231 protein-coding genes, 9 tRNA genes, 3 rRNA genes and 2 other RNA genes (2 of these 245 only partly in view) are annotated in these 230,686 nt (G+C 51.2%); 88 read left to right on the top strand and 157 right to left on the bottom strand.

Annotation, left to right across the window (positions count from 1 at the left end):
- Positions 1 to 213, bottom strand: the 5' end (the start) of a protein-coding gene (locus tag NLML1_RS01790) for a glycosyltransferase (protein ID WP_285441845.1). It extends 1,110 nt beyond the left edge of the window; only the first 213 of its 1,323 coding nucleotides appear in the window; the start codon lies at positions 211 to 213; its stop codon lies off the left edge, out of view.
- Positions 204 to 1,244, bottom strand: coding sequence for a glycosyltransferase family 4 protein (locus NLML1_RS01785; RefSeq protein WP_285441844.1), 1,041 nt, complete (start codon positions 1,242 to 1,244; stop codon positions 204 to 206). Before NLML1_RS01785 ends, NLML1_RS01790 begins: the two co-directional genes overlap by 10 nt.
- A gap of 42 nt (positions 1,245 to 1,286) precedes the next feature.
- Between NLML1_RS01785 and NLML1_RS01780 the strand changes: the two genes are divergently transcribed.
- The 6 genes from NLML1_RS01780 (at position 1,287) to NLML1_RS01755 (ending at position 6,045) form a co-directional block, all read left to right on the top strand.
- Positions 1,287 to 2,087: an exodeoxyribonuclease III gene (locus tag NLML1_RS01780; protein ID WP_285441843.1), complete on the top strand. Its 801-nt coding sequence runs from the start codon at positions 1,287 to 1,289 to the stop codon at positions 2,085 to 2,087.
- Positions 2,084 to 2,965 (top strand): D-alanyl-D-alanine carboxypeptidase family protein, encoded by an 882-nt coding sequence (locus NLML1_RS01775; protein WP_285441842.1) that lies wholly within the window; start codon positions 2,084 to 2,086, stop codon positions 2,963 to 2,965. Before NLML1_RS01780 ends, NLML1_RS01775 begins: the two co-directional genes overlap by 4 nt.
- On the top strand, positions 2,966 to 3,784 hold the full coding sequence (locus NLML1_RS01770) for a M15 family metallopeptidase (protein WP_171271886.1): 819 nt from the start codon (positions 2,966 to 2,968) through the stop codon (positions 3,782 to 3,784).
- Between the two features lie 47 nt (positions 3,785 to 3,831).
- Positions 3,832 to 4,566: an HAD family hydrolase gene (locus NLML1_RS01765; protein ID WP_285441841.1), complete on the top strand. Its 735-nt coding sequence runs from the start codon at positions 3,832 to 3,834 to the stop codon at positions 4,564 to 4,566.
- Positions 4,532 to 5,323 carry a hypothetical protein gene (locus NLML1_RS01760; RefSeq protein ID WP_285441840.1) on the top strand — a complete coding sequence of 264 codons (792 nt, stop codon included), beginning with the start codon at positions 4,532 to 4,534 and terminating at the stop codon, positions 5,321 to 5,323. The genes NLML1_RS01765 and NLML1_RS01760 overlap by 35 nt, the downstream gene beginning before the upstream one ends.
- 314 nt (positions 5,324 to 5,637) lie before the next feature.
- On the top strand, positions 5,638 to 6,045 hold the full coding sequence (locus NLML1_RS01755; protein ID WP_285441839.1) for a hypothetical protein: 408 nt from the start codon (positions 5,638 to 5,640) through the stop codon (positions 6,043 to 6,045).
- An 83-nt stretch (positions 6,046 to 6,128) separates the two neighbouring features.
- Here the strand turns inward: NLML1_RS01755 and NLML1_RS01750 are convergent.
- Positions 6,129 to 6,215 (bottom strand) — tRNA-Leu (locus NLML1_RS01750).
- A gap of 110 nt (positions 6,216 to 6,325) precedes the next feature.
- On the opposite strand from NLML1_RS01750, the gene NLML1_RS01745 reads away from it, so the two are divergent.
- On the top strand, positions 6,326 to 7,762 hold the full coding sequence (locus tag NLML1_RS01745; protein ID WP_285441838.1) for a sortase: 1,437 nt from the start codon (positions 6,326 to 6,328) through the stop codon (positions 7,760 to 7,762).
- A gap of 25 nt (positions 7,763 to 7,787) precedes the next feature.
- On the opposite strand, the gene NLML1_RS01740 is transcribed toward NLML1_RS01745, so the two are convergent.
- Positions 7,788 to 9,275 (bottom strand): PEGA domain-containing protein, encoded by a 1,488-nt coding sequence (locus NLML1_RS01740; RefSeq protein ID WP_285441837.1) that lies wholly within the window; start codon positions 9,273 to 9,275, stop codon positions 7,788 to 7,790.
- A gap of 88 nt (positions 9,276 to 9,363) precedes the next feature.
- Between NLML1_RS01740 and NLML1_RS01735 the strand changes: the two genes are divergently transcribed.
- The 7 genes from NLML1_RS01735 to NLML1_RS01705 all read left to right on the top strand — a co-directional run bounded on the left by NLML1_RS01735 (position 9,364) and on the right by NLML1_RS01705 (position 17,087).
- Complete coding sequence (locus NLML1_RS01735) at positions 9,364 to 10,308, top strand: DUF4367 domain-containing protein (protein ID WP_285441836.1); 945 nt, start codon at positions 9,364 to 9,366, stop codon at positions 10,306 to 10,308.
- A 68-nt stretch (positions 10,309 to 10,376) separates the two neighbouring features.
- Positions 10,377 to 11,810, top strand: a complete 1,434-nt coding sequence (gene gltX / locus NLML1_RS01730; RefSeq protein ID WP_285441835.1) for a glutamate--tRNA ligase — start codon at positions 10,377 to 10,379, stop codon at positions 11,808 to 11,810.
- Between the two features lie 87 nt (positions 11,811 to 11,897).
- Positions 11,898 to 13,037 carry a DUF3048 domain-containing protein gene (locus NLML1_RS01725; RefSeq protein ID WP_285441834.1) on the top strand — a complete coding sequence of 380 codons (1,140 nt, stop codon included), beginning with the start codon at positions 11,898 to 11,900 and terminating at the stop codon, positions 13,035 to 13,037.
- Positions 12,989 to 14,545, top strand: a complete 1,557-nt coding sequence (locus tag NLML1_RS01720; protein WP_285441833.1) for a sensor histidine kinase — start codon at positions 12,989 to 12,991, stop codon at positions 14,543 to 14,545. Before NLML1_RS01725 ends, NLML1_RS01720 begins: the two co-directional genes overlap by 49 nt.
- A 12-nt stretch (positions 14,546 to 14,557) precedes the next feature.
- Positions 14,558 to 14,932, top strand: coding sequence for a response regulator transcription factor (locus NLML1_RS01715; RefSeq protein ID WP_285441832.1), 375 nt, complete (start codon positions 14,558 to 14,560; stop codon positions 14,930 to 14,932).
- 43 nt (positions 14,933 to 14,975) lie between these two features.
- Positions 14,976 to 15,050: transfer RNA gene (locus NLML1_RS01710), tRNA-Glu, on the top strand.
- A gap of 1,281 nt (positions 15,051 to 16,331) precedes the next feature.
- Entirely contained in the window at positions 16,332 to 17,087 is a 756-nt protein-coding gene (locus NLML1_RS01705) for a hypothetical protein (protein ID WP_285441831.1), read from the top strand.
- Here the strand turns inward: NLML1_RS01705 and NLML1_RS01700 are convergent.
- Positions 17,068 to 17,499 carry an NUDIX hydrolase gene (locus NLML1_RS01700; protein WP_285441830.1) on the bottom strand — a complete coding sequence of 144 codons (432 nt, stop codon included), beginning with the start codon at positions 17,497 to 17,499 and terminating at the stop codon, positions 17,068 to 17,070. The two genes, NLML1_RS01705 and NLML1_RS01700, sit on opposite strands and share 20 nt — an antisense overlap.
- A gap of 154 nt (positions 17,500 to 17,653) precedes the next feature.
- Between NLML1_RS01700 and NLML1_RS04440 the strand changes: the two genes are divergently transcribed.
- Positions 17,654 to 17,986, top strand: a complete 333-nt coding sequence (locus tag NLML1_RS04440) for a TIGR02391 family protein (RefSeq protein WP_353961981.1) — start codon at positions 17,654 to 17,656, stop codon at positions 17,984 to 17,986.
- 17 nt (positions 17,987 to 18,003) lie between these two features.
- Here the strand turns inward: NLML1_RS04440 and NLML1_RS01695 are convergent, their stop codons facing one another.
- Both NLML1_RS01695 and NLML1_RS04435 read right to left on the bottom strand, forming a co-directional pair.
- A complete protein-coding gene (locus NLML1_RS01695; protein ID WP_285441829.1) occupies positions 18,004 to 18,228 on the bottom strand; it encodes a hypothetical protein in 225 nt (74 codons plus the stop codon).
- 2 nt (positions 18,229 to 18,230) lie between these two features.
- Positions 18,231 to 18,629, bottom strand: a complete 399-nt coding sequence (locus NLML1_RS04435; RefSeq protein WP_353961980.1) for a phospholipase D-like domain-containing protein — start codon at positions 18,627 to 18,629, stop codon at positions 18,231 to 18,233.
- Positions 18,630 to 18,809: 180 nt separating this feature from the next.
- Here NLML1_RS04435 and NLML1_RS01690 point away from each other — a divergent pair, with 180 nt between their 5' ends.
- From NLML1_RS01690 to NLML1_RS01630, 13 genes are all read left to right on the top strand, one after another.
- The gene (locus NLML1_RS01690; protein ID WP_285441828.1) at positions 18,810 to 19,457 is read left to right on the top strand and encodes a hypothetical protein; all 648 of its coding nucleotides are present in this window, start codon (positions 18,810 to 18,812) and stop codon (positions 19,455 to 19,457) included.
- A gap of 97 nt (positions 19,458 to 19,554) precedes the next feature.
- Entirely contained in the window at positions 19,555 to 20,046 is a 492-nt protein-coding gene (locus tag NLML1_RS01685) for a hypothetical protein (protein ID WP_162454128.1), read from the top strand.
- Positions 20,031 to 20,480 (top strand): hypothetical protein, encoded by a 450-nt coding sequence (locus tag NLML1_RS01680; RefSeq protein WP_285441827.1) that lies wholly within the window; start codon positions 20,031 to 20,033, stop codon positions 20,478 to 20,480. The genes NLML1_RS01685 and NLML1_RS01680 overlap by 16 nt, the downstream gene beginning before the upstream one ends.
- On the top strand, positions 20,473 to 20,829 hold the full coding sequence (locus NLML1_RS01675; protein ID WP_285441826.1) for a GNAT family N-acetyltransferase: 357 nt from the start codon (positions 20,473 to 20,475) through the stop codon (positions 20,827 to 20,829). The genes NLML1_RS01680 and NLML1_RS01675 overlap by 8 nt, the downstream gene beginning before the upstream one ends.
- A 54-nt stretch (positions 20,830 to 20,883) precedes the next feature.
- On the top strand, positions 20,884 to 21,606 hold the full coding sequence (locus NLML1_RS01670; protein WP_285441825.1) for an ABC transporter ATP-binding protein: 723 nt from the start codon (positions 20,884 to 20,886) through the stop codon (positions 21,604 to 21,606).
- On the top strand, positions 21,603 to 22,862 hold the full coding sequence (locus NLML1_RS01665) for an ABC transporter permease (protein ID WP_285441824.1): 1,260 nt from the start codon (positions 21,603 to 21,605) through the stop codon (positions 22,860 to 22,862). Before NLML1_RS01670 ends, NLML1_RS01665 begins: the two co-directional genes overlap by 4 nt.
- Positions 22,863 to 22,961: 99 nt before the next feature.
- Positions 22,962 to 24,896: an ATP-binding protein gene (locus NLML1_RS01660; protein WP_285441823.1), complete on the top strand. Its 1,935-nt coding sequence runs from the start codon at positions 22,962 to 22,964 to the stop codon at positions 24,894 to 24,896.
- A 45-nt stretch (positions 24,897 to 24,941) separates the two neighbouring features.
- Entirely contained in the window at positions 24,942 to 26,372 is a 1,431-nt protein-coding gene (locus NLML1_RS01655) for a response regulator transcription factor (RefSeq protein WP_285441822.1), read from the top strand.
- Position 26,373: 1 nt separating this feature from the next.
- Positions 26,374 to 27,093 (top strand): pseudouridine synthase, encoded by a 720-nt coding sequence (locus tag NLML1_RS01650; protein WP_285441821.1) that lies wholly within the window; start codon positions 26,374 to 26,376, stop codon positions 27,091 to 27,093.
- Positions 27,094 to 27,262: 169 nt separating this feature from the next.
- Positions 27,263 to 27,553, top strand: coding sequence for a hypothetical protein (locus tag NLML1_RS01645; RefSeq protein ID WP_162420594.1), 291 nt, complete (start codon positions 27,263 to 27,265; stop codon positions 27,551 to 27,553).
- A gap of 279 nt (positions 27,554 to 27,832) precedes the next feature.
- The gene (locus NLML1_RS01640; protein WP_285441820.1) at positions 27,833 to 28,288 is read left to right on the top strand and encodes a hypothetical protein; all 456 of its coding nucleotides are present in this window, start codon (positions 27,833 to 27,835) and stop codon (positions 28,286 to 28,288) included.
- Positions 28,289 to 28,345: 57 nt separating this feature from the next.
- Entirely contained in the window at positions 28,346 to 29,779 is a 1,434-nt protein-coding gene (gene der / locus NLML1_RS01635; RefSeq protein WP_285441819.1) for a ribosome biogenesis GTPase Der, read from the top strand.
- 248 nt (positions 29,780 to 30,027) lie between these two features.
- Complete coding sequence (locus NLML1_RS01630) at positions 30,028 to 30,303, top strand: hypothetical protein (protein WP_162420568.1); 276 nt, start codon at positions 30,028 to 30,030, stop codon at positions 30,301 to 30,303.
- A 215-nt stretch (positions 30,304 to 30,518) separates the two neighbouring features.
- On the opposite strand, the gene NLML1_RS01625 is transcribed toward NLML1_RS01630, so the two are convergent.
- A complete protein-coding gene (locus NLML1_RS01625) occupies positions 30,519 to 30,977 on the bottom strand; it encodes an NUDIX hydrolase (RefSeq protein ID WP_285441818.1) in 459 nt (152 codons plus the stop codon).
- A gap of 159 nt (positions 30,978 to 31,136) precedes the next feature.
- On the opposite strand from NLML1_RS01625, the gene cysS reads away from it, so the two are divergent.
- Entirely contained in the window at positions 31,137 to 32,567 is a 1,431-nt protein-coding gene (cysS, locus tag NLML1_RS01620; RefSeq protein ID WP_285441817.1) for a cysteine--tRNA ligase, read from the top strand.
- 16 nt (positions 32,568 to 32,583) lie between these two features.
- Here the strand turns inward: cysS and NLML1_RS01615 are convergent, their stop codons facing one another.
- Genes NLML1_RS01615 through NLML1_RS01605 form a run of 3 tightly spaced genes read right to left on the bottom strand, consistent with a single transcriptional unit; the run spans position 32,584 to position 35,659 of the window.
- Positions 32,584 to 33,723 (bottom strand): AI-2E family transporter, encoded by a 1,140-nt coding sequence (locus NLML1_RS01615; RefSeq protein ID WP_285441816.1) that lies wholly within the window; start codon positions 33,721 to 33,723, stop codon positions 32,584 to 32,586.
- A 3-nt stretch (positions 33,724 to 33,726) separates the two neighbouring features.
- Positions 33,727 to 34,935 (bottom strand): ABC transporter permease, encoded by a 1,209-nt coding sequence (locus NLML1_RS01610; protein ID WP_285441815.1) that lies wholly within the window; start codon positions 34,933 to 34,935, stop codon positions 33,727 to 33,729.
- Positions 34,936 to 34,951: 16 nt separating this feature from the next.
- Positions 34,952 to 35,659, bottom strand: a complete 708-nt coding sequence (locus NLML1_RS01605; protein ID WP_404979373.1) for an ABC transporter ATP-binding protein — start codon at positions 35,657 to 35,659, stop codon at positions 34,952 to 34,954.
- A gap of 189 nt (positions 35,660 to 35,848) precedes the next feature.
- On the opposite strand from NLML1_RS01605, the gene NLML1_RS01600 reads away from it, so the two are divergent.
- From NLML1_RS01600 to NLML1_RS01560, 9 genes are all read left to right on the top strand, one after another.
- Entirely contained in the window at positions 35,849 to 36,067 is a 219-nt protein-coding gene (locus NLML1_RS01600; protein WP_285441813.1) for a hypothetical protein, read from the top strand.
- A gap of 127 nt (positions 36,068 to 36,194) precedes the next feature.
- The gene (locus NLML1_RS01595; RefSeq protein ID WP_285441812.1) at positions 36,195 to 36,869 is read left to right on the top strand and encodes a response regulator transcription factor; all 675 of its coding nucleotides are present in this window, start codon (positions 36,195 to 36,197) and stop codon (positions 36,867 to 36,869) included.
- Positions 36,866 to 37,825: a sensor histidine kinase gene (locus tag NLML1_RS01590; protein ID WP_285441811.1), complete on the top strand. Its 960-nt coding sequence runs from the start codon at positions 36,866 to 36,868 to the stop codon at positions 37,823 to 37,825. Before NLML1_RS01595 ends, NLML1_RS01590 begins: the two co-directional genes overlap by 4 nt.
- A gap of 114 nt (positions 37,826 to 37,939) precedes the next feature.
- On the top strand, positions 37,940 to 38,401 hold the full coding sequence (locus tag NLML1_RS01585) for a GreA/GreB family elongation factor (RefSeq protein WP_162454112.1): 462 nt from the start codon (positions 37,940 to 37,942) through the stop codon (positions 38,399 to 38,401).
- Between the two features lie 87 nt (positions 38,402 to 38,488).
- Entirely contained in the window at positions 38,489 to 39,142 is a 654-nt protein-coding gene (locus NLML1_RS01580) for a response regulator transcription factor (RefSeq protein WP_285441810.1), read from the top strand.
- A complete protein-coding gene (locus NLML1_RS01575; RefSeq protein ID WP_285441809.1) occupies positions 39,129 to 40,514 on the top strand; it encodes a HAMP domain-containing sensor histidine kinase in 1,386 nt (461 codons plus the stop codon). Before NLML1_RS01580 ends, NLML1_RS01575 begins: the two co-directional genes overlap by 14 nt.
- A gap of 24 nt (positions 40,515 to 40,538) precedes the next feature.
- Positions 40,539 to 41,093 (top strand): non-canonical purine NTP pyrophosphatase, encoded by a 555-nt coding sequence (locus NLML1_RS01570; protein WP_285441808.1) that lies wholly within the window; start codon positions 40,539 to 40,541, stop codon positions 41,091 to 41,093.
- A gap of 134 nt (positions 41,094 to 41,227) precedes the next feature.
- Entirely contained in the window at positions 41,228 to 41,569 is a 342-nt protein-coding gene (locus NLML1_RS01565) for a DUF5674 family protein (protein WP_285441807.1), read from the top strand.
- The gene (locus tag NLML1_RS01560; protein ID WP_162324068.1) at positions 41,562 to 41,867 is read left to right on the top strand and encodes a hypothetical protein; all 306 of its coding nucleotides are present in this window, start codon (positions 41,562 to 41,564) and stop codon (positions 41,865 to 41,867) included. Before NLML1_RS01565 ends, NLML1_RS01560 begins: the two co-directional genes overlap by 8 nt.
- 40 nt (positions 41,868 to 41,907) lie before the next feature.
- Here the strand turns inward: NLML1_RS01560 and NLML1_RS01555 are convergent, their stop codons facing one another.
- The gene (locus tag NLML1_RS01555) at positions 41,908 to 42,183 is read right to left on the bottom strand and encodes a beta/alpha barrel domain-containing protein (protein WP_285441806.1); all 276 of its coding nucleotides are present in this window, start codon (positions 42,181 to 42,183) and stop codon (positions 41,908 to 41,910) included.
- Between the two features lie 518 nt (positions 42,184 to 42,701).
- Between NLML1_RS01555 and NLML1_RS01550 the strand changes: the two genes are divergently transcribed.
- The 10 genes from NLML1_RS01550 (at position 42,702) to NLML1_RS01505 (ending at position 55,785) form a co-directional block, all read left to right on the top strand.
- Entirely contained in the window at positions 42,702 to 42,965 is a 264-nt protein-coding gene (locus tag NLML1_RS01550) for a DUF3850 domain-containing protein (RefSeq protein ID WP_285441909.1), read from the top strand.
- 37 nt (positions 42,966 to 43,002) lie between these two features.
- The gene (locus NLML1_RS01545) at positions 43,003 to 43,488 is read left to right on the top strand and encodes an NUDIX domain-containing protein (RefSeq protein WP_285441805.1); all 486 of its coding nucleotides are present in this window, start codon (positions 43,003 to 43,005) and stop codon (positions 43,486 to 43,488) included.
- Positions 43,489 to 43,541: 53 nt separating this feature from the next.
- Positions 43,542 to 44,045: a non-canonical purine NTP pyrophosphatase gene (locus NLML1_RS01540; RefSeq protein ID WP_285441804.1), complete on the top strand. Its 504-nt coding sequence runs from the start codon at positions 43,542 to 43,544 to the stop codon at positions 44,043 to 44,045.
- Between the two features lie 283 nt (positions 44,046 to 44,328).
- Positions 44,329 to 45,714: a GNAT family N-acetyltransferase gene (locus NLML1_RS01535; RefSeq protein ID WP_285441803.1), complete on the top strand. Its 1,386-nt coding sequence runs from the start codon at positions 44,329 to 44,331 to the stop codon at positions 45,712 to 45,714.
- Between the two features lie 348 nt (positions 45,715 to 46,062).
- A complete protein-coding gene (locus tag NLML1_RS01530) occupies positions 46,063 to 47,193 on the top strand; it encodes a Fic family protein (RefSeq protein WP_285441802.1) in 1,131 nt (376 codons plus the stop codon).
- Between the two features lie 72 nt (positions 47,194 to 47,265).
- Positions 47,266 to 48,648: an ABC transporter permease gene (locus tag NLML1_RS01525; protein WP_285441801.1), complete on the top strand. Its 1,383-nt coding sequence runs from the start codon at positions 47,266 to 47,268 to the stop codon at positions 48,646 to 48,648.
- A gap of 6 nt (positions 48,649 to 48,654) precedes the next feature.
- Positions 48,655 to 49,896 carry an ABC transporter permease gene (locus NLML1_RS01520; RefSeq protein WP_285441800.1) on the top strand — a complete coding sequence of 414 codons (1,242 nt, stop codon included), beginning with the start codon at positions 48,655 to 48,657 and terminating at the stop codon, positions 49,894 to 49,896.
- An 8-nt stretch (positions 49,897 to 49,904) separates the two neighbouring features.
- Positions 49,905 to 50,534 carry an ABC transporter ATP-binding protein gene (locus NLML1_RS01515; protein WP_285441799.1) on the top strand — a complete coding sequence of 210 codons (630 nt, stop codon included), beginning with the start codon at positions 49,905 to 49,907 and terminating at the stop codon, positions 50,532 to 50,534.
- 255 nt (positions 50,535 to 50,789) lie between these two features.
- A complete protein-coding gene (locus tag NLML1_RS01510; RefSeq protein WP_285441798.1) occupies positions 50,790 to 53,291 on the top strand; it encodes a cation-translocating P-type ATPase in 2,502 nt (833 codons plus the stop codon).
- 265 nt (positions 53,292 to 53,556) lie between these two features.
- Complete coding sequence (locus tag NLML1_RS01505; protein WP_285441797.1) at positions 53,557 to 55,785, top strand: KAP family P-loop NTPase fold protein; 2,229 nt, start codon at positions 53,557 to 53,559, stop codon at positions 55,783 to 55,785.
- Positions 55,786 to 55,811: 26 nt separating this feature from the next.
- Here the strand turns inward: NLML1_RS01505 and NLML1_RS01500 are convergent, their stop codons facing one another.
- Together NLML1_RS01500 and NLML1_RS01495 are read right to left on the bottom strand one after the other, a co-directional pair.
- Positions 55,812 to 57,104: a hypothetical protein gene (locus tag NLML1_RS01500; protein ID WP_285441796.1), complete on the bottom strand. Its 1,293-nt coding sequence runs from the start codon at positions 57,102 to 57,104 to the stop codon at positions 55,812 to 55,814.
- Positions 57,105 to 57,189: 85 nt separating this feature from the next.
- A tRNA-Gln gene (locus tag NLML1_RS01495) sits at positions 57,190 to 57,264 on the bottom strand.
- A 79-nt stretch (positions 57,265 to 57,343) separates the two neighbouring features.
- Here NLML1_RS01495 and NLML1_RS01490 point away from each other — a divergent pair.
- The 4 genes from NLML1_RS01490 (at position 57,344) to NLML1_RS01475 (ending at position 61,173) form a co-directional block, all read left to right on the top strand.
- A complete protein-coding gene (locus NLML1_RS01490) occupies positions 57,344 to 57,817 on the top strand; it encodes a type II secretion system protein GspG (RefSeq protein WP_162324571.1) in 474 nt (157 codons plus the stop codon).
- Between the two features lie 18 nt (positions 57,818 to 57,835).
- Entirely contained in the window at positions 57,836 to 59,377 is a 1,542-nt protein-coding gene (locus tag NLML1_RS01485) for a class I SAM-dependent RNA methyltransferase (protein ID WP_285441795.1), read from the top strand.
- Positions 59,378 to 59,490: 113 nt separating this feature from the next.
- Entirely contained in the window at positions 59,491 to 60,537 is a 1,047-nt protein-coding gene (locus tag NLML1_RS01480) for a hypothetical protein (RefSeq protein WP_285441794.1), read from the top strand.
- A gap of 348 nt (positions 60,538 to 60,885) precedes the next feature.
- Complete coding sequence (locus NLML1_RS01475; protein WP_285441793.1) at positions 60,886 to 61,173, top strand: hypothetical protein; 288 nt, start codon at positions 60,886 to 60,888, stop codon at positions 61,171 to 61,173.
- Between the two features lie 126 nt (positions 61,174 to 61,299).
- Here NLML1_RS01475 and NLML1_RS01470 read toward each other — a convergent pair whose 3' ends face one another.
- On the bottom strand, positions 61,300 to 62,268 hold the full coding sequence (locus NLML1_RS01470; RefSeq protein WP_285441792.1) for a GTP-binding protein: 969 nt from the start codon (positions 62,266 to 62,268) through the stop codon (positions 61,300 to 61,302).
- A gap of 44 nt (positions 62,269 to 62,312) precedes the next feature.
- On the opposite strand from NLML1_RS01470, the gene pth reads away from it, so the two are divergent.
- Entirely contained in the window at positions 62,313 to 62,873 is a 561-nt protein-coding gene (gene pth / locus NLML1_RS01465; RefSeq protein WP_285441791.1) for an aminoacyl-tRNA hydrolase, read from the top strand.
- A 118-nt stretch (positions 62,874 to 62,991) separates the two neighbouring features.
- Here the strand turns inward: pth and NLML1_RS01460 are convergent, their stop codons facing one another.
- Positions 62,992 to 64,113, bottom strand: a complete 1,122-nt coding sequence (locus NLML1_RS01460) for a DUF475 domain-containing protein (protein ID WP_285441790.1) — start codon at positions 64,111 to 64,113, stop codon at positions 62,992 to 62,994.
- Between the two features lie 49 nt (positions 64,114 to 64,162).
- On the opposite strand from NLML1_RS01460, the gene NLML1_RS01455 reads away from it, so the two are divergent.
- Both NLML1_RS01455 and NLML1_RS01450 read left to right on the top strand, forming a co-directional pair.
- Positions 64,163 to 65,206 carry a permease gene (locus NLML1_RS01455; RefSeq protein WP_285441789.1) on the top strand — a complete coding sequence of 348 codons (1,044 nt, stop codon included), beginning with the start codon at positions 64,163 to 64,165 and terminating at the stop codon, positions 65,204 to 65,206.
- The gene (locus NLML1_RS01450) at positions 65,196 to 65,969 is read left to right on the top strand and encodes a TIGR03943 family putative permease subunit (protein WP_285441788.1); all 774 of its coding nucleotides are present in this window, start codon (positions 65,196 to 65,198) and stop codon (positions 65,967 to 65,969) included. The genes NLML1_RS01455 and NLML1_RS01450 overlap by 11 nt, the downstream gene beginning before the upstream one ends.
- 46 nt (positions 65,970 to 66,015) lie before the next feature.
- On the opposite strand, the gene NLML1_RS01445 is transcribed toward NLML1_RS01450, so the two are convergent.
- Entirely contained in the window at positions 66,016 to 66,783 is a 768-nt protein-coding gene (locus NLML1_RS01445) for a nicotianamine synthase family protein (protein WP_285441787.1), read from the bottom strand.
- A 67-nt stretch (positions 66,784 to 66,850) separates the two neighbouring features.
- Between NLML1_RS01445 and NLML1_RS01440 the strand changes: the two genes are divergently transcribed.
- A complete protein-coding gene (locus NLML1_RS01440; protein WP_285441786.1) occupies positions 66,851 to 67,300 on the top strand; it encodes a Fur family transcriptional regulator in 450 nt (149 codons plus the stop codon).
- 65 nt (positions 67,301 to 67,365) lie between these two features.
- Here NLML1_RS01440 and NLML1_RS01435 read toward each other — a convergent pair whose 3' ends face one another.
- Positions 67,366 to 68,349, bottom strand: coding sequence for a hypothetical protein (locus tag NLML1_RS01435; protein WP_285441785.1), 984 nt, complete (start codon positions 68,347 to 68,349; stop codon positions 67,366 to 67,368).
- 518 nt (positions 68,350 to 68,867) lie between these two features.
- Here NLML1_RS01435 and dprA point away from each other — a divergent pair.
- The 6 genes from dprA to NLML1_RS01405 all read left to right on the top strand — a co-directional run bounded on the left by dprA (position 68,868) and on the right by NLML1_RS01405 (position 77,674).
- Complete coding sequence (gene dprA / locus NLML1_RS01430; protein WP_285441784.1) at positions 68,868 to 69,740, top strand: DNA-processing protein DprA; 873 nt, start codon at positions 68,868 to 68,870, stop codon at positions 69,738 to 69,740.
- A gap of 47 nt (positions 69,741 to 69,787) precedes the next feature.
- Positions 69,788 to 70,420 carry a CDP-alcohol phosphatidyltransferase family protein gene (locus NLML1_RS01425; protein ID WP_285441783.1) on the top strand — a complete coding sequence of 211 codons (633 nt, stop codon included), beginning with the start codon at positions 69,788 to 69,790 and terminating at the stop codon, positions 70,418 to 70,420.
- 123 nt (positions 70,421 to 70,543) lie between these two features.
- Positions 70,544 to 70,945, top strand: a complete 402-nt coding sequence (locus NLML1_RS01420) for a hypothetical protein (protein WP_285441782.1) — start codon at positions 70,544 to 70,546, stop codon at positions 70,943 to 70,945.
- Between the two features lie 105 nt (positions 70,946 to 71,050).
- Positions 71,051 to 73,648, top strand: a complete 2,598-nt coding sequence (locus NLML1_RS01415) for a DNA topoisomerase (protein WP_285441781.1) — start codon at positions 71,051 to 71,053, stop codon at positions 73,646 to 73,648.
- 240 nt (positions 73,649 to 73,888) lie between these two features.
- Positions 73,889 to 74,944, top strand: a complete 1,056-nt coding sequence (locus tag NLML1_RS01410) for a sigma factor-like helix-turn-helix DNA-binding protein (RefSeq protein WP_285441780.1) — start codon at positions 73,889 to 73,891, stop codon at positions 74,942 to 74,944.
- 39 nt (positions 74,945 to 74,983) lie between these two features.
- Positions 74,984 to 77,674: a type IV secretory system conjugative DNA transfer family protein gene (locus tag NLML1_RS01405; RefSeq protein WP_285441779.1), complete on the top strand. Its 2,691-nt coding sequence runs from the start codon at positions 74,984 to 74,986 to the stop codon at positions 77,672 to 77,674.
- A gap of 54 nt (positions 77,675 to 77,728) precedes the next feature.
- On the opposite strand, the gene NLML1_RS01400 is transcribed toward NLML1_RS01405, so the two are convergent.
- The 28 genes from NLML1_RS01400 to NLML1_RS01265 form a co-directional block, all read right to left on the bottom strand.
- Positions 77,729 to 78,043, bottom strand: a complete 315-nt coding sequence (locus NLML1_RS01400) for a hypothetical protein (RefSeq protein ID WP_285441778.1) — start codon at positions 78,041 to 78,043, stop codon at positions 77,729 to 77,731.
- 1,145 nt (positions 78,044 to 79,188) lie between these two features.
- On the bottom strand, positions 79,189 to 80,106 hold the full coding sequence (locus NLML1_RS01395) for a cell division protein FtsQ/DivIB (RefSeq protein ID WP_285441777.1): 918 nt from the start codon (positions 80,104 to 80,106) through the stop codon (positions 79,189 to 79,191).
- Positions 80,103 to 81,266, bottom strand: coding sequence for a UDP-N-acetylglucosamine--N-acetylmuramyl-(pentapeptide) pyrophosphoryl-undecaprenol N-acetylglucosamine transferase (locus NLML1_RS01390; protein WP_285441776.1), 1,164 nt, complete (start codon positions 81,264 to 81,266; stop codon positions 80,103 to 80,105). The genes NLML1_RS01395 and NLML1_RS01390 overlap by 4 nt, the downstream gene beginning before the upstream one ends.
- Positions 81,199 to 82,482 carry an FtsW/RodA/SpoVE family cell cycle protein gene (locus NLML1_RS01385; protein WP_285441775.1) on the bottom strand — a complete coding sequence of 428 codons (1,284 nt, stop codon included), beginning with the start codon at positions 82,480 to 82,482 and terminating at the stop codon, positions 81,199 to 81,201. Before NLML1_RS01385 ends, NLML1_RS01390 begins: the two co-directional genes overlap by 68 nt.
- On the bottom strand, positions 82,475 to 83,512 hold the full coding sequence (gene mraY, locus NLML1_RS01380; protein WP_285441774.1) for a phospho-N-acetylmuramoyl-pentapeptide-transferase: 1,038 nt from the start codon (positions 83,510 to 83,512) through the stop codon (positions 82,475 to 82,477). The genes NLML1_RS01385 and mraY overlap by 8 nt, the downstream gene beginning before the upstream one ends.
- Positions 83,513 to 83,514: 2 nt before the next feature.
- Entirely contained in the window at positions 83,515 to 85,263 is a 1,749-nt protein-coding gene (locus tag NLML1_RS01375) for a peptidoglycan D,D-transpeptidase FtsI family protein (protein ID WP_285441773.1), read from the bottom strand.
- Between the two features lie 35 nt (positions 85,264 to 85,298).
- Entirely contained in the window at positions 85,299 to 85,649 is a 351-nt protein-coding gene (locus NLML1_RS01370; RefSeq protein ID WP_162420547.1) for a hypothetical protein, read from the bottom strand.
- 252 nt (positions 85,650 to 85,901) lie between these two features.
- Positions 85,902 to 86,822: a 16S rRNA (cytosine(1402)-N(4))-methyltransferase RsmH gene (rsmH, locus tag NLML1_RS01365; RefSeq protein ID WP_285441772.1), complete on the bottom strand. Its 921-nt coding sequence runs from the start codon at positions 86,820 to 86,822 to the stop codon at positions 85,902 to 85,904.
- A 416-nt stretch (positions 86,823 to 87,238) separates the two neighbouring features.
- Entirely contained in the window at positions 87,239 to 87,607 is a 369-nt protein-coding gene (locus NLML1_RS01360; RefSeq protein WP_171271021.1) for a division/cell wall cluster transcriptional repressor MraZ, read from the bottom strand.
- A gap of 266 nt (positions 87,608 to 87,873) precedes the next feature.
- Entirely contained in the window at positions 87,874 to 89,133 is a 1,260-nt protein-coding gene (locus tag NLML1_RS01355) for a glycoside hydrolase family 1 protein (protein ID WP_285441771.1), read from the bottom strand.
- A 45-nt stretch (positions 89,134 to 89,178) separates the two neighbouring features.
- Positions 89,179 to 90,699, bottom strand: a complete 1,521-nt coding sequence (locus NLML1_RS01350; RefSeq protein WP_285441770.1) for an ATP-dependent DNA helicase — start codon at positions 90,697 to 90,699, stop codon at positions 89,179 to 89,181.
- A 2-nt stretch (positions 90,700 to 90,701) separates the two neighbouring features.
- Entirely contained in the window at positions 90,702 to 91,679 is a 978-nt protein-coding gene (locus NLML1_RS01345) for a Kiwa anti-phage protein KwaB-like domain-containing protein (protein WP_285441769.1), read from the bottom strand.
- Positions 91,680 to 91,724: 45 nt separating this feature from the next.
- A complete protein-coding gene (locus NLML1_RS01340; RefSeq protein ID WP_285441768.1) occupies positions 91,725 to 92,102 on the bottom strand; it encodes a hypothetical protein in 378 nt (125 codons plus the stop codon).
- A gap of 165 nt (positions 92,103 to 92,267) precedes the next feature.
- Entirely contained in the window at positions 92,268 to 92,687 is a 420-nt protein-coding gene (locus tag NLML1_RS01335) for a ribonuclease H family protein (RefSeq protein ID WP_285441767.1), read from the bottom strand.
- A 27-nt stretch (positions 92,688 to 92,714) separates the two neighbouring features.
- Entirely contained in the window at positions 92,715 to 94,376 is a 1,662-nt protein-coding gene (locus tag NLML1_RS01330) for a hypothetical protein (protein WP_285441766.1), read from the bottom strand.
- Positions 94,377 to 94,423: 47 nt separating this feature from the next.
- On the bottom strand, positions 94,424 to 95,581 hold the full coding sequence (locus tag NLML1_RS01325) for a type III PLP-dependent enzyme domain-containing protein (protein ID WP_285441765.1): 1,158 nt from the start codon (positions 95,579 to 95,581) through the stop codon (positions 94,424 to 94,426).
- Entirely contained in the window at positions 95,565 to 96,179 is a 615-nt protein-coding gene (locus NLML1_RS01320) for an HAD family hydrolase (protein WP_285441764.1), read from the bottom strand. Before NLML1_RS01320 ends, NLML1_RS01325 begins: the two co-directional genes overlap by 17 nt.
- Positions 96,176 to 97,189 (bottom strand): gluconeogenesis factor YvcK family protein, encoded by a 1,014-nt coding sequence (locus NLML1_RS01315; protein WP_285441763.1) that lies wholly within the window; start codon positions 97,187 to 97,189, stop codon positions 96,176 to 96,178. The genes NLML1_RS01320 and NLML1_RS01315 overlap by 4 nt, the downstream gene beginning before the upstream one ends.
- A 26-nt stretch (positions 97,190 to 97,215) precedes the next feature.
- The gene (locus tag NLML1_RS01310) at positions 97,216 to 97,881 is read right to left on the bottom strand and encodes an SDR family NAD(P)-dependent oxidoreductase (protein WP_285441762.1); all 666 of its coding nucleotides are present in this window, start codon (positions 97,879 to 97,881) and stop codon (positions 97,216 to 97,218) included.
- Positions 97,882 to 97,957: 76 nt separating this feature from the next.
- On the bottom strand, positions 97,958 to 98,269 hold the full coding sequence (locus NLML1_RS01305; RefSeq protein WP_285441908.1) for a CYTH domain-containing protein: 312 nt from the start codon (positions 98,267 to 98,269) through the stop codon (positions 97,958 to 97,960).
- Positions 98,270 to 98,278: 9 nt separating this feature from the next.
- Entirely contained in the window at positions 98,279 to 98,524 is a 246-nt protein-coding gene (locus NLML1_RS01300) for a CYTH domain-containing protein (RefSeq protein ID WP_285441761.1), read from the bottom strand.
- Between the two features lie 140 nt (positions 98,525 to 98,664).
- A complete protein-coding gene (locus tag NLML1_RS01295; protein WP_285441760.1) occupies positions 98,665 to 99,546 on the bottom strand; it encodes an SDR family oxidoreductase in 882 nt (293 codons plus the stop codon).
- 62 nt (positions 99,547 to 99,608) lie between these two features.
- A complete protein-coding gene (locus NLML1_RS01290) occupies positions 99,609 to 100,178 on the bottom strand; it encodes a histidine phosphatase family protein (RefSeq protein WP_285441759.1) in 570 nt (189 codons plus the stop codon).
- A 60-nt stretch (positions 100,179 to 100,238) separates the two neighbouring features.
- Positions 100,239 to 100,652 (bottom strand): type II toxin-antitoxin system death-on-curing family toxin, encoded by a 414-nt coding sequence (locus NLML1_RS01285; RefSeq protein ID WP_285441758.1) that lies wholly within the window; start codon positions 100,650 to 100,652, stop codon positions 100,239 to 100,241.
- Complete coding sequence (locus tag NLML1_RS01280; protein WP_171271786.1) at positions 100,649 to 100,876, bottom strand: AbrB/MazE/SpoVT family DNA-binding domain-containing protein; 228 nt, start codon at positions 100,874 to 100,876, stop codon at positions 100,649 to 100,651. The genes NLML1_RS01285 and NLML1_RS01280 overlap by 4 nt, the downstream gene beginning before the upstream one ends.
- 62 nt (positions 100,877 to 100,938) lie before the next feature.
- On the bottom strand, positions 100,939 to 101,424 hold the full coding sequence (locus NLML1_RS01275) for an NUDIX hydrolase (RefSeq protein WP_285441757.1): 486 nt from the start codon (positions 101,422 to 101,424) through the stop codon (positions 100,939 to 100,941).
- A 119-nt stretch (positions 101,425 to 101,543) separates the two neighbouring features.
- Positions 101,544 to 102,161: an SAP domain-containing protein gene (locus tag NLML1_RS01270; protein WP_285441756.1), complete on the bottom strand. Its 618-nt coding sequence runs from the start codon at positions 102,159 to 102,161 to the stop codon at positions 101,544 to 101,546.
- 44 nt (positions 102,162 to 102,205) lie between these two features.
- Entirely contained in the window at positions 102,206 to 103,549 is a 1,344-nt protein-coding gene (locus NLML1_RS01265) for a glycine--tRNA ligase (protein ID WP_285441755.1), read from the bottom strand.
- 118 nt (positions 103,550 to 103,667) lie between these two features.
- Between NLML1_RS01265 and NLML1_RS01260 the strand changes: the two genes are divergently transcribed.
- Positions 103,668 to 104,522 carry a hypothetical protein gene (locus tag NLML1_RS01260; protein WP_285441754.1) on the top strand — a complete coding sequence of 285 codons (855 nt, stop codon included), beginning with the start codon at positions 103,668 to 103,670 and terminating at the stop codon, positions 104,520 to 104,522.
- Here the strand turns inward: NLML1_RS01260 and recO are convergent.
- The 8 genes from recO to NLML1_RS01220 form a co-directional block, all read right to left on the bottom strand.
- Entirely contained in the window at positions 104,500 to 105,177 is a 678-nt protein-coding gene (recO, locus tag NLML1_RS01255) for a DNA repair protein RecO (RefSeq protein ID WP_285441753.1), read from the bottom strand. The genes NLML1_RS01260 and recO overlap by 23 nt on opposite strands.
- On the bottom strand, positions 105,174 to 105,542 hold the full coding sequence (locus NLML1_RS01250) for a response regulator (protein WP_285441752.1): 369 nt from the start codon (positions 105,540 to 105,542) through the stop codon (positions 105,174 to 105,176). Before NLML1_RS01250 ends, recO begins: the two co-directional genes overlap by 4 nt.
- A complete protein-coding gene (locus NLML1_RS01245) occupies positions 105,539 to 106,252 on the bottom strand; it encodes a sensor histidine kinase (RefSeq protein WP_285441751.1) in 714 nt (237 codons plus the stop codon). Before NLML1_RS01245 ends, NLML1_RS01250 begins: the two co-directional genes overlap by 4 nt.
- Before the next feature lie 84 nt (positions 106,253 to 106,336).
- Positions 106,337 to 107,005: a hypothetical protein gene (locus tag NLML1_RS01240; protein ID WP_285441750.1), complete on the bottom strand. Its 669-nt coding sequence runs from the start codon at positions 107,003 to 107,005 to the stop codon at positions 106,337 to 106,339.
- A 15-nt stretch (positions 107,006 to 107,020) separates the two neighbouring features.
- A complete protein-coding gene (locus tag NLML1_RS01235) occupies positions 107,021 to 107,545 on the bottom strand; it encodes a class I SAM-dependent methyltransferase (protein WP_285441749.1) in 525 nt (174 codons plus the stop codon).
- A complete protein-coding gene (locus NLML1_RS01230; protein WP_285441748.1) occupies positions 107,542 to 107,751 on the bottom strand; it encodes a hypothetical protein in 210 nt (69 codons plus the stop codon). The genes NLML1_RS01235 and NLML1_RS01230 overlap by 4 nt, the downstream gene beginning before the upstream one ends.
- Positions 107,738 to 108,847: an exodeoxyribonuclease VII large subunit gene (gene xseA, locus NLML1_RS01225; protein ID WP_285441747.1), complete on the bottom strand. Its 1,110-nt coding sequence runs from the start codon at positions 108,845 to 108,847 to the stop codon at positions 107,738 to 107,740. Before xseA ends, NLML1_RS01230 begins: the two co-directional genes overlap by 14 nt.
- Positions 108,810 to 109,898, bottom strand: a complete 1,089-nt coding sequence (locus NLML1_RS01220) for a lysylphosphatidylglycerol synthase transmembrane domain-containing protein (protein ID WP_285441746.1) — start codon at positions 109,896 to 109,898, stop codon at positions 108,810 to 108,812. Before NLML1_RS01220 ends, xseA begins: the two co-directional genes overlap by 38 nt.
- A gap of 40 nt (positions 109,899 to 109,938) precedes the next feature.
- Between NLML1_RS01220 and NLML1_RS01215 the strand changes: the two genes are divergently transcribed.
- Positions 109,939 to 111,258 carry a methyltransferase domain-containing protein gene (locus NLML1_RS01215; RefSeq protein ID WP_285441745.1) on the top strand — a complete coding sequence of 440 codons (1,320 nt, stop codon included), beginning with the start codon at positions 109,939 to 109,941 and terminating at the stop codon, positions 111,256 to 111,258.
- On the opposite strand, the gene NLML1_RS01210 is transcribed toward NLML1_RS01215, so the two are convergent.
- Entirely contained in the window at positions 111,236 to 111,919 is a 684-nt protein-coding gene (locus NLML1_RS01210; RefSeq protein ID WP_285441744.1) for a hypothetical protein, read from the bottom strand. The two genes, NLML1_RS01215 and NLML1_RS01210, sit on opposite strands and share 23 nt — an antisense overlap.
- Positions 111,920 to 112,026: 107 nt before the next feature.
- On the opposite strand from NLML1_RS01210, the gene NLML1_RS01205 reads away from it, so the two are divergent.
- Complete coding sequence (locus NLML1_RS01205; RefSeq protein ID WP_162323163.1) at positions 112,027 to 112,299, top strand: 50S ribosomal protein L27; 273 nt, start codon at positions 112,027 to 112,029, stop codon at positions 112,297 to 112,299.
- A gap of 13 nt (positions 112,300 to 112,312) precedes the next feature.
- Here NLML1_RS01205 and NLML1_RS01200 read toward each other — a convergent pair whose 3' ends face one another.
- The 7 genes from NLML1_RS01200 to prfB form a co-directional block, all read right to left on the bottom strand.
- Positions 112,313 to 113,308 carry a DUF2721 domain-containing protein gene (locus NLML1_RS01200; protein WP_285441743.1) on the bottom strand — a complete coding sequence of 332 codons (996 nt, stop codon included), beginning with the start codon at positions 113,306 to 113,308 and terminating at the stop codon, positions 112,313 to 112,315.
- 41 nt (positions 113,309 to 113,349) lie between these two features.
- Positions 113,350 to 113,745, bottom strand: coding sequence for a response regulator (locus tag NLML1_RS01195; protein ID WP_162323160.1), 396 nt, complete (start codon positions 113,743 to 113,745; stop codon positions 113,350 to 113,352).
- Between the two features lie 23 nt (positions 113,746 to 113,768).
- Entirely contained in the window at positions 113,769 to 114,947 is a 1,179-nt protein-coding gene (locus NLML1_RS01190; protein WP_285441742.1) for a S41 family peptidase, read from the bottom strand.
- Positions 114,948 to 115,006: 59 nt separating this feature from the next.
- Positions 115,007 to 116,140, bottom strand: coding sequence for a CHAP domain-containing protein (locus NLML1_RS01185; protein WP_285441741.1), 1,134 nt, complete (start codon positions 116,138 to 116,140; stop codon positions 115,007 to 115,009).
- 82 nt (positions 116,141 to 116,222) lie between these two features.
- The gene (locus NLML1_RS01180; protein ID WP_285441740.1) at positions 116,223 to 117,224 is read right to left on the bottom strand and encodes a cell division protein FtsX; all 1,002 of its coding nucleotides are present in this window, start codon (positions 117,222 to 117,224) and stop codon (positions 116,223 to 116,225) included.
- Positions 117,221 to 117,904, bottom strand: a complete 684-nt coding sequence (gene ftsE / locus NLML1_RS01175; RefSeq protein ID WP_285441739.1) for a cell division ATP-binding protein FtsE — start codon at positions 117,902 to 117,904, stop codon at positions 117,221 to 117,223. The genes NLML1_RS01180 and ftsE overlap by 4 nt, the downstream gene beginning before the upstream one ends.
- 58 nt (positions 117,905 to 117,962) lie before the next feature.
- Positions 117,963 to 119,042: a peptide chain release factor 2 gene (gene prfB, locus NLML1_RS01170; protein WP_285441738.1), complete on the bottom strand. Its 1,080-nt coding sequence runs from the start codon at positions 119,040 to 119,042 to the stop codon at positions 117,963 to 117,965.
- A gap of 68 nt (positions 119,043 to 119,110) precedes the next feature.
- Here prfB and hpt point away from each other — a divergent pair, with 68 nt between their 5' ends.
- Complete coding sequence (hpt, locus tag NLML1_RS01165) at positions 119,111 to 119,650, top strand: hypoxanthine phosphoribosyltransferase (protein WP_285441737.1); 540 nt, start codon at positions 119,111 to 119,113, stop codon at positions 119,648 to 119,650.
- On the opposite strand, the gene murD is transcribed toward hpt, so the two are convergent.
- The 16 genes from murD to NLML1_RS01085 all read right to left on the bottom strand — a co-directional run bounded on the left by murD (position 119,647) and on the right by NLML1_RS01085 (position 138,952).
- Positions 119,647 to 121,008, bottom strand: a complete 1,362-nt coding sequence (gene murD / locus NLML1_RS01160) for a UDP-N-acetylmuramoyl-L-alanine--D-glutamate ligase (protein WP_285441736.1) — start codon at positions 121,006 to 121,008, stop codon at positions 119,647 to 119,649. The genes hpt and murD overlap by 4 nt on opposite strands.
- A 25-nt stretch (positions 121,009 to 121,033) precedes the next feature.
- Positions 121,034 to 122,311, bottom strand: coding sequence for a M16 family metallopeptidase (locus NLML1_RS01155; protein WP_285441735.1), 1,278 nt, complete (start codon positions 122,309 to 122,311; stop codon positions 121,034 to 121,036).
- Positions 122,312 to 122,344: 33 nt separating this feature from the next.
- Entirely contained in the window at positions 122,345 to 124,975 is a 2,631-nt protein-coding gene (gene secA / locus NLML1_RS01150) for a preprotein translocase subunit SecA (RefSeq protein WP_285441734.1), read from the bottom strand.
- Positions 124,976 to 125,068: 93 nt separating this feature from the next.
- Positions 125,069 to 125,443 (bottom strand): ribosome hibernation-promoting factor, HPF/YfiA family, encoded by a 375-nt coding sequence (gene hpf / locus NLML1_RS01145; RefSeq protein WP_285441733.1) that lies wholly within the window; start codon positions 125,441 to 125,443, stop codon positions 125,069 to 125,071.
- A 22-nt stretch (positions 125,444 to 125,465) separates the two neighbouring features.
- Positions 125,466 to 125,708, bottom strand: a complete 243-nt coding sequence (locus NLML1_RS01140; protein WP_171271756.1) for a hypothetical protein — start codon at positions 125,706 to 125,708, stop codon at positions 125,466 to 125,468.
- A gap of 18 nt (positions 125,709 to 125,726) precedes the next feature.
- Positions 125,727 to 127,022: a serine--tRNA ligase gene (serS, locus tag NLML1_RS01135; RefSeq protein WP_285441732.1), complete on the bottom strand. Its 1,296-nt coding sequence runs from the start codon at positions 127,020 to 127,022 to the stop codon at positions 125,727 to 125,729.
- A 45-nt stretch (positions 127,023 to 127,067) separates the two neighbouring features.
- Positions 127,068 to 129,113, bottom strand: a complete 2,046-nt coding sequence (locus NLML1_RS01130) for a collagen-like domain-containing protein (protein WP_285441731.1) — start codon at positions 129,111 to 129,113, stop codon at positions 127,068 to 127,070.
- Positions 129,114 to 129,254: 141 nt separating this feature from the next.
- Complete coding sequence (locus NLML1_RS01125) at positions 129,255 to 130,613, bottom strand: ABC transporter permease (protein WP_285441730.1); 1,359 nt, start codon at positions 130,611 to 130,613, stop codon at positions 129,255 to 129,257.
- On the bottom strand, positions 130,610 to 131,455 hold the full coding sequence (locus NLML1_RS01120; RefSeq protein WP_285441729.1) for an ABC transporter ATP-binding protein: 846 nt from the start codon (positions 131,453 to 131,455) through the stop codon (positions 130,610 to 130,612). The genes NLML1_RS01125 and NLML1_RS01120 overlap by 4 nt, the downstream gene beginning before the upstream one ends.
- A gap of 198 nt (positions 131,456 to 131,653) precedes the next feature.
- Complete coding sequence (locus NLML1_RS01115; RefSeq protein WP_162323141.1) at positions 131,654 to 132,496, bottom strand: undecaprenyl-diphosphate phosphatase; 843 nt, start codon at positions 132,494 to 132,496, stop codon at positions 131,654 to 131,656.
- Between the two features lie 69 nt (positions 132,497 to 132,565).
- Complete coding sequence (locus NLML1_RS01110) at positions 132,566 to 133,849, bottom strand: PspC domain-containing protein (RefSeq protein WP_285441728.1); 1,284 nt, start codon at positions 133,847 to 133,849, stop codon at positions 132,566 to 132,568.
- Positions 133,849 to 134,193: a PadR family transcriptional regulator gene (locus NLML1_RS01105; RefSeq protein WP_285441727.1), complete on the bottom strand. Its 345-nt coding sequence runs from the start codon at positions 134,191 to 134,193 to the stop codon at positions 133,849 to 133,851. Before NLML1_RS01105 ends, NLML1_RS01110 begins: the two co-directional genes overlap by 1 nt.
- A complete protein-coding gene (locus NLML1_RS01100) occupies positions 134,183 to 134,881 on the bottom strand; it encodes an ABC transporter ATP-binding protein (protein WP_285441726.1) in 699 nt (232 codons plus the stop codon). The genes NLML1_RS01105 and NLML1_RS01100 overlap by 11 nt, the downstream gene beginning before the upstream one ends.
- Before the next feature lie 10 nt (positions 134,882 to 134,891).
- Positions 134,892 to 136,181 carry an ABC transporter permease gene (locus NLML1_RS01095; protein ID WP_285441725.1) on the bottom strand — a complete coding sequence of 430 codons (1,290 nt, stop codon included), beginning with the start codon at positions 136,179 to 136,181 and terminating at the stop codon, positions 134,892 to 134,894.
- Between the two features lie 72 nt (positions 136,182 to 136,253).
- Complete coding sequence (locus NLML1_RS01090) at positions 136,254 to 137,207, bottom strand: CNNM domain-containing protein (protein ID WP_285441724.1); 954 nt, start codon at positions 137,205 to 137,207, stop codon at positions 136,254 to 136,256.
- 5 nt (positions 137,208 to 137,212) lie between these two features.
- A complete protein-coding gene (locus NLML1_RS01085) occupies positions 137,213 to 138,952 on the bottom strand; it encodes a DUF2207 domain-containing protein (protein ID WP_285441723.1) in 1,740 nt (579 codons plus the stop codon).
- 284 nt (positions 138,953 to 139,236) lie between these two features.
- Between NLML1_RS01085 and NLML1_RS01080 the strand changes: the two genes are divergently transcribed.
- The gene (locus tag NLML1_RS01080; protein WP_285441722.1) at positions 139,237 to 139,623 is read left to right on the top strand and encodes a hypothetical protein; all 387 of its coding nucleotides are present in this window, start codon (positions 139,237 to 139,239) and stop codon (positions 139,621 to 139,623) included.
- A gap of 25 nt (positions 139,624 to 139,648) precedes the next feature.
- Here the strand turns inward: NLML1_RS01080 and greA are convergent, their stop codons facing one another.
- The 7 genes from greA to frr all read right to left on the bottom strand — a co-directional run bounded on the left by greA (position 139,649) and on the right by frr (position 145,195).
- Positions 139,649 to 140,104 carry a transcription elongation factor GreA gene (gene greA, locus NLML1_RS01075; RefSeq protein ID WP_285441721.1) on the bottom strand — a complete coding sequence of 152 codons (456 nt, stop codon included), beginning with the start codon at positions 140,102 to 140,104 and terminating at the stop codon, positions 139,649 to 139,651.
- A gap of 174 nt (positions 140,105 to 140,278) precedes the next feature.
- Positions 140,279 to 141,523, bottom strand: a complete 1,245-nt coding sequence (locus NLML1_RS01070) for an aminoacyl--tRNA ligase-related protein (RefSeq protein WP_285441720.1) — start codon at positions 141,521 to 141,523, stop codon at positions 140,279 to 140,281.
- 7 nt (positions 141,524 to 141,530) lie between these two features.
- A complete protein-coding gene (locus NLML1_RS01065) occupies positions 141,531 to 142,364 on the bottom strand; it encodes a CPBP family intramembrane glutamic endopeptidase (protein ID WP_285441719.1) in 834 nt (277 codons plus the stop codon).
- 3 nt (positions 142,365 to 142,367) lie between these two features.
- Complete coding sequence (locus NLML1_RS01060) at positions 142,368 to 143,534, bottom strand: M50 family metallopeptidase (RefSeq protein ID WP_285441718.1); 1,167 nt, start codon at positions 143,532 to 143,534, stop codon at positions 142,368 to 142,370.
- A 2-nt stretch (positions 143,535 to 143,536) separates the two neighbouring features.
- On the bottom strand, positions 143,537 to 144,232 hold the full coding sequence (gene uppS / locus NLML1_RS01055) for a polyprenyl diphosphate synthase (protein WP_285441717.1): 696 nt from the start codon (positions 144,230 to 144,232) through the stop codon (positions 143,537 to 143,539).
- Positions 144,225 to 144,641, bottom strand: a complete 417-nt coding sequence (locus NLML1_RS01050; RefSeq protein ID WP_285441716.1) for a hypothetical protein — start codon at positions 144,639 to 144,641, stop codon at positions 144,225 to 144,227. The genes uppS and NLML1_RS01050 overlap by 8 nt, the downstream gene beginning before the upstream one ends.
- Positions 144,641 to 145,195, bottom strand: coding sequence for a ribosome recycling factor (frr, locus tag NLML1_RS01045; protein ID WP_285441715.1), 555 nt, complete (start codon positions 145,193 to 145,195; stop codon positions 144,641 to 144,643). Before frr ends, NLML1_RS01050 begins: the two co-directional genes overlap by 1 nt.
- Positions 145,196 to 145,316: 121 nt before the next feature.
- Here frr and NLML1_RS01040 point away from each other — a divergent pair, with 121 nt between their 5' ends.
- On the top strand, positions 145,317 to 145,970 hold the full coding sequence (locus NLML1_RS01040; RefSeq protein WP_285441714.1) for a hypothetical protein: 654 nt from the start codon (positions 145,317 to 145,319) through the stop codon (positions 145,968 to 145,970).
- Positions 145,971 to 145,984: 14 nt separating this feature from the next.
- Positions 145,985 to 147,040 carry a DNA replication/repair protein RecF gene (gene recF, locus NLML1_RS01035; RefSeq protein ID WP_285441713.1) on the top strand — a complete coding sequence of 352 codons (1,056 nt, stop codon included), beginning with the start codon at positions 145,985 to 145,987 and terminating at the stop codon, positions 147,038 to 147,040.
- A gap of 54 nt (positions 147,041 to 147,094) precedes the next feature.
- Here the strand turns inward: recF and NLML1_RS01030 are convergent, their stop codons facing one another.
- From NLML1_RS01030 to NLML1_RS01010, 5 genes are all read right to left on the bottom strand, one after another.
- Positions 147,095 to 147,457 (bottom strand): DUF5663 domain-containing protein, encoded by a 363-nt coding sequence (locus NLML1_RS01030; protein WP_162454018.1) that lies wholly within the window; start codon positions 147,455 to 147,457, stop codon positions 147,095 to 147,097.
- An 84-nt stretch (positions 147,458 to 147,541) separates the two neighbouring features.
- Complete coding sequence (locus NLML1_RS01025) at positions 147,542 to 148,942, bottom strand: hypothetical protein (protein ID WP_285441712.1); 1,401 nt, start codon at positions 148,940 to 148,942, stop codon at positions 147,542 to 147,544.
- Between the two features lie 170 nt (positions 148,943 to 149,112).
- Entirely contained in the window at positions 149,113 to 149,709 is a 597-nt protein-coding gene (gene tsf / locus NLML1_RS01020; protein WP_285441711.1) for a translation elongation factor Ts, read from the bottom strand.
- Between the two features lies 1 nt (position 149,710).
- Positions 149,711 to 150,439, bottom strand: coding sequence for a 30S ribosomal protein S2 (gene rpsB, locus NLML1_RS01015; RefSeq protein ID WP_285441710.1), 729 nt, complete (start codon positions 150,437 to 150,439; stop codon positions 149,711 to 149,713).
- 108 nt (positions 150,440 to 150,547) lie between these two features.
- Positions 150,548 to 151,264, bottom strand: coding sequence for a hypothetical protein (locus NLML1_RS01010; protein WP_285441709.1), 717 nt, complete (start codon positions 151,262 to 151,264; stop codon positions 150,548 to 150,550).
- Positions 151,265 to 151,468: 204 nt separating this feature from the next.
- On the opposite strand from NLML1_RS01010, the gene NLML1_RS04425 reads away from it, so the two are divergent.
- Complete coding sequence (locus tag NLML1_RS04425) at positions 151,469 to 151,852, top strand: type B 50S ribosomal protein L31 (RefSeq protein WP_311135438.1); 384 nt, start codon at positions 151,469 to 151,471, stop codon at positions 151,850 to 151,852.
- An 84-nt stretch (positions 151,853 to 151,936) separates the two neighbouring features.
- On the opposite strand, the gene NLML1_RS01000 is transcribed toward NLML1_RS04425, so the two are convergent.
- A complete protein-coding gene (locus NLML1_RS01000) occupies positions 151,937 to 152,707 on the bottom strand; it encodes a hypothetical protein (RefSeq protein WP_285441708.1) in 771 nt (256 codons plus the stop codon).
- 156 nt (positions 152,708 to 152,863) lie between these two features.
- Between NLML1_RS01000 and prfA the strand changes: the two genes are divergently transcribed.
- On the top strand, positions 152,864 to 153,934 hold the full coding sequence (prfA, locus tag NLML1_RS00995) for a peptide chain release factor 1 (protein WP_285441707.1): 1,071 nt from the start codon (positions 152,864 to 152,866) through the stop codon (positions 153,932 to 153,934).
- A 19-nt stretch (positions 153,935 to 153,953) separates the two neighbouring features.
- Here prfA and NLML1_RS00990 read toward each other — a convergent pair whose 3' ends face one another.
- A complete protein-coding gene (locus NLML1_RS00990; RefSeq protein WP_285441706.1) occupies positions 153,954 to 154,514 on the bottom strand; it encodes a hypothetical protein in 561 nt (186 codons plus the stop codon).
- Between the two features lie 145 nt (positions 154,515 to 154,659).
- On the opposite strand from NLML1_RS00990, the gene prmC reads away from it, so the two are divergent.
- A complete protein-coding gene (gene prmC, locus NLML1_RS00985) occupies positions 154,660 to 155,484 on the top strand; it encodes a peptide chain release factor N(5)-glutamine methyltransferase (RefSeq protein WP_285441705.1) in 825 nt (274 codons plus the stop codon).
- Here the strand turns inward: prmC and NLML1_RS00980 are convergent.
- Genes NLML1_RS00980 through NLML1_RS00970 form a run of 3 tightly spaced genes read right to left on the bottom strand, consistent with a single transcriptional unit; the run spans position 155,458 to position 159,094 of the window.
- Positions 155,458 to 156,627, bottom strand: coding sequence for a S1C family serine protease (locus tag NLML1_RS00980; protein WP_285441704.1), 1,170 nt, complete (start codon positions 156,625 to 156,627; stop codon positions 155,458 to 155,460). The two genes, prmC and NLML1_RS00980, sit on opposite strands and share 27 nt — an antisense overlap.
- On the bottom strand, positions 156,627 to 157,400 hold the full coding sequence (locus NLML1_RS00975; RefSeq protein ID WP_285441703.1) for a hypothetical protein: 774 nt from the start codon (positions 157,398 to 157,400) through the stop codon (positions 156,627 to 156,629). The genes NLML1_RS00980 and NLML1_RS00975 overlap by 1 nt, the downstream gene beginning before the upstream one ends.
- Positions 157,401 to 157,420: 20 nt before the next feature.
- A complete protein-coding gene (locus NLML1_RS00970) occupies positions 157,421 to 159,094 on the bottom strand; it encodes an LCP family protein (RefSeq protein ID WP_285441702.1) in 1,674 nt (557 codons plus the stop codon).
- A gap of 75 nt (positions 159,095 to 159,169) precedes the next feature.
- On the opposite strand from NLML1_RS00970, the gene lepB reads away from it, so the two are divergent.
- On the top strand, positions 159,170 to 159,775 hold the full coding sequence (lepB, locus tag NLML1_RS00965) for a signal peptidase I (RefSeq protein WP_285441701.1): 606 nt from the start codon (positions 159,170 to 159,172) through the stop codon (positions 159,773 to 159,775).
- Between the two features lie 3 nt (positions 159,776 to 159,778).
- On the opposite strand, the gene NLML1_RS00960 is transcribed toward lepB, so the two are convergent.
- The 23 genes from NLML1_RS00960 to NLML1_RS00850 all read right to left on the bottom strand — a co-directional run bounded on the left by NLML1_RS00960 (position 159,779) and on the right by NLML1_RS00850 (position 180,926).
- Entirely contained in the window at positions 159,779 to 160,657 is an 879-nt protein-coding gene (locus NLML1_RS00960; protein WP_285441700.1) for a ParB/RepB/Spo0J family partition protein, read from the bottom strand.
- Positions 160,654 to 161,418 carry a ParA family protein gene (locus NLML1_RS00955; protein ID WP_162323110.1) on the bottom strand — a complete coding sequence of 255 codons (765 nt, stop codon included), beginning with the start codon at positions 161,416 to 161,418 and terminating at the stop codon, positions 160,654 to 160,656. The genes NLML1_RS00960 and NLML1_RS00955 overlap by 4 nt, the downstream gene beginning before the upstream one ends.
- A gap of 87 nt (positions 161,419 to 161,505) precedes the next feature.
- Positions 161,506 to 161,811 carry a 50S ribosomal protein L21 gene (rplU, locus tag NLML1_RS00950; protein ID WP_138076349.1) on the bottom strand — a complete coding sequence of 102 codons (306 nt, stop codon included), beginning with the start codon at positions 161,809 to 161,811 and terminating at the stop codon, positions 161,506 to 161,508.
- Positions 161,812 to 161,930: 119 nt separating this feature from the next.
- Positions 161,931 to 162,755 (bottom strand): sugar phosphate nucleotidyltransferase, encoded by an 825-nt coding sequence (locus NLML1_RS00945; RefSeq protein ID WP_285441699.1) that lies wholly within the window; start codon positions 162,753 to 162,755, stop codon positions 161,931 to 161,933.
- Positions 162,756 to 162,764: 9 nt separating this feature from the next.
- Positions 162,765 to 164,111, bottom strand: a complete 1,347-nt coding sequence (locus NLML1_RS00940) for a TIM44-like domain-containing protein (protein ID WP_285441698.1) — start codon at positions 164,109 to 164,111, stop codon at positions 162,765 to 162,767.
- A 116-nt stretch (positions 164,112 to 164,227) separates the two neighbouring features.
- Positions 164,228 to 167,905 carry a GNAT family N-acetyltransferase gene (locus NLML1_RS00935; protein ID WP_285441697.1) on the bottom strand — a complete coding sequence of 1,226 codons (3,678 nt, stop codon included), beginning with the start codon at positions 167,903 to 167,905 and terminating at the stop codon, positions 164,228 to 164,230.
- Positions 167,906 to 168,085: 180 nt separating this feature from the next.
- Complete coding sequence (locus NLML1_RS00930) at positions 168,086 to 169,027, bottom strand: YunG family protein (protein WP_285441696.1); 942 nt, start codon at positions 169,025 to 169,027, stop codon at positions 168,086 to 168,088.
- Positions 169,024 to 169,812, bottom strand: a complete 789-nt coding sequence (locus NLML1_RS00925) for an inositol monophosphatase family protein (protein WP_285441695.1) — start codon at positions 169,810 to 169,812, stop codon at positions 169,024 to 169,026. The genes NLML1_RS00930 and NLML1_RS00925 overlap by 4 nt, the downstream gene beginning before the upstream one ends.
- Entirely contained in the window at positions 169,809 to 170,333 is a 525-nt protein-coding gene (locus NLML1_RS00920; RefSeq protein ID WP_285441694.1) for a hypothetical protein, read from the bottom strand. Before NLML1_RS00920 ends, NLML1_RS00925 begins: the two co-directional genes overlap by 4 nt.
- Positions 170,330 to 170,839, bottom strand: a complete 510-nt coding sequence (locus NLML1_RS00915; RefSeq protein WP_285441693.1) for a ClbS/DfsB family four-helix bundle protein — start codon at positions 170,837 to 170,839, stop codon at positions 170,330 to 170,332. Before NLML1_RS00915 ends, NLML1_RS00920 begins: the two co-directional genes overlap by 4 nt.
- A 343-nt stretch (positions 170,840 to 171,182) precedes the next feature.
- Positions 171,183 to 171,860 (bottom strand): LiaF transmembrane domain-containing protein, encoded by a 678-nt coding sequence (locus NLML1_RS00910; protein ID WP_285441692.1) that lies wholly within the window; start codon positions 171,858 to 171,860, stop codon positions 171,183 to 171,185.
- A 51-nt stretch (positions 171,861 to 171,911) separates the two neighbouring features.
- The gene (locus tag NLML1_RS00905; protein WP_285441691.1) at positions 171,912 to 172,523 is read right to left on the bottom strand and encodes a vitamin K epoxide reductase family protein; all 612 of its coding nucleotides are present in this window, start codon (positions 172,521 to 172,523) and stop codon (positions 171,912 to 171,914) included.
- On the bottom strand, positions 172,516 to 172,773 hold the full coding sequence (locus NLML1_RS00900; protein WP_171270937.1) for a hypothetical protein: 258 nt from the start codon (positions 172,771 to 172,773) through the stop codon (positions 172,516 to 172,518). Before NLML1_RS00900 ends, NLML1_RS00905 begins: the two co-directional genes overlap by 8 nt.
- A complete protein-coding gene (nrdR, locus tag NLML1_RS00895; protein ID WP_138076318.1) occupies positions 172,773 to 173,225 on the bottom strand; it encodes a transcriptional regulator NrdR in 453 nt (150 codons plus the stop codon). The genes NLML1_RS00900 and nrdR overlap by 1 nt, the downstream gene beginning before the upstream one ends.
- Positions 173,226 to 174,416, bottom strand: a complete 1,191-nt coding sequence (gene ftsZ, locus NLML1_RS00890) for a cell division protein FtsZ (RefSeq protein ID WP_138076315.1) — start codon at positions 174,414 to 174,416, stop codon at positions 173,226 to 173,228.
- Positions 174,417 to 174,469: 53 nt separating this feature from the next.
- Positions 174,470 to 175,693, bottom strand: a complete 1,224-nt coding sequence (ftsA, locus tag NLML1_RS00885; RefSeq protein WP_285441690.1) for a cell division protein FtsA — start codon at positions 175,691 to 175,693, stop codon at positions 174,470 to 174,472.
- 21 nt (positions 175,694 to 175,714) lie between these two features.
- A complete protein-coding gene (gene map, locus NLML1_RS00880; RefSeq protein WP_285441689.1) occupies positions 175,715 to 176,482 on the bottom strand; it encodes a type I methionyl aminopeptidase in 768 nt (255 codons plus the stop codon).
- Entirely contained in the window at positions 176,470 to 177,021 is a 552-nt protein-coding gene (locus NLML1_RS00875) for an adenylate kinase family protein (RefSeq protein WP_162323097.1), read from the bottom strand. Before NLML1_RS00875 ends, map begins: the two co-directional genes overlap by 13 nt.
- A gap of 23 nt (positions 177,022 to 177,044) precedes the next feature.
- Positions 177,045 to 177,503, bottom strand: coding sequence for a GatB/YqeY domain-containing protein (locus NLML1_RS00870; RefSeq protein ID WP_285441688.1), 459 nt, complete (start codon positions 177,501 to 177,503; stop codon positions 177,045 to 177,047).
- Entirely contained in the window at positions 177,503 to 177,721 is a 219-nt protein-coding gene (locus NLML1_RS00865; RefSeq protein WP_285441687.1) for a hypothetical protein, read from the bottom strand. The genes NLML1_RS00870 and NLML1_RS00865 overlap by 1 nt, the downstream gene beginning before the upstream one ends.
- 42 nt (positions 177,722 to 177,763) lie before the next feature.
- Positions 177,764 to 178,909 carry an alpha/beta fold hydrolase gene (locus tag NLML1_RS00860; RefSeq protein ID WP_285441686.1) on the bottom strand — a complete coding sequence of 382 codons (1,146 nt, stop codon included), beginning with the start codon at positions 178,907 to 178,909 and terminating at the stop codon, positions 177,764 to 177,766.
- 104 nt (positions 178,910 to 179,013) lie between these two features.
- Positions 179,014 to 180,651 (bottom strand): single-stranded-DNA-specific exonuclease RecJ, encoded by a 1,638-nt coding sequence (gene recJ, locus NLML1_RS00855; protein WP_285441685.1) that lies wholly within the window; start codon positions 180,649 to 180,651, stop codon positions 179,014 to 179,016.
- Positions 180,651 to 180,926: a helix-turn-helix domain-containing protein gene (locus NLML1_RS00850; protein ID WP_285441684.1), complete on the bottom strand. Its 276-nt coding sequence runs from the start codon at positions 180,924 to 180,926 to the stop codon at positions 180,651 to 180,653. The genes recJ and NLML1_RS00850 overlap by 1 nt, the downstream gene beginning before the upstream one ends.
- Positions 180,927 to 181,119: 193 nt before the next feature.
- On the opposite strand from NLML1_RS00850, the gene priA reads away from it, so the two are divergent.
- Genes priA through fmt form a run of 3 tightly spaced genes read left to right on the top strand, consistent with a single transcriptional unit; the run spans position 181,120 to position 184,539 of the window.
- A complete protein-coding gene (gene priA / locus NLML1_RS00845; protein WP_285441683.1) occupies positions 181,120 to 183,063 on the top strand; it encodes a replication restart helicase PriA in 1,944 nt (647 codons plus the stop codon).
- Between the two features lie 23 nt (positions 183,064 to 183,086).
- On the top strand, positions 183,087 to 183,662 hold the full coding sequence (def, locus tag NLML1_RS00840) for a peptide deformylase (RefSeq protein WP_285441682.1): 576 nt from the start codon (positions 183,087 to 183,089) through the stop codon (positions 183,660 to 183,662).
- 1 nt (position 183,663) lies between these two features.
- Positions 183,664 to 184,539, top strand: coding sequence for a methionyl-tRNA formyltransferase (gene fmt / locus NLML1_RS00835; RefSeq protein WP_285441681.1), 876 nt, complete (start codon positions 183,664 to 183,666; stop codon positions 184,537 to 184,539).
- Between the two features lie 32 nt (positions 184,540 to 184,571).
- Here fmt and NLML1_RS00830 read toward each other — a convergent pair whose 3' ends face one another.
- From NLML1_RS00830 to NLML1_RS00805, 6 genes are all read right to left on the bottom strand, one after another.
- On the bottom strand, positions 184,572 to 185,021 hold the full coding sequence (locus NLML1_RS00830) for a DUF5663 domain-containing protein (protein WP_138076289.1): 450 nt from the start codon (positions 185,019 to 185,021) through the stop codon (positions 184,572 to 184,574).
- A gap of 94 nt (positions 185,022 to 185,115) precedes the next feature.
- On the bottom strand, positions 185,116 to 185,409 hold the full coding sequence (locus NLML1_RS00825; RefSeq protein WP_285441680.1) for a hypothetical protein: 294 nt from the start codon (positions 185,407 to 185,409) through the stop codon (positions 185,116 to 185,118).
- A gap of 27 nt (positions 185,410 to 185,436) precedes the next feature.
- On the bottom strand, positions 185,437 to 187,134 hold the full coding sequence (locus NLML1_RS00820; RefSeq protein ID WP_285441679.1) for a hypothetical protein: 1,698 nt from the start codon (positions 187,132 to 187,134) through the stop codon (positions 185,437 to 185,439).
- Positions 187,135 to 187,295: 161 nt separating this feature from the next.
- Complete coding sequence (gene infB, locus NLML1_RS00815) at positions 187,296 to 189,062, bottom strand: translation initiation factor IF-2 (protein ID WP_285441678.1); 1,767 nt, start codon at positions 189,060 to 189,062, stop codon at positions 187,296 to 187,298.
- A gap of 69 nt (positions 189,063 to 189,131) precedes the next feature.
- Positions 189,132 to 190,202: a 30S ribosomal protein S1 gene (locus NLML1_RS00810; RefSeq protein ID WP_285441677.1), complete on the bottom strand. Its 1,071-nt coding sequence runs from the start codon at positions 190,200 to 190,202 to the stop codon at positions 189,132 to 189,134.
- A gap of 122 nt (positions 190,203 to 190,324) precedes the next feature.
- A complete protein-coding gene (locus NLML1_RS00805) occupies positions 190,325 to 190,762 on the bottom strand; it encodes a hypothetical protein (protein ID WP_285441676.1) in 438 nt (145 codons plus the stop codon).
- A 76-nt stretch (positions 190,763 to 190,838) separates the two neighbouring features.
- On the opposite strand from NLML1_RS00805, the gene NLML1_RS00800 reads away from it, so the two are divergent.
- Together NLML1_RS00800 and NLML1_RS00795 are read left to right on the top strand one after the other, a co-directional pair.
- Positions 190,839 to 191,642 carry an ROK family protein gene (locus NLML1_RS00800; protein WP_162453991.1) on the top strand — a complete coding sequence of 268 codons (804 nt, stop codon included), beginning with the start codon at positions 190,839 to 190,841 and terminating at the stop codon, positions 191,640 to 191,642.
- The gene (locus NLML1_RS00795) at positions 191,608 to 192,084 is read left to right on the top strand and encodes a hypothetical protein (RefSeq protein ID WP_285441675.1); all 477 of its coding nucleotides are present in this window, start codon (positions 191,608 to 191,610) and stop codon (positions 192,082 to 192,084) included. The genes NLML1_RS00800 and NLML1_RS00795 overlap by 35 nt, the downstream gene beginning before the upstream one ends.
- A 44-nt stretch (positions 192,085 to 192,128) precedes the next feature.
- On the opposite strand, the gene NLML1_RS00790 is transcribed toward NLML1_RS00795, so the two are convergent.
- The 10 genes from NLML1_RS00790 to NLML1_RS00745 form a co-directional block, all read right to left on the bottom strand.
- Positions 192,129 to 192,404, bottom strand: a complete 276-nt coding sequence (locus NLML1_RS00790) for a con-10 family general stress protein (RefSeq protein WP_162322931.1) — start codon at positions 192,402 to 192,404, stop codon at positions 192,129 to 192,131.
- A 462-nt stretch (positions 192,405 to 192,866) separates the two neighbouring features.
- Positions 192,867 to 194,759 carry a C39 family peptidase gene (locus NLML1_RS00785; protein ID WP_285441674.1) on the bottom strand — a complete coding sequence of 631 codons (1,893 nt, stop codon included), beginning with the start codon at positions 194,757 to 194,759 and terminating at the stop codon, positions 192,867 to 192,869.
- A gap of 88 nt (positions 194,760 to 194,847) precedes the next feature.
- Positions 194,848 to 194,956, bottom strand: a 5S ribosomal RNA gene (rrf, locus tag NLML1_RS00780).
- 185 nt (positions 194,957 to 195,141) lie between these two features.
- Positions 195,142 to 198,261: ribosomal RNA gene (locus tag NLML1_RS00775) — 23S ribosomal RNA — on the bottom strand.
- Between the two features lie 268 nt (positions 198,262 to 198,529).
- Positions 198,530 to 199,669 carry a dihydroorotate dehydrogenase (quinone) gene (gene pyrD, locus NLML1_RS00770; RefSeq protein WP_285441673.1) on the bottom strand — a complete coding sequence of 380 codons (1,140 nt, stop codon included), beginning with the start codon at positions 199,667 to 199,669 and terminating at the stop codon, positions 198,530 to 198,532.
- Between the two features lie 20 nt (positions 199,670 to 199,689).
- The gene (locus NLML1_RS00765; RefSeq protein ID WP_285441672.1) at positions 199,690 to 200,268 is read right to left on the bottom strand and encodes a hypothetical protein; all 579 of its coding nucleotides are present in this window, start codon (positions 200,266 to 200,268) and stop codon (positions 199,690 to 199,692) included.
- Positions 200,269 to 200,552: 284 nt separating this feature from the next.
- On the bottom strand, positions 200,553 to 200,714 hold the full coding sequence (locus NLML1_RS00760) for a hypothetical protein (protein WP_285441671.1): 162 nt from the start codon (positions 200,712 to 200,714) through the stop codon (positions 200,553 to 200,555).
- 89 nt (positions 200,715 to 200,803) lie between these two features.
- Positions 200,804 to 200,880: transfer RNA gene (locus NLML1_RS00755), tRNA-Val, on the bottom strand.
- Between the two features lie 78 nt (positions 200,881 to 200,958).
- Positions 200,959 to 201,035: transfer RNA gene (locus NLML1_RS00750), tRNA-Ile, on the bottom strand.
- Between the two features lie 51 nt (positions 201,036 to 201,086).
- A tRNA-Ala gene (locus NLML1_RS00745) sits at positions 201,087 to 201,163 on the bottom strand.
- A gap of 64 nt (positions 201,164 to 201,227) precedes the next feature.
- Here NLML1_RS00745 and NLML1_RS00740 point away from each other — a divergent pair.
- Entirely contained in the window at positions 201,228 to 201,464 is a 237-nt protein-coding gene (locus tag NLML1_RS00740) for a hypothetical protein (RefSeq protein WP_162323079.1), read from the top strand.
- Positions 201,465 to 201,748: 284 nt separating this feature from the next.
- On the opposite strand, the gene NLML1_RS00735 is transcribed toward NLML1_RS00740, so the two are convergent.
- The 4 genes from NLML1_RS00735 to gyrB all read right to left on the bottom strand — a co-directional run bounded on the left by NLML1_RS00735 (position 201,749) and on the right by gyrB (position 208,474).
- Positions 201,749 to 203,320: ribosomal RNA gene (locus tag NLML1_RS00735) — 16S ribosomal RNA — on the bottom strand.
- 213 nt (positions 203,321 to 203,533) lie between these two features.
- Positions 203,534 to 203,965, bottom strand: coding sequence for a divergent PAP2 family protein (locus NLML1_RS00730; RefSeq protein WP_285441670.1), 432 nt, complete (start codon positions 203,963 to 203,965; stop codon positions 203,534 to 203,536).
- A 10-nt stretch (positions 203,966 to 203,975) separates the two neighbouring features.
- A complete protein-coding gene (gene gyrA, locus NLML1_RS00725) occupies positions 203,976 to 206,429 on the bottom strand; it encodes a DNA gyrase subunit A (protein WP_455423524.1) in 2,454 nt (817 codons plus the stop codon).
- Between the two features lie 68 nt (positions 206,430 to 206,497).
- Complete coding sequence (gene gyrB / locus NLML1_RS00720) at positions 206,498 to 208,474, bottom strand: DNA topoisomerase (ATP-hydrolyzing) subunit B (protein WP_285441668.1); 1,977 nt, start codon at positions 208,472 to 208,474, stop codon at positions 206,498 to 206,500.
- Between the two features lie 159 nt (positions 208,475 to 208,633).
- Here gyrB and NLML1_RS00715 point away from each other — a divergent pair, with 159 nt between their 5' ends.
- Both NLML1_RS00715 and NLML1_RS00710 read left to right on the top strand, forming a co-directional pair.
- On the top strand, positions 208,634 to 210,199 hold the full coding sequence (locus NLML1_RS00715) for a DUF7927 domain-containing protein (RefSeq protein WP_285441667.1): 1,566 nt from the start codon (positions 208,634 to 208,636) through the stop codon (positions 210,197 to 210,199).
- A gap of 17 nt (positions 210,200 to 210,216) precedes the next feature.
- Positions 210,217 to 210,780 carry a hypothetical protein gene (locus NLML1_RS00710; protein ID WP_285441666.1) on the top strand — a complete coding sequence of 188 codons (564 nt, stop codon included), beginning with the start codon at positions 210,217 to 210,219 and terminating at the stop codon, positions 210,778 to 210,780.
- A gap of 12 nt (positions 210,781 to 210,792) precedes the next feature.
- Here NLML1_RS00710 and NLML1_RS00705 read toward each other — a convergent pair whose 3' ends face one another.
- The 4 genes from NLML1_RS00705 to ssrA all read right to left on the bottom strand — a co-directional run bounded on the left by NLML1_RS00705 (position 210,793) and on the right by ssrA (position 216,245).
- Positions 210,793 to 213,852 (bottom strand): type IV secretory system conjugative DNA transfer family protein, encoded by a 3,060-nt coding sequence (locus NLML1_RS00705; RefSeq protein ID WP_285441665.1) that lies wholly within the window; start codon positions 213,850 to 213,852, stop codon positions 210,793 to 210,795.
- A gap of 4 nt (positions 213,853 to 213,856) precedes the next feature.
- Positions 213,857 to 214,267, bottom strand: a complete 411-nt coding sequence (locus tag NLML1_RS00700; RefSeq protein WP_171271690.1) for a hypothetical protein — start codon at positions 214,265 to 214,267, stop codon at positions 213,857 to 213,859.
- Between the two features lie 39 nt (positions 214,268 to 214,306).
- Positions 214,307 to 214,687: a hypothetical protein gene (locus NLML1_RS00695; RefSeq protein ID WP_285441664.1), complete on the bottom strand. Its 381-nt coding sequence runs from the start codon at positions 214,685 to 214,687 to the stop codon at positions 214,307 to 214,309.
- Between the two features lie 1,160 nt (positions 214,688 to 215,847).
- Positions 215,848 to 216,245: a transfer-messenger RNA gene (gene ssrA, locus NLML1_RS00690) on the bottom strand.
- A 67-nt stretch (positions 216,246 to 216,312) separates the two neighbouring features.
- Here ssrA and NLML1_RS00685 point away from each other — a divergent pair.
- The 4 genes from NLML1_RS00685 (at position 216,313) to rplT (ending at position 218,954) form a co-directional block, all read left to right on the top strand.
- Positions 216,313 to 217,830, top strand: a complete 1,518-nt coding sequence (locus NLML1_RS00685; RefSeq protein WP_285441663.1) for a YifB family Mg chelatase-like AAA ATPase — start codon at positions 216,313 to 216,315, stop codon at positions 217,828 to 217,830.
- A gap of 78 nt (positions 217,831 to 217,908) precedes the next feature.
- Complete coding sequence (infC, locus tag NLML1_RS00680) at positions 217,909 to 218,415, top strand: translation initiation factor IF-3 (protein WP_311135440.1); 507 nt, start codon at positions 217,909 to 217,911, stop codon at positions 218,413 to 218,415.
- Positions 218,415 to 218,609 (top strand): 50S ribosomal protein L35, encoded by a 195-nt coding sequence (gene rpmI, locus NLML1_RS00675; RefSeq protein ID WP_138076250.1) that lies wholly within the window; start codon positions 218,415 to 218,417, stop codon positions 218,607 to 218,609. The genes infC and rpmI overlap by 1 nt, the downstream gene beginning before the upstream one ends.
- 3 nt (positions 218,610 to 218,612) lie before the next feature.
- Entirely contained in the window at positions 218,613 to 218,954 is a 342-nt protein-coding gene (gene rplT / locus NLML1_RS00670) for a 50S ribosomal protein L20 (protein ID WP_285441662.1), read from the top strand.
- A gap of 49 nt (positions 218,955 to 219,003) precedes the next feature.
- Here the strand turns inward: rplT and rnpB are convergent.
- An RNA gene (gene rnpB / locus NLML1_RS00665) (RNase P RNA component class A) lies at positions 219,004 to 219,347 on the bottom strand.
- A gap of 170 nt (positions 219,348 to 219,517) precedes the next feature.
- Positions 219,518 to 220,165: a site-2 protease family protein gene (locus tag NLML1_RS00660; RefSeq protein WP_285441661.1), complete on the bottom strand. Its 648-nt coding sequence runs from the start codon at positions 220,163 to 220,165 to the stop codon at positions 219,518 to 219,520.
- Positions 220,166 to 220,250: 85 nt separating this feature from the next.
- Between NLML1_RS00660 and rpmB the strand changes: the two genes are divergently transcribed.
- Positions 220,251 to 220,466, top strand: a complete 216-nt coding sequence (rpmB, locus tag NLML1_RS04430; protein ID WP_162323068.1) for a 50S ribosomal protein L28 — start codon at positions 220,251 to 220,253, stop codon at positions 220,464 to 220,466.
- Between the two features lie 54 nt (positions 220,467 to 220,520).
- Here the strand turns inward: rpmB and NLML1_RS00655 are convergent, their stop codons facing one another.
- Genes NLML1_RS00655 through thrS form a run of 6 tightly spaced genes read right to left on the bottom strand, consistent with a single transcriptional unit; the run spans position 220,521 to position 225,382 of the window.
- A complete protein-coding gene (locus NLML1_RS00655) occupies positions 220,521 to 221,159 on the bottom strand; it encodes an MBL fold metallo-hydrolase (protein WP_162323067.1) in 639 nt (212 codons plus the stop codon).
- A 10-nt stretch (positions 221,160 to 221,169) separates the two neighbouring features.
- On the bottom strand, positions 221,170 to 221,760 hold the full coding sequence (locus NLML1_RS00650; RefSeq protein ID WP_162323066.1) for a transcriptional regulator: 591 nt from the start codon (positions 221,758 to 221,760) through the stop codon (positions 221,170 to 221,172).
- Between the two features lie 24 nt (positions 221,761 to 221,784).
- Positions 221,785 to 222,669 carry a tRNA (adenosine(37)-N6)-dimethylallyltransferase gene (locus tag NLML1_RS00645; RefSeq protein WP_285441660.1) on the bottom strand — a complete coding sequence of 295 codons (885 nt, stop codon included), beginning with the start codon at positions 222,667 to 222,669 and terminating at the stop codon, positions 221,785 to 221,787.
- On the bottom strand, positions 222,651 to 222,950 hold the full coding sequence (locus tag NLML1_RS00640; protein ID WP_353961984.1) for an MGMT family protein: 300 nt from the start codon (positions 222,948 to 222,950) through the stop codon (positions 222,651 to 222,653). Before NLML1_RS00640 ends, NLML1_RS00645 begins: the two co-directional genes overlap by 19 nt.
- 1 nt (position 222,951) lies before the next feature.
- Entirely contained in the window at positions 222,952 to 223,566 is a 615-nt protein-coding gene (locus tag NLML1_RS00635) for a 5' nucleotidase, NT5C type (protein ID WP_285441658.1), read from the bottom strand.
- A gap of 4 nt (positions 223,567 to 223,570) precedes the next feature.
- On the bottom strand, positions 223,571 to 225,382 hold the full coding sequence (gene thrS, locus NLML1_RS00630) for a threonine--tRNA ligase (protein ID WP_171271683.1): 1,812 nt from the start codon (positions 225,380 to 225,382) through the stop codon (positions 223,571 to 223,573).
- A gap of 338 nt (positions 225,383 to 225,720) precedes the next feature.
- On the opposite strand from thrS, the gene NLML1_RS00625 reads away from it, so the two are divergent.
- Positions 225,721 to 225,797 (top strand) — tRNA-Val (locus NLML1_RS00625).
- 110 nt (positions 225,798 to 225,907) lie between these two features.
- On the top strand, positions 225,908 to 226,372 hold the full coding sequence (locus NLML1_RS04460) for an NrdR family transcriptional regulator (protein WP_404979371.1): 465 nt from the start codon (positions 225,908 to 225,910) through the stop codon (positions 226,370 to 226,372).
- Here NLML1_RS04460 and NLML1_RS00620 read toward each other — a convergent pair.
- The 7 genes from NLML1_RS00620 to NLML1_RS00590 form a co-directional block, all read right to left on the bottom strand.
- Positions 226,308 to 227,990: a glycosyltransferase family protein gene (locus NLML1_RS00620; protein ID WP_171277521.1), complete on the bottom strand. Its 1,683-nt coding sequence runs from the start codon at positions 227,988 to 227,990 to the stop codon at positions 226,308 to 226,310. The genes NLML1_RS04460 and NLML1_RS00620 overlap by 65 nt on opposite strands.
- Before the next feature lie 4 nt (positions 227,991 to 227,994).
- A complete protein-coding gene (locus tag NLML1_RS00615; RefSeq protein WP_162453972.1) occupies positions 227,995 to 228,372 on the bottom strand; it encodes a hypothetical protein in 378 nt (125 codons plus the stop codon).
- A gap of 7 nt (positions 228,373 to 228,379) precedes the next feature.
- Positions 228,380 to 228,455 (bottom strand) — tRNA-Thr (locus tag NLML1_RS00610).
- A gap of 73 nt (positions 228,456 to 228,528) precedes the next feature.
- The gene (locus tag NLML1_RS00605) at positions 228,529 to 229,551 is read right to left on the bottom strand and encodes a SurA N-terminal domain-containing protein (RefSeq protein ID WP_285441657.1); all 1,023 of its coding nucleotides are present in this window, start codon (positions 229,549 to 229,551) and stop codon (positions 228,529 to 228,531) included.
- On the bottom strand, positions 229,526 to 230,059 hold the full coding sequence (locus tag NLML1_RS00600) for a PH domain-containing protein (protein ID WP_285441656.1): 534 nt from the start codon (positions 230,057 to 230,059) through the stop codon (positions 229,526 to 229,528). The genes NLML1_RS00605 and NLML1_RS00600 overlap by 26 nt, the downstream gene beginning before the upstream one ends.
- A 7-nt stretch (positions 230,060 to 230,066) precedes the next feature.
- Positions 230,067 to 230,143, bottom strand: a tRNA-Arg gene (locus NLML1_RS00595).
- 58 nt (positions 230,144 to 230,201) lie between these two features.
- Positions 230,202 to 230,686: the 3' portion of a nucleoside-diphosphate kinase gene (locus tag NLML1_RS00590; protein WP_285441655.1), read on the bottom strand. It continues 43 nt past the right edge of the window; 485 of the gene's 528 nt are visible here — the last part of the coding sequence; the start codon falls outside the window, past its right edge; its stop codon occupies positions 230,202 to 230,204.

Below are 230,686 nucleotides of genomic sequence, written 5' to 3'. Positions count from 1 at the left end.
AAACGCACCCTTGATCGATGGAAAGCGGACGATGTGCGAATCCGGGTCTTCGTTAAGTAGCTCAGCCTGCTTGGCCGGATTTATCGACTTGGCGGGGCAGAACACATAGACGTCATGACCCAGCGCCTCGAGCTCGCGCTTGAGCGATTCGACCACAAAAACGATGCCGTTAATCGACGGTCGATAGGTATCGGTGAACAAGCCTACGCGCATTCCTCATCTTCTTTTAGCAACTCTTGATACATCGCGACTAAGCGCTTGGCGCCAGCACCGCTATCAAATCGTTCAGCAATTTTTTTAGCACCATGAATTGCTGACTGGCGAAAAGACGCATCTGTTCTGAGACGGGTCACTAATTGAATAAATTGCTCATCAGTACCCGCCATAACTGCCGAGCCACGAAATGTATCGTCATACTGCGGAATATCACGCAATACTATCGGCAATCCAGCACCAGCTGCCTCCAGTACACACACAGGATGATTTTCCTGAGTAGCCGGCAATACAAACACATCAGCTGCCATATAATACTGGCGCACATCTTCGAGCGGTATAACACCGGTTACCGTAAGGTTAGGAGGAACTGAATTAATAAGTTTTTGCATTGACTCGTATTTAGCCCCAAGATGTTTAAATGGAATACCACCAATCCAATAAAACGTAACATCCGGCATTGCACGAGCGATTGATATAAAGGTATCAAGTCGTTTGCGAGGCTGCACTTGGCCATTACCGATGACGACGAAATCACGTCCTGTCAGATGTAACGCTTGACGTGCAACACGGCGATCATCAGCAGTAACCCGATATCGCGCCATGTCAACTGTATTGTATAACACCTTGACGTTAGACAATTTCATGTCATGAACCAGCTCATCATGTACCATCTTGGAACAGGCCAACACAAGGTCGGCCCGGCTGTAGAAGAACTTTAGCCACAATTTACCAACTGGCTTCCAGTATTTGGCCGCCCTCAATGATCCAATGAAGCTATCTGGTACCAAGTGTGCTGAAACAATTTTTTTACCGTTTTTGCGCAGTAACCGTCCCAATGCATACATACCCACTGTCTGGACATGAACTATATCTGCCGATCGATTAGTGTTAATGGCAATATCAATAGCAGGCTGTTTTTCCAAGGCACCAGTAATCTCCTTATAAGCTGTATGTACACCATGTCCTTGGACCGTAAACTCACTTTCCGAAATCATATTGACCACGATTCGGGATGTCTTTTTAGTCATATTTAGCAATTATACCATGATAATTCGTTGTATAATACAAGAATGCGATTATTTTCCTGGAACGTCAATGGTATCCGCGCTGTCATCAACAAGGGCGAGTTTGCCCGCTTCCTGCAAACCTATGATCCGGATATTGTATGCCTCCAAGAGACCAAGGCCGCCCGCGACCAGGTAGAAATTAATCTGCCAGAGTATCACGAACATTTCTATTCAGCCGCCAAAAAAGGTTATTCCGGCACGGCGATTTTGTCGAAAATCCGGCCGCTGCACTGGCGCGATGGGTTGCCGCCGGCTATCATCGAGCGGTTTAATTTGACCGGCGATCAATACGGCAATCCGGCAGACGAGGGGCGCATCATCACTGCCGAGTTCGACGATTTCTGGGTGGTGACGTGTTATACGCCAAATTCAAAGGGGGATTTAAGTCGGTTGAATTTACGCCATGAGCAATGGGATCCGGCAGTGCTGGCCTATCTGGAGGAATTGGAGCTAGTCAAGCCAGTACTATACTGCGGCGACATGAACGTAGCGCATAAAGAAATTGACCTGGCAAATCCAAAGCCTAATGTCGGCAAGCATGGTTTTACCGATGAGGAGCGAGAAGGCTTTCAGAACTACCTAGACGCTGGATTTGTCGATACCTTCCGGGCGGCTTTCCCTGAAAAAACCGACGCTTACACCTGGTGGACGCACTGGGCCAACGCCCGGGCGCGTAATGTCGGCTGGCGGATCGACTATTGGCTGGCATCGCGCGAAATCGCTGGGCGTGTCAAAAATCCTGAGATTCACGCCGAACAAATGGGCAGCGACCACTGCCCGGTGAGCATTGAGGTTGAGGCATGAAAATCACCAAGCGCTCAGGAAAACGTAATAATCTACTCCCTGGCCTTGGTGCTGTGCTGATCATCACCAGCAGCGCTGTAGCGACTTATTTCACCCTCCGTCATCTCAACCCGCCACACACCACCCAGCAACCCATCAGCAAAGAGCAGCCCGCGCCAACACCCAAGACAAAGACCCCCGACAGCCAGAAACCTCCAGCACCAGCCGTACCGACCATCGCTCTACCAAACGCTACGCCGATTCCCGCCCGCATTGTCAACAGCGCCGATGACGCCGACCTCTGGAGAATCGTCAATAAATCTCAGAGCTTCGCCAATCCTCGTTACCAGCCCAGCGACCTCCGCCTCGTCAGTGCGCCGACACTACCCGGCCGCGGCCAAGATGAGCGCTCGCTCCGCGCCGTGCTCATGCCTGATCTCGAGAAATTAATCGCCGCTGCTCGTAATGCCGGTGTCACCATCTACGTCGGATCAGGCTATCGCAGCTATGCTACTCAGGCTTCACTTTTTGCTAGCAACGTTCGTCAGCACGGCGAAGCTAAGGCCAACCGGTTTAGTTCACGCCCCGGTCATAGCGAACACCAATCGGGCTTGGCCGTTGACTTTGGTGGCATCGATCGAGCTTGTTGGGTGGAGGACTGTTTTGAGCAAACCACTGCCAGCAAGTGGCTCGCCGCCCACGCCCACGAATACGGTTTTATTCTGCGCTACCCGAAGGGTAAGGAAAAAATAACCGGCTATCAGTACGAGCCGTGGCATTTTCGCTACGTTGGGCGGGAACTAGCGGGCGCTCTACATCAATCGGGCTTGACGATGGAGGAGGCTTGGTCGTATATTGAAGAGGCAATGACCAAACTCAAACAGCGAGGGACACAATAAATGAAGCACGGGGTGGGGCGCGCAGTCGTGGCCATGGTTTTGGCAGCCTGGACGACACTGACACTACTGATGATCAATGGCGGCACGCAGCTCGTCAATCGAACCTCAGAGTCGGTCGCTCATTCGCCGCTGTATAATTTCCAGCCGATCACCATCCGTCTCGACCGGACCAATCGCGACTTGACCTTTCCGTCGTGGAAATATTTACAAACTGGGAAAATCTGGTCGTACGTTTCGGGCAAGCAGGGCATCGACCCAGCCTTTGAGCCGCCGCTGACTGATATTGCTGATGGTACGCCGAGCTGGATAGAGGATAAGCACGTGCAGCCGATGGTCAAAGAGCCACTCGAGCAACTGCGCCAAGCCGCGGCTGAGGCCAAGCTACCGGTCCTCGTCTCTAGCGCCTACCGCTCCGGCACCGCCCAAGCCAAAGTCCGCACTGAAACCACCGCCAAAAACGGCGCCGCCCACACCGATGAATACGTCGCCAAACCCGGCCACAGCGAACACCAGCTCGGCCTAGCGGTTGACTTGACCAGCTTTTCTGAGAAATGCAAGGCCCGCTTTAGCGACTGCGCGCTTGATCCAAAAACCGCCAGCTGGCTGGCCGCTCATGCCCACGAATACGGCTTTATTCTGCGCTATCCAAAAGGAAAAGAAAAGATCACCGGTATCGCGAGCGAAGCTTGGCACTTCCGCTACGTCGGAAAAGACCTAGCCAGCCTCATCCACGAATCGGGGCTGACCTTTGACGAAGTGTACCAAAACATGGTCAAATTACGCGATGAATTATCAATTGCTAAGTCGTCTACCTCATGATGCAGTAAGCTATTGCGAGAAAACTAAAAATACGAGATAATCAAGCGATGAAGCAGCAGAAATTCGCAGTTTTTGACATCGACGGCACGCTCATTCGCGGCGGGCTGTACCGGCAATTGATGCTCGGGCTGATTGATGCCGGTGTCATTCCCGAACTCCACGCCTCGATCATTCAGCAAAAATTACTCAGCTGGAAACGGCGCGAGTCAAAAAATGCCTATGACGAGTACGAACTGAGTTTAGTCAACGCTATTGCCAGCTCACTCGCCGACATCCCAACCGCGGTGTTTGACGAGGTCGCGAGCAGCATCGCCGAGAGGGAGCTCGACCACGTCTACACCTACACGCGACATCGTCTGCGCGAGCTAAAGCAAGCGGGCTACTTCCTGATCGCTATCTCTGGCTCGCAGCAAGAGATAGTCGAGCCATTCGCTAAAAAATACGGCTTTGATGCCTGGGCGGCCCAGGTGTATGAACGGCAGGGCGATACCTTTACCGGTACAATCATTACCAAAACGTATACCAATAAAGATAAAATCCTCCAAAGAATCATCGATAAGCACGGGCTAACGCTTGCTGGCAGTTATGCCTTTGGCGACAGCGAGGGCGACCGGCACCTCCTGGCGATGGTTGAACATCCCGTCGTCTTTAATCCTACCGAAAAGCTGCTTGAAATTGCCAAAACCAACAGCTGGCCAATTGTCCTGGAACGGAAAAGCGTGGTATTTGAACTCGAGAAAGGCGAACGTGGATACCTTTTGGCGCAAGCAGGAAAAATCTAAGCCGCTGTTTCCTGACGTCGAATGGAATCGGCCAGAGCGCCGCGACCAAGCCGGGCGGCTGGGGATTGTTGGCGGTAACAAGCTTGGGTTTGCGGCAGTGGCGACCAGCTACCAGGCAGCACGTGACGCCGGGGCAGGCGAAGTGCGAGTCTTGCTACCCGACATACTGCGTCGCACCGTGCCAACAGTGATGACCGACGTCCTATTTGCGCCCACTAATCCGTCCGGCGGCCTCAGCGGCGCGGCGGCAGGCGAATTGGCCGCACTCGGCGAGTGGGCTAACGTCATGCTACTGATCGGTGACGCCGGCAAAAATAGCGAAACGGCCGCGCTGTACGAGCAATTTGTGCGCCAGTACCACCGGCCGGTTGTACTGAGCCGCGACGCCATCGACCTGGTGCAAAACAGCTTTCCCGCCATCCTCGACAATCCCCACGTCGTCTTTGTCGCCTCGTTCGCCCAAGTACAGAAACTCTTTCGCAGCGTCTACTATCCAAAAATCCTGACATTTAGCATGCAGCTGGCGCAGTTCGTCGAGGCGCTGCATAAATTCACCATCACCTATCCGGTCACATTAGTAGTTTTTCATGCCGATCAATTAGTCATCGCACGGGGCGGAGAAGTCGTCACCCAAGCCTGGACCGAGCCGATGCAGCTTTGGCGCGGACAAACCGCCGCGCGCGCCGCCAGCTACCTCTTGTGGTCGCCGGAGGCACCGTTGGCAGCCATCAGCACCAGCATGGCCGCTAGCGTATAAACCAGGGCGGTTTCCACCAGCTCTTGACGATTTATAAACTGCGCGGTATAACAAGGATAGCTATGTCACGAAAATGCCTGATTTACCATCCTGTGGCTGAATTTCCTCTGTCAGATCCAGATTTTGCTCAAGAGATACAGGAACGATTTAGTAGACTGAGTGACAACCCCATAAAACCAACGCAGCCCGAGGAGCGTCATCTCACTATCCTAGGCGCCCGAGAATACCCAAAGGTCCTACATCCATCTAGACTGCGCGTCCACCTACCAGAACAATCACAAAAGAGACTTGAGCTCAACGTAGTTGGTGCTCGTATGTTAGGAGAGTGTGCACTCACTCTGGTATTCAACGACCTCAGCCAAACTTTACCGCGGGAAGAAAGACGACGTATCAAGCAAGCATTTATAGAAGCAGGGGCTACCACTCCTCACCATAAAAAATTCAAGCCACACGTCACCATTGCCAAGATTCCCAGGGGGATTAGTAGACGACATGTGATTCGCTGGACAGAAAATATGCTACCGACAGACCCAACCATCATCGTTGGCGGTATCACGCAGAACAACCTCTCGGGGAGAGAATTTAACGAACAGTCCCTCATCGAGTTTGATTTTAGTAATGAGGGTCATTTTCTCGATCTACAGGTTGCTGACTGTATGCTTCTGCCGCCACTAAAACAAAAGCCAGAGAAGAAAGGGTGCGGGCATCATTCTCATTCTTAACATTAGCTTCTCGTAAGGTATTGCCATCAATAAAATTCCCGCTACAAAAACGGGAATAAAATTAAACAAACTGAGGCGACCTCTGGTACCGCGGGCCGGACTTGAACCGGCACGAGCGATTGCTCACCAGATTTTGAGTCTAGCGCGTCTACCAATTCCGCCACCGCGGCACGAGAGAACGCCCCAAGTCATCTGAGGGTAATTATACCACGGCCGCTACCACATCAGCAAGAGCCCGAATACTTTATCTTTCTGGCGTTTTCCCGTATAATAAGAGGTGATGAATCCACATGACGATCAGTTTGGCAGGCGAGTGGGAGCGCCAATCTCGAGTCAACCTCGTCCACTGACGCCGCCGCCACGTGATTATTCCGGCTCGCAAGCTGCTGCCGCCAATGTTATTCGTGATCAAATCAATGCTATTTACGGCGGTCGCGGCACCGAATCAACGCCACACACCACACCGGTGGTTCAACCGCGCCCTATAGAGCAGCCACATCCAGAACCGACCGAGCGCACCACTGTCACGCCGCCACCGCGCACGCCAAGCCCGCACGCCCTGAACACCGCGCCACCGGCAGCACAACCGACCCAGCCGATTGCAGCGTTATCTCCCGCTCATCCCGCTCACATCACCGAGTCACCCCAGCCCCAACCAGCGAACAAGTCAACGGACAAGCCCACCGCCGCGCCACCAACCACACAGCCGCAACCGACCGCCCCGGCAAAAACTCCCACTCATCAGCCGCAAATCACCGCCGATCAGTGGAAGCAGTACCACAGCTCGTGGCAAAAATATTACCAGATGTACTACGAGCGCTATTATGCCTCGCACCTTGATCAAAAGCAACAGGAATTTGACCGGCTGGTCAAGTCTGCTCGCGACGCCAACACCGCCGCCGCGCCGGCCATGACCGATATGTTGTCCGCCCAAAGCCCCATCAAGCGCCTCCGTGCCCAGATCCAGCAGACCGTCCGCGACAAGGCCAAAAAAGTCACCAAATCACGCCACTTCATCCCGGCACTAGCGGGCGTACTGGTGCTGCTAGCGTTCGTCTTTTTGCAGTACAACCGCGTTCTGTTCGGTATCGCCGCTGCCTACACCACCCCGGGCAATGTTGATCCACAAAACATCATCGTCAATCCAGCCAGCAACGCCGCTGTCGGCCCCGACCCACGGCTGATCATCCCCAAGCTCAACGTTGATGTACCGGTCATTTATGGCGTTAACGCAGCCGACCATAACGCTCAAATGAAAGCAATGGAGAAGGGCGCTGCTCACTTCGCGATCGCTGGCGCTAACGCTGTGCCTGGCCAAGTTGGTAATGCCGTCTTCTCGGCGCACTCTTCTAACGATGCCTTCGCTGCCGGTGACTATAAGTTTGTCTTTGCCCAAAACGAAAAGCTCGTCAAAGACGACATCATCTACATGCACTACCAGGGCAAGCGCTACACCTACGCCGTCACCAAAAAAGAAGTCGTCCTGCCAAACGAGGTCAGCCGTATCCAAATTCAAACCGATAAGCCGATGCTCACTTTGATCAGCTGTGTACCGCTTGGCACCGCCGAAAAACGCCTGCTGGTCTTTGCCGAGCAAATCAGCCCCGACCCATCTGGTGCTACCAAATCGACCGAGCCAGTCACCACTCGATCCGCCGCTATCCCGGGTAAGCCATCGCCAACACTGCTTGAGCGATTATTCGGCGCCAAAGAATAAAGCACAATAAGATTCAAATTAGCACTTAGCGCTTGATCGTCATTCGCAGCCGCGACATCGTCACCGTGCCGTTATCGGCTCGACGGAAAGCATACAACCAGTCGCCGTCGTGCGACAGTGACGCATCAAACCCTTCGCTGGCCTCGAGCATCGTTGACTGATTAGCGCCGTCGAACTCGCGCATCACCAGCTTGCCACCCTCAACACTCCACACGTGATAATCATCCAGCCAGTCAAGCACCGTCCCCGTCGGCAGCGCCGTATCGTGCGACATCGACTGCCGTTCAATATCATAACTCATAAAACCAGCCCCCGTTCGCATCAAGACAAACCGCCCAGTGCCGCTCAGATCAAGCTCAGCTAATTGCTCGCCGACGGTAATAGACTTGACGCGGCTGAGTAGCTTTGCTGCCGACGAGCTCGACCCGTCCAGCGCCGCGCCGGTGTGCAGCGTCACTGTTGAACCAACGCCAACCACCAGCACGTCTTTATTATCATAGCGCGAGAACTTGATCATCAACGGCGTCGAGGCCTCCGCCTCAGTCTGTCGCCGCACGACCACTGGCTCAGTCCAGTCCTTGCGCCAAATGCCCGCCAGCTGCAACTTGCTCGTGCCATTCGTCCCAACGTAGGTGATATAATCCGTACCATACACCGAGAACGATTGCACATGACTGATCAGCGGCGCAGAAATCGTTGCTGCGTTCAGGTCCGCTCGCCGCAGTTCGCCGCTCGACTGTAGTATGTATAGTTCGTTGCCGCTCTCACCGAGGAAGCGCACTTCTCGTAGCTCCAGCCCAATCACTTTCGCGATATCAACGACTGTTTTATTCTCGCGGTCGACTTTCAGCCACTGGACTTTTTCGCCTTGGCCTTCGACCACATAGGTGTGTTTGAGAATGGCGTAGCGGTTGCCCGAATCCCACTCAACAATCTTGAGTGCATGCGCTGTTGACTGACCGCCGTAACCCGCCACCACCGACGTATCCAATGTCACCTCATTAAACTTTGGCTTATCCGAATCGCGCAAATCGCCCCAGACGATCTTCGGCGCATCGGTCGCTTGCATCACACCCAGCATGAACCGCCAATTTGGCGAAAATCGCACTGAGGCCAGCGACGAAAATTCCTTGACCGAACTCACCACCCGCTCACTCGGTACCAGCCGCGCATATGATAGCCAGGTCAGTGTCCCGGCCTTAACCTCGACGACCTTGCGCCACTCGTCATAGCCGTCCAGGCGCATGGAAAATTGATGCTGCCCCTCAGGAAGCATGCCTTTAATATGTGTCTTGCCAAGCTCCGTGCCATCGACAAACACCCGTGCGCCTTGCGGCCGCGAATCATACTGCACCAGCGCCCGCTGCTCAACCGTCTGCGTCTTAAGATTCAGCTGATAGCCAAGCGTATGAAAAATCAAAATGAACGCCAATATACACACCGTCAGCACCATAATGGTATAAATCAGTGTCCTCCGAGCAAGTTCTAGACCACGCTTTTGTTTTCGATACATAATGAGAGATTATACCACATTTCGCCCCTTGCAAAAAGCATGTCCTCTTTGTACAATAAAATATAAGCATTAGGAATACGAGGGGTTCATGAACAAACAAATCATCCATAAAACCGTCCACAAAACTGCCGGCCAAAAATCAACGACACTCAGTCGCCGCCATGTCGCCGCGCCGTCACATGCCAAGCGTCGCCTGGCCAGTCGCCTCGACATCACGCGCGACACCTCCGTCCCGATGAGTGTTCATGTCAATAAATTTGCGCCGAGCGTGCCGAGTGTCCAGCTGCAACCAACCAAGCGTGACCGTCCTGCCGAACCGCACCCGACCATGGTGCGCGCTCAAGCTCGCGCTGCCCAACAGCCTCATCAGACCACCCGAACTGCAACTCGCCGCAGTCCAGCCACATCACACCATCACTCGACTCGTATCGTTAAACCAAACCAAGCTCCAACCAAGCAGCATCCTGCGACCCTCGCGCCCAAGCCAGCTGCCGTTCTCAAGCATGAAGCCATCACCGAAGCCCTGCAGCGCGCTACCACCCCGCCAAAAGCACCGCGCCGCGCCAAAAAACCAAAGAGTCGCATGGGTCGCTGGTTGCAAGTCGCCTCCGTCGGCTTGGCTATCATGCTAATCGGCGGTTATTTCACGTATCTCGGTATGCCCAATATCTCCACCCGCATCGCCGCCATCCAATCTGGTATCAACGCCAAATACCCCGGCTACCGCCCAAGTGGCTATGCGCTGAGTGGCCCAATTACCTTCAAGAGCGGGGAAGTCCGCATGAAATTTGCCTACGCTGACGGCGGCCAATCCTACACCATCACCCAGCAAAAAAGCTCACTCAACTCCGCCGCCCTCAAAGAGACTCTGACCGCTGACGGCGGCGACGTCCAAACTACCACCGCCGGCGGTCTGACTATTTACAGCACCGACCGGACGGCCAGCTGGATCAATGGCGGCGTCCTCTACCAAATCACCCTCGGCGGGGCATTGTCAAGCGAGCAAGTCACCAAAATCGCCACTAGTTTATAATCAGCCCCGTAAGCACGCAGGCACCCCTCACGTTTACCAGCGCCGCGCCCGCGTGCTATAATCACCCCATGACTACACGCACTCGTTTCGCACCCTCGCCAACAGGGTTTTTGCATGTTGGCGGCATTCGCACGGCATTATTTGCTTTTCTCGTCGCCCGGCAGGCTGGCGGCCAATTTATCCTGCGCCTCGAAGACACTGACAAGGTCCGCGAAGTTGCCGGCAGCCGCGAGCATCTGATCGCCAGTCTCAAGGCACTGCACCTCGACTACGACGAAGGCCCGGACATTGGTGGGCCATACGGGCCATACATCCAAAGCCAGCGGCTCGAACATTACCGCCAGTGGGCGCAGAAACTAATCGACGCCGGCCGCGCCTACGCTGATCCCTACACACCTGAGCAAATCCAAGCATTTCGCGACGCCGCCCAGGCCGAGAAGCGCGCCTTCCGCTACCGTGACCATCGCCCTAACAATCCACCGGAGTGGGACGGCACGATGCCGCTGCGCTTCAAGGCTGAGCCCAAAAGCTATACCTACCACGACGAGGTCATGGGTGACGTCACCACCAGCCCCGAGGTAGTTGACGACTTCATCCTCATCAAGTCCGACGGCTACCCGACCTATAATTTTGCCCACATCATCGACGACGCCGAGATGAATATCACCCACGTTATTCGCGGCCAAGAGTTCATCTCGAGTATGCCAAATTATCTGGCACTCTACGAGGCATTAGGATTGCCGCGGCCTGTTTTCGCGCATCTGCCGCATATCATGAACGAGCAGGGCAACAAGAAATTAGGCAAGCGCGACGGCGCCAAAGACGTGCTAGATTATATCCGCGACGGCTATCTGCCAGAGGCGCTGGATAGTTTCATCGCCACCATGGGCTGGAACGACGGCACCGAGCAAGAGACCTTCACTATGAACGAGTTGATAACCAAATTCAGCCTCAGCCGCGTGCAGCGCTCGGGCGCTCGCTTTGACGAAAAGCGGCTACTGTGGACGAATGGGCAATTTATCCGCTCGCTCGCGCTGGATGACTTAGCTGGGCGAGTCAATGATTTTTGGCCAGACAGCGCCGCCGGGGCAGACGAAGAATATCGCCAACGCGTCTTGGCACTGGTGCAAGATCGCTTGAAAACCCTGCGTGATCTCGGCGGGTTTGGCTACTTTTTTGCAGAGCCTGAGATTAACATGGAGCTCATCGATAGCAACAAACAGCTCAAGAAATTACCCGAGCATGAGCGGCGCGAATTACTAGAGACTGCCCACCACAAACTCGCCACGCTCACCGACTGGACACCAGACGCAATTCAAACTCGGCTGAACGAACTGCTAGAAATTACCGGCCAAAAGCCCGGCATTCTCTTTAGCCTCATCCGCATCGCCATCACCTGGGCGCCGTTCAGCCCGCAGCTGAGTGACACGCTGGCGCTGCTCGGCCGCGAGCGCACGTTGGCGCGGCTTGAGCGGGGAATTGCCGCGTTCTCGGCGGCGTAATTCGGGGCAGGTTGTATATCGAAATACTTCGATCAGCGAGCGCATCGCTCCGTTTACCGGATACGCCGCTTATGCTATACTAAACCTATGTACATCAAGAATCCTCGCCCAGCCACCGCGGCCCAAAAACCGACGGTAACATCAGCTAAACTTGAGCAGGCGTCACCAAACGTCCCGGCCAAAAAACGCTCGTTTGTCCAGTGGTGCAAAAAGCACTTGTGGGTGATCGTCTTAATTACTACCTCGCTGGTCATCGCTGGTATCTTTATTTTCGCTATCAATTCCGTCCAGCACGATGGCGGCCTACCGTTCTTCACTGCCAAGAAAAAGCCAACCAAATTCTACTCACCGCTCACCGGCCTCGAAGTCGCTGATGAAGCAGCCACCAAGCAGCCCGTCACTGGCGTCATGATCGAGAACAGCCCCGACGCTCGCCCACAGTCCGGCCTATCGAGAGCTGGCATCGTCTACGAGGCTGTCGCCGAGGGCGGCATCACGCGCTTCCTCGCCGTTTATCAGGGTGCCAAGCCAGCCCTCATCGGCCCAGTTCGTAGCCTCCGCCTCTATTACCTCAGCTGGGGCGCGCAATACCAAGCCTCCATCGCCCATGTTGGCGGCAGCTCAAATGCCCTCGATACCGTCCGCAGCAGCGGCTACCGCGACATCGACCAATTCTTTAATGGCGGCAGTTATTGGCGAGCCAGCGACCGTCGCGCCCCACACAATGTCTACACATCCGGTGAGAAACTTGATGCCCTCAACGCCAGCAAGGGCTTTAAAGAATCATCATTTACCGGCTTCAAGCGTGGCGATGGCAAGCCAGTCGAGACGCCAAATGCCACCACCATCCAGCTCAACTTTAGCGGCGGCACGTACAACACCGCTTACGCCTATGACAAAGCGACCAACACCTACAAACGCTCGCTAGCTGGCGCACCGCACGCCGACCGGGAAGGCGGCCAGATCGCCCCACGCGTGGTCATCGCTCTCGAAGCACCGCTCGAGCGACGCGTCGGGCCAGATGGCTACGAGGACACCGTCACCATTGGCTCGGGCAAGGCGACCGTCTTCCAAAACGGCACCGCTACCGCCATCACCTGGAAGAAAGACAGCCTCACCGCACCGCTCAAACTGCTTGACGAAAATGGCAAAGACTTTACCCTGGGTCGCGGCCAAACATGGATCGGCGTGTTTACGCCCGGGCGGGGATCCGTCACGTGGCAGTAGCGACTGGCGGCACGTCAATCTGTAGCTTTCGACGATACCACCGGCGCATGTTGTTCGCTTGTGCACTGGCCGGGCAGATGGCGGTGGCGCTCATCAGTGGTGTCGTCCTCAATATCACTGGTCTTACCTCGTGGAATCACCCAGCGTTCTGGTTAATTACTGGTACGATTTTCATTGTCGGCAGCTTTCTTTCGACCATGTTGATCATTATTGCCGGCCGGCCGCTTGATGATATCTTGACCGCCCTGATTCATAAACGCGGCGAGCGCACCACCACGCCTCTACCAAATCCGAACGCCGAGCAACACGCCAAAACCGGCTTCAAGACCGTCCTTGAACTCATCTACGACGAGCCGGCCCAGCCCGCACCGCCGCCAAGTCCCGACGCGCTACTGACCCAAGCGCTCAATCACACCAGCTGTGGCATCGTCGTCCTCGATCCCGCCAAGCGCATCATCTCCGCCAACAAGGCCGCCCCGATCGCCACTAATGCTGATGGCCAGCCGTATCTGGCGCTGGATTTTCTCAACGAGCAGTCGCTCAAAAATTGGCTCAGCGACGCCGACGCCCGCCAACTCTCCGCCGAGCGTACCTGGCGCCGCGTTGCCACTACCAACGGTGCCTTCAAAAAAACTCGCTTCTTTGACATCATCGCCTCCTACCAAAAAGACGCACCCGGCGAGACCGTCATCGTCCTCATCGACCGCTCGGCCCAGTACCTACCCGAGGAAGAAGACCTCAATTTCATCTCCTTCGCCGCCCACGAACTCCGTGGCCCGATCACCATCATCCGCGGTTATCTCGACGTCCTCGCCGAGGAGCTGGCCGGCCGACTCAAAGGTGATGAGCCGCAGCTGCTGGCGCGGCTGACGGTCTCTGCTAATCGCTTGTCTGGTTATATCAATAACATTCTCAACGTCGCCAAGTTCGACCGCCACCATCTCAGTATCCACCTCGCCGAGGACTCGCTGTCTGACATCTACGGCTCAATCGCCGACGACATGCAGCTACGCGCATCGACGCAGCACCGCTTGCTCAACATCAGCATCCCCTCCGACCTGCCAACCATCGCTGCCGACCGCTCCAGCATCAGCGAGGTCATCTCTAACCTCATCGACAACGCCATCAAATACAGTTTTGAGGGCGGCACTGTCTCTGTCAGCGCCGAACAAAAAGGTGACTTTATCGAAGTCTCTGTCGCTGACAATGGCGTCGGTATGCCGCCGAGCGTCGTCAAAAATCTATTTCACAAATTCTACCGCTCGCACCGCAGCCGCGAAACCGTCTCTGGCACCGGCATCGGCCTCTATATCTGCAAGGCCTTTATCGAGAGCCATGGCGGTCACATCACCGCTCGCTCCAAAGAAAACGAAGGCTCGGTCTTTTCGTTTACTGTGCCGGTGTACGCCGCCGTTAAGGACAAGCTACTCGAGGACGGACAGCTCAATCGCAATCTGATCCGCCAGGGCGGTGGCTGGATAAAAAATCACGCTATGTATCGAGGATAAGAGGAGGGAAGTATGGCAATCAAAACAATCTTGTGCGTGGAGGACGACCGCTTTATCGGCGAGATGTATGTGCGCAGCCTGCAAAAAGCTGGCTATGACGTGACCTGGGTGGTCGATGGTAATGACGGGCTGGTCATGGCCCGGAGTCAGCCGTTTGACTTGATCATCCTTGACTTGATGCTGCCCGAACAGCGCGGCGACCAAATTCTAGACGCCCTGCGCTCTGATGATACCGACCTGATTCCCAACAGTAAAATCCTCATCATGACTAACTTTGAGCAAGACGACGCCACCAAATCCGCCATCATGAACCGCGTCGACGGCTACCTCATCAAGGCCGACATCACGCCCCGCAAGCTGATCGACGTCGTCAACCAAATGGGCTAGACGCCCCCAGCTAACCATGCTATAATGGCCCGGTAGCTTACGCGGCCCTATCGTCTAGCGGTTAGGACACTGGGTTCTCATCCCAGCAACCCGGGTTCGATTCCCGGTAGGGTCACCATACAGGGATTTGTATTCCGTTCGGATTTGAAATAGCTCGTTTACCTCTGGTGGTGGGCTGTTTTTGTGGGTTCCAAAGTTTATTTGTTCGTAGGTTGGAAGCTTGTTGAATATAGCACCGAAAAAAGCGGCTTTTCGCAGTGGATTACAGAGGTCAAGTAGCAGCTCTGAAAGGTGTTCCAAAATATATTTTGCATATTGCAAAACTTGGTCAAATTCAGCTTGTAAATTCGGCTGCCTAGCAATTTCTTCATCCAGCTCTGCTAATTCTTTTTCGACGCTAACAATATCCTCTTCAAGGTATTTTAGGGCTGTCTCGCTTGTGACAATACACATCCGATCAACGGTTACCTTGATTTGGCTTTGCAAGCTCTCGCGGTGCTCTAGGCGTTGCCTACTAGCATCAATCTGCTTGGCCTGACGTTCGCGCCACAATTCAGCGATGGCGGCGATAACATCGTCAACATACTCTGGCTTGATAGTAATAGCCCTCACAAAGTCTTCTATCGTCTTATCAAATTCAGGCTTCGACACACGGAAGTAATGGCCATCGCGACTGCAGTGATAAGCTGGATAGTGTTTACCGAGCTTGCCACGAGCGCTACCAGATAGTGTCTTACCGCATTTAGGACAGGCAACTACCTGCTTATATGGATAATCTGGGTTATAAACTTGTTTACTTTTCAAATGATTCGGAACAGCCTTACGTTTAATGGTGATACTATCATGGCTATCAATCTCCACGAAGACTCGGCCGCGATTAGCTTCGTTGAATAAATCCACGCTAACGAGCCCATCAAACTGCGCTTTAACTGGCTTATCATACGTCCATTTTTCCTTAATAATACCGCAATATACCAATTTACTAGTGTATTGATCAATCATTTTGGCAGTCATTTTTCGGCCACCAATCTGTCGTTTAATTTTTGTTCGGTCGTATTTGTCGCGCACAATCGTCACGCGAGAGCGAAAGCCCATGGAATTAAGCTCATCGGCAATTTGCGGGTTTGTATAAACATGCGCAGCGCGCATCTCGTCCTTGGCGCGCTCAGCCTCCAGATACTCAGATTTTTGTGTTGGATTAAACTCACTCCAGTAATATTTGAACCCGGTATGCTCAAGAGTGTTAATTTGCTGCTTACCAATAACTCCGTACATATCCTCAAGTGCAATACCAAGCTTAGTCAACTGCCGCTTGAGCGGAGAATAGTAATCACCACCACCTCGTGTAAAGCGATCAATCGATTTGATACACATTCTTCGTAGTGACGCGGACATAGATATGTCTGAGTTTTTCAGAGACCTGTCTAGCCTTGCAAACACAATGGGTATTTGGTCTCATATTAAAGCTGGAGGCACGAAAAGCTTTTATATTAATCGATTGCATATGATAGAATCGCCGCAATTTTTGAGACAATACGAGGAATTTTGTGCGGATGAGTCGCTAAAAAGCGTGAACGGCTTAATCGTCTATATACTAGACGACCTGCTTTATGCGGTAAAGAAATATGTTAAAGATATGCAAAAAAACATGAATAATACATATGTCATACCCTCTCAAGGGGATGTTCATGATATGAATATCTTTCAGAATGGCTACCTTGTTGATTTTGAGGCGGCTGGATGGAACAGGCTATCTACTGACATATCAACATTCATCCATCATATTATATGTGGAGGAAATTATTTTGGACCATCGTATGCGAAATGGGCAGAGTCTAAACCTAATCCGCTAGGCAGATCTAAAGAGATCACTCATGCTGACGGTAAAGTATGGGTAAACCTCAATACCTCACGCCAAAGAATAGTTCATGATTATATGAAGTACTATATCAAAGGTATAGACAAGAATATCCTTAGCAAAATTAATAGAGAGATATGCGTAATGATGTCTCTAAGGCTACTAACTGTCTTTAATGTTGCTGCTATGTCTCCAGATGATAGAAATATTATATTCATCCTAGCAAATTACTTTTTCTCACACCGCACCGTAGAGGAGTCTGTAGGTAGTTGTTGCTTCAATGACGGTACATTTTAATTGCCTTAGCAAGAAGTTGTCTCGTGTTTTTGTGGGTGAGGAGCTGAAAAGCTTTTGGCAAGCTGACCCATAAGGGGCGTATATCCTCTCCCGGTTGAAGCTGTTGTCGCTGCCGAGGCACTAAGCTATTAATAGACATAGCATAGTATGAAACCTTTTTCACTACGTGTCCATCACCTGTTGAGAATTCATATATTAGAGTATCAATAAACCCTAGAATCGTTGTGTAGTATCCAGTCTCCTCAAGTATTTCTCGCACTGCGGTGTCACGGTGATGTTCTCCGGGTTCTATAGAGCCTTTAGGAAAAGAATATTCCTTGATTGGTTGCAATGATTCAATTATAAGAACCCTGTTATCTTTAAGGATAACCCCTCCTGAACTATAACGGTGAATAATATTTTTTGAAGCCATGCGTGTCTAAGTATAGCACAGGGTTGTTAGTATTTTCTTAAACACAGCATAAATTTCACGAGGTACTTTAAATGACTTACGCTTAGGGCGTTTATCCGGGCAATGTTTTGACATTCAACTAAAACTCTGCTAATATTTACCTAGGGCTAAGTCAATTAGTCAAAATCCAGACAAATCTCGTACGATCAGTGAGCTAGACGAAGGCCCTTTAATGATGAAAGTGTTTAGCGAAAACCCACAAGAGGCCGTGCTACACATTGCGCAATCAGCAACCCGTTCAGACGGAACTCCCTTTGATAACAAAACCAAGAAAAGTCTCGAGGCTGCACAGAGGTACTTGTCTGCGGGAATCGTTAGCGGCTATCGAAATCCCCTATCTCACGAAACACACAATGACTTGTCTGCGACAGGTGTCATTACCGAGCAACACTGTTTGGATGCTTTAAGCGTGCTATCCTTATTGCATACAAGGTTAGATGATTGCTAGGTAGTAGCAAAAGGCTATTACTCTTTTTTGGTGCCTTTATACTTTTCCAAAAACCCCTCAAAATCAAACCCCTCACTCTTGCTGGCAACATGTGCAAATCGCTGCATGAATTTCAGAAATCCGACTGCATATTCGCGATTGGCGTTGTTCGGGTCATGAAGCTCCAGATAGTGGATCGTTTTCTGAATCGTTTCTTCGTCTTCGTACAGGTGAAGATCTTTGATTGTGTTCTCGTCGTTCATGATTACTTCACCTCCATGAATTTATTTAAGCCAATAAAATCTATCAACATTTTCGCTTCAATCACAGATACTGTCCTTCTCATTATCTCACAACTATCGTGATATGAGAGAATATTTAGGCTACCTTCGTAAATAACCTGCCTATCAATGATGGCTAATTTACGGTGATGTTTGACTGTAAAAAGAACGTCGACACCCGCAGATTGTAGTGAACTTAGAGATTTTTGGACTTGCAATTTGTATATCTCATCGTATTCTTCAAGCGGTTTGGTGTTAAGCAATATTGCCACGCCACGCTTTTTGAGCCGATGAAATATCGGGATGAATCTTTCAACTCGGGCAGTTCTGAGAAACGGGCTTTCGATAATAACGCTTTTTCGGGCTCTTCGTAAGTCGCGCATAAACTGGTCGTCAAAAGTGTTCTGGTCGTAGAGTTTTGAGCTCGATTTTCGCAAATTAAACATCGCGCTCGTCCAAATCCGGCAAATACACCTCGCCATTTTTGATAACCATACCAAGCTCCTTGAAGCGATCCCGCAGTACAAACAAATCGCGAAAAAGGAGTTCCACATTTATATTGGTTGGCTCACCAATTAGGTTTTAAATTTGGCGGAGTTTCCGTCTTCTTTGTTTATCAAGAAAAGTTTGTATGGTTTGCAGTGTATATTTATAATAAAGGTAATTGTTTTAATTTATTAAATGGAAAAATCATGAGCTTTATCGGTAGACTGATTGACAAAGATAAGGTTAAGGAATTAACTGATAAATATAACCTGATTAGGCCAGGATTTGACGACAGCCATTCCCTTGATAGCCATATGATTGCAGTGGCATACAGCAAAGAAGACGACGCAATATGCGTTTCAGTACAGTCTCAACAAGGGGTATCTCTTAACGGTCAGCTACTCGCAGGAGGAATTCCTCGAATAAATGTGCTTATATGGAAGGGGTTTAACATACGCATAGACTTGTATGAAAGTTTTATGGGTCTCAATGTGGAAGAGTTTAATAGTGGACATGGACAAATCAAGGAGTTCATACTAGTAGCAAATCGTATTATAGCTCCGACTGAACTGAAGAGTGAAAAGGAAAAAATTGCACAACTAGTTGAAGAGAGTTCTCTTGCTCTTCATCAAGCCACACTTCTGCCCAGAGACAGTCAGAAGAAGAGCGGTTTTAGAGGAGTTGACATAACTTTTATGGATAAGGATGAGATATGGAAACTGTAGAGGGAGTTGTCAGTTGGTCTATTAAGGAAAAAAGGGGGTATTAACCTAACGGTTATAGAAATATTAGCCACCAAGAAGCTTGTTTAGAAAGGATGATATGGATTTTAGAAACGAGACGCTCAGCGAGAAAAAAGTTAAAGAAATAATACAAAAGTATAAACTATCCGCACCCTGGCCTGGTCGTGACGACACCATGGAGCGTAATTTAACAATGTGCGTTCGTGATACGAAAAAGGATGCGCTTTTTGCGTCTATACAGGGTCAGTTTGGTCGGGCACATAATGGTTTTCGTGTAGACAACGCCTTTGATGGCGTTGGTGTATTAATATGGATGGACACTGCTACAAGGATTGACTACTACGAAGACATAATAGGCCAAAATAAAGAAATCGTTATAATAGCTACTAAGATTGTTGCTCCAGAAAAAATACGTCCTCATAGCGACAAGCTATTATTTATGCTTAAAGAAGCATTACTAGCTTATCGTCGTTCAAGTCTACCACCAGCAAATAAAGACTTAAAACTTTCCTTCAAAAATACTGCAATAATAAGCTTCAATAATGGAGATAAGATATGGCAACAACAGTAGATGACCTTATTAGATTTGTATCAGAATGGCGAAGTAAGAATACTTACTCTACAACAAGTGAAGGAGTTCTTACTAGAGAGAGTTTACTTAAACTACTTAGCGATATCAATACCAAGATTGGGGACATGTCTTTTGAACCTCCTAAAGGTAAAAGTCGTGCATTTTTATACAGCAATATAGTCATAGAAAGCGACGGACATACGTATGCCAGCAAAGACTATATGTCTGATATCCTTAGGGCAGACAAAAAGGCATGCAGTATATATGACATGGAAGCTAGCCGGCTATTTGGCAACAATGTGTTTAGAAAAGCTTTAGTCCATACTATAGGCGATGAATTCTTATTTGATGAAATCACCGGTGATACTATCCAGATTGACCCTGTTTCTGGAAAGCCTTTGCCACGCACGCGACTACATGCAGCGGATGATTGACGATAGCGAGGATATGGACGGCGCGATGTATGTTGCCGAGGAGAACGGCCAGGTGGTCGGCTTTATTCAAGGCGTGATTATTGATCATCAGCCTGGTCAGGACGCCGTTTTCGATGCAGTGCATGCGCCGCGAAAAGACGGCTGGATCGGATTGCTTTATGTCGAGCCAGGGCAGCGCGGCAGCGGTATCGGACGAACCTTGATGGATGAAATGAAGCACTATTTCCAGAGTAAAAATTGCGATACCTTGCGGTTAAAAGTGCTGAGCAGCAACCAGCGTGCCATAGCGTTCTATGAAAAATATGGTCTTACGGTCCGCGAAGTAGAAATGATAACAAAACTGCAGTAGGTTTTTCGGGATCTCGGCTTGAAGCGGCGCCCCACCGCGCGCTATACTGATACTATGGCCCGCGAAATTCTTACCATTGAGCATCTCAGCAAGACCTACGGTTCGGGTGATAGCGCCACGCGTGCGCTCAAGGACGTCAGTTTTTCGATTCGTCACGGCGATTTTCTGATGATCACAGGGCGCAACGGTTCGGGCAAATCAACCTTTATGCATCAGGTGGCGATGTTGGACCGCCCTGATAACGGCACAATCTGGTTTGATAGTAGGGGTGACGAAACACCAGCGATAGAGATCACTCGGCTGCCAGAAAAACAGCGAATTGAACTGCGCCTGCGCCAAGTTGGCTATATTTTTCAAGAGTATGCCCTGATTCGTGAGCTCACCGCCCTAGAAAACGTCATGTTGCCGCGACTGATGTGGTGCTCGGCGAAGATTGCTCGGCAAAAAGCTCTGCACGAACTGGATCGTGTTGGTTTGAAGGACAGAGCGCGCCACCTGCCATCGCAATTATCCGGCGGCGAACAGCAGCGCGTGGCGATTGCCCGAGCGCTGGTCAATGAGCCGCACATTATCTTTGCCGACGAGCCGACGGCTAACCTAGATACAGTTGCTTCAACAAATGTCATGGAAACATTGAAGGAAATTAATGCCAGCGGCATAACCTTGGTGATGATCTCGCATGAAGCTGATGAACTAGCTTACGCCAAGCGGCAAATCGTGTTTGAAAACGGCAAGCTAAAAGGCGAGCGTCAGCCCGCAGCCGGGAGACTACTATGAGCCAGTCCCGCAAAACGCAGGAAACGCAAACGCCGCGCCAGCCCAAGAACAATCTGTGGCGCGAGTTCTTGCTGGGCTGGCGGTTGATGCGGCAGTACATCGTGCGTGGTCGCAAGTGGACTCTGGGCCTGACGACGCTGCTGGTGGCGGTGGCATTCATTAATCTAGCCTTCATATCGTCGCTGCTAGCTGGCGTCACGTCGGCGATTGAATCGCAGATCAAGAATTTAATGGTCGGTGAGGCCTATATTGATGTCAAAAAGCCTGGCGAGTACATCACCAATGTCGATGACAAGCTGGCCGAGATCAAACGCATCGACGGTGTGACGGCGGCTGACAAAATCCTGGCTGTGCCGGCGGTATTAGGATATAACGATGACAAGCAAGTGCAGGCCCGGATCAATGTCGTTAATCCGCAAGCCTTTCGCCAAACCCTGGAGGTCGCTAATCGCGTGTCGGATGGAACGTTTTTGGCGAGCGACGACGAGATCATGCTGGGTAGCCGGCTGCTCGAGAGAGGTTCGCTTGAAGGGGTTAAAGTTGGCGATCGGGTAACGATAAATGTTAACGGTAAAAAGGTCAACGTTAAGGTCGGCGGTATTACCTCGACGAAGTTCTATAATGCAGATATTCAGGCGTACATCTCGCGCGGTTTATGGCGCAAGCTCACCAGCGGTATACCGAGCCATTTGACGGCTGGCGAGAACGATGCCAGCATGATCGTCGTGCGCACCAGCCGCGGCAAGGAAGCGTCGGTGCAACGAGCACTTACTGACCTGAACTATCCGGGCCTGCGGGTTCACGATTGGCGTGACGGAGCGACGGTTATGGATACGATTACCGGTAGCTTTCAGTCGCTCAACGCTATTATGCTGATAGTTGGCATTATCATTGCGGCGGTGACGATCTTCATCGTGATTTACGTTGACATCATCAACAAGCGGCGGCAAATCGGCATTCAGCGGGCAATTGGCGTCAAGCCGCGAGTGATCGTCTTTAGCTACGTTCTACTAGCGCTATTTTATGCGGTGTGCGGTATAGCGGTCGGCTTGGTAATTTTCCTCGGTGGACTAGTGCCATATGTAGTGGCGCATCCGTTCAGTCTGCCAATTGCTGACGTGACACTCAACATATCGTGGTGGGAATTGCTATTCCGTGCCGAGGTTGTGCTAGTAGTCGCCATTATCAGCGGTGCCATCCCCGCCATCATGGCCTCGCGAATGAAGATGCTCGAGGCGATTTTAGGGAAGGGCTGAGCGGCCCCTCAGGGCAGCCAAATGCGTACCATGCTTGACTTGCCATGACGTGGCTCAATGTGGGTATCATTTTTGCTCGTCTCGGTCTATAATACAAGCATGAAGTGGGCGGGGGATATTTCACAAGTCGGTGAATTGTCGCGATTTTGGCTGCGGCGACTGTGCGAGGCAGCCTTGTTCGTCGGGCTGGTCATCGTCCTCCTCTACTCCTGGGCGCGCTTTATCCCGACCGGTTACCGGCTACCCATCGGCGAAGCCATCACCGACCTCGCCGCCGCCATCAGCGCCCTCGTCAGCCTCACCGCCCTCATCCTCTGTCTGTGGCTACCGCGCCGAGCCATCACCGCCGCATCCATCGCTGTCTATGGCCTAATCATCCTCGCCGTCGGTTCGCTGGTTGCCACCAGCGGCTTTCTGGCCTCGCCATTCGCCGCCGCCTGGCTCAGCGCTGCGGTGTTCGCCGGCTTCTTTGGCTGGCCCGTCGTCCTCGGCACCAGCCTCCTCGTCGTCACCGCCATCACCACTGCCGCCATCACCCAGCACGCCAGCCCCATCGCCACGATTGGCGCCCTATTTTTTGGCCTGGCGCCACTAGCTCTTGGCTTTATTATCTGGCGCCATCAGCCACGCGTCAGCAAGCTCGGCGACATATCTGAACTTCGCACCAAGCTATCCACCGCCGAGGGCACCTCTGACATCGTCATTAACACCATTGATGACGGCGTGCTGGCCATCTCGCGCGAGGGCAATATCGAGCTAATCAACCCCTCAGCCCAGCGGATCATCGGCTGGAACCAAGGCGACGCCCTCGGCCTCAAATGGCAAAGCGTCATCCAATTAGTCACCGCCGATGGCAAAGACGTCACCGTCACCGAAAACCCGGTCATGCAATCACTGATCAATAATCGGCCAGCGCACTCCGACAAATTACTCCTCCGCACCGCCTCTGACAAGCAAATCCTCGTCTCCATCGTCGCCTCGCCAGTCGGTAAAGATAGCGAAGGCATTATCGTCGTCTTTCGCGACATCACCAAGGAGAAAGCCGAGGAGCGCCAGCAAGCCGAATTCATCTCTACCGCCAGCCACGAAATGCGCACGCCCGTCGCCTCCATCGAGGGCTATCTCGGCCTGGCCCTCAACCCAGCCACCGCCCACATTGACGACAAGGCGCGCGATTTCATCACCAAGGCCCACGCCTCAGCCCAGCACCTCGGTCGGTTATTCCAAGACCTGCTCGACATTAGCCGCGCCGAAGACGGCCGCCTCAAGAATGAGCCACAGATTATCAATATCACCACCTTCGTCGGCGAGATCTTTGAGGGCCTGGCGCCACGCGCCGCCGAAAAAGGCCTCGTCTGCACCTTCCGTCCGGACGCCGCCGCCACTGTCCAGCCAGCCTACTACGCCAACGTTGACGCCGATCACCTCCGTGAAGTTGTTTCTAACTTGATCGAAAACGCCATCAAGTACACGCCCGACGGGGAAGTAGTCGTAGACATCACCGGCGATGATAAAACAATCACCATCAGCGTCCAAGACAGCGGTATCGGCATCCCCGCCGAAGATGTGCCACACCTCTTTCAAAAGTTCTACCGCGTCGACAACTCCGACACTCGCGAGATCGGCGGCACCGGCCTCGGCTTGTATCTCAGCCGCCGCTTGACCGAGGCGATGTCCGGCCGCCTATTCGTCATCAGCGAATACCGCAAGGGTAGCACTTTCTTTCTCGAGATTCCTCGCACCCGAACCGACGAGGCCATGCGCCAATTACCAACCACCCCCGCGCCCGCTGCTCCACCACTAGCCACCGAACCGCCAACCGCTGTCGCCGTCCAGCCAACTGTCCCGATCAATGCCACGCAGCCGGATGCCGCCGCTACCGTCCTGACTAAGCCGGCCACACCGCCCGTGCCGCCGCCCAACTTTAGTCCGCTGCCGCTGATGCCCGCACCACCAACTGAGCCAACCGCTACACCCACGCCATCAGTACCGCTCGCCGCCCCAGAACCAGACGCTGCCCAACAAAAACCATAACCACTATAGTATTTTGGCGCAAACTTCGGTATAGTAGGGGTAGTTATGACAAAGATTTTACTAGTAGAAGACGACAAAAGCCTGCGCGAGATTTACGGCGTCAGGTTACTAGCTGAAGGCTACGACATCGTTTCGGCGGGCGACGGTGAAGAGGCCTTGGCTATGGCTATCAAAGAACGCCCGGCCTTGATCGTCAGCGACGTGATGATGCCCAAGATTTCTGGCTTTGACATGCTGGATATCTTGCGCTCGACCACCGAGACACGCGACGTCAAAGTCATCATGATGACCGCGCTGTCATCCGAAGACCAGCGGCAACGTGGCGAAGCCCTCGGCGCTGATCGCTACCTCGTTAAGTCGCAAGTTGGCATCGAAGACGTGGTGCGCACCGTCCACGAAGTACTCGGCGATGCGCCAGAACCGACTCCCGTCGCGCCCGAGCCGGCCGCAGAGCCCGTAGCAGCTGACGCGCCGTTGAAGGCACCGGCCACCCAGCAAGACGCTCCGGCAGTCACCTTACCATCACCGACAGAGATAGCAGCTGCCGACGCGCAGGCTCGACAGTTTTTAGATGAAATTTCTGCCGTCCCCGCCGAGCAGCGCACAGTCCTCGAAAGCGATAAATTCGCTGGACCAATCGCCACACAAGTTGTCACCCCAGCACCGACTGCACCGATGGCCCCGCTAACTCAGGATGGCTCAGCTACCACGCCCACTCAAGCTAATCCAGATAATTCGACCCCTCCAGCAACTGACCCAGCACCGTTCGTCCTGCCGAGCGCCCCATTGGCACCGACGGCTCCGTCCGCATCGACTGAGCAAACCGCCGAGCCGGCCACCACAGAACCAGTGACGCCAGCCGACCCAGCGCCAACTCCAGCACCCGAGGTAGAGCAACCTCCGGTCTCTGACCCAGCGCCGTCCCCTGAGCCAGCACCAACGCCACCGGCCGACGCCCTGCCAGAGCCAACAGCGCCAGTCTCATCACCATCGCCGCAGCCGACCAGCCATGGTGGTGAGCGGGTGATCCAGCCACTGAGCCAAGAGCCACAGCCAGACATGTCCAAGATGATGGAACAGGAGCTCAGCGACCAACTCGAGTCTATGCAGGCCTCATCACAGCCAGCGCCAGATTCAAACGACTTCACGCTGCCGACGCCTGATGCTATGACCGAGCCGCACGGCGACCTGACGCTTGATGCACTCGAGCCGCTGCCGACGCCAGCCGATGACCAGCCACTTGATACCGGTACCGCGATCAATGCCGAGCTCGCCAACACGGCATCATCACAACCACAAAATGATGATACGCCATTCGTCCTGCCCACCCCAGCACCGATGCCGACCGACCCAGCTCCAGCGTCCGAGCCAGAGCAGACCTCAACCCCTAAAGGTGAGCCATCGCCCACAGCACAGCCAGCGACACCCCAGCCGCCGACCAACGCCTTTCCGCCGCAGCCACCGGTAGCCTCCTAGTATGACGACACCAACGCAAACATCCGATTCTACCGATTCATCCGCCCAGCGCCTCAACAAATTCGTGGCGCTGGCGCTTGGTGTGTCGCGCCGCCAGGCTGACGAGCTGATCGAGCAGGGCAAGGTCACGGTGAATGACCAGCCCGCCAAGCTGGGTCAACGCATCACTACAACCGACATCATTCGCTACGGCAACAAACCACTCACCGCTCAAACCCACCAACTCATCCTCCTCCACAAACCCGTCGGCTACCTCTGTTCACGCGCCTCTCAGGGCGGCGTACCGACTATTTACGAATTATTACCGACCAGCCTCCATCACTTGAAACCCGTCGGTCGCCTGGACAAAGACAGTTCGGGCCTCATCCTCCTCACCAACGACGGGGATTTTGCCCATCAAATGACACATCCGTCGTTTTATAAAATAAAGCGCTATCTGGTCACGCTCGACCAACCGCTCCAGCCGCTCCACCGGCAAATGATCAATGACTTTGGCGTGCAGCTACCTGACGGACCCAGCCAATTAACGCTCGAACGCCAGCACGAGGGCGACGACCATCGCTGGATCGTCCAGATGAGCGAAGGCCGCAACCGCCAAATCCGCCGCACCTTCGCCGCCCTCGGCTACACCGTCACCAAACTCCACCGGACAGATTTTGGTAATTACAGCCTCGGCGACATCAAACGCGGGGAATTCGTTAAGCAACCGTTCACCGATTAACCCAGGCCAAAAACGCCGAAAAGGCATATTATACCACATTTTTGACAAAATCCATTGACATTTTATTCTATTAGTGATATATATATCAGCTTTCAGCTCAAAGTTTTCGATAAAGAGCGGGAAGTCGCCCTTTAGCTTTGAGCTTTTTCTTCTACCGAAAGGAAAGATTGTGAATCAGTTTGCGCCGATGATCATTATGATCGCGATCCTCCTTGTGGGGGCGACCATCGCGGCAACGGCCGCGGTCTGCACCGTCACCGACGAATTGAGATTCCGGGGAGCGGGGATCCTCTTTTGGTTCGCGGCCACACTATTCCCGCTACTCCTCGCCACCTGGGCAAGAGGATGGGGATTCATCATTGCGATGACGATCTACATCGTCATCGTGATCGCCCCTGCGGGGGTGATCACGATGCTGAGTCTCTTCGACATCAAGAGAAAGGAGGCTTCAAAGAGATAGGGCTAACGCCCACCGAAAATAGCTCACCGAACTGACCTCAAACTGGTTGAGATGCATCATTTGCATTTCCTGGGTTGAGACATATCCAGTTCTGGTTTGAGCTCATTCGGTGGGCTATTTTCATTGTCTTTCGCCAAAACCCCGTGCCCCTATTATGTATGTTTACACATTGCCCACGGCCACCAGTAAGCGCAGGGAATTCTAACGAATTAGTTTGCTATAGCCTCACACAAATTGTATAATCTATATCATAAATACAGAGCGTACAAAGGAGTAGTCGTGAGCAATACATCAGAATTTCCAAATAGTGGCAACGAATCATTATGGCAAAAAGCGGGAGCAGTACTTGGTGCTGTGGCCACCACTGCACTATTTATGTCAGGATGCTGCGCACCAAAAGAAAAGACGGAAGTAACCAGTACAGCACAAGAGCAGGGAAGCCCTGCGGCTGACACGAAGACAGATTCAAGAGGCAACCCCGATCTTGATTGGAAGATTGTTGATAAAGGCTGTGCTGGTGGCGACGACTGCGAGGAAGGGGAATTGAGTGCTTACTCACATATAGCAAAAGCCTGCAATGGACCTACGCTGTTGTATCGATATTACAACGCTAATTCAAGAACAGGCAGCATCACCGCCATCCCTAACAGCCCTGAATGCGGTTACACTTCGCCAACACCAACTAGTCCTGTACCAAGCATTGAAGCGACAACCACCCCAACAAATAGTAATTAAGCCTCATAACGCTCATCCTCGCCAAAACCCCAAGCCTCTGGTATAATAGGCGTAATTATGTCTCATAAATTACCTACCGTCGCCATCATCGGCCAAGCTAACGTTGGCAAAAGTTCATTGTTCAATCGCTTGACGCGCGCCCGCACCGCCATCGTCGCCCGCGAAGCCGGCACCACCCGCGATAACGTCGTTGGCAAAGTCTCATATAAACGCCGCGCCTCATCTCCTGATGAGGCAAGCCAAGCTGAATTCTGGCTCATCGACACCGCCGGCCTCAAACCCGCTGAAGACGAATTCGAAGCCACCATCCAAGACCAAATCGCTGACGCCTCCGCCGCGGCCGACGTCATCCTCGTTATGGTCGACTCCACCGTCTACCCATCAGATGCTGACCGCCAACTGGCCAAAAAAGCCCTCAAAAGCGGCAAACCCGTCCTCCTCATCGCCAATAAAGCCGACCTCAAAGGCTCACTCCACACCGACGAATTCAAGCGTCTCGGCATCAAAACCATCATCAAAACCTCTGCCGAGCACAACATCGGCATCTCTGAGCTACTTGACAACATTGCCGATCTCATCCCGCCAGCCACTCAAACCACGCCAGACGACATCATCCGTGTCGCCTTGATTGGCAGGCCAAATGTCGGCAAAAGCAACTTATTCAACACCCTAGCAGGCAAGCAGCAAGCCATCGTCGCCAACGTCGCCGGCACCACCCGCGACGTCAACCGCGTCCAAGTCCGCTACCACAGCCAGACCATCGAACTACTCGACACCGCCGGCATCCGCCGCCAGGGCAAACAAGAAACTGGCATCGAAAAGTTCTCCGTCCTGCGCACCATGCAGGCCATCAACGAAGCCGACATCTGCTTCCTGCTGATGGATGTCAACGAATTGAACGTCGGACTAGACCAACGCCTGGCAGGCATCATCGACGAAGCAGGCAAAGGTCTAGTCCTGGTCGTCAGCAAATGGGACTCCGTCGAAGGTAAAGACGCCTACACCCGTGACGAGCTAGCGCCGCAAATTAGCTATCATTTCAAATTCACGCCCTACGCACCGCTGATTTTCACTTCATCAGTTACCGGTCAAAACGTCGCCAAATTGTTCGACCTAGCCCTCGATATTTATAAGCGCCGCCGCCAAGAATGCAAGACCCGCGTCCTCAACGACCTCTTACAAAAAGCCGTCGCCGCTCATCCGCCAGCCGGCCTGAAGAACTCGCATCCAAAGCTCCGCTACATCGTCCAGACCGACACAGCTCCGCCATGGTTCGTCATCTACGGCAGCAACCTCAAATTCGTCCACTGGAGCTACAAACGCTACCTGGAGCGAACTTTACGCGAAGCCTTCAACTTTGCTGGCACACCAATTAAACTATCTTTCCGCGACGAAAAGCAGCTAAAAGCCAACCGCGAACGCGTCGCCCGCGGCCTGGCACCGGTCACCAAGGCCTACAAACAGGCCAAAAACGCTGAAAAAGGCATATAATACCACATTTTTGACAAAATCCATTGACATTTTATTCTATTAGTGATATATATATCAGCTTTTGTTGACGAGTTGAGTACATCCTTGTCCGAAAGTGTAGTTTGACAAGCAGAGAAAGTTTCGATTTGAGGTGGGATGTCGTGGTGTATCATAAGAAGCACCAAAACACCCCATCTCGAGTCGACCCATCCGAGTGTCGACCAGTGTTTTTCACATGAGCATCCGCTCGGGTGGGGAGGAAGAACATTATGACAGACGACTACTGTATCGTAGCAGTTGAACTCATCGTCAAATCAAGAACGCTTGTTCTTGATGCGGCATGGATGGCCATCCAGTTGGCTGAGCGGCTGGAGCGGTCCAATGGCTGGACCGCAGCAGTAAAGGAGAAGGTGCTCGTCACCTTCAAGTTCAACGGGTACACCATAAGAGTCCACCACGACTCTGACCCAGCGTGGATTGAGGAGGCATACCGTAAAGCATACGGAACAGACAGAAATATCCCAATAGGTCCATACCCTGTCTAAACCATTCGTAATCACACCAAAGGGGGGTGATTGATAAATACACACCATTTACGAACTGGCGGGCAAAGTTAACTTTCCTCCACCTTCTGCTTGTCAGTTCGCTCCATAGATGCATGTCTATGCTGATGAGTCGGAAACGACGAAAGCGAACTCGATACAGAAAATACCGTAAATCTAGGCCAGCATTGGAGGGCGTGGAGAGTAGCCGATACGCGTCACATCTCTCGATAATCCGCCTCGGTGGCAACTCGCATAATTTTTTGGACAGCCTCAACCATAGGGGCGACCGTCTCAATCTTTGGTTCAAACTGATCTAACTCACGTAGGTTTACCCACCGATACTCAGAATACTCATCATTGAGCGTAATTTCACCGCCGATAAACCGGGCATAATAATGCGGCAGCACCATGGCCTGTCCATTAGTTTTGACAAAATATTCATTAACGCTGATACTCGTTACCACCGCAATTTTAGCAGCCGAGCCAATTTCCTCATTTTTCTCCCGCCGAAGACCATTCACCAGGCCGCCATCCGTCGACTCCAACTTGCCGCCAATAAACGAGAACACGCCATCATAATCAGCCTCCCCGCGGCGCCTAGCGAGCAGCACGGCAGAGCCGTCTTGACTGAATAGCACTATTTTTTGACAGTACTGAAACAAGGTTGTATCCATATATCACCTTTCTCGCCTTACACTTCCTAGGATCATCATACCATAGGCACGGGTAGATCTTACAGCCACCCAGATAACGACTGAGATACGGGGTAACATCCAGTTGCAGCGGAGCGAGGTCGCTCGCCAATCTCTGCTTTTTCCTGTAAAATAAGAGTAATGAAGCTCCACAACACCCTCACTCGCCATAAAGACAAACTCCAGCCGCTCGACGGACGGACGGTTCGCATGTATACCTGTGGGCTGACGGTGTATTCGCAGCCGCACATCGGCAATTGGGTTGGCTATATTTATTGGGATGTGTTGGTACGGTTGCTGCGCTGGCAGGACATCTCGGTTATTCGGACGCAGAATATCACCGACGTTGGACACTTGACCAGTGATGATGATAATGGCGAGGATAAGATGGAGAAGGGGGCACGCCGCGAGGGGAAGACTGCCTGGGATATCGCCGAGCAGTACATCGCCATCGCCGAGCACGAGGCCTACGAGGTGTTGAAACTAGTACGACCCGACCATCTGGTGCGGGCAACGGACTATATCCAGCAGCAAATTGACTTTGCTCGCGGGCTAGATGAGAAGGGATTGTTATACAAAATTGATGGCGACGGCATGTATTTTGATACGTCGCGACTGCCAGATTACGGCAAATTAGCGCGACTAGACGTAGCCGGACTGGAGGCTGGCGCGCGGGTCAGCGTCGAGGGCAAGCGCAACATCACCGACTTCGCCGTCTGGAAATTTTCACCGACCAACACCAAGCGTGACATGGAGTGGGACAGCCCGTGGGGCGTCGGTTTTCCGGGTTGGCACCTAGAATGTTCGACCATTGCCCGGGAGACACTGGGCGATTCAATTGACATCCACACTGGCGGCATCGACCATATTCCAGTGCATCACACTAATGAAATTGCCCAGAGCGAGAGCTTGACCAGGCGGCAATTCTCTCAAATATGGCTACACAACAATCACATCAAGGTTGATGGCCGCAAGATGAGCAAATCCTTGGGCAACATCATCACCCTCACTGATATCACCGCCCGCGGTTTCAGCCCGATGGCTTTCAAGCTAGCGATTCTCAGCAAGCATTACCAAACCGAGGGCAATTTCACCTGGGAAATTTTGGAGGCGGCCCAGGCGCGGCTGGACCATTGGCGCGGCTATGCGGCGCTGCGGCACCAGACGCACGACACGCTAGATGATGACGATGAGAAAGATGAGCAGGAAGGCACGGTGTCGCTGCTGGCGGCGCGGCAGGCGCTGGTTGAAAAGCTGAATGATAATTTGGATACACCGGGGGCCCTGGCGCTGATCGACGAGGCATTTTCGCGGCTGGATCATGCGCCGTTAGAGAAAATTCACCGCGGCGGTTTATTGCAACTACTCGAGGTGATCGACGAGGTGCTGGGCCTAGGGCTGATGGACGGCACGCCAGATATTGATGATGAAGTCAAGCGGCTCATCCTCGAGCGTCAGCAAGCTCGCCGCGCCAAAAACTGGCAGACTGCCGACGATATTCGCGCTCAACTCGACGAAAAGGGCATCGCCCTACGCGACACCCCATCTGGTCAAGTTTGGTCGTACCGATAATCTCTCGGCCGCTTACTCAGCCGGCTTCCTTGGCGGCTTTTTTGAGCGCCTTTTTTAGCGGCGAGCGGCGAGGCGGCGCCTGCGGCTCACGATTATGCGCCAGATAATCGTCCATCAGCACCTTGAGCGATCCAGCGATCGGAATGGCCACCACACCACCGACCAAGCCGCCAACATACAGCCCGACCGTCACCGCCGCCAAGATCGCCAGCGCCGACAGCTCGACTTTCTTGCCCTGAATAACTGGCGCGATAAAATTATTCTCAATCTGCTGGTAGATCACGAAATAGATGAGATAGATGACGCCCGCCGACACACTATTGAGCATCAGCATCAGTCCCACCACCACACCGGCGATCGTCGCCCCAAACATCGGGATCAGGCTGAGTAGGAACACCAGCAGAATCGTCGGCATCGCCAAGTTGGCTGCGATCTCCGGAATGAACCAGCTCATGCCAAACACAAACGCCCCGGCACACAGCGAACCGATTCCCGACACCGTCAGCTGCCCGACGATGTAGCCAGTCACCACGTTATAAATCTTGCCAACCAGCACCTTGTGATGGTCGCGCCGCTGCTCATCCCGATACAGTCGCCACAGCCGCTCCATCCATTCCTGGCCCTCGAGCAGCATCAAGAACGTCAGCACCAGCACCAGAAAGGCCGATGCCAAAAATGATGCCAGCGAGCCAATACTACCGAGAATATTCGCACCAAAACTCGCCGCCCAACTGGATGCCTGGCCGCGGATATTATTCATCAGGGAATCAATCTGCGGCTGCAAGCCATTCTGCTCAACGAAACCCTTCAGCCCGTGCCACTGCTCGTTAACACCATTGACCAGCCCCGGCAGCGTCTCGGCAAACTTGGCCGATTGCTGCACCAATGGCGGCACCACGAACCAAATCACACTAGTCAAGATGATGATCAGCAGCATAAACGCCAACGCCGTCCCGCCCAGCCGACTCTTGCCGGGTAGCCACGATGCCAACTTACGCACCGGCGCGTTCAGTGCCAGTGCCAGAAACAACGCCGTCCCGAGCACCATCAGCGCATCCCGCGCCGAATAAATCATCAGCCCCGCCAGCCCAAATCCGATAACCACCAGCCAAAACCGCACAAATGTTTTGGTGTCTATTTCAATGCGTACTTTCATACCCTAAACTTTACCAGTTTTTCGCTTCATCCGCAACGCTGACAGAGATAACTTGCTATCATATGACATCGCGCCGTAGCGGAAAACCCGCACCGCCAGCATCATAATCAACGCCGCAGACACCACCAAGACCGCTACGCCGATCAAGGCCTCAATGAGCGACAAATTGCCAACCGTATTCCTAATCATCAGCGGAATCGGCGCCGTAAGCGGGAAGTACGACATGACCATCGAGAAGGTTGACTCTGGGTATGAGACAAATACTGACGCGGCATACAGCGGCCCAAACAGCAATATCATCACCAGACCAACCCACGAACCTGCCTCCTTGGCAGTCGGCATCATTGCCCCCATAGCCACCAACAAACCGGTCAGCATGGTAAAGCTCGCGCCGAATAACGCGACAGCAATAGCAATCCTTGTCGGATCAAATACAATTTGCGACAGGTCAAAGCTAGCCAAATGTAGCTGCGAACCAAATCCGAAGTAGGCAGCTAACACCGGCACAACGATAACCATCCCCTGAATCAGCGATAGAGCGATCAACGCCCAGATCTTACCAACGATCAGTGTCTTGGCTTGCACTGTTGTTAGCAGCATCTCGACGGTGCGGTTTTCTTTCTCCTCGACGGTACTCGTCAGCATCTGATTACCAAAGAAGGCAACAAGCATGTAAAACAGCACTAGGAAGAACCCTGGCACGATCATCTCGTTCACACCGCCGCTTTCTTTACCGTCTTTATAGGTCTTGAGTGACGAATTAATTTTCTGCTTGATCACTGCCGCTTCCGATCCGGTGACCCTACTATCAACCGACTGATTCAGTAGTGTGCGGACAACCGCCTCGTACTTATTGTTCTCAAAAACCCCCGTATCTTGGCCGTATATCCTGATCGTGTCCTTCTCAAGATTCTTCGGTATATAGAAGTAAGCATCCGTCTGACGGCGTTTGACTTTTTCGATACCTTCAGCTTCGGAGTCAACTGATTGGACTTTCATCACCGCCGCGACTTCCGGCTTGATTAGCTTTGAATGATCTGTCATAGTAATGCTAAATTTTTGTTCTTGAAGCTTATCGGCCGCCTCTTTAGTCGCCTGATTTGACCAAAGAACAATACCGAAAATCAATCCGATCATAACCGGAAAACCCAGCGCTATCAGCCAAAAGGTTGGCTTCTTCAAGGTACGCAGCACTTCAAATTTGAATACCATCCCGAAATTATGCATTTTACTCATGACGTACCTCCTGCTTTTCGCCACCGTAAACCTTCACAAAAATATCATCCATTGACGCGCCGCCGAACTGCTTTTTCACTTCTGCTAGCGTACCGTACGCCGCCGCTCGACCGTCTTTTAATAGAATCAGCCGATCACATAGCCGTTCGACCTCTTCCATCTGGTGGGTGACAAATATCACCGTTGCGCCAGCCTTGCGCCGCTCTTCAATGATGTTCATTAGCAGTCGGCGATTGACTGGGTCAAAACCCTTAGTCGGCTCGTCCAAAATAAGCAGTTCTGGGTCGCCCATGATGGTCACGCCCAGCTGAATTTTTTGCTGCTGGCCGCCTGATAATTTGTCCAGCCGAATCTTTGCCTTGTCGCTCAAACCAACTCGCTCCAAATAGTTCATGGAAAATGTACGAGCTTCTTCTTTGCTGAGTCCTTTCAATCGGCCAAAATAAATCATGGTGTCGATAACTTTTTCTTTTTTGTACAGGCCACGCTCCTCCGGAAGGTAGCCTAGCTTGACGCTATCCTCAACCGTATACGGTTTGCCATCAACCAGCAGCTCGCCACCCGCCGGTTCATATAGTCCCAGTAGTGCCCTGAGTGTCGTTGTTTTTCCCGAGCCGTTGCTGCCCAAAAACCCAAACACCTCGCCGCATCGCACCTCGAAACTGAGGTCCTGGATGACCGTTTTGTCGCCAAACGCCATCCGAAAATGACGAATCTCGACAATCGGCTGCTGCTGTTTTGCTGTATCTCGTCCCATATATCTCCCTTTCTTTCTGCCTATTATACACTATGTGGGTGGAGCAGGGGACGTAAGGTACTATGTCTTATTTCGCCCTACTCCCTCGGCGCTCTGAGCTATCGCCGCTACAACTTCACGCTCTACTCCGTAATGTATAGCTATACCAACCGCGCAGCGCATGACGTCCTGAATCTCTTTGATGAGATTATCATACTGCGGCTGGCCGTGTTTGCGGCGCTTGACGCCCATACCTTCAAGGTGGTTAACGGCGCTAGCGAGCTCGCCACTCTCCTCGCACAACCGCGATACGCGCTGGAATATGTCAGCACCATGAGGGAACTTCGCATCAAGAGCCTGACAAATGATTAGTAGATTGGTAAATGTTTTATCGTCCAGATGCATTGATTATAATTATAAGCCTATATACTGTGTTGAGTAACTCCAGGTATGAGATGCTCACTATACACACTAGCAAAATATTTTATATAATATACTTATGCGCCTCCTCATCATCGAAGACGAACCAAAGATTGCCCGGATTATCGCCGAGGCCTTGCGGCGTGAGCATCACGCCGTGGACGTGACGCATGACGGAGACGAGGGGCTGAATATGGCGATGAGTGAGCCGTACGATCTACTAGTCGTTGATCGGATGTTACCAGGACAGAGTGGCACGGATATTGTGCGGACAGTACGTGGGCAGGGCAAGGATATGCCGATTTTGCTGTTGACAGCGCTGGGGACGACTGAGGACAAGACGTCCGGCCTGGACAGCGGCGCTGATGATTATCTCGTCAAGCCCTTCGCCATCGCCGAACTCACCGCCCGCGTGCGAGCGCTCCTCAGGCGCCCACCAATTCAGCAACCGGACACGCTCCAGATCGCCGATCTCGTGATCGACCAGACAACACAATCCGTCACTCGTGCTGGCACCGCGATCGACCTGACTAGCAAGGAGTACGCGCTCCTCGAATACCTGGCGCGCCACCCCGGCCAGACACTCAGCAAAGACACATTGATCGCCCATGTGTGGGATTTTGATGCCGATATTTTACCCAACAACGTCGAGGCCTACATCAAGCAGCTGCGCAAAAAAATCGACAAGCCGTTTCGCCGGCCGCTGATTCACACCGTGCGTGGCTTTGGGTATAAATTGGAGGCTGGCGAGTGAAATTATTTTTCTCGGCAACACTCAAGCTCGCCGGCTGGTACTTGCTCATTCTGATGACCGTCAGCTTGCTATTTAGCGGCATTATCTTTCAAGTTACCAGCTCCGAGCTCGACGTCCAGCTCAGTAACTGGAGCAAGCATCACAAAACTGATAGCCACACCGAAACCACCATCATCCGCGACCATCCGTCAATCTCGACCACCAACCTACTAATCAGCCTCGGCTATCTCAACCTCATCGTACTGCTCGGCGGCGGTGTGTGTGCCTATATATTGGCCCGGCGGACGCTTGAGCCGATCGAGGCAGCACATGACGCCCAGTCGCGCTTTACCGCCAACGCCAGCCATCAGCTGCGCACACCACTGGCTGTCATCAAGGCTGAGGCCGAGCTGGCATTGTCCGACCGACGCACCAGCAAAGCATCACTCCGCCAGACGCTCCAAAGTACGCTCGAAGAGACCGACCGCCTGACGCAGCTGACCGAGACGCTGCTCAAATTGTCATCTGCCAATCGACAACTAGAAACCACAACCGAGACCTTTGACATCACTGACCTCACCAAAAAGCTGATCACTGAACGCAAGGCCGATGCGCGCACCGTACTGATCACCGACGAGGCCATCACCTTGACCAGCCACCGCCTCATCGTCCGCGAACTCATCGCCATCATCCTCGACAATGCCCTGCGCCACAGCCCGCGTAAGTCTCGCGTCCAGGTTGACATCAAGGCCACGAACCACCGCGTCACCGTCTGCTTGACGAACGATGGCCAAATCGCGGCACGTGACTTACCGCATATTTTTGAGCGATTTTTCTCTGGCGAGCAGGGCAGTGGTGGCTACGGCCTTGGCCTCAGTCTCGCCAAGCAACTGGCCGGCGCCCTCGGTGGCCAACTCACCGCCGCCAGCCGCAAGGGCACCACAACGTTCACCATTTCACTACCAAAAACTCTGTAATTCACCTCTGGTGGTATGGCTTTTCTTATGCTTTTTTGTAATTTTCAGCTAATTTTCAGAATACCATGGTGTAATAGATCGCAGGTGAGGTGAGCTTCACCGGAAAGGGTAAGAATGAATACGACAACATATCTCAGTAAAAAAGGCTTCAAAGAATTACACAAGCAGATCAACGAACTCGAAATCCGCGAAAAAGCACTCTCAGCTGAACTGCGTGACATCGGCCGCGCCAAGTCTCGCGACGACAAACTCCGCCGCAGTGACATTATTATGAATCTCGAAAACGTCCATGGCAAGCTCGCCGAGAAACGCACTGCGCTCAAGACCGCCAAGCCGCTGCCACGCAAGCGCGATCGGCTGCGCATCGCCATTGGTTCGGTGGTTGACCTCATCGATCAGCAAGGTCAGCTCTTTCGCTACACCCTCGTTGACAGCCTCGAGGCTGATCCGTCTGACGGCCGCATCTCGGTCGATAGCCCCCTCGGACAGAGCCTCCTCAACCGCCACGCCACCGAAACCATCTCTCTCGGTCTCGGTCGCACCACCCGGCGCCTGCAAGTGGTCGGCGTCCGCTAATACGACCCAAGCGTCCCAATTTGACGCTGACCACGCGCCCCCTGCCGCCCGTTTACCACGGGCGGCATTTTCCGGTATACTATACCTATGGCAACGATTCTCCTTGTCGAAGACGAACCTACTCTGCGCACTGGCACTGAGCGGTTCCTCCGCCAGCGCGGCTTTACGGTGTTGACGGCGGCTAGTGGTGAGGAGGCGCTGGAAAAATTTGCTGGGGCAGATGTGATTATCCTGGATATTATGCTGCCAGGGATGAGTGGTATCGAGACACTACGTAAGATTCGCCAGACCAGCGACGTGCCGGTACTGATGCTGACGGCGCTGCATGATGAGCCGACGCAGGTCGCTAGTTTTGACGAGCTGGCGGATGATTATATGAGTAAGCCGTTTTCGCTGGTGATTCTAGAGAAGCGAATTAAGGCGCTGCTTCGCCGCCAGCAGTCTGTCAAAAAAACCTTGTGGCAGCGCGGCCTGGCCTCGGTGGATTTTATGGCATATCAGGGATTTTATGATGACAATGACGCGCACCTCAAACCTAAGGAAGTCCAACTCCTCAAGTTGCTCGTCGATAATCCAAACATGGTCTGGAGTCGGCAGGCTATCATCGACAAGCTGTGGCGTGATGACGAGGTGCCGTTTGACCGGGTGATTGACGTCTACATCAAAAACTTACGCAAAAAATTGCACCTGGACTGCATCATCACAGTGAAGGGGGTGGGCTATCGCTATGAAGCGGCTTAAGTTATTTCCCAAGACGTTTTTGGTATCAATTGGCTTGTTCGCGGCATTGATCATCCTGGTACATGCGCTGGTTTACACCTTGATGCCGCAATTTTATCTGCAGCAAAAAGAGCGCGAGGCGGCGGACAATCTCATGGCGCTCGTGGCTGAACTACGCGGTAAATCGACTGAGGAAATGCGCCGAATCAGCCAGGAATTTGCGAGTATGAAAAACGTCAACATTACGCTGACGGTTGACGGGCGCGACCAGTACTTTCAAGGTTTTCAGTCGATCAATATTGTGACCGATAGTGGTAAATCGGTTGACACTAGCGTGGTAAAAATTGCTGATGGCCAAACGGTCGATCCGCGCTCGGTGATTTTGCGGCAGGGCAGTGTGGCGGATAACCAAGGTCAAACGATCGCCGTCAAGCTGCTGGCCGATGTGGCGCCCGTTACCCAGGCCAAGCTCGCTACCTTGCAGGTATTGCCATATACCATGATCGGCTCGCTGTTGGTGGCGCTGATATTTTCTTACATCTATAGCCGTTTTATCACGCGGCCGATTCGCCAGATGGCGGCGGTGACGACGACCATGCAGCAACTGGAAAAGGGTGCGCATTACCCAGTGAGTAGTCATGACGAGATTGGCGTGCTAGGGCGAAACATTAATGAGCTCTATCAAAATCTATGGCAAACGATTCGTTCGCTGGAACATGAGAATAAGCGGATAACCCAGCTTGAGAAAGAGAAAATCGCCTTCCTCCGTGCGGCCTCGCACGAGCTGAAAACGCCATTGGCAGCGCTACGGATCATGCTTGAGAACATGCAGTTGAATATCGGCGAATATAAAAATCGCGATCAATACCTGACGGAATCGGTGGCGCAGGTTGACCATTTGGCAGCGATGGTGAATGATGTGTTGCGCTCTGGAAGCGTGGCCGAGCAAGCTCTGCACCAGGAAAAACGGCTGAGGATTGATAAGTTAGTTGCTGAAGTGGTTGACGATTACCGCCTGCTAGCAAAAACGCGCAGCATGACTTTCACGGTTAATACAGAGCCAACAACCATTCGTGCTAACCGCGACATGATGCGCCACGTCATCTCGAACCTGGTGTCAAACGCGGTGCGCCACGGCGACGCAGGGAGCGTCATAAAAATTACTTGCAACCAGCATGAGCTGGCCATCGAAAACGCCTGCAAGCCACTCACCAAACAACAACTCCAGCACGTTTTCGACCCGTTTTATCGGAGCCTTGGTACCACGAAACAACACGCCGACAGCAGCGGCATCGGCCTCTACACCGTGAAAATGCTGCTCGACGCTAAGGGTCTGGACTATGAGTTTGTGCCGCACGGGCAGGGTATGCGGTTTGTAGTGAGGTTTGCCTAAAACAGATAGTGCTAAACTATAATTATGGACTTAATCTACGCGACGACTAATAAGCACAAACTTGCTGGAGCTAAACAGGCGCTGGCAGGAACGGACATCAACTTGATCGCACCAGACGAAACCTTGCCTGACGTGCCAGAAATCCAGTCCGACGATCAACAAGCCGTCTCTGTCGATAAAGCGATAAAATATTACGATCTACTTAAGCGTCCGCTGGTGGTGATGGATTCAGGTCTGTTCATCGATGAGCTGAACGGCTTTCCCGGCGTTTACACCAAATACGCGCTCGTCACTATCGGTATTGACAGGACAATTCAGCTGCTCGGCGGCGCCGCTCGAGCGTACACGCAGCGCACGATTACTTACTTTGATGGCAACAAACCGCAAATCTTTACCTTAAAACTGCGCGGCACGTTATTAAAAGAACCGCACGGCAACAACGGGCGCAATTACGACAAATATTTCTTGCCAGACGATAAAAACAAAACACTCGCTGAAATGACTGATGATGAAAAGGTGGAACTGACTGCGGAAGTTTGGAAAAAGTTGGCGGCGTGGCTGCAAAAAAGCAGCAAATAAGACTTATATACTTAATAAGTAGAGAAGCACCACTTACTATCAAACAAAACCCAGCCCCCGCCACCCCATACGACATATCCACCGCTAAAAGCATATCCTGCTAAAGCACCAGCCGTCTGTGCTACAATTAAATCATGAAGATTATTGATACCATAACCCTCACCGAGCTTCGCCCGATGGCCGAGAGGATGTACGGGACGATGGTCAAAGCGGATGTCGATGTTGCTAAGAAAATTGTGGCGATCGACATGGATATGCATGCTGATGGCGAGGCGTATTTGTTAGAACGCGGATCGCAGCAAGCAGATCTATGGGGGATCAACCTACATCCGGATAAGTTTGGTACCGATGAATTTATCGAGTTTGACAGTATGATAAGCATTCGTCCACGACAAAACAATCCGTCGCGCGATGTGCTCGACCCAGCGGCGCGGCAGCAAATTATCGATATCATCGCCGGAGTCGTCCGTGAGTGAACATGTCTTTGACCGGGAGAAATGGCAAAGCTTGACGATTTTCGAGCAAATGGGCAACATCGGCTCGGAGGTCGGGCGAGCCTTTGCCGCCCGGCGCCGCGGCGACACGGCTGCGATGACTGGCGCCTGGCAGCGCGGCTTGGACTTATTGGACGCCACCGCCGAGCAGCTTGCCCGCCAAAAATCGCCAAAACTCCGCGAAGTCCTGCGCGCCCGCGAACTATTCGCCGGCATGGAGGACGAATCGTTGGAGGATTACTTTATGTGGTTTGCGCTGGCCGCGCGGAGAGGGAGGTAAAGCAGTAATTAGCATTACTGGTCTATCATTCTACTGGCCCCTATAATTTAGATGAACTATGTAAATCTTCTTCTATCCTCTTGCGTAAACCATTGTAAATGGTTGGTTCTTTACCAGCTTCAAGCTCATCAATTAGATCATAAATATAATCATCTATAATAACAAAGTCCGCCCGAGGATCATAAATAGGTTTACCAATAAACTCATGGACTATGCCATAAATACTAGTCAATTGCTTAATATCTCTTTTTTCTATGGCGCTATCTATTAGGAATAATAATTCCTCGGCAACTGATATCTCAATTGGATCATTCATTTCAACCCTCTTTGAAAGTGAGCAGTTTATAGACTTGCTCGGGTCTATTGTGTCACTCCTCTCGACAACAGCAGTCAGACCGGCAGGACGGTCTGCTAACGATAACCGTGTTACGCGACGGTACCTGGTAGCGCAGGTACACATCGTACATACACCTGTACCACACCTCGCCGCCGACCACACGGTCAGGGATCAAGACGGCGTGCTCGCCGTTAGACAGTTTTCTGATGATACAGTTGTCGCCGCATTTAACATAGCCCTCAATTTTCATAACTGTAGGCCTTTCTCGAGTAGAAGGAAGCGTTAGGATTATTCCAAAACGCTGATACATATTATATCAATAATAGGACCCGAAGTCAAGCAATCGTACGAAAATCACCGTAAACCATGCTAATTTCCACTCACTCATACTAGAATAAAACTACAACCAATACCTGACCCCTAACAAATCAAGTAGTATTCGCCGCACAATTTTAGCATCGGCTTGTGAACTAAATTAAGTAGCTTTATAATGAGTCATCACCAAAAAATCTTACCCTGATTTATTCGAAAAAGTCCTAGCAGGTGAGAAGACATTTGATATGAGAGTAGCTGATTTTGACGTCCAGACCGGCGACGTCCTGGAGCAGATTGAGATAAATTATGACGGAACACCAACTGGCCGCACAGTGCGTCACATAGTCGGCGAAGTTTTACGTACGAAAGAAGTTGATTTTTGGAAACAAGAAGATATTGATCGATACGGCTATCAGGTAATGTCGCTTGCCGAGCGGGTTGATTAGTACAAATTTTAGAAAGTTACTGCGATAAGGAGCAAAGATGACCAAATCCATCATCTGTAAAGACGTCTTCGGTAATCAATACACCGTTCCCGTTGACGAACTAAATATTCGTGTCGGTGTGTACGCGGTGATTATTGAGGATAATAAGATTCTTTTGACTAGACAATGGGACGGTTACAGCTTGATTGGTGGTGGTATCGAGAAAGGCGAAACGATTGAGGAGTCAATTGTCCGCGAAGTTAAGGAAGAAACTGGACTGACCATCATGCCGGATAAAATCATTCACCAAGCGACCACCTTTTTTAAGCGCAACGCCGAGGCGCAAGCTAACCAGTCAATCCAACTGTACTTCACCCACAGCCAGCTGCATGGGCAAATCAATAACGACAACATAACCGACAGCGAAAAAACTTATACTAACGGCACGCCGGAGTGGGTTGATCTGGGTAAGATTGACGACATAAACTTCCGTCATAGCGTGAGTTTGAGGGCGATTTTAGGGGCTTATGGTGAGAGCAAATAAGTAAAGCATTAGGAGCCTGCGTAAATAGTGCCGAATGACGTATACTTAATATCATGACGAGTCAGTTCCACCCAATTTACTTCATTACCTCCAACCAGCGCAAGTTCGCCAGCCTTCAGCAACTTCTTCAACCGCTCGGTGTTGACCTACAGCAACTTGACTATGATTTTGACGAGGGGCGGGGGCTGGATATTCAAACGATTGCCAAAAGTAAACTATCTCAGGCCAAGAAAGCTTTTCCAAACAAGCGCCTGATCGTTGATGATCGCAGCTTTTTCATCCCAGCGCTGAAAGGCTTTCCGGGGCCGTTCGTTAAATTGCTGCTGGATAGTTTTAGCTATCCCGGCATCATCAAACTAATGCAAGATGAAACTGATCGTAGAGCCATCTTTTTTTCGCGGTTGGCTATTTTGACGGTAAAGAAGACCATATTTTCGCGGCCGACGAGGAGGGATTTATCATTGATGAGCCGCGCGGTGATAATCTCCATGGCTGGACGGAATTACTGTATATTTATGGACACTCGAGCTTTCCCGGGCGCAGCTTGGCAGAGCTGAATGATGAGGAGTGGAAAGAATATTTGGCGGCGATTGAGGCGGTTGATGGATTTGTAATGCTGAGAGATTATCTAGCAAAAACATAAGACACCCCAACACCAAAACAGAAGCATAAACCACCCAAAAGCAATGGGCGGCTTTTACGGCGCAAGGCGGAATGTCTCGCGCCTTAGTAGTGGTTACGGTCTGTACTTGTACCAATTTGACTAGCTATAGCCATAAATTACGCATGTATAGCGATAGATAACTTGTATTATTGTATAGGGTATAAGACAATAAACTCATGCACCGATATAAGAAATCGTCAGTCACTGTGGATATCCGTAAAGCCAAAACAGGCGATGTTGATTTCGTTTCCCACTTGATGGCAGAAACACTTGGGCCGTTTTACAATGGCGATCATCAAGCTCATGCACAGCGGATTTTTACCACGCATATCAATGGCAACGTCGATTCTGCCGGGCAGTTTTCACTTGGACAATACATGTTTATTGCAGAAGTCAATCATCATCCCGCCGGGATGATTCATCTGGTCGGCAAGAAGCAGGGAACAGTTAAAATTAGTCCGCTCATCGTTGCGCCAGAATATCGCGGCCAATTTGGCATTGGCAGTAAATTGCTTCGTCATGCTGAGGATTTTGCTCGCAAACACCACGCTCGGCAACTCTACTGTACAGTAGCTGCCCAAAACCAAGCCACGCTCAAGTTTCTATTGCGCAAAGGATTTCATCTGGTCGGCAAGGCGCAAGATCATTATAAACCCGGTATCGACGAGTGTATGCTGTACAAGCCGCTGAATCAGGGTCTAACTCCTGATTTGTCAGGCATTTCAATCGTCCCGTTTGACGAGAAAAAGCACGCTGCAGCGGCGCGCCAACTGATCCTATCGCGAGTGGGCAGTGACTTTAATGGTGTGGATGATACATGGGTGGATGCGCTATTTGCTAGCTACCAACGGCGTGAGAGCCGAGACGTCAACGCTAAGTATAAGCTCATTTTCATCGCCGAGCAGGATAGAAAGGTTATTGGCGTTGTCGTTGCAACCCCAAAGAAAGGCCAGCCGATCAAAATCATGCCGCTGGTAGCAAAATCAGAGGCTGTTTTCGAAGCACTGATAGCTAACTTGCCACAATTATTAGCCGGTTATGGTCACAAGCTGTATATCCACCTTGTTCCTGAGCCGTGGCAGATTGCCTGCCTCCAGCGCCACGGCTGGATGATTGAAGGCTTGTTTCCCGAAGGCTATGCGCCAGACGTCACTGTTCAGCAGTGGGGGCTCAGCCTCCAGAAAGGAGATCCCGTGCGTAAGATGCGTATAAAGCGGCCGTACTATGACGCAATCATGTCGGGTCGCAAGACCTTAGAAGTTCGTATCGGCTACAACAGCATCAAGCGCCTTAAGGAGGGTCAGCTATTACAGCTCGAAAACGGACATGCGTCTGGTGTAGTGCGAATCAAGTCAATTCGAATCTACAGTAAATTCGCCGACATGCTGGCGGCTGAGTCATGGCAGCAGATCGTGCCGCAGGCGAAAAGCAAAGAAGAGGCGCTTCGCCTCCTTCACAAGATCTACCCACCGCATAAGGAACGCCTCGGCGTTCACGTCATCGAGGTTGAGAAACAGGACAGCAAGGGGGCGCATCCCCCTGGATTAGAGAAATTCATCTGAATAGATGCGAGTGACTTGGGCTAGCGTCACTGATACCTGACTTAAGACACCGAACAACTAGCCTATTTTCCTCGAGAAAGTATTATGAAATCTTTTGATAGTAGAATCTCAGCTAAGCTTCACTATTCTATACAGATTTATCGCAGCATAAAGTAGCACCATCTCTATGCATATTGCCGCAAAAGCTGAGCTTGAGAAGAAATAAGCAATTACAACCTAAAAATGTCATCATCCATTAAGACATTTTGTCCTAAAGTATAATGACAGAATAAGTATTTCTAAAGTGTTAAATGTACATTTTTGTCCTCATCTATTGATTAGTGAAAAATAATCTGATATGATATCTGTATGATAAATCCTCGTTTTGATTCTCCTATCACTAATACTATTTTTGAGATTGAGAATATGCGCAATCGTTATATACAAGGCTCGACACCGCCTTGGATATTTTATGATATTAAAAATATTATATATCTTATGGAAAGTGTCGCCTCCGCACGGATTGAGGGGAATAACACTACCCTTGTTTCTGCTGCGATTAGCTCGATAGAAAATAGCGAGGAAGAAGAAGTTGATGAAGTAAAGCAGTTTCTGAATATCCGTAGAGGTCTGAATTTTATAGACGAAACGATAAAAGCTGGCGATGACATCACATTGGCAATGATCCGCGAGCTGCATAAAATTGTAGTGAAGGATCTACCTCTTGATAAAGACGGCGCGGAACATCCTGGACAATTTAAGACCAGAGATAATATCATTAATGGCAGCTCAGCAAAAACAACAAGTCATCTGAAGGTTAAGGAAGAGCTTGAGGACTTGCTGAACACAGTAAACATACGCGAAGCGCCTCAGTTTGATATCATCAATATAGCTCTTGCTCATCATAGATTTACGCTGATTCATCCTTTTGAGAACGGAAACGGCCGTGTAGCTAGGCTCTTTACCTACGCTATGCTGGTTCAAAAAGGGTTTATTCACGATGCGTCCGTATTGAATCCATCTTCAATTTTTTGCGTTGATCGCAGACGATATTATGAAATGCTAAGTGTAGCTGATAGAGGAATAGAAACAGGAGATGATTCGCTGCTTGAAAAGTGGTGTCTTTATGTTGCGGAAGGAATAAAGGAAGAAATCAAGCGAACCATGCAGCTCCTCGATAAAAAAGAAGTTGTTGAGAAAGTAATTCTACCAACCCTGAAACGAGCAGCCGAAATAAAAGCTTTATCTGACGAAGAAAGGCAAATTTTAGAAGTTGCTGTTAAAAAAGACGTGATTCAGGCTCGAGATGTTTCTATGATTTTCGGCGGTAATTCTTCAGCTAACGATAGGCGGCGGTCAAGAAAACTAAGAGAACTAACAGATAGAGGACTGTTGTACTACAGCAAGAAGAAGTATGCTCTGACGCTATCTAGGAATAAGGAACTGCTGCCAATACTACTGACCGAAATGTCAACTAGCGGTTTAATCGTTATGGACTAGAGTAAGTTCACCCATTTCACATTCCCTTCACACGCCCCTGCTACACTGACATAGAATCAAGAAAGGAGATCTATGTCATTTATACAACGTGCCTGGTTGTATATCACCAGGAAAAAACTCAAAACGCTGATTTTGCTGGCGATTTTGCTGTGTATGTCGACGATCATGCTGAGTGGATTTGCTATCAAGCATTCGACCGACGCGGCAGCGCAGTCGCTAGACAAAACGCTCAAGGCCGGCTTTACGCTGGGCAATAATCCGCGTACCAATCCAGGAACCGCCCGCGGCTCAGGAACGGTGTCGAACAAAGACATCGACGCGGTGAAGAATCTGGAGGGCGTGACGGACTATGTCAAGCGCCAGAACGCCACGGTTGATTTTATCAATACCAAACTGGTGCCACTACCGAGTGGTGGCAGCGGCTATGACGCCCAGAAAGACAAACAGTTTGGCAATGCCGCAACTATCATCGGCGTCAACAAATCTGAGTCCGAGAAAAAGTTCCGGGCTGAGTCACTCAAGCTCATCGCTGGCCGGCACATCACCGAGAACGATTCGCACAAGATCTTGGTGCACGAAGACTTCGCCAAGGCTAATAACCTGAAGCTTGGCAGTAAAATTAAACTGAAAGCCAATCAATACGACACCGACAACGAGCATCCATCCAAGGACGAGGTGGAAGTGGAAATCGTCGGTATATTTAATGGCAAGAACCCAAAGCAGGCGACCTATCAGGTGGAGCTGTTTGAGAATTTATTCCTGACTGACCTCGCGACAACTCGCCAGTTGAATGCCTATACAGCGCAAAATGAGATTTACCAGGACGCCACGTTCTTCACCAAAGGCACCAAACAGTTGGATGAGGTGATGGCGCGGGCGAATAAATTGCCGGTCAATTGGCAAAAGTATCAATTGAATAAGAATAGCCAGGAACTGGCTGGCGTGACTGGTGCGGTGAACAGCGTGTACGGCTTGATCGACGGTATGTTGTGGGCGACGGCACTGGTCAGCGTGGCGGTAATCGGCATGGTGCTGTACTTGTGGATGAACGAGCGTAAGCGCGAAGCGGGCGTACTCTTGGCGACGGGCGTGCCGCAGTCAAAGATTGTGCTGCAATATATCGCTGAGCTAGTGATGATCGCGGTGCTGAGTTTCGGCGCATCGTACTTTACCGCGGGGCTGATTGCCCAACAAATGGGCGATCACGTGGTGTCGCAGGCGGCGCAGAATGCCACACGTCAAGCTGGCAGTTCTCTCAATGGTGCGTCGCTCGGGGCTGACGCTGACTCGGTGACGTCATCACGCACGCTAGACAAGGTGACGGTTGGTATGCAACCGACGGATCTGCTGGCGGTGTGGGGCGCTGGGCTGGCAGTGATTATCATTGCAGTGCTCTTGGCCTCTCGACCAATTACCCAATCAACGCCAAAAGAATTACTAACTGAAGTGGACTAGGGGCGAATGATGACGATTATCAAACGAGCCTGGACGGCTGTGACGCGCAAACGGCGTCGCAGCCTGACCATCGCCCTGATCATGACGCTGATTTTCACGCTGCTGATCGGTACGCTGACAGTGCAGCAAACGATGGCGCAGCTGAAGCAATCAATTGAACGGAATATCCGCGCTGGCTTTAGTATCGCCAGCAAGCAGCCGTCGGGCGAGGTGCCGATGGATATCGCGCAGCGAGTGCAGCGCCTGGACAAGGTCAAAGCGCACAATTTCCAGGCAGAGACCACTGCGGGACTGCCGGGTAAACAATTGGTCGACACGGCAGGCAGCGGCGTGCAGCTGGACGCTAACGTGGCTGGCGAGGCGAAGGTGACGGGCGCGACAGAGAGCAATCTGCTTAGCGAGTTCACCGGTCGATTTTACCAACTGGAGCAGGGTAAGCATCTGGGGGCGCACGATCAAAACGCAGCCCTCATTCACAAGACCTTCGCTGAGAAAAATAATATCAAGCCAGGCGACAAGCTGGACATCACCAAAGACGGCCGGCGGGTGACGGTGACTGTCATGGGCATCTTCAGCGGCAAAGGCGAAAAGCCGGCGGTCTTACAGTCCGACATGGCGGAGAATCATCTCATCACCAACTTGGCCGCGGCGCAGCAGCTGACAGGTAGCCAGCAGTTGACGCGGGCGACGTATTTCGCCGAAAATCCACATCAGTTGAAGTCGTTAACGGACCGTACTAAAAGCCTACCAAACGTCGATTGGAAAAAATTCAGCCTGACCGACAACGGGGCGGTATTTGCCGGAGTTCTCCAAAACATCGCTGGCATTCAAAACATTTTGACAATTGCCACCATCGGTGCGGCTGGGGCGGGGCTGGCAGTTTTGTCGTTGGTACTGGTGTTCTGGGTGCGCGGCCGCTTGCATGAAATTGGCATCTTGCTGTCCATCGGCACGTCGAAGCGGCAGATCATCGGGCAGTTCTTGGCGGAGCTGGCGATCATCGCTCTAGTTAGCTCGGTGTTCGCACTCGGTGTCGGTTCGGTCGCCTCATCGCAAATTTCTACTGCCCTGACAGCGCAAACCGACCAAAACCAGCGCACAGAAAAGGCCGTGGTGCACGCCGCACCAGTAGCGACCTACCTAGAGGCTTTCGCCTTCGGCTACATGGTCGTTCTGCTGTCAGCCATCGCTGCCACCGCGCCAATCATGCGCCAATCACCAAAGCAAATTTTAGCAAAATTAAGTTAGGAGTTATTATGTCACTACTTACGTTACGCGATATCATCTACTCATACGCCGACGGTACGAGCAACGTGCTTAACGGCATCAATTATCAATTTGAAAGGGGCAAGTTCTACGCTATCGTCGGTAGTTCTGGTGCTGGTAAGTCGACCCTTCTGGGGCTGCTGGCGGGGCTGGACACGCCGACCGACGGGCAGATTTTGTTCAACGACCAAGACATCGCCGAGCAGGGTTATTCGCATCATCGCAAACACAATATCTCGCTGGTGTTTCAGAATTATAATCTGATTGATTATCTGACGCCGCTGGAAAACTTGAAATTGGTTAATTCCAAGGCCACTAACGAAACGTTGCACTCCATGGGCTTGGACGACGATCACATTCACCGCAATGTCATGAAACTTTCTGGCGGTCAGCAACAGCGCGTAGCGATCGGCCGAGCGCTCGTCTCACATGCACCGATTATCTTGGCGGACGAGCCAACTGGCAACCTGGACGAAGCTACCGCCGCCGACATCATCGACATCCTGCGCCGTGCCGCCCACGAAAATGACAAATGCGTCATCGTCGTCACTCACAGCAAGCAGCTGGCTAAGCAGGCGGACGTGGTGTTGAAGCTGAAAGATAAGAAGCTACGAGCATAGCGTCAGGCCTGGTGCGGCCCACGTCACTTACGGTACGTGGAGTGACCGAATCGACCGACGATGATCAACCCATACAACCCTCATCTCAAGCAAGAGGTGCGCGAGGCAGAAGCCAGAGGCGCACCTTTTTGCCTGTAATTAACTGTTGCAGAATAGCAACCTCAGCTATACTGGGTACAATGACTACCTACCATTTCAAGCTACGTCCCGAACCTCAAATTTCCCCCAAACAGCACTTCACGCTATAATAACCGTATGCATTTTTATCAATCATCAAGCGACGAGGTACTGCGGCGACTGGGTTCCTCGAGTAGCGGCCTGAGCGCGGCCGAAGTCCAGCGCCGCCAAAAACGCTATGGCCTCAATATCATCAAAGTCCAATCCGAACCGCTCTGGCGCATCATCCTCGAGCCATTCCTCGACATTTTTATGCTCGTCCTGCTCATCGCCGCCATCATCAGCCTCTGGCACGGCGAGGCCATTGACGCCATCATTATCTTCGTCATCGCCGCCATCTCGGCCGTTATTTTCTATATTCAGCGATTCTCGACCGACCGCGTGCTACGCAGCCTGTCGCGCCACGATGCCCAAAAAGTTGATGTCCACCGAGTCAATCGTACCACCCGCGTCGACGCCAGTCAGCTAGTTCCGGGCGACGTCGTTTCGCTAGCCGAGGGCGAGAAAGTCCCCGCCGACATCCGCCTCATTCGTAGCACCAACTTGCGGGTAGACGAGGCGCAGCTGACCGGCGAATCACTACCGATCTCCAAACAAACCGATGCCCTCACCGGCACCAAAGAAATGTACGAGCAAACCAACATGCTATTTCAAGGCTCATTCGTCGTCAGCGGCACCAGCACCGGCGTGGTCGTCGCCACTGGCAATCAGACCGAGTTCGGTAATCTCGCCATGCTCTCGAAGCGCGAATCGACCCAAAGCCCAGTCCAGCGAAAAATCGACACCCTGATCACCAGAGTCATCGCCGCTGTCTCGGCCATCGCCCTCGTCGCCTTTGGGCTGAGCTTGCTGCGCGGCATGGATGTACTAGAGAGTCTGCGCTTCGTCATGGCCCTGGCGGTGAGCGCCGTGCCGGAGAGCTTGCCGATTGCGATCTCCGTGGTGTTGGTCCTAGGGATGCGGCGGATGGCCGCCAAAAAGGCGCTAGTACATCAGATGCGCGCCATCGAGACCATCGGCGTCATCACCACCATCGCCACCGACAAGACAGGTACCCTGACCAAGAACAAACTGACCGTTCAGCAAACCTGGACACCGGACGAGGCGACAGAGAACATCGACCGCATCATCGGGCTAGCGGTCAACCGCGCTCACGCCAAGAGCCACGATCCGCTGGACATCGCTCTCAATGAATACGCCCGCAAGCAGAGCGCCAGCCCGCGCCACGCGCCAGTTCGTGACCTGCCATTCAGTCAAGCCCACGCCATGTCCGCCACCATCTGGCATCACGGCCGGCAGTTTCGCTTGTACGTCAAGGGTGCACCCGAAGCCATCCTGGCGGCCTGTCGCGTGTCGGCCCGCACCAAGAAGCGTGCCCAGCAGATGCTTGATGAGATGACCGCCCGCGGCTACCGAGTGATTGGGCTGGCGATGGGTGAGCTAGACGAGGCAATTGCTGGCTTTGATCAACTGGGCAAGCAGCGCCTGACATTTGCTGGCTTCGTGGCCGTGGCCGATGTGCTGCGACCAGAGGCGCCGCGGGCTATCCGAGCGGCTCTGAAAGCGGGCGTGTCGGTGCGGATGATCACCGGCGATCACTTCGAGACAGCCTATCAGATTGGCCGGGAACTTGGCATGGTCGAGGATCGCGACGAGGTGTTTGATTGCCGTAACATGGCCAAGTTGTCTGATGATCAGTTGGACGCCATCGTCACCAAAACCAAAGTCTTCTCCCGCGTCATCCCCGAGCAAAAATACCGCCTGCTGACCATTCTCAAAAAGCACCACATCACCGCCATGACCGGCGACGGCGTCAACGACGTACCGGCACTGACCAATGCCCATGTCGGCGTGGCTATGGGATCGGGCTCGCACATCGCCAAAGACGCTGGCGATATCATTCTGCTCAACGATAATTTCAAGACCATCATCGACGCCATGCGCGAGGGGCGCACCATCATCGCCAACATTCGCCGGATGCTGTTTTATCTACTGTCGACTAACACTGGCGAGCTGATCACCATGCTCGGCGCGCTGCTCATCGGTATCAAGACGCCGCTAGAGCCAGTGCAAATCCTCTGGGTGAACCTGGTGACCGACACCTCGATGGTCATTCCGCTTGGCCTGGAGCCGGGCGAAAAGCAGGCCATGAACCGCTCGCCCGAAAACCCCGACGCACCGATTCTCAGCCACCAAATGATCTGGCGGATGGTCATCGTCGCTGGCACCATGTCGGCCATCGCCTTGGCGGTTTACATATTCTTCGAACAGCGACAAGGACATGCATACGCCCAAACCATGGCCTTCATCGCCCTAGTGGTCAGCCAGTGGGCCAATGCCTTCAACGCTCGCTCCGATGACGAGTCACTGTTGAAGCGCCTGAAAGTCATGAACAAGAGCTTCTACGCTGGTATGAGCCTATCTATCGTCCTGCAAATCCTGGTCTTCTTTGGGCCGCTTGGTGAAATCCTCCACATCGCACACGTCGCCCTCAGCGACATGATCGTCATCAGCCTGATATCATTCATCATCCCAATTGTCATCTCCGAATGGCATAAGTATGTTGCGAGGAAGAGATAAGCTACAGAATACACAAGAACACCCATGCAATACGAGGGGTGTTCTTGGCAAGCCAAATTAGCTAAGCATGAAAATCTCAAGCCTTAGAGTGGTAAAAAGTAAAGCCTCTTATGAATTATGATTATGATCGACCGCGATATGTTGGCAACTGAGAGCTATATACAACAAGCCAAGCTTGCTAAAGGTGCATTAAAGGGGGTGCTTACACCGAGAAACCAATAGTTTATTAGCTATTTTTATACTGTGGGTTATAATGATCTGTAGAATGAATACCTATAGCTCTGATAGTCCGATCAATTCAAAGAAATATGACTCACTTGGAAGGCTTTCTTTTGCAGAAAAAATAGTCAGTATCCTGAACTCACTCGACAAAGAGAGGAGCTTTATCATCGGCCTGTATGCAAGCTGGGGCTCCGGTAAGACATCTACTATTAATTTAATTGAACAAAGAATTAATGACAGCACGAGAAAGAATAAACCAGTCCTTGTCAAACTTAATGCCTGGGAGCTTAATGGCAACGGCGACGCAATTTTTCATGAAATTCTTAAAAACATATACGAAAAAGTTACCGACAAAGCCTTCGGCGGCTTTCGAGAAAAAACTAGCAGATTCTTCGGCAAATTAAGTAGAGCAAAACTTCCAATTGATTCCACTATAGAGATCGACCTTAACTCTGGGGGTCGCAAGGAGACGTCCATATACCTCGGTAGGATTACAGCGAGCATGGATTATGTCAGCAGGATACTACAATCAAGCTACTTCATAAATAAGATTAAGATTAAAACACAGGAAGAAATTAAGGAATCAGGTAAAAAAGTGATCGTTGTCATTGATGACATAGACAGACTTGAAAGTCAAAGCATCACAGATCTGATGCATATAATCGCCCAAATAGCAAACTATGCCGGTATAGTATATATACTTCCATTTGACAATAGGTATGTTGCATCGGCAATTGAACAATTCCTTCCACAAGGTGCCAGCGGCCAAGAATACCTCGAAAAAATTATACAAATACCTCTTGAGCTACCCAAAGCAAGCAGGTCGTCGCTAAATAGGATGCTGGCGGCTACTATTGAATCAATCTGTAAGCAACATTCCATTGTCTTAGAGGAAAATGAAATAGAGCGATTCCGACTTATACTCGGGTATCACGACCTGGGTGCATATATACAATCACCGAGAGATATTAACCGACTGAATAATTCATTATTGTTTAGACTTCCCCTGTGCCACGGAGAGATGAATATGGTTGATGTCATAGTACTTGAAATTATTCGCCTATTTGACGATGGCCTATATGAAAGAATCAAAAACAACGGGGATATGTTAATAGAAAAAATCAGCTCTAAATATGGCATTAATGACGACACCTCTCGCAAGCAGGACCTTCAGGATACTTTCGGAGGCGACGATCGTTGGTTAGAGATAGTACAAGAATTATTTCCTTTTGTTGCATATACACTTAAGGGCTATGGCAATATAAATGAGAATGACCTACGGTACCACCAGCGGATTGCCTCAGACTATTATTTCGAGAAGTTCTTTGCATCGCTTGACGAAATAGAGGATATCTCTGATGTTGCAGTTATGAATTTACTAACGAATTCTGTTGATGAGGCGTCTATTCGTAAAAACTTACACATAATCAACGAGAATAATATTGCCACAGCACTATGGATTATCTCTAAAAGACACAGTGTCATAAAAAACAAAATAGTATTCTGTACATGTCTACTGGATTTAATCGAAGGAATGCCTACTGCCAGATCATCTTCACTAACACTTACGGCATTAGAGAGAGTGTTATTTACTATCGATGACATACTTGCCAGTGAAAGTAAAGATGAAAAGACCACAGGATATATCTCTCTCATTAATCATCTCTTCGACCAAGACAGAATAGATACATTCTCACGCACTATAGACCACGTAATCCATTACAGTACAAATAAGGGTAATCACTCTATTGAACTGAAAAAAGATCAAATTCAACAATATAAGACTACCGCTTTGCAGTGTATCAGGTGCTTTGCTAAGAATGATAAATTGCCGCTACTCAGTCAAAATGGCTCATCTATCCGACTATACACAAGATGGGCTGAGCTTTCCACCAGAGAGGAGACTAGTCAGTATTTAGAGAAAAAGATACAGTCAGCAGATGATGTAATAGGCTTTATACTACAGTTCGTAGGAACTTGGCATACTATGGGCAAAAGCGATTATACCTATAGAGATTTGACACCAGATATAATGCTTAGTATAGATACCATTATCAATATTGATACTTTGCACCAAATTATCATATCCGATCCGCGATATGGCACTCTAGGCAATATACAGGAGGTAGATCTTGTACTGTTTGAGCGTCCGACGACAAATAGTATTCGCACTATCGCAAAAGTGGGAAATGAAAAATCCCCCGAGCTTAAGGAGGCCATAATAAAGCAGTTTATCTACTTCTTTAATAAGAGACAAGAGGCGAAAAAGTAGAAGTTTTGGAGCCTCACGAGTTGTAATCATGCAACGCGAACACTGCGCCCCCTTAATACCTTTCCAGCTAGCTCAAGCTTGTGGCTCGACTGGCTATAATGATCAAAAAAGATATCGATATCGTCATTATCTTTCCATATCGCACGGTTATTGTAAAGCCATATTAATATCCCAATGGCAGCTTCAGCGTATTGCTTAGACCAGTTTAGGTAGTAGTCGGGCGTATCCTTTACACTAGAGACGCCCTGATGAACGTAAGTATTGCGAACTTCCTTTATTAGAGACCCTTGCTGTCTCCAGTACTTTTCCTCAGGGTGATAATTTTTGAATATATTTAGTATTTCTTCTTCTTTGCGAGTTTGTTGGTTTGCTTTCCTGGTAGCAATCTCTAGACACCTCCAAAATCCCAACAGGCCAAGATTTGGATCTTCCGCACTCAAAGCAGACGCAAATTCCATAACAGTATACTTCAATCGCTCGGCAACTACAGAATTATTATCCTGAAACGCCCTTATCAGCACCTTATATAAACGCTCTTTACCAATATCTAAACTATTAAGACTTTCCGAAGGCAAAGAGTGTCTTCTTATATTAGACCAGAGTATCTCGACTTTGCTATCTTCCTCTGCAACAAACACACCAACGTCACTTATGGCCATATTATTATCGTTCGGGCCGTGTGAGAGCTTACGTTTCTGACGGTTAAACGACTGTACGACATTAACACAGTCCATAAAACCCTGAAAAGCTCTCGCAGCTTTATTAACAGCCTCTTCTACAGTAAGGTCGGCGACCTGAGCCTTAACTGTGTAAGTACCAAATTCGTTGTTGAGCTTTGGAAAAACTTTATTTCGATACTGCAAATACTCATTCATGCCACCAACCTTATCAACTATCTTCCAAAACGCTCGCTCGCTACACCATGTAAACTTAATACCGGAAAGAGTAAGTTGTGTTTTGAATAGATCTACTTTGGCAGTCTTTGACCGAAAATATATTTGAAAGCAAACAGTGAAGTTCTTGTATTCTAAGTCCTGTGGCCTTGCTGTTAGCGATTCTCTGTCATAGGTATCATTTTTATAAACCATGCTAAGAAGCTTGCTATCAAATTCAGCGCGCGCTGTGGTCTTATTATTGACTTTTCCGTACAATGCCCTAAACAGCAACTCAGCAGGGATGTTGTAGGGGTCATAAAACCATCCAGGAAATGGTATACCCCCGAAGCTATCGTCTACTCCTTGCTCTATAAGCCATTCGTGATATGCGTCTCGGCATTGTATATAGAGCAGCTTTAACTTTTCATCTTTACTATTGGTCACTGGTGTTTATTATAGGCCAAGTAGCAACACTTCGACAAATAAACCGCCCAGCCATTACAGACTAGACGGTTGATGTGTAATTCTATGGCTGGGCCGGAGGGATTCGAACCCCCGAATGCCAGGACCAAAACCTGGTGCCTTACCACTTGGCGACGGCCCAATACCAAGGATTAGTGTAGCATAATAATCACCTAATTACCAGCCTTGCGATCGGGCTCAAAACGCGCTACAATCATCATATGCATAAGCAGTATGGCTTTACTATCGTCGAAATTATCATTATTATCGTGGTCATCGCGATCCTCGCTACCTTAGGCGGCCTCGTCTGGCGCAATGCCTACAACACCGCTCGCGACAACGAAACCAAGTCAAATATCTCAATGCTCAAGGAAGCGATCGAGAAATATCGTTCGGACAACGGCGAATATCCATGGCCGACGAGCGCCTGCACCATTTATAACACCGCTAATATGAAGATTTGTAATGGCGGCGAGCTCGGCGCACTTCTCATTCCACGCTACATCAAGCAGCTGCCGAAAGACCACGAAGGCCGCGATTATTGGTATCTCGCAGCCACTGACACGACCCACGCTTCCAGCGTCGTGCCGACCCGCTACGCCATAAAGGTGCCGCTCTCAGATGGCACCACCTGCCGCACTGGCCGCAATATGCAAAACGGCTGGTTTGGCGGCGTGCCAGAGTGCAACTTCTAATCTGTTATAATAGCTTTGATGGGACGGCAGAGTTTCGAGACGCTGACACTAGAGAAAATTGTTGGTGGCGGGCAAGCACTAGGAACGCTGGCTGACGGCCGCAAATGTTTCGTATGGGGCGGGCTGCCGGGCGAGACCGTCACCGTTCGCATTACCAAAAAGAAATCGCACTTCGTCGAGGCGGTCGCCGAGGAAGTAATCTCGCCAAGCCCCGACCGCATCCAGCCACGTGACCCAGATAGTTATCTGTCGACCAGCCCGTGGCAGATTATTCCACTCGAAGTTGAGCAGACGTATAAGGCACAGTTGATTAATGATGCGTTTACACTGCATAATGTCACACTACCAGCAGCGATTGATATTTATTGCGACAATGTCGCATATGGTTATCGCAACAAAGTTGAATTTAGCTGGTACAGCGAATCGGTAGTATCCCGAGCGGTACCTCAGAAAAAATCTGGGATTGTCTCAGGTCCCGAATTATCCTCTGATGATACCCGGGGGATAGACGCGGATAGCGACCGTGAAGAATCATCGATTGATACGCTTGACTTGGCATTTTTCCGTCGCGGCAGCAAGGGCAAGGTGGTCGTCGAGGGCACAAGTTTGGCACACCCAGAAATCAATAACCTGGCGCGGGCTATCCGTGATTTACTGCGCCATAAACGCGTCGCGGCTCGCCAGCTCAAGACCTTGCTCGTCCGCTGCGATCAGTCAGGAAGTTGCGTCTGGCAGCTGTATATCAAGGATCGCTTGCCCGAAATAATTACCGCTGATGAAGCCGCCAAATTACCGGCTCAGGGCGGGGAAGTCATCTACTCCGACCCGCGCTCACCAGCCAGCCGCATCACCGAGCAACTAGCGCATTTCGGCAACACCACCTTGACCGACACCATTCTTGGTGTGCCATTTTGCTACGCCTGCGAAGGCTTTTTCCAAGTCAACATCCCGGTTTACGAGCAGGCGCTATGCGATATGCGGGAATGGGTACCGTACAATAAGGCGCGCCAAGAGCGCCAGCTGGATCAGTTGGCGGCACATGATAACACCGATAGTCAACAGCGAGCAATATCTCAGAAAAAATCTGGGCAACTTTACGTGGGTCCCGGATTATTTTCTGATGATATTCGAGCTGTCAAATTATCAACCATCGACCTCTATGCTGGCGTTGGCACCATCGGCCTGACCATTGCTGATGGCAACGTCACACTGGTAGAAATCAACGAACACGCCGTCGCCGAGATGCAGCGTAACATCACCGAACTTGACCGCACTGACGCCCGCGCTGTCCTCGCTCCCAGCGAACAAGCTCTCGACTACATTACAGGCAAGGAAATCGTCATCGTTGACCCGCCGCGCGCCGGCTTGCATCCCGACGTTATTGCGACATTGTTGCAACAGCTGCCGCCGCGCATCCTCTATCTCAGCTGCAATCCCGTCACCCAAGCCCGCGATGTCGCCTTGCTCCAACAACACTACCGCATCGTCCATCATCATGGCTACAACTTTTTCCCGCGCACACCGCATATTGAGCACTTGGTTGTTCTTGACAAGAAATGAACCAACTCAACGGCGTAGTAATAACTGTAGCTGAATTCTCATAACCTTGACATAGTACTACACCGCTGATATAATCTCAGCACACTAAAATCCATGCGAGAGGAGTTATAACTATGACAGGAATACCAAAGCCACCTGAGGGAATGCTGAGCAAAGAGCAAAATAATCCTGCAACCCCCTGGGACACGCTTCAGGAAAATCCTGCGGGTATCAAGGAAGAAGTTCAGGCAGATCCAGAAACACCCGTTGACACTAACGATCATACCGAAGTCACCCCTGAACCTAGCGAACCTGAAATGTATAGCGGGCCGCTGGAAAAAGCCCCATTGCTTGCGTTGGGCGACGACCTTGCTGATGCCAGAATATTTTTCTCTGATGCAGTAGGTATAGCCAAATACACTATCAGTAACGGCCCAGAAGCACCAGAAGAAGGCCAGCCGGTACTACTTATTTTTGGTGGTGTTTGTGTTCCCGTATATGAAAATTCTGATCCCGAAAAACTAGAGGCAGCTTGGGCGCGAGTTATGCGCGGACACCGTGATCAGCAGATAGAAGTTCCTGACCCGTATAGCGAGCATCCTGTAATGGCAGAGACATATCCACTCGTGATAAAAAATCTGGACGATATACCAGAAGAAGTCCTTGCCGCTGAAGCGCGGGAAGATGAAGCTCGGCGCAATGCTGGAGATGATTATGATATTCAGCGGGCAGATACCATTATCAACAGAAAAGAAAAATATGAGGAGCTAAAAGGAAAACTCTGGGACGTAGAAATACACCTTACTGGAGCGGCGGCGGCGCAGCTACCACCTAATATCTATGGCGACAGAGATAACCCAATACAAGCAGAGCCATTTACGAGTGAGTTTGAGGCAAGAGGAGTCATGTACAGCTCTTACACATTCCTATTGGCAAAGCTCATAGAAGATCATCTCAACAATAACGAGACTGCAACCGTAGCAGATATTGCCGAAGAGGCCCTAAAAATATTGGATATCAGGGTAAATACCTCAGATCCATTGTTTAATGCAGTAACTGGTTATTTATTGCCAGACTCAGCGTGGGGCTGGGATCATGGTCAAGAGCTATTAGGATGGTATAACGAAGTACGCGAGCGACAAAGTGGATACCGCTCACCTCTTCCATCTCAGGCCCAGTAACAATTACACGCTTGATATCAAGTGTCTCTAGGCTATGAGAATCCTAACAAAACGCCGACGTACTTATGTACTTATCGGCGTTTTGATGTTCTTGAAATACCCACATTCCGATCCGTTCTTATCATGCTGCACCAAGTTACTGTTATCAGAAAACACCGGCTACTATTTTCTATAAAAAAGTTGTCTATGATCATAACAGGGGTGAGAGAAGATATTATATCACATTTTTGACAAAATCCATTGACATTTTATTCTATTAGTGATATATATATCAGCTTTTGCTCAAAGTTTTGTCTTAGGGCGGAAGTCGCCCTTTAGCTTTGAGCTTTTTGTTGAAAGGAAAGCGTCATGTTGACTATCGAGATCGCATCGCCCGAAATTGGGAGGGTTAGATTTGAGCCTCAGTTGACGGTTCAAGAAAAGCTCTTGGCCCTTAACCCAGAGGACCAAGAGCTCGTTAAACAGGAGATGGGGCGCCAACTGCAGCGCTTCACACAGCTACTTACTGTCGCGATCGCGGCAGGAGGAGAAATCGCAGAAGATATTTTTGCACAGATGGACGTAGCAGTATCCAACTGTGCAGAGGCCACAACGGAGAAGCTCATCAAGATGCTTCCAGAAGCACAAGAGGGCTAACAGCCCACCGAAAATAGCTCGCCGTATGCGCTCAATCTGATTGAGGTAGGATTTTTCTATCTCTCGGGTTGAATAAACCCGCATGCAGCTTGAGCTCGTTCGGTGGGCTATTTTCATTGGAATGATTTATTCAAACATCATCAGCTGCATCTGCAAGATATCGCGCGTGATTTCATCTGCTCGCTCGCCGATGAGCACGATCTTCGCCGCTTCCTCGGGCCTGGCACTAGTTAACTGAATCTGCTGCTCGGTCGCCTCCACATGCTGACGCACGCCGCTGTCACTGATAAAGCACCCCTTCATCCGCCGTAGGCCATACGCCCTGAACAACTCCGGCCACATGTTTTCTAGCGCCATTGCAGAGATATTCATACCCGACACATCCAGCACGGCGTACGTCGGATTATCCGGCACCGCCAGCTCGCCGTCGTACGTATCAAAAAACGCCAGCAGTCCCGACGGCGTGATGATTTTGCTGAGGTCAAACTGACCGTGCGGCGCGCTTAAAACCTTGGCGTAGGGCAGGGCGCGGCGTTTTGCTTCGTATTCATCTCGCTCTCTATCATTCAGCAAATCTTCCTTGGTCACCAAAATCACGTCTGCGGCTTGCAGTTCAATTTCGTGCGCCGGCTCAATCCCGCGCAAAATCTCGTGCGCATCAATCACGTAAAAACTCTGCATCAGTTCATACTTATTGAAGATTTGTGCGTTTATCAGTTTCTCAACCAAATTCATCGTTCGCGCCACACCCGCCGCCTCGATAAACACTGGCGCCGGAGAATTACGACAAAAGTCCAGCAGCATCCGCGTCAGCGCATGCTTCGACGAGCAGCAGACACAGTCACCAGCCAGCGTCGTCACCATCTCCGCCAATCCCTCCAGCCGATAGCCGTCGACATTTTCATTGGCATATTCATTTTCAATCACTCGCGCGCCCTTATAGTCACTTTGTTGCAATAAGAATTCCAGCACGCTAGTCTTGCCGGCACCCAGCGAGCCATTCACCAAATAAAGCGGCACCTTGTCAACGACCGCCCGCTCTTCGTCAAACGCCGCATTAACACTAAATTCCAAATCGTCATCGCGTTTCGCCATACATCTATTATACGTCATCCTGGCCGAGGTGATATACTAAGGCTATGAAAGTCATTCTGGCCCTTGGTAATCCTGGCGAAAAGTATGCTTACACGCGACATAATGCTGGCTTTTTAGTGATTGACCAGTTGGCGGCAGGGCAGAGTGCACATTTTAGCAATAAGCCAAAATTCTCGGCGGATATTACCGAATTAAACATGTCTGGAGCAAAAATCCTCCTCGTCAAACCAACGACATACTATAACGAAGTCGGCATTGCCGCGCGAGCGATCTTAGATTTTTATAAACTGGCACTGGATGATTTACTAATTATTCACGATGACACTGACCTTGATTTTGGTAAAATCCGTGTCCGAAAAGGCGGCCGCGACGCTGGTAGCAACGGCTTAAAATCGCTACATACTCACATCGGCGCTGATTTCTGGCATATTCGTATCGGCACCGACAATTTACTGCGGCGGCAAATTGGCGATGTTGATTTCGTCCTTAGTAAATTTAACAACGATGAACACAAAATCCTCCGCGACTGGACAATCCCCGAAGCGATCAAGCTGATCAGCACATTTCTTGACGATACGATCGAACCGCTCAGCGTCAAGCTCTAGTCCCCGGCACATCGCTACGCCACTACGCCTGCGAGATTAAACCAAATAAATTCTTATTGCAACAATGTCGCAACAGCAAACGCTCACGCCCGAAACGAAAAACCCAAAGTACCAACAACTACCGTCGCTTCCGCGGCACAATTTTCGCCGCGCCGCGTTTCAACCGCCGCTCAGCACGGTGCAATTTCGCCGCGGCCGCCTCTTGTAAATTAATCGCTCGCGCCTCCAGCATACTGCTGCCAACCGCCAAACTTACAAACAACAGCCCCAAACCGCCCGTCGCCCACTCCGGCAGCTCCAGATGAAACAGCTTGGCGATCATCATCATACCCAGCGCCATGATCGCCCAGTGCGCGCCATTTTCCAGATATTTATATTTGCCGAGCACACCCGTCCGCAGCAAATACACCGTCAGCGACCGCACCCAAATCGCCCCAGCACCCAGGCCTGCCACGATCAGCAGCACGCTGCTAGTGATGGCAAAGGCGCCGATGACGCCGTCGAAGCTAAAGCTGGCATCCAGCACCTCCAGATAGAGCAGGCTGGCAAACGCCGCCCAGCCGGTCTTGACCTTAGCTGATTTAGCGTCGTCCTCGTGAAAGAATGAGCCAAATAGTTCCAGCCCAATGTGCAGTATAATCCCCAGCACCGACGAGATCAGCACCAGCGCCCGATGCGGCGGCTCAACCGTAAAGTACAGCACCGCCGCCACACCCAGCATCAAACACACCTTGAAATTCTCAAACCGCCCAGCCTTAGCCAGCCACGGCTCGACATGCCGCATCCAGTGCACGCGCTTGTTATAATCGATGAAATAACTGAGGCCAATCATAATCAGAAACGCGCCGCCAAAGGCATCGATCATCGGCGAGGCCTCGTGCAAGATATGACCGTATTCCGCCGGCCTGTGCAGCGCCAAATCAACCACTTCCATGAAGCCATGGCCACTCGCCACCATCACGATGATAATCGGCAGCACGAACCGCACCATGAACACCGCCACGAAAATTCCAACTGTCAAAAACACTTTCTGCCAAACCTGGCTCATGCCAGCCAGCACCTTACTGTTAATCACCGCGTTATCAAAGCTAAATGTCACTTCCAGCACCACCAAAATCGCGAATAACCACAAGCCGCTCGCACCCAAATGTCCGAAAATCAGCCCGCCCAACGCCAGTGTTAATAGCGCCGAAAACCAAAAAATCCGAAATGGGTGATGTGAATGTAGCCAATGTTTCATACTAAGTTTCAGTATACCACGCTGGGCGGGGAGTAGTATAATAGAGATCATGTCGTCACTACAGACAATATATCAGCGCGCTGGCGCCTGGTTCAAAAACCATAGCGACGCGATCCGATGGAGTATCGTCGGCCTGTTTGGGATTGTCGTCATGCAGTACGGTTTACAAATTGACCTCTGGCTGGTCGCTCATCCGCCGCAGACATGGGCCGGGACACTAGCACCGCTGGCACAGGATTTCCTGACGCTAACCTGCAGCGTCATTGTTGAAGCCACGCCATTTCTGATCATCGGTATCATCGTTTCTGCCCTCATTCGCCGTTTCCTACCACCAGACCGACTACTTAAAATCCTCCCCAAACACGTGCTCATCCGCCGCTTCCTCCTCTCGCTCATCGGCATCGCACTGCCAGTCTGTGAATGCGGCAATGTGCCAGTCGCCCGCAGCCTCCTAGCGCACGGCCTCAAGCCCGCCGACGTCATCAGCTTTCTCTTGGCCGCGCCGATCCTCAATCCGATCACCATCATCGCCACCATGACCGCCTTTAGTTTCGAGCCGCGCATGGTCTGGTGGCGCATCGGCTTTGGCTTTCTAATCGTCCAGCTGACCGCTCTGATCGTCAGCTTTATTCACCCGAGGCACGTCCTCCAGCCGTCATTTGCTGCCTCTTGCACCGACCGTCATCCAACAACTTTTCGCCACATTCTCGCTGATTCTCGCAACGAATTCTGGCAGCTCACCACCATGCTGGTCCTTGGCGCCATGATCGCTGCCGCCACCCAAGTCTTCGTTCCGCGCTCCATCATCAACACCGTCGGCGGCGACATCATCCTGTCGGTCATCGCCATGATCGGTCTCGGCTTCGTCGTCTCCATCTGCTCCAGCGTCGATGCGTTTTTCGCGCTGGCTTACGCCCGTATCTTCACCAATGGCTCCGTCCTCGCTTTTCTGCTGACTGGCCCGATGATCGACATCAAACTGATTCTCCTCATGAGAAGCACCTTCCGTCCGCGATTTATCCTGCTGGTTATGCTCATTATTTTCAGTCTGTCGCTCGCGGCAGGGATCGGAGTCAATCTCTATGCGCGCTAAACTCGGCCCACTACTGCGCGCTGGCGGCGGGCTACTCGCCTGTGGCTACATCATCCTCATCGCCGTCCGCGGCCAGCTCGGCTTTTACATTCATCCGCGCTACCATTTGCTCGCCGTCGTGGCGACCGTGGCTGGTGGCATGTTACTCCTTATCGATATTGTTCTACAGCTGCGCCATAACCTAGCAGGGAAGCGACGCGCCTCCGCTGGCGCGGCAACCATGGAGCGTCCAGCAAAGCCACGGTGTAAAATCTCTCTACTTTCAATCATCACCGCCGGCATCCTCACCTTGGCCATCGTCCTGCCGCCGCGCCCACTGTCCTCGTCCAGTGCCGCCAATCGTGCCACGTCTGGGCCGACCAGCACCACCGGCCGCTGTGATAAGCCAGAGCCACTTGACGGCAAGCCCGTTTCCATGAACCGCTGGCGCAGCGCGTTTGACGACTGTCCAAACGATAGCTTTTTTGACGGTGTAACCATTGACGTCACCGGCTTTGTGGCGCGCGACCCAGGCGGCTTTTACGACAACCGCTACTTCGAGCTCTCGCGCTTCGTCATTAGCTGCTGCGCCGTCGACAGTACCCCGATCAGCATTCTCGTTAAATCCCCAGACGCCGAGCGCTACCGCGACAACCAATGGCTACAGGTGCGCGGCCAGATCAAGCGTGAACTATCCGGCGGCAAAGCCGTCTACGTCCTCACCAATCCCACCATCACCCCAACCACCGAACCAGCCAACCCATATGAATTCCTCGGTGTGTAGCTATGTATCATTATTGCGACAATGTCTCAATTAGTGCTAAGTTATTTTACTGTGCAGCTTCATACACAAAGACTGAATTAATGATGTTATCTGTCGGATGATATTCCTCCATCAGCCGCACACCCTCGAGAGCGTGAGCATCAAACCCTGGATAGAGCAGGGTACGTGCCCCATACGCCCCGCGCGCGAGCAGTCGCCCATCTGGTTTAAGCGCTGGTCGTACATGATCAACAATTGCTTGCTTTTCCGCCAGCGTTTCGCCAGCCAGCCCCGCTACATATATCGCATCGTACCACCCCTCATCCAACACCACCGACTGACCCAGACCGGTCACAAATTCACCCGGCCAATCAAGCGCCGCCGCAAGGCCGCGTGATAACTCAATCGCCTTGTCCGACGCATCAACATGCGTAATCCGCGCTCCCGTTGATTGATGCAGCCACCAGCCCGTTAGTGGCAACGGCCCGCTACCGATCATCGCTACCTCCGAGGAGCTACATAACTGGAGCCCAGTCCGTCCCAGTAGCCCAATCTCACGCCGCGTCAACTCCTCATAATTTTCATGATACGGAAACGCTCCTAACTCCGCCCACGGGTTATCCGCCCCTGTGATACGCCTTGACCAGTACTGTTCCAGCTCTCCCTCGGCTACCGCGCAGCGCCGCTGCACCTGACGGCGAATATCCTCGTCGCATAGTAGCGGCTCTTTACCATGCGCCACCACTTTCTCAACTAATTCGGTAAATGCCGCATTAACTTCCTCAGAAGGTGTGAGCTGCGGCAAGCTCAGCACTCGTTCAATACATTCATTCATAGCTCATCAGTATGGCGCATTGTGTAGCTTATTGCAATTTTGTCGCAATAAGTGATACAATTGCGACATGGATACCTTACACGACATCTTTCGCCGGGCCGACCTTCGTCTGACCAAATCACGCTGCGAAGTCTTTACGGCACTCGAATCCATCGACGTGCCACTGACCATCGCCGAAATCGCCAAGCGCTGCCCGAACACTAACCGCACCAGCATCTATCGCATTCTCGAAACCTTTCACGAGCTCCACGTCATTAACACCATCCACATCGGTTGGAAAGTCCGTTATGAGCTCGCCGAGCCATTCATCACACATCACCACCACCTCTACTGCACCCGCTGTCATAATGCCGAACCGCTGGAGACACCAGAGCTAGAGCGACTCATTGCCTTGATCGGCCAGCGCCATCACTTCCGTGTCGAGCGCCACCACTTTGAACTTGAAGGAGTGTGCCAGACCTGCATGGCAGCTGGCGATACGCAGCCTGGCTCAACCGAAACGACGAGCCAAGCCTAATTAGCCGCGGCAGCAGCTATCTCAATTCCAACGAACCACACGGGGCCCGATATCTCTCCTACAAACTACACCTCAAGCTTCGCCCGTAGCACATCCCGCTCACGCGTCAGCATCCGGTAGCGCTTGAACGCACTCATCAGTTCGTTGCGTGCTGTCGCGTCTAGGTCAAAAATCGCCAGCAGCACCGAATCAATTTCCTTGACCGCCCGCTGCGCCTCTGACAAATTCGCCACGCCCGGTACCGTATCGAGATACTCCTCGCGAATCGCTTCGGTCTTTTTCTCATATAGCGCCAGCCGCTTGGCTGGGCTCTCGGCCGCTTTTTTACTCAGCCGACCCAGCGCCTTTTCATACTCCTGTCGCGCTGCTAGTACCGTCACATAATCAATATTCAGCCCGAACAGCCGGGCCGCCAAGCCGCCGCGCTCCTGCTCAATCGCCACCATTTCTCGCTCAATTGCCGCTAAGCGCCTGGTTACCTCGCGCCGCAGTTTCTTAACCTGACGACCAGCCCGCAGCCGCTGCCAGCATCGCACCAGCCCCCGGGCCTGCTTATCCACCACAGTCACACCAACCTCACCGAGCACCGCCCGGTACAGTTCATACCTCATAAAATCTTCAACCTGCTGCCGACAGACATCAATTGGCTGCTGGGCAAACGCCAGCGTTCGTCGATACGGCTTTTTTTCTCGCCTTGACGTAAACTGCGACCCCGCAAAGGCCAGTCGCTCCTCCTCGAGCCGCACCGGTATCATCATGGCAATCAGCTGTTGCTGCGACGACGTCTCGGCTAGCAAATCCTCCCGCAAGGCTTGTTGCAACATTGTCGCATTATGCGCCGAGGTGATCGTCTCTAACCTCGGCAAACATTCGTCCCGCCACGCCGTCAACATGTCGTGCATTGTGCGCTTGCTATGATTCAGCACCCGCGCGTCTCGTCGAAATCGTCGCGGTACGCGTGCCAAGACAGTAGCTGCCTGCGCTCGAAACACCAACGGGCGCTCTTGACTTAATTTGACTAAGGTATCGTGCTCAATTGTCTGCGTCATATGTATTCACTATACTATTTTAGAGACAAAAAGTCAATATTATGCTCAGACATATCCAACCAAAATTTCACTTTCTAGCAAACCGTCCCACGCCAATTCGCACCCAATCCTCACTCAGACACTACAAGATCACGCCAAAAACCCAACTAAAAAAGCGCCAGGTAAGGGTGGGCATCACCTGGCGCTTTGTTACCCTTCAACCCACCCGAGCTCCCGTCTCAGTGAAGCGTCGTGACTAAAACTCCAAAAGTCCGCGCCTGATTAGTAATATCAACACCATCCAGTGCTCACCTTAACAGAGGTCGCCTTCAAAAAAGGGCAGTTAAAGGGGTTAGTATGCGCGTAACGTTGAATCGCAAAAAGTGGAGGGTAAGAATACTTAATGCCATTGCGCGCAACCTAACATATTAGTTAGAATAGGGGGTATAAGGTGCTTTTGATTAGCACTTCGGCTAACCAATCGCTCCTGATTATAGCAAGCATTTGACAACATGTCAATACTTTTTATCACAAAAGTCATGGAAATCAATAGAATCCGTCCAGATGAGCATAACTTTACCCAGAGGTTGGCAAGTATTGCTAATCCGCCGAAAAGCTTGTGTTTCATGGGAACATTGCCAACTGCTAGTGCGCCAGTCGTGGCCATCGTTGGCTCGCGCAAACCCTCGGCGTACGGCCGGGAAGTGACCGAGCAGCTGGCAGGCGACCTAGCAACAGCCGGCTGCATCATCGTTAGCGGCTTGGCGCTCGGCATCGACGGCATCGCCCAGAAAGCCGCCCTCGAGGCTGGCGGCACAGTCATCGGCGTTATCCCCAATGAACTACCTGACATCTCGCCGCAAACCAATTACAAACTAGCGATGAACATCATCGAAAATGGCGGCGCTATTCTGTCTGAATGGAAAAAGGGCGATGGTAAAATCGTCAATCGCTGGAGCTTTTTAGAGCGCAACCGCTTGGTTTCTGGCCTGGCTGACGCCGTCATTATCACCGAAGCCGCCGAGCGTAGCGGTACGCTGAATACCGCTGCCCACGCCTTATCCCAAGGCCGCGACGTCTTTGCTGTACCGGGCAACATCACCAGCCCGCTATCTGCCGGCTGCAACGCGCTGCTCAAACAAGGCGCCCTCGTCGCCACCACTGCCACAGACATCCTCGATGTCATCGCCCCGTCAACCACTCAATCTGCCACCGACCAAGCCATCATCCCCCTCGGTGAAACCCCGGCCGAAAACACTATCATCGACTTACTCCGAACCGGCCTCAGAGATGGCGACCAACTGCAGCAACAATCCGGCCTCACCCCGGCCGACTTCGCCACGGCGCTAACCATGCTAGAGATCAACGGCGTGATCAAACCGCTCGGGGCGAATAATTGGACACTGCGATAATCGCGATAATATTGCTAATTTGACAAATTGATGATAGGCTACAAACTATGAAAAAGGGCCGGAAACTGGTACGTAGTAACGAGGCGGTTAGTGACAGTAGTATCGCTACCTTTACTAGGGATGTCTTGACCATCCCTAATGCGATGAGCCTAACAGGCGGCAAGTTGACATGGGACGGTGCGGAAAACCTTGAGGAGGTTTCTGGCTTGGTACGGGTAATTATCGGACGATCAATTGATGTGGCTGACGGGGCGGTCGCCCGCGCAACAGGACAGACAAGTAATGTCGGTGCAGCCGTTGACGCAATCACCGATAAAGTGGTCACGCTCAAACTACTCTATGAAATGCTAAAAAAGGGTGCAGCACCAAAATCAGTTATCGGCACCATCGCCCTATTGAACACGATAAACGCCACCGCAACGGGCATCGCCAATTATCGTAGTAAACACAAGGGTGAAACGCGCCCAACAAAATCCGGCAAACTAGCCATGGCCGGCGAGACGCTGGCGTTATTTGCCTATGCCAGTGCCTACACCGCCGAACATAACGATAAATCAGAGCTGGCCGAAACCCTCCGCACGGTCGGCCGCACCGCATTTGTCGCCTCGTTACCACTTGCTGCTCATGCCTCATGGACCTATATCAAACGAGCTATTTTTGGTAGTGATGGCGATGAATGATACGCCAGATTCTTGACTTTTTATCCAATAATTGATATATATCAGATTTTCGTTGAAAAACGAAGATTCGTCCACCCAGAAAGTCTGGGTGTTGACAATTCGGACAGAGAGAGAAGGTCTGACATGGCGAACTATGATGATTTCTTCGTCATCAAGGCTATGAATGGTGACATCACCATCCGTACCAACAGGGAGCTCTATAATGAGCACCTGTGGCAAATAATCCAAATCAACGGTGTGGAAGCCGCATGGGCCATTGATGAGTCTACCTTTGGCTTTAGGGCTAGCTATAGCGACCCCTTGGTTGTGGCCAATGTTCTGCTCGGCTGTTTCGGCACTGGCGCCTGGCGAATCACTGGTGATCTCGCCGATGAAGTCAGGAAGTGGTGCTATACTATGCGCAAAGCACAGTACGAGAAGCATTTCCACGAGGCCGTTATTACAGGGGATGGAGATCAGATTCTGAAATACCATGATCTCCTCGAGGAGTTGCTCGAGGAAGAGAGTATTGTTAGACTTGTCTAGCGCTCCCCGCGAGGACAGACCCATCTCTCTGTCCTCGCAACCAGAGCCACCGAGAAACACCCTCGGCGGTTGTGGTTGCGAGGTGATTTGATATAATATAGAGTTATGAAAAATCTCGTCATCGTCGAGTCACCAGCCAAAGCCAAAACCATTGAGAAATATTTGGGCAAGGATTTTCATGTCTTATCAAGCGTGGGGCACATCCGCTCGATTGTCAAAAAAACCAAGGACGGCACGCCGCCGATTGATGTGGCGAATGATTTTTTTGCTGTCTACGAAGTTGATCCCGAGAAAAAGAAAGTCATCACCGAGCTAAAGAAAAATGTCAAGGCCGTCGGCAAAGACAACGTCTGGCTGGCCACCGATGAAGACCGCGAAGGGGAGGCGATTGCTTGGCATCTCTGTAAAGTGCTGGATTTGCCGGTTGAGACGACCAAGCGCATCGTTTTTCACGAGATCACCAAGGACGCCATCACCAATGCCATTAAAAACCCGCGCACTGTTGATATGAATCTGGTGCAAGCCCAGCAGGCACGGCAGATTCTCGACCGATTGGTTGGCTTTGAGCTCAGCCCGGTAGTCTGGCAAAAAGTACCGGGCGGCAAGTCAGCCGGACGTGTTCAGAGTCCAGCGGTGCGGCTATTGGTCGAGCGTGAACGAGAAATTATGAAATTTGAGGGTAGCTCGCAGTTCAAGGTGACCGCCGTATTTATCCATAACAATCAAGAATTCAAAGCCGAACTTAACCAGAAATTTGATTCTGAAGCAGCCGCCCACGAATTTTTGAGCAGCCTCAAGCCAGCCACATTCACCGTCAGCGATATCTCAAAAACGCCTGGCACCCGCAACCCAGCCGCGCCGTTTACGACCTCAACCTTGCAGCAAGAGGCCAACGCCAAGCTTGGCTTCAGCTCCAAGGCCACCATGGCCTCGGCCCAGCGGCTCTACCAAGACGGTAAAATCACCTACATGCGCACCGACTCAGTCAATTTGAGCGGGCAGGCCATCGCCAGCGCGACTGATTTCATCAAGCGGCTGTACGGCCCAGATTATTCGACTGTGCGTAAATTCAAAACCAAATCCGCCTCCGCCCAGGAAGCTCACGAAGCCATCCGCCCGACCGACATCACCCGCGAAACCGTCACCTCCAACGAGTACGACCAAAAACTCTACGACCTCATCCGCCGCCGCACTCTGGCATCGCAAATGTCGGCAGCGAAGTTAGAGAAAACCACGATGGTAATCGCTATCGGCGGCGCTCGGGCATCTCATAAAACAATCCGGGACCCACATGAAGTTGCCCAGATTTTTTCTGAGACGCCACTCGCGCCAGATGAGCCAGCGCCAGCGACACCTCCTGCGCTGGAGGCTGTGAAACGTTCGCGAGGAGCGGACGTTTCAGCCGAACGCTCGCTTAGTATCTCCAGTGGAGATACAAGCGAAAAGAGTACTCCAGCGCAGGAGCGTGGCGCTGGTAATACCGACCTTTCTGACGATGTCCGAGAGGCGGCTACCGCAGACTTATACTTCGAAGCCAAAGGCGAAGTCATCACCTTCGACGGATTCCTACGCGTCTATGGCGGCGGCAAAGACGAAATCTTGCCGAAGCTCCACTCTGGCGACACGCTTGAAACTCACAACATCATCGCCCGCCAAACCTTCGCCCGGCCGCCGGCCCGTTACACCGAAGGTTCACTGGTTAAAAAACTCGAAGATCTCGGTATTGGCCGGCCAAGCACCTACGCCACTATCATCGACACCGTACAGACCCGCGGCTACGTCGAAAAGGGCGACAGCGAAGGCCAGCCGCGCGACGTCATCGTCCTCAGCTACAACGGCGAGGAAGTCAGCCGCGACGTCATCCAAGAAAAAACCGGTTCCACCCGCGGCAAGCTCATCCCAACGCCAAGCGGGGAACTAATCGCCGACTTTTTGACCGACCATTTCACGCAGATCGTTGACTATGATTTTACCGCCAATGTCGAAACCGAATTTGATAAAATCGCTGCCGCTGAGCTGGCCAAAAGCGCCATGCTGCACGGATTTTACACGCCGTTTCACAAACTGATTGAGCAGTCAGGCGGCATCGACCGCAGTAAAGTCGGCGCTAACCGCGAAGTCGGCATCGATCCAAAATCTGGCAAACCAATCCTGGCGCGCTTTGGCCGCTTTGGTCCAATGTTGCAACTGGGAGCCACTGACGACGAGGACAAACCACGCTTTGCGCCGCTGCCGAAGGGGGCGAAAATTGAAACCGTCACCCTGGAGCAAGCGCTGGAAATGTTCAAGTTGCCGCGGGTCGTCGGTCAAACCGAAGACGGACAAGACATCAAAGCCAACATCGGCCGCTTTGGCCCGTACATCCAAGTCGGCAAGCTGTTCGTCTCCATCAAGCCCGAAGACCCGCACACCATCACCCTAGAGAAAGCCCGCGAGCTCTACGCCGCCAAACTCCAGGCCGAAGCCGAGAAAAACATCGCTGACTTTGGCGATGGTGTTAAAGTCCTCAACGGCCGCTTTGGCCCGTACATCACTGATGGCACGAAAAACGCCAAAGTCCCTAAAGACACCGACCCAAAAACCATTACTCACGAGCAAGCCTTGGAGCTTCTGAAGGTCGCACCCGTGAAGCCCGCCCGCCGCGGCCGCACCTCAACCAAACCATCCAAATCCCCGAGAAAAAGCAGCCGCTCAAAGAAGTAATTGACCCATAAAATAACCCAATCAAGCCACATTTCATTAGGGCTGTATAGACCACATCCCCATAATTCACAAAATCAAAAACTATCACACCATTTCATTGCAAAAATTGTTAAATACATGCTATAATTACGGCGTACTACACGACTTGCTTGACACGAAAATATTTTATTGTATAATAGCAATATCGTCATATATCAACATAACTTCTGAGGTGAGGCAGAGAGGATTTAACATAAAGCCATGAGCGACATACAAGAACAGAGCGCACCAGACAGGCAGCTTCGGCAAGCGGCCGAGGATGTCTTGGCGCAGATTCCGCAGGAGCGCGAGAAAGAGATTATTAGCCGTCGCTTTGGTTTATACGGCAATAAAGAGACGCTGGAACAGATCGGCGACATGCTCGGGATCACTCGTGAACGTGTCCGCCAGCTAGAGAAGGCTATCCTCGTTCGCCTGCGCCTGTTGGTGGCTGACGGCGGTATACCAAGTGCCTCGGCTGCTGAAAAGATGGTTACCTCACACCTGTCGGAAATGGGTCGGGCGGCACCATTACATAATCTCGCCAAGCACGTCCTCGGCCGAGATGTCACCGATAGCGAACGATCACACGTCGCCTTTATCGCCGAACTCAATCCGTCGATCAACATTATCACCGAGAACGATGACTATTACCACTCAGCCATCATCGGCACGCCAAACGACGAGAAGAATATCAAGAAGCAAGTTGAAGAAATTGTCAAAGCCATCAAACAGCACGGCCAGCCAGTCACTGCCGAGGAACTACACAAAACGCTCAATTACGAGCACCCATCCAACATTGCCGCGCTGGCCTCAATCAGTAAGAAACTAGCCCATCTCCGCGGCCTATGGGGCCTGGTCAAGTGGCCGCTCGTCAACCCAAAGACTATCCGTGACAAGATTTTCGTCATTCTCGACAGCAACAGCCAGCCAATGCACTTCTCGGACATTGCTAAAGCCATCAAGGACAGCGACTTCAAACGCAAAGATGTCACCATCCAAGCCATTCACAACGAACTCATCAAGGACAAACGCTTCGTCCTGATCGGCCGCGGTATTTACGCCCTCGAATCGTGGGGTTACGCTCGCGGTACCGTCGCTGACATCATTGCCAGCGTCCTACGCGAGGCCGGCGAGCCACTACACCGCGATGAAATCGTGAAGCGCGTCCTTGACAAGCGTCAAGTCAAAGAAACCACCATTCTGCTCAACTTGCAAGCCAAGCCGCAATTCCAACGCTCCGCCAAGGCCACCTACATTCTGGTCAGCGAAGCCTAGGTTTGCATTTATCTATAAGGGGTGAGATAATGAAATAGCATGGAAATTATCTCTTCGATGATTAGCTTTTTGACACAATGGTACGTCTGGATACCTGTCACAGCCGTGCTGTCGTTTTTGACGTGGCGCAATTATCAGCGAGCTGACGAGTTTGAGCCAACCGAGAGCGTGTTGTTAGTACTGGAAATCCCCAAAGCCAACGACAAGAAAGAACTAGCCGCCGAGCAATTATTCGCCAGCCTGCACGGCATCTTGCGCGACAAACGCGAACTCAAATTATCGGGCGGCCGGCAGGAGCATATCAGCTTTGAGATCGCCTCGGTCAACGGTCAAATTCGTTTTTATGTCTGGGTGCCCCGAACGCTGCAAAGTTTCGTTGAGGGACAAATTTACGCCCAGTACCCAACCGTTCAAATCCACGTCGCTAGCGAAGATTACACCGAGCACGAGCGCGAACACTCCACTGTGTACACCACTGAGCTAACTTTGACGGCGCCAGAGTTCTTGCCAATCCGCACCTTTCAAACCTTTGAAGTCGATCCGCTGGCGGGGATTACCGGCACGCTGGCCAAGCTAGAATTGACCGGCGAGGAACTCTGGGTGCAGGTACTCATCAGGCCGATCGCCGACAGCTGGCAACAGTCCGCTGATCGCTGGATCGCCAGCGTCAAGAGTGGGCATAAACTCATCCCCGGGCTCGGCGGGGGCGGCTTGCAGTGGATCGGTACGCTGCTCGAGGCTCTCTGGAGACCACCGGGCCAGGGAAGTGATGGCAAAAAAGCGCCCGAGCTGTCTGAGCGTGACAAGACGCGCGTCTCTGAGGCGGAGAAGAAAGCCACTAAATTGGGCTACGACGTCAAGATCCGCCTGGCATATCTTGGTGAAGATCAAACCAGCGCCAAGCTACATATGCAGGCGCTGGTCGGTGCTTTTAAGCAATTCAATTCAACCAATCTCAACGGCTTTCGCGCTGTCAAGGGTGCGTTCGGCAAGGAGTTCCTCGACAAGTACCGCAAGCGCGCGTTTTACGGTGATGGCTACATCCTCAATATCGAGGAGCTGGCCTCTGTTTTTCACTTGCCACACACCAATGTCGAGACGCCAAACATCGTCTGGGCCAGCGCCAAAACCGCTGAACCGCCATCCAAACTGCCTGTCCTGACCGGCAGCGACGCCAATGACGACCAAATTTCCGCCTTTGGCGTCACCAATTTCCGCGGTATCAACCATCAATTCGGCATGCTGCGCTACGACCGCTCGCGTCACGTTTACATCATCGGCCAGACGGGGGCGGGCAAGTCGGGGTTGCTAGAGTTATTCGCGCTCAGCGACATTTTTCACAACCAAGGCTACGCCATCATCGACCCGCACGGCGACTTCGCCATCAACAACATGAAATTCATCCCTGGCTCACGGCTGAACGACGTCGTCTATTTCAACCCGGCCGACACCGCCTATCCACTCGGATTCAACCCGCTGGAAGTCACCAACCCGAACCAAAAAACCAACATTTCATCAGAGGTCATCGGCGTTCTGAAGCGTATGTTCGGCGAGAGTTGGGGTCCGCGACTAGAGTACATTTTGCGCTACACCATCCTGGCACTGCTTGACCGGCCAGAGACGACCATGCTCGACATTACCCGCATGCTGACTGACAAGAACTTCCGCAAGGAAACGCTGGGCTATTGCCGCGACACCGTGGTCTTGCAGTTCTGGAATGTTGAATTCGCTAGCTGGAACGACAAGTTCGTCGCCGAGGCGGTCGCGCCAGTCCTCAACAAGGTCGGCGCCTTTACCGCCAACCCGATCATCCGCAACATCATCGGCCAGCCCAAATCCACCTTCAATATCCGCCAAATCATGGACGAAGGCAGAATTCTCATCGTTAATTTGTCCAAGGGCCTGATCGGCGAGGACAATGCCGCTATCCTCGGCTCATTCCTAGTCACCAAGATCCAGCTGGCCGCCATGAGCCGCTCGGACATTCCAGACATCCGCGACCGCCGCCCATTCTATCTTTACGTCGACGAGTTCCAGAACTTTGCCACCGATTCATTTGCCACCATCCTGTCTGAAGCCCGCAAATACGGCCTCAATCTGACCGTCGCCAACCAGTACATCTCACAGATGAACGAAACCGTGCGCGACGCGGTGTTTGGCAACGTCGGTACCATGATCTCGTTCCGTGTGTCTGCTGACGACGCGCCGATCCTGGCTAAGCAATTTGAGCCAAACTTTGAATCAGTCGACCTCTTACAAATGCATAATCGTAACTTCGTCATCAACATGGTCATCGGGGGAGAGAAGACCCCGGCCTTTTCCGCACGCACCCTCGAACTCCCGCCGAGCCAAGCCGACAACACGCCGCACATCATCGAACATTCGCGGCGCATGTACTCACGGAGCAGGGAAGACGTCGAGCGAGAAATTGCCGCCGTCATCATGCCGCCGCGCCCGCACAAGCAGCCCGCCCAACCGCGCCCACAAGCCGTCGCCGCAGCTGCACTAGCCCAGCCCGTTCAAATTAATCAAATAGACGCCGCTCAACCGACTCAAGAAAAGGCTAGCGCCACCACTAACACCCAACACCCCGTACCACAACCCGAACCCGTCACAGACAGCGGCGAAGTCATCTTGCAAATCCGCGGCAACAGCGCATTTGAATCAGCAGCTACCGACACCGCCACACCAAAGAAACGCCGACGACGACGGAAGAAGAGTACGACATAAGTAAGTATGGCTACACACCAGAGATTCCTCTAGATCATCTCATTATGAAAAACATTAGCTACCTGCAGTATCTCGATCGTCCTGGACATTTCTGTTTATAGAAGCACGAATAAGCTTGATGAGTTCTTGATCCCCTTTATAATCTTCCCCCTCCTCGATACAACGCATGATTTCCGCAAATAGTTTATCGTGGAGATCACGACTTTCTTCACTTAGCTCTCGTTCAGCAGGAGTATCATCTAGATCCCATTCGCGCAGTGCTGAATCAACAAAAAGATCCGCCCCGCCGTCTGGAGCATAGACCCTTGTTTTATCAATTTTTTTTATTCCGAAAAACTCCGATAGTCCCATATTATCTCCCTTTACCATTATTACGGTAGGTATTCTTTATTTAGTAACACTTATAATTATAGCGCATACGAAACGATAGGGGAGTAACCATAACTTAACGATAAACCCCCTTCTCAAACTAGAATTCAAGTTACTTGGAAAATATATAGAACAAAAAGAGAACTTATCGCATTAGCGGTTCAAGCGACTTTAGGCTGCCAAGATTACGCACATACAGGCTGTATCGTTGTATCGCAGTCCATATATAGCAAGCCTGGGTGAATACGGCAACGGGTACGATACCGATCAGAAGCGCTCAATCACCATAAAACATAAAACGCTGAGGTAAGTAAAATAAATCTAAGTTTTCAATAAATTCCGCAAAATCTCATTTAGTAGATTTATCCGTTAATCACGATAACAGCACGGGGCGTCCAATAAAGGGCAGTCAAAGCTAAGCTAACATTACATACAAAACAAAAAATATTATCGCGAAGAGACGGATAGAGCATGCGTCTTTTCGTAGATAATTTAATGTCGCACAAGGTAGCTTTTACGTATTATAGTTATTTTGATACACTGAACTTCGTTTTATACATACACTTAATATACCATTTATATTATAACTTTTTCGCCTAGCATCTCTTACGAGCGGGGGATCTCCTCCGGGTTTTCACCGCACTACGGTGAGTGCTAATACGGGATACGTTCAAGCTACCATAAACAAAACAGACCCCCATACTAATCACTTTCGACTTTCAATCGGGGGAGTTTGGGATACCTCCAGCGCCAGCGTCGTCTCCGCCTCTCAAATAAATATCGAGCTAGGCCTTACCAAACTTGAACGTCGTTACGGTCTAAAAAGCAACTCGTAGACTTTTCCACATCATAAGACACCGCCCAGCATGAGCATATGGCACTTGTGTACGAGGCCACGCACGACAAACACAGCATCCCGCGCTGGTTAAACCTACAAATATTTGACTTTTTCCTATTTTATTCCCCTGCTCTATTTTTTCCACAAGCACCCTATTTGATTTTTTACTATTTTGATATTATAATTATGTTTTTCTTAATCATCTGATAAACGAACAAAAAGCGAACTAATATCGTCGGGTGGCCTTGCCTCTACCCCATTGGCAGTGTAGCCCACGACCCGGCGGGACAGAGCTCACCCCTGCCCGCTACTTATAAAATACTCGCTGATTGACGCGCACATCGATATACGCAGGAGCCTCCCCTCTACTTTGAAAGAACGCCATAGCCTTGACCGCTTGCGCCACCTGTGCCGCCGCTTCCCTGTCGGTGGTCATTTTAATGCTGTATGGACGGCCCTTGATTGATAGAAGCGCCTGGCGAACGGTGTTTTGTGGCAGGATAATTTCCGTAACCTCTAGCTGGTGCTCACGAAAGCCGGCAACAGCTTGACCGAGAAAGCCGAGAAAGCGGCGATTAATGACCTCCTGGCCGGCAGCAGTCGGCACACCGCTCTGGTCTTTGACAATGACTGACGGCGAGCCCATGTAGGTGGTCGAGAATGTCACGCCTGCGTCGTCAACAAAATAGCTCTTATCACCAGAAGTCCACTGGACGACTGGCTGGCGAAAGGTAAGTTTGAGGCGCGGCCTGGCGAGCTGGTCAGCCTCGAGGCGAACCGTCTTGACCTCTGGGGCTTTCTCAAGGAAAAAACTAGCCAGCGACTGGTGATTCAGTACAAACAAGAATCGTTCGGCCGGACGTACGCTAAGGTATTCATCGATGAGGCCACGGTAACGATCGGCCTCTTTGGCACTGGCTGCGTCTGGCGTTTGCACCGAAACCGTGACGGTACATTGCCATGCGAGTAGACCAATGACAATAAGCACCAGCGCACTGCTGAGGAGGATAATCCACCGCGTCCGGCGACGCCGAGATTTCGCATGCTGAACCGTGCGCTCTGAGGTCTCGACTGGCGAGGTAGTGTGCCGAGTGTTGAGGTTGCGATTGCGGCGATAGGCTGTTTCAAATGAGCTGTCCTCATTAATCAGCGCCGCTTGACGACGAGCCGCAATTTCGCGGCGTGTGGCCAGCGTAGATTTTGCCCGAGAAAAGGGTAATTTCACCGACGTCTCCCCTGCCGACGAATGACAGTGAGGAGCATCGCTGCCATGTCTTTAGCGGCGTTGGGCTTCGCAAATGTACCGATGTTTCGTCCGAGGCCGGCCAAGATCCGCGGCGACTTGACGAGACCAATGACCTTCTTGCCCAGCACCTCTGGCGTCTGTTCCAGCGTCGACTCTTCAACGATCACTGCCGCCAGTGCGTCCTGATATACTTTGGCATTCTTCAGTTGATGACCAGCCGTCAACATACCATTCGGCACGATGACCGCTGGTTTATGCAGCGCCGCCAGCTCCAGCAGCGTCGTCGCACCAGCCCGCGCCACCACCACATCCGCTGCCGCCAACACTTCAGCCATACCGTGATTAACAAACGCTTCTAGTCGCCAGCCCGCCCGGCTATCAACACGCTCTTTCAGCTCGTCAAACTGATGCTTACCAGAGATCAAGAATACCGACGCCTCGGCCAGCAGCTGCTCGCGCGTGGCTACCACCGCTTCGTTGAGGCGCGCTGCCCCCAGTCCACCGCCAGTTACCACCACCAGTGGCCGCGCCGGATCGAAGCCAAGCTTCGCCTTTAGCTGTCGCCGCTCGGACGCACTGTACGGCCGAAACTCCTCAGCCACCGGGATGCCGACGTACTCCGCCTTGACGTCAGGATAATTATAATGCTCCAGCGGCGCCCCGGTGCCGATCTTGGCAGCAAATGGCGCCAATAGCCGATTAGTTAGCCCTGGATGCGCATCCGAATCATGCAGCACCAGCGGGATCTTCAGCAGCCGCGCTGCATAGCCAACCGGCAGACAGACGTAGCCGCCCTTGATAAAAATTACATCTGGCCGCCACCTGAGCAACTTACAAAAGCTCTGAATAAATCCAACCCCCACCAGAAAGATATCGCGCAGATTCGGTAGCAAAATTGACGGTCGAAGATGAAATGCCATACTTTTACCGTGGTAGCGGCGGATCTTGCCAGCGATAATCAGCTCAACCGGGATCGTCTCGTCAAACTTACTAAAAATACCGCGAGCACTAGCGCCAAACTTCCGATCACACCAAAACCGCAATTCGTGATCACCCGATGATCGCAACTCCTTACACACTGCCACGACTGGCGTAACGTGTCCGCCCGAGCCGCCGCCGACCGCCAAGATCTTTGCCACTTCCCTCTCCTTCCATTAATGGTTTGTGCGCCGTATAGCCCGACAATTGAAACGCCAGACCCAGCGCCGCTGCGATAAATAACATACTGGTGCCGCCATAACTGAGCAGCGGCAGTGAGATACCAGTCATCGGAATAATCCCCGTCATCGAGCCAATATTCATCAACACGTGCGACGCAACCCAGCCAAACACGCCCGCCACCACGAGCCGCAAGTGTATATCAGCCAGCCGCGACGTCACCTTGAGCAAACTCAGCAGCAACGCCGAAAACAGTGCCAAGATAACCAACAAACCGACAAATCCAAATGTTTCGCCCATCACCGCAAAAATCGAATCATTAATCGCCTCTGGCAGGTAGCCCGTCGCCTGCACGCTTTTACCAATGCCGAGGCCCAGTAGGCCACCCGAGCCGAGGGCGATGCGCGCTTGCTGGATGTGATAATTATTTTCATCCCGGCTGGCTGACTGATGCGTATCACCCTGAATAAAGGTCATCACGCGCTCGATGCGGTGCGGTGATGAGAACGTCAGCACCAACGCCGCAGCCGCGATCACCAGCACGATGCGCCGCAGTAGCCGAGCGTCCATCCCCGACACCGCTAACACCGACAGCACCAGCGCCACGAGCGACACACCCGTCCCCAAATCTTTCTGCAGCACCACCACCACAAACATCGACACCGCCATAATAATACTGAGTGGGATCAGCGTCTCGTTGATATCGTTGAGTTTGCCTTGGCGCACCCGCTTGGCCAAAAACCCAGCCACAAACAGTAGCAAGCCAAATTTCAGTAACTCCGCCGGCTGAAAACTACCCAGTCCGCCCAGATAAAACCAGCGGTACGCGCCGTTAGTGTCCGATGCAAATGGCAGATGTAGCAGCGCCCCGCAAACCACCAACAAGAAACAGGCCGCCAAACCCGCGATGAACAGTCGCTTGGCCCACGCCTCGGTCAACCACCGATACGGCAATATCGCCGCCGCCCCAAACGCCACCACAGCGGTGATGACGCTGGCCAGCTGCTTATTGAAAAAGAAGGTGTCGCTATAATTCGCACCGTGCGTATGATTCAGCACATTCGCCCGCTGCGGTCCCAACGCGTACATCACTACCAGCCCCAGCATCAATAACAGCCCCATGTACAGCACGATCTGATACATCGGCCGGTGGCGACGCACCGCCTTGGCGGTTGAGGTGGCAGTGCGGTTACGCAATATGGCCCCCCGCCAGAGCCAGCATCACGCCGATAAACGCCATCACGCAGCCAATCACCCAAAACCGCATCGTCACCTTGGTCTCTGGCCAGCCGCTGGCTTCTAGGTGATGATGGATCGGCGCTGACAAGAAAATCTTGCGCTTAAAGAGTTTTTTGCTCACAATCTGGATCAAGCTCGAACCCGCCTCAATCACAAACAACAACCCAATCACCGGCAGCAGCAGCAATGAATTAGTCAACATCGCCACTACCCCCAAACTTACCCCATAGGCAAAACTACCAACATCGCCCATGAAAAACCGTGCTGGATAGATGTTAAACCAGAGATAACTCAGTAGCACACCAACTACCGTGAAACAGAATCCCGCCAGCAATACTTGTTGTTGTAGCAAGGCAATCACTCCGAACGCCCCAAAGCTAATCCCCAACAACCCGCCAGCCAGTCCGTCCATACCATCAGAAATATTAACCGCGTTACCAGTCGCCACCACTGCAAAGGCAAACAGTGGGATGATCAGCCAACCAATCGCCACGTCACCCATGAACGGTACATGGAAGCTGGCCACGCCCAGCTTGACATAGAAAAACCAGCCAAGGACGATGCCGATAAGCATAATCAGCGCAAATTTCACCGGACTACGTAAGCCGGCTGCACCACCACCCAGCCCGCGTAGATTAATAACATCATCAATAAGCCCAACCGCGGCACCGCCAATCAACGCTGCGAGTGGCAGCCATGTCTGCGCTCGATCTAAATTACAAAAGAACGTCACCACAAAAATCGAAATAACACCGATAATTCCAGCCATTGTTGGAATATTTCGCCGCAATTTTGCCGCTTGGAATTTAGCAAAAACCTTCAACTCTTTGCCGTCGGTACTCTCCGAGCGCTGCCGCTTCCAGAACCGATACCGATAGGCAAAAAACGTATAAATCGGCGTCAGGAACATCGCCAATAAAAACGCCCCAACGCTCAGTAAAAATACGTGTGTCAATTCGTTGGTCATTGTTTGTAAAGCAGTTGCCATGGCTATCCCTTCGGTGCTAATTTCATATAATCAATCATCCAGTTGGAGATATCAGTAAAAATTGGTGCAGCGTGAATGTTACCCTGTAAGTTCTTGCGCTTGCCAGGCGCCGCGACACGTACCATTATGACATACTCGGGGCGATTTGCGCCACCATAGCCGATATACGTCGCTACCGTCTCGTCCATAGTATAGCTGCCATTGATCAGCGTCTCTGAGGTGCCGGTCTTGCCGCCGACATCATAGCCGGGCTTGTCTTTATCGGGCATACGCTGATTGAGGACCGCCCGCGCCGTCGACAACATGCCCCGCATCGTGGCTGATGATTGCTCAGAAATCGTCCTGCGCAGTAGCGAAGCGACCGTTGGCTTCAGGCCGCCATTGACGTCCACCGTTCCAGCCACCACCGTCGGCCGAAAATACTGCCCGCCATTCACCACCGAACAAAACGCACTAGCTGCCTGTACCATCGTCGCATTCATACCCTGCCCGAACGTAATATTCGCGTAATTCACCTCCGCCCCCGGCCGATTCGGCGCGTAGAGCAGCCCCGGCGCCTCCGCTAGCTCAATCCCCGTCGCCTCACCAAACCCAAACTTATCGTGATAATACTCATACAGCGTCTGCCGCGCACTCGGGGTGATCGTCGACCCGTCACCCAGCCGCCGCGCAATCGTGATCATGCCGACGTTGAGCGAATTGTTAAACGCACTCTGCATGCTCGTCGTGCCGCTGAGGCCCCTCAGAGCATTACATATTTTCCGATCCCCCACCTCGGTACAATCAGTGTTCAAGTACGTTGTCTGCGGCGTCACCACACCCTTATCAATCCCCGTCGCCATGCTGAATGTCTTGACAATTGACCCTGGCTCAAACGGCAGCATTGTCGTTGCATTACTAAATACCGCTGCGTCTTTCTGCTTGGCATACTCAACGGGATTATACGTCGGATAATTGGCCATCGCCAGCACTTGCCCATTATTCGGATTCATCACCATCACGCTGCCCTCGGTCGCGCCGGCCTTTTCGATCCCTCGTTTGAGCGCTTCTTCGGCGTGACTCTGCACATTTCGATCAATCGACAGCGCCACATTCTCGCCCGACTTCGCCTCGACACGCACATTGTCTTTGCTCAGCGTCAGCGGCACATTACGCACATCCGCCACTGTTTTGAGGAGGCCATCACGACCCTTCAGTTTATCATTCAGCGCCCCCTCGACCCCATACTGACCCTTGCCCTCGGCATTCACAAAGCCTAGCACCTGCGCTGCCAACTGCCCCTCTGGGTAGTTACGAATCGAGCCCTTTTGGTACAAGATACCGACAAAATCCTTGGCCTTTAACTTCTCGGCCTGGGTGCGCGTGATGTTGCGCGCCAACACTTCGTAGCGAGAGGTGGTGCGCTCCAGCCGCTTGGCCGCGTCACTCACTACCTCGCCGCCCGCGATTTCCTGTAGCGCCGCGATAATTTGCTGACGCTGCTCTTGCTTGACCGTCTGCGGATCAGCGATCACCGTATAGACCGTTTGGTTAAGCACCACGGGGACGGCCGTACCACCATCCATCATATATAGCTTGCCCCGCTCGGCCGGAATGATGAAATGCCGCTGCTGGCTAGCCTGCGCCAGTGATACGTATTCGCTGTGCTTGATGACCTGTAGATAAAACAGCCGCATCACAAAAATCGCCATCATCCCCAACAGAATGATAGCGAGTACGCCGGTTCGAGATTGCGTTAAGTGACGTTTCATACCGCTTGTCCTATTGTACCACTTTCACCCCCAGGCTAGCGAGCATAGTTCGTCTGCGTCGGTGTTTTCATCGCCGATGCAACATTGCTGTGCTTGACCTTTTCGAGCGCCGTCAGCCGCGCATTCTGCACCTCTAGCTCTGACTTTTTCGTCGCCAGCTCATTCAGCTGCGAATCCAGCCCCTCCGCCTCGTAACCATAGGCCGTCGTCTTGGTCGCCTGCGTCAAGTACACCAGCCCCAGCACCATGATCATCAGCGCCACCAGCACCGTATGCGCCACTGGCCCGAGCTTGGTCTGTGATCGAAAACGAGTAGCATTCTGGTTACGGCGAAGCTGCGGCCCAGGACGACGCGGCGTAAATGTGGTGGATGAGCGTGTGTGCATAAATAATTTCTGTGTGTGTTTAATTTGTTACGGTTTAATGCTTTTGGTGGCGCATCATAAAGACACGGAAAACACAGCCGGCCGGCCCGCCCTCACCCTAGGAGAGCGAGCCGCCGAGCTTGCATACTTTTTCCGGGAAAACTATCAAGCGAGCTTACTTAGCCGCGGCGTACCGCAACGGTCTCAGCTGCTTCTGCATCCTGGAATTGTACTTTGATGTGGATTGGCATGATGTCGCCCTCCTTTTTTTGTTTATGTTTTTACGGCGTAGCGAAACTGAGCGCTTCGACTGCGCGGATTGTGAACATCTTCTGTTCCAGACACCGGTTTTTTCTCTGGGACGCTCAGCTCGGCCTCGTAGCCGGCAGCTGCTTGCTCCCAGAAATATCGCTTGACCAATCGATCCTCCAAGCTATGAAAGCTAATTATTCCAACGCGCCCGCCCTGGTTAAGAAGGCGTGGCAGCAGCGGCAATAATTCTTCAACCAGCCGAAGTTCGCGATTGACCTCAATGCGCAGTGCCTGAAAGGTGCGAGTCGCCGGATGATGTTTCATCCCGCCGCGACCGACAGTGTGCTTGATCAGATCAGCCAGCTCGGTCGTTCTCCGAATCGGCCTGGCGCTAACAATTGCCTGCGCAATCCGCCTGGCCCGTCCGGGATTTTCCTCACCGTAACGAGTAATCAGCCGCGTCAGTTCATCAACCGAATACGAATTGACGATATCCGCTGCTGTGATTTCCGTCCGATTATCCATCCGCATATCCAGCGGCCCGTCAAACCGAAACGAAAAACCTCTCTCTGCTCTGTCAAGCTGCGGTGACGACACCCCCAAATCAGCCAAAATCACGTCAAATGTACGTCCCTGCTTGACCAAATCCTGCGCTGCGCTCACAAAATCCTTGTGAATCAGCATAGCGCCTTTTTCAGCCAAATCGCCCAGCGTGTTAATCGCGTTATCATCACGATCAACCAGCACTGCGCCCAAGTAATTATCCGTCCTCTGTAAGAATTCCCTGGCATGGCCGCCGTAGCCAGCCGTCAGGTCGAGATACCTCTCGCCTCTGGCTGGCCGCAACCTATCCAAGGTCACCTCAAGGAGTACGGGAACATGAATCGGTTCGCTCACTTGAAGCGCTTCCGACTGTGGTGGATGTTCTTTAATACTCATCATTGCTTTATTGTAGCAGTCAGGTGCAAGATTTTCGAGATTTATCTCCGTACAGCGATTGCAGCCCAAGCGACCTTAAGTCGCCTGGCGCGTAAAGAGGAGTAAATCTCGACAAATCGCCGCGGCTGACACCACAACGTATAGCAATGCTCGAGATCACCTAACTGGATATTTAATTCTGGCTATTTTGTATTTGTGTTTTGTTTGTTTTTGTTGTCTAAGAGTGGAAATAATTGATTGTCGGTGACAACCATAGTTTCCAAAAGAGACTTATGTGTGAGGTGGAGTTTTTTGGGAGGTGTTTTGAGGAAAGAACGTTGCCGTTTTTATCGTGGAGCAAATTGCCACCTGCCATCTTCAAATACCCAGATAGTTGATCTCGAGAGGTTTTCAAATTGTTAAAGTACTAGACCAGCTAATCAATCCGCATTCTCAGCCGCCATCAGCCGAAAATACGCGCCCGCCCGCACCGCCACGACTTCCCGGTCAATGCCAGCATAGTCGAGTAAATGCTGTTCAATCGTCACTCGCCCCTGTTTCTGGTCGAGCGCCGAGGCGGTTTTACCGCGGCGAAACTTGACGTTCAGGTCGGCCACGCGCTCATCCAGAATACTTCCGGTCAGCGCGCCCTCCACTTCCCGATCCCAGACTTGCTGTGGATACAAGTGAAGATAGTTGCCAAACCCGCGGGTCAACACGACGCCGGACGCAAACTCTGCCCTGAGCTCGGCCGGGATCGTCAAGCGCCGCTTGTCGTCCAACTTTCGCTCAAAGTAATCTGTCTGCACGTCGTCCTTCCTCCGTGGTAGATTAGTTGGTTTTTCGTAGTGGATGTTTGTTTTGGTTGGTGTTACCCGCCAACATTCGTTCCACTGATTCCACTATACTACCCACAACTACCCACATGCAAGCCTTTTTACCCACTTTCTACCCATTTCCCTATCAAACAAAAACTTTTCCACGATTCTGTGGAAAAGTCTAGTGGCATAACACGATAGCAGAACACCATCTCACCAGTGCCCCTCAGCCCCAGAGTCAGCTTATGCGAGACAAATCACTTCCGCAGCTTCTTGATCACCGCCGCAAACCAGCGTGCGCTTGGCCGTACCGTCCGGGCCATGGTCTGCCGATCGACTGCCACCAGACCAAACTTTGGCCAGTATCCCTTGTCCCATTCAAAATTATCGAGCAGGCTCCAGTGTAAATAACCGATTAGCTTAATATCACGCTTCAGCGCCTCGTGCATCGCTTTGATCGTCTCGGTCAGCCACCACTGCCGTTGACTATCAGTGCCGTCCGCCAGCCCATTCTCAGTAATCATAATTGGCAATTGATAGCGCTCGGCCACATCCTCCAGTAGATACTGCAATTTATCCGGCTGCATATCCCAACCAAGATCACTGACCTTCAGATACGGATCATGCGCCCGATAGCCATAAATCCGCCGGGCAAAGTAATAATTAATTGCCAAATAATCACTGTGCCGCCGCACTCGACGCAGCATCCACGTGTTCAGGAAATAATGTGCCACCCGCGCACTAGCACGACTAAGAATCGCGTCATCGCCAGGATAGCAATAGATCAGATGGTGCGCCATCGACACCTTCCACTTTTTGCGAGCACGCGTCAATTTATACACTTTTTTATGCGCCGTAACGAGGTTACAGAGCACGCGCAGCATATCACACTTGCGAGTTTTATTCGGCGGCCAATGCCCCTCGAGGTAACTCTCACCAGCGTACACGGTCGGCTCGTTAATCGTCACGATCCACTCGATATCGCGCCCCAGCTCGCTCAAAACTTTTTCGACATAATACACGAAATATTTGATGTTGCGCCGCTTTTCAAAACCGCCTTTGGCCATAAACCACTCCGGCAGCGTAAAGTGAAACAGCGTCACCACCGGTGTAATACCCATCTTTTTCAGCGTCCGTAGATACGTCCGATAGTGGGCAATCGCCGCCGCGTCCCACGCGCCCTCTTGCGGCTCAATTCGTGCCCATTCGATACAGAACCGAAAGGCATTCATGTTGAGACTCTTGAGAATCGCGAAATCTTCCTCGTAGCGATGGTAATGATCGACACCCCGCCCCGATACGTAGTTGTCAGGCCTGGTCGCCTCTTTTTTGATGCGCGGCCAGCTGTCAAGATCACCAAATTGATGCGGTGCTTGCACGGACAGCCGCTTGGCATGTTCGAGCTCCCACGTCGTCCACTGATTCACCAGGCCACCCTCGACCTGATGCGCCGACGTCGCTACACCCCATAAAAACTTCTTTGGAAACACGATGCGTTCAGATTGCTTCGTTGTCATCAATGTATATTATACCAAGTTATCAGCTCATCTGCCAGCCTGGGGCTACTGCACCACATCCTCCCCAAAATGTTTCTGCAGCCGCATGCGAATTGAGCCTTCGTGGCGACCAAGTTTTTGGCTAAGCTGCTGGATGGTCGCGCCTTGTAAAAATTCCTGTTTGAGGATGTCGTCGTCGGCTTTTTCCCACGGCATGTACGCTTTCGGATGTGTCTCGCGCATTTTGGCAATCTTTTGCTGCCAGCTAGCGGACTGAGGCTTTTTGCCAGATTTTTTCGGCACTGACTGCTTTCGCTTCATGTCCTCCAACATCGGACGATAGTGCTTGGCCGCTTCATCACTTGCTCGCTGCAATACCTCGTCAATCGCCAACGCATCCGGCGAGACTTCCAGTGCCTTGCGGTTAATACCGTAAAGATACAGATTATCGAGATCACGCACCCGGCTGAGAGCTACATAACCCATACCTTCAACAAACGCCTTTCTCAGGTCAATCCGAGCCGCATCCAAGGTCATACCCTGACTTTTATGCACCGTGACAGCCCACGCCAGGCGCAGTGGCACCTGGGAAATACTCGCCCGCTTACGCTCACCGTCACGCAGCTCCCACACATCCGGTACCATGGTTACCTGCTGTCCACTACGAAACTCCACTATCGGATAGTCCGTCAGCGGCTCAAAATCCACCACCGTGCCGATGCTACCATTGGCGTACAATTTCTGCGGCGAATTTTTCACGGCCATCACCAACGCACCCGGTTTCAACACGAGTTCACTCGGCGCCAACACCGACCGTTGCAAGCTCTCGACGTATACCTTCGAGCCAGTCGTCGTCTGCTGATACGTCCGCTCCTCGCCCACCAGCTCTGCCAACTTCTGGCTGTTAATGGCATCGACATCAACATTGACGGTGTGTAGTTCGGTGATATCACCATCAGGCGGCTGAACTTCCGTTCGCGCCAGCAGCGTCTCGGCATGATGCCGCCTAATATCGTCATGTCTCAGCGCCGTCAAAATCTTGAGGAGCTGCTCGTCATTCTGCCGGTATTGCCGTTCCAGATACAACACCGCCGGCTGCAATTCCTGCCATGCCTCCGAATACACCACGAAGCCGCCGCCCTGCTCGCCCGGACGGTTGATCGGCGGTAATTGGAAAAAATCACCACTCATCACCAGCTGCACACCGCCAAATGGCTGGTCATTTTCCCTGACACCACGCAGCACCCGGTCAACCATGTCCAACCGAAAATCATGCAGCATGGAAATCTCGTCAATAATCAACACATCAGTCTTGGTGATCACCTCACGCCGTGTTTTTGACAGCCGATCAAAAAAGTTGTTCGCGAGCTGATCACTGACGCCAGTGCCGCTCCAACTGTGAATGGTATTGCCGCCCAAATGCGTCGCCGCCAGCCCCGTCGTCGCTGTTACCGACACCTTTTTACCCTGGTCACGCGCCTGTGCAATAAACGTGTTCAACAGGTGCGTTTTGCCCGTCCCAGCCGCACCCGTTAGTAGCGCCGACCGACCGCTCATCAAAATCGCCAGCGCCAATTCTTGATCCATACTTAACCTCGCGGCGGTTCGCCTTCTGGCTCACCCAACAGTTTTTTCGATTTAATTTCGTAGCGCTTGCCGGTAATTTTACTCTCGATATAATCCTCATTAATCAAGTTCACAAACATGTCGAGGTCATTGCCATCCATAATGATAATCGCGCCATTATCATCACTCATCAGCTCCAGCTGCATCTCGTCAGCATAGTCCAGCACCTGCTCCTGCTTGACCTCGCCGATCTCCAATTTCTGCAGTTTATTGATGGTCTTTTTGCGTTCCTTGACCAGCGCATTTAGATCCAAGCCTTCTGGAAAACTCAACTTATATTGCTTTTCAATTTCCGCTACCTTCTTATCGGCAATCACCTGCTTCTTATACTCATAGCCAAACATCCGCTCAAACTTCGAAGGATTAAAGGCGAATATATCCTGACCGATGATCAGCACCTGGTTATCATCTGGCACCTTAAAGCCAACTTCCGCCTTAAACGCACCAAACTTGCCGTCAGAAAACTCCCACGCCAGCGCGCTTTTGAGCGTCTGCCCCTGCTGAATTAACTTAACCGTATAAAAGATTTTTTCTGGATCATTCGGATCAGTAAACCGCGCTATCACGCCTTTCATTCGCTTAAACTCATGCTCAGTTTCCGAAAACTCCACAATGTCGCCGCGCTCATGCTCAATCAAATGAATCAAGGTTTCCGCCCGGCCAACCTTGTCGAGGTCTGTGCGCAGTAGCACATTGTCTTCCGCTTCACTCAGTTCATAATCCCGCACGCTAAGGCCAGTGCCAGCGCCCAAATTAACCTGATTGATATAATCAAACAAAAATAGTGGCCGGAGCTGCTGCTCGACATCGCCCTTCAGGGGCATAAAATACGGCGTGTAATTTTTATTAAACAAAAACAGCTCAATCTGTAAGTCATTCTTTTTCGCATCAGTTTGATTCGCCCACAAAAAAATATCAGTCGTTTCCCTCACTTCTTCCATGAGGGTAATTATAGCAATTTTTGACCCAAGTAGCTAGATTGATGCTTATCCAAAAATTCGGTTACCAATTTTACGTCGCGCCTGCGCTAGTAACTTAGATCCAAACACTAATTCGTGTGGATTATTAAAACGCTCCAATTTTTCCGGACTCTCTGTCAATAGAATGCCGAGCGCTAACGCGGCCATTTCCAAGCACCGGTCTGTCTCTTGGCGCCCAAAAGTTGACTCTAATCGCTCAGTTCCATCAATCTGACCAATAACCAAGCCAAATCCGTCCCTTACTTCCGGTGCATTCCACCCCGATACTGTACCCTTCTCTGAATACATTTCAGACGGTAACTGCATAAATTTGCTTTTAGTCGGACCGACTTTAGCTGCTAATGTATCGTGAAGGCCGCCATCGCTCACGCCCCCCCCTGACACACAAAATATCATCCTCACACTTCATTGCAGTTATCACACCAATCCTCGCCATTGAGGGCAGCTCGGGGAACTCAAAGAAAGTTGTTAAATCAAATTGAACATGCTGCGGCATTTTATCTTTGTAGAACATGTGTTGATATTACCATATTTTTATATTATTGTCAATTATAGCCGCTCGCCTAGCCGCGCCCGATTGGCCCACTCATCCGCCAGCTCATTCCCTTCGTCGCCCTCATGACCACGCACCCAGCGGAGTTCCGCCTGCGACTGCACATATAACTCGTATAATTCCTGTACGATATCCAAGTTCTTAATCTCGCCACCCTTCTTTGTCCAGCCGCGCTTTTCCCAACCCGGCGCCCACTTGGTCACCACATTGATCCAAAACTCGCTATCAGTATAAATCACACACGGCACACCGTCCGCGTCCTGAAGCGCCGCAATCAGCGCCTTGCCTTCCATGCGAATATTGGTCGTCTCGCCGTCCTCTGAACCTAAGATCCACGGCTCAAGATCACGGATGACTGCGAAGCCACCCGGACCAGGGTTGGGGCTAGCCGAACCGTCAGTGTAGTAAATCGTCATATTCTGATTATACATAGTTTGCCGGGCCTAGGCGAGTTCATGCTGCAGGAAATGCCACAAATCCTCTAAAAATGCATCACGCGCCGGGGTTGAGCGCTCGTTTACCATGAGATCATGGCTGGCATAGTCGCGCCGCTGATGGATCTGCCTAAGCAGCTGAGACATCGTTTGAGCAATGGAATGTTTATCTTTATCAGGAACGGATCCCTGCTGCTCCAATTGACGAATATATTTATAAATTATGTGCGCCACCTCCCCCGTCCGCGATCGCCGCCGTTCGTCCTCGGTGACAAATTGCACTTCGACCGGCACGCCCTTGTCTAATCCTGGATAATCCATCAGGAAAGTCACTTTAGAGACCTGATATTTCTGACCGCGCTGCTTTACACTTTCATCATCCTGGACCATAAACTCGCAGCGCCCTATATCAAACCCGCGTTGCTCCATCTCCTGGCGCACGGTAGTAACATAATCCACCGTACCGTGAACACAAATAGCACTGGATTTACTGGCGGCCTTTTTCAAATCAAGCACCGGAGTTGTATCAATCCGCTCCAAAAACTTCACAAAATCATGCGCCTGAGCTTTCACATTCTTTGATATAACGGTCAGGCCGAGCACGTCCATCGGCGTGTACTCCGGTTTGCCATTCTGACGAGCTTCATGCACCTTGGCTGCCCATGACCCCACGGTTTTCAAGCGATATTTTCCATAGACCAATTTACCATTTTGCGCCACAAAATCCCCGATGTGAACCGACCGGTTCGGGCATGATTCTTCACTACGCGGACCGACCGCCGCTTCGGTGATGATTTGAGCATCGAAAATTGCACTTACCAGATTACGCACACCGGCTCGGCGAATTGTCTCATACTGCTCACGGATATCCTTAACCAGCTCATGCTTACCCTGTCCTTTCAGCCGAATGATATGCGCCTGTGAACGCAGGCTTGCCGCTAGCCCGTCAAATCCCATCACTTCACATAGCGGTGCATAGAATGATTCCGCCTCCAAAACATCCTGTAATTTAGCAGACTCACGCGACGATGACGGATAGCGCATATTATCAAGTAACTCGCAGGCCTTGATGATCACCGCCTCGATATTGGTGTTATCTAGGAACGCAGCCATCTGCTCCACATCAACAAATGGCTCGATCTGCCGCCATGCTTCGGCTGGTACCGCACCTTCGTAACGATCCGTGATAATCTCTCTGATGCTTTCAGGAATAGCATTAGCCACATCCAGTCGGTGCTGGCCAGAAGCCTCTTCTACTAGAATAAAGTCCACTAGTAGTGACGCTATATATAAACCCTGCGAATCTGTTATCTCAATCTCAGGATTCGTAAATACATCGGCCAGAGCCAAGCCAGCAGCCTGTCGACGCTCCGGTGTACACTTCTGACTGTCTCTGTTATGAAAGCGGTCAGCCACGTCATGCAGCAGCACGGCATGAATTGCCTCAGGCGGTAGTTTCAAACCGGCAAACTCCTCCACCAGTTTCATCGTTCGCTCAGCATGCTCCACCAGATCCTTTCGTTCATTCACACCTTCACCTTGAAAATACCCCTCGAGTGTCAACTGAAAAGGAAACTCGAGAGACGGACGCTCAAGGTCAATTATTTCTTCGATTTTTTGTGGCGCGCTCAGCTCTAACTGCTCACTGCGCGAAGAACATAATTCACTCATAATTCAGTTCGTTATCAAACTGGGCTATTATAACAGATGAATTAAATTTAGTCAATAAAATAGGTGCCGGCGTCAGGATAAGCATTGTACTGTTTCAGCGACATACTCTGGCAATACGCCCCGGCGTCAAAGATCACCAGCTTATCGCCGATCTCCGCCCGCGCCAGCCGCCGCGATGCGAGGTTCTCTGGGTTGCTTGGCGCTGGTGTTAAGATATCGCCCGTCTCACAGCAGTGCCCCACCACGATGTACTCCCGCTGCTCCTCGCGACCCGGCAGTATCATCATCTCGTGCTGCGCACCATACATCCCTGGCCGTGTGATGTCATTCATGCCGGTATCAAGGCGCAAAAATGTATGACCATCCGCACCGGTATCAACGATGTCTACCACCTCTGCTACCAGCACGCCAGCGTGCGCCACCAACCACGTTCCTGGCTCAATTTCTAGGTGTAATCGCCGCCCAGTTTCCTCAGCGAACTGAGCTAATTTCTGAGAAAACACCTCGCAAATTGCCGTCAGGTCCGCCTCTTGCTCGTCACCGAACCGATGCACCTTAAAGCCACCGCCAATATCCAGAGTAGTCACTTCCGGTAGTCGCCTGACGAGCGCTAGGGCTGCGTCCATTGCCTCGCCCCACAACCGCGGATCAGCACCCGAGCCGATGTGAATATGCAGCCGATCAATCATTATGTCATGACGCCTCGCTAACTCCAGCGCCTGCTCGGTATAGGCGTGCCACAGCCCAAAACTGGAATTAACCCCACCGGTCATCGTCCGATTATTATGCCCCGAACCCATGCCAGGATTGAGCCGCAGGCCGACCGTATTTGGGCGGTATGGACTCGAGGCAACCAGCTCTAATTGACGAAGCGACGTCGCCACGTAACGCACACCAGCCTGGAGTAACTCATCAAGGTTGTGCGCTGGCTGCTGGCTAGAGAGGCTGATCGTTGAGCCGCTCACCCCTTGCTTGAGTAATAGCGCCGCCTCGTAGCTTGAGCTAGCGTCAAACTGCAGCCCCAACTCATCAAACAGTCGTATAATTTCGGGATGCGAATTTGCCTTGGCAGCATAACGCACCGTCAGGCCAAACGGCACTCGGCACGCCAGCGCCTGCCGGGCCCGCTCTTCTAGCATCCGCCTCGAATACACAAAGCTCGGCGTATCAAGCACTTTGGGTAGTTGATCAATTGGAAAGTTCATACCTATCTACTATCTCAGGAATCTGGCCTAACGCTGTCGCCACTGGCCACGCTGGATGCTCTGGCACCGCAATGCCGTTATATTCTGCCGTTTGAATAAACCGCACATTATCAGGCAGATCACCGCCGATTGGCTTATCATCAACCATCCATACCTCGCCAGTCGGACACTGCTCGCGGAAATAATCACCTTTCGGCTGTAATGTAGTGATAATTTCTGTCCCTTCAAGCGATGGACACAGCGCCGCCTTGAATCGCTGGTAATTCGCCGGCCCATAGGTCAAGACATGCACCGTTCCACGCTGCCTGGCCCAGGCTACCACCTCAGCCACTCCGTCGTATTCCATTCGCCCATCAGCCAGCGTCGACTGAAGCAGGAATGCGAATACCGCCTCCTCTCCGAGTCCCGCCGCCCGTACGTGCGCCGCAAAATCATAATAGTACGCTTTCTCAGTGCGCACATGAAAGTCCGTTCGCCGCGCCAGCTCTACCTCGCTATCAATGCCAAACTGCCGCCCAAGCAGCCCCCACTCTGCCGCATCCAATTCGCTCGTCCGAAACAAGGTGCGATCAAGATCAAGAAACAGATTCAAACTCATGAAAAGTAAATCCTCATGAGTTCTCGCGCAATTCTATCACTGTCGTGACGGATCAGACTACGCAGCGCCGCCAGCGGATCGGCCTTTTTATTGTGCTGGCGAACGCCGTTAGCGATCAGGTGCTTGCCCGAAGCATAATAATGCTTTTTCTTCAGCTCCGCCTCGTCCCATTCCACCAAATATTCACCATTGTGCGCGTATTTGTCAAGCAGTGCCTGTGGCGGACGATAATTGTTATACAGTACATAATCCATGCTCACCCCAGCAAACCGCTCAATTTCATCGACAAAGTCCGCCACCGTAAAGCCGTCGGTCTGCGTCGGCTTGGTCACGAGATTACAGACATACACTTTCTTGGCCTTGGTTTCAGCCAAAGCCCGCGTCACACCGCGCACCAGTAGCGCTGGCGCCAGACTACCGTACAGCAGCCCCGGCGCTACCACCACGAGATCAGCGTCGAGAATCGCCCGCCGAGCATGCGGATTAATCGTTGCTGGCGGGCTGAGTTCTAGCCACGGCCGCTCATCGCCTGGAATATTCGTCACCTCGATGGCGTGCTCGCCCTCAACGACCGTACCGTCACGCAGCCTCAACGATAGCTTGGTATCGTCCAGCGTGATCGGAAATACCCGTCCATTTACGCCGAGCACCTCGCTGGCCGTCTCGACCGCTTGCGAAAAACTCCCCGTCATCTTTTCCAGCGCTGCCATGAACAAATTACCAAATGCGTGCCCCTTCATACTACCCTCGTCAAACCGGTAATTGAACAAGTCGCGCACCTTTGGCGAACTGCTCAGCGCCACCAGGCATTGCCGCACATCACCCGCCGGCAACACGCCTAGCTCATCGCGCAGCATGCCCGTCGAGCCGCCGTCATCAACCATGTTGACCAGCGCCGTGATACTATGGGTATACTTTTTCAAACCCGACAGCAGCGTGAAACTACCAGTTCCGCCGCCGATTACTACAATTTTTACTCCGAAATATTCTCTACTCAATTCGTATGTCATGCCCGCATTATAGCACTTCAGCGAGGTTAGACCAACGTACCCTTTGGTAGCGGCCACTCGAGGAACGTCTGATACTGTGTGCTGACAGCGGTCAATATATGTTCAGCCACCCTGGCCGGGTCATTGAAGAAAGCATAATCATCCGGCCGACGCCCTCGCCAAAACGGTGTTTTCATCGCCCCGGGCAAGAACAGTGCCACGCGAATCGGCAAGTGCTGCTCATCCGCCTGCAATGCCAAGCTACGCGCCAGCCCCGCCTGAGCATGCTTGGTCGCCACATATACCGCTTCGTCCCCGCGGGCTTTGATGCTGCTAGTTGAGCCAATTACCGTTAGTGTGGATTGTATCCGCTGCTGCGCCATCCTATGCCACGCCCACTGCACTAACGGCAACGGACCAGCAAAATTCACTTCTGCCATGGAGCGCGCATCGGGCTGATCCTCAAAATCACCGCGCCAGCCGTAGCCCGCCGCCCACACGAATTGCTCAATAGCATCACCGCCCAGAATCTGCTCAATCCGCGCTGGCGCCATCGCTACTTGCTCGGGATAATACACATCCAATTGGAAACCTTCGCCGTGCTCCTGAATATTATGCGTCTTCCCCAACACCAACACACGCTTGCTACTTTCTCTGAGCTGCCTAGCCATCTCCAGACCCAGTCCACTCGTCCCACCAAGAATAATATGCATGTGGTTATTATAGCAGGAGGAGTGATGGACTGTAAAATACCAAGCGAGACACCTCAGTTAAAATAATTGAGTGTCTTTACTGCACCCTCAACTTCTTCATCAGGATATCATAGCCATCCGTCACCTCATCGTGCCGGCTACCAATCCCCAACTCAGCCATCTCGCGCCACAAACCATTGACTATAGCGACAGGATCAGCATCCTCATCGGCTAATTGCTCTAACTCTATAAGGTCACCTAAGCCCTCCACCGAATCGACACATACTTCTATACCACTTAACGTGCCAGTCTGGTGAATCTTTGACATATCCGAAAACGCTACAAAGCCCGGCCCCTTAACGATAGCGATCATAGCATCTGGATCGCGAACTTCTGTTTCATGTTCAATACTATCCAGCTATCCGGTCACCGATCGTTTGAAAGTGAATAACGCCCGCTTCGTTGTATCTTCACCTTGTCTACGCATCTCAGTACGCACCCGCAACCAAGGCGCTGTGTTGCCGTCACCGCCAACTTCTCCCGGCAGACCAAACACTTGATCACGCTGATGCACTGACTCACCAAGGACGACACCCTTAGCCGCCAGCGCAGCCAGCAACCCTTCTTTATCTTGCAATCTAACTTTTATCTCAATTTCTCTCATAGTATGAATGATATCACGTTTGGGATACGCGCATTTGCGAATAACGCTTCAGCCAATCAGTAATCGCATCAATATCGAGATGATCGGTCGCGACGCGGACGGCGAAGTCCTCTATGTCTCCGCACCACACCACGAAGTGGCTAATCACCGTCTTTTTGGACCAGATCCTTGTAGAAGTCGAGCAGTCCATGAGTGCCGAAGGGCTCACCTACGCAGTCGTGGAGCATGTTCCATGAGATGAAGCGCAGCGTGTCGGCCTTTCTCCGGTTGAAGAGCCCGAGGACTCCGATGAGGGGTGACAGGATGGCGGGCGACACGGTTGTGACGCGTGTAGGCCGTTGAAGAGCCTGGAAAGCGCACTCAGCGAGCCCTTTCCAGGTGAAGACCTCAGGGCCTCCCACGTTCCATGCGCCCTCCTCGCCGTCGGTCAAGCGGTCGATGCAGAACTTCGCGAGGTCGGCGCCGTGAATGGGATTGATCCTGGTTTCCGGGCGGAAGAGGAAGACGCGACCCTTTTTGGCCATCTGAAGAATCTGGGTCATGTCGGAGAAGTACCCGGGGGGATTGATGATCTGACTCGATATCCGGGAGGCTGTCAGTTCTTGGGCGAAAGCGGTCTTTGCCCGGGTCAGCTGTGCCGGGCACTGGTCGCCTCCGATGACGTTGACGAAGCAGAAGTGCTTGACGCCGTACTTCTCCGCGGAGCGCAGGATGGCGAGATTGGCCCGGTGGTCGATGTCCCAAGGATTGGCCTTCTGCTTGGTGACCCCCAAGGTGGATATGACGTCGTCGACTCCTTCCGCGACATCGGCGATGAATGCGGGATTCGTGACCTCCCCGACGGCCCAGTCGTCGACGAGGCCATCCAGTGAGGGAGAATCCCAGGGGCCTGGAGAGACGGCCCGCTCGCGACTGCGGGTGATCGCGCGCACCTTGTGGCCACGGCGGTGCAGCTCGGCGACGACGAAACGTCCGAGATAACCTGTGGCTCCGGCGACGAGGGTTGTTCTATGCTTTGTCATTTTGCCTCTCCCTTTTGAAATTAACAACCAATTGTATACACATAATACCATACCCGAGGCCATTAATCACGCACCGGCCCGACAATATCCGTATTACCAAAGTAAAAATCAGTCAACACCCGACGCCATGGCATATTAGTTGCCGCAGCATATATCATTTTGCCGATATCGCCATGGCATACCAGTAGTACCGTTTGATCAGGGTGTCGACACGCCATAGAATCAAGCACCCACTGGCCGCGAGCCAATAACTCAGGAAAAGTCTCAGCGCCGTCAGGATTCAAAAAATAGGTCACGTTTTCTGTTTTGATGATGTCCGGCGCACACATTTCCTCAACATCAGCGGCCGGCCTACCGGTCATAATGCCAAAATTACGCTCGATTAAATCATCGTGAACTATCGGCTCGGCAAGACCCAGCTCCGTCGCCACAATTGCTGCCGTCTCAAGGGCCCGATCAAGTGGCGACGCGTACACCACGTCAAAAACCAGCTCCCTATCCCTGATGCGCCGCGCCAATTGCTGCGCCTGCTGACGCCCCAAATCAGTCAGCGGCAGGTTGCGATGACCATTCAAAATCCCACGCACATTGTCTTCATCTTGGCCGTGGCGAGCAATATAAATAACGGTCATAAACTCTAGTATATCACCCCTATCAGGCAGCGAGAAATCTCTCAGGAACCCTATTTGCCACTAAAATTCCTTAATTATCAAATCATCGATACGTCCCCGCGAATGACGCTCCAGCCAATCAACAATCGCATCAATATCGAGATGATCGGTCGCGACGCGGACGGCGAAATTTTCTAGTTCAGCAGCCGCCGCAGTCATTCTCCAGCCATTTCTCGCCAAAAAGATACCAGTAATCGTCACCGCTGTGCGCTTATTGCCATCGGTAAAGACATGGTCTGCTATACAATTACGCAAATAAACCGCCGCCTTTTCGTGAACTGACACATATTGCTCCTCGCCAAAAACAATTGTTTGCGGCGCGGCCACTAGCGACTTTAGCCCCAGTTCATCGCGTACGCCATGCGAGCCGCCAAAATCCTCAATTATCCAAAAGTGCAGCTTTAGAATTTCGTCAATCTCCAGATAGCGAATCATCGGTCTGCCAAGTTTTTCAGCGTTTCGCCGTATTGTTTTTTAAAATCATCGTATTCCTGGCGAAGCAACGGCTTATTTGCCTGTTTAATTGGCCTTATCTGCTCAACCGTTAATCGCACCTCGTCGCCATCGCGAATCCCCAGCGCCCGCAAATCCCGCGCTGGCAGCGTCACGCCGCGGCTGGAACCAATCTTGATAACTTTTTGAATCGTAGTGATTACCATACAAACATTATAACAAAATTATAATTTTATTGCAATGTTAGCGAAACCAAATCAATATTTACCTACCGCACGATTTCGCTATGCAGCTCCTGCCATTTCTCATGCGCTCTATATGCCCGTTCTGGCGCGTCAACCTCGCTCTTCTGAAGCAATAATTCCTCAGGGTCAACGAACATCACTTCATCGCCCTCTTCACCTGGTATAAAATCAAAGTTCTCCGGCCAGACGCGACAATAAAAACAGATTTGATTTGCATCAAGCCGCTCGATATACATCTGTTCTGATGCGTCAAACAGTTGATAGCGCAAATCACCTTTATAGCCGACTTCTTCGTACAGTTCGCGTTTCAGCGACGACTCAATCGTCTCACCGAAGTCCATGCCACCACCCGGCAAATCCCAATACGTCCGATCAATTTCTTTGACGACCAAAATTTGCCCAACGTCGTTGTAAATTAGCGCTTTGAGAGAGATGCGATACAGACAATCCAGATGATCGGTGCCATCTAAATTCTGCGTGATGATATGTCCTTTGGTGGTTTTTGTCATGAGAGTCATTATACTACACCTGAACGCCAGATGGCTGATACCATTTCGTCTACAGTATATTCTGTCTTTCCAATATCCATTACTAACTACTCATTAGGTGCTAACAAGTTGGAAATTACCTACTCGTGATACTCTTTTATTGTATGTTCATGTTCAGTCAAAAGATTCTTTGAATAGATTTTTTCCTTTTTTGAATTTCTGACTTCTTTCCAAAGAATAGCAGCTACTTTTAATTTGTTCGAATAGTTGCGGCTATTTTCATCTGCACAGAAATCCTTTAAAAATTGATTCCATTGACAAACCGAATTATCATACTTGGCATAATCTGATTCGCCATAATACACCTTCAGTAAATCTTTGATTGTAAATTTGCTATCCTTTTCTCTTTTTACTTTCCGCCAAGCAGTCGCCATATCAGCAGTAAATTTAAATGGTGAGATACCTGTTAAAACAGAGAAATATTCCCTAAACTTTGCATTGAAGGAAAAACCACATTCAAGTAATGGCATATCTAATGTAATATTTTCAACTTGCTTCTTCTCATTTTTTATTGATGATTTTTTAATCAAATTACCCTTAAAGTATTGCTCAATAATATAATTGAGTTCCTGTTTTGTACCTTTATATTCTAATCCTAATGACTTGCAAATCTGTGAAATTTCCTCACGATACCAATAGTATTTATTAAACTCAGCAAACGATGTAATTTTATCAAACTCAGGCCTACTTTCTATCAATATTTTAGCTCCTCAAAACTAATTTATTTTTTCATATCTAGTATCTACAGCTCCTCAATCTTCACCCGCCGCTGCTCCGTCGTATCCCGCTCGCGCACGGTGACAGTGCCGTCCTCCAGCGTCTGGAAGTCAATAACCACGCAGTATGGCGTGCCGATTTCGTCTTGGCGGCGGTAGCGTTTGCCGATGTTGCCGTTGTCGTCCCACATCACTCGGCCGGGGTTGGCTTTGGCGAGCTGGGCGTAGACTTCGCGGGCTTTTTCTACCAATTCTGGCTTGTTCTTGAGCAGTGGCGAAACGGCAAATTTGACCGGCGCCAAATGCTCTGGCAACGCCAAATACACCCGCTTTTCGCCATTTTGTTCATCCTCGTGATAGCTACTGGCCAGCACCGCCATTAGTGCCCGCTCCACACCAAACGACGGCTCGATGACGTGCGGAACAAATTTTGTGTTCGTTCCCTTGACGGTGTATTCCATGCTCTTGCCACTAGCGCGTTGGATGTTCATCAAGTCAAAATCAGTCCGATACGCGATGCCCATCAGCTCCTCGCGGCCAATTGGATAATCGTATTCGATGTCGATCGTCTTTTTACTGTAGTGCGCCCGATCTTCCGCCGGCACGTCCAGCTCGTGAATGTGCTCTGGTTTTAGACCTAGCTCTGCCAAAAAGGCATGTGTCGCCGCCAGCAGCTCGTCAAACGCCTCCTGCCAATGCTCAGGGTCGACGAAATATTCAATCTCCATCTGCTCAAACTCGCGAGAGCGGAAGACGAAGTCGCGCGGCGCAATCTCATTACGAAACGCCTTGCCCTGCTGAGCGATGCCAAACGGTAAGTTCGGGTAGAAACTATCGACGACGTTTTTGAAATTGGTGAAGATACCCTGGGCGGTTTCTGGGCGGAGGTACGAAATACTGTCCTCACTTTCAGTTGCACCGACGCGTGTCTTGAACATCATATTAAACGTTCGCGATTTACTCAGCGGATTGCCATCGGGGCTTTTGATGCCTTTCTCAGCAATTACCACATCCATCTGTTCCATGGTCATGCCATCTACATCAACACCATTATCCTTGAGAATATGATCGGTGCGGTAGCGACGGTGATTGACCGTATCTTCACACAGCGGATCGACGAACGTATCGACATGCCCACTGGCCTGCCAGACCTTCTGATTCATCAAAATCGCTGCATCGACGCCGTACATGTTGTCACGCTCGTCAACAAACCTGCGCCACCACAAATTCATGATATTACGCTTCAGCTGCACGCCCAGCGGACCATAATCCCAGGTGCCAGAAAGACCGCCATACACATCCGACCCCTGATAAATAAAGCCGCGGCGCTTACACAGGCTGATAATATCTTCCATTTTTGCTTGACTCATCACACAACCTTTCCCCATGTTGGCAACATGGCGATTCATTAACTAAGGTTTATTATAGCATGCTTGACGGTCGCTATTTATTGTGCAACAATCGCACATAGGGAGTATCAATGGTGTTATGAATCAGGAACAGTACAACACATCGTCTACAGATAAAATTTTTCCAGATTCCCCTGTAATACGTCACCCCCAGGAATACTCATTGGAGGAGGTCCGTAGATTACTAGAGATTTCTGATAAATACGAAGGAGCGGATGATAGAGCTAGAAGCATAGTCGCCGAAGGGATCCGCGTCACTGGTTTCGCTGCTTTTAGCTCCACAAGCCCGCTAACAGCTCAGGAGCAAGGCAAAATTAGAGAATACTTTGGGCAATGGATGCTACTCAGAGATCAACTCTCAGGACTCATCACCCCCTATGAACACAATACTTTTCTCTCGGCAAAGCGTAATTTTGACTCTGCCTGCACCAGTAAAGTGTCCGACCAAGTAAGGGTGGCCTTCCTAGATCAAGCACTAGAAGATGCTCACAGTGTTTACGCCAGTCAGACCAAAAGAATAGATATTTCTTTTAGTTCCGTCCTCAATAAAATATTCCTAGCGCGCACGTTACGCGATCTCGCCGCGATGGGTCGATTTGATGACGACGCTAAAAGAAGCGCAGTTGCCCTGCTCTGGGAATGTGCCGATGAGATTATCAAAATAAGTAAGCCAGATCTCGAGGTGGAATATTGCAAGGAGTCCTATTTACGTGAGATTGAATATTTCCGTGGCCAATACTCGGAAGAGATAGAGATTAACCCCGAAGAGAACCCCGATATTTCAACACATAACATACTCACCAAGCTTAATCAGTCGGATATTGAGTCCGGGCAAAACCCTAATACTTTCATGGAATCTGCCTTCTCCCCCCTACGGAAAGCAATTGTGAAGCATGCTCTACAAGACACAGTTACACCGCCGCATGCTGCCTAGTCACCAGCCAGCAACTAGCGATGACCGGGCCGAGGCCGCCGATGTGGGTGAGATTTTCTAGCGGCTTGGCTTGGATGAGGCGCAGCAGCTTGATGTGATCGGCCGTTAAATCGCCCTGCTCGCTTGGCCTTAGGGCTTTTTCGCTTGGATCGTACATGTATGATTTATCGCTCGTGAGCGTCCGCCCGGCCACGTCGGTGCGTAGATTAAGCTCGTCACCCAACAGCCCGGCGTACTGCATATAAAACCACGTCTCGACCAGCAGCCGATCAACCGCCGGCCGATCAAGCCACGCCAACACCTGACTGAGTACCGCGAACCACTCCGGCCCGTCAACGGTCTCGGTCGCCTGCGCCACCAGCTTGAGCGCCTGGTAGGCAAACCGCATCCGCTCATAATCCTCGAGGATATGCCGATAAAACGCGCTGAGCCTGGCACTGGTCAGCAGCCCCAGCTCACCACGGCCCGAACGAATCACCACGTCGCACAGCGCCAGGAGCTCAATGCCGCCAGCCAGCTTGCTCCGCTCGCGGCGCACCTCCTTGGCGATCACCGCCCGCCGCCCCTGGGGCGTTAGTAACTGCAATACCCGATCAGCTTCCGCATAATCCGTCCGCCGTAGCACAATCGCCTTGAGTCGCTCACCGTCTTTCATTCAGCCTCCTCACCTAGCACGCTGAGCGCCGCTCGCACGTCATCGGGCGTCATTCGCGCCTTATCAAGCACCGCCCGCACGCCAAACGGCCGCAGCTGATCCAGATCAAGCGCTACATTACTGCACACCACCACTGGCAGCCGCGCCAGATCCTCATGGCTTTGCAGCTCATTCAGTAGTGCCATTCCCGTCTCACCCGCCAGCAGCATATCGAGAATCAAGCCATCCGGCCGCCACTCATCAATCATCGCCATCGCCTGTCCAGCCGCCACCACTGTTCGGGCCGTACAGCCCGCCTCCAGCGCATACCGCTCCAGCACTGCCGCCCACTGCGGGTCATCCTCGATGATCAGTAGCTTTTTCACAGCAAGCTCATCTGCTCGCTGAGCGGCACATCAACATAAAACGTCAGTCCGTCTCGGTGGCGTATCAGCCCGATCTGCCCGCCCATCGCCCGCGCAAACGTCGCAGCGATATACACGCCGAGGCCGCTGCTGTCCGGCCGGGTTCTGACTGATTTACGCACGGTCATTTCATCCACCAATCGCCGATACTCCGCCAGGCTCATCATCGGCCCAAAATCCCGCACACCCAGCCGCACCATCGTCCCCGCCTGGCGCATGGTCACGCGAATTGCCGCCCCAGCCTCGCTGTAGCGCATCGCATTATCGAGAAAATTCATCATAATCCGCCCAAGCAGCAGCGGATTAGTCACCACCAGCCGCTTCTTGCCCGTACGCGGCCACGTCACCCGCCGGTCATACAGCCGCAGCATGTCGCGTGACTCGTATGCTAGTTGCGTTAGCAGCGCCAGCGGATTAACCGGCTCCAGTGGAAACAGCGTCGGCTGTACATTCACAGTACGCGCCAAGTCCTGCACCAAGGCCAGCGAGCGCTCCGCCGTCAGCGTCAACCGTCGCTGCATCTGCTGCACCTCGACTGGACTAAGCCCACCGTCCTCAATCAATAAACTCATCTGCCGAATCAACGCCAGTGGCGCCTTCAACTCATGCGCCGCCACCGCTATGCTCGGCATCGCGGCAAACTCCTTATCACTCCACTGTGGCTGCGCCATATACCTCTAGTATAGCAAACCGAGGCGCCAAAAAGAACCGCTGCCGCTCTGTATCATTTCATGCACCAGCCGCGACCAAGAAAACTATTGTACAAATTTCACTGTCTTGAGAATAGCTTCAAAATCTGGCTTGAACGTATCAGCATCGGTTGAAAAACGCAGCGTCTTGTCGCGCACCTTCATCAGCACCACCGAGCCGCGCAGATCCTTACTAAATGCACCGTCAATGCGCGTGGCGGTGTTACCGTTGTATTCGACGCTACTCGAGGTCAAATCACCCTTTTTCAGCAGGCTGGCATATTGATTCAGTGTCTTATTGAAGTCACTATTGAGGATCTCGAGGCGTAGCGCAAACTTGTTTTGATTGCTACTATGTGTATTTGTCGGCGGTACGATAACCGGATGGAGATACGCTTTATAGTCGCCGCGATCACCGCCGTCAGCCGCTACGTAAACACTCCAGGTCTTTGGGTACATAAACGACACGCGGCCGTACTGCTCGGGGCCGACGAATTCAATACGCGGGTTTTTGGCTTCTTCATTAAATTTCTCGCGGTCAGCCTTTGATTGCTCTTCGCGCGCCTTGGCCGAAGCTACCGCCATCCGACTCTCGACCGCAGTTTTTTCCTGTGAATATGCCAGGTACGCCCAAATTGCCGCGCTACCAGCCGCCACGAACAGCACAATCGCACTAATCGCCACAATCATCCAGCTATTAACATATCCCTGTTCCATCTCTGTTTTTCTACTCATATGCATCAGTATAGCTTATGCTTCGGGCGATGTAAAGCCTCCCGGCAGCCGATAGAGAAAATAGCCGTGGTATTCTTTTGTCGGTCGCGTGCCAGGGATAGAAAATCCGTAGCTCACGAAAGTCAGCGGCTCGGTCTGGGCGGCTGCTTGGCGCCTGGCCAGCTGAAACATCTTTGCGATATCGCGACCATCACCAAAGGCATACATCACCGTCACCTTGTCAAGCACCGGCTGCCGCCAGATATTCGCCCAGTGCACTCGGGCGCCCGGTAATTTTCGCAGCCGCCAGCGCGATATTAGCACCAGGAACGGATTAATCTCATAGCCAATCGCCCGCGCGCCCTGCTGGGCTGCTATCATGAGCACCACGCCATCGCCCGACCCGATATCAAGCACGATGTCGCCCTTACCGAGTGGCAACGCCTCGGCAAATAACCGCTGCACTTCGCGCGACCGTGACGGCACATACGGCGCACCGATCAATACTGGCAGCGCAAAGATCATCAGAATCGCGCCACCAAGCCACAGCGTCCATGTCACGCGCTAAAATCCTCGCTAAGCACCGTAATATCGTGCTGCATATCGTCCAGCGCCGCCGTAATCTTCTTCGCCAGCTGCCGCGCCTCAATGAACCGCTGCTTGGCCTCGTCCAGATTAAACTCCTCGCCCTGAAACCATGCGATGCGCTCGTTCAGCTCCGCCATCATCTGCTCAATCGTTTTTTCGTTTGTCTTATCGTTTTTCACTACTCTCAATCCTCGCTTTCATAATCTTATCTTTTGTTGTAATCTTTACAATACTACCAATCTGACAGTCGCCGCTGATCATCGCGTAACCGCGCCGCAGCGCCATCTCTGGGTCGTATTCAGTAATCATTCGTTGTTGCGACAATACCATATTTTTAGCAATATCAACGCGGTGCGACCACTGTTCGAGCGCCGCTTGTTGCAACGTTGTTGCACATAGACGCCGCTCCTTAATCTGCCGCTGAATCACCTCTGATACGTTGCCCAGCCGCAGCGCTAACTGCCGCCTTACCTCGTGTTTATCCGGAAATAATAGCTGCGCCGCATTACTCGGCGTGGCCGCCCGCACATCAGCCGCCAGATCGCACAAACTCTCGTCAACCTCGTGTCCGATACCAGTCAGCACTGGCACGCGGCTGCCCGCCACCGCCCGCACTAAGCATTCGTCATTAAAGCTCGCGAGATCCTCCGCGCTACCGCCGCCGCGAATCAGCACGATCACCTCTGGCGGCTCCGCCAGCTGGTTACAGTGGGCAATCGCCCGCACCGCCTGATCAGCCGCGCCGTCGCCCTGAACCTTGACGTTAGCAACGATAAACTGCACCCCACCCCAGCGCTCACCAGCAATTTTCATAAAATCCGCGTAGCCTGCCGCCTGCGTACTAGAAATAACGGCTACGCGAGCAGGATATGGCGGTAAGGGGCGCTTGCGCTCCGTATCAAACAACCCTTCGGCCGCCAGCTTCGCCTTGAGTAACTCAGCGCTGCGCTTGAGGTGACCCGCGCCCAGCGGCTTGATCTCTTGTACCGTCAGGCTAAACTTACCCTTGGCAGTTAACTTAGCCGAGGCCCGCACCACCACGCGCATCCCTTCCTCGATCGGCGTCCTGAGCTGCCACGCCATCATGAAACAATTGACCGCACTCTCATGGTCCCTGAGCGTAAAAAAGACAAACTTCTGCTGACGCATGGTGAACTCGGCGATCTCGCCTTCAACCTCGACGACTGGGACAGCCGTCTCCAGCACCTGATTGACGACCGCTACAAAATCGCTAACGCTAAACCGCGGCGCCACCGTCATCATCTGGCTGCCCATATTTGATCAGCGCGTGCTGGTAGAACATATACCCAAAGATAATCGTTCCCGCGAGCAAGATCACCCGCGTCAGCACAATCCCAGCAATGGCAACGTCCGGCGCCACACCGGTCATACTCAAGAAAACGATCATAATCGCTTCGTACACGCCCGCACCACCCGGCGTAAAGGCCACCAGACTCGCCAGCCCTGCCACGCCATAGCCAATGATCAGCACCGCCGGATTGACCGACACACCCAGTGCCCAAAACGCTACGATGAACATCAACACATCGAAAATGGCATAAATTGCGCCCCAGACCAGCGGCTTGATGAGTAGGCGCCGGTGCTCTGACAGTTCCACGAAATCATCATGCATCTCAGCGAAAAACGCTTCGATTTTCGTCGAAACCAGCAGCCGTTTGATCTTGCCCAGCGTCGCCCAACGCACCACTGCATTCACGACTCGCGACACCCGCACCGCCGTGTTGTGCATGCGCTTGCGCGACGAGAACATAAAAATCAGCCCAAATGTTAGCGCCAGCACCACTAGCACCAAGAAGAAACTTGACGTCACGATGTAGCGATTGACCTGCCCATCAATTGACAAGATCAGCACCGCCAATATCAGCAGCACCATCAGCGACAAAAAGCCCGTCACGTAACGGATCACCTGAGCAAACGTCGAGCGCGCCGAGCTAACGCCGAGCTTGTGCATCCGCCACGTCGTGTAGGATATACCGCTGACGCCACCTGACGGGAAAATGTGATTGACCAGATTTAGCTCCAGCGCAATCCGCGTCTGCTCAAACCGCGAGATATGCCCGATCAGTTTTTTATCACGAAGATAGGCAAAAATCATCTCACCGCCCGCAAAATAGACGATAATTTGAAACGGCACCAGTAGCATCAACAGCCAGATATTTGCCCGGCCAAGTAGCTCCCATGCCCGCGCTAGCTCGGCGCGCGACAGAAAAATGATCAGCACCAGCACTGCCAACGTCACGAGGCTCATGATCGTCCGTGGTGACTTACATGCTTCCAAAAGTTGCCGTATCCCTTTCGACACCATATCGCCCATTATATCACGCAGTTTTTGCTATAATCAAACCATGTACATCACCCTGCTTGGCCGCCAGCCAGAGATCTCGCTCGCCGAACTTGCGGCGGTGTTTGGCGCAGACTGTGTCAATCGCATCAGCCAGCAATGTGCCGAAGTTCAAACATCTCAATTTGACATTACCACCTTAGGCGGCACCGTTAAATGCGCCAAAGTGATCACCGAGCTACCAGCCAGCCGCGCCGATAAAGCCTCGCTCCTCGCCGCTTCGCGCTTCATCACCCAGCATTATCAAGCCAAGTGGGCGCACTCGCCGCATAAAATCACCCTCGGCCTCAGCGCCTATGGCCTAGCTGTGAGCGCCCGTGATATCCAAAAAACCGGCCTCATCCTCAAATCATCTCTCAAAAAATCTGGCACCAGCCTCCGTCTCATCCCGAACGATCAGCCAGCCCTCTCTACCGCCACCGCGCACAATAACAAGCTCGGTGGTTCGCCGCATAAAGTCGAGCTGCTGCTTGTTAAAACGACCGACCGCCGCCTGATCATCGCCGAGAGCCGCGGTGTCCAAAACATCACCGCCTATACCCGCCGCGACCGCCATCGTCCCAAGCGCGACGCTTTCGTTGGCATGCTACCGCCCAAATTAGCGCAGATTATGCTGAATTTAGCACTGGGCGCCGGATCGCTAGCTCATCAAAGATCGTGCAGCAATTCTGCGACGGGGTCGGCTTCCAGCCTCTCCGATAAGTCGATGGTTCTGCGGACGGCGTTGCCGGATGCATTCGACTTGGAGGAGACGGCTGGAAGCCGACCTGCCGTGACGATCCTCGACCCGTTCTGCGGCACCGGCACCGTCCTGCAAGAAGCGCTGCTCACCGGCTACGATGTCGTCGGCACCGACCTCAGCCAGAAAATGGTTGATTACACCACTGAGAACCTGTCGTGGCTACAATCGACCTTCACTGCACCCGGCAACGTCATTGATATCCATCAAGCCGACGCCACCACGCACCACTGGCCGAGCAGCAAACACCTCACCGCCGTCGTCTGCGAAACCTACCTCGGCCAGCCCTTTTCTGCGCCGCCCGCACCCCAAAAACTAGCAGAAGTTGCCGGCAACTGTAATCACATTATCACCGGCTTCCTCACTAATATCCGTCCGCAGCTAGCGCCAAACACATCGCTGTGTATCGCCGTGCCAGCGTGGTACGACGCATCCGGCCGGGCCACTCATCTGCCGCTAATAAAAAACCTCCAAAAACTTGGCTATCACCAACTCAACCACATCCCGCTCATCTATCGCCGCCCCGACCAAACTGTCGCCCGCGAGCTACTGATCTTGCGGACTAGCCGAGCACCGGACGGTTAAGCCGTAACGCCGGATCATAGTTTGCGAGCTGCCCCAAATGACCCACCAACTCATTCTCCAAAAGATCAAGCTGCGCTTGACGCGCCTCTGCTGCTTGCTCGGCCGCAGGAGGAGCAATTGCATTCCGGTAATACCGCTGACATGTCGCTAGTAAAACTCCAGCGCCCAGGCCGATGCGTTGCTGATTCAACGCCATGATCAAAAATGCCAATGTTGGCCGCGCCTGCTTCGCCATTTCCGTCGTCATCTGTTGATCGGTATCAGCAAACACCTCCCGCCCGATCTGACCCAGCAGTCCGTCCACCATATTTGCCCCGGCTGACGCATATGACCCCTCGTCTGAGATATATTGCTCAAGCGGCTCGGAAAGCGCCACCTCAACCTTTGCCGTTGCACCACTCTCGTGCTGCAGTGTCGCTGCAATCATCTTTTCCGTTGTCGTCTGACCATTGACACCGCGCTCAGCAACCTCTGCCGCCGCCGTCTGTACCGCGTGTAGTGCCTGCAGCGCTTCTCCGTCACGAGGCATTTCTCGAGATTCGTGCACAGCACCACCGAATGCCACTGCACCAACGGTGCCCAAGCCACCCAGTAGTACCGTTCTTCTATCCACTCGTCTGTTGAAAATAGCTTCCATTGTCGTCATATTCTGCTCGTTCATAGCCCCTAGTTATATAACACTTGGCTAATCAAGTAAAGCCCCTTGACTTTTTATCAGCCGTCACTTATACTGGTACAGATTAGGTTTAGAAAATTTAAGGAGTTTCAATGTCAAAAGTCAAAGCTGGTGGCTCAAGTAAGAACATCCACAACAACCCTGGCCAACGCCTCGGCGTCAAGCGCTTCGGCGGCCAAAAAGTCAACGCTGGCGAGGTACTCGTCCGCCAAACAGGCGCCACAAAAATCGCTGGCGAGGGCGCGTACATGAGCCGCAACTACACTATCCACGCCGCTAAGTCTGGCGTCGTCACCTTCAAACAGGTCAAGAAAACCAAATTCACCGGCAAAACTGAGCGACGCACTCAGGTTTGCGTCGGCTAGTCAGTACTAACTATTACAGCGCCGCTGGTCGCGTTCGTTTTTTCAGCCGCTTGCCCTGCTCTGCGATTTTGTTACTGTGACGCGCGCCTTCGACACGGTCGTCAGCGTACCCATCAATCTGGTCATGTAGCTCACGACCCACGACTGCCAACGCCGTAAATATGTCGCCGAGTACTTGCTCATCAGGTGTCTCGTTTTGCAACGCATAGAAAAACGCCATATCATCTACCAGCTCGACATCGAAACGAGATGACTTGTCAACCAGCGCCGCCATAACATCCGGCGTCAGTACATAGCGCACATCAACATCATACTGCTTTGGCGCGTATAATGTGAAATACGTATCAAAATCGCCCTCCAAACTGATGCGCTGACTGTTCGAAATCACCACCGGCAGATTACTGATCAGCGCCTTACCCATCACAGTCCCATCGTTGGATTTCGAGTCCAGCACCAAGTGCGGCACCCTGCGAGGTAGGCGCATCCCAGCGTAGTACCAGGTATACGTCCGCCGCTGTTTACCGCTACCAACCGTATATTCGTAACGACCGACTTCCAGTAGTCGCTGTCCGTCGCGTCCATACGACAACACGCCGCGATAATGCCGCGAATAGCCGACATCAAACAATAGACCAGGGCCGATTGTGTCAGCTTTACCGACTGGATCATATTCCAATCCACAACAAGACGCAAAGTCAGCCATTCGTATATGCCGACGTATCGCCCGCCTTGAGGCGCGGAAAAAGACAATCATTGACGTGGTGGCCAATATACCAATCATCACCACCAAAACGAGCCAGTGCGGCACAAGTGACATCAAAACAGCAAGTCCGATACAAAAGATAACCCACACGACCGCCAGCACCGCCATGTCGGCTAGCGACGTATCAAACCCCAGCGACCAACGAGAAAGTTCCATACGCCGCCGATACTCCCTCGCTTCTGCCAACGAGACCGGCCGGCGTAGTACTGTCAGCGTATCTTCGGTAATTTTTGGCAACCATTCCACGCCCTTATTATAGCAAACTACCTACGCGGGGATGGCCCAACCTAGTTTTCAAACGACTGCGACATGCCCAAATGATGCTTCACTCGCGCTACCACGTCGCCGATCACCACCTGCGATTTGACGAGATATTCGTCTACTCCGAGCGCCTCTGCCCGCTCCCGGTCCTTCTGCTGACTCAGCGCCGTTAGCATAATTACCCGCACATTGGTCGTTTCTGGCGTATTGCGCAGGATATCGAGCACGTCAAAGCCGCTAATTTTTGGCATCATAGCATCCAGTACGATCAGATCCGGCCGAAACGCCACCGTTGCCGACAGCGCGTCCTCACCATTATGCACCTCACGAATCTCAAAGCCCTCCAGCTCCAGCCGCGACCGATAGACCGCCGCCAGTGCCGTGTCATCTTCAACCAGTAGTATTTTTTTTCTGTGTTGCATATCTTTACCCTCCCTTTTTGAGCTTATACACTCTTTGCCTTCTCTAACTGTGGATCGCGTCCATTATCTGCCGCCCCAGCCGTCATCTCGACCTTAACATCCGGTTCGATACCCGACTTGTCAATATTCTTGCCGTGCGGCGTATACCAGCGCGCCTCGGTCACTTTTAGAACCGAGCCGTCTGCCAAATCAATCGGCCGCTGTACACTGCCCTTGCCATAGGTTTTTTCGCCAACCAGCGTTGCCTTGCCGTGATCCTTGAGCGCCCCCGCCACGATCTCGCTGGCGCTGGCACTACCACCGTTGATCAGCACGACCGTCTTGATATCACCGAGAAGCGGCTGGCCGGTTGATTTCTCGGTCGAGATAACCTGCTCACCGCGCCGTTGGGTCATTACCACCTCATGATTGAGCCACAACCCCGCTAACGCCTGTGCAGCCGCCACCGTACCGCCAGGATTTCCCCTGAGATCGAGGATGACTTTCTTGACGCCTGCCGAACGGAATTCCTCGGCGGCTTGGCGCGCTTGCTTGCCGGTATCGTCATTAAAACGGCCCACCGTTAAAATACCGATCTCACCGTCGATCTTCCACTCGGCAGCCGGCGCGACGACCTCCTCGCGTGTCACCGTTATATCTTTACGCTCGTCGCCACGCGACAGCACCAACTTGACCGTCGTGCCAACGTCGCCACGAATACGCTGCACCACTTGATCAACCGGCATATTAGTCACCACCGTGTCATTGACCTTGACGATGGCATCACCAGCTTTGACGCCCGCCTTTTCGGCTGGGCTATTCTTTAGCGGCCGGATGATCGTCGGCACGTTATGCCGCTTGGCAATTTCCGCCCCGATACCGCCACCAATATTGCCCGACAAGCTCTTCTCAAACTCCTTGGCTTCATCCGGATCCATGTACGCCGTGTGCGGATCGCCCGTCGCTGCCACCATACCGCGCGCCGCCCCACGCGTAAGTGCTTGCTCATCCAAATTACCGTCATAATGAGCCTTTAGCTCACGGTACACGCGCTGCACCGCTGATAAATCCAGCGACCCCGTTGCTGTTCTGAGACCAAACAGCGACCCGACCTGCGCCACGATCAGATCCGACCGCGTCCCGGCCGCAAAACTCACAATCGCGATCAGCAGCCCGCCCAAAAACAAGCGAGCCCGCATTCCTACCCTCCGTTGCTCTGTCATGTATCTATTGTACACAAAAACCCTCGCTGATGCGAGGGTTTTATTGACTCATCGTACTATTAAAAATACACGTAGGTTAAGCCCGAGGCTAAACGCGTATACTTTCGGTACAGACCGTCCCACGCCAAGTTATAGTCGCTGACCGTAATTGTGCCGTCACCATTAACCGACTCGACGTACATCACGTGTCCATAATAGCCAACATTCATGACCGCCGCCGCGCCAGCCTTTGGTGTCGAACCGCTCTGGATGCCGTATCGCGCCGCTGTTGATGGCCACTGATTAGCGTTACCAGCCCCACCAAAATGCGGCACAAACCGACCGGTACTGTGGATCTTCCAGGCCACATAGCTCACGCACTCACGTGTATATAAGCCCCATGGATCGACGTAAGCATCTAGTGGTGCATTCGCCCAGACACCTGGATAGCCACCACCGCCCGGGATACCACCCGGAATTGACACCCCGCCAAGCGCTCGTCGGTTAGCCGCCGCCTGCTCTTCGCGTAGTTTCGCTGCCTGGTTATTGCGCTGCGTTGCGAGAGCTGCATAGGCATTCTGGTCGTTCTTGGTGTCATTGACGAGCTTGGCCTGCTCTGCCTGCTTGGACGCCAGTTGCGACTGCTGAGCTTTCTGGTCTTTGAGTACATTCTCAACTGACTTTTTATTCTCTTCTAACTTCGCCTGCAGCGCCTTAATTTCCTTGATCTTATCGTTCAGTGAGGATCGCAAGCTACTACGTTGCTCCTGCTTATCAACATAATCGCCGATTGATTTGGAGCTCGCCAGCATCTCGAGTGGCGAGATCTGATCATCGAGGTAAATATCTGAGAGGATTTTACCCATGACCTTGCGGCTCTTTTCAATCGCTAGCTTATTTTTAGCAATCTCCGCAACCAATGCGTCGTGCTTTTGTTGGCTCTTGGCAATTTCCGCTCGGATCGAATCAATCTGCGCGTTGATGCGCCCGAGCTCTTCCTCCAGCGTCGCCGCCATCGTCCCGAGACGATTGGCCTCGTTCTGCGCCTGTTGCGCCTGTTGGTTGAGAGCGTTAATTTCCGCTTCATAGTCACGCGCGAATACATGTGGGCCGAGCTGGAACACGCCAGCGCCCAAAACAACAGCACTAACCGCCACGAGAGCTGCCCGTGTGGCTCGTGATGTCGAAACTGGTGTGGTGGACCGTATCTTCATTGCCTTTTATTTTAGCACAAGCGACATATGGACGTCAAGCGCCTTGGCTCAGTAAATATTCAGGGGTCAGCGACAAAATAACTTATAATTTTAAGTATTTGCGCGTCGCGATCAATGACGAGACAATGCCAATCACCGCACCAATCATAATCATCGCCAGCACTACTAGCCCGGCATACGTGGTGCCAATATTCATCAAGTTATCCATCGGCAGCCGCACCGCCAGCTTGTCGTGTGCCGAAAACAGCAACAAATACCCGACCCCTGAGGCCACCAGTGCCGCGATAAATCCATACATAATTGCCTCAACGATAAATGGCCCGCGAATAAATCCACGATCAGCACCGATCAGCTTCATCATCTGGATCTCGTCTTTGCGGTTAAAAATTGCCATCCTGATGGTGTTAAACACCACCAGCGACGAAATCACCACGAACACCACGGTAGCGATCGAGCCGGCGATACTGGCAAACCGCACCCAATCACCGATAGCGTTGATCGCATCACGCCGATCACCGATGAACGACGGTTCTTTGGTCGGATCTTTGTGCTTCTTATACAGCTCGTCATGCTTCGTAAACTCAATCAGTGCCCGCTGATCGTTTAAATCCTTGAGCGAAGCCCGAAGCGATGCTGGCATTTCGTTACTTGATTCCTTGATCGCCTCGAGAGTTGCTGGATCATTCTTATACTTCTCGATTTGCTCCTGACGCGCCTGCTCTGCCGAGATATACGTCACCTTTTCGACATTCTGGAGCTTGCTCAGGCGCGATGTCAGCTCGTCGATCACCTTTTGCTCGGTTGAGCCTTTGAGGAAAATCGACATATCGGACTTGCGCGAAATTGTATCGACCGAGTCAACCAGCACCTGGCGAGCAGCCATAGTAACGGCAATAATGAGCAGCGTCACCGCCATCACCGCAGTCGCTGCGATCGTCAGCCAGGTATTACGGCTAAAATTATTGATACCATACCGGCACATTCGCCAGAACGTCAGCACCCGACGGCGACGCTGCCGCGTGCGCTTGAGAACTTTAGGATCGACGCGCGCCTTGGCGGCGGCTTTACGTGAGATATCGGTCATTGTTTGTAACTCCCCTTGGCTTGATCAGAGGTGATTTTACCGTGATCAATGGTGATCACCCGGCGCTTGAGCTTATTGACAATATCGACGTTGTGCGTGGTCAACAGCACCGTGGTGCCGTATTTGTTAATTTTTTCCAGCAAGCGCACAATATCCCAGCTATGCTTTGGGTCAAGGTTACCAGTCGGCTCGTCAGCGATCAAGATCTTTGGCTGCCGAACCACTGCCCGGGCAATCGCCACCCGTTGGCGCTCACCGCCAGACAGTTGGTTTGGGAAATTCTTTTCCTTACCTTTCAGCCCCACTAGCTCAATCACCTTTGGCACCGTTGATTTGATCTCGCGATTAGTCATCCCGGCAATCTCCAGCGCAAAGGCCACATTCTCAAACACCGTCCGGTTTGGTAGCAGCTTGAAATCCTGAAACACCACGCCGATCTTGCGCCGTAGCAGCGGGATATGCTTGTCCTTGAGCGTGTCATAATCAATCCCACCGACAACAATCTTGCCACCAGTCGGCTTTTCCTCGCGGGTCAGCAGCTTGAGCAGCGTCGACTTCCCCGCACCCGACGTCCCGACCAGGATCACAAACTCGCCCGGTTTGACATGGACACTAACCCGGTTCAAGGCCGGCTTGTTATCCTTGCCATACGTTTTGGTAACCCTATCTAACAAAATCATTTCTACTAGTATAGCAGATTTTAAGGATGGTGCGAATAGGTATATACTGGCTCTTTATTTAGCCACGCGACTCACGCAAATAAGCCGTCATAAACCCATCGATATCCCCGTCCAGCACCCCTTGGGCATTGCGGTTCTCGTGCTTGGTGCGGGTATCCTTGACCAGTGTGTATGGGTGCAGGACATAATTTCTAATCTGGCTGCCCCAGTTGGCTGACTCGCCAGCCCTGAGATCAGACAGGGTTTCGGCGTGCTGCTCCAGCTTCATCGCCAGCAGCTTGGAGCGCAAGATCTTCAGCGCCGTCTCTTTATTCTGGATCTGCGAGCGCTCGTTCTGAATCGCCACCGTGATTCCCGTCGGCACGTGCGTCACCCGCACCGCCGAATCAGTGGTATTGACGCCCTGGCCGCCCTTACCGCCCGAACGATACACATCAATCCTCAGATCATTCGGGTCAATCGCAATTTCATCCGGCGTATCAATCTTTGGCAACACCTCCACCAGCGCAAAGCTAGTCTGGCGCAAATTATCAGCATTAAACGGACTGAGGCGCACCAGCCGATGCACACCATTTTCTGAGCGCAATTTTCCATAGGCAAACGGCCCAGAAATCTCCAGCACCGCCGTCTTTATCCCAGCGTCATCATTGGTCGAACGCTCCAGTGTATCGGCTTTCATCCCCGACTTCTCCGCCCAGCGCAGATACATCCGCTCCAGCATCGCCGCAAAGTCCTGAGCATCCAGCCCGCCTACACCGGCCGAAATCCGCACCACCGCCTCGCGGTTATCGTATGGGCCGCTGAATAATAAATCGGTCTTGCGCTGAGTAAACTCCTGCTCCAGCGCCACCACCTGCGCCTCAAACTCCGGCAGCAAATCATCATCGCCCAGCTCCATCAACTCGGCGATATCCATGAGCTGCACGCTGAGCGTCTGCCACGGCTCAACTGTCTGGCGCAAGCTAGCCGCCTTTTTCGCCAGCGCCTGCGCCTCGTCCGGATTATGCCAAATCTCCGGCTGATTAAGCCGCTCGTCCAGCGCCGCCAGCTCCTGCTCCAGCGCCGCAAAATCCAGCGCCGCCTTGGCCTGTTCTACTTCTGACCGCAGAGTTTGGATGCGCTTTTTGAGTGGCTGCATGGATATATTTTAGCAGATATCGGTGTGTATTCACTCAGCTAAAATACAAAACATGCTATACTACCCCTATGAATCAAGATATCGCTACCATCCTCGTAACTACTGAACAAATTAATGACGCGGTGGCGCGGCTGGGCCAGGAGCTGACAGCAGAGTATCGTGACAAGAATCCGCTCGTCATCGGCGTCCTGCGTGGCGTGGCACCGTTCATGATCGATCTGGTACGCGCCATGGATTGCTATCTGGAAATTGATTTCATCGACGTCTCCAGCTACGGCGACGCGACTGAATCATCCGGCGCGGTCACCGTTCTCAAGGACATCGATAGCGACGTTACTGGGCGACATGTTTTGTTGGTCGAAGACATCGTCGATACCGGCCGAACGTTGGAAAAATTGCTAGAATTATTCGCCGGTCGCGGTGCCGCCTCAGTCAAAGTCTGCTCACTACTCGACAAACCCGAACGACGTATCGTCAACGTTACCGCCGATTACATCGGCCTATCAGTTCCTAACGAATTCGTCGTCGGCTACGGCCTAGATTTCCGCCAACAATACCGCAATCTGCCATATATCGGGGTATTGAAACCAGAAATCTATCAAAATTAGAGATTCTCCACTGCCGTCACGAACTGCTCGCCGCGGTCGACGTAATTTTTGAACATACCAAAGCTGGCGGCCGCTGGACTGAGGATGACAACATCGCCCGGGCGAGATAATTGACTGGCTTGAGCGACGACATCCACCATCGTCGTCTGGCCGAGCACCACTGTTGTCGCCGTCACCGATGCTTGATGCAGCGACTGCTCAATCTTTGCCGCATTGGCCCCGATAATGATCACCGCCCGCACCGTTTGTTTGGCAATCTCCGTGGCCATTTCATCATAATCCGCCCCCTTGTCGTACCCACCGACGATCAGCACTTTCGGCGCCTCAAACGCCCGCAGCGCCGCGATGGCACTGCCTGGCGTGGTAGCGATACTGTCATCGTAATACTTCACGCCGTTTTTCTCAGCAACAAATTTTAATCGATGCGGTAATCCCGTAAAACTCTCTAGTCCAGCCGCGTACTGCTCGTCGGTCACTGTGATCGGCAATTCTGTCACCGCGCTCATCGCCGCACACGCATTCTCGAGGTTGTGCGCGCCCGGCAGCCGTAAATGATCGGTGCGACAAATCCGCCGATCTTGCACACAGAAGTAACCATCCCGGACATACACCTGATCCTCGTCGGGAACGGCATAGCGGTGCGCAAAATCTAGTGCATCATCTCCGCAATACTCACACGTCGCATGACCCTGCTCATCCAATAGTCCATTAAAAGGCGTAGCAGCTACTTCTTCCGAATATTTATTCGTTGGATGATATAAACATGTATCAATAATACCCTGGTGGCGACGAATATTTTTCTTGGCATCGAGGTACTCGGCAAAATCCGTATGCACCTCCAAATGATCAGGCTCGATCATCAACACCACGGCAATGGTCGGCGACTTCTCGAGATCCCACAGCTGAAAACTTGATAGCTCGTACACAACGAAATCGTCCTTTGTGATGTTTGGCAGCGCGTCCAGTGCCGGCACACCGATGTTCCCAACCAGATGCACCGTCTGACCAGCCGCCCGCAAGATCGCCACGATCAGACTACAGGTCGTACCCTTGCCTTTCGTCCCCGTCACGCCAATAATCGGCACCGGACACTTGTCAAAAAACTCATTGGTCGCCGACCATATTTTGCCCGACGTTTTGAGTAGCCGCGGCGGCACACCCGGTGCTCGCACCACCATGTCGGCATCCTGCAACCGCTCAGCGAACACCGACTCACCAGTCCGCACCGCCACCCCGTCCGGCGCATTCTCAACCGCTTTCTGGTCAGCGATCACAAACTCAGCATCAGGAAAAGCCTGCCGAAAATATCTCAAACTTGATATACCCTCAAGGCCATAGCCAGCGATGATGATCTTCATAGGTTTATTATAGCATTGAGCACTACTAAAACAGCCCCTCAAGCTTCTCCTGCAGTCGCCCGAGCAGTTCTTTATCACCGCTACTCACGCCAGCAAGCACCCAGGTATTTGCTGCAAAAAACTCTCGCACCACCCGAACAATTTGATCAGCAGTCACCGCCAAAATTGCCGTCGGTACGCCCTCATAATCCTTGACGAAATCATCAGCAAAATAACGCCCGGTATAAAAATTGCTGACCTGTGCCACCGTTTGTGCCCCCATCTGATAGCGGCCCAGTGCATATGACTTGGCATTCTCGATGTCCTCCGAGGTGATCGTCCCGTTCAGTACTCGGCGCAGTTCGCGCACGATGATATCGAACAGCGCCTCTGCTGTCTCGAGGTTGACCTGGCCGCCAAAGTCCCAGGCCGAATCATAAAACCCAACCGAGGTGTCGCTGAACACGCCGTAAGCCAGCCCCTTCTTACGCGCCGCCCCGAAAATCCGCGAGCTCATCGTCCCGGTCAAGATATGATTCAAGCAGCCCATAGCGTCAGAATCCTCATCGCTCAGCTCACGCGGCAAATTCATCGACCAGCCAAATGTCAGATTCGAGGCCTCCTTGCGGCGGACAAAAATCGGTGCGGCACTCGACAGTTTATCGTGCGGAATGGTAAACCGCTCGCCCGGCTCTAGCTGCCACTGCTCCAGCGATTCACGAATCGTCGCCATCCGCCCAGTCAACTTGCCCGCCACCACAAATCGCATATTGTTGAGCGTATGTGTCCGCCGATGATGCTCCTTGATGTCTTTTAGGGTAATCGCGTCAATCGTTTTCAGCCGCTGATTATACGTCAAAATATCCTCGCCCAGCGCTTGCTGCACCCGTGGCCACATGACTCGGTTATGATTGTTCAGATAGCCGGTCAGCTCGCTCCGGACATTGCCCTTCTCGGCCTCTAGTTCCTCGGCGTTAAAGCGCGGCGTGGTGATCGCCAACCGCTGCAATTCCAAAATCCGATCCCATTCAAAATCCGCACAGGCCGCCTCGTACACTATTGAATAATCAGAGGTAAACGCATTATGGTACGCACCATTCTTAGTAAACTCCTGCTCATAGGCGTGCTCCGAACGAAACTTCTCATTCGCCCCAAACGCCATGTGCTCCATGATGTGCGCTGTCTCGTAGATATCCTTGTCGCGGACGTAGCGATTGCCTGCCCGGAACTGCACCTGAAAGCTCATCACTGTCGCGTCTGGCACATCAATGAACAGGCCTTTCGCACCATTTTTCAATTTTATTTCTTTGACCGTATGTTTCATCTGTCTGTCGCTCTCTGCCCACCGGTTTTAGATTTATTTGCGATTCTTTTTGCGATTTTGGCGCTGCGCTTTTTTCTTCTTGCGTGCTTGGTTTTTAGCGCGGTTCGACTCGGCGTTAGATTTACCCTTTTTCACCGAAAAGTCACCGTCACGATTTTCCTCGCCCGTACCAACTTCATTAACGCCACGCTCAACTGCGCTTTCGGCTAGGCGCGTTAGCTCGGTGTCATACTCATCATCCTGCGACTGGCGAATTACTGCGTCGGATTTATGAATATGAAAAATTGTGTTCAGAACTTCGTTACGCAGATTTTCCTGAAGGCTAGTGAACAATTTTTGTGACTCCGCCCGGTATTCTACCAATGGATCGCGCTGGCCAACGCTGCGCCAGTGGATCCCTTCGCGCAGGTGTTGCATATTCTCTAGGTGCTGCATCCACAGGGTGTCGAGCACCGCCATATACACCTCACGCTCCACGCCGCGCAACTCTTCAGTACCGATTTCTTCATCTTTTTCCTGGTAGGCCTGACGTGCTAGTTTTAGGGCTTTTTGGAGGCGCAGACGGTCTTTCTTCTCGAGACCAACCTTGCGCACTGCCGCTTCATCGACTGGAAAGGCCGACGTAAATTCCTCGATAAACTTTGGGTTGTTTTTGGTTGGTAGCGTCACTAACTCTTTGACTCTGTCCCGCAACAACCGCTCAATTTCCGGCTGGATATTGTCGCCTTCAAGGATTTTTCGCCGCATCGTGTAGACCACGCGGCGATGACGATTAATGACGTTGTCGTACTGAACAACATTTTTGCGCGTATCAAAGTTATAGCCTTCGACGCGCTTCTGCGCTGCTTCCAGCGTCTTTGACACAGCGCGGTTTTGAATCGGCGTATCTTCGTCGACACCCAGCCGATCCATCAACGCCGCGATACGCTCGCCCTGGAAAATTCGCATCAAATCATCTTCGGTCGATACGTAGAACTGGGTCTCGCCCGGGTCGCCCTGACGACCGCCACGACCGCGCAGCTGATTGTCGATGCGTCGTGATTCGTGCCGCTCCGAACCAATCACCACCAGGCCGCCCAGTTCCTTGACACCCTTGCCGAGCTTAATGTCAGTACCACGCCCAGCGATGTTTGTCGCCAGTGTAATCGCGCCCTTTTCACCAGCCTTCTCGATGATGGCCGCCTCACGCTCATTGTTCTTGGCGTTTAGAATCTCAAACTTGATGCCTTCCTTTTCCAGATATTTAGCAATCTGCTCGTTCTTGGCAATCGAACCAGAACCAACCAGCACCGGCCGGCCTTGCTTGTGATAATCTTTGATGGCTTCGGCAACTGCCTTCAACTTGCCCTTTTCAGTCTTGAAAATCAGGTCTTCTTTATCGTCGCGAATCACTGGCTTGTTCGGTGGAATCTGGATAACGTCCAGTGAATAAATTTGCTGAAACTCCTCAGCTTCAGTAAACGCCGTACCAGTCATACCGCTCAATTTATTATACAAACGGAAATAATTCTGGAACGAAATGGTCGCCAGCGTCATGCTTTCTTCCAGCACTGGCACACCTTCTTTCGCCTCAATTGCCTGGTGCAAACCTTCGTTGTAACGGCGTCCTTGCATCAAACGACCAGTGTGCTCATCGACGATGATCACTTCGCCGTCGTTGGTCACTACATAATCTTTGTCGCGCTTGAACAATGTTTGTGCTCGCAGAGCCTGATCCATATGATACACACTGCGCACGTGGTCTGGCGTGTACAAATTTTTTATTCCCAGCAGTTTTTGGACTTTTTCCACGCCCTCGTCGGTCAGCGCCACGCTGCGGCGCTTTTCATCCAGAACATAGTCCTCTGGCACTAATTTACTGGCAACTTTAGCGAACGTGTAGTAATTGTCTGGGTTCTCTGCTGCTGGTGCCGAGATGATCAGCGGCGTGCGCGCTTCATCGATCAGAATTGAGTCCACCTCGTCAACGATAGCAAAGTTCAGCTCGCGCTGACGTAATAAGTCAACGTCGTTCACCATGTTGTCGCGTAGATAGTCAAAGCCAAACTCGTTATTAGTGCCATACGTAATGTCGGCAGCATAAGCTTCTTTACGAGTGACCGGACGGAGCTTGCGCATGCGCGGATCGTCGTGATGCTCATTATCGTACTCTTTGTCATAGACAAATGACGCTTCGTTGATGATCACACCAGTAGTCAAGCCCAAAAAGTCATACACCTGGCCCATCCAGCCAGCGTCACGCTGCGCCAGATAGTCGTTGACAGTCACCACGTGAACACCCTTGCCTTCCAGTGCGTTGAGATAGGTCGGCAGCGTCGCCACCAGGGTCTTACCTTCACCGGTCTTCATCTCGGCAACATTGCCCTCATGAAGGACCATGCCGCCGATTAGCTGAACGTCGTACGGACGCTCGCCGATGACGCGCTTGGCTGCCTCACGAGCCACCGCAAAGGCATCCGGCAAAATCATATCCAGCGTTACGTTTTTCTTCGTCAGACGTTTTTTCAGCGCCTCTGTCTGCGCCTGCAACTCCTTGTCTGACAGTTTTTCGTACTTTCCAGACAGACCGTTAATTACGTCAACTTGCTTCTGCAGCCGCTTCAAAATCTTCTTCTGCGGATCGCCAAAAATCTTACTCAGCGCCTTTTGTTGTGTCATTGCCATAAACTCAAAACTCCCTCACTTTCAGGCATTTTCAAAAACTGTATATATTATACCGTGCAGGGTTGGAAAATTAAAGGGGTTGATTTAAACCCCCTACTGCTCGCGCTGGAAACCGCGCTTGAACCGTGCCAGTACGCCGCGGCTGCTGCCAACGTGCACCAACACATCATCCTTATACTTACGTAGCTGCCCATTCAGCTTCGCCTCAACGATATCGACGGCTGCTAGCACGTTCATCGTCGAATCTTTAGCGGTGATCTTCTTGTCCGGTACATTGATAATCACCTCAACCTCGTACTTGTTGCCGCCAGGGTTGTCAATCTGCTTGATCTTTACATCAGCGGTCGCGCTCTTGCGGGCATGCCGCGGCAAGTACTTACCCAGTGCACCGATTTTGCGCTCAACGTATTTCTTTGTGGTGTCCGTCAATTCGTATTTGACGCCAGTAATGGTAATATCTTTGATCATAGTTCCTCCTTTTATGTATACGTTAGCGCGGCAAGACAACACCCGCATCCTTCGCCATTTTTAGTAATTCTTCGTTAATCACGAGCAGCTTTTCTTTCGATGACATTTTGGCAAAGCTGGCGCTCATAAACGATTTGTTCGGCTTGCCGTAAATAACATCATATATCTCTTTAATGTCGTTTGTCAGTGCCTGTAGTCTGCTTTCGACCACGCCATCAGCGATCGCGCCCTTGATCCATTGCTTGTCATCGTTCGTCAGTGCCACATACCCTCCTAGACTCCATTATATCATCTCGCGGCCATTCATATACGGGCGAAGTGCTTCTGGCACCATGACATCACCCTCTGCGGTCTGATAATTCTCAATAATCGCCACCATGCAGCGCCCCAGCGCAAAGGCCGTCGCATCATTCGTGTGGATCAATTCAACTCCGTTGTCCGTGCGCACCCGCGTCATCAAACGACGCGCCTGATAGTCAGTCATATAGTCAGCAGTATGCGTCTCGCGGTACTTGCCCTGACCCGGTAACCATACTTCCATATCAACACCGCGCGCATTTGGTTTACCAATATCAGCGGTGCATTTCATCAGGACATGGTACGGTAGCTTGAGCTGAGCCAAAAGCCACTCTTGAATCGCGATAAATAGCAGGTGCTCGTTATAACTATCCTTCGCCTCGGTGAAGCTCTCCATCTCGAGCTTATCAAACTGGTGCATCCGGATCAGCCCCTCCATATCCTTGCCGTACGTCCCTGCTTCTTTGCGGAAGCTGGTTGCAAAGCCCAGGTATCGAAGTGGTAACTGTTTCGCATCAAAAATCTCACCCGCATGCATACTACCGAGCACATGCTCAGCGCTCCCCTGTAGCCACAGTTCCTCGCCTTCAATTTTGTATCGATCATCACTCGGCTGGAGACGATCCATCTGATCATACGGCTCGGTACGGATCATCAATGGCGGCAGCACTGGGATGAATGGTTTTGTATTGACACCAAGGCCAGCCTTTTCGGCGATCTCCTTGATCACCGCTGGGTTGGTGAGAGATGTGATCACAAACTGGATAATTGCCTGTTGCAACAACACCAAATCACCCATGATATAAGCAAAGCGAGCGCCAGCAACCTTGGCAGCGCGCTCTTTGTCGAGCCAGCCTTTTGCCTCGGCGATTTCGTAGTGATTTTTCGGCATAAAATCAAAGGCTGGGATATCACCGACGACCTTTACTTCAACGTTTTCATCCTCACTCAGACCAACTGGCACGTCGGCGTGCGGCATATTAGGAACCTGCTTTAGTAGCGTTATGTAGCGTTCCTCGACCTCGCTCAGCTGAGCCTCAAGCCCGCTCAACTTGGCCTTGATGGCCTTGCCCTGCTCAATCAGGCTTGGTTCGGGCTTGCCTCCCTTCATCTGCGCAGCAATCTCGTTACGCTGCTGGCGCAACTCATCAACCTGCCGCTGCGCCTCACGACGCTCGTCGTCTAATTGCAACAATGTCGCAATAGACACGTCACACCCCTTGTGGTTCGCCGCAGCTTGCACCGCTTCGGCGTTATCTCGAATAAAGCGAATATCTAACATGGTATCATTGTAGCAGATATACGATAATTTATCTCGCTAACTTCACTAGTTCGAAAGCTTGGTAATTGTCAGGCTTGCATCGCTGAGTTGCACACTCTGGAGGTCTGATACGACGATCAACTTTAGCTTGGTACCAGCTGTCGCCCGCATCATCCGTGAATACGGCAGCGTCGAACGGCGAATGCCGGCTTGATTAGACGACCACGTGCCCTCTGGGCGATCACCATTCACGTCATTAACAATTTGGTAAATGTTACGCATAGGTGAGTTGTCAACGGTACGAATACTGGAACGGATGAAATATACACCGTCGCTTGGAATGGTATACGTGTGATTCACCGGATCCCAGGTACCGCCGCCGGTATTCGTGGTGATCGTTGTCATCGGAATGGCTGTATAAGTGTCAGCATTAACATTCACCGCCGTGATGTTACCATTACCGACGCCGATGGAACCGGCAAACATTGTTTCCTGCGGCAAGCTCCTCCACGCAACATCACAATCTGCCGCCGACTTTTTCATCAGCACCTGACCAATTGACCCACCGGCCGGAATGTTTGATCCGGTAAATGTCAGTCCAATATTCGGCGTACCACTGCCCGTGACAGTAAGGCCAGTCGAACATGGCTGAGTACTATTCGTCACATTAACTGTTGCATTTGCACCAGCTTCGCCCTTATCACCCTTTTGTCCTTGGGGACCAGCGTCGCCCTTCGGGCCTTTAGCTCCAGGTGCACCGGCATCTCCCTTAGCTCCTTGCGGGCCGGCAGGGCCGGTGTCGCCCTTGGCTCCTGGCTCGCCTTTCTCACCCTTAGCGCCCTGTGGACCCTGTGGCCCCGCTGGGCCAGTGTCACCTTTAGCGCCCTGTGGGCCGATAGGACCTTTATCCCCCTTAACACCTGGTATACCCTGGGGGCCGGGCAGGCCCTGAGGACCTACTGGGCCAGTGTCACCTTTGTCACCTTTTTGACCTTGAGCACCTGTCGCTCCAGTATCGCCTTTAGCGCCTTTGAGTCCTTGCGGGCCAGCGGGACCGACTGGACCTACCGGACCGGTATCACCTTTAGCTCCCTGAGGACCTGCAGGACCTTGTGGACCATCATTACCTTTTTCACCCTTCTCACCCTTTTGGCCTTGGGGACCAGCTGGGCCCTGTGGGCCAGCAGGGCCAGTGTCGCCCTTCGGGCCTTGTGGACCAGCAGGCCCCTGAGAACCTTGTGCACCGGTTGCACCTTGAGACCCTGCTGCACCTTGCGGGCCAGCGGGACCTTGTGGACCGGTATCACCCTTATCGCCCTTCGGACCCTTCAAGTCAGATAATGCAATGAGGTTGTTCCAAGTAGCATCACCCCTGTAGCGCCACTGGATATACAACGCGGTTTTCTGTAACTCAATCTCTCGCCCATCGTTACCAGCATCACCCTTTTGGCCTTGTGCGCCCGTCGCTCCGGTATCACCTTTAGCACCCTGTTGGCCGGCATCGCCCTTCTCGCCCTTGTCACCCTTAGCGCCGGCGTCTCCTTTATCTCCCTTGGCGCCAGTATCACCTTTGTCGCCCTTATCACCTTTTTGACCCTGTGGGCCAGTATCACCTTTGGGACCCTGTGGGCCAGCCGGACCGACGACACCATTGGCATCGCCCTTCTCGCCCTTGTCGCCTTTTTGGCCCCGTGGACCAGCTGGACCCTGAGCACCGGTATCGCCCTTTGGCCCGGTCGCACCGTTTTTACCATTCGCTCCATCCCGACCGTTAGCTCCACGCTGTCCTGTACTTACGCCGTTTTTACCGTCTTTACCAGCAGCTCCGGCCTCACCAGTGTCACCTTTGTCACCCTTGTCGCCTTTCTCACCCTTATCACCTCGCAACTCAGAAAGAGAGACAATATCCTGCCAGTCGCCATCCATAAACTGCCACTGTACCTTGCCATTGCTTTGGCGTAGGCTAATCTGATCTGGACGAACCCCCTTGTAAAAGCGATTACCGCCGCCCCACGGCCACCACCACAGCAGTAGAATAATCAGTATCGTGACGATAAATAAACATATTACCAGTTTACGACTCGCATATGTTTTATCTGAGCGCTCGTTCATATTGTATTATATCCCCTATTTGATCTTGCTATACGCCTATTTAGCACGATTATAGCATGAGCACATTCTAAAAGCCATAATTTTTATCAAAAATCGCGGGTAATTACGACAGGTCAGCTATAATTAAGTAGTATGAGCCAGTCATTCCGTACGCAGCGCCTCAATTGGGTCAAGCTTCGCCGCTTTGCGGCTCGGCAAGAATCCCGCAATAATTGCTACTAACATCAACCCGACGACAATGACGAGACCGCTAATTGGTACAAATATCAGGAGTGAATGTTCCCCCAAATTAAGCGCCTTAGAGATCATTGGGTTACACAACTCACCAATTCCCCACGCGCCGAGCACTCCGAGTGCACCACCCAGGAAGCCAACCCATGCTGCTTCGTAACGGAACAGCCTGGCAATATCACGCCGACTAGCACCAAGCGCCTTCATTAGTCCAATCTGTTGCGTTCGCTCCAACACCGAAATGTATTGAGTATTGACGATGCCAAATATACTCACCACCAAGGCCAACACACCAAACCCAAACACAATCCACTGCAGCAAGTTTACGAACGTAAAGAGCAGCTCCTGGATATCTTTCGAAGTTACCACTGACAGGTTCAATTCATCTTTAAGAGCTTTCTTGACGTCTTCGGGCTTTTTACCATCAGCCACCGTTGCTGAAGCGGTAATATACTTTTGGTACTGCGGCGTACCGAGCGTTGCAAATTCAGTCAGCTCCTTGGCAGTCTCTGGGCTGACATAGGTATTTGGTGTATTCGTCGCTTGCTCCGGCGATTTCTTTGATACCGCTACAATGGTCAGCTCTTTGTGCTTCAACTTACTACTTGTTAGTTCACGCACGCCAGCCTCGCCGCGCTGCCGATACGCCTTGGCAATGTCCTCTTCACTGACTTTCTGCGGCGCTTGCTCAACGGTGAGCGTCAACTTGCTACCGATGATCTTGTCCGCAGAGATTCCCAATTCCTCAAGGTAGGACTCTGGTATTATCACTTCATTATCCCCCAACTGAGTACCCTTAGACATCGCCTTGCCCGCTACTGTCTCAACACGAATACCGCTATCGCGCATCGCTACCTCGCCCGTGTACTTTTTATCAGACTTGGTACTAAACGTCAGGTATTTTGGGTTCAATTGATATAGCGGCGTCACATCTTTCAAGTCACTGCGCGCCTTCAGTTTGGCTATATCATCAAGAGTCAATAGCTCAACTTCTGCGCCACGATGTGTACCAGTGTCCGGCTTATACTCCTTAAGTGGCTTATTGCTGCGACCGGTAAACGCCTCACTCGCCTTGCCAATCATCAATCCTTGAGGATTAATATTACTGCTGATGATCCTGTCAATATATTGCCGCGCACCCTCGCCAGCCATCAAACTGGCGGTAATCGCAAAGCCACCCACCGCGATGGCGATACTAGTGAGCAAGGTGCGCATCTTAGCTCGCCGCAGATTCCGCCCAGCCCGACGCACGATATCTAGCGTTTTCATTTCTTCGCCTCCTTCTTGATAGCTTTCGTGGTTCTTAACTGTTTCGTCTGGCGACGAGGCTTCTTTGGCTCAGGTAGAGGAGCTGCGGCAGCAATTGTCACCGTGGCGGCATGACGATGAGCCCTCGAGGCCACCGTTTTACCTTGAGCGATCCGAATTGCGTCTTCAATCGCCGAATCAGATTCAACTCGACCATCTTTGATACGAACAATCCGCTCACATCGTTTCGCCAAATCTTCATCATGCGTCACGATAATCAAGGTTGCGCCGTGCTGTTTTTGATACTCAAATAACAGATCTTCAATCATCGCCGACGTTACCGAGTCAAGATTGCCGGTCGGCTCATCGGCGAACAAGATCGCTGGTTCACCGGCAATAGCCCGGGCGATCGCCAGGCGCTGCTTTTGCCCACCAGAGAGATGTTTAGCACGCACCCTGGTCTTATCAGTCAAATCAACCGCTTTTAATGCCGACTCGATGCGCCGCTTGCGCCGAGCACGAGGGACGCCAGCAGTTTCCAGCGACAAACTGACATTGTCATAACACGTTTCATCACCTTCGACGAAAAAACTCTGAAAGATAAAGCCTATCTTCTCGGCGCGAAATCTATCTATTGCCCACGTCTTGAGGCACAAAATATCCTCGCCATCAATCAACACTTCGCCCCGCTCAGGCTTATCCAATCCCGAGATGGCGTGCATCAGCGTCGACTTGCCCGAACCAGATTTTCCTAAAATCGCCACACTCGCCCCATCCGCGATCTCGATATTAACATCATCTAACGCCACGAAAGCATTTTTCTTGCCGCCGTACGTCTTGGTAATATGTTTGACCTCTATCATTCTCCCTCCTAACTCCTGCAGTTTCTCGTCGTAACAAGGACAAGATGTCATAACCAAGCCTGACCTCTATATTACAATCGTATCATAGAATGAAGAATGTGATCAAAACTTATAATTTCCTAGTCGCGTCCGTAGTCGCCCAATCCAAAGAATACGAGGTAGCAGCATGAAAAGTGACCATACGCTTTTAACGGCGAGCTAAACCGCACCGATCGCGCCACTCATCAGCAAAGCAATGATCAGCACGCCCAGCCCGACTCGATACCAAATAAATAGCGAGAAGTCATTCCGCGCCACAAACTTGAGCAGCCACGATATCGCAAGGTAGCCAACCACAAACGATACAATTGTCGCAAGTCCCGTCGCTGTCCAGCCGACACCGCCGGCAATGTGCTTTGAGGCGGTCAGCATCTCCAGCAGCCCCGCTGCCACCAGCGCCGGGATACCGAGGAAAAAGCTCAACTTCGTCACCGTCACTCGGTCAAATCCCCGCAGCAGCCCCACCGAGATCGTTGCTCCCGACCGACTGATACCCGGTATCAAGGCCAGGCACTGCCCCACACCAATCGCCAGCGTATCTCGCCACGTCGTTTGCTGCTCGCTGCGGTGACTGGCTTTCTCTGAACGCCTATCGGCCCACCACATCACCAGGCTCCAGCCGATCAACGCCACCGCCACAAACCACAAACTACGCAGCACCGTCTCGACCTGATCCTTAAACAGTAGTCCAATCACTGCGATCGGCACCGAACCGATAATAATCGCCCAGCCATACACATAATCAAACTGTCGCCGCGCCCGCTTCCACCACAGCCCACGCCACCAGGCGCTTAGCACCCGCCAAATATCGCCCCAGAAATAGATGATCGCTGCCAAGATCGCGCCGATCTGAATTACTGCCGTGAACGCCGTCAGGCTCGGATCATCAATTCTCATCCCCATCAACTTCTCGACAATCGTCAAGTGCCCCGTCGAAGAAACTGGCAGAAACTCCGTTACGCCTTCAATGATGCCGAGGATAATCGCCTGCCACCACGCCACTTGCTTAATAGCTCCTTCTCATCCCTTCAGTGTAGCAGCTCAGTAAGCATTCGCCAACCTTCACGCTCACTATGCGTTGCTTGATTGTGGTACGGGCGATGGCGACAGCGGCCCAGACACGTGCAATCGCACAAACCCGAAGCAGTCGACGTCAAGCTCTGGCGAGAGGCCAAACCACGTTGTGCGACAGCGACTACGCTGATTTTCAACTCTGAGCACAAGCTTATCACCGTCACGTACCGCCGACACCTTTGGCTGCTGGCGCTTGCCCTTGAGGTCTATATAGCGCAGTTCAATCTTGATATCACCTCGGGTCGTATCCCCAAAATGTAACGGGACACTTCCACCCTCGACGTGGACATACTTCACGCCCTTCATATCACTTGGCAGTTCAACCGGCACGATTTTTGTCAAGCGCTCCTCGTCACGTGCTAGCTCATTCGCCATACCGACACCAAACAGCGTCATTCCCGAAACCGATAGCGCTCCCACAACTAGCGCCACCACCGTCATAACCACCGATAGCCGCTTTAATGTCCACGTAAAGGCGCTGTGGCTCAATATCGCGCCCAGCCATACCGCCGCCACGCCACCAACGAGTAAGGATGCCCACAGACCCCACGCCCACGGCTGTGCATAGAATCCATCAAGCAAACCAATCACCGCGATGCCACTGATCGCCCCCACGATCAGCGCCACCAACAGCCCCAGCGTTACCATGAGAATACCAACACCAAGAATAAATCGAAACACTTTTGCTGCCGTATGACCCGTGTTATTATTCCGCCCTACGGATGACTCATTCCGACTGGCCTGACGCTTCAGCGAATCAAACGTTACCGCCTTGCCGCGCATCTGGAGCTTATCAGAGGCAGTCCGCGCCTCTGGAACTGACAGCCACATCACGATATAAATCAGTACCGCTGCGCCAAAGGTAATAAATGGCGAAAAAATGAACAACAACCGTACCCACAAAGGATTGGTTCCCCAATAGGCAGCGATGCCTGCACACACGCCACCAATCAGCGCATGTTCCGTATCACGCATCAGCCGTCGCTCTGAACGCTCGGGCTCGTCATCGGTCTCCACCGCCTCGTCATCATCCGAAAAATCGCGCGGTTCGCCCATTTGTTTTTGCACTGCCAAAACGTCGTCGTGACTGATCACGCCGTCCTTCGACACGCCGCGCTCCGCCAAAAGCTCCACCATTCGCGCTTCAATTTCGCGCATAGCTTCTGGCTCGGCATGCATGTTTTTCTGGATTAAATTCAGGTATTTTTCCAATGATTTTTTAGCATCAACTTCCACACTAAACGGCGTTTTTGCCAAATGGATTCTGGTTATTTCTTTCATCACTTTGCTCCTTTCTCAAGATCTTTTAGCGAAGTGTTCAACATTTTTATACGATCCTTCAATTCATTTACTAGCTGTGCACCGGTGTCGGTGAGTGAATAGTATTTGCGCGGCGGTCCCTGTTCGCTTTCTTGCCATTCGTGCTGCAAATAGCCGTATTTTTGCAAGCGGCTGAGCAGCGGGTAAATTGTCCCCTCAACCACCATCAGCTCCGACTCGCTCAGTTGCTTGACGATATCACCAGTGTACTGTGGTTGTTTAGCACACACTAACAGTACGCAGTACACCAAAAAACCTTTACGCAGCTGAATCGCTAAGCTTTCGGCGTAAGCACTAACGTCCATGCTTTTTCTCCTCTGGCACGGTCGATTTCTCAACCCGCCCGTCTTTAATTATGATCTGATAATCGCATTTCTTCGCCAGGTCGACGTCGTGTGTCACTACAATCAGCGTGACACCCTTTTGCTTATTATAATCAAATAGCAATCCTTCCACCTTAGCACCAGTTTCGCTGTCCAGGTTGCCGGTCGGCTCGTCGGCAAAGATGATTTGCGGATCGCCGACAATCGCCCTAGCAATCGCCAAGCGCTGCTTTTGCCCGCCCGACAAATCTTTGGCACGGTTTTTGCGCTTATCGTACAAATCCACCGCCTTAAGCGCCGCGTTAATTTTGTGCGCTCGCTTTTTGCGCGGCAACCGGGCAATTTCCAGCGGCAAGCTAACGTTATCAACCACGCTCTCATTGCCTTGGACAAAAAAACTCTGGAAGATGAAGCCGATTTTCTTGGCGCGAAACTCATCGACGCGCTTCGGCTTCAGCTGCAAGATGTCTTGCCCGTCGATGATCACCTGGCCGTGCTGCGGCCTGTCCAGCCCGGAAATCGCGTGCATCAGCGTCGATTTTCCAGAACCAGATTTGCCGAGGATTGCCACGCTGGCTCCTGTCGGAATAGTCAAGCTGACATTTTTCAGCGCGGTAAATTGGTTTTTCTTTTTGCCGTAAATCTTCGTTACATCTTTTAGTTCAATCATGACCTCTCTCCTATTCCGTCCTTAATGCCTCAATTGGGTCTAATTTTGTTGCTTTGCGGCTTGGCAGCCAGCCAGAAATTACCGCCATCACCACTAGTCCAAAGACCAGTAGCCCGATTTGCAGCGGATCAATTACTAGCAAATTAGTCCCGGCACCTAATCTTAAGACACTGGTAATTACTGGGTTTAATAGCGTCACCAAGCTTGCCAGCCCAACGCCAATCAGTCCGCCTAACAAGCCAACCCACGCTGCCTCATAACGGAACAACTTACCAATATCACGACCACGCATCCCCAGCGCCTTCATTAAACCAATTTGGCTGGTACGCTCCAGCACCGAAATATACATAGTGTTAATAATCCCGAACACACTGGCCAGCAATGCTAATCCACCAAATGACGCCAGTGCCGCTTGAGCCACATTGACCATTGTCAGCAACGTTTTTCGAATATCCTGAATCGAATACGCACTGTAATCTTTATTGATTTCGTCTTTCACGGTATCAACATTTTTCTCATCATCCACCATAGCAATCGCCGTTGAATACTGATGCGGTTGACTCTTGTCGTGGCTGAATTCATAAATAGCCTTGGCATCAGCCGTCGAAATCCTCAGCATTGGTTCATAAAACAAAATGGTGTCTGATTTTTTGTCCACCGCCGCGATCTTGAATGATACCTCTTTGGCGACATTGCCGCCCTGCGCTGCGCTACGCACACCCAAGGTTATCGTCTGGCCAATTGCCGACTGCGCATCCTTAAAGCCTAACTGCTTCACATAATCATTCGGGATGATAATCTCGCCCGGTTTTGGCATAAAATCCTCCAGGGTTCCTGCTGCCAATTCCGCCCGAGTCCTATCCATTTTAACACCCACCGTCAGTGCAAATTTTTTATCACTCGCTGAACTTTTAGCATACGCCACGCCATCAGTCGAATACGCCGGCGTTACCGTTTTTACGTGCGGTGTTCGTCGGATCTTTTCCAAATCCTTGTCGTTGAGCAAATATTTGCTGCGCGCCGCCGATGCTTTATTTTTGTCAGCTTCTTCTGCCGAATTGCCATATTCTGGTAATTTATCTTTCTTATCTGCTTCAATCTTTTTATTGACCATAATTACTTTTTTATCGCCAGCCGCGTCAACGATACTATTGGTGTACAGTCGACCACCCTCACCAGCCATCAGTGCCAAGCCAATCGTAAACGCCCCGACAGAAATCGCCAACGACGTCAAAATCGTCCGACCTTTTGACTGGCGAAGATTCCGTCCCGCCCGCTTGATAATGTCAACTCTTCTCATGCTATGCTCCTTGTATTTTCATTATACATAGTACTATGTTATACAAGGTACTATAAAAAGTCAAGCTATTTACTATTTCTCGTCGTATTCATCCTCAATTTCCTGGTCCAAGATCTCCTCAATCACGTCCTCCAGCGTGATAATGCCTAGCTCAGTTTCATCATCCATCACCACAAACAAATGATTGCGGGTTTGGATAAATCGGCTGAGCACCGTGTCCAGCCGCGACCGCGCGTCAATGTCATGGATCTTATCACGGTACAACTGGCTAATCGGTAGCGGCAGCTCACGCCCCACCACATCCTTGACGTATAAAATCCCTACCAGCCGCCCATCAGCCCGCACCGGGATCCGCGAATGTCCAGCGTGTTTAATCTGCGCTAGTAGCGTTGCGTCCAGCTCATCATCCAGATCCACGGTAAATACCTCATCCATCGGCGTTACCAAATCGCCCGCTGTCTTTTTGCTAAACTGCAGCGCACCCGCCGCGATCCGACTCTCGTCATAATCAACCGGACTGTCAGACCGCGCGGCATGCTCGTGAATAATTTGCTCCAGCTCCTGATGTGAATACAGCTGTGGCGTTTCCTTGCCCAGCCAGCGATTGAGTAGCTTGGACATCGGCCGGGCCAACGGCCAAAATACCACATAAATCACGTCCAGCAGCCAAAAGAAATGCCGTACAAAACGATAACCGCGCTGCGTAAAAATCGCTTGCGGCAAAATCTCGCCAAACATAGTGATCAGCAGCGTGGCGATCAACCCGCCAATCACGCCGTTCGTCATATTGCCCAGCAAAATTGACATCGCCGTATTCACCCCAACATTACCCAGCAAGATGCAAAATATCAGATAATAGCCATCTTTGCGGTAGCGATAGACCCGTGCAGCAATCGCATCACCCTGCCTGGCCTTGCGCCGCAAATCATCGGGTCGCGCCATCATTAATCCAATATTAAGACCTGAAAACGATCCCGACAGCACTAACAGCACCGCCGCCAATACTAGCAATACAACATCAGGCATAGTGATTACCAGCCGCCGCCTCCACCGCCGCCTCCACCGCCTCCAGCAAAGCCGCCACCAGTTGAGCCACCCGTCGAGGATTCAAAGGAACTGACGCTTACGGCCGTACTCGACAAACTACTCATTCCTGCCGAAAATGCCGCCGCATTAAACGCGCCTTGGCCGCTGTACCAATCCGGTTGCTCGCCGACCTGCTCATAGTACTTACCCAGCTGCGCACTCCACTCTTTTTCCTGCCCAAACAACACCGCGTACGGCAGTACCCGCTCGTACAATTTCACCAGCTGTTTCTCATCAGCCGCGTCAACCTTTACTTTTTCCGCGCCCTCTGGACTCTGCAGCATCTGCAAACGCTCGACCTCAGCCACGCCAATATACCTTTTCAGGCCCGCCAGATACCGCCTGAGCGCCAGACCCTTGTCGGTCAGCACCTTACCAAACGACAGATAAAACACCGTCCCCGCCAGCACCAAGAGCACCGGCGACAACAACAGCACCGCAAAAATACTGATAATTATCGCGTACCGTCGAAATCGTCGGGTATGCTGCGGCTCGCGCGCTTGCAAACCATAGTCGTCAATGAGCCGCCCTTTCATTTGCTTTGCGCTGTAGCGTACTCGCGCTGCGTATGGCGCATTGTTACGCAGCGTTTTTAGATTTAACCGCTTACCAACTTTCGGCGAGGAGCCAAATATATTCCTCAGCATTTCTTGCTCCTCGGCCAGGAGTTTACCCGGAGCTTGTATCACTTTCACTTCGTACTCAGCTGTTCGCCATGTCGTACGCGGCTTCACCTCGATAACCTGAATGTAGTGGCGCACCGCCAGGTCTATCATTTGTGCCGCCATCACCGACCCCTTGACCATATGAAACGGCTGCACCAGCTTGGCTGACGTCGTCACGCTCGTACCTCGCGGTGGCAAATACTCCGGCGGAATTGGCTCCAGTTCTTTACGGCGACCAATCGACCGATAATAAGCCACGATGATCACCCCCACCAATATCAGCGCCACCGCCAGCAACACCAATTGTAATTTCGCCCACCAATCAATCAGCTGTTCCATGAATGACATCTGATATGCCACAAATGTCCCCGGTGCAAATCCGACCGCGATCGTCACGCCCGCCTGATTTGGCAGTGCGCGGGCCGTCGCCGTCAACGTATCGCCCTGTTCACGTACCTCGCAGCGCTGATTACTACCAAACCGACCCTGATAACACTGGAGGTTCGTTCGTTTAGCAGCCACCAGCTCGGGACTTAGCTTGAGCGTCACCGATGCTGACTGAATTGGCACCTGCCAGTTAGTGCCGATCGCATCCCAATAAAACTCCTGTTTACCCGTATCGTGATATAATTTCGTCACGTCCCGTTGTGTATAGGTAATGACATAGGTCTTTTTGCCCTTGACGTAGGTGTCTTTGTTGCCAATTCTCAGCTCATCATTATGCCACCTATACTCCAGCGGCGCACCCCGCTCATCCGTCACTGACTCCAGCGTAAAGTGAGTCGGATGCCCATTATACTTCTTGACAAACACTGGTGCAATGCCATGGTTCTGTCGTGGCGGAAAATCCGCAGTAATGGTCAATTTGGTACGCAGTGTCGAACGCTGTTCACTATCGCGCCCCAGTTCCATGTCGACAGTATAATTACTAATCGTAAAATTATTTGTCGCCTGTGCCGTTGACCCGAACCCGACCAACAGCACCATCACCGCGACCATCCCAAAGAAAAACCGCTTCATACGTTAATTATATCACTTATTGCCGATGCGCTTTTTAATAATATTATCGCCAATGGCCTTGCAAAGATGAAGCATTTATTGGATAATGGAGAACGATGCTCAAAACTGGTATGGATACGCTGCTAACAAAAGATAAAACCCCGACGCCGTCCTCATGGGAAATGAGCTTGCCCGATCACTGTGACGATCCAAATCAAGCAAAGGGGCTCTACCATGACGCCCGCTCGTGGGTAGCAGAACTAAGAGGCAGAACAGAGCCCCCAGCCTATCCACTCCGTACACTAATGAATGTGGTCAATGTGGCTGATTTACTCCGTGATAAACACCCATGGCGTGCTCGCAGACTTGAGAATAGACTCAAAAGACTGGCGCGTCACCCCGACAGACTTTCTAGAGATATACCAAGAAGTCTCGGTCGAGTCGTCTTAGCAATCAATAGGTTTTACCATCCAAAAACCAGTACTACACCAGCAGAAACAATCATGAAGCAGTTTAACCAGCAGAACTTGCCAGTACGAGATGACATCATTCTCAAACAGTTATCTGGAAGTGGGTCTCAGCGACTTACATTAGAAGAAGTACGACAGCAGGCGCGTCAAGCTGTAGAAACCAAGCTAGGCCCCAAGATAATTCAAGCCATCTATCACCAACCAACAGACATTGACAAGTAGCAGATCCTTCGATTGTCCCACCTAGCTACCGCAGTGCCACGACCGTATATGCCAACTCGCCTTTTGGCGTGCTGATCGTTACCGTATCACCAACCGCCTTGCCCATCAGCGCCTGGCCGATCGGCGACTCATTCGAGACCTTCCCTTCTAGCGGATCCGCCTCGACCGGCCCAACGACGGTATAAACCACTGTCTTGCCATTGGCCTCCAGTTCCACCGTACTACCCAGTGTCACTGTTGAGCTGCTGCCAGCCTGAATGATACTCGCATTCTGCAAAATTGTTTCAATCTCAGTGATACGCGTTTCTAGCAGCCCTTGGGCCTCACGCGCCGCATCGTACTCTGCATTCTCGCTCAAATCACCAAAATCCCGCGCCGCCGCGATTTTATCAGCGATCTCGCCGCGCCGACTTTTCAGCTCCTCCAGCTCTCGTTCTAGCTCACGCTGGCCACTCTCGGTAATCTGATATACCTTATTCATGTTACTCTCCTCACTCCATATATAGCGTCTACAAAAACAAAAAGTGCTATATATAGCGCTTATCCATATGGTTATTTAAGTCTCTACGAGTATAGCAATCACCCCAAACCATGTCAATACATGACGGAGCCCCTGGTGCAATCTGGCCTCCGTCGCACATATCAGACAATGTGATCACCCGCGCTCCAAACAAAACCCGAGCAGCTGCTGATAATCCAACTTCTTTGTCTCGCCAGTCGCCCGCTCAGTTAACTCGAACAATCCATCGCCGTCAATTGCCCGCTCACCAATCGTAATCCGCCACGGCAGTCCCATCAGCTCCGCATCGGCAAACTTGACGCCCGGCCGCTCAGCCCGATCGTCCAGTAGCACCTCTATGCTCTTTTCTGCCAACTCGGTATATAATGTACTCGCTAGCTCCTGACCCTTGTCACCAATCGCCACCACATGAACCTTGAACGGAGCAACATTTTCCGGCCAGACCAGCCCCTTATCATCCGACATTTTTTCGGCAATCACGCCCATCACCCGCGTGATACCAATGCCGTAGCTTGCAAGGTAAATCGGATACTGCTTGCCATCTTCACCGGTGTACATGATACCCATCTGCTCAGCTTTTTCGGTACCAAATTTAAAGATATTACCGACCTCGGCGCTGACAACCGGGCGTAGATCCTCTCTACTGACTCCCAGCTCCTTGGTAGCATCATCCAACACTTCTTCGTTAACAGCTACCGTCTGGTCAGCATTGACGTACAGTGTATCCTCACCCGCTTCACATATCGTCTGAAACTCGTGACTAAACTTAGTGAACGCCCCGCCACCAGCAAACGTCACAAATGTACTGTCACCAATACCAAACCGTGCATAACAGCGCTTATACGCCTCGATAACCCGCTCATAATACTGATCCATGTCCTCCTGTGTGGCGTGCAGACTGTACATATCCTTCATGACAAATTCGCGGCCACGCATAATACCGCTCTTTGATCGGAGTTCATTGCGCAGCTTGGTCTGAAACTGATACACGCTGACCGGTAGATCCTTATAGCTTTTGACATATTGCTGCATCATTTCCATGATCGCTTCTTCATGACTCCATGCCAACCCCAGCTCAGTATCGTCTTGCAAGCGAGTTTTAAACCACACATCGACCACCTCATCACTCCAGCGACCAGTCGCCTCCCAAGTCTCGCGGCGCTGCAAATTCGTCATGATCAGCTCTTGGCCACCAATCGCATTCATTTCCTCGCGGACAATTTGTTTGAGGTTTTCCAGCACACGCAGCCCTAGTGGCGTGTACGCATACACACCCGCCATCACCTTATACACAAATCCCGCCCGGATGAGGAGCTGGGCATTTTTCGAGACTTCGTCCGCTGGTGCGGTCTTGGCTGTCTTGGTAAATAGTTGACTCATTCGCATTTTACATTCCTCCGATGAACGGCAGCAGCGCCGACTTTAGTTGCTCTAAAAGGTTTGGATTAACGTACAGCGCATAAAAGGCAATGCTGTTTTTCGCGATATGCATCAAAACTGGCACCCAGATCGCGCCGGTATACTCCCGCGCTAGGCTCATCACGATACTCAGCACAAAGGTGTCTGCCGCGACCGCCCACTGTAGTGACCCGCTACCTCCCCACAAATGCGCCGCCCCAAACGTCAGGCTGGTGATCAAAACCGCCATCCAAACTGGTGCCGTCCGCCGTAATTTACCATACAAATAACCGCGAAATAGTAGCTCCTCCGCCACTGGCGCCAACACTGCTATCGTCATAAATGCCGCGATATATTGCCACTGAGTACCAAGCATCGACTGCGAGAATGGCAGTGCCTGCGGCTGATGAATATCAATTGCTATCAGTTTAGTCACCACTGTTAAAAACACCGCTGAACAAATCGTGTATACAATAAAGGCTGCCGGTGTAATCACCACGTCCCACCACGACGGCCAATCGGTCACCCCCATTTCTTTCAGCGTCGTTCGGCGGCGACGGACATAAAACGGCAGACTCACCACCAAGATCACCGCTAGTACGTACACAACGACCGAGCCCGTCGCGTTTAGCAGCACCTCATTCACCGAACCAAGCGGCACACCAACACGGCTAAGCACCCACACCAGACCAAGCACGACCAGCTGCGCCATCCAGAACGCCGCATACGTCCACACTGGCAGCACGATGAGTAACCACCAATTATGTTTATTCAACCGCCCCTTTGTCGACTGGGTTTTTTCACTTCTCGCCCGTTTTCTCATGTTTTATCCCCTTAATACTTTCGCAATATCACTCCATGTCACTAAAACCGTCAGTGCCATTAGCACCAGAAAGCCGATGCCCTGAATCGTTTCCTCACGCTCTTTGGTCAATTTTTTCTTAAATAATTTAAAGCCTGCCATCGTAAACCACCGCCCGCCGTCCAGTGCCGGAATTGGCAGTACATTCATCACCGCTAGCGTCAACGAGATGATCGCCGCCAGTAGTAAAATTTGCGTCAAGCCAGAACTCAGCACTGACGGAAACAGCACACCCAGGATGCCAACCGGACCGGCCACACTTTCACCAACCGCCGCCAGATCAGCCTTGGCCGCCTGGCGAGATTCTGGTGAGCCAACTAATTGCCCGATCGTCCCGTTGATCGTTTTTATGAGGATCGAGCCAACGCCCGCCACCGTCTCATACGTCAATTGCCCCGTAGTCACCACTGCTGCGATTGGCGCCGACCAGGTACTGTGAATCGTTTCCGTCTGTTGCGGGCCGACGCCGAGATAGCCGCCATTCTTTGCTTGCTCAGCAGTTTGCAATTTGACCTGCTTGGTGAACATCTGACCGCTGCGCACCAGCTCAATCGTCACCTCACGACCAGCCTGCGCCTTCGTGGCTGCCAACAGCTCCGCCGGTGTTGTCACGCTGCGATCGCCGATCTTTCGCACCTCATCGCCACGCTGAAGGCCAACTTTCTCCGCTGGCGAACCTGGCGTCACTCGCGCCACCGTCAGCGCTGAACGCTCCACCCGTGAATCAAACGGCAGCACCGCTTGCTGTGGTAAAATTTTTGGCATCCCCACCAGCGCCAATATCATGAATAACAGGGCAGCCGTCAGCCAATTCATCATCACGCCGGCTAGCAAAATCTTGGTCTTTACCCAAAAAGTAGCGCCGCCATACGTTCCCGCGCCTTCGGCAGAATCGTATTCGCCCTTCAGTTTGACGAACCCGCCGAGCGGCAGCCAGTTTAGACTAAACACCACATTCTTGCCGAGAAAGCTCGTTTTAGGCCGCCATTTTTTTGCAGCTGGCGGAAAGCCGATACCAAATTCTTCAACCACCACACCGTTACGCCGCGCCACGATCGCGTGACCCAATTCGTGCACCACCACCAGCAAAACCAGTATGATCAGCCCAACCAAAATTCCAATGAACACCATTATTACCCTCCAAAGCGCCGATTACGTTTTTTGTACTCCTCCAGAATGAACTCCACATCTTTTATCGTCATGTCCGGCCAGTTTTTCTCGATGAACATTAGCTCACTGTATGCCGCCCGCCACAGCATGAAATTACTCAATCGCTGTTCGCCGCTTGTTCGCACGATGAGGTCACATGGCGGCACTTCCGGTGCATACAAGTTCTGAGCGATCAGTTCTGGCGTCACGTCTTCGGCTGTCACGCCCGACTGAACAATTTTTTTAACTGCGTCGGCAATTTCTAAATGTCCGCCGTAGTTAAGACACAAAAGCAGCTCGCCGCCCGTCAAATTCCGCGTTCGCTCCTCGGCGCGCTCAATCGCTTTTCGTAAGGTCTCTGACAGCCCCTCGCGTGAGCCAATCACCCGCATCCGCACATTATGCTCCAAAAATATTGGCACGTCTGACTCCAGCACCTTGAGCAGCAGACCCATCAAATGCCCGACCTCCTCCTCGGAGCGCTTCCAATTTTCTGTACTGAACACATACGCACTCGCATACTTGACGCCACGGCGCAACGTCTCCAGTAGCACATCCTTCAGGCTGTTGTATCCCGCCAAGTGCCCCTCATAAGCCGGCAGCCCGTGCTGCTTCGCCCAGCGACGATTACCGTCAACGATAAAACCAACGTGCCTCGGCAATTCTGTTTTTTCACTCATGTTTCGCCCTCCACTCATCAATCAACCTCACATCCTGGATATCTTTTTCGCGCCCGCGCCAGTTTTTCCAGCGCCGCAGAAAATCTAGATTAACAAACTTCACACCGTCATATTCCACCGCGTAGTACAGCAGCTCGCCATACTCAACAATTCGCCCATCAATCTCCCAGCCATCCCAGATCTCGACCGATCCATCATACTTCACCAAATACTGGCGTTGATTTTTATCAAGCTTTTCGACCCAGCCATCGCTACGAGCGATTTCTTCTAACGCCTCTCGATTAGTCGCCACGTCAATATCGGCAGACTGGCGGATTCCTAATTGATCCAAAATACCGCTGCCAATGATAATAACCTGATCCAGTGGCAACCCTAACTCTTTCACGCGCTCAGCAAACGTCTGATTCATCAAACCGTTAACACATCCTTTTCTTTAGCTTTAAACGCCTCGTCAATTTGCACCTGCACCTTACTCATCAGCGCGTCAATCTCTTTCTCAACTCGCTTATAATCATCCTCGCCGAGCTCTTTGGCATCCTTCATCCGCTTGGCATCCTTCAGCGCGTCCTGGCGAATCGTCCGCATAGCGATCCGCGCTTCTTCGACCTTTTCGCTAACTTGCTTGACTAATTGCTTGCGGCGCTCCTCGGTCAGCGCTGGCACCGGCACGCGCACCACCCGGCCGTCATCAGACGGATTAAAGCCCAAACTCTGGTTGTCGCGAATCGCTGCCGAAATTGCCGTAATATTACTCGGATCAAACGGCGTCACCAGTAGCATCTGCGCCTCCGGTGCTGTCACATTTGCCACCTGATTGAGCGGCATCCGCGCCCCGTACGCCTCCACCATCACGCCATCCAGCATCCCAGCATGCGCCCGGCCTGTCCGTACCTTTTTCAGCTCATCCTGAAAATGACTAAACGCCTGCGCCATTTTATCCTCATATGGTTGTGTGTCAAACATATTTCCTCCCGTTATCTGTCATCCATTATAACAGACTAGTGGCAAGGTTGTCTGCTTGACTTATCCAAACATTCATGCTAAAATCAAAACGTTAACGTATAACTAAACAGAAACTTAGAAGATGGCCTACGATATTGAGCGACTAAAGCGAACTGATGAGACGAAAGAGCCGCCGCTTAACCCTGAGGAAATTGCAGCACGCAACAGTGGCTATAATGCAGACCTTTACGGTAATCTCCCGGATGGTATCAACGAGCCTACTGGCGACGTGAAAACACCAGGCGACCAAGACGAGAGTAATCAATTCTTTGATGAGGCTACCGTGATCGCCGCTGAAAACAACGACACTCTTGATGCCGACAAAGAACGCTCCGACGGCTTCAAGACCGTAAAAGTTAGATACGAGGGACAGGAATTCACCGTCCGCCGCGCGGAAGTCTGGTATATGGAGGAGCACCCAGAAACACCACGAGCAACCATCGAATTTCCGCCAGTACCTATTGATTACCTGGGCGTCACCGGCACTCACCATGTCGAGCTCATCGAGAGCGCGCCCGACACATGGGAATGTGTCATCGAAAACGATATTACTAGTGGTAGCGAGCAAGACCTACCGCCCGAATATAGAAACATGCAACGTCCACTTTCGCTGCATGAAACCCACATCAAACACAGCATTCTCTCTCATCCAGAACTCATCAATCCAGAGGATCAAAAAAATCTCCGACGGGTAGCCGATCCCTATGCGGAACTAACCCCGCCAGAAGCCGCGTGATATAATTATCATCAGTGATAACACACATTAAGCTATATCATTTTCGCTCCTATGGCCTCTATGAGACGACACTGGCGCCAGGTGGCACCGTCATCGTTGGACCAAACGGCACCGGCAAGACAAACTTGCTCGAAGCGATATACGTCGCCCTCCGCGGCAGCAGCTTTCGTGGCAGCCTTGCTGATTGCATGCAGCACGACCAAACGCAAACCATCATCCACCTCGAAACCGACAATGCCTCTCGGCGCCTCCAGCTGCTCCGCACAGCCGACGGCACGATAAATAAAGAGTTCACGATTAACGATAGTCGCAGCAAGCTCCTCCCCCGCAAACATCGCCTGCCGGTCGTTCTGTTTGAACCGAGCGAGCTACGACTCATCTCTTCCTCGCCATCGCGGCGGCGGGATTTTCTGGACGGTATATTATCTCGGCTGGATGCTCAATACGAAGCCACGCTCCGTGCCTTTCATCGAACCTTGCTGCAGCGCAATGAACTACTCAAACACCCCCGCGAGACGACCCAAAACTGGCGTGATCATCTCTTTGCCTGGGATATTAAGTTCGTCCAGTTAGCGACCCACATTGCCCAAGCCCGTGCCACATTCCTAGCTAAACACGAGGCGGCGCTGAGTAGTTTATATGCAGCGCTGGCGGGACACGAAACAGCTTTTGCAGCCACCTATCAAGCCAGTACATCGCTTGATCGATACGAACAAGCACTTCTCGACCGCCTACAGCGTGCTCGCGACTATGAGATCGCTACAGGCCATACTTCGGCCGGCCCACACCGCGAGGATTTTACGATTTTCCTCCACAGCCAGCCGGCCATCAAAGTCGCCTCGCGCGGCGAAATGCGCACCATTATGCTGGCTTTCAAGCTGCTCGAGCTGGAACTGCAAACGAAAATCAGTCAATCACGGCCGCTCATCCTCCTGGATGATGTGTTTTCTGAACTAGATGCCACTCGCGAAAAGCTCCTCCAAGAGACCATCCAACATCATCAATTCATCGTCACCACCACTGACGCCCGCCACCAGAGGGATGATTGTTTGATAGTCTCAACGCGCTAAAATCCCGCCATTTTGGCGGGATGTATTATGCTAAGCTAAGCGTGACGATATTATTCACTCTCGCTCGGCTTCAGGTTTTGGTTGTTGAATTGCATCAATGTCATCGGCGACTTCGCCAAGTACAATCATAGTATTATCTTCAACTATTTGCTCGTAATCCGGTACTCGTGTACGCAACCACTCACTAATCTGATCGCCCGGTGCACCATTATCCTGCATTGTGATTAATTCTTCCAGCTGTTCACCTGTTAGAGACTCTACAGCCTCCTCGCCAATCCGCTCATTAATCGTATCTTGCACGTGAACAGCCAACTCTTGCAATTGCTGTTCTGGCAGATTAATACCCATCTCTCGTAGCCGACCGACCGTAATCAACGCTTCATCAAGATTAACCTGTGGTGTATTGTCGTTATTCATAAACTATCCTTTTTTATTTTATTAGTTATCTCAACCGTCGTATCAATTTCCTCAACAAGTTGCCTACTATTTATCTCGTTAGGATTAGACTCTATCACCTACATTAGAATTCGGGTTTTGCATCTCCTGTGTGAACGCTATATGACCTGCAACCGCTGCCCTGCCGAACCGTCGGGTGAAGTCACCTGTTGCCGTGAGCGTTTCTTTTGTCTTACGCCCCATGAAAGCAAACGGACGTGATAGGTAGCTACCGATATCCCGCAGTCGCTGCGCTGCGATAGTACGCATCTCACCGATTCGCTCGGTCGCACGACCAGCCACCTCATCTAATCGATCAGCGGCAGCACTAACCCGTTCACCAACAGACTCAAAACCATCATCAACCGCTCCCTTCACGGCGGCCCACTTTTCCCGGCGCGCCGCGCGGCGTGCCGCCTTCCTTTCTTTGGCAGCCGTTATGCGCTCACCTCGCTGCTCATTTATCTCACGAATCTTATCAAGAGCCTCTTGGCGCTGACTCTCAAGACCTTGCCGTTTCATCTCAAGCTCTTGCAAGCTAAGCTTGAGCATCTCGACTTGACCGCTGGCGACTCGCCATGCACTTTCTGCTATGCTTTCTGCTAACGCCAGTTGTTTATTTTCGAGAGAACCAACTGGGTGTCTACTGCTCTCGTACGCCTCACGTGCCGCCGTGAGCCGTTCAAATGCGCTCGCCAGTTCGCCACTCGACATTGCTTCAATCTCTGCTTTCGTTTCAGCGATTTCTGTATCAGCACCCCTCTGCTTACCTTCTACGGCTACAATCTCTTCTCTGAGTCCAGCCCTTTTTCGCAAATCCTCAACTTCAGCTTTTCTGTCATTCCTGGCTGCCTTGCGGCGTTCGCCTGCCGCCTCTTTGCGCTTCCGAGTTCGCTCCTGACGCTCCTGCCTTTTTGTAGCCAACTCATTTTCACGGTTCTTGCGAACCTCCTCGCGTTGCTGACGGCGTTCAGCACGACGCTCCTTAGCACTCTGAGCAGCCTGATCGATAGTCTCTTTTAGACTCTTCCCAGTCTCAGCTGCCTTATTGAATACTTCACCAATCTTTCTCTTTGCCGCTCCGCCATGATTTGATAGTTTTTCTCCTAAGCCCTTCAGGCCACCAACAATTCGTTTTGTCAAAGCCTCTCGACGACCACCTGGTGTTTGCTCAAACGGATCAACCCATCCTTGAGTCTTACTCTCTGGTAACACAGCAGCGCTCCAGTCGTCCGTTTCCCCTGAATGAGATACATTACTATCGATAATCTGTCGGCGGATCTCTTTATACCCAGGAATTTCTGCAAACTTTCGATTATTTTTATCGGTGGTCGTCTCAATAGCCATCACCCCATTACGGCCATCCTGTTTAGGAGTAATAGAGTCTGCCCCTTTTTCAGAGAGGCTCCCCCACCCATCAATCATGTGGCCAATGTGGGGTGTTTTTTCAGGGCTCATTTTATGCATACAGACCTCATATTCTTCATATGTTTTAATATCACTGTAGTTAATCCTGTGCTTTATACTATCACAGATTTAATATATCGTCAACACATAAAATCTTAACACCCTTACGGATCAATATGCTAGCACCAGGGGTCTAGCTAGATATGAACGACACCCGAATAAGCTCAGAGCTACTCGCTCACGCCCAGCTCAATTCGCCTGAACTGGCGCACCACGATGTTCTCGCCCAGTTTAGCGATCGCCTCCTTGACGTGCTGCTCAACTGTCTTAGAGTCATCCAAGATATACGTCTGGCTCAGCAACACTTGCTCAATAAAATGCTTCTTTAACTGACCATCGACAATTTTTTCGCGCATTTCTTCAGGCTTGCTTGCTAGCGCCTCGCTAGCCATTAGCTCTGTCCTAACCCGCTCCATTTCCTCAGCCGGAATATCCGCCTCAGAAACATACTTCGGACTCATAGCTGCAATTTGCATAGCAATTTCGTGCGCCAACGTCTTAAAATCATCCAGCCGCGCCACAAAGTCGGTTTCACAGTTCACCTCAACCACCACGCCAATTCGGCCCGAGTGCACATAGCTCTCAATCAGGCCTTCACGCGCCTCGCGGTCGCCCTTTTTCTCGGCCTTGGTTAGGCCTTTTTTACGCATCGCCTCCAGCGCCTTGTCAAAATCGCCATCAGTCTCGACCAGCGCCTTCTTTGCATCAGTCAAGCCCACGCCAGTCAATTCGCGCAGTTTTTTAATGTCGTCAACTGAAACTCCCATCCTATTTCTCCTCTTTTTTCACTGGTTTTTCTTCAGCCTTCACGCTACCCGCGCCCTCGGCTACCGCTGCCGTGAAGTAGTCAAGCAGCTGCTGGATGCTCTTGATCGCATCATCATTGCCCGGGATGACATAGTCGATGCCCGTTGGATTGACATTGGTATCAACCACGGCAAATACTGGGATGCCCAGGGCTTCCGCCTCGCGCACTGCGTTTGCATCGGTCAGTGCGTCAACCACGACCACTGCGCCTGGCTTGCCCATCAAGTTCTTAATACCGCCGTACTTGAAATTCAGGTTGTCAATTTCCTCCTGGAAACGCTGCACCTCTAGCTTGTTGTAGCGCTTCTCCAGATCGCCCGACGCCATCCGCTTCTCGAGGTTCTTCAGTTTCTTGATCTGCTGAGCGATTGTTGCGCCGTTGGTCAGCATACCGCCGATCCAGCGCTCAACCACGTACGGCTGATTGATGCTCTCGGCCGCCTGGCGCACCACGTCCTTAGCTTGCTTTTTCGTACCGACGAACAGTACCTTCTTACCGCTAGCGGCGATTTTTGTCAGCTCCGGCAGCGCCTTCTCTAGCGCCTCAGCTGTCTTTGCCAAATCAATGATATGGCTATCCTGGCGTTTTGAATGGATGTATGGCGCCATCTTTGGGTGCCAGCGACTGGTTTTGTGCCCGAAATGAACACCAGCTTCAAACAAAGCTTTCATGTCTACTGTTACAGACATTAGATTACTCCTTTTTCCTCGCCCGCCGCTTTTGGAGCTGCGACGGGCTGTGTCGTTATATTTAGTTACCTCGTCATTTTAACACGAGTCGACACCAAAAGCAATCCGTTACTGAACAGAGCGAGACGCCATGAACTTATCTAACTCCTGCTCAAGCTCGAAGACCTCATCGCTTGAAGAAGAGAGCTTTTGAACAATAGGTCGATCCTGCCCCGGTTTCACAACCTGCATCTCGACAGATTGACCATTCTCCTCTGTTGGATCCTTACGGCGCAGCTCTGACTGAACGACATCACCACTTGTTTGACCAATCTCAAAATAGTTAATTGCGTCGCCATCCACAAAAGCACCAAATACACAGTTCTCACCCCACGCTAAGTCCTTTGCAGTTATACCTGGCGCCGGCTCCTTAATAAGGTTTCCCGCTACTTTAAACAATAAGATCGAACCAACCTTTGACCCATCTCTCCCAACAGAACCAGGTCCGTAGGCATCAAGCGCTACAACTGAAGTATTTACTTCCATTGGCACGACAAGAGAGTTGTCGACGATACGTTCGTGGGGATTAAACAGCTTTACCTTCACAGTATCGCAAGAACCAGAAGCTAAGTTCACCTCAAAAACCCTTCCAAGTGCCCAGCTAAGGCGCGACAATGCGTTCTTAGATAGAAAACCTATAGTATTTGCCTCATTACGGTCGGGGCGATCTAGTATTGCACCAACAGCCTGCGCCCTTTCTTTTTCCTCATTGCGCCGAAACGCTTCCTCTGCCAACTGGTTGAGATTATGCCTACCCCAAATATTTGGCTGTCTTCCCTTATCCATGTCGTGTAACTCCTTGGTTTTTAGCTATCGGAGTCAACTATACTCTCTATCTCTTGATTTGTCAAGTACATTACAATGTTTTTGATGATTTACAAGCATAATTGTTGAGCGGCCCTTGCCGAACGGCGAGTATAGCTCCAGTATGCAGCTGCACTAGTGGTGATATTTGCAATACCCATACTTTTTTGCTAAAATACCAAGGTTATGAAAAGCAGTATTCACCCACAGAACTATCGCCCGGTCGTATTTAGCGACGATCAAGCGGGCTTCGCGTTCTTGACTCAGTCAACAGCGCAAACCACGGACACCATCGTTTGGGAAGATGGCAAAACTTATCCGCTCGTCAAGGTGCACATCTCCAGCGCCTCACACCCATTCTTCACCGGCGAAGAAAAGATCATCGACACCGAAGGTCGTGTTGACCGGTTTAAGGCACGCCAAGCAGCCGCCCAGGCTCGCAAGACAGCCCTAGCCAACAAAGCCAAGAAAGCTGCCGCCAAAAAAGCCACCAAGGCGGCAGATGACACAGACGACACAAAGAAGAAAGCGGCTACACCTAAGGCAAAAACTAAGAAGGTTAAGAAATAGCCCCAACTTATCAATATTTTTGACATTAACGTAATAGCTCCGTCGAGGCGGAGCTATTACGATGAGACTACATTGAATTTTACACTAACCCTTACTAGGTGCTTCGGGTTTGGTATCAAAATGCTCCATCATGCACTCGAGTCTCCGTAGATACGCCAGCTCTCCCACATCCCTCCGATACAACGTACCTGGTTGCCGCACGCCATTTTCATCAGTATCAACACATTCGACAGTACCATCGGGCAAAATCCATCGTATCTTACCGTCAGTTTTTATCACCTCATAATCACCGGTATACCTGCGACCATTCTTTTCCCTTTTTAGGTGATTTGTGAGTTCAACTTCCTTTATCAAGCCCGTCGTAGGATCATAAGCGGTTGAGGTGCGAACGCGCCGAGCATCATGATCCGTACCCCCAACGCTACGCTCCTCAACCATACCGATAATCGGTCCACCGTTGGGTCCCCTAGCAATAAAATCACCGTAACACGAAACCTGATTCACTGTCATCTCTTCAGCTAGAGACGGAAGGTCGTACATCATTGGTAGCCACTTCTCTGTCGAGGTACCACCCTCCTTGTCTGACATGTACTCACCGGCCTTTTCAAACATCTTAGCAATGAATTCAGGAGACCCCACCTTTGTCTCCGGGAGACCTGAGCCATTTTTTAGTTCTGCTATGCGCGGCTCGTCAAGGGCTAAACTCGCTAACTTCCTTTCTGTCTGCCGGCGTGCATGTTCAGCATTTTCTTCTTGTGCCATCTCCCAGGCCTTCTCGACATTACGCACCCGCCCAAAGTTTGTCCCGAAGGTTTCATTGATCATACGTCGTGCTGATTGAAATAATTTGCCCATACTTTTTATTTTCCTTATCTTTGCTACTGCAATATATGATGCACTAATGGTCTACATATTACTCTATTTTCTTTTGTTTGTCAAGTATCCCTACGCCATTATCAGTATTTTACTAGTAGGCCCGCTGTCCCCCACCAATATGCTATAATAATCCATATGACAAAAATCTCTCTTGACCTCGAGGCGTTGAAGGCGGAGCGGGCGACGCTGGGTGATTTTTTGGCGCGTCCCGACGCGTATGGCTCGCCGGATTTCACGAGTAAAAATAAGCGGTTCTCGGAGCTAGAGACGCTTATTATCAAGGGCGACGAGCGAGTGGCATTAGAGCAAAATCTGCGTGACGCCAAAGAATTAGCGAATGACGGCGGCGAATTGGCAGAATTAGCAAAAGCCGAAATCACTGAAACTGAAGCGCGGCTGTCAGAGCTGGAAGGAGAATTATTCATCCTACTGACGCCAAAAGATCCAAACGACGAGAAAAACATCATCATAGAGATCCGTGCTGGCGCTGGTGGCGACGAAGCATCGCTGTTTGCGGCGGAACTGTACCGCATGTACCTACGCTGGTGCGAAGCCAATGGCTACAAAACTGAGCTCATCAGCGAATCCGCCAACGACTCCGGCGGCTATAAAGAAGTTATTTTCATGGTCAAGGGCGACGCGCCATACGCCAAATTGAAATTTGAAGGCGGCGTCCACCGCGTCCAGCGCGTCCCAGTCACCGAAAGCCAAGGCCGCGTCCACACCTCCACCGTCACCGTAGCGGTGCTGCCAGAAGCCGAGGAAGCCGACGTTGAAATTAATCCAAGCGACCTGCGCGTTGACATCTACCGCTCCAGCGGCAATGGCGGCCAAAGCGTCAATACTACCGACTCGGCAGTGCGCATCACTCACCTACCAACTGGTATCGTCGTCACTAACCAAGATGAAAAATCACAGATCAAGAACCGCGAAAAAGCCATGAGCGTGCTGCGTTCGCGCTTGCTGCAGATGAAAATTGATGAGGAAAATGCCAAATTAAGTGCCGAACGACGCTCACTCGTTGGTACTGGTGACCGCTCAGAGAAGATTCGCACCTACAACTTCCCGCAAGACCGCATCACCGACCACCGCGTCCACTACAGCCGCAGCAATATCCCCGCGGCGATGAACGGGGATATTGACGACTTGATTGAGCAATTGCAGCGATATGAGCGGGAGTTGAAGGCGCAGAATGCCGAAAAATAGTATCAGCTACCTAGTAGTATTATACCCCTAGCGCAGTCGAGCCAAGTTTACTATTCCGTCGCTGCTTTTCAATTTTGTGTTTTATTGTCTCAAATGGACTTTCGCCTTCTATGGTATCACGACGACCCATATCATATTTATACTCCGCCGAAATGGATTTTAGCGTCATACCGCCACGAGCATACCCCGGAATTACTGTAATATCCTCACCAATCACGAACTCCCGTCCGTGTATATCATTGCCTACTGGTACCAGTATCGCCGTCTCGTCTCGGGTATTGTTGCGTGTATACACATCATACGCGACCATGTGATCATAGTGTCGTGCAGTCACAACCTCATCTGGTGTAACATAAGACTCAACCCTAACGCCATCATCACGAATAGCCTCAAAACAAAGCATACCACGACTTAACATAGGATCTCTAAAGTATTTATCATCAGTGCCGATAGTCACTCTATCACCCGGCTCATCGTGAACTAATACGCTAGCACCGCTTTCATAGGTGACGATACGTGGCTCACGCTCTTCATCCATATGTTCTAATGTCGCCGGTGATGAAATCCTATTTCTATCCACAACTTATTCCTTTTTACTTGATTATGCTTAGTGTGCTTCTTATATTACTCTCTCTCTTGATTTGTCAATACTTTTTACAACTTTATAGCTATTTTGCAACCATAATCACTTTACTCATTCCTAGCTATGTAGTATAATTAACAACATGAATATAGCAACCTGGCTAAAGAACGCCGCTAAACAGTTAAAAGCTATTGGTGTTGCGTCGGCGCGGTTGGACGCCGAGCTGATATTGGCTAACACTCTGCGGAAGAACCGGACGTACCTTCATGCGCACCTGGATGAGGAGATTGACCCGCGGCGAGTTGATATTGCTGACGCCAGGCTGAGCCTGCGCCTTGATCGAGTACCGCTGGCGTATATTTTGGGCTATAAGGAATTTTACGGACGGAAATTTACCGTTTCGCCAGCTGTCCTGGTGCCACGACCGGAGTCAGAGGAGATGATTACCCTGTTTTTAGCGCTGACAGCCAGTGAGATCGCGCCAAAGACGCTGATTGACATTGGCACTGGTTCGGGCTGCCTTGGCATTACAGCGGCGCTAGAGCGGCCGTCCCTGCGGGTTATTTTATCGGATATTAGTCCACGAGCCATAAAAATTGCCGAGAAAAATGCGAGCAATTTACAGGCGCGGGTGACGCTGCAGCAACAATCGCTCCTTTCCGGGCAGATTGAGCCGGTGGATTATATCTTTGCTAATCTGCCGTATGTTGATCGGGACTGGGATGTTTCGCCAGAGCTACGTCACGAACCCGCCGAGGCATTATTTGCGGCGGATAATGGACTGCGGTTGATCGAGACACTGATTGAGCAAGCGCCGCGCCGCTTGACGGCAGATGGTCTGCTTTTTCTGGAAGCCGACCCGCGACAGCACCAGGCAATTCTCCATCAAGCAAGGCAGCACGGCCTTCACGAGGTAGAGACGCGCGGCTTTATCATCGTCCTACGCCTTGTAGGCGCCAAGCGTTAGCTTGACCTTCTGTTCCTTGCCGTCGCGCAGGATAGTCAGTTCTACCGTCTCGCCCGGCAAGAACTCAGAGATAAGACTGCCGAGACCGCCCTGCTCGCCGATCAATTTATCATTTACCTTGGTAATGATATCGCCGTCCTTGATGCCTGCTTTATCGGCTGGCCCGCCAGCGACGACCGCCGATTTGCGACGCGAGCCGCCGACATAGGCACCGCTTTTGACTGGTAATTTATGCTCAGCACGAACTTCAGGGGTAATCGCGATATATTGCACGCCGATATATGATTTCTGAATTTTTCCAGAGCTCAGCACACTGCGTACCAACCCCTTGGTGGCGGCAATCGGAATTGCAAATCCCACACTCTGCGCATCCGAGACGATCGCTGTGTTGATGCCAATAACTTGGCCCGACATATTGAGGAGCGGCCCGCCAGAGTTACCCGGATTGATCGCAGCATCAGTCTGAAGTAGATCAGTCAGACTCTCGGCTTCGTCGCTATATTCACTAGTAGAGGCCTGAACTGGTCGGCCCTTCCCCGAGATAATGCCCGTTGTGACGGTGTTCTGGTAGCGACCCAGTGAATTACCGATAGCAATTACTTTCTGACCAACATGCACAGTGCTTGAGTCACCCAGCGTGGCTGCCGGCAGGTCATTCACACCATTGATCTTGAGAAACGCCACATCGTTGAGTGGATCAACGCCAACAAGCTTGACATCCGTATACTGCGTACCGTCACTACCCATAATCTCGATGGTTTCAGCGTCCTTGACGACATGTTTATTCGTCAAAATATAACCGTCTTTACTGATGATGATCCCTGTACCAGCACCTTGCTGCACTGTCGCACGCGACAATGTCCGGCCATTCTTAGTGGTTACGATCGAAACCACGCTCTTAGACACACGCTGCACAACTTCGCTGATATCTGCTTCATCACGCGACATGACGAGGTTGCCATCAGGAGTAGACTGGATGGACTGTTTATTAAACTGCGTCGTTAGCCACGAACCCAGCACTGCCGAGCCAACCATCAGCCATAGCATCGTGATGACACAAGCACTAATCAGCGCTAGCTTCCTGCGACGCGGCACACCCGGTCGAGATTGGAGTTGCTGAGCTGAACGAGATTCTTGCTCCATTATAGTGTCACCGAGTTAAAGAATAGTAAAATGGTCAGGATAAGCGCCGACGCCAAGATAGCCGGGCCGGCAACTTCAGCAATAACGATCGTTTTATGCTTGTGCCAAGAAGTATAAATACGTTCAGCCACAAATGATAGTAATACAAAGATGATTGTCGCCTGCGGCAGCTGCAAGGCGTTTACTCCGAGTAGTGCATAGCCAAACGTCCAGTAATGTGCCAGCCAGCCAATCTCCGCAAATACCAGCCCCCAGGCTAGACTGAGTACAGTAATCTGCTCCTCACGAAACGTCGATAGGAAATGCCGAGCCGTGCCATACCCAATGACTAGCGCACACAGCACAACCACCGCAGCTGACCATTCGTGTGACACTGCAAACAGTGCTGCTGTGCCGATAAATACCGCGAGACCCGCCTGCAATGTCATCTGCCAGCGCTTTGATAGCGGCTTGATAGCGACAAGCCATATCGCATAAAATACCGCTAGCGCAATTCGTAGCACCAGCGTCGCCTGCGGCGCATACATCAGCGCCACCACACCGAGACCAACCACCACGTCAACCAGGCTTCCTTGAATATTCGTTAGCCAAAACTTAGGGCGCACCGACAATGTCCGCCACTTGCTTAAGAGTACCAGCACAATCGCCGCCAACGGATAATGAATCTCCTGCGACATCCAGAACAAGACTGCCACCATCCCTAAATTGAGTGCATAATAAGCGATATTACTGAGAAGCGACCGTCGCCTGGCTGTTTTTTTCAGAAACTCCATTGCCACCCTATTATACCAAATTACGGCCCGATTATCACTACGAAGTCAGCCTCAGCTGGCAGGTTAAATGCTGGTTTACCCTCGGTCAAGGTTACTCCATACAGTTCTTTGATCTTGTTGGCAGAAGCCTGCTTGGACTTGCCCGACTCCAGCTGATAAACCCTGTACTTTTCGGTAATTTTCTGTGGTGAATTGCCAACGCTCACCACGTTGAGCGATGCCGCCTTTAGGCGATCAGCTTCGGATTTGGCGGCTCCGACCACGCCACTGCCATTGAGCACCAGGACGCGTGCCTTTTCCTTAGCGAGTGTATCACCGTATATTTCCACCTTGATAAACGATCGAATTTGCGAATAATCAAACTGGCTAGCCGTTGGCACGACCACACTGGCGCCACCAACACTACTCGTGCCAAGCAGGACATTATCTTTTTCAATAAAGCTGAGGCGGTGAATGTCCGTATCCTTGATCTTGGAAGCAACATCCATCACCGTACGGACTTCCTTGGCATCAACGTTAGTGCGCAGATTCTTGCCCATGGCGTCCATCAGCGCCGTCACCTTGCCAAGATCAGTCAGCGTGCCTGTCGAGGCTGCCTTGTTCTTGAGCGCCATCAGCACCAACTGTTGGTTTTTCTCGCGGTCAAAGTTCGACTTGTCCAGCCCATACGAACCGCCCAGCGCTCCACGCGCTCGCGAGAAATACAGCGCCTTGTCACCGTCCATCTCATTTGGCCCATTCTTGAAATGAATGTAATGCCCCGTCGGACAGCGCCGTTTCCGCTGCTCCGCTGACAGTCCCTTCTCCCGACACATCCAGTCGACGCTCGGGTCAAACACACCTCGTGGATCGTCGCTCTGAACATTCACCGTCACACCACCAACCGCATTAACCGCGTCCTTGATTACCTGAGCATTAACGTGTGCTACGTACTGTATATCCATATCAAAAATCTTGCCAACAAACTCGCGGCTGGCATCTATCCGCTTCTTTTCAGCCTGTTCATCATTACCCTTGGCAACACAGTCAAAATATTCGTTAATCTTGCCAGCACGACCAGAATTACAAACTCGCCCAAACTGCACGTATAAGTCGCGCGGAATACTAAACATATAGGCATCGTGCTTCTTTTGATCAACACTCAGCACCATCATTGAGTCGGTCAACGTTGCGCCCGGATGGTCTGGATCATCATCCGTCGTACCGAGGATCAGCATATTGCTCCGCCCGTGTGCATCCATTTTCAGCGGTTGATTCTGAAACAAGTCAATCAGATTACCGCTACCAAACACTCGCCCCGCATTGACCCACGCCTTGTACAGCAAAAATCCACCCACCAGAATTATCAGCGCCACGATCACCAGGATAATAATCTTCAGCTTACGACGTTTCTTATGCGGTTTCTTGCGCTTTTCACGGGGCGTTTCGGGCTTTTGAAGCTCGAGATCTTTGAGCGAGTTGCTAATGTCCTCATCAATATCGGCAGTCGATGAAGTCGCGAGGCGAATCCGCTCAGCCTGCGATAGTGACTGGCGTGGTACTGAGATCGGCCTCCCAAGTGGCTGCACTGGAACAGAATGTACCGCCGGACGAGGTTGCGTAGCCGCTCGCTCTGGCGATACACCACCCAAACGAGACCGCTGAGCCCTCCGCGGTACAAATCCATCGACCGAATTCCTATTTGAAATTTTCACTGCTCCTTATTATAGCACACTTCTCTATTGATCAAGCTTTTGGTTTTCGCCGCCAAACCATGTATAATAAGGCGGATGGATGCTCACTTTCTCGATCGACACCCGCGCCTGAGGGACAGTCTGGGACTGATTATTTTTGTAATCGGGGTAATCATCGGAACAATTTTGATCAATACCTTTGTTTTTCGTAGCTTTGGCGTGCAGGGACCAAGTATGGAAAACACCATGCACACCAATGACCGCTTGATCGTTGACCGACTGTCGGTCACGATTAAACAGCTTCAAAATCAGCAGTATATCCCCAAGCGCGGCCAGATCATCGTCTTTAAAAATCCTAATTACAATCCGACCTTGGGTCACGATGAATATATCGTTAAACGGGTCATCGCTTTCGCAGGTGAGCGCGTCACCGTCAAGGATGGCGTCGTCACCGTTTATAACACCGAGCATCCAAACGGCTTTAACCCCGATACAACCGTCAACAAAAACGAACCAAAGTCACCCACCTCCGGCGATGTCGATACCAAAGTATCTGAGGGGACGGTTTTCGTGATGGGTGATAATCGTGAGGGTAATTTTTCGTGTGACTCGCGTAACTGCATGGGCAACATTCCGCTATACGACATTGTTGGGCCAGTCATCGCCCGCATTTTCCCCTTCACACAGATCAGAGGGTTTTAATAGTCAGCCAATCAAGTCGCGGATCCGCTCAAAATCTGCTTGGTCTTTGAACGGAATAATAATCTGACCAGCACCGCGCTTACTGGTGCGAACCGTGATGTCAGCACGAAGTTTTTTCGACAGGCGCGCTACCGACGAGGCGTGCGGCGAGCGGGCTGGCTTTGAAGTTGACGCGAGGCCCGACGACTGCTGCGACCGCTTCCAGGCGGCGATCATCTGCTCGAGCTTGCGCACACTCCAGCCCTGATGAATCGTCTGCCGCAGCAAATCCTCCGCCACGTCATCTGGCAGCCCCACCAATGTTCGCGCTTGCCCTTCAGAAATCTTATTTTCAAACAGCGCCGTCCGCACCACGCTCGGTAATTTCAAGAGGCGCAGCGTATTGCTAATGGCGCTGACCGATTTACCGCCGACGTGCTGGCCGATTTGTTCCAGCGTCATATTGAACTGGTCGCGTAGCTTCATGTAGGCCGTCGCCGTTTCCAGCGGATTGAGGTCGCGTCGCTGCAAGTTCTCAATCAGTGACACCTCCAATCGATGCTGATCGCTCAGGCTACGAATAATGCTCGGCATTTCTACTAATCCAGCCAGCTGCGCCGCTCGCCAGCGCCGCTCGCCAGCCACGATCATGAATTGTGCCCCATGTGGCGTCACGACGATCGGCTGCACCACGCCATGCCGACGAATCGAATCGGCCAGTTCACGCAGTGCCTCCTCATCAAAGAACCGCCGCGGCTGATCTGGATCTGGAGTAATATCGGTAATCGGTATCTGGCGTAATTGCGACATTGTCGCATCTTGACCAGCCGTCGGGTCAAAAGCCTCGTCAAACAAATTTGTCGGTATCAGCGAATCAAACCCCCGCCCAAGTCCCTTTTTCATCCTTCAATCCTCTCGATAATTTCTTTGGTCAGCGCATGGTAAGCCCGCGAGCCCTTTGAGAAACGATCGTACACACCAACCGGCACGCCGTGGCTTGGCGCCTCAGCGAGGCGAATATTGCGCGGAATCGTCGTCTTGAAAATCGTATCGGCAAAATGCTTTTTAATTTCATCGTACACCTGGCTTGATAGAGTCGTTCGCGAATCAACCATGGTGGTCACCACGCCGAGCAAGCGCAGATGCGGATTGAGCCCCTTGCGAACCAACTTCATCGTCTCCATCAGTTGCCCCAGCCCCTCGAGTGCATAAAACTCTGCCTGCACCGGCAATAGGACGTACTGCGCTGCGATCAGCCCATTCACGGTCAGCAGACTCAGACTCGGCGGACTATCAATGATCACATAATCATACCCAGCGAGGCTCGCCAGCGCCTGGCGCAGCCGCACGAACCGCCCCTCGGCTTGGGCCAACTCAACCTCGGTATTTGCTAGGTGCGACGTGGCCGGTGCGATCGATAGATTCTTGATGTCAGTTTGAATAATTATATTATTCAAGGCTGCCTGACCAGTCACCACCTCAGTCATCGTTATGCCCAACTCTTGCTTATCAATGCCAAGGCCGCTGGTGGCATTACCCTGCGGATCAAAGTCAACGATCAGCGTCCGCTTACCGGCTTTTGCCAAAAAATATGCCACATTGATTGAAGTCGTCGTCTTGCCGACGCCGCCCTTTTGATTTGTCACCGCAATAATCTTCGTCATCGATACCCCTTCTGCTTACCTCATTGTACCATAGTTTCGGCCATAAAAATACCGCCCTTATCACGGGGCGGTATGCTAATTCATCGGTTATTTGATCGAGGTAATCTCAATCTTGGTGTACTTCTGGCGATGACCAGTTTCTTTGTGGACACGTTTCTTGCTCTTGTAGCGGATAACGCGGATCTTGTCGCCCTTGACTTCTGCTTCAGCGACCTTTGCCTTCACTACCACACCTTTGACGGTTGGCGTGCCAACTTTTGTTTTATCACCATCAATCACTAAAAGTGCGTCGAGAGTGAGTTCTTTTGTGCCTTCAGGGAGGAGATCCACCAAGAGGGACTCTTTTTCGCTGACAATGTATTGCTTGCCAGAGATTTTTACGACTGCTTTCATTTCGTTCCTTAAAAATTAGTTTTCAATCCGTTCTATTGTACCAGAGACACAGTGGTAAATCAAGGCTACTGCCAGCTTCAATTATCCCACCGACAGCTACACCGTCCGGAGTATCAATGTCAACTCGAACACGACCCCGACCGACCGCACACCACATTGTTTGCGTGCAGCCAACCATCGACATTACCGCCGTCCAAATGCATACCTACCGCTGGCACAACCTTGACGACACCACCAGCTCGAGCATAATTACTGATCGCATCGGTCAACTCATACTCGCCGCGCGGCGATATTGCAACATCAGCACAGGACTGGATAACTTTCTTGGTGAGGACGTATTTACCGATGTTGGCAAAGTGGCTCGGCGCCTCTTCTGGCTTTGGCTTTTCAACGATCTCTACAAAATTGCCGTCTTCATCCATCACAATCGCCCCGTACCGACTAATGTCATCGCCCGGCACTTCCTGAGCCAGCAGGCTACATTGACCGTCTGGCGTCGCCGCCAACAGCCGCGCCACTTCGCTTGAGCCATCAGCATTATACATAAAGTCATCACCCATCAGCACCACTGCCGACTCACCATCCTCGAGATAATCAGCCGCCAAAGCCACCGGCACCGCTGATCCATACTTGCCGTAGCTCGGTTGCGTCACAAAGTGAAGCTTTGCATCGATCGGCGCCACCAGAGCCAACTTGTCGTCCTTACCCTTGCTCCGCAAATAATCGTTGAGCAAGATGTTGCTCCGATAATAGCTCTCTAGTTGTGAACTCTGTTCGCCAACCACAAAAATCAGCTCACGCACGCCGGCCGCCAAGCAGTCCTGCACCACATAATCAATCAGCGGTCGATTGCCAATCGGCAGCATACATTTTTCAATTGATTTAGTAATTGGTAGCATCCGTGTACCCCAACCAGCGACCGGAATAATAGCTTTGGTAATCATATCTCCTCCTTACATCTTGAGTTCTTTATGTGATTTCTGCAAAATATCCATCATCTCCCCGTAGCGCATCTCGCCCGCAGAAATTTTGGCATAGAGATAAACAATATTATCTACCACCTCAATATTAACCTTAATGTCTTGATCATACAACCAGGCCATGAAGCTTGGGTTGAGCAGCTCAAAGCTCGTCACCTGATTTTCATCAGTGGCGTAGACCTGGTAGCGCTTGTTAAAATCACCCCACTCCAGTTCTACCTTTTTATAACCCGACGGCGCCCTGAACCGCTTCAGGAAGCGCGAATCCCGACGCTCCACTAAAATCCCACCATACGACTTTGGTAAATTAACCTGCCCGATAATGTACGTAGCCGCCGAATCGGTATTTGAAGCGTCAGCCACATAGGTGTATAGCTGCACCAATAGATTGCTCGTCCAGAATCCAATGATATGGTTATTGATGTCGGTCCCCTTAAAGCCGCCCTTGAATAATTCACCGCGGGTCGGCAGCAGTAACCGCCCCCAATCCGGACTGAAGTACATGTCGTATTGCGCTGCAAACTGCTGCATAGAGGCAACAAGCTGGGCGGGATCTTCCGTTTCCTGATCAATACTATCCAGTAACCAGCCATTACCCGAGCGCACAAAGTTCCACTGCTCACCAAACTCGCCCGTATCACGATGTAGCACCGCATCACTCGCCACGTCAATCAGCTCATCATTTGCCGAGGCAACAAAACTCACACTTACTCGGTCATTCTGATCATTCACATCGTCATACGCCCGTGTGATAATCGCTTCACTGACCGCCACATTCTTCATGCGATTGACTCGCCCCATCTGTTGTAAAGCGTACAACATTAGTCCGATGTGCCGCGCATAATTCGGCGTGACGTATTGCTGAATTGATGGCAAATCCATCCGCTCCCAATCATACTGAAACCGATTAAACACCGTCGTTGCGTAATTGACAATACCCTGCTCATTCCAGGCGCTGTCCTGGGTAGCTGCTTGCTGAACGGCCTGTTTTGCAGCCTCGCTGCCTTTGCGAAAACGGCTGATCTTGTCTGTAAATGCCCCGATAATCGCACCGACCAATGCCGAGATGGCCACCAGGATAAAAATAACAACACCGCCGAGTAGGTAGAACAAGCTGGCGAGTAGGCCGGCCAAAAACCCGACCGCTATGGCGGCCATCTTTGACTGAGTGGTTTTTTTCACAAAACCACTTACCGAAATCGCAACTACCATCGGTATCCCGAAAAGGGCAACGCCACCACCACCGCCGCCAGAACTTGACCCGCCGCCACCGGCTCGCGCGAAAAAGAGTAACTGACTGAGCACTGCTAAACCATACATAGACCCATTGTACCGCGTTGCATGGCGATCGCCAAGGTCATGAGTGCCCGATCAGCGCGCAGCCGAACAAACGCTTGCCACGCATTAGTTTTGAGGCGCAACCTTTATCGTGATGACTATTTTACAACAGCAAGGGCAATCTCGAGCTCAGCCCCTTCAACCGTCACTGTCGACTGATTGTCATGTACCTCGCCAAACACCGCCAGCGTCTCAGTAGCAATCGCCTCAGCATGCTCATCAATCGCTTGGCGGAGCTGCTCGTCATTCGTCGTCAGCTGCAGCGTAATTCGATCGTCCACTTGCAATCCCGCCTTCTTGCGCGCACTCTGCACGTGACGAATGACCTCACGCATCAGGCCCTCGCGTTTGAGTTCGGGCGTCAAGTGCTTACTAATTTCGATCCAATTCTCTGGCTTGATCACGCCCTCGGTCACGTCATAATCAGCCAAGTGCTCGTCTAAATTCTCAATCCAGCGAATTTCCTTGACATTGAGCTCCTCAGCCATGATTTGCTCATAGTAGCCAGTCAGTTTCACGCCTGCATATGCCGCACATTGCAGCGGTTGGCGAACCTTGATTGATGCTTGGTGCTCATCCTGTTTCATACGCAAACTAAGACCATTGTTGATCAATTCACGCGTACGGGACATGTCGGCTAGAACCTGCTCGTTCACCGCACCCGCTGGCAGCCAATCCTTCAGATGAATCGACTCATCGTCGCCCGTCAAATTATGATACAACTCCTCAGCCAAAAACGGCGTAAATGGAGCCAAGATGTAGCTCAAGCGCACCAGCACATAGTGCAGCGTGCGGTAGGCATCATTTTTATCACCATCATCCTCAGCGCCCGCGGCCCCTTTCGACGATCTCCAGAAGCGGCGGCGACTGCGGCGCACATACCAGTTCGATGCATCGTCAAGGAATGGCAGAATCGGACTCAGCGCATCAGGGATGTTATAGGCATCCACCTGCTTCTCGACCTCAGCCACCAGCTCGTGCAAACGGCTAATAATCCAGATATCGAGCGGATTCGTAACTACATTAGCTACGGTCGCGATATCCGTTGCCTCAGGCCGCTCGGCCGCCAATTGATCCAGCTGGCGCTCTTGGCCTCGCTTTGCCGGAAAGGCAAAGCCTTCGTCACCGAATATCGCTCGACCGCTCAGCGGATCAACCAACTCGCCGTCAAATTCCCAACCATCAACTTCAGCATACATCGTAAAGAAATCATACATATTCCAGATCATACTGAGCTTACGCGCCACGTCACCAACGTCCTTGTCGTGCAAGGCAAAGTCTTCACCGTTCAGTAGCGGACTACTCAGCAGCAGGAAGCGTAAGCTATCAGCACTGAATTTATCCATCAGCTCGTTCGGGTCAGTAAAGTTGCCTAAGGACTTACTCATCTTGCGGCCGTCATTGCCCGCCACCACGCCAGTAGTGATGACGTTGCTATAGGCATTTTTGTGCTGCTCGCCCGCCTCGCCAAAAGCGCCGATTTCTGCCAGAGCAGTGTTAACAACGTGCACATAATAGAACCACGCCCGCACCTGGCCAATATACTCAACGATGAAGTCCGCTGGGTAATTCTGCTCAAACTGAGCCTGGTTTTCGAACGGATAATGCAGCTGGGCAAACGGCATACTGCCGCTCTCGAACCAGCAGTCCAGCACCTTGTCGATACGCGTGAACGTTTCGCCATTAATCGTAAAGGTGATATCATCTACCCACGGGCGGTGGTAATCATCCAGCTCCACGCCGCTCAGTTCCTTCAGCTCCGCATACGAGCCAACCACCTTCACCGTGCCGCGGTCGCCCTTCCACACCGGCATAGCCGTCGCCCAGAAGCGGTCGCGACTCAGGTTCCAGTCGGGCGCTTGCTCGATATTTTTGGCAAAACGACCGTGCTTGAGGTGGCTCGGGAACCAATTGATATGCTCGTTCTCATCCAGCATCAGCGGCTTCTGCCCCTGGATGTCGAAGAACCAGCTTGGGATGGCCCGGTACATGATGCGCTGCTTGCTTCTCGGATTGAATGGATATTCGTGGCGAATGTACTCAATCTTCCACACCACACCCTTTTCTTTCAGGTCTTTGGCGATGAATTTATTATTTTCCCACACCTCCAGGCCTTTGTAATTGGTATCGGTGTAGTAGCCATTATCATCAATCACATGGAAAGGCGCGATACCATTGGCTTTACCAAGCTCAAAGTCATCCTCGCCATAGGCCGGCGCAATGTGCACGATACCCGTACCCGACTCGTGCGAAACGAAATCCGCCGCGTAAATAGTGTGAATTTTATCATTCTGCGGCCAGGTCGAGCCGGTGTCGAGCGGCTGGTATTTCTTACCCACTAGCTCGCTACCCGGAAACTTCCGCAGTACGTCGTACTCAAGCGGCTGGTGCTTGTCGTCTTGCAAAGTGCGTTCCAGCGCCTCCTCGGCGATGATTAATTTCTCACCATCGACCAGCACTTCGCAGTAGGTCATCTCCGGATTCACCGCCAACATCAAGTTAGCTGGCAGCGTCCATGGCGTGGTGGTCCAGGCGAGAATGGCAGTATCTTCGTCCACCAACTTAAACTTCACATACACACTCGGGTCGGTCACCGTTTGGTAGGCGTCGTTGTCCATGGTCACTTCAGCCTTACTGACAGGGGTGGCGAACTTGGTGTCGTACATCAGCACTTTTTCGCCTTCGTAGATTTTGCCGGCTTCGTACAGCTGTTTAAACGCCCACCAGACGCTCTCCATAAAGTCCTTATCCATGGTGCGGTAGGCGCCCGCAAAGTCCACCCACCGGCCGATGCGGTCGATCACCCCCTGCCACGTTTCGCTATTCGCCACCATGCTTTCGCGCGCCTTGGTGATGTATTTTTCCAGGCTGATGGTTGGCAAAGGATTACCGTCTTTGTCCGGCAGTAATGGTTGACCATACATAGGATCCGGAGAACTACTCACTTCGAGACTATATAGCAACCAGTTGGCCCCTGTTTCGGTAGACATATGCTCACCAACTCTTTGAAATCCATTGCGCTCATACAAATTCACCAATTTAGGTTGATGCTCGCCAACCTCTATGCGAATCTCTTTGACCCCTTCCTGCTTACTTAAGCGAAAAGCTTCTTTTAACACTGCATCCGCATAACCTTGCCCTTGGAATTCCGGTAGTACCGCCATTTTATAAAGATAACCAACCGACGTGTCATTATCCTTTTTGCCAGCAAAAAACTTATAAATATCCTTATTACTTATAACGACACCCCCCACTAACTTATCGTCATCGTAAGCTACATAAAAATTATCTCTCCCAAATTCCTCTTTTAATTTATCTGGCGTTAGGTTGTCGGCATCCCAGCTGCTGCTACCATAGCCTCGCTGCTCCATCCAGCCAGCAACTTTAGTAATAACTTTCGTTGCGTTATCGAAATCATTTACCAGCTTGACTCGCTTAACGCTACTCGTCACAATCTGCCGCCGATCCACGATATTCAGCTGCTTTTCGACGAAATTCTCTGCCGGCAGGCCATGGCAGTCCCAGCCCCAGCGGCGCTCCACGCGCTTACCTTTCATCGTCCAGTAGCGCGGCACCGCGTCCTTGACGATTGAGCTCAGTAACGTTCCGTGGTGCGGCACACCAGTGATAAACGGCGGCCCATCATAAAAGACGTAGGCGTTATCCGCTGACCGTTGCGCCACCGACTTTTCAAACGTCTGATCGTCCTTCCAGCGCTGTACCCAATCCTTTTCATATTCTGCCGCTCGGCGGCGTGTTCCGTGTTTGAATTTCATTGGTTTCCTCCTTGATTTGTATTCATTACATGCTTTTCACTATTCAGCTCGTTTCATAATTTCATCCGTATTTTGCCCAGCTCATTGCAACCATCACGGTTCTCACCCCAGCCCCACAGAGCATCTTTTGGCGAATCCTCAACAATCTCTTCGTCCAGTATTTCAAGCAGTTTTTGCTCATTATACTTCCTCCCATATTTTACGTTGTATCATCTCAAAAATCGGCACATTATCCTTGTATCCACGCGGCGATATTGGTGACGGATGAAAGATCGGTATAACTCGCGTCCCATGAACAGAAAAACTCTTCCCTGCAACGTCGGTTAGTCTCTGAAACGGCCGATCGATCAGCATCTGCGTTGGGATAGCTCCCATCGTTAGCACTAGTTTTGGACGTAGGATCTTAATTTGCCGCTCGAGAGTCGGCTGGTAAAGCTGAGCCAGCTTCTTCAGGTGACGACGATCTGACGGAAAGCATTTGATCGCCTCTAAAAAGGTCACCGACAGGAGCTCCTTATCAAGGATAGAAAGGAGTTTTTGCATTATCACACCACTTGGCAGCAGCTTTCCGTCTGTATTGTGCCAGGCAACACCACTTTTCACCCAGCCGGTTCGTGCCGGTGCTTCGCCAATAATGACAATGTCATTATTGTCCCCAAACCAAATAGTCTGTTCCTGCAGACAATCATCACCCATACATCCATAATCCACGCTAGCTATCTCGTCAGCCACCTGATCTAATTCCGCTAGAAATTGCACCACCCTCATGTGCAACAACTCATATCGCTGAAGAGTATCTGCATGTCTCAGAATCCGCCCCTTTTCACGTACCGCCGATGTATGATATTCAATTTCACCCCCATCAAATTGCCCCGCCGTGCTATCGACTACCTGGTCATTAATAATATTGAAATAATGAGGCGCGCCAGCCACCATGCACTTTCGTATCTCACCACCACAATGGTCTTGCAATATAAGTGCTGAGACCGCACACTGTCCAGCACTTGGATTATTTGGCGACCAATTATCAAAATAGGACGTCTCGCGCGACCAGCCAACAGAGAGAGTGTTACGGATTTTTGCAATAGAGCTCATGCGCTGCCGTTTCAAGCTATCAATCATAGTTCCCTCATCGCCTCCACTATCTCCTCATGAACGATTCCATTACTTAATACCGCCCCGCAAATATCCTGATCATACCGCTGCTCCCGGCCGAAGAGGTCAGTCACCTTACCGCCAGCTTCCTCGACGATGACTTTCGCCGCCGCAATGTCAACATTTTTGCCCTTCGTGCCAGCAAAGACCGACGCAACAAACCCACCACGCGCTACTAAGGCTGCCGCGTGCGTCGTGCTTCCTAGCGCCGTGACATATGCACCCTTCTCATACGCTAACTTGTGAATCACCCGCATAACATCCCACTCTGCACTCGGCCACCAATCCACGTTCATCCCAGTCATCCCACCAAAAGTCTTCTTATTCACGTAAATCTGTTTACTATTCATAAACGCACCCTGGCCACGCACCGCCCAATACAAATGATCGCTAAACGGCGCATAAATCACACCGACTTCCGGCTGGCCATTAATCACCAACGCTAACGAGAATACCGATACTGGTAACTCCATCGCAAAAGGTGCCGTACCGTCAATCGGGTCACATACCCACACATAGTCCGAACCGCGGCGAGCACTCGCTTCTTCACCGTCAATATCATGGGATGGGTATCGCTCAGCTACTCGCTTGATCACAAGCTGGTTGATTTCCTCATCAGCAATAGTCACAATTGTGTTGTCCGCCTTGAGATGAGCGTCCGGTTTTTTACCGAAATATCGATACATAATGTCGCCCGCTTCGTGTGCTACACTTTTTGCAAAATCAAGCCATTCTTGTTGTTGGTTGGTCACAATTTACTCCTTAACAATATATTTCTTAGTGTCATCACCACTGCATCATCCAGCACTCGCACTCGATCCCTATGCCGATCACTATACCCAAGTGCACCCTTCTGATTTGTATAGAGCGTTATGTGCGGAATGATAAACTCCGCCTGCGGGATCAGCTTGCGAATTGCATCACGCCAAGTCTCTAGTTCATCCCATTGAGCAAGCGCGATAATCGTTTCACGGCCAGTCACGTCATCCTTTAGCTTAAGAAAATCACCGGTCAATTCTGGCTCTGTGGTCATTGCTGCACCAGCTTGACACGACACTTGTTCCAGTCGTCCATAGCCGGCCTCATCGAACCCGTACTCCTCACGCACCGCAAATAACGACAAATGGAATTCATCATCTTTGAGCAACAACCCCACCACCTGACGTGGAAAACCTATCGCACGCACCAAATCAGTCGTATCATACATGATATAATCATGCGTCCGATCAATGACAAAACTCGTAATGCGATTATCCTGCGGTATAATGCTCATCCTCTCTCCTCCATAGCCTTGCGCAACCTACCGTGTGCATTTCGCAATGGCGCGACTGTGTTGAGCTCAATTATCCGTGCCATGGTATACTCTCGTCCACTCGTCTTCGTCCGATACCATACGACGCGGTAGAGGTCGTCTTCTGATGTCTGCTCGATCAGTTGGTCAAGCGCTGCCACCGTTTCATCAAGCTTTGTCAGTACGGCACCATACGCTATATCAGCATATTGCATATAGAACTTTTGCGCTACCGCACCATAGCCAGTGGTAATAATCGTCGGCACCGTATGAGTCTGATGATATACACTACCCCACTCTAGCACCGTGGTAGCCCACCCCAGTAGATAGCTGGCTAGCTGGTGAGTATTCATCATCGTGCCTTTTATCTGCCCCGGAAGCACCAGCTCATCCGCCCAGGGAGCGGCTGCCTCGAGCAGTGGCCACAGCGCCGCACACTCGTGGCGAATGGCGTGCTGCAAGGCTGACTTGTGGGCTGGTATTGGCATGGCTATTCCTTATACAAACAAAAATCACCTCTCTTGACTTCGAGAATCCGCTGGAGGTGTTTCAAGCGGACGGTACCATCTCGATTCCAAAAGAAGTGATTCTTCCGTGGGTTTTGCCAAGTTCACTGGCGCCCACGCACTCTTTTAGCACTCAATTGTCACTTTGTCGCAGCGAGCCACGGCGGGGTCTAATCTCAGCTGATAAAAAGCCGATTTCTTCCCGCAGGCTTCGCGGTTGATAGCCGCTCATTTTGCGTTGGCGCCATCAGAGATATACTCCATCAGGCACACGCAAAAACGCCCTACTTTCATTGTAGCGCGTTTTTACCAAAATCCCAAGAGATTATTTAATTTCCAGACCACCCAAGACGCATTCACCCTTTAGGTAGATCGTCTTTTTGGCGGAAGATTTCGGCGTAGTTTTGTCCTCGCTACCACCCAAAATACCACGTACCTCGTTTTTGACGATCACGTCATCAGGCAAACTAATGCTAGCACCGCCACAAAAGGTAAAGACGTCGATAACTACACCATCCTTGATCTTCGCCTGGCGCAGGTCCAACTCCATACCACCAAATATTACTGCCACGGAGCCACCAGTATAGTCACCTTTCACCCGTGATTCTTCACCATAAAAAATTGCAACTTTTTCACTATCACCATCATCAGCCGCCCGCTTTTTAGGCTGCCGACGGCCTGAACCAATACCAAACACGACCGACAAACCAATAGCAATCAGTATTACCGGCCAGAATGATTTCCACGTACCAATATTAATTACACCATAAGCACTCAGCCCGATCAACACGCCAACAGCTATCAATAACAGCCCCCACACCCAGTCCATCGGTCTGCGATAACTGAATAATAGTATCAATAAGCCAGCAAAGGCCCAAAAAGCGCCCCAAAACAGGGGCCAGCTATTAAAGGTAATAACTCCGAGATTCCGCAGCAGCAAAATCCCGCCGAGCGACACAATGGTAACACCCAAAAACGCTCTAATGAGAAAATTTTTCTTCATATGCCCAGTATACGGATACCAGCACCATTATTCAATACGCCTACTCTTAATTTATGCAAATAGCTCACGCCCAAATGTTGCTAAAATAACAACAACGATCACAACGGTCACTAGCGCCAACAGGAACGTGTCAAATCCCCGGTCGACAAATTTTCTCATACGCCTACCGCCAACCATCCTAGTCACCACATTATATCTAGTCAGTCCGTAACAGACCAGCAGCATACCCGCGTCCAGCGTCAAACACCACGGACACAGCGCACCAATCTCGACATAGCTCATATAGAACATCCAGCCAGCGAACAACAGGCCGACCACGGCGCCCAGCTGTGCACCCCACATAAACCATTTCGGAAACTTCGCACCTGCCAGCAATGCCACCCCGATAGTGACCATCACCGGCAGTGTCATCATACCGATAAAGCTATTAGGGAAGCCGAGCAACGCCGCTGACCAGTGATTTGCCACTACCGAACAACTTATGGCCGCATTTAGATCGCAGTTCAGCACAGCATGCGAATTTTTGGCAAGCGTCAGCGCTTCAATTGACAGTACAAATGAAGCCAGCAAACCCAAACTGCTACCAATCAGCAACGCTAGTGCTGCAAGCCGCTGGCGTCTTAAATTTTTGTCTGAACACCACTTACGCAGCGCATCAAACATAAAAACTCACCTCGCTAATCGTCGGTAGCGGTAATCCGCGCCACATATTCTGCATCTGGCTATCAGCGCTCAGCGCAATAACGGTCGGGTATTCAACGATGTCGTATGTCCGGCAAAAATCGCTGCCCTCAGCCGAATCTGGGTCAAGCTCCTCAATCGTATGTCCCGTCTGCCGACTAAAGTCATGGAGAAAACTGATAACCTGGCGCGCGTAATCACTTTCCGCCCGGTATACGACAACGACTCGCATTATTCTTGTCCTTTCTGGCGACGCTGTTCCAATATCTTGACGAAATCATCCAGCGTCTCAAACTTCTGAAACACGCTGGCAAAACGTACGTACGCCACTTCGTTACGCTTCGCTAATTCGTCCAGTACAAACTCACCTATTTGCCGCGACGGCACTTCTGAGGCGCCCAGCGCATACAATTTATCTTCAACCGCCGTGATAATCGACTCGACTTCCTCGTCAGATTTAAGGAATTTGCCAACTGACTGGCGCACCGCATGCGCGAGCTTGACTCGATCAAATAGTTCACGACTACCATTTTTCTTGATCACAATGAGGTTTGGCTTTTCTACTCGTTCATACGTAGTGAAACGCCGTCCATCCGGCGTCTCGCGGCGGCGGCGAATCGCCACGCCATCAGAAACCTCTCGCGACTCGATCACGCGGCTATCACCAATGTTAAATCCGCTCATTTATTCCTCCTTGTTCTTTTTGCGGCGGCGAAGGAAGGCTGGCGTATCATCTTCGTCCGCCTCATCCTCAGCTGGCTGATCCCAGATGTTATTTTCCTGCTCGGACGTAAAGTCCGTCGCTCCGCTCTGCTCACTGAGCTCCAGATCAATCCCTTCAACCACCTCGTCATCAACCTCAGTCTCTGATTCATGCGACGCTTCACTCGTCAAACTCACCTCATGATCATGATAGGTCTCACTATCGAACCCGGTGGCGATAACCGTGATAATCACCTCATCTTCGAGCTCTGGCTTGAGCGTCGCTCCAAAGATAATATTGGCATCAGGACTGACCGCGCTGGTAATTACCTCAGCCGCCTCCTGAATCTCTGCCATGCTCATGTCATAGCCACCAGTCACATTAAACAGCACACCCTTCGCACCGTCAATCGACACCTCTATCAGCGGACTCTCAATCGCTTGCTGAGCGGCCTGCACCGCCCGATTCTCGCCATCGGCCCGACCGATCCCCATCAGCGCCGAACCAGCCCGACTCATCACCGCCTTGACGTCAGCAAAGTCGAGATTAATCAAACCATGCTCGGTAATCAGCTCTGATATCCCCTGCACGCCCTGGCGCAGCACGTCATCAGCGATCTTGAACGTCTCGAGCAGCGGCGTCCGCCGATCAATCGTCTGCAGTAATCGATCATTCGGAATGGTGATCAAGGTGTCAACTTGGCGGCCCAGGTGAGTAATTGCCCAGTCCGCATTCACCCGACGCTTCTCGCCTTCAAAACTAAACGGTCGCGTCGCCACACCAACCACCAGGATGTCCATCTCGCGAGCGATCTCCGCCACGATATGCCCAGCGCCCGATCCAGTGCCGCCACCAGCACCGATCGTCACAAACACCATGTCCGCACCCTCGAGTGCCTGGCGAATCTCCTCGCGCGACTCATTGGCTGCCGCTTCACCAACCATCGGATCAGCACCGGCACCCAGCCCATTAGTCGTGGTGTGCCCGAGATGAATCTTGACATCCGCCTTGGAATTATGCAGCGCCTGAGCATCAGTATTCATAGCGATAAACTGCACGCCAGCGAGCCCCGCATCTTTCATCCGATTGATGGCCGAACCACCAGCTCCACCGACACCGACAACTTTGATACTGGCAAACGTTTGAACTTCACTTGGTGTAATCTGCGGCATTTTCCTCTCCCTATCTTTCTCTTATCAAGTATACCATCTTTGTCTACTAGCTCCTACTTAAACCTCGCTAGCAATCGACTAATCATTCCTCCGGCTTTCTTTGTCACCGAACCTACCTTGCTCTGCGCGTGCTCGGCCCGCTCAGCCCCCGACCCGTCAATGAGCATCAGACCAATTGCCGCCGCAAACTCCGGCCCATTCGCCTCGTCGCTCACGCCCGCATACCCTGCCGGCACGCCTAGTTTAGCCGCCACGCCGAGGCTATTTTTGGCAAATTCGACCAGATCCTTAACCTTAGCGCCACCACCAACCAGCACCACACCGCTCGGCAGCCGTCCGATGCCGCCGGCCCGCTTCAACTCTTTGGTAACCAGCTCGAAAATCTCCTCATAGCGCGCCTCGACAATCTCATCAATCTCGCTTTGTTCAAACGTATACACCTGTTTGTCGTATTTGGTATCAACCCGACCAGCCTTACCGCCGCCCAGCCGGGCGTGTGCCAATTTGACCGCCTCAGCGATCTCCGGGTCGGTCTTCAGCCCAATCGCCACATCATTTGTCACGTTCTGCGCCCCCATGGGAATCACCGCCACATGCTGCAAATCTCCCTCTTCAAATACCGCCACACCGGTTGTACTACCACCAATGTCGATAACCGCCACGCCGTTCTCAATCTGCGACTCGCTGAGCACCGCTCGCGCCGCTGCCAACACGCTTGGTGTTAGGCTCGAGGCAGTGACATTGGCCATCTCGGCCGAGCGGCGTAAATTCGCCACATACGGCGTCAAGCCCGAGACCACATTTGCCCGCAATTCCAGGCGCGTCCCGCTCATCCCCACCGGATCCTTAATATTATCCTGCCCATCCAGCCGATAGGCATGCGGCACAATCTCCAAAATCTCTCGATTAGCCGGCACCTTCCCGGTCGTCGCCACTTCTTCAATCCGCAGCACATCCTCGTCCGTCACTTCACCGCCACTCATCCCCACCGCGATCATACCATCAGCTTTGGTGCTCAAGATATGCGACCCATTCACACTCAATGCTGCTGCATTGATATGATGACCGCTCATGCGCTCGGCCGCCTCTAACGCCTTGTCAATTGCTGCCGCCGGCCCCGTCAAGTTCGATACCGCACCCTTACGCATGCCGCTATTCTCACTCACGCCGACACCAACAATGTTTGGCAGCCCCGAATCCCCGATATGTCCGACCACGCAGCGCACGGTCTTCGTACCAACATCAATTCCTACCACATATCGAGATTGTTCTTGCATATGCTTAGTATACCAGATCGCCTAGAGTATCGTCAAAATCTCTGCACCCGTCTCAGTAATCAATACGGTGTGTTCAAAATGCGCCCCCAGACTGCCGTCTTTCATGCTAATCGTCCAGCCGTCATTCTCAGTCACAATTTTCTCACCGCCAAGGCTAGCCATCGGCTCAATAGCAATCGTATCGCCAGCGTGCAGCACTGGCCCGGTACCGCGCCGGCCATAATTTGGAATCTCTGGACTCATATGCATTTCTAGTCCCACGCCGTGGCCAACCAGTTCGCGAATGATACCTAATTTAGCCTTCTTCAACACCGCTTCTATTGCCGCTGAAATATCACCAACACGCGTTCCCTCGCCAGAAATCGCATCAATTCCCGCATACAAACTCTGTTCCGTCGCGTGCAGCAAATGCTTCTTAGCGCCGCGCGGCTCTTCGTCAATCACCATAGTAAACGCGCTATCGGTTTTCATACCACGGTAGCCGATCACCAGATCAAAACTCACCACGTCGCCCTTCTCAAACACATAGTCTGTCGGAAATGAGTGCACCAATTGCTCATTGGTCGACACGCAAATCACCCCTGGAAATTTGACTTCATCTGTCAAATATGTTGCTTCCGCGCCAAAATCTTTGATGCGTCCAGCCACGAAGTCATTGACATCCAATTCGCTCATCCCGGCCGTTACCCGCTGGCGCAACTCGTCATAAATCGTCGCCAACATCCGCCCGCATTCGCGCATATCCTTCATCTGCTGCGGCGTTTTCTCACCCGTAATTAAAGTTGGCATGCGTACGCCACCTCTTCATAAATCCGGTCATGTACTTCACCAGCCGTCCCGACGCCGTCCAGATGGACAATCCTAACGCCTGCCTCAGCAAAAATCCCCAACACCGGATACATTTTTTGCCGATAAATCGTCATTCGCCGGGCAATCGCCTCTGGCGTATCCTCCAACCGGCCACGCTTTTCTAGCCGCCGCATAATTTCCGCCTCCGGCACTTCCAGTGAAATCACCGTATCAATCTTCTCACTCATCCGTGCCATATACTCATCCAGCCATGCCGCCTGTTCTTTCGTCCGCGGAAAGCCATCCACAATGATATTTGGATATTTTTTATCGCGCGCATCCTGCACCGCCTGCTCAAACACTTGGTAAATCAACGCATCGCTCACCAGCTCGCCCGAGCGTAAAATATCAATCACCGCCGGATCATTACTTCGGCGCAACATCTCGCCGGTCGATAGCCATTTCCAACCCTGGCGCGCTGCCAACATCTGCCCCTGCATACTTTTACCAGCCCCCGGCGGCCCAAACAATAAGATCATCCTTTGCTCCTTTTTCTGTGTTGTTATTGTTTTGCTAGCGTTTCTTTGGTAATTTTCGCAATCAAGGCGCCGTCAGCCGCATTGCCAGCCTTAGCCTTCACCGCACCGATCACCTGACCCATCTGCTGCATCGTCGCACCCAAATCAGCAACCGCTGCCTCGACCATTACCCGAATCTCATCTTCGCTCAGCTGTTCAGGCAGATACTCCTGTAAAATAGCTGCCTCCTTCTCCTCTGGCTCAGCTAGTTCCGCCCGGCCATTTGCCCGGTACAACTCGGAGCTTTCTTTGCGTTTTTTAACTTCGCGGGCAATAACCTTCTCGACTTCTGTATCGTTTAGGCCCTCGTCACGCTTACCGAGCGACACCTCCTCATTAAGAATTGCCGCCTTTAAATTGCGCAGGACATCACCCCGAAAACGATGCCGCCCTAGAAGAGCGGCTTTCATTTCATTAGCAATACGCGCTTTGAGCGCCGACATTAACGCGTTGCCCCCATACGCATCCTGGCTGTTTTCTCGGCCCGGCGCTCGCGGCGAATAATCGCTTTCTTGCGGCGCTCAATCTTGGAAATCGGCTTGGCAAATCGCATCACCGACTTTGCCCGTGCAAGGACACCGCTCTGCAGCACCTTGCGATTAAAGCGACGAATCACATTCTCGTTCGCTTCCTTCTGATCTTTACGTGTAACTTGTACCATACTTTTTGCATTATAACAGATGAGGAAATATTTAACAAATTACTATTCCAGATCGGCCGAGTATATCGCCGCCAAACTTGCCGGCTGGTTCATATTGGCGTGTGTATGACGAAGGACATCCCATTGACTGATCTCTGGAATATGAGGTATACTGCGTACGCGCTCAACTATCCTTTGAATATCTTCCCACTTGTTTAGATGGCTCAATTCTGGCACTAAAATATCAATCCTCTTTCGCACATTTGGTGCCGCCTCTCGCAAGTCACCCTCAAACGCATTCCGTTTCAATCCAGACGGATCAACCAAGAGCGACTGAATCCAGCCATTCTTTGGTGCTTCAAACGGACGGTTCAACTCCTCTAGACTAAACTGAACACCCTTTGCATATTCGATATCACGGAGACGAGGTACCTCCACGGCAAGCGGTGTCAAGCCAGCTTCTTTAGCTGTCGGAGAAACTGACTCCTTAACATACTTACCATTCTCTGCTCCTTCTTTTCCAAAAAAGCTGACAGCAATATCGACGAGACTCATCTCTCGCGTACCTGTTGGATCATGCAGCCGCAGCTCTGATACTGCCTCTGGTGTCATATTTGCGGCTACTCCCGTAGCTACCCTTGCTCCCAGCGAGTGCCCAGCTACATTGACCTTATCATAATCCCGAGCCACATGTTCCAATACCTTTGCATAATATTCACCTGCTGACGCATAACTACCAGTCTGCCTGATTTCTTTTTGGACCGACTTTGGCAGCATACCAGAATTACCGATTCCTGGACCATTCATTACCATATAGGCAATGTCTGGATTTGCATAAACCATATTGACCGCTTCACGCTGAGCGTTCGGATGACGAAAGGCACCACCCCAGCCATAATACACAGCCTGAAGCTCTTCTGCACTAGGGTCGCCGATTAGCGCAACCTCAATTCCAACGCCACCCAAACCACGAATATAGCGTGGGTTTCTCAACTGCTCAATAACCTTTTCTTTCTGGTCTTTGTTGATATCAAGCCACGGGTTGACCTCCAGCTCTTTAATCCTTTCTGATGATATCTGAATTATTTTGCCATCATGAGACAACTTGTTCTCAGTACCCTCTGCTGCAGGCACTATATGGCTGACTCGTTCTAAACGAAGACCCTCGTCAAAGCTATAGTCTGGTGTTATTTTAGCTGTTTCACTCATGTGCGTAATGCTCCAGTGTGGATTATTTCTTGAGCTAAATTTAGTTATATCATATAAATTGATATAAATCAACCTTGTATCCCTTATAGCGACCCTAATGATGACTATTCCGCCTCACTCACGTGTAGCAACCGTCCTTCAACCGTCCGCACTCCCTGCCATTCGTTGATGGTTGGCTGAAACCAGACTGCCACCTCATCACCTGGCTCGCGGAAAAACTCCTCCGGCGCGTTAAATGCCAGCATCTGCAATACTTTACCATTTTTATCACGCAGCGCCAGCTTAACGTGCTGCCCATCCGCGCCCATCCGTCGCGCGCTCAGCACGCTCGCTGTGGTAATTTTTACTATAGGCTCTGGGTTGCCATTGCCAAACGGCTCCATTTTCGCCAAATTTGCCACCAATTCCTCATCAATTTCCGAAAAATCGTCGATTTCCACATCAGCTCGCGGCAACAGATATCGCTCTTGGTTTGTCAGCTGCAGCGAATCATAAAATTCATTCACCCGCCGGCGAAAATCACCAATCTTTTCAGTCGCCAGCGTCACGCCAGCCGCCGCCCCATGCCCGCCGCCTTTGATAATAATATCATCCGCTGCCCGCACGGCATCTGCCGCTGAAAAATCACCAAAACTGCGCGCCGAACCCGTCGCTTCCTCGCCGCGCTCGCCAATGATAAACACCGGCTTTTTATATTTCTCCACCAGTTTCGACGCCACGATGCCGATAACACCATGATTCCAGCCATCACTACTCACCACCAGCACTCGATCATCAGCCAGCTCCTCGGCTTGCACACACGCTTCCTCAAAAATCGTATCCTGAATGCTGCGCCGCTTGATGTTCAATTCCTCCAACTTCTCACTCGCCTCCAGTGCCGCCAGCCCATCGCGCGCCGTCAGCATGTCTAGCGCGTGCTGCGCTGTCTCCAGCCGGCCTGCTGCATTCATTCGCGGCCCCAGACCGAACCCCAGATGTCTAGCATTGACCTGATCCGGCTCAATACCCGCCATCATCATCAAAGCTTTCAATCCTGGACGTTGTTGTTTTTTCAACACCTCTAAGCCCCAATAGACATTCGCCCGATTTTCATCAGCCAACGTCACAATGTCGCACACCGTCCCTAGCGCCACCAAATCGAGCAGCCATTTTTCATAGCCATCAGGTAAGCCCTCTAGTTCAGTCTGCAGCGCCTGCACCAACTTAAACGCCACGCCCGCCCCACACAAATCACGAAACGGATACGTATGTCCCGGAAATTTCGGATTCACCGCTGCCACGCTCGGCGGCGGCGTCTCGGCCACATTATGATGGTCCGTCACCACCGTATCAATCCCCAAGCTAGCAGCATATGCAATCTCCGCATGGCACAAGCTACCGGTATCTACCGTCACGATCAAATCCGCTCCCATATCGCGCACCTTGTCCACGGCACCCATGGTCATGCCATAGCCCTCAACAAACCGGTTCGGGATGAAAGCGTCAACGCCCTCAAACCCAAACTTACCAAACGCGTCCAGCAGCAGCGCTGTAGCGCTCAACCCATCAATATCATAATCACCGTAAATGACGATTTTTTCACCGTGCTGCCGCGCCTGTCTCAACCGCGCCACCGCCTTTTTCATGTCCGGCAGCAAAAACGGATCATGCTTCACCGCCGTATAATCCGGCTGCAAAAAAGCCTCGCGCGCTGCTCGCGTCGTCAGGCCCCGCGCTGTCAAAATCTGCTCGAATAAGGTCATCAATCTCTATCAACCGAGCCGCGCTTCGGCCGGGCCGCATGTTGCTGCGACTTAATCACCATACTCTGTAATTCCTTGAAAATCGGGAACTGCTTGTTCGTAAAGTATGCCCGCGAATTGCCCTGCTTTTCACTCCTCAGGAAACCAACTTTCTCTAGCCGCTTGAGCTCGCGCTGAATATTGCCGGGGTCTTCCTTGATCAGCTTGGCTAGCCCCCGAACATGCGTATGAAAATCAGGATACTTGGCATACACAACTACGATTTTGCGTCTCACTCGTGATGTAATAAAAATGTCAAGCATTCTCTCCCCATATTCCCTTTCGCTACCACTCAGTGTATCACAATTTTACAACACCCGACAAGCTTTTTTCGACAATTATACGCCCTACAGCCTCAACATACACGCTTACACCATAAAACGCTCATGATTATATTCAGCCGGCCAGCACGGTATAATAAAGCAAGACATGCACTACTATTTGGTATCACCGATCAAGATCATTCGTGCCGATGCGCATTCGTTTACCTATGCACACCCCGAGCGGCTGCCAGTCGGTGCACTCGTGGTTATAGAAGTTGGCTCAGCTCAGTGCGTTGGCATCATTATGTCGGCAGTCGTTAAGCCCGAGTTTACGGTTAAGGAAATCGTCCAGTTTTTAGATGACGCTCCCGTGCCGCTACCACTCGTCCAGACGGCTCTGTGGATGAGTAGCTATTATCATACGCATCTCGCAACCGTCTGGCAAACCATTCTGCCGCGTGGCCTGACGAAGAAGCGCCGTCACCCACCCTTACGCGCCACCGGTCCGCAGGCCTCACAACCACCGACGACAGCGCTCACGCCCGACCAAAGCGCCGCCATCACCGCCATTGACGACATGCTCCCTGGTAGCGCGCTGCTACATGGCGTGACCGGATCTGGCAAAACACGCGTCTATATCGAGCTCGCCCGGCGACTGATAGACGAGGGCTTGTCGTCAATTATTCTGGTGCCAGAAATCGCCCTCACCTCACAGCTCGTTACCGAATTTGCAAGGTATTTCGACAATGTTATCCTCACCCACTCGCGCCAGACCGAGGCTGAACGGCACGTGACTTGGCAACATGTTATCAATTCACGCGACCCGCTCATCGTCATCGGCCCTCGATCGGCCCTGTTCACGCCCGTCCAGCAGCTGGGACTCGTCGTCATTGATGAATGTCACGAACCCAGCTTCAAGCAGGAGCAATCGCCCCGCTACTCGGCGCTGCGTACTGCGGCCATTCTCGCTCGCCAGCACGAAGCCAAGCTCGTCCTCGGCAGCGCCACCCCTACGATCAGCGATTATTTTCTGGCAAAAACTGCTGGCCGGCCCATCATAACCATGCCCTCACCCGCCCGTTCAGACGCCGTCAAGCCGCGCGTCTCGCTGGTTGATATGACCAAGCGCACAAACTTTACTCAGCATTTTTTTCTCTCTGATCAACTACTCTCGGCTATCACTGGCTCGCTCAATGCCGGTCATCAAGCCCTCATTTTTCACAATCGCCGCGGCACCGCCGCTATCACCCTATGCGAACAATGCGGCTGGAATGCCGGTTGTCCGCGTTGCTTTGTGCCGCTCACCCTCCACGCCGACCGGCACCAGCTCCTCTGTCATATCTGCGGTTTCACTGCAACCGTCCCCACCAGCTGTCCCGAGTGTCATCATGCCGATATCATTCATAAAGGCCTCGGCACCAAGCGCATTGAGGCAGAATTACACAAGCTCTTTCCCGCGAGCACCATCGCCCGCTTCGATGCCGATACAAGTACCAACGACGCAGCTGATAAGCGCTACGACGAGCTCAAAAACGGTTCAATTGACATCATCATCGGCACCCAGGTTATTGCCAAGGGTCTCGATCTACCGCACCTGCGTACTGTTGGCGTTGTCCAAGCCGATGCCGGTCTGACACTGCCTGACTTTTCCTCAAGCGAGCGTACCTTTCAGCTGCTGGCCCAAGTCGTTGGCCGCGTTGGCCGCTCCCATCACGCCACTAACGTCATCGTCCAGACCTTTCAGCCGGATCATCCTGCCATCCGCGATGGGCTTGCCCAAAACTACGCTGATTTTTACGCCCGCACTATCGCCCAGCGACGCGCCACTAACTTTCCACCATTCGTCTATCTACTTAAATTAACCTGCGTCTACAAAACCGAAGCCGCCGCCATCCGCAACGCCAAAAAGCTCGCCCAGACACTGCGAGCGGCTGCCCCGGCCGACGTACACATCCTCGGCCCAACACCGGCATTTTATGAGCGCGTCCGCGACACGTACCGCTGGCAGCTGATTCTTAAAAGTCCCCGCCGCAGCGACCTTGTCAGCCTCCTTGATCTCGTACCACCCGCTCATTGGCAGGCTGAGCTCGACCCGACCAGCCTCCTCTAGTCACCTGTGGTATAATAATCACAATGACTAAAGACGATATCATTGCCCTACCAAATCCGCATCTCCGCCAAAAATCAGCTAAAATTCACGTCATCACCGACGAGGTGCGCCAGTTATCAGCCAATATGATCGCGGCCGCTCTTGACTGGGAGGATTCTCGCCCCCACGAGATCAGTGCTGCCCTCGCCGCCATCCAGGTTGATCATCTCGAGCGCATCATCATCGTCCGCAGCGACTTTGACGACAAAGCTACTCGCGAATTCACCACCCTGATCAACCCCGAGATTGTCAAATACGAGGGAGAAATTGTCGCCGATTTCGAAGGTTGCCTCAGCGTCAAGCACGTCTACGGCAAAGTTCCCCGCCACTCCAAAATCCGCGTCAAAGCTCTTGACCTCGATGGCAACGAAATTCGCCTCAAGGCCGAAGGCTTCCTGGCCCGTGTTATCCAGCACGAGATTGATCACACCAATGGCATCGTTTTTATCGACCATATCCGCGACCAGCACGATGCTTTTTACACGCTTGATGATTCTGGTGAATTACAGCCGCTTGATTACGAAGCCGACATCAAAGATAATGCTCAGTTATGGGACTAACATGCCACCAATCATCTTTTTTGGCACCGAAGCGTACAGTCTGATTACCCTTAAAGCACTCTACGAGGCAGGATTTTCCATTCGCGCCGTCATTACCAAACCCGATATGCGTAGCGGCCGCGGCCATAAGCTTACCGAACCACCAGTCAAGACCTTTGCCCGCCAACATGGCATCCTCGTCTGGCAACCCAACAAGCTCCGCGACATTATCCCCGATATCACCGCCCTTCAGCCTGTCGCCGGCGTCCTCGTCGCTTACGGCAAAATCATCCCCCAGTCAATCATCGACCTCTTCACTCCCGGCATTATCAATCTCCACCCTTCGCTACTACCAACATGGCGTGGCCCTTCACCGATCGAGGCGGCCATTGCACACCAAGACTCAGAAACTGGCATCTCCATTATGCAACTTGACGCCCAGATGGACGCTGGCCCGATTTATGCCCAACACCGTCACCCGCTCACCGGCACTGAAACCAAACCGCAGCTGTATGATGAGTTGTTTGCTGCCGGCAGCGACCTGCTCGTGCGCACGCTGCCAAGCATCCTTGCCGGTACGCTTCAGCCGACCCCGCAAAACGACGCCGATGCCACGTATTGCCAGCTGCTCTCCAAGGACATGTCACTCATTGATCCGACGGCAATGACCGCAGCCGCCGCCGATGCCCATGTGCGGGCGTATCTCGGCTTTCCACGTAGTCGTCTGCGCATTCATGGCCGTGAACTCATTATCACTAAAACTCGCGCCTCAGACGCCCCAGCATCGCCGCTGAGCGTCAAGTGCTGTGACGGACGATACGTAACCATCCTCGAACTGATCGCCCCAAGCGGTAAACAAATGACCGCAGAGGCGTTTCTCCGCGGCCATCAAGGCTAAGTTCATGGGCTATAAGGTAGCTAAAAGTCGTTCTAAGCTTGCCCCGGCGCCGAGGATGCACCCATGCCGCCTAAAATAGCCTCGCGGTTAGTTATGATCTCCTTCTTCAGCTCGTCCATTGTCGCTGCCACCACGTCGCGATAATCAGGCCGATTTACCTCTAGCCACTTCGTCGCCGCAAACTCGTCTTTTAGACCCGGATTATTCGGATCAGCCTTGGTCGCCTGCACCAGCCGCTGAAACATCGGCTCCTGCTGGTAATTTGGCGCATGTTTGGCGAGAAACTCATCTACCGCACCCGGTGCCTTATCGATAATGTTCGCAAACTCATCCAGCTGCGCGTCGCTCATCCCCTGACTCAGCCGCTCGCCGACCCGTAGCTCCAACTCGCTATAAATATGCTGTAAAAACGGCTTCTTCTGCTCATCCGGCAGCTGATCTAGTCCTAATTCTTTCAAAAAATTATCGTCTAGTTGGAACATGTCGTCTCCTCGTTTATGGTTCCCGTTCTTTATACCTAGTATAGCAGCATCCTGGTCAGAATGCTACTATACCTCGTGAGAGCCATTCGACGACCTATGCGCCCAACCAACTTTTTAGACGAGCAATCTCATCCTCCAGTATTGCCTGGTATAGTTGTCCAGCCTCTGGTATATAAGTTTTTAGCCACTCACCGACAACGCTAGGATCACCATCATGTGCGTCAACGAGCTTATTTAACTCCTCGTCTTGTTCTTCCGTTAATAGCTCATCGCCAACGCTAGCAAATTGGATCTCAACCGCACCGACGAGGTTGTGGAGAATGCTCTGCTTAACCTCATCACTCGCACCAGTAACGCCTAACTGTTCAAATATTTGTTCATGTGTCATTGTCTGTGTTCTCCTATTGTTTTAATTCTAAAGCTTAGTGACGCCTTTCATAGCTTCAATGACTCGTGCCGCTTTATCACTAAAGCGCACGCTCGTATCAACGTTCCAAGCCCCAAACTGCTGGTCGCCAGCACCTCCCGTAAACATATGTACCGGGTTATTGTTACCGTCGACAAAAACATTACCTTGACCAACGTTGTCTGCAAGCTTCTTCAGAAACTCCGTCGAGTCGCCCTCAAGCTTATAGCCAAGATGTTGCAACTGATCGCCAACCACGCTCTCCGGCGCACCATTCGTATTCACTTCAGTAAAATGACTGACAGGCTCAACATCAGAGTTGTCTGACGCATCTACCACAGATTCTGCTACCGTATTCTGATTCGTAGGGGTTTGTTCAACAGGATGCACCGCGCCCGAGCCTAATGCCTCTATAGAGAACTTAGTAGCTAGTGCTGCCCCGACTGCGCCCAGTACTGGTATGACGAGTTTTCTTACGTTTTTGCCAACCTCAGTCGATGTCTCATCTATATGTCTATTGACAATATCACGCGCACCCGGCTCCCAATCAGATCCCTCTTGCTCTGCCACCTCAGCTCGAGCTTGCATAGCTTCTAAGAACTGCTGATGATATACGTCTGCCACAGCCTCAGCTTTGTATTGTCTATTTGACGGGTTTTTATCTCGAGGACCAACTTTTGTATTGGCATTTCGCTTATTCGCTAGGTAGCGGAATGTGCCAGCACCCGCCCCGGCAACAGCCAGACCAAGCGGCAGACTAAAGATCGCCGTCAGACCTCCCACCGCACCGGCAGACACGTAGCCCAGCCGCCGCAGCCACTTACTCATCGGGCGTCGACGGTTGCCGTCCTTATCTTTGCCGCGATCCATCTGCAGACGCGCAATTTCTTGGACATTACCGTAATGCTCTGCTGTAAAGAACTGACCACGCAAACCGCGCACTTCCTCTTCCGTTAGGTTGCCGTCATTAATCTCACGACTGAGGAAGTCGCGCCGATCAGCATCAACCTGCGTCAAGGCTGCTTCGTAAGCTGCCGCTGCCTCCTGCTCTTCTTTAGATGGACGCGTTAGACGATCAGCGAGCTTAGCGCCCAATCGACCACAACCCAGCAAGCGTTCCATGAGCTTACCGCTTGGATTGATGCGTAGCCCATGGCTCTTCTGTTTACGATCCATAACCTGTTGAAAACGCTCACGTTCAGCTTCATAGCGCCTAATATGCTCAAGATACGGGTATCGTTTCTCACCAGTAGCAGGGTCTATCTCATACGTATTCTTAAAGAAATCGCTCATGCGAGTCATCGCATCACTGATTCTCTCCTCGACTGAGCGTGGATCATCCTCACCACTACCACCATCTTCTGGCCCCTTTGTGCCTCCTGGACCTTTTTTGCCCGACCCTAGACCATCAATCTTCTCTATGATTGCCTGAATAGCTTCACGTGCCTTCGCCTTGTCTTCAGCAGAGGCGTCTGGATCACTGAGAACTCGCGAAGCCTCGCCCATTAGCTCAACAGCTTTATTCATAAGAGCATTTTCACCGCCCTCGCTGCTGCTACTACCCTGGCCCTTAAGCCCCTTACCAATCGCCGGAACCTCTCCCAAGTTTTTCTTGGCTGGCAGCAAAGCAGGAGACGACGATGTATCAACAGACCGCTCCGCAGACGAAATAGTGTTGCGACGACGAGAGATGTTTCTTTCTGGCATGCTGGCAGCTTCCTTTCAAAGACAAACAATTAAACAATTACATGTAAGCGATTTGAGTATCTCGTAAAATGCACACTCGCTGTCTGAACTTTAGCAGATTTATGAAGAAAAGTCAATAGAAAACCGTCCGATATACTAAAATTACCTACGGTGACAAGTTGTTACAGCGTCTTCTTCACCAACTCCCGCGTAAAGAACTCCAGCGTGTCGCCTTCTTCAACGACAACTTTTCGCGTAGTTTTGAGGCTGAGTCCACACATTTCACCCTCAAACACTTCCTTGGCTTCCTGATGTTGACGCTGAACGGATGATACTTCAACCTCGGCAATGTGTTCATCGCCGCGCTTCAGGCGTGCCAGCAGCCCCTTATAGACCTTACCCGTCATCATTTCACCACCAGCGATCACCTCTTCGCGCACCGTTCGGAACACGCCCTTAACCCTCAGCTGGCCGACCTCAGTCTCGACGACCTCTGGGGCCAGCAATGCCTCCATGGATTGCCTGGCATTATCAAGCAGTTCATAAATCACTCGATACAGCCGCACCTCAACATGCTCACGCGCTGCCAGGCGCTTCACTGCTGGCGGCAGATCGACATTAAAACCATAAATGACCGTATTCTCGCCAACCGCCAGATGAATATCATTTTCTGAAATATTACCAACCCCGCTACCGATGACATGTAGATCCACCAAGCCGCCCGTATCAATCAATTTCAGGCTATCAATCACCGACGTGAGCGACCCCTGAACATCAGCCTTGACGAGAACATTGAACGACTCAGCATCATGCTGCTGACTCATCATTTTCAAAATATCCGAGCTGGTGACATTGGTGCTGGCAGCCATTTTTTCCTGCTCTAGGCGCGCCGCCTGCGCCAAATGCCGTGCCTCTTTCTCATTTTTAGCCAACCGAAAGCTATCACCAAACTGCGGCAGCTCCTTAAAACCAGTCACATTGACTGGCGTACTCGGGCCGGCCATTTTCATTGTCTGACCACGAAAATCCGACATTGTCCGTACTCGACCGTACGCCGTACCAGCCACCAAATAATACGCTGGTTTCAGCTGACCGTGCTCGACGAGTAGCCCAACCACTGCGCCGCGCCCGGTTTCCATATGCGCCTCAATCACCAAGCCCTCGGCTGGTACGTCCTCATCCGCCCGCAAGTCTTCCATATCTGCCACCAGTAGCACCATATCCAGCAGCTTATCCAAATTCTGGCCAGTTTTAGCACTGACCTCCACCATCACCGTATCGCCGCCCCACTCCTCAGGGTTGAGACCATGCTCAGACGCCAGCTGCGTTTTTACCAGCTGTGGGTTGGCGGTATCTTTATCAATTTTATTGATCGCCACCACGATTTTCGCATTGGCCGAACGGGCAAACCGAATCGCCTCGACGGTCTGCGGCTTGACACCGTCATCTGCCGCTACCACGATAATCACCACATCTGTCAGCACCGCGCCGTGTTGCCGCAATGCCGCAAACGCCTCGTGCCCCGGTGTATCCAGCAGTGTAATCATCCGCTCGTTATGCCTCGTTTGGTAGGCGCTAATGTGCTGCGTGATACCGCCGGCCTCGCCCGCAGCGGTCTTGTTACCCAAAATCGCATCCAACAAGCTCGTCTTGCCGTGATCAACATGCCCCATCACCGCCACAATCGGTGGACGCGGCACTGCCCGTTCTGACAGCGTATGCTCCACACGCGTATGACCAACGGTCGCCTCCTTTTTCTTGAGTGTCACCTCAAGGCCCAGCTCCTCAACGATGATCGACGCCGTCTCAAAGTCCAGCCGCTGATTAATCGTCGCCGCGATACCATTCTTAAACAGCTCGCCGATCAGCGTCGTAACCGGTAGATTCAAGGTGGTAGCGAGCTCTCCGACGGTTACTGAATCTGCAATTGCGACAATCTTTTCTGTCATCTGCTCGTGCTCCTTTCATCGCCGGCGTGACACCTCGGCGAACTGTTTACATTACTCTTTTTCTATAGGCTATTTTTTCTTGCCGCCAGCCAGCGACAGTGAAATCTTGCGATTATCTTTATCAATTTCGAGCACGGTAAAGGTCTTGCGCTCATTTAATGTAAAGACTTTCTCTGGGTCAGTCCCATCGCCACCCAGCTCCGAAACGTGAACGAGAGCCTCAACAGCTGGACTTAGCTGCACAAACGCACCAAACGGCGTAATCCGTGTGACTGTGCCTTCGACGTCCTCACCTGGCTTAAATTGTTCTACCTCATCGAGCCATGGGTCTTTTGTTAGCTGCTTCATACTCAAGCTGAGGCGCTCCTTGTCGATAGCGATAATCTTCGCCTCCACGGTCTGGCCAACCTTAACGTAATCGCTCGGATTGTTGACCCGCTCCCAGCTAATTTCTGAGATATGAATCAGTCCCTCAATTCCCTCAACGTTCACAAATACGCCAAAGTCTACCACGCCAGTCACGATACCCTTGACAGTATCGCCGACTGATAGCTTCTCAAACCGCTCCGCCAGGCCTTCTTTGATGGCCTCCTTTTCAGAAAAGATGAGCTTGTTCGCCTTGCGATCAGCGTCCAAAATCCGGACGCGAATCTCTTTGTTGACCAGCACGTTAAGCCGCTGCAAGATCTCATCCTTATCGCTTGAACCAACTCGCGGATAATGCTCAGCCGATAGCTGCGATACCGGCAAGAAACCGCGCACCCCTTCATATTCAGCCAACAGACCGCCACGATTGGCGTCGTACGGCGTCACCGTTACAATTTCACCGCTCTCCAATTTGGTCGCGACCTCGTCCCAACCACGATCGCGCGCCGCTTTACGCATACTGAGCAGTGAGTAACCGTTGTCCAGCTCAACCTCGACAACACTCGCAGTTACCTCGTCACCTTCTGCATAATTGTTCGACATACTTACCTCACGGCGCGGCACCAAGCCAACGCCCAAAGGCCCCAGATCAATCAGAACTTCGTGTTTCTTTATTGATAAAATAGTTCCGTGCACAACCTCGCCTGCGGTTAGTTGCTTCACGGAGTCGCTCGCCTGAGCAAGCAGATCGTCCATGGTCAATGGATTTGCCATACGTCCAAATAGACTCCTGTATTACGTTAATATTCTTATCCAAGCGGCCCGCCAAAACAGCTACCTCTTGGGGATCTCGTTTTATTATATCGTAGATAGTGCCCCGAGTAAAGAGAAGGAAGCTAAACTACCAACATTGACCGACGATACGCAAAGCCCGCAGCCACAATTAGCCCCAGCACAAAGCCAACTGCCAACGAGTCAGTTGGCCCAGTTGCCGGCAGATGGGATGATCCATGGCCATTATTTTGGGCTGGCTGTGCTGGTTGATGCTGCGCGCGCTGCTGAGATTGCTCAGGCCTCTTCACCTCAGCCGAAGAAGTGTCTTTTTTCTCATCGCTCTTCTCGTTCTTCTTTTTGTCGGCCGATTTATCGTCAGACTTCGTGTTGTTCGTCTCTTTTTGCTGCTCACTCGTCGCAGCATTTTCCGTCGATGAGGCGGCCTGGTTCTGTGCTGATAACTGTCGCAACCCGTATAACGTTGCCAAAGCGATCGCCGCCAAAATAACCCCTACGATCACGTAGATTACAACATATCCTCGCTGGCGGTTCTGCTTCATACCATTATCTCCCTGATGTTACTAATACTTACTGTACCATATTGTCACCACTCTCGTAAAGGGGTATACTAGTTTCATGATTATTGCGATTGATACTGGAGGCACAAAAACATTGGTCGGACGATTTACCGACAACGGCACGCTAGAGACAACAACTCGGTTTGCCACCCCAACAGATATTACAGCATATATCAAACAAGTCGTTGAAACCATTACCGTAATTGCCGAGGGCGCACCTGTTACAGACATCTCGATCGGTCTACCCGGCACCGTCACTGGCGGTGTCGCTACATATTGCATTAACCTCGGCTGGTGCGAGGTGCCCATCCGCGACCTCCTAGCCGAGCACTTTCCCGACGCCCAAATCATCCTCGAAAATGACGCCAACCTCGCTGGCCTCGCCAGCATACGTCGCCTTGAACCACAGCCAGCCTGCGGCCTCTACGTCACTATCGGCACAGGCATCGGCACCAGCATTATCCTCAACGGCACACTCCACCCCAGCCTACGTAGCAGTGAAGCCGGTCATATGCAAGTTGCGTATCAGTCAACCATTGATTCGTGGGAAAACCTCGCTTCCGGACGAGCGCTCAGTCAACAGTTTGGTGAATTATCGGACGCAACGCCGCCCGAAGCTTGGTTTGAGGCCGCCAAGAGACTCAGCTTAGGACTGCAGGCACTGATCGCTGCTATTCAGCCAAACGTTATCGTTATCGGCGGCGGTATCGGCCGCTACACCGATAAATTCTCTGCGTCACTAGCCGGACTTATCACCGAGAAACTACCGTCATTTATCACCTGCCCGCACATCGTTGGTGCAGCACACCCCGAGGAATCTGTACTCTATGGTTGCTACGATAACGCTATCGCCCATCGTTAAGCAGCTGGCCAGCGACTACCCAGAGTATCAGCTCCGAGCTGACGATGTTTTTTCGTGGTCACACCATTCACGGACTATCACTTATATCAACGAGGCGTCACCAGCCGCTATCGCCCAGCTGCTCCACGAAACTGCCCACGCCATCCTGGGCCATCATCACTATACTCGTGACATCGACCTCATCACCATGGAGCGCCAGGCCTGGGAGCTAGCTGTCCATCAGTTAGCACCGCGCTATAACATTACTCTAACTATGAATGACGGTGTCGTTCAGGATGCGCTTGATAGCTACCGCAAGTGGCTACATGCCCGCAGCACGTGCCCGACATGTAGCGCTGTCGGCATAGAAATCGCCAAGCACCACTATCGCTGCCTTCACTGCGCTAGCAACTGGCGCGTCAACGAGGCTCGGTCCTGCGAACTCCGCCGCTACCGCAAATAGCCCTCTATGGAAAGAGGGCTACCGCATCATTTTAAGCAGTGTGGCTACGCGGCCAGTGTCACGTCGTCTTGAGCCGTTGCCTGCACTGTTGATACTGTCGTTGTCGGATTAACGGTTGTCGTGGCCGTCGTCGTTACCTTACGCCGACGAGAAATGCGACCACCTTTAGCACCAGCGATCCGTGCCAGAGCTGGGTTTGCCGCAAAGCCACCGGTCCGTCCGTTCCGACCGCCCTTCGCGCCGATCTTGGCATAAAAGTCTGGGTCACGCGCTAAGTTTTTCGCTGCCGCTTTCATACCGCCAATTTTTGTACCTGCCATGTGAGTTTTCCTCCCGAATTAAAAAGATTTCCACATCATCTACTATGGAAACCCTCGCCTTTATATATCACACATGATATGTGTTATGTATGCATATTATCATACTGCTCATACTTTGTCAACATTTACATAAGCCGTTTTTATTGTGAATAAAATATTGCAATCAGCGATTTACTTCGCTATAATGAGATCTGTCACACCTTGTGACGGCACCTGTTGGAGCTTAGAAATGATGAGTTCCACCACTCAAAAACCACCCTTTCTGCGAGATGGGTGGTTTTTGATTGTGAAAGGAATTTCGCCAATAGCTAAAATTATCTAGGTCAAAATTACTCCGACGACGAGAAAAATACATATACCCACCTTCAACTTTCCGACCACAAAGCCCGCCTCTATAGAGCTAGCTCAATGAATGACAAAGACGCGGGGCCCCCGACTATACCATCCTCACTTCAGTACCGATTAATGTACCGCCAACAGCTGCGCCGCCGGTCCAGCACCAGCTGTCATCGCCACAAACTGTGCTCTCGTCCAATAGAGTCGTCCCGAGATCGGGTCATTAACATAAAATCCAAGTGGATCGTGCGGTTCACCCCGAACCCCAACAATGAGACGCACATGCATCGGTATCGGCCCACTGACCGTCCGACCTGACGGCGTCCTCCAACTATCAATTTTTGCGCCAATCCGCCATACGCCCCACGCAATGACTGGATTACCATTGTGAATTTGCTGTGCTACGAAATTCGCATTGGCGCCATATGCCACTGACGTTCCGCGGCCATATTGACCGGCCGCCCGCGCCACCGGACCGGCATATACACCCCAGCCCGTTCCCGCACCTTGGTTGCCGTTTACGTCGCCCACAAACTGCACATTCGGATCGTCCCACTCATTTGTCGCCTTGTCTCGCGAGCGCGGACGATACCCAAAACGCTGCAAGATATTCCAATCACTATCATGCACACCACGATATGCCAAGGCCATACGCAGTGAGGCCGCTTCGCAGCTTTGGGCGTACGCCTGACGATAGAATGGTACGTTATTGAGCTTGACGACCCGTGAATTAGTTGTGAACGATGTCGCAATTCGCTCTACGCTCGGCAGTCCAAACACTGGCTGCACACCTGGCTCTACCCAAACCTGAACTTGCCGCTGAAAGCCTATATTAACCACCCGAGCAATCATTGTATTGCCACGCCAGGAAATACTCTGAACTGTACCAGATGACACCCTGAGGCGATCCTGGGCGCTCTTGTGGTCAACTGCCTGATCAAAGGTTATCCGTACATCCTGCGCCGCTTGATCAACAGTGGTTCGCCACGGGGACGCCCCCACACCACGCACATGCCCATTAGTGGTAAATGTCTTTTTTACTTCCTCGACGAGAACGCCTCCACGAGCTGTCCGCAAGCCTTTCGGAATGGTGTATGTGTACGTTTTGCCCGGCTCCAATTTATCTGCCTTAAACACGTACTCGGTATCGCTCCGCCACGAACCATTACCAGCCGTGTCAACCGCTATATGTGGCCGATCCTTTGCGTCAATTGCCTCCTGAAATGTCAACTTCAATTCGTCTGATGGCGTCACTGAATGCTCTTTAATCGGTGAACCAATCGCTGGTAGCGGCGCACTTTTCACCGTAAAACGTTTTAACTCTTCCTTCTGGGCTTTATCGTATAACTTGAAGGTATACTGCGTGTCAGGTGCTAGTAGGCCAGCGTATTTCCATGAAAATGTTTGATCATCCGACGACTCACGCTTCAGCTCAAGCGCTGGCTCAGTCGTCAATTCTAGATCACGCAATTTACCCGCCCGTGAGCCTAAACGCACCGTCAACGCCTGATCCATCGCGATCACTTCTTTACCATCCAGTGACGCCGTGTCCACTCGTGGTGCTTTTTGCGTCTTGAACGATACATCATGGATCGTTGCATGACCAAACAGCGAACGTCTCACCCCCGGGAACGCCACGGTGTAATTTGTATCAGCTGTCAGTGGCTGGTCGGGCGTAAACTCCATCTCAAAAACGCCGAACAGCTGTCGCTTTTCGCGCCACACGCCACGCACTTCTGGTGTAATCTTCGGTTTTACTTCGCCCAGTTGCTGACTAAACTTTAGGCGAACTGGACGGTCGACTTCCTGTAGGGCTTCATCGGACACACGCTCGACGCTGACATTACCACGTGTTGTAATAACAAATAACGTCCCAACTACTATCCCCGCCAAGGCAACGATACCGCTACCAATAATAACCCACGATTTTGGCCGCCTTAACCAAGGCGCGCATATCGCCACAACCCCCCTACGCTCCGGCCTAAGGGACTCTGGCTGTTCTGTTTGTTTTTTATCCATTTCCCCATCATTATATCATACTTATGCTACTCGCAAGCACCTCTGGCAGAACTGAAAAAAGACCCCCTATTCGGAAGTCTTTTTTATAATTCGGCACCGTGCTAGTTTCCCACTTTCGCAGTATAATCGCCGCTGGGGAGCTTAACTTCTGTGTTCGGAATGAGAACAGGTGTTTCCTCCTCGCCATGGGCACCGAAGGAGGGGGTTACGACGCTTGGTTCCGCATATGCTCCGCGGTGGGCCAAACCCCTTTCTTCGATGTCCAAATCTCAGCACGGAATTGAATTGTTAATTGACCGGCACTTGTTGAAAAGCACCAATTACTAGTCAAGTCTACCTTATCCGCGAGCGTTATGCAAGCATAAACGCTAGCAGACAAGGACATAAAAAGGCAATGGGACTATTAGTACGCTTTAGCTCCATGCATTGCTGCACTTCCACCTTGCGCCTATCAAACAGATAGTCTTTCTGTGTCCTCATAGGGAAACCTTATCTTGAGGTTAGTTTCGCGCTTAATATGCTTTCAGCGCTTATCTAGTCCGCACATAGCTACTCGACAATGCAGCAGGTGGCCACAATCGATACACCAGAGGTGTGTCCGCCCCGATCCTCTCGTACTAGGGGTAGATCCTCTCAAGTTTCCTATCGTCCATACCGGATATAAACCGAACTGTCTCACGACGTTCTGAACCCAGCTCGCGTACCACTTTAATCGGCGAACAGCCGAACCCTTGGAAGGTGCTCCCCCTCCAGGATGTGATGAGCCGACATCGAGGTGCCAAACAGCGCCGTCTATGTGAACTATTGGGCGCTATAAGCCTGTTATCCCCAGGGTAACTTTTATCCGTTTGCGCTGTCGATCCCACATTCATGTACAAATGTACGTACAGCGGATCACTTGCTCCGACTTTCGTCTCTGATTGGAATGTACTCCTCACAGTCAAGCTGGCTTATGCGCATACACTATCACTTCGATTTCCATCCGAAGTTAGCCAACCTTTGAACGCCTCCGCTACTCTTTAGGAGGCAACCGCCCCAGTTAAACTACCCACCATACACGGTCCACTAACCGGATAACGGTCAGCGTGAGAACACAATCACAACAAGGGTGGTATTTCACTTGGTGACTCCGCAAATACTGGCGTATCTGCTTCAAAGTCTCCCACCTATGCTACACATGTTGAAACCGTATTCAATGTAAAGCTGTAGTAAAGCTCCATGGGGTCTTTTCGTCCTGGTACGGACAGACGGCATCTTTACCGCCAATGCACTTTCACCGAGTCCTTCGCTGAGACAGTGCCCACATGATTACTCCATTCGTGCGGGTCAGAACTTACCTGACAAGGAATTTCGCTACCTTAGGACGGTTATAGTTACCGCCGCCATTGACTAGGGCTTCAGTTCGCACCGTGAAGCGCTCCCCTTAACCTTCCAGCATTGGGCAGGAGTCAGCCCCTATACATCCACTTTCGTGTTAGCAGAGACCTGTGTTTTTGATAAACAGTTCCGTGGGCTCTTTTGCTGCGGCCCCCACATCGTTAGATACAAGAGATTCGCGTTCAAAAGAGCAATTCGTTTGCTCGTGTCTCAGAAAATTCGTTTTGTGATTAAAAATATACTCTTTAACCTATTATTCACTGAGTGAACGCGGCTGATATCCACCGAAGTGGGGGCAGACCTTATCCCGAAGTTACGGTCGCTGTATTGCCGAGTTCCTTAGCGAAGGTTCGCTCGTAAGCCTGAGTCTACTCGACTCGAGCACCTGTGTTGGTTTGCGGTACGGGCGGCTAAGTCCACGCGTACACCTGCTTTTCTAGCCAGGGCTTTCACCAAAATCGCGACTCCGAAGAATCACTTTCACTCCCTTTGCGTTCCCGCTCGGTTGGACGGATAAACCATGAATCCGCTTCGATTACTTCCCCGTGAACAGTGTACAAAACTAACCAGTTCAGGAATATTAACCTGATGTCCATCGCCTACGCTCTGCGCCTCGGCTTAGGCCCGACTAACCCTGAGATGATTACCATGGCTCAGGAAACCTTGCTCTTACGGCCGAGAGGATTCTCACCTCTCTTATGGTTACTCATTCCAGCATTCTCACTTCCTACCGCTCCACCGAACCTTCCGATTCGACTTCACCGCTGATAGGAACGCTCCTCTACCACGCCAGATAAATCTGACATCCATATCTTCGGTATAACGTTTTAGCCCCGTTACATTTTCCACGCAAGATCTCTTGACTAGTGAGCTGTTACGCACTCTTTAAATGAATGGCTGCTTCTAAGCCAACATCCTAGCTGTTTAAGAAATCTCACCTTGTTTCCCACTGAACGTTAATTTAGGGACCTTAGATGATGGTCTGGGCTGTTTCCCTTTCGAGCACCGATCTTAGCACCGATGTTCTAACTGCCGTGGTTACACACATGGTATTCGTAGTTTGTTAAGGGTGGGTACAGTTGCCCGCCCCAGTCCTTTACAGAGCTCTACCCCCATGTGCTACTAACACGACGCTAGCCCTAAAGCTATTTCGAGGAGAACCAGCTATCTCCGAGTTCGATTGGCATTTCACCGCTAACCACAAGTCATCCAAACACTTTGCTGCGTATCCTGGTTCGGTCCTCCACCACCTGTTACAGTGGCTTCAACCTGCTCATGGTTAGGTCACCCGGTTTCGGGTCTAATCCTTACAACTAAACGCCCTATTCAGGCTCGCTTTCACTGTGGCTCCGTCAATTGACTTAACCTCGCTGTAAAAATTAACTCGCTGGATCGTTCTACAAAAAGCACGCCGTCACCGGACAAGCCGGCTCCGACTCCTTGTAGGCACTAAATTTCAGGATCTATTTCACTCCCCTCCCGGGGTTCTTTTCACCTTTCCATCGCTGTACTAGTTCACTATCGATCGTATATTATATTTAGCCTTGGCTGGTGGTCCAGCCAGATTCAAACAGGGTTTCTCGTGCCCCGTCCTACTCGATAAAACATACATAAGGTCAGCGTCGTTTTCGCGTACACGGCTTTCACGTTCTTTGGCTAGTCATTCAAACTATTCTGCTAACCACGCAATTTCTTACCTTACTACCAGTTGATAGCCTGGTATCGCAAATCAGATACCTTCAAATTGTTCTGAAGTTCTCTGACTTGGTCATATGTAATATCACAACCCCTTATTAAGTATTCATCTATCAACTTATTTGCCTAAATAAATAGGCAAAAACTTAAAAGGTTTGGGCTGTTGCGATTTCGCTCGCCACTACTTTCGCAATCGTTATTTACTTTCTCTTCCTCATCCTACTAAGATGTTTCAGTTCAGATGGTTCCCGCTCGCTTGCCTATGTGTTCAGCAAGTGGCAACATGACATGACTCATGCTGGGTTTCCCCATTCGGAAATCCCCGGATCAAAGCTTGTTGACAGCTTCCCGAGGCTTATCGCAGTCTTCCACGTCCTTCATCGGTAATATACGTCTAGGCATCCATTTAGTGCCCTTGAGTACCTTTTTATGCATTGACTTAACTAGTAGTTGCTACCTTGCAATTACTGTTACCGTCAATTAAAAACTCAATTTCTTCTCTTCAAATTGTTAATGATCATGCCTCACGCTTGAGTGCACATCTCGACCCGTCAAAATGACGTCATCTAATCTACACTCAACGATACTATCACCACTGCCCTCGCACGTTTTGCAGTGTATTGCCAGAGGTTCTCCTGAACATTCGCGTAACTAGTAATCAACTATACAGCAGCCGAAGTTGTTTTGCAAGAGTTTTTTCAAAGTTTTTTCGTCTTTTTTGACCGGCTGCGAAAATCCGCGCCAACTGCCTCGGAGATACGAGAAAAACCGTCTTTTTTCAATAGCTCCACCAATCCGCGATTGATTTGCCCAACCAGCTGCGGTCCTTCAAAAAACAGACCGGTAATCAGCCCGACTAGGCTGGCGCCAGCCTTAATCTTGGCGTACGCATCCTCAGCCGAAAACACTCCACCAACGCCAATGATCGTCAACCGGTCGCCATATTTCTTATACGCATGGCGAATCAGCTCTAAGCTGTGTTCGCGCGTTGGCGCACCACTCAGCCCACCGCGAATTTCATCAGTCAGCGAATCTTTGATGTTAATTTTACTACGGTCTTTGATCAGATTTGCCACCGTCACACCTTGGACGTTATGCTGAACGATAACTTTTAGTAGCGAATCGAATTGTTCTACATCGTACAAATGCGGCATTTTCACCCAGAACGGTACATCACGCGGCACGATATCAAGTGTTGTTAATAATACATCAAGTGACTCCGCCTCAATAAACGGCTCCTTGCCGGCATTAGGGCATGATATGTTAATTTCTACAACACTCGCCAATTTGTTGTGAATAATATATTCTGTTGCTTTTTTTACGTCATTAATGATCGCCTGTTCGGCTGGATAGCCACCAGCCTGCTCAATCGTTGTTTTATTTGCAATAACCGCCACAGAGATCACACTGACTGCGTTGCTTGACCGACGGGTGTTTCGTTCAATATAGCTACGAATCTTTCGCAAACCTTTATTTGGCATACCCGCAAAAACTACGACTGACTTCGTCTTTGGCAAGCGATGAAACCACGGCCGTCGATTCCCCTTCCTCGGCTCTAGTGTCACCGACCCACCCGAAGCAAACCCAAAACCAATGTCTTCCATTAGTGACAACAGCTGAATATTTTTATCAAATCCTGCCGATAAGCCGATCGGGTTACGAAAAGTGATGCCGCTCACTTCCTGCTGAAGCGAGTTGTCTTGAAAACCCCACGACTTACGGATACCCCACCGAACAGGCGGTAGAGCCTGCGCCACGCGACCGCAAAAAACAATCAGCTTATGCGTAAAGTCTGGCGTTAACAAAAATAATAGGGGTTTTATAACATACTTATACATCTACTTACAGTATAGGGTAATTATTTATTAAAAGCGATATTATCCGGGTTTATATTCCATGAGGCAGCATTCATCCGAAACTTATTGGCATCGTAATCAGCCTCCTTAATGACTCGCTGTCTATGATCTGTTAATGACTCTTCACCATCCAACCCTACTGGATTTTCCCCAACCGCAAAACCAGGAGCGATGGCTAATGGGATAGCTCCCGTTTCCCTGCCTTCAAAAGCACTCTCATACTGAAAGTAAACCTCTTCAACTATCCTCAGTAACTTGTCTTTAGACTCCTCAAATCCATAAAATACTATCGGATCTCGTCTTGTTTCCAGCCGCCCAGCGGCTAGTCCGGCGCAATAGTCAACCGCCTTGTCTACAAGGTGCTTGGTGTAACCACTTGGCGCCATAATCTTTGCCTGAAAGCGAAGCCTCTCTCTTGTAGCTTTCGCAAAAATCTTTTTATAGATATCAAGACTATCTTGTAACTGAGGATTAAGATATATTCTTACCGTTGGGTATTTGTTGAGGGTTTTACCATTTTCCCGCAGAAACTCCAAAGAGTTATGTTGTATCCAAAGTAGGCTGCATTCATCTGCCAACATTTTTTCCTTTATTTGATTACCCCCGCCGTACCTCTGTCAATATTTGTCAGAAAAAGCATAGAGCCCTTCGATATGCTGACGCACTCCTGTCCTATAAAACTCGACATCATCGGGGTTGTTCACTGACGTGTCGGTATCAAGCCGCCCCAACACCTCTTCTATAGAATTACCTGGCATCTTTCTTGCCTCATCAAACGATTGAGGAAGTCTAGTATATCGCTCCGCAGAAGACGCATTGAGCGCAGCGCCCCCCATCGCCCGTTTTTCATGGATAATCTCATGTGCTAACTTATAAAAACCTGCATCTTCAAGGTCCTTATCAAACGCAAGGTGCGCAATAGTCTCTTGTTAATGTCGTCAAGATCATCGTAGGCAGAAAACTGCCGCACAAAACTCAAGCGTTCACCATATGGATTATTTTCTAAATTATGTTTGTTCTTTACCATATACGCCTAGCATAATAGCATAGTTTACTGCATATGTCAATCTCGACACCTCTAAATAAAAACACCCCCAAACGGGATGACTATTTATTTGGTGGGCGACAAGGGACTCGAACCCCTGACCCTCTCGGTGTAAACGAGATGCTCTAGCCAACTGAGCTAGTCGCCCTTATCAAAAACGTGATGGGTAATAGGATTACCCTTCAAAAGGTCATTATACCTCGCTCTGTTCAACATAATGACGTTATGGTGGGCGATGAGGGACTTGAACCTCCGACCTCGTCATTATCAGTGACGCGCTCTAACCAGCTGAGCTAATCGCCCTCATTGCAGTCTTGGTGGAGTGTCGTAGACGTAAGCCTACTTCACCCCATATGGTGGAGGCACAGGGACTCGAACCCTGGACCCCCTGCTTGCAAAGCAGGTGCTCTAGCCAACTGAGCTATGCCCCCATCTCGCCAAGACTTTATTCATTGTACCGTATCTTTTTTATTCTGGCAAGTGTATAATGGAGATATGTATTATAAATTTACCTTTGGATCTTTTTTTGTCGGGCTCATCGTTTTAATTATCGGTGCCGTCATGACCGTATATCATCAAAAACTGGCAGACAATCTCGCGAGCGGTATCAGTAGTTACGAGCGCTTTAAGTTCTGGGGTCTGGTCGTCTGTGGAGTTGGCTTTGGGATTATGCTGTGTCTCCACACTATCCCGCTGGGCTGGCTGGCAGAATCGCTATTCGGTCGCCGATAGTTCCGCAGCCATCGCCATATCGCGTTCTAGTTATAATCGATTAGAGACAGCCACGTGAAAGACCCCGTCATTAGTCATAGACGAAAAAACACCCTCCACATAGGAGGGTATTTCCATATTAACAACTTGATTGTGCAATTCATCAATCGGCTTATCGTAGAGAAGGTTTTGAACTTTGTCTCGTCCCTAGAAGGACTATTGTAAATATGTAAGCTCAGCATATTTACGAGACCGACCTAGCTCAATTTGTGATTGCTCGACAAATTGGCATCTATTCTCCCTAGAAAGGAGGTAATCCATCCGCACCTTCCGGTACGGATACCTTGTTACGACTTAACCCCAATCATGCCCCCCACCTTAGGCCGACGAATCGGACTTCGGGTGTTGGTCACTTTCATGGTTTGACGGGCGGTGTGTACAAGACCCGGGAACGTATTCACCGCAACTTGCTGATTTGCGATTACTAGCGATTCCGACTTCATGCAGGCGAGTTTCAGCCTGCAATCCGAACTGGGACTAGCTTTGATGCGATTTGCTTCACCTCGCGGCTTCGCTGCGCATTGTACTAGCCATTGTATTACGTTTCTAGCCCAGGACGTAAGGGAAATACTGACCTGACATCATCCCCTCCTTCCTCCCCGTTACCGGGGCAGTCCAAGTAGAAAAATACAACTACTTGCAAGGGTTGCGCTCGTTGAAGGACTTAACCTAACATCTCACGACACGAGCTGACGACGGCCATGCATCACCTGTCACAGGGTTCCAAAAGGCACAGTCTACTTTCATAGACCTTCCCTGGATGTCAAGCCCTGGTAAGGTTCTTCGGTTATCATCGAATTAAAGAACATAATCCACCGCTTGTGCGGGTCCCCGTCAATTCCTTTATGTTTTAGCCTTGCGGCCGTACTCCACAGGCGGGATACTTAACGCGTTAGCTTCGCTACTGAAGGGGTCGATACCTCCAACAGCTAGTATCCATCGTTTACGGCGTGGACTACCCGGGTATCTAATCCGGTTCGCTCCCCACGCTTTCGTGCCTTAGCGTCAGAAATGGTCCAGTCACCTGCCTACGCCATCGGTGTTCCTTCTTATATCTACGGATTTCACTCCTACACAAGAAATTCCAGTGACCTCTACCACTCTCGAGTAAGCCAGTTTGAATAATAGTCTGCATGGTTGAGCCACCAGGTTTCACTATTCACTTGACTTACCGCCTACGCAACTCTTTACGCCCAGTCACTCCGGATAATGCTCGCACCCTACGTATGACCGCGGCTGCTGGCACGTAGTTAGCCGGTGCTTATTCATGAGTTACCGTCATATTCTTCACTCATAAAAGAAGTTTACAACCCGAAGGCCTTCATCCTTCACGCGGCGTTGCTCCATCAGGCTTTCGCCCATTGTGGAAGATTCCTCACTGCTGCCTCCCGTAGGAGTCTGGACCGTGTCTCAGTTCCAGTCTGGCTGATCATCCTCTCAGACCAGCTATGGATCGTCGGCTTGGTAGGCCATTACCCTACCAACTACCTAATCCAACGCAGGCTTCTCCCAAAGCGGATAAATCCTTTAATCCGAAGACCATATGCGGCATTAGCTACCCTTTCGGGCAGTTATTCCTCACTTTGGGGCAAATTCCTACGCGTTACTCAGCCGTTCGCCGCTCGCCGGCATTCTGCACTATCAGTTCGAAGTCACCCTAGACACTCATTTTCTTTCGAAATGATGCGGCTGATTTCCTTTGGAAATCCCCGCGTCCAGGCTTCAAGTTGATAGTGCAGAACCCGCTGCCGCTCGACTTGCATGTGTTAGGCACGCCGCCAGCATTCATCCTGAGCCAGGATCAAACTCTCCGTTAAAAATCTACTTTGTATCAAAGTAGTAAGGCTCTACAAAAATATAAACTGACGATGATATTGCACAATCAAATTGTTAAAGACCATAGTCGGGTTTGTGTACCGCTTTCGCTTCACCTAACAAATTAGCGTGATTGTCGCTTGGCTCGCACTCCAGCAACCAGACTGATACTCATCTTACCTGATATTAGTAGTCAGGTCAAGGGTTATTAGCAATTATCTTGTAGCGAAAATTACAACAAACGTCACAGCCGCACCCACAGCGGCCCCAGCAAGCATTTCTGGCAGTGTATGACCATGTGCCACCCTAATCGTCGACAGTTTTGGATAATCTTTTCGCACCACTCTATTGAGCAAGTCACCTTGCTGTCCAGAGGAAAATCGCACCATCACCGCATCATATAATACGATTGCCGCGAACCACGCAGCCAGGCCAAACAGCGGACTTCCCCACCCCTGGTAGTAGCCGATGGTCAGCGCAAGCGACACTACCGTTGCACTGTGAGCACTCGGCATACCGCCCGAAAACAATACCGGCGAACGAGGGTTCGACTGCGTAACTCGACGATTACGGCCAAACAGCCGGGCCAGATGCTTTGATGACTGCGCTACAAACCACGCGATGCCCGGTATCAGGAGGTATTGCATCGGCACTTGGCTAGTCCTCCTCGTCTGGACGTTTCTCCATTAGGCCAATCGACGACACCGCGTCACCATCACTCAACCGCATAATCGTCACACCCTGGGTTGTTCGACCGAGCAACTTGATGTCACTCAAGCCCAGACGAATTGTTTGACCATTTTGCGATACCAACAGCGCTTCGTTCATCGTCGGATCAATCGTCTGTACTGAAATAATTGGGCCCGTCTTTGCTGTCACAATCGCCGCTTTTATCCCGACACCACCGCGCTTATGACTTGGGAAGTTAGTCACTTTCGTGCGCTTGCCAAAGCCTTTTTCGCTAATAACTAGCAGTGTCTGGTCGTCGCTCGTCACAATATCCATACCAACGACACAATCATTTGGGCGCAGGCGCACGCCGCGTACGCCACGAGCCGCTCGACCCATCGGCCGGGCATCCTGCTCGTTGAAACGAATCGCCTGGCCAGCTGATGTTGAAATAATTACATCACTTTTGCCATCTGTTTTCTTGATCCAACGTAACTCGTCACCCTCATCTAACTTAATAGCAATGAGCCCGTTCGTCCGGATATTGGCGTAGTCACCAAGCGGAGTCTTTTTCACCGTACCATGCTTAGTCGCCATAAATAGGTAGCCCTGGTCACCAGCGTTCTTCTCGTGTTTAATGATAGCGGTAATCTTCTCTTCTGGCTGCAGCTGGAGCAGGTTCACCGCCGCCACACCTTTGGCACTGAGACTGGCAGCTGGTACTTCATACGCTTTCAGACGGAAAATCCGACCTCGATTCGTAAAGAACAATAGGTAGTCATGGGTATTTGCTGGTACCACCTGGTCAATGATATCCTCCTCTTTGGTGGTCATGCCGCGCTTACCCTTGCCGCCGCGGTTTTGCTTGCGATAATCACTAAGCAGGGTTCGCTTGATGTAATTCTCGCCAGTTAGCAAAATGACCGCTTCCTCATCTGGAATTAGCTCCTCATCAGAGAACTTACCCAGTTCATGGTTGATAATTTTACTCCGCCGCTCGTCGCCATACTTTTCCTTCATCTCTAGGAGCTCAGTTTTGATGATGTTCAAAATCTCTTGCTCATCGGCCAGGATGGCCTCTAGTCTTGCAATCAGCTTCAGGAGCTCACGAAGCTCATTCTCGATCGCTTCACGTTCAAGCCCAGTCAGGCGTCGCAACTGCATCGCCAGGATAGCTTTTGCCTGAATCTCGCTCAGTCCGAACTTAGCGCGCAGGTTCTTCTCTGCCTCATCCTGAGTTTTTGAAGCACGAATTGTCTTGATCACCTCGTCGATGTGATCCAGGGCAATCTTGTAGCCCTCTAGGATATGCGCCCGTGCCTTGGCCTTTTTCAGTTCAAATTCTGTACGACGACGCACTACAGATTGACGGTGCTTGATAAACTCGCTCAAAATATCATGCAAGCCTAAAATCCGTGGCTGCATGGTATTGACCAGTGCCAGCATGTTGTAATTAAAACTCGTTTGTAAAGCTGTTAATTTATACAGCTGATTCAATACCTTTTTTGGATAGGCATCCTTTTTCAGTTCGATGACGATGCGGACCTTACCTCGAGAACTTTCATCACGCAGGTCAGCCAGTTGCACCCGCTTTTCTTTGTGAAGTTCACCGATTTTTTCGATCAATGTTGCTTTATTTACACCATACGGGATCTCTGTGACGACGATCTGATGTCGCCCCTTCTTGGTCTCCTGAATCTCCGCCACTGCCCGCATCATTACACTACCGCGACCAGTCGCATATGCCTGACGCATCGGCGCACCACCGTAGACAATCGCGCCTGTCGGAAAATCTGGACCCTTGACGTGTTTGAGCAAGTCATCCACTGTCGCTTCAGGATTATCAATTAATTCAATCGTCGCATCTACCAACTCACCTAGGTTGTGTGTCGGGATGCTGGTTGCCATACCGACAGCAATACCAATCTGGCCGTTCAATAGCAAGTTCGGCAACTTTGCCGGCAGCACAATCGGCTCACGCTCTGAACCATCAAAATTATCCTTAAAATCAACCGTTTCCTTCTCAATATCAGTTAGTAATTCTTCAGCTGGCTTATCGAGTCGCGCCTCGGTATAACGGTGGGCGGCCGGTGGATCTCCGTCCATTGAACCAAAGTTTCCCTGACCTTGCACCAAGGTATAGCGCATCGCCCAATCTTGCGCCAAACGAACCATTGAATCATAAATCGCTGAGTCACCGTGCGGGTGATATTTACCCATCACATCACCGATGATACGCGCTGACTTGACGAACTTTGCAGTACTACGATTGCCGTTTTGGTTCATTGAATACAAAATACGGCGATGTACGGGCTTTAGACCATCGCGCACATCCGGTAATGCCCGATCAACAATGACACTCATTGAATAGCGAAAGAAATTATCCTGCATCACATGCTCGAGCCGACGTCGCTCCAAGCCTGTTGGCGTCTCGGTTACCATGTCTGGCGTCGCCTCAATTGACTCGTGGTCACTGGTTGGTTGCATCTGTTTGTCCTGATCACTCATGATTAAATATCCAAATCCTCCAAGTTAGCATTTTTTGCCCAACTTTGAATAAAGTTTTTGCGCAAACTCACATCATCGCCCATCAACCGTGTAAAGATCGCATCTGCTTCCTCGGCGTCTTCCACACTGACCTGAATCAGTACACGGTTCTCTGGATTCATCGTCGTCCCCCACAGCTGGTCGGCGTCCATCTCACCAAGACCCTTAAACCGAGAGATTGTTACGCCAGCCTGCTTGGTGACGTCTTGTTCATCGTCGATTGTTGTACCACGATTCTTCTTATCGGCAATCAGGCTCGCCAATACTTTGTCTTTTTCATCCTCATCATACGCATAAATCTTCTTCTGCCCACGGTTGATTGAGTATAGTGGTGGTTTGGCAAGATACACGTAGCCACCCTCAACCACCTCCTTCATATAGCGGAATAGGAAGGTCAGAAGCAACGTCGCGATGTGACTACCGTCAACATCGGCATCGGTCATGATGATAATTTTGTGATAGCGCAAGCCATTGATGTCAAACTGATCGCCAATCCCAGTACCAAAGGCCTGGATCATTGCCACAATTTCCTTGTTAGCAAACATCTTATCAAGCCGCGCTCGCTCAGTGTTCAACACCTTACCACGGAGCGGCAAAATTGCCTGAGTCTTACTGTCGCGGCCTTCTTTAGCTGAACCGGCCGCCGAGTTACCCTCAACGATATAAATTTCACTATCGCTCGGACTTTTGCTCGAGCAATCCCATAACTTACCTGGTAGCCCCATACCATCAAGTGCACCCTTACGGATCACATTGTCGCGGGCTGCTCGTGCCGCTTTGCGGGCTCGTGCCGCCAAAGTCGCCTTACCGACAATTTTCTTAGCAATACTCGGATTTTCCTCGAGGTAATACGCAAAATACTCGTTCATCACCTGCTCGACATAGCGACGCATTTCTGGATTACCGAGCTTATTTTTGGTCTGACCTTCAAACTGTGGATCAGGCAATTTAACCAAGATAATCGCCGTCAAGCCCTCGCGAATGTCGTCACCAGTCAGGTTATCTTCCTTTTCCTTCAATAAGCCATTCTTACGCGCATAGTCGTTGATGACCCTGGTTAGCGCTGAACGAAAACCAACTAGGTGCGTACCGCCATCTGGTGTCAGCACATTGTTGGCGAACGGCTTCACCGTCTCAATGTAGGTATCGTTATATTGCACGGCAATTTCCACCATGCAATCTTCAACCTGCTTCTCAACATAAAAGACATCGTTTGATAAAACATCTTTGCCAATGTTGAGGTGTCTCACGTAGCTCTGAATACCACCCTCAAAGTAAAATGACTGTCGCTCACCTGTTCGATTGTCAATAACTGAGGTGTGCACGCCTTTGGTGAGGTATGCCTGATGGCGCAAATAACTAACCACCCACTTGTAGTCAAATTCCACTGTCTCCTTAAAAATCGTTGGATCTGGGTAGAATGTTATGCGCGTCCCGGTTGGCCGATCAGTTTTACCAACCTTCTTCAGTGGTTCAACGATACCACCAGTCGCAAACACCACACGGTACAGCTGCCCGTCTCGCACCACTTCAGCGATCATTTTGGTTGAAAGCGCGTTTACCACGCTTGAGCCTACGCCGTGGAGTCCAGATGACACTTTGTAGCCACCGCCGCCAAACTTACCGCCAGCATGTAGCACGGTCAGCACTGTTTCTAGAGTAGACAAACCAGTTTTTGGATGTTTATCAACTGGAATACCGCGCCCATCATCGGTCACCTGCACACCACCGTCTTCTAGCAGCACCACCTCTACTCTTGTCGCATGGCCCGCGATTGCCTCGTCGATTGAGTTATCAGCGATCTCCTTGATCAAATGGTGAATACCATCATATCCCGTGCTACCAATGTACATTCCCGGCCGCTTACGCACCGGTTCGAGACCCTCCAAAACCTGGATTTGCGAGCCATCGTAGGCTTGCTTATCTGTTTGTTTAGCCATGCTTCCCTCACTATTTCTGATTTGTCAGCTATTTACAACTCCCCCATTATACCGCAAAAAAAGTGTTCACTCAAGCTATTTGCGTAAAAGCGATCGCCGTGCTATAGTGGAGACGGAATTTTTACGAAAACATAAAACTAATGGAAAATAAGGAACGGCATGTTTAAGAAAATCGTCTCCCACCTCGCGTTTAGCCCAAGCCTCATCCAAGAGCTCGGCTTTTACGCGAAACGCCTCCACAAAGAGGAAATCACTCGCAAAACCGGTCTCATTCTGACCGCCCTAGCGCTCATCGTGCAGTCATTTGCCGTTTTCCAACCACCTGAATCTGCCAATGCCGCCAATGCTTCAGACCTCGTTTATGGCGGTATTCATACGAAATCACAGCTACTCGCCGCGTGGGACAATAACTCGCAAAATTATCGTGACATGCTGCAGCACGCTGGCATCACACGCGAGAACTTGGCGAGTGCTCGCGACTCTGAGATCAGTACTCGCAGCAGCGGCCGCGATAATGGCTGGCAGTCATGGAGCCGAGTTTCACGCTTCGGCCTTCAGCGCGGAGAAGTCCAGTTTCAGGTTGGTAGCTTAACGCTGTATTCACGACCAATGGCTGAATTTGACACCGGGCGCAACCGCAGCGGCTCAGGCTCATGGTATAAATCATTCGTCGGCACGACTAGCGAGGGCAAACCGTTTGCTATCATGAAGGCCTGCGCTAACATCATGCTCAAAGAGTTGCCAAAACAAAAACCGAAACCAACCGCCGCTTGTAAATTACTTGAGCGACCCGTCGTCACCGACCGTACCAAAGTCTCGATGACAGCGTATGGTGATGTCCAAAACGGTGCAACGATCGCTGGCTATACCTTCATCATTAAAAACTCAGCCGGCACAGAGGTGCTCCGCAAACGTGTCAATACCACCGCTACGAGCACGTCATTACAGCACACACTCGACAAGGACGGCACGTATACCGTGTCCGTTATCGTCCACACCAGCCTTGGTGACCAGACGAACAGTGCCTGTGCTTCAACCTTTACGATCAGTCCGAAACCACGCTGTCCACTTAACCCAAGCCTGCCGATAGACCACCCCGACTGCCAGCCGTGCCCAGGCGATGCTACAATTTGGGTCAAAGACACAACCTGTAAAGCCCAGGTTACCCGCACCAAGGCAGCACATAACCTAACCTCCGGTGGCGATGCCACCAAGAAAAAAGCCAACGCCAGCGACCGTATTGAGTATAAGCTAACCATTAAAAACGAAGGCAAAGCTCCGGCAACAGTTGATCTAAAGGACGAGCTATCCGACGTACTAGAATATGCCGATATCTATGATAATGGTGGTGGCACCTTTGATAAGGAAAAGCGCACCCTTTCTTGGCCACGAGTCACCCTCAAACCAGGCGAGCAAAAGGTTATGACCTACGTCGTCCAGCTCAAGGGTCAACTTTCGGCTAAGCCACGCGGCACCAGCGACCCATCATCGTATGACTGCCGTATGACAAACGTCTTTGGTACCAGTGTCGAAATCGTTGTCAATTGCCCAACGCCAAAGGTCGTCGAGCAGACCGTCGCTACCCTGCCGCGAACCGGCCCTGGAGAAAACATGTTATTTGCCGGTATCATTGCGGCTGTTGTAACCTTCTTCTATTGCCGCTCGCGACAACTGGGTAAAGAGGTTCGCATCATTCGCCGCAACATCACAGCGGGAACATTATAACATAGGGAGGGTAACACATGTCAGAAAAAATTTATGGGGCTAATCCGGAGCTAGCAAAAAACGCTGGCGAACTTGAGCGGTCAGCCAGCGAAATAGAACGATCAACAGCCGAACAACTGGAGCGGCGGGCCGAACAAGCTGCCGAACGACAACATGAAAAGCTCGACGATGCTCGTCACGAAGCATTAGAGCAAGCCGAGGCAAGCCAAACCGCTGAAACGGAGAAGCCAGTAGTCTCAGAGGCACCTCGCCAGATCACCAAAGCCGACCGTACCGACAGCTACCGGAAAACCATGAAAAAAATGCAGAGCGAATTATCGCCAGCTTCACGCACCTTTAGCAAGGTCATCCACAACCCAGCCGTTGAAAAAGCCAGTGAAGCTATCGGCAGCACCGTCGCACGCCCGAACCTCATTATTGCTGGCGCACTTGGCGCAATTTCCTCAGTCATCGTCTACTTTATCGCCCGCCACTACGGCTACGTTCTCTCTGGATCAGAAACGATCATTCTCTTTGGTTGTGGTTGGGTTATCGGCGCCATTATTGAGTACGCTCGCGTTGGCTTCCTCAATAAAAGATAGCCTGGCCCACGCCTAGCGTAGCTTGATCGACACCTCGCCATCATCGTTATTATCACCGCGCAGGTCGAGGCGGTTTTGCGGCTCTGTCTGCTGCAGTTCCGCCGCCATCCTATCAGCAATTGATAGCGGCGCGACCTGCGCAGCCACATCCGAACCAGCCACTGTCGGCGCAGGCGCCGGATGCTGATCTGGTGATCGTAAACTATCATGAGGCGCACTCGCTGGCTGCCCCAATGGCCCGTTCGGCGAAGCACCAACCCCCCGCGACATCTGGCCAGCCATCTGGGCGGGCATAGCGACACCTTGTGGCACAGCGCCTTGCCCAATCTGTGGCGGTCGCATAGAAGCCAACGGTGGTTGCGCACCCGCCAAGCCTGAGGTCGGCGACGCTAGTCGCGACGTAGCTGGACGGCCTGACTGTGGAGCTAGCGGCGATGGCGTACCCAACCGAGACTGCCCCGCACCCGGAGCAGCAGCGCCCATGGCCCCTGGCTTACCACCACCAAGTTGTTGACGTTTTGACAACCACTCGTCCAGGAAAGACGAACCACTCTTTGCAGTCGGCCGATTGAGTGATGGGCCAGTCGACGAAGTCGCTGGCTTTTTATTGCGACCAAGCCGCTCAAATATCTCCTTCTCAACCACCGCGCGTGGTTTGCCGTACTTTGCTGCCGATAGTCGCACCAACGCATCGCGGAGCTGATTGTTAACCTGCCCCATCGGTGGCACCCAGTTCATACTAAACGGCGCCGACGGTACATTATTGATCATCACCGAAGCGATCGACTGGAAATTTGGTAGCTTTGATAAGTCATCAATGTCAAACACTGGCTGAAACTTCTTGACCATCAATTCCGCGTCAGTAATACCAATACGCCCCGAGATAACCGTACCAATGTTACCAATAATAGCCTCACGAATCTTCTCCGTTAGCTGCGTCATGAACTGGTTACCCATGATCAGGCTCAGCTTATATTTTCGCGCCTCAGACAAAATTGATTCAAAACTATCAGTCGCAAAGTTCTGCACCTCGTCAACATATAGCGAAAAGTCTTCGCGCTGCTCTTCTGGGATATCAGCCCGCGACATAGCCGCCGCCTGGAACTTCATGATAAAGATAATTCCTAGTAGCTTGGCATTGAGCTCACCAAGCTTACCTTTTGACAGATTAACCAGCAGAATCTTTTTATTGTCCATAATCTCGCGGATGTTAAACCCTGATTTCGTCTGGCCGATGATATTACGCATCGAATCATTAGAGATAAATGGGCCAAACTTCGAGACCACCCACGATATCACCTCACCGGCCTCATTTGATCGCTGTGAGGCCGGGAACTCCTTTGTCCAGAAATCAATCACCTGCGGATCGGTGACGTACTTCAGCTTGCTCTTCACAAATTCTGGGTCAATGAGACACTTCGGCACATCAATAAATGTTCCACCCGCCGGATCTGCCATTAACAGCAGCGCACAGTTGCGGAAAATATGCTCAAGCCGTGGCCCCACAATACCGGTATGCCCTGGATCGTACAGGCCATACAGCATGTTAATCGCCTCCTGCACCAGAAAGTCCTTTTGATCTGGACTGTCGAATTCAAACATGTTGAGACCAATCGGGTTTTCCATATCGGCGGGGTTGAAATAGATAATATCTTCCACTCGCTCTTTCGGCACCTTCCCCATGAGCGACTCAACCAAATCACCGTGCGGATCGATCAGCGCAAATCCTCGGCCGTCCATCATGTCTTGATACGCCATATTTTCCTGCAATACCGACTTACCAACACCAGTCTGACCGATGATGTAAACGTGGCGACGGCGATCCTTCGTACCGATACGAATTGGCTTTTTCGTACCACGAAATTCATTGTAACCAATCAATAATCCTTCATCCAAAACGTCAGTCGGCCCATCAACCTGCTTGGACATCTGCCGCTTAACCTGTGAGGTTGGAATAGCAGTTGCGCTCGGCAAGTGAAACAGAGTCGCCATCTCAACACTATTAAGGATATTGCTGCGAATATGCTGCGGGAAAAACCGCATAATATACGCCGTAGTCATTTCCTCAATATTATTTGTCAGCGAAAAACGAAAACCATTATTGCGTGGCGAGTCAAACATCGCAAACGCAGCGATAATATTTTTAAGCAACACCTGTGAACGAGCGGCAGTATTTGATGAAATTACCACCCGCACCAATACCTCATACGCCGGATAACGCGTCTTCTCACTAACGGCATCAACCTCTGCCTGCTCTAGCGATGATAGCTGCTTGTCTTCGGGCTTGATCTCACCTTCTTTTTCTTTTGCCGACTGTGGTGGTTTCCACAACGCCTCAAAAATGTCCCCAACCATTGAGATATCAACGCCCGCCACCTTCGTTGATTTCTTACCCTTGTTCTTCTTCATTTTCTCAACATGCTCTTCCGAAGCGCGCGACCAGCCCTCCCGTGCCGGCCGAACCAGAAATTGCAAGCCAATACCATCATCTTTTGTCGCCGCCGACATGGCATTCAGTAGCGCCCGCGACGCGTCTCGCTTTGACTCTTGGTAGGTTGCGATAGGATAGACGAACGATTTACGAAGCGAGAACTCACCACCAATCGTCCCGCTCATCTTGCCAATTTTACTAAACACATTCGTATCAGCCACTTCTTCCAACCGCGCCGCCGGATAAGCTGCCGCGATCGCTTGGCGAATTACATCGACCAACACCGTCGGTACCACGGCATAATAATGCACCAAACCGCCACGCGCAATAATCTCAAATGACAAATGACGCTGTCCGTAGAGTCGACTCTTAAATCCTTTCGTGGCGGTACTTGATATAATGTTATACATCACTTGCGCTTGGCTGAGGATTTCTTCCGTCAAATCACGTTGGTCACGGCTCGCCCCGTCAATATCCTCGCTTGATGGCGGCAAATGAATGAGCAGCGGCACCATTTTTAGCCCGCGCTCATAATTTTTTGCTTCACGCAGCATCTTGCGATACTGCAGCGTGACAATCGTCACACCGATCGCTAATACTACGACGACGATAAAACCAGTAATTAACGGCCCGCTATCCATATTCCTATCCGTTTGATTGGCCCATCTCCCTGTTGTATCTCTTTTTGAGATAATCAGCCTGCAGCTGTGCAATTACTCGCGCCCGTTCGTACGGATCATCTTTTGTCAAGGTAATAATCCGCTTCAATTTATCAACCCACTCCTTCTCAATCAAATCATCATCACCAGCTATCAGCGGCGTATCGTCAGTTGACGTCGTCGATGCAGGAGCCTGTACCGCTGGAGGCGCTGGCGCTGGAATAGTCGGTAGTGCTGTTGCTGGCATCTGTGAGTTCGCCACATTTACCGCTGAGCGTTCGGCGGAGCGTTTCTCAGTCTCTACCTGATTTACATCGTCATCCAGCCGAAGCTCGCCGCTTGAAGCGGGCGGTAAGCTCTCAACCGGTGGACGCACCTGAGGCAACTCTGGATTCATACCTATATTGTACCACGTTACCGATAGAGTTCCTACGCCCTAAAATCGTTTGTGTACATAAAAACAACCAAGGCTCAAAAAAAGCACCAGAAGCAGGACATCCCACGCCGTAACACCACCAATTGATTGCATTCCCAGTAAGATAACCGGTATAAGCCCGATGATACTCGCATAATAATATAATTTCAACGGTGTTACCGAGGCCAAGCCACGATACATATTATGTTGAACAACACGCATCGCTATACGCTTCACCGCAGCCATCACCAAATAACAGATCGACGCAGTTGCTATATACAGACATACGAAAAACGCTAGGATACCCAACGGACCAACGCTCATTGGCGTCACCGTGTGCACCAATACGACATCTGCCGTCGCAGCCAGCGCCGCGACCATAGCAACATACCGACACTTCATACTCACACTATATCATAGACTAAGGGAGCCCAGGCGACGAACCATTATATGATCAGGTGAACCATCCGCCGCACTCAATAACTATTAGGGCGCGGTCACCTGTTCAAAATCCGCCGCTCAGGGCAACTGACCGCTCCGAATTTCGGAGCATGTCCTTGCGCAACGTTCCTCTTCCTGCACATCCAGTAGTCTCATTGCTAATCACCTAACAAGGATTAACTGGATGCGCAGTGGTACTAATTATACGCGCGCTCAACGCGTTACATTGCAACTGTTAACTACAGGTTAACAATCACAAGTTCGGCGGAGCATCGGCAACACTATGGCGGAATAATCTTTTGTTATTCCGGCTTCATACTGCTGCCGACTATACGCCAAACGATATGCGTTACTGTGAATTCGGTCACGTAAATTGTTAATGTTGTTATTGTTATTTATTATTGTACTGATTTTTGCTTTTTATTTCCTTAAAAGCTTGTACTAATACTATCATGCATACGCTTATCGGTCAATACTTCACATAAAAAATATGTTGTATTTATAACGTTTTTGTAACAATCTTTACATATTTTCATCTGTTATGTTCTATGAAATGTTTTATACACAACATTGTAATATAAACATATACTTACTATACCGCCCGCTAATCCATAGTTCTTGTATAGCCACTCCATACGACATCATAAATCTGACAAATAATCTAGCAATTAATGCGGCTCGCTGAACGTTTCCACAAATAAAACACCAAAACAACCAAGCCCTTAGCGTATCCCGTTTCGCCATCTCGCAGGTAAAACACCGGCCGTGCGGGGCACCAACCAGGAACCATCAGGGTTCAACCGTCTCGTCCAGCAACAACCTATATTTTCATCAAACCACTTCACTGACCCTCTAAATTATGTGGTATTTTTTACCTAGATTTTTTCTCAAAGGTTATTGACATAACCATTTTTATCATTTACTATAGGGGTAGCTTCTGAATAAAAAAGTTATACACAACTTGTCGGGAGCCAAAAATAAACAGCACACGTAAAACTCCACTTTTTGAAAACAACCACTACTCGCAGGTGGTTGTTTTCATTTCATAGCAACACACGCAGCCACATTATCACCTGTTTTACGATAAAAAATCGACCTCTTTAGGTCGATATATAACTGTCTGGTGGAGCTGCCGGGTACTGCCCCCGGGTCCAACTGGTATCATGATATCCGTCTACGAGCATAGGTTCTTTTAATTTATTTTATAACGTTGCTCGGCTTAAAAACGAACCAAAAAACCAAGCTTCGTTACGCGGAGAAAGTCCCACATGTCCGCCGCTTCCGAACATGCAGCCAGCAACATATATATGACACCCTAGGCTTTGCCTGTTGCCGCAAAGCAAGGACGGTCGCTTAAATTAAGCAGCGACTGGCGCAGCAGCCATCGGAGTGAAAACACTCTTCAGGCTAGCAAATGCACCTGCAAGTTTAGACTTTGCAACTAAAACATACGTTACGCGTATCGTCGGCTCGCAGAATATCTTGATAAAGTCCAATTGTCGAAAGCTATATCAGCCCCATCAATCTGCCTTGAATTATAGCAACCTTCCCTTTTCAAGTCTAGCTATCTATGCTTTACTAGGTATATGGTTAGCAAGGTAGTTTCAGCGACGCCATATGGCTTTCACGGTCAGCTTATTGAAATTGAAGGCGACATATCACGAGGACTACCTGGACTACAAATCGTCGGACTTGGCAACAAAGCAATCGATGAATCGCGTGATCGCGTTCGCAGCGCCATCAAGAACTCGCTACTTGATTTTCCAAAAGGTAAAATTACCATCAATCTCGCCCCGGCGGAACTACCAAAAGACGGTACGCAATTCGACCTACCAATAGCCCTCGCAATTCTCTGTCTCGGCAAACAACTTCCTCAAACCGCCCTAGAGGGAGCGCTATTTGCTGGTGAATTGGCACTCGATGGTAGTCTTCGCCCCATTCGCTCGGCCATTACTATTGCCGAAACCGCCAAGCAGCACGGTATCTCGACGGTATACCTACCAGCTTCCAACAGCGAACAAGCCTTGCTTATTTCTGATATTACCGTAATCCCCGTCAATAATCTGACCGAATTATTTCTCCACCTCAAACAAGAAAAACTCATCCAACCCGCAGTAAAAACAAAGCAGCAATATCGCCAAAAGAAACGCGGCATCATCATTGATGACATCCGCGGACAAGAGCAGGCCAAGCGAGCTGTCGCCATTGCCGTCGCGGGTAGGCACAATATTTTGCTGTCCGGACCACCGGGATCCGGCAAGACCATGCTAGCACGCGCACTCAATTCACTCCTACCGCCGCTATCTGACGCTGAGATTATCGAAGTGACAAAACTCCACAATCTTGATGGCAATCAAGTTAGTCATGATATCGTTACCGACCGACCATTTCGCACACCACACCACACCGCAAGCCGCATATCAATGATTGGCGGTGGTGCAAAGGCCACGCCCGGCGAAATTAGTCTCGCGCACCACGGCACACTTTTCTTAGACGAATTATTAGAATATCCACGGACGACATTGGAATCGCTTCGTCAGCCGCTTGAGGATAAGCAGATCACAATTTCCCGCGCCCAAGGCAAATACTACTACCCCGCCAATTTTATGTTAGTTGCCACGATGAACCCTTGTCCATGTGGTTATCTGGGCGATCCAGAAAAAAGTTGCCGTTGCTCGTCGACCCAAATCTTGAACTATCAGAAACGATTATCTGGCCCGCTCCTTGATCGTATTGATCTAACAATCAATGTTTCCCGCGTCGCACATGAAGATTTGTTGTCCCATAAGTCATCGTCGGATTCACAACAAAAACAGTTTGAAAATATGATTAAGGTAGCTCGTACACTACAAACTAACAGATACGGGAATAGTAATAAATACAACGCTGATATAGATAGCAGTAGTGTTGATAAAATAGCTGCCCTAACGATTGATGCCAAGCAATTTCTCCTTACAGCCGCCAAAAAGCTTGACCTAAGCGCTCGTGGCTATTTCAAAGTTATCAAGGTTGCTCGCACTATCGCTGATCTTGAGTCATCATCAGAAATAACCATTCCTCATGTCGCCGAAAGCCTACAATACCGACAGATTATCCCGACCTAGCGCTTGAAATCTACCCCTATACCTGATACAATGGCTGATGAAATTAATCTAAAATTGCTTCAAAAGGAGAGCTAGGAGATTAATAAATCAATTCGTATTAACGGAGCAATCCGTGCCCGGGAACTGCGCGTTGTTGGTTCTGACGGTGAACAACTGGGGATAATGCCCCTGCGCGACGCCCTTCAGGCGGCGGAGGATGCGGGACTTGATCTCGTTGAAATATCACCAAATGCCAATCCACCAGTCGCCAAGATTATTGACTGGGGCAAGTTCCAATATCAGAAGATTAAAGACCAGCAGCGCAACAAGCGTGCGGCAAAAGTCGGCGATCTCAAGCAAATGCGCTTTGGTCTGAAGATTGGCGCTGGCGACCTCGAAGTCAAGCTGCGCAAAATACGAGACTTTCTCGCCAATGGGCACAAGGTCCGTATCCAAGTCGTCTATAAGGGTCGCGAGATGGCGCATAAAGAAATCGGCTACGAATTGATCCAAAAAATCACTGATCAGCTTGAGGAGGAGGCGATTCTAGAACAAAAACCTCAGATGGCTGGTCGCAATCTGAGTGTGGTAATAAGGAGTAAATAATGCCAAAACTAAAGACCCACAAAGGTACCGCGAAGCGCATTAAGTTAACGAGCTCTGGCAAGCTAACTCGTCAACGTGCATTTGGCGGTCACTTCTTAGCCAAGAAGTCAAAAAGCCGTAAACGTGCGATTAATACAACAGCAAAGGTAACAGGCTCGATGGCAAAGAATGCCCGACGAGCAATGGGAGTTTAATCTATGAGGGTAAAACGAGGCGTCTCCGGACACGCAAAGCACAAGAAAATTCTAAAAGCCGCTAAAGGCATGCAGCACAGCCGAACTCGTAGCTTTCGCTTAGCGAAGCAGGGGGTAATTAGGGCTCTGCAATATGCCTATCGTGACCGACGCAATAAGAAACGTGATCTCCGCAGCCTGTGGATTACCCGTATTAATGCTGCCGCTCGTCAAGAGGGCACAACGTACGGCAGGCTCATGGCCGCTCTCAAGGCAAATAATATTGAGCTCGATCGAAAAGTACTGGCAGAGTTGGCCGTTAACGAGCCTACGGCCTTTGTCGCAATTGTTAAAACAGCGCTATAAGAAAGTACCTTCAGCAAACTAAAACCTTCTCTCGGTAGAGAAGGTTTTAGTTTACAGCCTACCGATAAGCCGGGTTCTGTCGCGAGCGATCATCTATCTAGTTTACCTGTTGCCAGATAAATCAAGCGGTTATCGGTCTACGAGCGGACAACTCATTTGTAGACCTCCTTGCAGTCGACAGGGTTTACCTCTCCTCTGTGTCACCACCGAGGACTGTAAGCTCTTACCTTACTCGTTTCACCTTTTCCTTTGTGTCTATCGCCACAAAGGTAGTTTTGTTTCTGTGGCACTTTCCCTAGGGTTGCCCCCGGTCGCCGTTAGCGACTGTCGGTGTCCTTTACTGCCCGGACTTTCCTCTTGGCTTCACCGCCAAGCGATCGCTTAATAGGCTGCCCTATTATTATACATCATAAAAGCCCCAAGCAGTGCAAGCGCGTGATATTCCCCCGCATAAATGCAAGGTGGGTATCCGCAACCAGTCACCACGATGACTGACCATTAGGACTCCCTATCATATGATGTTAGGAAAATCATATGCACCCGCCTACCTGAGGCTATCTCTATTATACACCAAAAATCATGCAAAAGAATTGGATAATACCGTTCGTAGCGAACGTCATAATTCGCCCAATTGCCGCCTGCCCAATCATAATAATGATAAACACCACCATTACCCCGTAGCGCTCAATCCACTCCATGCCACGGCGCACACCCTCTGGAGCAAGCGCGTACAGCACCCGCGACCCATCGAGTGGTGGCAGCGGCAACATATTAAACACGAAAAAACCTAAATTAACCAACACGACGAGGCTAATGATTTGCCCCACTAATGTATTTTGAATCAGCCCGCCGCTAGTAATAACCCCGCTGACGACACCCACGCCAAACGCTAAAAACGCTAAAAACAAATTAGTCAGTGGCCCAGCAAGCGCCACAAACGCTGCGCCCCATTCACCGTGTCGTACGCGCTGAGGATTAAACGGCACCGGTCGAGCACCACCAAAAATTGGCAGCCCTAGCATAGCTAGTAATAATGGCAGCAAAAGCGTCATGAATGGATCAATATGCTTCAGCGGGTTTAACGTCAGCCGCCCCTCCGCCTTGGCCGTATCATCTCCGAGAAAATAGCCCATAAACGCATGCATCGCCTCGTGTAGCGTCATTGAGACGAGAATGACCACCAAGACCATACCTAAATATGCCAAATCCATAATTACCATTATAACACCTTGACTAATTATAGAAATACCGCTACAATACGATAGATTGTTTAGTTAATATAAAGCGAGGTTGGAAATGGCATCACGATGCGAACTAACCGGCAAAGGCAAGCAATACGGTCACAACGTTAGCTTTTCCCTTCGCCGTACCAAGCGCACTTTTAAGCCAAACCTACAGAAGAAAACTCTTGTAGTAGATGGTCAAAAAGTCACGTTGGTTCTGAGTACTCAAGCAATTCGTACTCTTAAAAAGAAAGGGTTGTTACGCCCGATACAGACAAAAACCGTCTAGGCTCAACCCCCTCCAGACAAGGAGGGGGTTTATTAGTGCAACGTATCGACTGGCCTAGCTCCGCGCGACAGTAATGATTGATAGTTGTTCAGGTAAAGACGCCGTCCCCTTCACTTTCCATTTTGATCCAGCATCAATAGTCTCCACGCCCATTTCGCCAACAAACACCGACAGGTCGTCTTGCGGCACTTCGTAGTGTAATGCACCATCAGCATAATGCACCGGGATAACCACTTTCGGCTCCAGCTGGCGTACCATATGAGCCGCAGATGTCGCGTCAAGCGTGTAACCACCACCGCCAACCGGTATCACAACAACGTCAACAACACCGATATCCTCCAGCTGAGACTCTGACAATTTTGGAGCAACATTACCTATAATCACAACACGCACACCACCAATTGTTAAACGGTAAATCGTTGATTTTTTGACATCAGTTTCCGTATCAATGTGTCGCCAGGCTGCCACCCCCTTCAGAGACACATCGCCGACCTCATATTCACCCGGGCCACTAAAGAGCAGCCGTGGTACTACATTGCTTGCGGCGAATCTACCCTCCGACAATATCTCAACGTCCTGTACCCCAAGGTTATCCTTAAGTCCAACCAGCGATAGCGCTGGATCAAACGCGATTTTTACCATTTTCGTTGTAAAAATAACGTTATTTGCACCTTTGTATTCTACTTCAAACATATACGTCTCCTTATACTAGTATACTCTCTGCGTCTACCACAACCGAGTGCTTACTATTCATTATTTCCATCACAAACTTATCTCTAACGCTCAGACGATAGTAAAAATCATCATAGCTCATTACAGCATAATTCAGCTCTCTCCCCTCGGCTTTTTCAATTTTCTTAATGGCGACACCAACTCTCGACTCCGATAGCCGACCGACCAACAGTATATCAACCCGACTCGTCGATCCACGCACTAACGCACCGGCGACTATAGCGATCTTTAGCCCGGACAGCCGAGCGATATCGCCCACCCACGGTATACTGTTCTTTTTGTTATGGTCGGTTTGCTCACTCGGTCGCTCATCGGCAAAAATCATCTTTAGTGGCGTGAAGTATGCATACTGCTGATTCGCAGCATAATACAACTTATTGTCATAATTATTCGAAACAATGACTCCGACCCTGAGCATATTTGATAGTTCACGCCGTACCGAGTTAATTTGCTCGCCGATCAATCGCGTAATCTCTCTAACATAAAACGATTTTTCAGGGTTCGCTAAAAACAGGTGTAGTAACTTCACCCTCGTTTTTGAGCCAAACAGCGCATCAATCATGTATTAAGAATTGTACCATAAATTTTACGCCTGAGCCAAAAGTTGTGACAAATAGTGTTCAGCAGAGTCAAGCGTCGCCCACATGATAAACGGGTTACGCCGCAGCCACGTCATCTGTCGCTTCGCTAACCGCCAATCAGCTACAACAAATTGCCGCTTTAATTCACTTTCGGTAATATTTTTATTCAAAAACTCTCGGACCAACGGATAGACATTACCTGTCATGGCCTCATTATCCCAGCCATATTTCCGGGTCAACAGCACTGCTTCATCCACAACATTATTTAAAAATAATTGTTCAGATCTGAACATAATTCTTGTTCGTAATATTTCCTTATTTGTTGCTATACCTACAACGATACTATTATCTCTAATCATAAATTCATATCTGTTATTTTTATTTTTTTGTTCAATAGCACGTATAAGATAGCGCTTATTCTTGTTATTCTCTGGTAATTTTATGTTGTATTTACAACAATAATATTGCAATTCAGCTACCGTCTTTTTTTCTAGCTCACACCGTAAAGCAGAATCGGGAGGAGCTCCAAATTGAAAATTAAAAATTACTGCATCGATATAGAGACCCGTGCCGCCGACAAGAAATGGTAAACACCCCCGAGAGCGAATTTCACTTATTTTTTGCAGAGCATACTCCTTAAACTGTGCGGCGCTAAATGTCTCGCCCGGGCTGACCAAATCAAGGCCCCAATGGGGCACGGCTTCTCGCTCAGCCATAGTTGGCTTTGCCGTACCAATATCCATGTCTCGATATATTGTTCTGCTATCGGCACAAATTATTTCGCCATTATATTGTTTTGCCAGACGAATCGCTAGCGAGGTCTTACCACTAGCAGTCGGCCCCGCGATAACAACTAGGGGTAATTTTGCTTTTATAGTTTCGGCCGCCATCGTCGTTCCTCAAAATCAATTATCCGCCACCTTTCATCGCAATAAATACCATCTTGTTCAAGTAGCTGCCTTTGCACACCTTGCCCACCCGGAAAACCTACCGCCAAGCCACCTTTCGCGTTCACTAGGCGATGCCACGGCAAATTCTCTGGGCCACCATGCGCTATCCCGCCCACAATTCGTGCTGCGTGCGGGTGTCCAGACAGTGCTGCCAAGTCACCGTACGTCGTCACCTTGTCGTCAGGTAGCTGCGCCATGAGAATATAGATCCGGTCTCGCAAGCTAGCTATTGGCAATTCGCTCAATTTCCACCTCCACTTCTGACCACGAATGGCATCGCACCACTCTATCCGGCAAACTATCTGCTCTATTCCAAGTATAATCACCAAATAAGATAGCATTACGACCAGTCTCGGAAACAGCTAAACAATGTTTCAACTGATCATCAATTAAAACATCGGCATTAATTTGCGTGATTAACTCTGTTTTTGTCAGTTTATGAGAGCCCTCGTGCACTATATCCCATAGGCCAGAGAAGTAGACCGCAGAACTGGCGAAAATCCCTGGAAAATGCTCCTCGATCCAAAGTAGTGTATCGCTTTGCACCTGCAAGCGACGCGAAGTAGCCACCATGAGATGATGCACCTGCGACATGTTTCTAAGCACCTCCTCCGCCCCCCCTATATGAGCATATCCCCTTATCGCACCAGAGTCATGAAAGACATGAGCACGCCGTTCTGCCTCCTCGCTATCAACATGCCACATCTCCGACCAGTGTTCGCTATAGTCATCAACACTCAATCGTGTGCCCCACCGTTCATTACTAAACGCCACAAACCCGATTGCATTTTCTGCTAGAACATCGTCGATATCAATTGCAATTCTTAGCCTACGCACAAGATTACAGTCCCCGTACATACTCAGCTAGCTGTTCAAGCGGAATTTGCTCTTCACCCGCATGCGTCCTGATGCTTACGACACGCGCTATCTGATCCTTTGGCCCAACAATAATCTGTATTGGTATTTTTACAACAGTCGCCTCACGAATCTTTTTCCCAAGGGATTCATTACGACTATCTATTGTAAATCTTACATCGTTGTATTTTATTGGTTTCATTAAGGTCACCTCTGATAAAATCGATGTAATTTCATCAACGTAGTCTGAGACGGTGTCATTAATCGTTAGAATACGTACTTGTTCTGGCGCCGCCCAAAACGGGAACCAACCACCCGTGTGTTCAATGAAGACGCTCAAGAATCGTTCAATCGACCCGAGCAGCGCACAGTGAATCATCACAGGTGTTGTAAAATTACCATCACTATCTGTGTATTCCAAACCAAACCGTTGCGGCTGCACGAAGTCTAGCTGCACTGTCGCGACTTGGTGCTCACGACCGATAGCGTCAGTTGCCATGAAATCAATTTTTGGTCCGTAAAAAGCAGCCTCACCTTCCTGCTCAAAATAGTCCAAGCCAACTTTTTCAACTGCTGATTTCAACTGATTTTGTGCGGAAGCCCACAGCTCACGTTCGCCCAAATATGCATCAGAATCATCGCGATAACTCAGTCGAACCCGCAGTTTCATATCAATAGTACCGTACAATTCCTGGGCAGCGGACAACAAATTATTGATCTCTTGCTCAATTTGATCTGGACGACAGAAAACATGACTATCGTCCTGGGTTAATGAGCGCACGCGATTCAGACCACCAAGCTCACCGGTTTTCTCGTCACGATAATCAGTGGTCGTCTCCAAGTAGCGCACCGGCATATCGCGGTAGCTACGAGGTTGTGAAGCAAAAATCTGCGTATGGTGCGGGCAGTTCATCGGCTTTAACGCCATTTCATCACTGGTTTCCTGGCTTTTAACCAAAAACAGCTCTTCGCCAAATTTGGCCCAGTGGCCTGACGTTTCATACAAATCCTTTTTGGTAATATGCGGCGTCCAGACTTTTTCAAAACCAAACCTCTGACGCAGCTGATTTGAGTATTGGGCCACGGTATCGCGCAAGATAGTTCCACGAGGTGTAAATAATGGCAAACCAACCCCCACGAGCGGCGAGGTGGTGTACAGATCAAGCTCCTTGCCTAACTTGCGGTGATCACGCTGTTTGGCCAGCTCTAATTTCTCCAAATATTTATCCAGCTCTTCCTGCGTAGCAAAAGCTACACCGTATAGTCGCTGCATTTGAGGATTCTTTTCATTGCCCCGCCAATAGGCGCCCGCAACCCGCATCAACTTAAATGCACCAACCTGACTGGTATTTACAGCATGCGGTCCACGACACAGATCCTTAAACGACCCGTTGGTATAAAACGAAACTTCATCGAGCGCGCTATCACCTTCGGCAATTGTACCCATTTCTGCAGCGTCCAGATCTTTTGCTACCGTTGTCCCGGCACGTTTTAGGTCATTAAGAAGTTCTTCTTTATATGGCTGATGGCTATCTTTGGCCCATTGAATTGCTTCATCAATTGGGCATTTTGTGCACACAAAGTCTTGCTTTTCGGCAATGATTCGTCGCATTACCTTTTCAATTTTATTAAACTGCTGCTCACTGATCTTCGTTTCACCAAGATCAATATCGTAATAAAACCCATGTTCAATAACCGGACCAACTCCAAACTTGGCGTCTGGCCATACCCGCTGCACAGCCGCCGCCATAATATGCGCCAGGCTGTGTCGCATTGCATAGAGTTTATCTTCGCTCATAAAACCTCCTTTAAGTAATTATAAAAGCACGCCCAACGCGTATAGCGTGCGTGCCTCGGTCCTGGGGACGAGCCAGGAGGTTCCACCTTGGCGATGACTCTTGCTCCGGCTGGTTTCGTGCGCCGCAACCGCTTTCACGTTGCTCGAGAGGTGGTTAGTCTCTGTCCTTGCTATTCTCACCGTATCATAGTTAAAAGTTCCGGGCAACCCTTACGACGCATGGACTAGGTAGCGGATCCGTAATACTACACCAAGAAACGACATGACGGCCAACCCCTACGCTCTCCGCAAGAGGTAATTGCATTCACCACTAATTCCTGCTATTATTGACAATAGTCGGGCGATTAGCTCATTTGGCTAGAGCGCTTCATTGACGTTGAAGAGGTGAGAGGTTCGAATCCTCTATTGCCCACCATTATTGCATACAACCCTCGCAGTGCGGAGGGTTTTTAGTTTTTTCTATTTTACACATTTTTATATACTTTTCCACTAGTATTTTTTATAGCGATATGTCAATATATTGATATGATTTGTATAAATTGTTTTCACGATAAAACTACTACAAAAAACTCCCGCAAGCACACGAAACACCCCAGCGTCTGGCGGCGACGGGCCTGTCCAGAATGTGGCGCAGTCTTTACGACATACGAACAAGCTACGCTAGACGGGCGCATGGTGCTAACACACGACGGGTCAACCACCCCTTTCAATTTAGGAAAGCTCATCATAAGCATTAGCCGTAGCTTTCAACATAATAAGCATGCTGCAGCACATGATAGCTACTTCCTTGCACAAACTGTGCAGCAACAGATTATCAAGCAAGGTAAGCCGCTATCTACACAAATCATCACTCAAATAACACACATGATTCTCCAACGCTACGATCCAGTAGCGGCACTCCAGTATGCCGCTCAGCACCGCCTCATCACTTCTCGACGACGCGGGAGGTCTTCGACCGTTTACGTGCAGCCGCCCTCTGGCGAGCGTTAATCGCCGCTGTGGCTTTTTCGGTGACGTCAAACTTATCGAGATATCGCCCGACTAACAGGCGAGTCTGCGCGGCAAACGCCGCAGCAGAGCTATAGACAATAGACGTCACTGGCATTAGTACCCATTGTAAAAGCATCCAGACACTTCGACGTCGCGTGTAGCGAACTGGACGCGGTGGTAAAATCTTGAAAGCACTAAAAATCGCTATCGCCATACCAATCAACGCAATTTGCTGCAGCGTACTCACCGTATCAGGCAATTGATGCGCGGCGACACTACGAGCTGCCTCGGCATTAACAATAAGCGGCACCCAGCCACCAAAAGCAACTAGAACCGAATTGCAGGCTAATGTCACATTCCCATCAAGTAGCCGCACAAACCGTGAGAAACCAGCCCAAAATGGTACATTACGCTGCTTAGTAAAGACCCGTTCACCAACATACGCAACATCAGATGCCCCATACGCCCAACGACGAAACTGGATAAACTGCGCTTTGAGCGTTTTTATATACGTAGCTGACAATACCGCGTCTTGATAAATCGGTACATGGAGTGGCACGACCCCGTAGTTACCACCAAAATAGAAGTAGCTGCGCCAATACTGGTGGCCGTCTTCGACGATCGTTCGAACACTCCAGAAGTCCATCTCAACGAGCGCATCCATCGGCTGAGCATGTGAAGCAAAATTACGTAGCGAATGAGGGCGCATTGAGCTAATAATATTCCAGAATGAGTTACCCGTCGCGACCACACGCATCGGCGCCGGCACATCCCAAATATTACTAGTAAATAGGCAAACCGGTTGATACGAGTAGTGCTTACGGTCCTCGCGGACGATATATTCGTATGTCAGGTAGTCAAAGTAGGTTTCATGTGGCTTATTATCACAGTCCATCGTCGTGACAATAACATTACCGTACGGAATATGCTGCTTCTCAAGCCACCCCTTCAGCCAGCGCCCGGCATGTGTAATATTGCCACCCTTGCCGATCACCTCATTCGGAATGTCTTTTGGATGCTTGACGATATGAAAGGCGTGAAAATACTTGCCATAGCGTTTTTGCAGTGTCTTGGCGGTCGTGTCGATATCCTTACCGCCTCGCTCTTCATACGCAAATACCATAATCATACGCTTTTTATCATACGTAGTAGCGATTACTGCTTGAATGGCTGGTTCGATTACCTCAATGCTCTCATTATAGGCTGGCATGATGACTGCATTATAAATTTCAGATGGTTTCGGGAAAAACCCTGGCTGTGCAGAAGCAATGAGACGTAAGTTTTCTTTGTGCTCTGCAAAGCCGACCTCCTTCTGTCGCTGGTCACGAATACGTGCATATACCGCCTGCGGATCTTCGAGATCTTCAAGACGCGCATGCCAATTGATCAGACACGCCTTATCCATCCTGGCACGGCCAGCGACCATATGATAGGTAATACCAACCACGCGCACCATCATCGACAGGATGATAATAAGCAGATAGAGTGACGCAAGCAGTGGACTAAAAATCGACAATATGACAAGAAGAATAATTGCACCATAGCTCAACAGACCCGGCAGAATCTCTAGAAATCGATAGAGCGGCTTTCGTTTACCAAGTGGTATTTCTATATCCATAATTCTACACCACCGACGCGATTACGATTATTGAGTAAGCAAACAGTGCTAGTATAACTGATATAGCGATTGTGAGCCAAAGAAGTGCCAGTGCTAAGTCTCGACGCTGTACCACAGCAAGCTTAGCGCTCAATATGATGTGCCCAACCGTAATCATAAGCTGCAACACGCCATACGTCCAAAGCGAATACCAGTGACCACGATAAAGCCCCGTCACACTAAATGCACTATGCTGAACAATAACTTGGGTTTCTTTAGGCTTGATAGTAACAGCAAAGGAGATAATAATTATTGACGCTAGTAAGATGTTAACAATAACAAGACCAAGTAGCCAGCGGTCTTTCATTATCTGTCGTAATGTGTTTGTAATATGGTTCTTCATGCTGTTCTGGAGCCGCTGACCGGATTCGAACCGGTGACCTACGCTTTACGAAAGCGCCGCTCTACCAACTGAGCTACAGCGGCATGTCTCCCCAAGAATTATAGCAGATGAGTGAGGCTTTCGCAAAGATGATGACGAGCAGGCCGGAGGCTATTTCTACTCACCAGACTTTTGTTCGGCTGGCTGATCAAGATGAACGTAATAGGTAACTTTCTTGTCATTGATCAACTTATCAAAATTAGCTTTAAATGTCGTCAATGGAATCTTGAGGTATGAGTAGGTGATTGAACCGTTATCCCGTGAGCGTGGCTGAACAAAGTAGTAGCCATCGCCACCGAGCGGCTTAATAACCCCAGAGATCGTGCCATCTGCGGTTCTAATCGCCACCTCGGTCAAGCCACCGTCTTTGTTGGTCTTCGGAACAACAGTCTCTGGCATTACTTGTACTCGTTCGCCTAACGCCGCCGCGACATCGGTCAACGATTTACCGGCCTTGAGCTGTGTTTCAACTTCCTTAACAAGGTTGGCCGCCGCTTCATCAACGGCAAACGATACTTCCCAGCGCAGCAGCGATGCCCTAATGCCATCACGCGCCTCATCAAGCGACCAGCCAATCATATCTTTTACCGCCGAACGGTAGGCTTCTTTTGACAGGCCGGCATCCTTTTGCTGGCGGTCCATCTCTTCATCAACTTTTCGATCATCAACTGATATACCCCTTTCTCTCGCTAGCTTACGCACATATGCATCCTGCACCGCTTGGTTCATGGCCCGCTGCCGCTGAAAAGCGACTTTATCACCAGCCTGATCTTGACCCTGAGTCTTAAGCACCGCCATATTACCGCGGTTATATAGTAAATAATCACTATAGCGCACAAATTCCCCTTCAACTGAACCGGCCGGCAGTGGCAAAATTTTAGTAATACGATATGCCAAATCGCTCGTGTCCTTCCAAACATAGAGCTGCAGGTATAACAGGACTATCACTGTCACGAGCCCAGCGATACTAATAAAAATCGTGTTCCAGACTAGTTTATGCTTGGAGTACTGTATCGGATACTTGTGTTTGCGCCCACCGGCCAGCACCTTCTCGCGATGCTCCGCGACGGTATCATTAGTAATCCGTGACGGCAGTGAGCGTTTGTCCTTTTTCTTAACCTTCGTTGTCTTCTTTAGCATGATCACTCCTTTCAGCAGCAAGGTCCACCGCATCTTGCAGCTTATTATAAATCTCATCTGGGTGCTCGACATTTTTAATGACAAGGTCCCCGACAAACGTCTGAATAACTATTGTACCAAATTTGAACATTTCGCCCGTAAAACCAGGCACGACATAACTGATATTCTGGACTTTCGCTAGTTTAAGTTCAATTACATCCTTACCAAAAAAACCATGCTGCGTTATCTGGCGAAGTCGCTGGTTCGTTACAATGTAATATGTGTAGAACCACATTAAAAAATGATAGCTGAACAGAACGAGCCCAAAGATGAAGCTACCGAGAAATACCCATAAAAGATTGAGATTATCCTGCCAAATAAGATACGGCAGCGCGCCAATCGTCATTGGGATGAGTAATAGATAAAAACCCTTACGCATAGCAATAATATGCCGACGAAACACAAACAGCAACTCCTCGCCATCGCGCTGGCCATCAAATGATTTATCTGATTTGGCTTTCTTCGTCATAATTCTTTGGTACCCCGGGCAGGAGTTGAACCTACAACCTTATCCTTAGGACGGATCTGCTCTATCCAGTTGAGCTACCGAGGCACACATAAAAACCACCCGTGTTAATTATAACACGGGTGGTCGTCGGTCGCGACAAATGTTACCGAGTAAACTTTTCGTTTAACGTCGCATAATCCATCAACTCTTCGGGTTTAAACCAGTGGGCGACTTCTTGTGCCGCCTCGTCAGGATCACCCGATGCGTGAATCAAGTTCGGCACACCCTTTTGGCATTCGTTGGCGTAGCCAAAGCTAACGTGCGAATAGTCACCACGAATCGTACCCATATCGGCAGACTTTGGCTCGGTTGGGCCAACAATTTTACGCACCACGGCAACCGCTTCAACTCCTTCAAGAACCATAGCGATAACCGGCCCATCCATCATCATATCGAGCGTCATATCAAAAATTTCTTCACCACGACGCGTTACCATCTTGCCAATCGTTTCGTAGTGCGCAAAGTAGTGCTCACGACCCGGAGCAACCATCTTGACACCGATAATCTTGAGGCCAACACGCTCAAACCGCTGCAAGATTTCGCCGACGATCCCCCGCTGTACTGCATCAGGCTTGAACACAATCAGTG

It is taken from the genome of Candidatus Nanosynbacter lyticus, assembly GCF_030253515.1.
In the GTDB taxonomy this organism is placed as follows: domain Bacteria; phylum Patescibacteriota; class Saccharimonadia; order Saccharimonadales; family Saccharimonadaceae; genus Nanosynbacter; species Nanosynbacter lyticus_A.
The sequence above is the reverse complement of the archived record's forward strand: the minus strand, read 5'-3'. Positions and strand labels throughout refer to the sequence as shown.

Excerpts from the sequence above, each read along its gene's own strand:
- NLML1_RS01785 (WP_285441844.1), bottom strand. The coding sequence starts at position 1,244 with ATGACTAAAAAGACATCCCGAATCGTGGTCAATATGATTTCGGAAAGT.
- NLML1_RS01780 (WP_285441843.1), top strand. The coding sequence starts at position 1,287 with ATGCGATTATTTTCCTGGAACGTCAATGGTATCCGCGCTGTCATCAAC.
- NLML1_RS01775 (WP_285441842.1), top strand. The coding sequence starts at position 2,084 with ATGAAAATCACCAAGCGCTCAGGAAAACGTAATAATCTACTCCCTGGC.
- NLML1_RS01770 (WP_171271886.1), top strand. The coding sequence starts at position 2,966 with ATGAAGCACGGGGTGGGGCGCGCAGTCGTGGCCATGGTTTTGGCAGCC.
- NLML1_RS01765 (WP_285441841.1), top strand. The coding sequence starts at position 3,832 with ATGAAGCAGCAGAAATTCGCAGTTTTTGACATCGACGGCACGCTCATT.
- NLML1_RS01755 (WP_285441839.1), top strand. The coding sequence starts at position 5,638 with ATGTTAGGAGAGTGTGCACTCACTCTGGTATTCAACGACCTCAGCCAA.
- NLML1_RS01745 (WP_285441838.1), top strand. The coding sequence starts at position 6,326 with ATGAATCCACATGACGATCAGTTTGGCAGGCGAGTGGGAGCGCCAATC.
- NLML1_RS01740 (WP_285441837.1), bottom strand. The coding sequence starts at position 9,275 with ATGTATCGAAAACAAAAGCGTGGTCTAGAACTTGCTCGGAGGACACTG.
- NLML1_RS01735 (WP_285441836.1), top strand. The coding sequence starts at position 9,364 with ATGAACAAACAAATCATCCATAAAACCGTCCACAAAACTGCCGGCCAA.
- gltX (WP_285441835.1), top strand. The coding sequence starts at position 10,377 with ATGACTACACGCACTCGTTTCGCACCCTCGCCAACAGGGTTTTTGCAT.
- NLML1_RS01725 (WP_285441834.1), top strand. The coding sequence starts at position 11,898 with ATGTACATCAAGAATCCTCGCCCAGCCACCGCGGCCCAAAAACCGACG.
- NLML1_RS01720 (WP_285441833.1), top strand. The coding sequence starts at position 12,989 with ATGGATCGGCGTGTTTACGCCCGGGCGGGGATCCGTCACGTGGCAGTA.
- NLML1_RS01715 (WP_285441832.1), top strand. The coding sequence starts at position 14,558 with ATGGCAATCAAAACAATCTTGTGCGTGGAGGACGACCGCTTTATCGGC.
- NLML1_RS01705 (WP_285441831.1), top strand. The coding sequence starts at position 16,332 with ATGTCTGAGTTTTTCAGAGACCTGTCTAGCCTTGCAAACACAATGGGT.
- NLML1_RS01700 (WP_285441830.1), bottom strand. The coding sequence starts at position 17,499 with ATGGCTTCAAAAAATATTATTCACCGTTATAGTTCAGGAGGGGTTATC.
- NLML1_RS01695 (WP_285441829.1), bottom strand. The coding sequence starts at position 18,228 with ATGAACGACGAGAACACAATCAAAGATCTTCACCTGTACGAAGACGAA.
- NLML1_RS04435 (WP_353961980.1), bottom strand. The coding sequence starts at position 18,629 with ATGCGCGACTTACGAAGAGCCCGAAAAAGCGTTATTATCGAAAGCCCG.
- NLML1_RS01685 (WP_162454128.1), top strand. The coding sequence starts at position 19,555 with ATGGATTTTAGAAACGAGACGCTCAGCGAGAAAAAAGTTAAAGAAATA.
- NLML1_RS01680 (WP_285441827.1), top strand. The coding sequence starts at position 20,031 with ATGGCAACAACAGTAGATGACCTTATTAGATTTGTATCAGAATGGCGA.
- NLML1_RS01675 (WP_285441826.1), top strand. The coding sequence starts at position 20,473 with ATGATTGACGATAGCGAGGATATGGACGGCGCGATGTATGTTGCCGAG.
- NLML1_RS01670 (WP_285441825.1), top strand. The coding sequence starts at position 20,884 with ATGGCCCGCGAAATTCTTACCATTGAGCATCTCAGCAAGACCTACGGT.
- NLML1_RS01665 (WP_285441824.1), top strand. The coding sequence starts at position 21,603 with ATGAGCCAGTCCCGCAAAACGCAGGAAACGCAAACGCCGCGCCAGCCC.
- NLML1_RS01660 (WP_285441823.1), top strand. The coding sequence starts at position 22,962 with ATGAAGTGGGCGGGGGATATTTCACAAGTCGGTGAATTGTCGCGATTT.
- NLML1_RS01655 (WP_285441822.1), top strand. The coding sequence starts at position 24,942 with ATGACAAAGATTTTACTAGTAGAAGACGACAAAAGCCTGCGCGAGATT.
- NLML1_RS01650 (WP_285441821.1), top strand. The coding sequence starts at position 26,374 with ATGACGACACCAACGCAAACATCCGATTCTACCGATTCATCCGCCCAG.
- der (WP_285441819.1), top strand. The coding sequence starts at position 28,346 with ATGTCTCATAAATTACCTACCGTCGCCATCATCGGCCAAGCTAACGTT.
- NLML1_RS01630 (WP_162420568.1), top strand. The coding sequence starts at position 30,028 with ATGACAGACGACTACTGTATCGTAGCAGTTGAACTCATCGTCAAATCA.
- NLML1_RS01625 (WP_285441818.1), bottom strand. The coding sequence starts at position 30,977 with ATGGATACAACCTTGTTTCAGTACTGTCAAAAAATAGTGCTATTCAGT.
- cysS (WP_285441817.1), top strand. The coding sequence starts at position 31,137 with ATGAAGCTCCACAACACCCTCACTCGCCATAAAGACAAACTCCAGCCG.
- NLML1_RS01615 (WP_285441816.1), bottom strand. The coding sequence starts at position 33,723 with ATGAAAGTACGCATTGAAATAGACACCAAAACATTTGTGCGGTTTTGG.
- NLML1_RS01610 (WP_285441815.1), bottom strand. The coding sequence starts at position 34,935 with ATGGTATTCAAATTTGAAGTGCTGCGTACCTTGAAGAAGCCAACCTTT.
- NLML1_RS01605 (WP_404979373.1), bottom strand. The coding sequence starts at position 35,659 with ATGGCGTTTGGCGACAAAACGGTCATCCAGGACCTCAGTTTCGAGGTG.
- NLML1_RS01600 (WP_285441813.1), top strand. The coding sequence starts at position 35,849 with ATGTATAGCTATACCAACCGCGCAGCGCATGACGTCCTGAATCTCTTT.
- NLML1_RS01595 (WP_285441812.1), top strand. The coding sequence starts at position 36,195 with ATGCGCCTCCTCATCATCGAAGACGAACCAAAGATTGCCCGGATTATC.
- NLML1_RS01585 (WP_162454112.1), top strand. The coding sequence starts at position 37,940 with ATGAATACGACAACATATCTCAGTAAAAAAGGCTTCAAAGAATTACAC.
- NLML1_RS01580 (WP_285441810.1), top strand. The coding sequence starts at position 38,489 with ATGGCAACGATTCTCCTTGTCGAAGACGAACCTACTCTGCGCACTGGC.
- NLML1_RS01575 (WP_285441809.1), top strand. The coding sequence starts at position 39,129 with ATGAAGCGGCTTAAGTTATTTCCCAAGACGTTTTTGGTATCAATTGGC.
- NLML1_RS01570 (WP_285441808.1), top strand. The coding sequence starts at position 40,539 with ATGGACTTAATCTACGCGACGACTAATAAGCACAAACTTGCTGGAGCT.
- NLML1_RS01565 (WP_285441807.1), top strand. The coding sequence starts at position 41,228 with ATGAAGATTATTGATACCATAACCCTCACCGAGCTTCGCCCGATGGCC.
- NLML1_RS01555 (WP_285441806.1), bottom strand. The coding sequence starts at position 42,183 with ATGAATGATCCAATTGAGATATCAGTTGCCGAGGAATTATTATTCCTA.
- NLML1_RS01545 (WP_285441805.1), top strand. The coding sequence starts at position 43,003 with ATGACCAAATCCATCATCTGTAAAGACGTCTTCGGTAATCAATACACC.
- NLML1_RS01540 (WP_285441804.1), top strand. The coding sequence starts at position 43,542 with ATGACGAGTCAGTTCCACCCAATTTACTTCATTACCTCCAACCAGCGC.
- NLML1_RS01535 (WP_285441803.1), top strand. The coding sequence starts at position 44,329 with ATGCACCGATATAAGAAATCGTCAGTCACTGTGGATATCCGTAAAGCC.
- NLML1_RS01530 (WP_285441802.1), top strand. The coding sequence starts at position 46,063 with ATGATAAATCCTCGTTTTGATTCTCCTATCACTAATACTATTTTTGAG.
- NLML1_RS01525 (WP_285441801.1), top strand. The coding sequence starts at position 47,266 with ATGTCATTTATACAACGTGCCTGGTTGTATATCACCAGGAAAAAACTC.
- NLML1_RS01520 (WP_285441800.1), top strand. The coding sequence starts at position 48,655 with ATGATGACGATTATCAAACGAGCCTGGACGGCTGTGACGCGCAAACGG.
- NLML1_RS01515 (WP_285441799.1), top strand. The coding sequence starts at position 49,905 with ATGTCACTACTTACGTTACGCGATATCATCTACTCATACGCCGACGGT.
- NLML1_RS01510 (WP_285441798.1), top strand. The coding sequence starts at position 50,790 with ATGCATTTTTATCAATCATCAAGCGACGAGGTACTGCGGCGACTGGGT.
- NLML1_RS01505 (WP_285441797.1), top strand. The coding sequence starts at position 53,557 with ATGAATACCTATAGCTCTGATAGTCCGATCAATTCAAAGAAATATGAC.
- NLML1_RS01490 (WP_162324571.1), top strand. The coding sequence starts at position 57,344 with ATGCATAAGCAGTATGGCTTTACTATCGTCGAAATTATCATTATTATC.
- NLML1_RS01485 (WP_285441795.1), top strand. The coding sequence starts at position 57,836 with ATGGGACGGCAGAGTTTCGAGACGCTGACACTAGAGAAAATTGTTGGT.
- NLML1_RS01480 (WP_285441794.1), top strand. The coding sequence starts at position 59,491 with ATGACAGGAATACCAAAGCCACCTGAGGGAATGCTGAGCAAAGAGCAA.
- NLML1_RS01475 (WP_285441793.1), top strand. The coding sequence starts at position 60,886 with ATGTTGACTATCGAGATCGCATCGCCCGAAATTGGGAGGGTTAGATTT.
- NLML1_RS01470 (WP_285441792.1), bottom strand. The coding sequence starts at position 62,268 with ATGGCGAAACGCGATGACGATTTGGAATTTAGTGTTAATGCGGCGTTT.
- pth (WP_285441791.1), top strand. The coding sequence starts at position 62,313 with ATGAAAGTCATTCTGGCCCTTGGTAATCCTGGCGAAAAGTATGCTTAC.
- NLML1_RS01460 (WP_285441790.1), bottom strand. The coding sequence starts at position 64,113 with ATGAAACATTGGCTACATTCACATCACCCATTTCGGATTTTTTGGTTT.
- NLML1_RS01455 (WP_285441789.1), top strand. The coding sequence starts at position 64,163 with ATGTCGTCACTACAGACAATATATCAGCGCGCTGGCGCCTGGTTCAAA.
- NLML1_RS01450 (WP_285441788.1), top strand. The coding sequence starts at position 65,196 with ATGCGCGCTAAACTCGGCCCACTACTGCGCGCTGGCGGCGGGCTACTC.
- NLML1_RS01445 (WP_285441787.1), bottom strand. The coding sequence starts at position 66,783 with ATGAATGAATGTATTGAACGAGTGCTGAGCTTGCCGCAGCTCACACCT.
- NLML1_RS01440 (WP_285441786.1), top strand. The coding sequence starts at position 66,851 with ATGGATACCTTACACGACATCTTTCGCCGGGCCGACCTTCGTCTGACC.
- NLML1_RS01435 (WP_285441785.1), bottom strand. The coding sequence starts at position 68,349 with ATGACGCAGACAATTGAGCACGATACCTTAGTCAAATTAAGTCAAGAG.
- dprA (WP_285441784.1), top strand. The coding sequence starts at position 68,868 with ATGGAAATCAATAGAATCCGTCCAGATGAGCATAACTTTACCCAGAGG.
- NLML1_RS01425 (WP_285441783.1), top strand. The coding sequence starts at position 69,788 with ATGAAAAAGGGCCGGAAACTGGTACGTAGTAACGAGGCGGTTAGTGAC.
- NLML1_RS01420 (WP_285441782.1), top strand. The coding sequence starts at position 70,544 with ATGGCGAACTATGATGATTTCTTCGTCATCAAGGCTATGAATGGTGAC.
- NLML1_RS01415 (WP_285441781.1), top strand. The coding sequence starts at position 71,051 with ATGAAAAATCTCGTCATCGTCGAGTCACCAGCCAAAGCCAAAACCATT.
- NLML1_RS01410 (WP_285441780.1), top strand. The coding sequence starts at position 73,889 with ATGAGCGACATACAAGAACAGAGCGCACCAGACAGGCAGCTTCGGCAA.
- NLML1_RS01405 (WP_285441779.1), top strand. The coding sequence starts at position 74,984 with ATGGAAATTATCTCTTCGATGATTAGCTTTTTGACACAATGGTACGTC.
- NLML1_RS01400 (WP_285441778.1), bottom strand. The coding sequence starts at position 78,043 with ATGGTAAAGGGAGATAATATGGGACTATCGGAGTTTTTCGGAATAAAA.
- mraY (WP_285441774.1), bottom strand. The coding sequence starts at position 83,512 with ATGGCAACTGCTTTACAAACAATGACCAACGAATTGACACACGTATTT.
- NLML1_RS01375 (WP_285441773.1), bottom strand. The coding sequence starts at position 85,263 with ATGAAACGTCACTTAACGCAATCTCGAACCGGCGTACTCGCTATCATT.
- NLML1_RS01370 (WP_162420547.1), bottom strand. The coding sequence starts at position 85,649 with ATGCACACACGCTCATCCACCACATTTACGCCGCGTCGTCCTGGGCCG.
- rsmH (WP_285441772.1), bottom strand. The coding sequence starts at position 86,822 with ATGATGAGTATTAAAGAACATCCACCACAGTCGGAAGCGCTTCAAGTG.
- NLML1_RS01355 (WP_285441771.1), bottom strand. The coding sequence starts at position 89,133 with ATGACAACGAAGCAATCTGAACGCATCGTGTTTCCAAAGAAGTTTTTA.
- NLML1_RS01350 (WP_285441770.1), bottom strand. The coding sequence starts at position 90,699 with ATGGATCAAGAATTGGCGCTGGCGATTTTGATGAGCGGTCGGTCGGCG.
- NLML1_RS01345 (WP_285441769.1), bottom strand. The coding sequence starts at position 91,679 with ATGGAAGAAGTGAGGGAAACGACTGATATTTTTTTGTGGGCGAATCAA.
- NLML1_RS01335 (WP_285441767.1), bottom strand. The coding sequence starts at position 92,687 with ATGACGATTTACTACACTGACGGTTCGGCTAGCCCCAACCCTGGTCCG.
- NLML1_RS01330 (WP_285441766.1), bottom strand. The coding sequence starts at position 94,376 with ATGAGTGAATTATGTTCTTCGCGCAGTGAGCAGTTAGAGCTGAGCGCG.
- NLML1_RS01325 (WP_285441765.1), bottom strand. The coding sequence starts at position 95,581 with ATGAACTTTCCAATTGATCAACTACCCAAAGTGCTTGATACGCCGAGC.
- NLML1_RS01320 (WP_285441764.1), bottom strand. The coding sequence starts at position 96,179 with ATGAGTTTGAATCTGTTTCTTGATCTTGATCGCACCTTGTTTCGGACG.
- NLML1_RS01315 (WP_285441763.1), bottom strand. The coding sequence starts at position 97,189 with ATGACATACGAATTGAGTAGAGAATATTTCGGAGTAAAAATTGTAGTA.
- NLML1_RS01310 (WP_285441762.1), bottom strand. The coding sequence starts at position 97,881 with ATGCATATTATTCTTGGTGGGACGAGTGGACTGGGTCTGGAGATGGCT.
- NLML1_RS01300 (WP_285441761.1), bottom strand. The coding sequence starts at position 98,524 with ATGAGAGAAATTGAGATAAAAGTTAGATTGCAAGATAAAGAAGGGTTG.
- NLML1_RS01295 (WP_285441760.1), bottom strand. The coding sequence starts at position 99,546 with ATGACAAAGCATAGAACAACCCTCGTCGCCGGAGCCACAGGTTATCTC.
- NLML1_RS01290 (WP_285441759.1), bottom strand. The coding sequence starts at position 100,178 with ATGACCGTTATTTATATTGCTCGCCACGGCCAAGATGAAGACAATGTG.
- NLML1_RS01285 (WP_285441758.1), bottom strand. The coding sequence starts at position 100,652 with ATGATTCGCTATCTGGAGATTGACGAAATTCTAAAGCTGCACTTTTGG.
- NLML1_RS01280 (WP_171271786.1), bottom strand. The coding sequence starts at position 100,876 with ATGGTAATCACTACGATTCAAAAAGTTATCAAGATTGGTTCCAGCCGC.
- NLML1_RS01275 (WP_285441757.1), bottom strand. The coding sequence starts at position 101,424 with ATGACAAAAACCACCAAAGGACATATCATCACGCAGAATTTAGATGGC.
- NLML1_RS01265 (WP_285441755.1), bottom strand. The coding sequence starts at position 103,549 with ATGAGTCAAGCAAAAATGGAAGATATTATCAGCCTGTGTAAGCGCCGC.
- NLML1_RS01260 (WP_285441754.1), top strand. The coding sequence starts at position 103,668 with ATGAATCAGGAACAGTACAACACATCGTCTACAGATAAAATTTTTCCA.
- recO (WP_285441753.1), bottom strand. The coding sequence starts at position 105,177 with ATGAAAGACGGTGAGCGACTCAAGGCGATTGTGCTACGGCGGACGGAT.
- NLML1_RS01245 (WP_285441751.1), bottom strand. The coding sequence starts at position 106,252 with ATGGCGCAGCCACAGTGGAGTGATAAGGAGTTTGCCGCGATGCCGAGC.
- NLML1_RS01240 (WP_285441750.1), bottom strand. The coding sequence starts at position 107,005 with ATGAGTAGAAAAACAGAGATGGAACAGGGATATGTTAATAGCTGGATG.
- xseA (WP_285441747.1), bottom strand. The coding sequence starts at position 108,847 with ATGGGCAGCCAGATGATGACGGTGGCGCCGCGGTTTAGCGTTAGCGAT.
- NLML1_RS01220 (WP_285441746.1), bottom strand. The coding sequence starts at position 109,898 with ATGGTGTCGAAAGGGATACGGCAACTTTTGGAAGCATGTAAGTCACCA.
- NLML1_RS01215 (WP_285441745.1), top strand. The coding sequence starts at position 109,939 with ATGTACATCACCCTGCTTGGCCGCCAGCCAGAGATCTCGCTCGCCGAA.
- NLML1_RS01210 (WP_285441744.1), bottom strand. The coding sequence starts at position 111,919 with ATGAACGAGCAGAATATGACGACAATGGAAGCTATTTTCAACAGACGA.
- NLML1_RS01205 (WP_162323163.1), top strand. The coding sequence starts at position 112,027 with ATGTCAAAAGTCAAAGCTGGTGGCTCAAGTAAGAACATCCACAACAAC.
- NLML1_RS01195 (WP_162323160.1), bottom strand. The coding sequence starts at position 113,745 with ATGCAACACAGAAAAAAAATACTACTGGTTGAAGATGACACGGCACTG.
- NLML1_RS01190 (WP_285441742.1), bottom strand. The coding sequence starts at position 114,947 with ATGACAGAGCAACGGAGGGTAGGAATGCGGGCTCGCTTGTTTTTGGGC.
- NLML1_RS01185 (WP_285441741.1), bottom strand. The coding sequence starts at position 116,140 with ATGAAGATACGGTCCACCACACCAGTTTCGACATCACGAGCCACACGG.
- NLML1_RS01180 (WP_285441740.1), bottom strand. The coding sequence starts at position 117,224 with ATGACCGATATCTCACGTAAAGCCGCCGCCAAGGCGCGCGTCGATCCT.
- ftsE (WP_285441739.1), bottom strand. The coding sequence starts at position 117,904 with ATGATTTTGTTAGATAGGGTTACCAAAACGTATGGCAAGGATAACAAG.
- prfB (WP_285441738.1), bottom strand. The coding sequence starts at position 119,042 with ATGCAGCCACTCAAAAAGCGCATCCAAACTCTGCGGTCAGAAGTAGAA.
- hpt (WP_285441737.1), top strand. The coding sequence starts at position 119,111 with ATGAATCAAGATATCGCTACCATCCTCGTAACTACTGAACAAATTAAT.
- murD (WP_285441736.1), bottom strand. The coding sequence starts at position 121,008 with ATGAAGATCATCATCGCTGGCTATGGCCTTGAGGGTATATCAAGTTTG.
- NLML1_RS01155 (WP_285441735.1), bottom strand. The coding sequence starts at position 122,311 with ATGAAACATACGGTCAAAGAAATAAAATTGAAAAATGGTGCGAAAGGC.
- secA (WP_285441734.1), bottom strand. The coding sequence starts at position 124,975 with ATGGCAATGACACAACAAAAGGCGCTGAGTAAGATTTTTGGCGATCCG.
- hpf (WP_285441733.1), bottom strand. The coding sequence starts at position 125,443 with ATGATCAAAGATATTACCATTACTGGCGTCAAATACGAATTGACGGAC.
- serS (WP_285441732.1), bottom strand. The coding sequence starts at position 127,022 with ATGTTAGATATTCGCTTTATTCGAGATAACGCCGAAGCGGTGCAAGCT.
- NLML1_RS01130 (WP_285441731.1), bottom strand. The coding sequence starts at position 129,113 with ATGAACGAGCGCTCAGATAAAACATATGCGAGTCGTAAACTGGTAATA.
- NLML1_RS01125 (WP_285441730.1), bottom strand. The coding sequence starts at position 130,613 with ATGAAAACGCTAGATATCGTGCGTCGGGCTGGGCGGAATCTGCGGCGA.
- NLML1_RS01120 (WP_285441729.1), bottom strand. The coding sequence starts at position 131,455 with ATGATAGAGGTCAAACATATTACCAAGACGTACGGCGGCAAGAAAAAT.
- NLML1_RS01110 (WP_285441728.1), bottom strand. The coding sequence starts at position 133,849 with ATGAAAGAAATAACCAGAATCCATTTGGCAAAAACGCCGTTTAGTGTG.
- NLML1_RS01105 (WP_285441727.1), bottom strand. The coding sequence starts at position 134,193 with ATGGACGTTAGTGCTTACGCCGAAAGCTTAGCGATTCAGCTGCGTAAA.
- NLML1_RS01100 (WP_285441726.1), bottom strand. The coding sequence starts at position 134,881 with ATGATTGAACTAAAAGATGTAACGAAGATTTACGGCAAAAAGAAAAAC.
- NLML1_RS01095 (WP_285441725.1), bottom strand. The coding sequence starts at position 136,181 with ATGAGAAGAGTTGACATTATCAAGCGGGCGGGACGGAATCTTCGCCAG.
- NLML1_RS01090 (WP_285441724.1), bottom strand. The coding sequence starts at position 137,207 with ATGCCTGATGTTGTATTGCTAGTATTGGCGGCGGTGCTGTTAGTGCTG.
- NLML1_RS01085 (WP_285441723.1), bottom strand. The coding sequence starts at position 138,952 with ATGAAGCGGTTTTTCTTTGGGATGGTCGCGGTGATGGTGCTGTTGGTC.
- NLML1_RS01080 (WP_285441722.1), top strand. The coding sequence starts at position 139,237 with ATGAATGTGGTCAATGTGGCTGATTTACTCCGTGATAAACACCCATGG.
- greA (WP_285441721.1), bottom strand. The coding sequence starts at position 140,104 with ATGAATAAGGTATATCAGATTACCGAGAGTGGCCAGCGTGAGCTAGAA.
- NLML1_RS01070 (WP_285441720.1), bottom strand. The coding sequence starts at position 141,523 with ATGAGTCAACTATTTACCAAGACAGCCAAGACCGCACCAGCGGACGAA.
- NLML1_RS01065 (WP_285441719.1), bottom strand. The coding sequence starts at position 142,364 with ATGAGAAAACGGGCGAGAAGTGAAAAAACCCAGTCGACAAAGGGGCGG.
- NLML1_RS01060 (WP_285441718.1), bottom strand. The coding sequence starts at position 143,534 with ATGGTGTTCATTGGAATTTTGGTTGGGCTGATCATACTGGTTTTGCTG.
- uppS (WP_285441717.1), bottom strand. The coding sequence starts at position 144,232 with ATGAGTGAAAAAACAGAATTGCCGAGGCACGTTGGTTTTATCGTTGAC.
- NLML1_RS01050 (WP_285441716.1), bottom strand. The coding sequence starts at position 144,641 with ATGAATCAGACGTTTGCTGAGCGCGTGAAAGAGTTAGGGTTGCCACTG.
- frr (WP_285441715.1), bottom strand. The coding sequence starts at position 145,195 with ATGTTTGACACACAACCATATGAGGATAAAATGGCGCAGGCGTTTAGT.
- NLML1_RS01040 (WP_285441714.1), top strand. The coding sequence starts at position 145,317 with ATGGCCTACGATATTGAGCGACTAAAGCGAACTGATGAGACGAAAGAG.
- NLML1_RS01030 (WP_162454018.1), bottom strand. The coding sequence starts at position 147,457 with ATGAATAACGACAATACACCACAGGTTAATCTTGATGAAGCGTTGATT.
- NLML1_RS01025 (WP_285441712.1), bottom strand. The coding sequence starts at position 148,942 with ATGCATAAAATGAGCCCTGAAAAAACACCCCACATTGGCCACATGATT.
- tsf (WP_285441711.1), bottom strand. The coding sequence starts at position 149,709 with ATGGGAGTTTCAGTTGACGACATTAAAAAACTGCGCGAATTGACTGGC.
- rpsB (WP_285441710.1), bottom strand. The coding sequence starts at position 150,439 with ATGTCTGTAACAGTAGACATGAAAGCTTTGTTTGAAGCTGGTGTTCAT.
- NLML1_RS01010 (WP_285441709.1), bottom strand. The coding sequence starts at position 151,264 with ATGGATAAGGGAAGACAGCCAAATATTTGGGGTAGGCATAATCTCAAC.
- NLML1_RS04425 (WP_311135438.1), top strand. The coding sequence starts at position 151,469 with ATGAAAAGCAGTATTCACCCACAGAACTATCGCCCGGTCGTATTTAGC.
- NLML1_RS01000 (WP_285441708.1), bottom strand. The coding sequence starts at position 152,707 with ATGGGCAAATTATTTCAATCAGCACGACGTATGATCAATGAAACCTTC.
- prfA (WP_285441707.1), top strand. The coding sequence starts at position 152,864 with ATGACAAAAATCTCTCTTGACCTCGAGGCGTTGAAGGCGGAGCGGGCG.
- prmC (WP_285441705.1), top strand. The coding sequence starts at position 154,660 with ATGAATATAGCAACCTGGCTAAAGAACGCCGCTAAACAGTTAAAAGCT.
- NLML1_RS00980 (WP_285441704.1), bottom strand. The coding sequence starts at position 156,627 with ATGGAGCAAGAATCTCGTTCAGCTCAGCAACTCCAATCTCGACCGGGT.
- NLML1_RS00975 (WP_285441703.1), bottom strand. The coding sequence starts at position 157,400 with ATGGAGTTTCTGAAAAAAACAGCCAGGCGACGGTCGCTTCTCAGTAAT.
- lepB (WP_285441701.1), top strand. The coding sequence starts at position 159,170 with ATGGATGCTCACTTTCTCGATCGACACCCGCGCCTGAGGGACAGTCTG.
- NLML1_RS00960 (WP_285441700.1), bottom strand. The coding sequence starts at position 160,657 with ATGAAAAAGGGACTTGGGCGGGGGTTTGATTCGCTGATACCGACAAAT.
- NLML1_RS00955 (WP_162323110.1), bottom strand. The coding sequence starts at position 161,418 with ATGACGAAGATTATTGCGGTGACAAATCAAAAGGGCGGCGTCGGCAAG.
- rplU (WP_138076349.1), bottom strand. The coding sequence starts at position 161,811 with ATGAAAGCAGTCGTAAAAATCTCTGGCAAGCAATACATTGTCAGCGAA.
- NLML1_RS00945 (WP_285441699.1), bottom strand. The coding sequence starts at position 162,755 with ATGATTACCAAAGCTATTATTCCGGTCGCTGGTTGGGGTACACGGATG.
- NLML1_RS00940 (WP_285441698.1), bottom strand. The coding sequence starts at position 164,111 with ATGTATGGTTTAGCAGTGCTCAGTCAGTTACTCTTTTTCGCGCGAGCC.
- NLML1_RS00935 (WP_285441697.1), bottom strand. The coding sequence starts at position 167,905 with ATGAAATTCAAACACGGAACACGCCGCCGAGCGGCAGAATATGAAAAG.
- NLML1_RS00930 (WP_285441696.1), bottom strand. The coding sequence starts at position 169,027 with ATGATTGATAGCTTGAAACGGCAGCGCATGAGCTCTATTGCAAAAATC.
- NLML1_RS00920 (WP_285441694.1), bottom strand. The coding sequence starts at position 170,333 with ATGAGCATTATACCGCAGGATAATCGCATTACGAGTTTTGTCATTGAT.
- NLML1_RS00915 (WP_285441693.1), bottom strand. The coding sequence starts at position 170,839 with ATGCCAATACCAGCCCACAAGTCAGCCTTGCAGCACGCCATTCGCCAC.
- NLML1_RS00910 (WP_285441692.1), bottom strand. The coding sequence starts at position 171,860 with ATGAAGAAAAATTTTCTCATTAGAGCGTTTTTGGGTGTTACCATTGTG.
- NLML1_RS00905 (WP_285441691.1), bottom strand. The coding sequence starts at position 172,523 with ATGTTTGATGCGCTGCGTAAGTGGTGTTCAGACAAAAATTTAAGACGC.
- NLML1_RS00900 (WP_171270937.1), bottom strand. The coding sequence starts at position 172,773 with ATGCGAGTCGTTGTCGTATACCGGGCGGAAAGTGATTACGCGCGCCAG.
- nrdR (WP_138076318.1), bottom strand. The coding sequence starts at position 173,225 with ATGAGCGGATTTAACATTGGTGATAGCCGCGTGATCGAGTCGCGAGAG.
- ftsZ (WP_138076315.1), bottom strand. The coding sequence starts at position 174,416 with ATGCCGCAGATTACACCAAGTGAAGTTCAAACGTTTGCCAGTATCAAA.
- ftsA (WP_285441690.1), bottom strand. The coding sequence starts at position 175,693 with ATGCAAGAACAATCTCGATATGTGGTAGGAATTGATGTTGGTACGAAG.
- map (WP_285441689.1), bottom strand. The coding sequence starts at position 176,482 with ATGCCAACTTTAATTACGGGTGAGAAAACGCCGCAGCAGATGAAGGAT.
- NLML1_RS00875 (WP_162323097.1), bottom strand. The coding sequence starts at position 177,021 with ATGATCTTATTGTTTGGGCCGCCGGGGGCTGGTAAAAGTATGCAGGGG.
- NLML1_RS00870 (WP_285441688.1), bottom strand. The coding sequence starts at position 177,503 with ATGTCGGCGCTCAAAGCGCGTATTGCTAATGAAATGAAAGCCGCTCTT.
- NLML1_RS00865 (WP_285441687.1), bottom strand. The coding sequence starts at position 177,721 with ATGGTACAAGTTACACGTAAAGATCAGAAGGAAGCGAACGAGAATGTG.
- NLML1_RS00860 (WP_285441686.1), bottom strand. The coding sequence starts at position 178,909 with ATGAGTGAAACAGCTAAAATAACACCAGACTATAGCTTTGACGAGGGT.
- recJ (WP_285441685.1), bottom strand. The coding sequence starts at position 180,651 with ATGACCTTATTCGAGCAGATTTTGACAGCGCGGGGCCTGACGACGCGA.
- priA (WP_285441683.1), top strand. The coding sequence starts at position 181,120 with ATGCACTACTATTTGGTATCACCGATCAAGATCATTCGTGCCGATGCG.
- def (WP_285441682.1), top strand. The coding sequence starts at position 183,087 with ATGACTAAAGACGATATCATTGCCCTACCAAATCCGCATCTCCGCCAA.
- fmt (WP_285441681.1), top strand. The coding sequence starts at position 183,664 with ATGCCACCAATCATCTTTTTTGGCACCGAAGCGTACAGTCTGATTACC.
- NLML1_RS00830 (WP_138076289.1), bottom strand. The coding sequence starts at position 185,021 with ATGTTCCAACTAGACGATAATTTTTTGAAAGAATTAGGACTAGATCAG.
- NLML1_RS00825 (WP_285441680.1), bottom strand. The coding sequence starts at position 185,409 with ATGACACATGAACAAATATTTGAACAGTTAGGCGTTACTGGTGCGAGT.
- NLML1_RS00820 (WP_285441679.1), bottom strand. The coding sequence starts at position 187,134 with ATGCCAGAAAGAAACATCTCTCGTCGTCGCAACACTATTTCGTCTGCG.
- infB (WP_285441678.1), bottom strand. The coding sequence starts at position 189,062 with ATGACAGAAAAGATTGTCGCAATTGCAGATTCAGTAACCGTCGGAGAG.
- NLML1_RS00810 (WP_285441677.1), bottom strand. The coding sequence starts at position 190,202 with ATGGCAAATCCATTGACCATGGACGATCTGCTTGCTCAGGCGAGCGAC.
- NLML1_RS00805 (WP_285441676.1), bottom strand. The coding sequence starts at position 190,762 with ATGAAGCAGAACCGCCAGCGAGGATATGTTGTAATCTACGTGATCGTA.
- NLML1_RS00800 (WP_162453991.1), top strand. The coding sequence starts at position 190,839 with ATGATTATTGCGATTGATACTGGAGGCACAAAAACATTGGTCGGACGA.
- NLML1_RS00795 (WP_285441675.1), top strand. The coding sequence starts at position 191,608 with ATGGTTGCTACGATAACGCTATCGCCCATCGTTAAGCAGCTGGCCAGC.
- NLML1_RS00790 (WP_162322931.1), bottom strand. The coding sequence starts at position 192,404 with ATGGCAGGTACAAAAATTGGCGGTATGAAAGCGGCAGCGAAAAACTTA.
- NLML1_RS00785 (WP_285441674.1), bottom strand. The coding sequence starts at position 194,759 with ATGGATAAAAAACAAACAGAACAGCCAGAGTCCCTTAGGCCGGAGCGT.
- pyrD (WP_285441673.1), bottom strand. The coding sequence starts at position 199,669 with ATGTATAAGTATGTTATAAAACCCCTATTATTTTTGTTAACGCCAGAC.
- NLML1_RS00765 (WP_285441672.1), bottom strand. The coding sequence starts at position 200,268 with ATGTTGGCAGATGAATGCAGCCTACTTTGGATACAACATAACTCTTTG.
- NLML1_RS00760 (WP_285441671.1), bottom strand. The coding sequence starts at position 200,714 with ATGGTAAAGAACAAACATAATTTAGAAAATAATCCATATGGTGAACGC.
- NLML1_RS00740 (WP_162323079.1), top strand. The coding sequence starts at position 201,228 with ATGTATTATAAATTTACCTTTGGATCTTTTTTTGTCGGGCTCATCGTT.
- NLML1_RS00730 (WP_285441670.1), bottom strand. The coding sequence starts at position 203,965 with ATGCAATACCTCCTGATACCGGGCATCGCGTGGTTTGTAGCGCAGTCA.
- gyrA (WP_455423524.1), bottom strand. The coding sequence starts at position 206,429 with ATGGTAACCGAGACGCCAACAGGCTTGGAGCGACGTCGGCTCGAGCAT.
- gyrB (WP_285441668.1), bottom strand. The coding sequence starts at position 208,474 with ATGGCTAAACAAACAGATAAGCAAGCCTACGATGGCTCGCAAATCCAG.
- NLML1_RS00715 (WP_285441667.1), top strand. The coding sequence starts at position 208,634 with ATGTTTAAGAAAATCGTCTCCCACCTCGCGTTTAGCCCAAGCCTCATC.
- NLML1_RS00710 (WP_285441666.1), top strand. The coding sequence starts at position 210,217 with ATGTCAGAAAAAATTTATGGGGCTAATCCGGAGCTAGCAAAAAACGCT.
- NLML1_RS00705 (WP_285441665.1), bottom strand. The coding sequence starts at position 213,852 with ATGGATAGCGGGCCGTTAATTACTGGTTTTATCGTCGTCGTAGTATTA.
- NLML1_RS00700 (WP_171271690.1), bottom strand. The coding sequence starts at position 214,267 with ATGAATCCAGAGTTGCCTCAGGTGCGTCCACCGGTTGAGAGCTTACCG.
- NLML1_RS00695 (WP_285441664.1), bottom strand. The coding sequence starts at position 214,687 with ATGAAGTGTCGGTATGTTGCTATGGTCGCGGCGCTGGCTGCGACGGCA.
- NLML1_RS00685 (WP_285441663.1), top strand. The coding sequence starts at position 216,313 with ATGGTTAGCAAGGTAGTTTCAGCGACGCCATATGGCTTTCACGGTCAG.
- rpmI (WP_138076250.1), top strand. The coding sequence starts at position 218,415 with ATGCCAAAACTAAAGACCCACAAAGGTACCGCGAAGCGCATTAAGTTA.
- rplT (WP_285441662.1), top strand. The coding sequence starts at position 218,613 with ATGAGGGTAAAACGAGGCGTCTCCGGACACGCAAAGCACAAGAAAATT.
- NLML1_RS00660 (WP_285441661.1), bottom strand. The coding sequence starts at position 220,165 with ATGGATTTGGCATATTTAGGTATGGTCTTGGTGGTCATTCTCGTCTCA.
- rpmB (WP_162323068.1), top strand. The coding sequence starts at position 220,251 with ATGGCATCACGATGCGAACTAACCGGCAAAGGCAAGCAATACGGTCAC.
- NLML1_RS00655 (WP_162323067.1), bottom strand. The coding sequence starts at position 221,159 with ATGTTTGAAGTAGAATACAAAGGTGCAAATAACGTTATTTTTACAACG.
- NLML1_RS00650 (WP_162323066.1), bottom strand. The coding sequence starts at position 221,760 with ATGATTGATGCGCTGTTTGGCTCAAAAACGAGGGTGAAGTTACTACAC.
- NLML1_RS00645 (WP_285441660.1), bottom strand. The coding sequence starts at position 222,669 with ATGGCGGCCGAAACTATAAAAGCAAAATTACCCCTAGTTGTTATCGCG.
- thrS (WP_171271683.1), bottom strand. The coding sequence starts at position 225,382 with ATGAGCGAAGATAAACTCTATGCAATGCGACACAGCCTGGCGCATATT.
- NLML1_RS04460 (WP_404979371.1), top strand. The coding sequence starts at position 225,908 with ATGATTTGTATAAATTGTTTTCACGATAAAACTACTACAAAAAACTCC.
- NLML1_RS00620 (WP_171277521.1), bottom strand. The coding sequence starts at position 227,990 with ATGGATATAGAAATACCACTTGGTAAACGAAAGCCGCTCTATCGATTT.
- NLML1_RS00615 (WP_162453972.1), bottom strand. The coding sequence starts at position 228,372 with ATGAAGAACCATATTACAAACACATTACGACAGATAATGAAAGACCGC.
- NLML1_RS00605 (WP_285441657.1), bottom strand. The coding sequence starts at position 229,551 with ATGCTAAAGAAGACAACGAAGGTTAAGAAAAAGGACAAACGCTCACTG.
- NLML1_RS00600 (WP_285441656.1), bottom strand. The coding sequence starts at position 230,059 with ATGACGAAGAAAGCCAAATCAGATAAATCATTTGATGGCCAGCGCGAT.